The organism is Enterobacter sp. KB-221C9, from assembly GCF_041320715.1.
Lineage (GTDB): Bacteria > Pseudomonadota > Gammaproteobacteria > Enterobacterales > Enterobacteriaceae > Enterobacter > Enterobacter asburiae_D.
In genome coordinates, this window is the sequence record NZ_JBGIWG010000002.1 from 57672 (window position 1) to 288357 (window position 230686).

General features: G+C 54.8%; 221 protein-coding genes, 2 tRNA genes, 1 other RNA gene, 3 pseudogenes and 1 other annotated feature (2 of these 228 only partly in view). Of the genes and pseudogenes, 120 read left to right on the plus strand and 107 right to left on the minus strand.

Features of this window, described 5'->3' with window-relative positions:
• Window positions 1-659, plus strand: the 3' portion of a protein-coding gene (gene kdsA, locus AB8846_RS02355; RefSeq protein ID WP_029741601.1) for a 3-deoxy-8-phosphooctulonate synthase. The gene continues 196 nt to the left of window position 1, outside the view; 659 of the gene's 855 nt are visible here — the last part of the coding sequence; its start codon lies beyond the left edge, outside the window; its stop codon occupies window positions 657-659.
• An 85-nt stretch (window positions 660-744) separates the two neighbouring features.
• Here the strand turns inward: kdsA and chaA are convergent, their stop codons facing one another.
• Complete coding sequence (chaA, locus tag AB8846_RS02360) at window positions 745-1845, minus strand: sodium-potassium/proton antiporter ChaA (RefSeq protein ID WP_063143884.1); 1101 nt, start codon at window positions 1843-1845, stop codon at window positions 745-747.
• 270 nt (window positions 1846-2115) lie between these two features.
• Between chaA and chaB the strand changes: the two genes are divergently transcribed.
• Both chaB and AB8846_RS02370 read left to right on the plus strand, forming a co-directional pair.
• The gene (chaB, locus tag AB8846_RS02365) at window positions 2116-2346 is read left to right on the plus strand and encodes a putative cation transport regulator ChaB (protein WP_008499518.1); all 231 of its coding nucleotides are present in this window, start codon (window positions 2116-2118) and stop codon (window positions 2344-2346) included.
• A 177-nt stretch (window positions 2347-2523) separates the two neighbouring features.
• Window positions 2524-3219, plus strand: a complete 696-nt coding sequence (locus tag AB8846_RS02370) for a gamma-glutamylcyclotransferase (RefSeq protein ID WP_331412107.1) — start codon at window positions 2524-2526, stop codon at window positions 3217-3219.
• Window positions 3220-3249: 30 nt separating this feature from the next.
• On the opposite strand, the gene AB8846_RS02375 is transcribed toward AB8846_RS02370, so the two are convergent.
• The 3 genes from AB8846_RS02375 to AB8846_RS02385 all read right to left on the minus strand — a co-directional run bounded on the left by AB8846_RS02375 (window position 3250) and on the right by AB8846_RS02385 (window position 5928).
• The gene (locus tag AB8846_RS02375; protein ID WP_013096243.1) at window positions 3250-3489 is read right to left on the minus strand and encodes a DUF1883 domain-containing protein; all 240 of its coding nucleotides are present in this window, start codon (window positions 3487-3489) and stop codon (window positions 3250-3252) included.
• Window positions 3490-3683: 194 nt separating this feature from the next.
• Window positions 3684-5468, minus strand: a complete 1785-nt coding sequence (locus AB8846_RS02380) for a methyl-accepting chemotaxis protein (protein ID WP_370731934.1) — start codon at window positions 5466-5468, stop codon at window positions 3684-3686.
• Window positions 5469-5574: 106 nt separating this feature from the next.
• The gene (locus tag AB8846_RS02385) at window positions 5575-5928 is read right to left on the minus strand and encodes a DsrE/DsrF/TusD sulfur relay family protein (protein ID WP_008499522.1); all 354 of its coding nucleotides are present in this window, start codon (window positions 5926-5928) and stop codon (window positions 5575-5577) included.
• Window positions 5929-6105: 177 nt separating this feature from the next.
• Between AB8846_RS02385 and AB8846_RS02390 the strand changes: the two genes are divergently transcribed.
• Window positions 6106-7512 carry a YchO/YchP family invasin gene (locus AB8846_RS02390; protein ID WP_370731935.1) on the plus strand — a complete coding sequence of 469 codons (1407 nt, stop codon included), beginning with the start codon at window positions 6106-6108 and terminating at the stop codon, window positions 7510-7512.
• Window positions 7513-7515: 3 nt separating this feature from the next.
• On the opposite strand, the gene narL is transcribed toward AB8846_RS02390, so the two are convergent.
• Together narL and narX are read right to left on the minus strand one after the other, a co-directional pair.
• Entirely contained in the window at window positions 7516-8166 is a 651-nt protein-coding gene (narL, locus tag AB8846_RS02395) for a two-component system response regulator NarL (RefSeq protein ID WP_008499531.1), read from the minus strand.
• A complete protein-coding gene (narX, locus tag AB8846_RS02400; protein WP_370731936.1) occupies window positions 8159-9955 on the minus strand; it encodes a nitrate/nitrite two-component system sensor histidine kinase NarX in 1797 nt (598 codons plus the stop codon). The genes narL and narX overlap by 8 nt, the downstream gene beginning before the upstream one ends.
• A gap of 309 nt (window positions 9956-10264) precedes the next feature.
• Here narX and AB8846_RS02405 point away from each other — a divergent pair, with 309 nt between their 5' ends.
• From AB8846_RS02405 to narI, 5 genes are all read left to right on the plus strand, one after another.
• The gene (locus AB8846_RS02405) at window positions 10265-11662 is read left to right on the plus strand and encodes a NarK family nitrate/nitrite MFS transporter (protein WP_033145765.1); all 1398 of its coding nucleotides are present in this window, start codon (window positions 10265-10267) and stop codon (window positions 11660-11662) included.
• A gap of 380 nt (window positions 11663-12042) precedes the next feature.
• Window positions 12043-15786, plus strand: coding sequence for a nitrate reductase subunit alpha (locus tag AB8846_RS02410; RefSeq protein ID WP_370731937.1), 3744 nt, complete (start codon window positions 12043-12045; stop codon window positions 15784-15786).
• Window positions 15783-17318, plus strand: coding sequence for a nitrate reductase subunit beta (gene narH, locus AB8846_RS02415; RefSeq protein ID WP_023312109.1), 1536 nt, complete (start codon window positions 15783-15785; stop codon window positions 17316-17318). The genes AB8846_RS02410 and narH overlap by 4 nt, the downstream gene beginning before the upstream one ends.
• On the plus strand, window positions 17315-18025 hold the full coding sequence (gene narJ / locus AB8846_RS02420) for a nitrate reductase molybdenum cofactor assembly chaperone (RefSeq protein WP_370731938.1): 711 nt from the start codon (window positions 17315-17317) through the stop codon (window positions 18023-18025). Before narH ends, narJ begins: the two co-directional genes overlap by 4 nt.
• Window positions 18025-18702 carry a respiratory nitrate reductase subunit gamma gene (gene narI, locus AB8846_RS02425; protein WP_023312107.1) on the plus strand — a complete coding sequence of 226 codons (678 nt, stop codon included), beginning with the start codon at window positions 18025-18027 and terminating at the stop codon, window positions 18700-18702. The genes narJ and narI overlap by 1 nt, the downstream gene beginning before the upstream one ends.
• Here narI and AB8846_RS02430 read toward each other — a convergent pair.
• The gene (locus AB8846_RS02430; protein WP_370732125.1) at window positions 18699-19595 is read right to left on the minus strand and encodes a DMT family transporter; all 897 of its coding nucleotides are present in this window, start codon (window positions 19593-19595) and stop codon (window positions 18699-18701) included. The genes narI and AB8846_RS02430 overlap by 4 nt on opposite strands.
• A 107-nt stretch (window positions 19596-19702) precedes the next feature.
• On the opposite strand from AB8846_RS02430, the gene AB8846_RS02435 reads away from it, so the two are divergent.
• A complete protein-coding gene (locus AB8846_RS02435; RefSeq protein WP_331412114.1) occupies window positions 19703-20146 on the plus strand; it encodes an Lrp/AsnC family transcriptional regulator in 444 nt (147 codons plus the stop codon).
• Between the two features lie 96 nt (window positions 20147-20242).
• Here AB8846_RS02435 and AB8846_RS02440 read toward each other — a convergent pair.
• The 5 genes from AB8846_RS02440 to AB8846_RS02460 form a co-directional block, all read right to left on the minus strand.
• Window positions 20243-20373, minus strand: a non-coding RNA gene (locus AB8846_RS02440) — RtT sRNA.
• 45 nt (window positions 20374-20418) lie between these two features.
• Window positions 20419-20503, minus strand: a tRNA-Tyr gene (locus AB8846_RS02445).
• Window positions 20504-20538: 35 nt separating this feature from the next.
• Window positions 20539-20623 (minus strand) — tRNA-Tyr (locus tag AB8846_RS02450).
• A 157-nt stretch (window positions 20624-20780) separates the two neighbouring features.
• A complete protein-coding gene (gene purU / locus AB8846_RS02455) occupies window positions 20781-21623 on the minus strand; it encodes a formyltetrahydrofolate deformylase (RefSeq protein WP_023335983.1) in 843 nt (280 codons plus the stop codon).
• 46 nt (window positions 21624-21669) lie between these two features.
• Window positions 21670-22128, minus strand: a complete 459-nt coding sequence (locus tag AB8846_RS02460; RefSeq protein ID WP_032642221.1) for a YchJ family protein — start codon at window positions 22126-22128, stop codon at window positions 21670-21672.
• A gap of 114 nt (window positions 22129-22242) precedes the next feature.
• Here AB8846_RS02460 and rssA point away from each other — a divergent pair, with 114 nt between their 5' ends.
• The 3 genes from rssA (at window position 22243) to galU (ending at window position 25359) form a co-directional block, all read left to right on the plus strand.
• A complete protein-coding gene (gene rssA, locus AB8846_RS02465) occupies window positions 22243-23145 on the plus strand; it encodes a patatin-like phospholipase RssA (protein ID WP_063143896.1) in 903 nt (300 codons plus the stop codon).
• A 91-nt stretch (window positions 23146-23236) separates the two neighbouring features.
• The gene (gene rssB / locus AB8846_RS02470) at window positions 23237-24250 is read left to right on the plus strand and encodes a two-component system response regulator RssB (protein ID WP_063143897.1); all 1014 of its coding nucleotides are present in this window, start codon (window positions 23237-23239) and stop codon (window positions 24248-24250) included.
• A 200-nt stretch (window positions 24251-24450) separates the two neighbouring features.
• Window positions 24451-25359 carry a UTP--glucose-1-phosphate uridylyltransferase GalU gene (galU, locus tag AB8846_RS02475; RefSeq protein ID WP_063143898.1) on the plus strand — a complete coding sequence of 303 codons (909 nt, stop codon included), beginning with the start codon at window positions 24451-24453 and terminating at the stop codon, window positions 25357-25359.
• 200 nt (window positions 25360-25559) lie between these two features.
• Here the strand turns inward: galU and hns are convergent, their stop codons facing one another.
• Window positions 25560-25973, minus strand: a complete 414-nt coding sequence (gene hns, locus AB8846_RS02480) for a histone-like nucleoid-structuring protein H-NS (RefSeq protein ID WP_028013434.1) — start codon at window positions 25971-25973, stop codon at window positions 25560-25562.
• A 549-nt stretch (window positions 25974-26522) separates the two neighbouring features.
• Here hns and tdk point away from each other — a divergent pair.
• Entirely contained in the window at window positions 26523-27137 is a 615-nt protein-coding gene (tdk, locus tag AB8846_RS02485; protein WP_063143899.1) for a thymidine kinase, read from the plus strand.
• A gap of 65 nt (window positions 27138-27202) precedes the next feature.
• Here the strand turns inward: tdk and adhE are convergent, their stop codons facing one another.
• Window positions 27203-29881: a bifunctional acetaldehyde-CoA/alcohol dehydrogenase gene (gene adhE / locus AB8846_RS02490; protein ID WP_063143900.1), complete on the minus strand. Its 2679-nt coding sequence runs from the start codon at window positions 29879-29881 to the stop codon at window positions 27203-27205.
• 478 nt (window positions 29882-30359) lie between these two features.
• On the opposite strand from adhE, the gene AB8846_RS02495 reads away from it, so the two are divergent.
• The 7 genes from AB8846_RS02495 (at window position 30360) to AB8846_RS02525 (ending at window position 38249) form a co-directional block, all read left to right on the plus strand.
• Window positions 30360-31007 carry a YchE family NAAT transporter gene (locus AB8846_RS02495; RefSeq protein ID WP_023312098.1) on the plus strand — a complete coding sequence of 216 codons (648 nt, stop codon included), beginning with the start codon at window positions 30360-30362 and terminating at the stop codon, window positions 31005-31007.
• Between the two features lie 772 nt (window positions 31008-31779).
• Window positions 31780-33411, plus strand: a complete 1632-nt coding sequence (gene oppA / locus AB8846_RS02500; protein ID WP_063143901.1) for an oligopeptide ABC transporter substrate-binding protein OppA — start codon at window positions 31780-31782, stop codon at window positions 33409-33411.
• 84 nt (window positions 33412-33495) lie between these two features.
• On the plus strand, window positions 33496-34416 hold the full coding sequence (oppB, locus tag AB8846_RS02505) for an oligopeptide ABC transporter permease OppB (RefSeq protein ID WP_008502786.1): 921 nt from the start codon (window positions 33496-33498) through the stop codon (window positions 34414-34416).
• Window positions 34417-34430: 14 nt separating this feature from the next.
• Window positions 34431-35339 carry an oligopeptide ABC transporter permease OppC gene (oppC, locus tag AB8846_RS02510; protein ID WP_023312096.1) on the plus strand — a complete coding sequence of 303 codons (909 nt, stop codon included), beginning with the start codon at window positions 34431-34433 and terminating at the stop codon, window positions 35337-35339.
• Between the two features lie 11 nt (window positions 35340-35350).
• Window positions 35351-36364, plus strand: coding sequence for an ABC transporter ATP-binding protein (locus AB8846_RS02515; RefSeq protein WP_370731939.1), 1014 nt, complete (start codon window positions 35351-35353; stop codon window positions 36362-36364).
• Entirely contained in the window at window positions 36361-37365 is a 1005-nt protein-coding gene (oppF, locus tag AB8846_RS02520; protein WP_023335972.1) for a murein tripeptide/oligopeptide ABC transporter ATP-binding protein OppF, read from the plus strand. Before AB8846_RS02515 ends, oppF begins: the two co-directional genes overlap by 4 nt.
• 14 nt (window positions 37366-37379) lie before the next feature.
• The gene (locus AB8846_RS02525) at window positions 37380-38249 is read left to right on the plus strand and encodes an ion transporter (protein ID WP_063143903.1); all 870 of its coding nucleotides are present in this window, start codon (window positions 37380-37382) and stop codon (window positions 38247-38249) included.
• 31 nt (window positions 38250-38280) lie between these two features.
• Here AB8846_RS02525 and AB8846_RS02530 read toward each other — a convergent pair whose 3' ends face one another.
• Window positions 38281-38610, minus strand: a complete 330-nt coding sequence (locus AB8846_RS02530) for an HI1450 family dsDNA-mimic protein (RefSeq protein WP_006810881.1) — start codon at window positions 38608-38610, stop codon at window positions 38281-38283.
• Window positions 38611-38643: 33 nt separating this feature from the next.
• Window positions 38644-40104 carry a cardiolipin synthase gene (cls, locus tag AB8846_RS02535; RefSeq protein WP_023335970.1) on the minus strand — a complete coding sequence of 487 codons (1461 nt, stop codon included), beginning with the start codon at window positions 40102-40104 and terminating at the stop codon, window positions 38644-38646.
• Between the two features lie 144 nt (window positions 40105-40248).
• On the opposite strand from cls, the gene AB8846_RS02540 reads away from it, so the two are divergent.
• The 3 genes from AB8846_RS02540 (at window position 40249) to AB8846_RS02550 (ending at window position 42225) form a co-directional block, all read left to right on the plus strand.
• Window positions 40249-40422, plus strand: a complete 174-nt coding sequence (locus AB8846_RS02540) for a YciY family protein (RefSeq protein WP_086379783.1) — start codon at window positions 40249-40251, stop codon at window positions 40420-40422.
• A 108-nt stretch (window positions 40423-40530) separates the two neighbouring features.
• Entirely contained in the window at window positions 40531-41166 is a 636-nt protein-coding gene (gene leuE / locus AB8846_RS02545) for a leucine efflux protein LeuE (protein ID WP_023312092.1), read from the plus strand.
• A 93-nt stretch (window positions 41167-41259) separates the two neighbouring features.
• Window positions 41260-42225, plus strand: coding sequence for a GNAT family N-acetyltransferase (locus AB8846_RS02550; protein WP_370731940.1), 966 nt, complete (start codon window positions 41260-41262; stop codon window positions 42223-42225).
• A gap of 29 nt (window positions 42226-42254) precedes the next feature.
• Here AB8846_RS02550 and AB8846_RS02555 read toward each other — a convergent pair whose 3' ends face one another.
• Window positions 42255-42551, minus strand: a complete 297-nt coding sequence (locus AB8846_RS02555; protein ID WP_032656697.1) for a YciI family protein — start codon at window positions 42549-42551, stop codon at window positions 42255-42257.
• Window positions 42552-42771: 220 nt separating this feature from the next.
• Here AB8846_RS02555 and tonB point away from each other — a divergent pair, with 220 nt between their 5' ends.
• Complete coding sequence (gene tonB, locus AB8846_RS02560; RefSeq protein ID WP_370732126.1) at window positions 42772-43494, plus strand: TonB system transport protein TonB; 723 nt, start codon at window positions 42772-42774, stop codon at window positions 43492-43494.
• Between the two features lie 39 nt (window positions 43495-43533).
• On the opposite strand, the gene yciA is transcribed toward tonB, so the two are convergent.
• The 4 genes from yciA to AB8846_RS02580 form a co-directional block, all read right to left on the minus strand.
• On the minus strand, window positions 43534-43929 hold the full coding sequence (gene yciA / locus AB8846_RS02565; RefSeq protein ID WP_023335966.1) for an acyl-CoA thioester hydrolase YciA: 396 nt from the start codon (window positions 43927-43929) through the stop codon (window positions 43534-43536).
• A gap of 104 nt (window positions 43930-44033) precedes the next feature.
• The gene (locus AB8846_RS02570) at window positions 44034-44573 is read right to left on the minus strand and encodes a septation protein A (RefSeq protein ID WP_023312088.1); all 540 of its coding nucleotides are present in this window, start codon (window positions 44571-44573) and stop codon (window positions 44034-44036) included.
• Between the two features lie 56 nt (window positions 44574-44629).
• Window positions 44630-45373, minus strand: coding sequence for a YciC family protein (locus tag AB8846_RS02575; RefSeq protein WP_063145431.1), 744 nt, complete (start codon window positions 45371-45373; stop codon window positions 44630-44632).
• A gap of 25 nt (window positions 45374-45398) precedes the next feature.
• Complete coding sequence (locus AB8846_RS02580; RefSeq protein ID WP_063145430.1) at window positions 45399-45803, minus strand: YkgJ family cysteine cluster protein; 405 nt, start codon at window positions 45801-45803, stop codon at window positions 45399-45401.
• Window positions 45804-46085: 282 nt separating this feature from the next.
• On the opposite strand from AB8846_RS02580, the gene ompW reads away from it, so the two are divergent.
• Complete coding sequence (gene ompW, locus AB8846_RS02585; RefSeq protein WP_023312086.1) at window positions 46086-46718, plus strand: outer membrane protein OmpW; 633 nt, start codon at window positions 46086-46088, stop codon at window positions 46716-46718.
• A gap of 46 nt (window positions 46719-46764) precedes the next feature.
• On the opposite strand, the gene AB8846_RS02590 is transcribed toward ompW, so the two are convergent.
• The 9 genes from AB8846_RS02590 to trpL all read right to left on the minus strand — a co-directional run bounded on the left by AB8846_RS02590 (window position 46765) and on the right by trpL (window position 55524).
• Window positions 46765-47103: a hypothetical protein gene (locus tag AB8846_RS02590; protein ID WP_370731941.1), complete on the minus strand. Its 339-nt coding sequence runs from the start codon at window positions 47101-47103 to the stop codon at window positions 46765-46767.
• 126 nt (window positions 47104-47229) lie between these two features.
• Window positions 47230-47463: a sulfurtransferase-like selenium metabolism protein YedF gene (gene yedF, locus AB8846_RS02595; protein WP_003856774.1), complete on the minus strand. Its 234-nt coding sequence runs from the start codon at window positions 47461-47463 to the stop codon at window positions 47230-47232.
• Window positions 47460-48671 (minus strand): selenium metabolism membrane protein YedE/FdhT, encoded by a 1212-nt coding sequence (gene yedE, locus AB8846_RS02600; RefSeq protein ID WP_370731942.1) that lies wholly within the window; start codon window positions 48669-48671, stop codon window positions 47460-47462. Before yedE ends, yedF begins: the two co-directional genes overlap by 4 nt.
• Before the next feature lie 181 nt (window positions 48672-48852).
• Complete coding sequence (gene trpA / locus AB8846_RS02605; RefSeq protein ID WP_063145426.1) at window positions 48853-49662, minus strand: tryptophan synthase subunit alpha; 810 nt, start codon at window positions 49660-49662, stop codon at window positions 48853-48855.
• Window positions 49662-50855 carry a tryptophan synthase subunit beta gene (gene trpB, locus AB8846_RS02610; protein ID WP_063145425.1) on the minus strand — a complete coding sequence of 398 codons (1194 nt, stop codon included), beginning with the start codon at window positions 50853-50855 and terminating at the stop codon, window positions 49662-49664. The genes trpA and trpB overlap by 1 nt, the downstream gene beginning before the upstream one ends.
• A gap of 10 nt (window positions 50856-50865) precedes the next feature.
• A complete protein-coding gene (gene trpCF / locus AB8846_RS02615; RefSeq protein WP_370731943.1) occupies window positions 50866-52224 on the minus strand; it encodes a bifunctional indole-3-glycerol-phosphate synthase TrpC/phosphoribosylanthranilate isomerase TrpF in 1359 nt (452 codons plus the stop codon).
• 3 nt (window positions 52225-52227) lie between these two features.
• Window positions 52228-53823, minus strand: coding sequence for a bifunctional anthranilate synthase glutamate amidotransferase component TrpG/anthranilate phosphoribosyltransferase TrpD (trpD, locus tag AB8846_RS02620; protein WP_148241845.1), 1596 nt, complete (start codon window positions 53821-53823; stop codon window positions 52228-52230).
• Entirely contained in the window at window positions 53823-55385 is a 1563-nt protein-coding gene (locus AB8846_RS02625) for an anthranilate synthase component 1 (RefSeq protein WP_370731944.1), read from the minus strand. Before AB8846_RS02625 ends, trpD begins: the two co-directional genes overlap by 1 nt.
• A 23-nt stretch (window positions 55386-55408) precedes the next feature.
• Window positions 55409-55503: a sequence feature (Trp leader region), on the minus strand.
• Window positions 55480-55524: a trp operon leader peptide gene (gene trpL / locus AB8846_RS02630; protein ID WP_106993556.1), complete on the minus strand. Its 45-nt coding sequence runs from the start codon at window positions 55522-55524 to the stop codon at window positions 55480-55482. (Overlaps the previous feature by 24 nt.)
• 139 nt (window positions 55525-55663) lie before the next feature.
• On the opposite strand from trpL, the gene rnm reads away from it, so the two are divergent.
• Together rnm and AB8846_RS02640 are read left to right on the plus strand one after the other, a co-directional pair.
• Window positions 55664-56545 carry an RNase AM gene (gene rnm / locus AB8846_RS02635; protein WP_063145422.1) on the plus strand — a complete coding sequence of 294 codons (882 nt, stop codon included), beginning with the start codon at window positions 55664-55666 and terminating at the stop codon, window positions 56543-56545.
• On the plus strand, window positions 56542-57162 hold the full coding sequence (locus AB8846_RS02640) for an L-threonylcarbamoyladenylate synthase (protein ID WP_003856793.1): 621 nt from the start codon (window positions 56542-56544) through the stop codon (window positions 57160-57162). The genes rnm and AB8846_RS02640 overlap by 4 nt, the downstream gene beginning before the upstream one ends.
• Window positions 57163-57226: 64 nt before the next feature.
• Here AB8846_RS02640 and AB8846_RS02645 read toward each other — a convergent pair whose 3' ends face one another.
• The 3 genes from AB8846_RS02645 to AB8846_RS02655 all read right to left on the minus strand — a co-directional run bounded on the left by AB8846_RS02645 (window position 57227) and on the right by AB8846_RS02655 (window position 59348).
• A complete protein-coding gene (locus tag AB8846_RS02645) occupies window positions 57227-57490 on the minus strand; it encodes a hypothetical protein (RefSeq protein WP_370731945.1) in 264 nt (87 codons plus the stop codon).
• A 258-nt stretch (window positions 57491-57748) separates the two neighbouring features.
• Window positions 57749-58876, minus strand: a complete 1128-nt coding sequence (locus AB8846_RS02650; RefSeq protein WP_370731946.1) for a PAAR domain-containing protein — start codon at window positions 58874-58876, stop codon at window positions 57749-57751.
• 10 nt (window positions 58877-58886) lie between these two features.
• A complete protein-coding gene (locus AB8846_RS02655) occupies window positions 58887-59348 on the minus strand; it encodes a hypothetical protein (protein WP_370731947.1) in 462 nt (153 codons plus the stop codon).
• 339 nt (window positions 59349-59687) lie between these two features.
• Here AB8846_RS02655 and rluB point away from each other — a divergent pair, with 339 nt between their 5' ends.
• Window positions 59688-60563, plus strand: a complete 876-nt coding sequence (gene rluB, locus AB8846_RS02660) for a 23S rRNA pseudouridine(2605) synthase RluB (protein WP_023312076.1) — start codon at window positions 59688-59690, stop codon at window positions 60561-60563.
• Window positions 60564-60596: 33 nt separating this feature from the next.
• Here rluB and cobO read toward each other — a convergent pair whose 3' ends face one another.
• On the minus strand, window positions 60597-61187 hold the full coding sequence (cobO, locus tag AB8846_RS02665; RefSeq protein ID WP_370731948.1) for a cob(I)yrinic acid a,c-diamide adenosyltransferase: 591 nt from the start codon (window positions 61185-61187) through the stop codon (window positions 60597-60599).
• Window positions 61184-61945 carry a YciK family oxidoreductase gene (locus AB8846_RS02670; protein ID WP_039263558.1) on the minus strand — a complete coding sequence of 254 codons (762 nt, stop codon included), beginning with the start codon at window positions 61943-61945 and terminating at the stop codon, window positions 61184-61186. Before AB8846_RS02670 ends, cobO begins: the two co-directional genes overlap by 4 nt.
• Before the next feature lie 251 nt (window positions 61946-62196).
• Here AB8846_RS02670 and sohB point away from each other — a divergent pair, with 251 nt between their 5' ends.
• Window positions 62197-63243: a protease SohB gene (gene sohB, locus AB8846_RS02675; protein ID WP_370731949.1), complete on the plus strand. Its 1047-nt coding sequence runs from the start codon at window positions 62197-62199 to the stop codon at window positions 63241-63243.
• A 34-nt stretch (window positions 63244-63277) separates the two neighbouring features.
• Here the strand turns inward: sohB and AB8846_RS02680 are convergent, their stop codons facing one another.
• Window positions 63278-63529 (minus strand): YciN family protein, encoded by a 252-nt coding sequence (locus AB8846_RS02680; protein ID WP_023312072.1) that lies wholly within the window; start codon window positions 63527-63529, stop codon window positions 63278-63280.
• A 399-nt stretch (window positions 63530-63928) separates the two neighbouring features.
• On the opposite strand from AB8846_RS02680, the gene topA reads away from it, so the two are divergent.
• From topA to acnA, 5 genes are all read left to right on the plus strand, one after another.
• A complete protein-coding gene (gene topA, locus AB8846_RS02685) occupies window positions 63929-66526 on the plus strand; it encodes a type I DNA topoisomerase (RefSeq protein WP_370731950.1) in 2598 nt (865 codons plus the stop codon).
• Between the two features lie 187 nt (window positions 66527-66713).
• A complete protein-coding gene (cysB, locus tag AB8846_RS02690; RefSeq protein ID WP_024907120.1) occupies window positions 66714-67688 on the plus strand; it encodes an HTH-type transcriptional regulator CysB in 975 nt (324 codons plus the stop codon).
• Between the two features lie 338 nt (window positions 67689-68026).
• Window positions 68027-68167 carry a YmiA family putative membrane protein gene (locus tag AB8846_RS02695; RefSeq protein WP_213327741.1) on the plus strand — a complete coding sequence of 47 codons (141 nt, stop codon included), beginning with the start codon at window positions 68027-68029 and terminating at the stop codon, window positions 68165-68167.
• Between the two features lie 311 nt (window positions 68168-68478).
• Entirely contained in the window at window positions 68479-68577 is a 99-nt protein-coding gene (ymiC, locus tag AB8846_RS02700; RefSeq protein WP_032623144.1) for a small membrane protein YmiC, read from the plus strand.
• 161 nt (window positions 68578-68738) lie between these two features.
• Complete coding sequence (acnA, locus tag AB8846_RS02705; protein WP_370731951.1) at window positions 68739-71414, plus strand: aconitate hydratase AcnA; 2676 nt, start codon at window positions 68739-68741, stop codon at window positions 71412-71414.
• 36 nt (window positions 71415-71450) lie between these two features.
• On the opposite strand, the gene ribA is transcribed toward acnA, so the two are convergent.
• On the minus strand, window positions 71451-72041 hold the full coding sequence (gene ribA, locus AB8846_RS02710; protein ID WP_063145054.1) for a GTP cyclohydrolase II: 591 nt from the start codon (window positions 72039-72041) through the stop codon (window positions 71451-71453).
• Window positions 72042-72238: 197 nt separating this feature from the next.
• Between ribA and pgpB the strand changes: the two genes are divergently transcribed.
• The 5 genes from pgpB to yciH all read left to right on the plus strand — a co-directional run bounded on the left by pgpB (window position 72239) and on the right by yciH (window position 75889).
• Window positions 72239-73006: a phosphatidylglycerophosphatase B gene (gene pgpB, locus AB8846_RS02715; RefSeq protein ID WP_063145055.1), complete on the plus strand. Its 768-nt coding sequence runs from the start codon at window positions 72239-72241 to the stop codon at window positions 73004-73006.
• 148 nt (window positions 73007-73154) lie between these two features.
• On the plus strand, window positions 73155-73463 hold the full coding sequence (locus AB8846_RS02720; RefSeq protein WP_023312067.1) for a LapA family protein: 309 nt from the start codon (window positions 73155-73157) through the stop codon (window positions 73461-73463).
• 6 nt (window positions 73464-73469) lie between these two features.
• The gene (lapB, locus tag AB8846_RS02725) at window positions 73470-74639 is read left to right on the plus strand and encodes a lipopolysaccharide assembly protein LapB (RefSeq protein WP_023312066.1); all 1170 of its coding nucleotides are present in this window, start codon (window positions 73470-73472) and stop codon (window positions 74637-74639) included.
• A gap of 186 nt (window positions 74640-74825) precedes the next feature.
• Window positions 74826-75563, plus strand: coding sequence for an orotidine-5'-phosphate decarboxylase (pyrF, locus tag AB8846_RS02730; RefSeq protein ID WP_331412124.1), 738 nt, complete (start codon window positions 74826-74828; stop codon window positions 75561-75563).
• A complete protein-coding gene (gene yciH, locus AB8846_RS02735) occupies window positions 75563-75889 on the plus strand; it encodes a stress response translation initiation inhibitor YciH (RefSeq protein ID WP_063145056.1) in 327 nt (108 codons plus the stop codon). The genes pyrF and yciH overlap by 1 nt, the downstream gene beginning before the upstream one ends.
• Window positions 75890-75994: 105 nt before the next feature.
• Here the strand turns inward: yciH and osmB are convergent, their stop codons facing one another.
• From osmB to AB8846_RS02750, 3 genes are all read right to left on the minus strand, one after another.
• On the minus strand, window positions 75995-76213 hold the full coding sequence (gene osmB / locus AB8846_RS02740; RefSeq protein ID WP_008501216.1) for an osmotically-inducible lipoprotein OsmB: 219 nt from the start codon (window positions 76211-76213) through the stop codon (window positions 75995-75997).
• Between the two features lie 263 nt (window positions 76214-76476).
• Complete coding sequence (locus AB8846_RS02745; protein WP_023312063.1) at window positions 76477-77229, minus strand: DNA-binding transcriptional regulator YciT; 753 nt, start codon at window positions 77227-77229, stop codon at window positions 76477-76479.
• A gap of 43 nt (window positions 77230-77272) precedes the next feature.
• Window positions 77273-77455, minus strand: a complete 183-nt coding sequence (locus tag AB8846_RS02750) for a hypothetical protein (protein ID WP_024907126.1) — start codon at window positions 77453-77455, stop codon at window positions 77273-77275.
• A 193-nt stretch (window positions 77456-77648) separates the two neighbouring features.
• Here AB8846_RS02750 and AB8846_RS02755 point away from each other — a divergent pair, with 193 nt between their 5' ends.
• A complete protein-coding gene (locus AB8846_RS02755; RefSeq protein WP_370731952.1) occupies window positions 77649-78518 on the plus strand; it encodes a crotonase/enoyl-CoA hydratase family protein in 870 nt (289 codons plus the stop codon).
• Here the strand turns inward: AB8846_RS02755 and pdeR are convergent.
• The 6 genes from pdeR to AB8846_RS02785 all read right to left on the minus strand — a co-directional run bounded on the left by pdeR (window position 78515) and on the right by AB8846_RS02785 (window position 88652).
• A complete protein-coding gene (gene pdeR / locus AB8846_RS02760) occupies window positions 78515-80506 on the minus strand; it encodes a cyclic di-GMP phosphodiesterase (RefSeq protein WP_370731953.1) in 1992 nt (663 codons plus the stop codon). The genes AB8846_RS02755 and pdeR overlap by 4 nt on opposite strands.
• 322 nt (window positions 80507-80828) lie before the next feature.
• Window positions 80829-82763 (minus strand): exoribonuclease II, encoded by a 1935-nt coding sequence (locus AB8846_RS02765; protein ID WP_370731954.1) that lies wholly within the window; start codon window positions 82761-82763, stop codon window positions 80829-80831.
• An 88-nt stretch (window positions 82764-82851) separates the two neighbouring features.
• Complete coding sequence (locus AB8846_RS02770; RefSeq protein ID WP_370731955.1) at window positions 82852-83838, minus strand: CMD domain-containing protein; 987 nt, start codon at window positions 83836-83838, stop codon at window positions 82852-82854.
• A 153-nt stretch (window positions 83839-83991) separates the two neighbouring features.
• Entirely contained in the window at window positions 83992-84780 is a 789-nt protein-coding gene (fabI, locus tag AB8846_RS02775; RefSeq protein WP_003856831.1) for an enoyl-ACP reductase FabI, read from the minus strand.
• Window positions 84781-85050: 270 nt separating this feature from the next.
• On the minus strand, window positions 85051-88146 hold the full coding sequence (locus tag AB8846_RS02780) for a multidrug efflux RND transporter permease subunit (RefSeq protein ID WP_370731956.1): 3096 nt from the start codon (window positions 88144-88146) through the stop codon (window positions 85051-85053).
• Window positions 88147-88241: 95 nt separating this feature from the next.
• On the minus strand, window positions 88242-88652 hold the full coding sequence (locus tag AB8846_RS02785) for a transporter (RefSeq protein ID WP_370731957.1): 411 nt from the start codon (window positions 88650-88652) through the stop codon (window positions 88242-88244).
• A 247-nt stretch (window positions 88653-88899) separates the two neighbouring features.
• On the opposite strand from AB8846_RS02785, the gene AB8846_RS02790 reads away from it, so the two are divergent.
• On the plus strand, window positions 88900-89604 hold the full coding sequence (locus AB8846_RS02790) for a response regulator (RefSeq protein WP_370731958.1): 705 nt from the start codon (window positions 88900-88902) through the stop codon (window positions 89602-89604).
• Window positions 89601-90665, plus strand: a complete 1065-nt coding sequence (locus AB8846_RS02795) for an ATP-binding protein (RefSeq protein ID WP_370731959.1) — start codon at window positions 89601-89603, stop codon at window positions 90663-90665. Before AB8846_RS02790 ends, AB8846_RS02795 begins: the two co-directional genes overlap by 4 nt.
• On the opposite strand, the gene AB8846_RS02800 is transcribed toward AB8846_RS02795, so the two are convergent.
• From AB8846_RS02800 to pspF, 7 genes are all read right to left on the minus strand, one after another.
• The gene (locus AB8846_RS02800; protein ID WP_370731960.1) at window positions 90646-91587 is read right to left on the minus strand and encodes an ATP-grasp fold amidoligase family protein; all 942 of its coding nucleotides are present in this window, start codon (window positions 91585-91587) and stop codon (window positions 90646-90648) included. The genes AB8846_RS02795 and AB8846_RS02800 overlap by 20 nt on opposite strands.
• A 149-nt stretch (window positions 91588-91736) precedes the next feature.
• Entirely contained in the window at window positions 91737-92543 is an 807-nt protein-coding gene (gene sapF, locus AB8846_RS02805) for a putrescine export ABC transporter ATP-binding protein SapF (protein WP_063145066.1), read from the minus strand.
• A gap of 1 nt (window position 92544) precedes the next feature.
• The gene (gene sapD / locus AB8846_RS02810; protein WP_008501228.1) at window positions 92545-93537 is read right to left on the minus strand and encodes a putrescine export ABC transporter ATP-binding protein SapD; all 993 of its coding nucleotides are present in this window, start codon (window positions 93535-93537) and stop codon (window positions 92545-92547) included.
• Entirely contained in the window at window positions 93537-94427 is an 891-nt protein-coding gene (gene sapC, locus AB8846_RS02815; RefSeq protein ID WP_063145067.1) for a putrescine export ABC transporter permease SapC, read from the minus strand. The genes sapD and sapC overlap by 1 nt, the downstream gene beginning before the upstream one ends.
• Window positions 94414-95379 (minus strand): putrescine export ABC transporter permease SapB, encoded by a 966-nt coding sequence (sapB, locus tag AB8846_RS02820; RefSeq protein ID WP_063145068.1) that lies wholly within the window; start codon window positions 95377-95379, stop codon window positions 94414-94416. Before sapB ends, sapC begins: the two co-directional genes overlap by 14 nt.
• Window positions 95376-97016, minus strand: a complete 1641-nt coding sequence (sapA, locus tag AB8846_RS02825) for an ABC transporter substrate-binding protein SapA (protein WP_370731961.1) — start codon at window positions 97014-97016, stop codon at window positions 95376-95378. The genes sapB and sapA overlap by 4 nt, the downstream gene beginning before the upstream one ends.
• A gap of 88 nt (window positions 97017-97104) precedes the next feature.
• Window positions 97105-98082, minus strand: a complete 978-nt coding sequence (pspF, locus tag AB8846_RS02830) for a phage shock protein operon transcriptional activator (RefSeq protein WP_370731962.1) — start codon at window positions 98080-98082, stop codon at window positions 97105-97107.
• 166 nt (window positions 98083-98248) lie between these two features.
• Here pspF and pspA point away from each other — a divergent pair, with 166 nt between their 5' ends.
• The 15 genes and pseudogenes from pspA to AB8846_RS02905 all read left to right on the plus strand — a co-directional run bounded on the left by pspA (window position 98249) and on the right by AB8846_RS02905 (window position 112683).
• Window positions 98249-98917, plus strand: a complete 669-nt coding sequence (gene pspA / locus AB8846_RS02835; RefSeq protein WP_063145071.1) for a phage shock protein PspA — start codon at window positions 98249-98251, stop codon at window positions 98915-98917.
• A 49-nt stretch (window positions 98918-98966) separates the two neighbouring features.
• Window positions 98967-99191: an envelope stress response membrane protein PspB gene (gene pspB / locus AB8846_RS02840; protein WP_023312045.1), complete on the plus strand. Its 225-nt coding sequence runs from the start codon at window positions 98967-98969 to the stop codon at window positions 99189-99191.
• Entirely contained in the window at window positions 99191-99550 is a 360-nt protein-coding gene (gene pspC / locus AB8846_RS02845) for an envelope stress response membrane protein PspC (RefSeq protein ID WP_023617934.1), read from the plus strand. The genes pspB and pspC overlap by 1 nt, the downstream gene beginning before the upstream one ends.
• Before the next feature lie 12 nt (window positions 99551-99562).
• Window positions 99563-99787, plus strand: a complete 225-nt coding sequence (gene pspD / locus AB8846_RS02850; protein ID WP_023312043.1) for a phage shock protein PspD — start codon at window positions 99563-99565, stop codon at window positions 99785-99787.
• A 197-nt stretch (window positions 99788-99984) separates the two neighbouring features.
• Complete coding sequence (locus AB8846_RS02855; RefSeq protein ID WP_370731963.1) at window positions 99985-101682, plus strand: sugar phosphorylase; 1698 nt, start codon at window positions 99985-99987, stop codon at window positions 101680-101682.
• Between the two features lie 14 nt (window positions 101683-101696).
• Entirely contained in the window at window positions 101697-102989 is a 1293-nt protein-coding gene (locus AB8846_RS02860; protein ID WP_370731964.1) for an ABC transporter substrate-binding protein, read from the plus strand.
• Between the two features lie 22 nt (window positions 102990-103011).
• Window positions 103012-103892, plus strand: a pseudogene (locus AB8846_RS02865) (carbohydrate ABC transporter permease).
• Window positions 103879-104721 (plus strand): carbohydrate ABC transporter permease, encoded by an 843-nt coding sequence (locus AB8846_RS02870; RefSeq protein WP_023335920.1) that lies wholly within the window; start codon window positions 103879-103881, stop codon window positions 104719-104721. Before AB8846_RS02865 ends, AB8846_RS02870 begins: the two are co-directional and overlap by 14 nt.
• Window positions 104722-104749: 28 nt before the next feature.
• Complete coding sequence (locus AB8846_RS02875; protein WP_331412138.1) at window positions 104750-105802, plus strand: zinc-binding alcohol dehydrogenase; 1053 nt, start codon at window positions 104750-104752, stop codon at window positions 105800-105802.
• Between the two features lie 17 nt (window positions 105803-105819).
• Entirely contained in the window at window positions 105820-106608 is a 789-nt protein-coding gene (locus tag AB8846_RS02880; protein WP_331412139.1) for a sugar phosphate isomerase/epimerase family protein, read from the plus strand.
• Window positions 106609-106619: 11 nt separating this feature from the next.
• The gene (locus AB8846_RS02885; RefSeq protein WP_331412140.1) at window positions 106620-107678 is read left to right on the plus strand and encodes a Gfo/Idh/MocA family oxidoreductase; all 1059 of its coding nucleotides are present in this window, start codon (window positions 106620-106622) and stop codon (window positions 107676-107678) included.
• Window positions 107672-109951, plus strand: coding sequence for a glycoside hydrolase family 65 protein (locus AB8846_RS02890; RefSeq protein ID WP_370731965.1), 2280 nt, complete (start codon window positions 107672-107674; stop codon window positions 109949-109951). Before AB8846_RS02885 ends, AB8846_RS02890 begins: the two co-directional genes overlap by 7 nt.
• On the plus strand, window positions 109941-110606 hold the full coding sequence (pgmB, locus tag AB8846_RS02895) for a beta-phosphoglucomutase (RefSeq protein WP_370731966.1): 666 nt from the start codon (window positions 109941-109943) through the stop codon (window positions 110604-110606). The genes AB8846_RS02890 and pgmB overlap by 11 nt, the downstream gene beginning before the upstream one ends.
• A 13-nt stretch (window positions 110607-110619) precedes the next feature.
• Window positions 110620-111702, plus strand: coding sequence for an ABC transporter ATP-binding protein (locus AB8846_RS02900; protein ID WP_331412142.1), 1083 nt, complete (start codon window positions 110620-110622; stop codon window positions 111700-111702).
• Between the two features lie 66 nt (window positions 111703-111768).
• Window positions 111769-112683: an OmpG family monomeric porin gene (locus AB8846_RS02905; protein ID WP_370731967.1), complete on the plus strand. Its 915-nt coding sequence runs from the start codon at window positions 111769-111771 to the stop codon at window positions 112681-112683.
• Between the two features lie 34 nt (window positions 112684-112717).
• On the opposite strand, the gene AB8846_RS02910 is transcribed toward AB8846_RS02905, so the two are convergent.
• Window positions 112718-113728 (minus strand): LacI family DNA-binding transcriptional regulator, encoded by a 1011-nt coding sequence (locus AB8846_RS02910; protein WP_370731969.1) that lies wholly within the window; start codon window positions 113726-113728, stop codon window positions 112718-112720.
• A 155-nt stretch (window positions 113729-113883) separates the two neighbouring features.
• On the opposite strand from AB8846_RS02910, the gene AB8846_RS02915 reads away from it, so the two are divergent.
• The 3 genes from AB8846_RS02915 (at window position 113884) to tyrR (ending at window position 117984) form a co-directional block, all read left to right on the plus strand.
• The gene (locus tag AB8846_RS02915; protein WP_370731970.1) at window positions 113884-115281 is read left to right on the plus strand and encodes a YcjX family protein; all 1398 of its coding nucleotides are present in this window, start codon (window positions 113884-113886) and stop codon (window positions 115279-115281) included.
• Window positions 115278-116330: a TIGR01620 family protein gene (locus tag AB8846_RS02920; protein WP_370731971.1), complete on the plus strand. Its 1053-nt coding sequence runs from the start codon at window positions 115278-115280 to the stop codon at window positions 116328-116330. Before AB8846_RS02915 ends, AB8846_RS02920 begins: the two co-directional genes overlap by 4 nt.
• 112 nt (window positions 116331-116442) lie before the next feature.
• Window positions 116443-117984, plus strand: coding sequence for a transcriptional regulator TyrR (tyrR, locus tag AB8846_RS02925; protein ID WP_023335909.1), 1542 nt, complete (start codon window positions 116443-116445; stop codon window positions 117982-117984).
• A 37-nt stretch (window positions 117985-118021) separates the two neighbouring features.
• Here tyrR and AB8846_RS02930 read toward each other — a convergent pair whose 3' ends face one another.
• Together AB8846_RS02930 and tpx are read right to left on the minus strand one after the other, a co-directional pair.
• Window positions 118022-119230 carry an aldose 1-epimerase family protein gene (locus tag AB8846_RS02930; protein ID WP_063145085.1) on the minus strand — a complete coding sequence of 403 codons (1209 nt, stop codon included), beginning with the start codon at window positions 119228-119230 and terminating at the stop codon, window positions 118022-118024.
• A gap of 275 nt (window positions 119231-119505) precedes the next feature.
• On the minus strand, window positions 119506-120012 hold the full coding sequence (tpx, locus tag AB8846_RS02935; protein ID WP_047348304.1) for a thiol peroxidase: 507 nt from the start codon (window positions 120010-120012) through the stop codon (window positions 119506-119508).
• 107 nt (window positions 120013-120119) lie between these two features.
• Here tpx and ycjG point away from each other — a divergent pair, with 107 nt between their 5' ends.
• Window positions 120120-121085: an L-Ala-D/L-Glu epimerase gene (ycjG, locus tag AB8846_RS02940; protein WP_370731972.1), complete on the plus strand. Its 966-nt coding sequence runs from the start codon at window positions 120120-120122 to the stop codon at window positions 121083-121085.
• On the opposite strand, the gene mpaA is transcribed toward ycjG, so the two are convergent.
• A complete protein-coding gene (mpaA, locus tag AB8846_RS02945) occupies window positions 121076-121789 on the minus strand; it encodes a murein tripeptide amidase MpaA (protein WP_370732127.1) in 714 nt (237 codons plus the stop codon). The two genes, ycjG and mpaA, sit on opposite strands and share 10 nt — an antisense overlap.
• A gap of 185 nt (window positions 121790-121974) precedes the next feature.
• On the opposite strand from mpaA, the gene AB8846_RS02950 reads away from it, so the two are divergent.
• A complete protein-coding gene (locus AB8846_RS02950) occupies window positions 121975-123591 on the plus strand; it encodes a peptide ABC transporter substrate-binding protein (RefSeq protein ID WP_331412149.1) in 1617 nt (538 codons plus the stop codon).
• Window positions 123592-123790: 199 nt separating this feature from the next.
• Here the strand turns inward: AB8846_RS02950 and dctP are convergent, their stop codons facing one another.
• Window positions 123791-124852, minus strand: coding sequence for a TRAP transporter substrate-binding protein DctP (gene dctP, locus AB8846_RS02955; RefSeq protein WP_370731973.1), 1062 nt, complete (start codon window positions 124850-124852; stop codon window positions 123791-123793).
• Between the two features lie 33 nt (window positions 124853-124885).
• On the minus strand, window positions 124886-125497 hold the full coding sequence (locus tag AB8846_RS02960) for a nuclear transport factor 2 family protein (protein ID WP_370731974.1): 612 nt from the start codon (window positions 125495-125497) through the stop codon (window positions 124886-124888).
• Between the two features lie 112 nt (window positions 125498-125609).
• Here AB8846_RS02960 and AB8846_RS02965 point away from each other — a divergent pair, with 112 nt between their 5' ends.
• Window positions 125610-126491 carry a LysR substrate-binding domain-containing protein gene (locus AB8846_RS02965; RefSeq protein WP_370731975.1) on the plus strand — a complete coding sequence of 294 codons (882 nt, stop codon included), beginning with the start codon at window positions 125610-125612 and terminating at the stop codon, window positions 126489-126491.
• A gap of 11 nt (window positions 126492-126502) precedes the next feature.
• Here the strand turns inward: AB8846_RS02965 and AB8846_RS02970 are convergent, their stop codons facing one another.
• The 4 genes from AB8846_RS02970 to AB8846_RS02985 form a co-directional block, all read right to left on the minus strand.
• Window positions 126503-127066, minus strand: coding sequence for a DJ-1/PfpI family protein (locus tag AB8846_RS02970; protein WP_074147325.1), 564 nt, complete (start codon window positions 127064-127066; stop codon window positions 126503-126505).
• A 217-nt stretch (window positions 127067-127283) separates the two neighbouring features.
• Complete coding sequence (locus AB8846_RS02975; protein ID WP_021240268.1) at window positions 127284-127424, minus strand: Ecr family regulatory small membrane protein; 141 nt, start codon at window positions 127422-127424, stop codon at window positions 127284-127286.
• A 74-nt stretch (window positions 127425-127498) separates the two neighbouring features.
• Entirely contained in the window at window positions 127499-128731 is a 1233-nt protein-coding gene (locus tag AB8846_RS02980; RefSeq protein WP_370731976.1) for a diguanylate cyclase, read from the minus strand.
• Between the two features lie 92 nt (window positions 128732-128823).
• Window positions 128824-130953, minus strand: a complete 2130-nt coding sequence (locus tag AB8846_RS02985; RefSeq protein WP_370731978.1) for a putative bifunctional diguanylate cyclase/phosphodiesterase — start codon at window positions 130951-130953, stop codon at window positions 128824-128826.
• A gap of 456 nt (window positions 130954-131409) precedes the next feature.
• Between AB8846_RS02985 and AB8846_RS02990 the strand changes: the two genes are divergently transcribed.
• The 4 genes from AB8846_RS02990 (at window position 131410) to dbpA (ending at window position 135628) form a co-directional block, all read left to right on the plus strand.
• Complete coding sequence (locus AB8846_RS02990; RefSeq protein ID WP_370731979.1) at window positions 131410-132552, plus strand: methyl-accepting chemotaxis protein; 1143 nt, start codon at window positions 131410-131412, stop codon at window positions 132550-132552.
• A 233-nt stretch (window positions 132553-132785) separates the two neighbouring features.
• Window positions 132786-133769, plus strand: coding sequence for a zinc transporter ZntB (zntB, locus tag AB8846_RS02995; protein ID WP_331412161.1), 984 nt, complete (start codon window positions 132786-132788; stop codon window positions 133767-133769).
• A gap of 284 nt (window positions 133770-134053) precedes the next feature.
• Window positions 134054-134227, plus strand: coding sequence for a hypothetical protein (locus AB8846_RS03000; RefSeq protein ID WP_316326207.1), 174 nt, complete (start codon window positions 134054-134056; stop codon window positions 134225-134227).
• Window positions 134228-134254: 27 nt separating this feature from the next.
• Window positions 134255-135628, plus strand: a complete 1374-nt coding sequence (dbpA, locus tag AB8846_RS03005) for an ATP-dependent RNA helicase DbpA (RefSeq protein ID WP_063145097.1) — start codon at window positions 134255-134257, stop codon at window positions 135626-135628.
• A 42-nt stretch (window positions 135629-135670) separates the two neighbouring features.
• On the opposite strand, the gene ttcA is transcribed toward dbpA, so the two are convergent.
• The 3 genes and pseudogenes from ttcA to gcvA form a co-directional block, all read right to left on the minus strand.
• A complete protein-coding gene (ttcA, locus tag AB8846_RS03010; protein ID WP_370731981.1) occupies window positions 135671-136606 on the minus strand; it encodes a tRNA 2-thiocytidine(32) synthetase TtcA in 936 nt (311 codons plus the stop codon).
• A gap of 38 nt (window positions 136607-136644) precedes the next feature.
• A pseudogene (locus AB8846_RS03015) lies at window positions 136645-136911 on the minus strand (tyrosine-type recombinase/integrase); the annotation flags it as partial.
• A gap of 348 nt (window positions 136912-137259) precedes the next feature.
• Window positions 137260-138162: a transcriptional regulator GcvA gene (gene gcvA / locus AB8846_RS03020; RefSeq protein ID WP_370731982.1), complete on the minus strand. Its 903-nt coding sequence runs from the start codon at window positions 138160-138162 to the stop codon at window positions 137260-137262.
• 115 nt (window positions 138163-138277) lie between these two features.
• On the opposite strand from gcvA, the gene AB8846_RS03025 reads away from it, so the two are divergent.
• Entirely contained in the window at window positions 138278-138604 is a 327-nt protein-coding gene (locus AB8846_RS03025) for a gamma-glutamylcyclotransferase family protein (protein WP_331412164.1), read from the plus strand.
• 149 nt (window positions 138605-138753) lie between these two features.
• On the opposite strand, the gene AB8846_RS03030 is transcribed toward AB8846_RS03025, so the two are convergent.
• Window positions 138754-139962, minus strand: coding sequence for an MFS transporter (locus AB8846_RS03030; protein WP_063142630.1), 1209 nt, complete (start codon window positions 139960-139962; stop codon window positions 138754-138756).
• 135 nt (window positions 139963-140097) lie between these two features.
• On the opposite strand from AB8846_RS03030, the gene AB8846_RS03035 reads away from it, so the two are divergent.
• Window positions 140098-140685 carry a TetR/AcrR family transcriptional regulator gene (locus tag AB8846_RS03035; RefSeq protein WP_370731983.1) on the plus strand — a complete coding sequence of 196 codons (588 nt, stop codon included), beginning with the start codon at window positions 140098-140100 and terminating at the stop codon, window positions 140683-140685.
• A 160-nt stretch (window positions 140686-140845) separates the two neighbouring features.
• Window positions 140846-141166, plus strand: coding sequence for a cupin domain-containing protein (locus tag AB8846_RS03040; RefSeq protein ID WP_331412167.1), 321 nt, complete (start codon window positions 140846-140848; stop codon window positions 141164-141166).
• Between the two features lie 18 nt (window positions 141167-141184).
• Here the strand turns inward: AB8846_RS03040 and AB8846_RS03045 are convergent, their stop codons facing one another.
• Both AB8846_RS03045 and AB8846_RS03050 read right to left on the minus strand, forming a co-directional pair.
• Window positions 141185-141331: a YnaM/YnfT family protein gene (locus tag AB8846_RS03045; protein WP_370731984.1), complete on the minus strand. Its 147-nt coding sequence runs from the start codon at window positions 141329-141331 to the stop codon at window positions 141185-141187.
• A 268-nt stretch (window positions 141332-141599) separates the two neighbouring features.
• The gene (locus AB8846_RS03050) at window positions 141600-141827 is read right to left on the minus strand and encodes a hypothetical protein (RefSeq protein ID WP_370731985.1); all 228 of its coding nucleotides are present in this window, start codon (window positions 141825-141827) and stop codon (window positions 141600-141602) included.
• A 97-nt stretch (window positions 141828-141924) separates the two neighbouring features.
• Here AB8846_RS03050 and AB8846_RS03055 point away from each other — a divergent pair, with 97 nt between their 5' ends.
• Window positions 141925-142089 (plus strand): YnfU family zinc-binding protein, encoded by a 165-nt coding sequence (locus tag AB8846_RS03055; RefSeq protein WP_213327664.1) that lies wholly within the window; start codon window positions 141925-141927, stop codon window positions 142087-142089.
• 187 nt (window positions 142090-142276) lie between these two features.
• Here the strand turns inward: AB8846_RS03055 and AB8846_RS03060 are convergent, their stop codons facing one another.
• Window positions 142277-142495: a cold shock domain-containing protein gene (locus AB8846_RS03060; RefSeq protein ID WP_023335894.1), complete on the minus strand. Its 219-nt coding sequence runs from the start codon at window positions 142493-142495 to the stop codon at window positions 142277-142279.
• Window positions 142496-143320: 825 nt separating this feature from the next.
• Here AB8846_RS03060 and AB8846_RS03065 point away from each other — a divergent pair.
• The 6 genes from AB8846_RS03065 to AB8846_RS03090 all read left to right on the plus strand — a co-directional run bounded on the left by AB8846_RS03065 (window position 143321) and on the right by AB8846_RS03090 (window position 146764).
• On the plus strand, window positions 143321-144844 hold the full coding sequence (locus tag AB8846_RS03065) for an EAL domain-containing protein (RefSeq protein ID WP_370731986.1): 1524 nt from the start codon (window positions 143321-143323) through the stop codon (window positions 144842-144844).
• A gap of 75 nt (window positions 144845-144919) precedes the next feature.
• A complete protein-coding gene (locus AB8846_RS03070; protein ID WP_370731987.1) occupies window positions 144920-145267 on the plus strand; it encodes a DUF1294 domain-containing protein in 348 nt (115 codons plus the stop codon).
• 99 nt (window positions 145268-145366) lie between these two features.
• Window positions 145367-145816, plus strand: a complete 450-nt coding sequence (locus AB8846_RS03075) for a hypothetical protein (RefSeq protein ID WP_370731988.1) — start codon at window positions 145367-145369, stop codon at window positions 145814-145816.
• A gap of 178 nt (window positions 145817-145994) precedes the next feature.
• On the plus strand, window positions 145995-146192 hold the full coding sequence (locus AB8846_RS03080; RefSeq protein WP_023312007.1) for a hypothetical protein: 198 nt from the start codon (window positions 145995-145997) through the stop codon (window positions 146190-146192).
• 3 nt (window positions 146193-146195) lie between these two features.
• Complete coding sequence (locus tag AB8846_RS03085) at window positions 146196-146618, plus strand: GFA family protein (protein ID WP_370731989.1); 423 nt, start codon at window positions 146196-146198, stop codon at window positions 146616-146618.
• A gap of 68 nt (window positions 146619-146686) precedes the next feature.
• The gene (locus AB8846_RS03090) at window positions 146687-146764 is read left to right on the plus strand and encodes a hypothetical protein (RefSeq protein ID WP_223239581.1); all 78 of its coding nucleotides are present in this window, start codon (window positions 146687-146689) and stop codon (window positions 146762-146764) included.
• Between the two features lie 64 nt (window positions 146765-146828).
• Here the strand turns inward: AB8846_RS03090 and AB8846_RS03095 are convergent, their stop codons facing one another.
• From AB8846_RS03095 to nifJ, 3 genes are all read right to left on the minus strand, one after another.
• Window positions 146829-146954, minus strand: a complete 126-nt coding sequence (locus AB8846_RS03095; protein ID WP_265327649.1) for a hypothetical protein — start codon at window positions 146952-146954, stop codon at window positions 146829-146831.
• Between the two features lie 145 nt (window positions 146955-147099).
• On the minus strand, window positions 147100-148230 hold the full coding sequence (gene ompC, locus AB8846_RS03100) for a porin OmpC (RefSeq protein ID WP_370731990.1): 1131 nt from the start codon (window positions 148228-148230) through the stop codon (window positions 147100-147102).
• 388 nt (window positions 148231-148618) lie between these two features.
• Window positions 148619-152143, minus strand: a complete 3525-nt coding sequence (gene nifJ / locus AB8846_RS03105; protein ID WP_370731991.1) for a pyruvate:ferredoxin (flavodoxin) oxidoreductase — start codon at window positions 152141-152143, stop codon at window positions 148619-148621.
• Between the two features lie 271 nt (window positions 152144-152414).
• Here nifJ and AB8846_RS03110 point away from each other — a divergent pair, with 271 nt between their 5' ends.
• Window positions 152415-152681, plus strand: coding sequence for a DUF333 domain-containing protein (locus tag AB8846_RS03110; protein WP_032658293.1), 267 nt, complete (start codon window positions 152415-152417; stop codon window positions 152679-152681).
• Here AB8846_RS03110 and hslJ read toward each other — a convergent pair whose 3' ends face one another.
• The 4 genes from hslJ to AB8846_RS03130 all read right to left on the minus strand — a co-directional run bounded on the left by hslJ (window position 152682) and on the right by AB8846_RS03130 (window position 155786).
• Window positions 152682-153119, minus strand: coding sequence for a heat shock protein HslJ (gene hslJ / locus AB8846_RS03115; RefSeq protein ID WP_331412173.1), 438 nt, complete (start codon window positions 153117-153119; stop codon window positions 152682-152684). It lies immediately after the preceding gene.
• Between the two features lie 128 nt (window positions 153120-153247).
• On the minus strand, window positions 153248-153376 hold the full coding sequence (locus AB8846_RS03120; protein WP_008501283.1) for a DUF2474 domain-containing protein: 129 nt from the start codon (window positions 153374-153376) through the stop codon (window positions 153248-153250).
• Window positions 153376-154386 (minus strand): cytochrome d ubiquinol oxidase subunit II, encoded by a 1011-nt coding sequence (gene cydB / locus AB8846_RS03125; protein WP_370731992.1) that lies wholly within the window; start codon window positions 154384-154386, stop codon window positions 153376-153378. The genes AB8846_RS03120 and cydB overlap by 1 nt, the downstream gene beginning before the upstream one ends.
• Entirely contained in the window at window positions 154386-155786 is a 1401-nt protein-coding gene (locus AB8846_RS03130; protein WP_370731993.1) for a cytochrome ubiquinol oxidase subunit I, read from the minus strand. Before AB8846_RS03130 ends, cydB begins: the two co-directional genes overlap by 1 nt.
• Window positions 155787-156175: 389 nt before the next feature.
• Here AB8846_RS03130 and AB8846_RS03135 point away from each other — a divergent pair, with 389 nt between their 5' ends.
• The 7 genes from AB8846_RS03135 to patD all read left to right on the plus strand — a co-directional run bounded on the left by AB8846_RS03135 (window position 156176) and on the right by patD (window position 163495).
• Window positions 156176-156364 (plus strand): hypothetical protein, encoded by a 189-nt coding sequence (locus AB8846_RS03135; protein ID WP_023335881.1) that lies wholly within the window; start codon window positions 156176-156178, stop codon window positions 156362-156364.
• A gap of 82 nt (window positions 156365-156446) precedes the next feature.
• Window positions 156447-157856 (plus strand): PLP-dependent aminotransferase family protein, encoded by a 1410-nt coding sequence (locus AB8846_RS03140; protein ID WP_063142643.1) that lies wholly within the window; start codon window positions 156447-156449, stop codon window positions 157854-157856.
• Window positions 157857-158127: 271 nt separating this feature from the next.
• Window positions 158128-159273: a putative ABC transporter substrate-binding protein YdcS gene (gene ydcS / locus AB8846_RS03145; RefSeq protein WP_370731994.1), complete on the plus strand. Its 1146-nt coding sequence runs from the start codon at window positions 158128-158130 to the stop codon at window positions 159271-159273.
• Window positions 159274-159290: 17 nt separating this feature from the next.
• The gene (locus AB8846_RS03150; RefSeq protein ID WP_331412177.1) at window positions 159291-160304 is read left to right on the plus strand and encodes an ABC transporter ATP-binding protein; all 1014 of its coding nucleotides are present in this window, start codon (window positions 159291-159293) and stop codon (window positions 160302-160304) included.
• Window positions 160305-160311: 7 nt separating this feature from the next.
• Window positions 160312-161250, plus strand: a complete 939-nt coding sequence (locus tag AB8846_RS03155) for an ABC transporter permease (RefSeq protein ID WP_370732128.1) — start codon at window positions 160312-160314, stop codon at window positions 161248-161250.
• Entirely contained in the window at window positions 161240-162046 is an 807-nt protein-coding gene (locus AB8846_RS03160) for an ABC transporter permease (protein ID WP_370731995.1), read from the plus strand. Before AB8846_RS03155 ends, AB8846_RS03160 begins: the two co-directional genes overlap by 11 nt.
• Before the next feature lie 24 nt (window positions 162047-162070).
• The gene (gene patD, locus AB8846_RS03165; RefSeq protein WP_370731996.1) at window positions 162071-163495 is read left to right on the plus strand and encodes an aminobutyraldehyde dehydrogenase; all 1425 of its coding nucleotides are present in this window, start codon (window positions 162071-162073) and stop codon (window positions 163493-163495) included.
• Between the two features lie 37 nt (window positions 163496-163532).
• On the opposite strand, the gene AB8846_RS03170 is transcribed toward patD, so the two are convergent.
• From AB8846_RS03170 to AB8846_RS03180, 3 genes are read right to left on the minus strand one after another with little or no spacing between them, the layout of a single operon-like run.
• Complete coding sequence (locus tag AB8846_RS03170; RefSeq protein WP_047348342.1) at window positions 163533-163715, minus strand: DUF1869 domain-containing protein; 183 nt, start codon at window positions 163713-163715, stop codon at window positions 163533-163535.
• Between the two features lie 4 nt (window positions 163716-163719).
• Window positions 163720-164073 carry a DUF1971 domain-containing protein gene (locus AB8846_RS03175; RefSeq protein WP_047023120.1) on the minus strand — a complete coding sequence of 118 codons (354 nt, stop codon included), beginning with the start codon at window positions 164071-164073 and terminating at the stop codon, window positions 163720-163722.
• Window positions 164074-164100: 27 nt separating this feature from the next.
• Complete coding sequence (locus AB8846_RS03180; protein ID WP_370731997.1) at window positions 164101-164427, minus strand: DUF1971 domain-containing protein; 327 nt, start codon at window positions 164425-164427, stop codon at window positions 164101-164103.
• Between the two features lie 244 nt (window positions 164428-164671).
• On the opposite strand from AB8846_RS03180, the gene AB8846_RS03185 reads away from it, so the two are divergent.
• Window positions 164672-164845 carry a GhoT/OrtT family toxin gene (locus tag AB8846_RS03185; protein WP_003856960.1) on the plus strand — a complete coding sequence of 58 codons (174 nt, stop codon included), beginning with the start codon at window positions 164672-164674 and terminating at the stop codon, window positions 164843-164845.
• Window positions 164846-164931: 86 nt separating this feature from the next.
• Window positions 164932-165687 carry an alpha/beta fold hydrolase gene (locus tag AB8846_RS03190; protein ID WP_370731998.1) on the plus strand — a complete coding sequence of 252 codons (756 nt, stop codon included), beginning with the start codon at window positions 164932-164934 and terminating at the stop codon, window positions 165685-165687.
• A 121-nt stretch (window positions 165688-165808) separates the two neighbouring features.
• Here the strand turns inward: AB8846_RS03190 and AB8846_RS03195 are convergent, their stop codons facing one another.
• From AB8846_RS03195 to AB8846_RS03205, 3 genes are read right to left on the minus strand one after another with little or no spacing between them, the layout of a single operon-like run.
• Window positions 165809-167986, minus strand: a complete 2178-nt coding sequence (locus AB8846_RS03195) for a virulence factor SrfC family protein (protein ID WP_370731999.1) — start codon at window positions 167984-167986, stop codon at window positions 165809-165811.
• Window positions 167983-170964, minus strand: coding sequence for a virulence factor SrfB (locus AB8846_RS03200; RefSeq protein ID WP_370732000.1), 2982 nt, complete (start codon window positions 170962-170964; stop codon window positions 167983-167985). The genes AB8846_RS03195 and AB8846_RS03200 overlap by 4 nt, the downstream gene beginning before the upstream one ends.
• A 4-nt stretch (window positions 170965-170968) precedes the next feature.
• Complete coding sequence (locus tag AB8846_RS03205; protein ID WP_370732001.1) at window positions 170969-172309, minus strand: SrfA family protein; 1341 nt, start codon at window positions 172307-172309, stop codon at window positions 170969-170971.
• Between the two features lie 283 nt (window positions 172310-172592).
• On the opposite strand from AB8846_RS03205, the gene AB8846_RS03210 reads away from it, so the two are divergent.
• Complete coding sequence (locus AB8846_RS03210) at window positions 172593-174191, plus strand: ABC transporter substrate-binding protein (protein WP_370732002.1); 1599 nt, start codon at window positions 172593-172595, stop codon at window positions 174189-174191.
• 101 nt (window positions 174192-174292) lie between these two features.
• The gene (locus tag AB8846_RS03215) at window positions 174293-174526 is read left to right on the plus strand and encodes a YdcY family protein (protein ID WP_063142654.1); all 234 of its coding nucleotides are present in this window, start codon (window positions 174293-174295) and stop codon (window positions 174524-174526) included.
• A gap of 3 nt (window positions 174527-174529) precedes the next feature.
• On the opposite strand, the gene AB8846_RS03220 is transcribed toward AB8846_RS03215, so the two are convergent.
• Window positions 174530-174979 carry a DMT family transporter gene (locus tag AB8846_RS03220; RefSeq protein WP_370732003.1) on the minus strand — a complete coding sequence of 150 codons (450 nt, stop codon included), beginning with the start codon at window positions 174977-174979 and terminating at the stop codon, window positions 174530-174532.
• Window positions 174976-175494 carry an N-acetyltransferase family protein gene (locus AB8846_RS03225; protein ID WP_370732004.1) on the minus strand — a complete coding sequence of 173 codons (519 nt, stop codon included), beginning with the start codon at window positions 175492-175494 and terminating at the stop codon, window positions 174976-174978. Before AB8846_RS03225 ends, AB8846_RS03220 begins: the two co-directional genes overlap by 4 nt.
• 148 nt (window positions 175495-175642) lie before the next feature.
• Between AB8846_RS03225 and AB8846_RS03230 the strand changes: the two genes are divergently transcribed.
• The 3 genes from AB8846_RS03230 to AB8846_RS03240 all read left to right on the plus strand — a co-directional run bounded on the left by AB8846_RS03230 (window position 175643) and on the right by AB8846_RS03240 (window position 178248).
• Window positions 175643-176218 (plus strand): helix-turn-helix domain-containing protein, encoded by a 576-nt coding sequence (locus AB8846_RS03230; RefSeq protein ID WP_063142657.1) that lies wholly within the window; start codon window positions 175643-175645, stop codon window positions 176216-176218.
• A 65-nt stretch (window positions 176219-176283) separates the two neighbouring features.
• Window positions 176284-177324 carry an NADP-dependent oxidoreductase gene (locus AB8846_RS03235; protein WP_331412189.1) on the plus strand — a complete coding sequence of 347 codons (1041 nt, stop codon included), beginning with the start codon at window positions 176284-176286 and terminating at the stop codon, window positions 177322-177324.
• A gap of 255 nt (window positions 177325-177579) precedes the next feature.
• Window positions 177580-178248, plus strand: coding sequence for a GntR family transcriptional regulator (locus AB8846_RS03240; protein ID WP_370732129.1), 669 nt, complete (start codon window positions 177580-177582; stop codon window positions 178246-178248).
• A gap of 118 nt (window positions 178249-178366) precedes the next feature.
• Here AB8846_RS03240 and pqqU read toward each other — a convergent pair whose 3' ends face one another.
• On the minus strand, window positions 178367-180481 hold the full coding sequence (gene pqqU / locus AB8846_RS03245; protein WP_331412190.1) for a TonB-dependent receptor PqqU: 2115 nt from the start codon (window positions 180479-180481) through the stop codon (window positions 178367-178369).
• Window positions 180482-180723: 242 nt separating this feature from the next.
• On the opposite strand from pqqU, the gene AB8846_RS03250 reads away from it, so the two are divergent.
• Window positions 180724-181785, plus strand: coding sequence for a YncE family protein (locus AB8846_RS03250; protein WP_063142661.1), 1062 nt, complete (start codon window positions 180724-180726; stop codon window positions 181783-181785).
• A gap of 92 nt (window positions 181786-181877) precedes the next feature.
• Here the strand turns inward: AB8846_RS03250 and ansP are convergent, their stop codons facing one another.
• Together ansP and AB8846_RS03260 are read right to left on the minus strand one after the other, a co-directional pair.
• A complete protein-coding gene (ansP, locus tag AB8846_RS03255) occupies window positions 181878-183374 on the minus strand; it encodes an L-asparagine permease (RefSeq protein WP_370732005.1) in 1497 nt (498 codons plus the stop codon).
• A gap of 322 nt (window positions 183375-183696) precedes the next feature.
• A complete protein-coding gene (locus AB8846_RS03260) occupies window positions 183697-184593 on the minus strand; it encodes a LysR family transcriptional regulator (protein ID WP_370732006.1) in 897 nt (298 codons plus the stop codon).
• Between the two features lie 112 nt (window positions 184594-184705).
• Here AB8846_RS03260 and AB8846_RS03265 point away from each other — a divergent pair, with 112 nt between their 5' ends.
• Window positions 184706-185104 (plus strand): cupin domain-containing protein, encoded by a 399-nt coding sequence (locus tag AB8846_RS03265; RefSeq protein WP_023311976.1) that lies wholly within the window; start codon window positions 184706-184708, stop codon window positions 185102-185104.
• On the opposite strand, the gene AB8846_RS03270 is transcribed toward AB8846_RS03265, so the two are convergent.
• The gene (locus AB8846_RS03270; protein WP_370732007.1) at window positions 185101-186636 is read right to left on the minus strand and encodes a methyl-accepting chemotaxis protein; all 1536 of its coding nucleotides are present in this window, start codon (window positions 186634-186636) and stop codon (window positions 185101-185103) included. The two genes, AB8846_RS03265 and AB8846_RS03270, sit on opposite strands and share 4 nt — an antisense overlap.
• 342 nt (window positions 186637-186978) lie before the next feature.
• Between AB8846_RS03270 and AB8846_RS03275 the strand changes: the two genes are divergently transcribed.
• The 11 genes and pseudogenes from AB8846_RS03275 (at window position 186979) to AB8846_RS03325 (ending at window position 197258) form a co-directional block, all read left to right on the plus strand.
• Complete coding sequence (locus AB8846_RS03275) at window positions 186979-187518, plus strand: AAA family ATPase (RefSeq protein WP_370732008.1); 540 nt, start codon at window positions 186979-186981, stop codon at window positions 187516-187518.
• A gap of 110 nt (window positions 187519-187628) precedes the next feature.
• Window positions 187629-188630, plus strand: coding sequence for an LLM class flavin-dependent oxidoreductase (locus AB8846_RS03280; protein ID WP_370732009.1), 1002 nt, complete (start codon window positions 187629-187631; stop codon window positions 188628-188630).
• A complete protein-coding gene (locus AB8846_RS03285) occupies window positions 188627-189748 on the plus strand; it encodes a M20 peptidase aminoacylase family protein (protein WP_370732010.1) in 1122 nt (373 codons plus the stop codon). The genes AB8846_RS03280 and AB8846_RS03285 overlap by 4 nt, the downstream gene beginning before the upstream one ends.
• A 16-nt stretch (window positions 189749-189764) precedes the next feature.
• A pseudogene (locus tag AB8846_RS03290) lies at window positions 189765-192028 on the plus strand (NtaA/DmoA family FMN-dependent monooxygenase).
• Window positions 192029-192037: 9 nt separating this feature from the next.
• Window positions 192038-192547 carry a GNAT family N-acetyltransferase gene (locus AB8846_RS03295; RefSeq protein WP_032656866.1) on the plus strand — a complete coding sequence of 170 codons (510 nt, stop codon included), beginning with the start codon at window positions 192038-192040 and terminating at the stop codon, window positions 192545-192547.
• 9 nt (window positions 192548-192556) lie between these two features.
• Window positions 192557-193483, plus strand: coding sequence for an amino acid ABC transporter permease (locus AB8846_RS03300; protein ID WP_370732011.1), 927 nt, complete (start codon window positions 192557-192559; stop codon window positions 193481-193483).
• A complete protein-coding gene (locus AB8846_RS03305) occupies window positions 193467-194240 on the plus strand; it encodes an amino acid ABC transporter ATP-binding protein (protein WP_023335851.1) in 774 nt (257 codons plus the stop codon). Before AB8846_RS03300 ends, AB8846_RS03305 begins: the two co-directional genes overlap by 17 nt.
• 9 nt (window positions 194241-194249) lie before the next feature.
• Window positions 194250-195137, plus strand: a complete 888-nt coding sequence (locus tag AB8846_RS03310; protein WP_370732012.1) for an ABC transporter substrate-binding protein — start codon at window positions 194250-194252, stop codon at window positions 195135-195137.
• 41 nt (window positions 195138-195178) lie between these two features.
• Window positions 195179-195796, plus strand: a complete 618-nt coding sequence (locus AB8846_RS03315) for a glutathione S-transferase family protein (protein WP_370732013.1) — start codon at window positions 195179-195181, stop codon at window positions 195794-195796.
• 37 nt (window positions 195797-195833) lie between these two features.
• The gene (pptA, locus tag AB8846_RS03320; protein ID WP_370732014.1) at window positions 195834-196064 is read left to right on the plus strand and encodes a tautomerase PptA; all 231 of its coding nucleotides are present in this window, start codon (window positions 195834-195836) and stop codon (window positions 196062-196064) included.
• Window positions 196065-196256: 192 nt separating this feature from the next.
• Window positions 196257-197258, plus strand: coding sequence for a Kdo(2)-lipid IV(A) acyltransferase (locus AB8846_RS03325; RefSeq protein WP_370732015.1), 1002 nt, complete (start codon window positions 196257-196259; stop codon window positions 197256-197258).
• 45 nt (window positions 197259-197303) lie between these two features.
• On the opposite strand, the gene AB8846_RS03330 is transcribed toward AB8846_RS03325, so the two are convergent.
• Both AB8846_RS03330 and AB8846_RS03335 read right to left on the minus strand, forming a co-directional pair.
• Window positions 197304-198989 carry an NAD-dependent malic enzyme gene (locus AB8846_RS03330; protein WP_370732016.1) on the minus strand — a complete coding sequence of 562 codons (1686 nt, stop codon included), beginning with the start codon at window positions 198987-198989 and terminating at the stop codon, window positions 197304-197306.
• A 32-nt stretch (window positions 198990-199021) separates the two neighbouring features.
• Complete coding sequence (locus tag AB8846_RS03335) at window positions 199022-199969, minus strand: AEC family transporter (RefSeq protein WP_024909596.1); 948 nt, start codon at window positions 199967-199969, stop codon at window positions 199022-199024.
• Between the two features lie 349 nt (window positions 199970-200318).
• On the opposite strand from AB8846_RS03335, the gene AB8846_RS03340 reads away from it, so the two are divergent.
• Entirely contained in the window at window positions 200319-201650 is a 1332-nt protein-coding gene (locus tag AB8846_RS03340) for a 2-hydroxycarboxylate transporter family protein (protein WP_331412203.1), read from the plus strand.
• A 121-nt stretch (window positions 201651-201771) separates the two neighbouring features.
• A complete protein-coding gene (locus tag AB8846_RS03345; RefSeq protein ID WP_370732017.1) occupies window positions 201772-202413 on the plus strand; it encodes a DNA-binding protein in 642 nt (213 codons plus the stop codon).
• Here the strand turns inward: AB8846_RS03345 and AB8846_RS03350 are convergent.
• Window positions 202406-202705, minus strand: a complete 300-nt coding sequence (locus tag AB8846_RS03350) for a helix-turn-helix transcriptional regulator (RefSeq protein WP_063142676.1) — start codon at window positions 202703-202705, stop codon at window positions 202406-202408. The two genes, AB8846_RS03345 and AB8846_RS03350, sit on opposite strands and share 8 nt — an antisense overlap.
• Before the next feature lie 160 nt (window positions 202706-202865).
• Here AB8846_RS03350 and fusA point away from each other — a divergent pair, with 160 nt between their 5' ends.
• Window positions 202866-204965, plus strand: a complete 2100-nt coding sequence (gene fusA / locus AB8846_RS03355; RefSeq protein WP_331412205.1) for an elongation factor G — start codon at window positions 202866-202868, stop codon at window positions 204963-204965.
• An 83-nt stretch (window positions 204966-205048) separates the two neighbouring features.
• Here fusA and AB8846_RS03360 read toward each other — a convergent pair whose 3' ends face one another.
• Complete coding sequence (locus AB8846_RS03360; protein ID WP_370732018.1) at window positions 205049-205474, minus strand: DUF3828 domain-containing protein; 426 nt, start codon at window positions 205472-205474, stop codon at window positions 205049-205051.
• Between AB8846_RS03360 and AB8846_RS03365 the strand changes: the two genes are divergently transcribed.
• Entirely contained in the window at window positions 205465-205617 is a 153-nt protein-coding gene (locus AB8846_RS03365; RefSeq protein ID WP_370732019.1) for a hypothetical protein, read from the plus strand. The genes AB8846_RS03360 and AB8846_RS03365 overlap by 10 nt on opposite strands.
• 56 nt (window positions 205618-205673) lie before the next feature.
• Here AB8846_RS03365 and AB8846_RS03370 read toward each other — a convergent pair whose 3' ends face one another.
• Window positions 205674-206246: a flavin reductase family protein gene (locus tag AB8846_RS03370; RefSeq protein ID WP_063142679.1), complete on the minus strand. Its 573-nt coding sequence runs from the start codon at window positions 206244-206246 to the stop codon at window positions 205674-205676.
• Between the two features lie 108 nt (window positions 206247-206354).
• Between AB8846_RS03370 and nhoA the strand changes: the two genes are divergently transcribed.
• Window positions 206355-207200 (plus strand): N-hydroxyarylamine O-acetyltransferase, encoded by an 846-nt coding sequence (gene nhoA / locus AB8846_RS03375; RefSeq protein WP_370732020.1) that lies wholly within the window; start codon window positions 206355-206357, stop codon window positions 207198-207200.
• Between the two features lie 54 nt (window positions 207201-207254).
• Here nhoA and AB8846_RS03380 read toward each other — a convergent pair whose 3' ends face one another.
• Window positions 207255-207848 (minus strand): TetR family transcriptional regulator, encoded by a 594-nt coding sequence (locus AB8846_RS03380; protein WP_370732021.1) that lies wholly within the window; start codon window positions 207846-207848, stop codon window positions 207255-207257.
• Window positions 207849-207963: 115 nt separating this feature from the next.
• Here AB8846_RS03380 and AB8846_RS03385 point away from each other — a divergent pair, with 115 nt between their 5' ends.
• Window positions 207964-209451, plus strand: coding sequence for an MFS transporter (locus tag AB8846_RS03385; protein ID WP_370732022.1), 1488 nt, complete (start codon window positions 207964-207966; stop codon window positions 209449-209451).
• Between the two features lie 77 nt (window positions 209452-209528).
• Entirely contained in the window at window positions 209529-211412 is a 1884-nt protein-coding gene (locus AB8846_RS03390; protein ID WP_370732023.1) for a potassium transporter Kup, read from the plus strand.
• A gap of 39 nt (window positions 211413-211451) precedes the next feature.
• On the opposite strand, the gene AB8846_RS03395 is transcribed toward AB8846_RS03390, so the two are convergent.
• From AB8846_RS03395 to AB8846_RS03425, 7 genes are read right to left on the minus strand one after another with little or no spacing between them, the layout of a single operon-like run.
• Window positions 211452-212678, minus strand: coding sequence for a Zn-dependent hydrolase (locus tag AB8846_RS03395; protein WP_370732024.1), 1227 nt, complete (start codon window positions 212676-212678; stop codon window positions 211452-211454).
• Window positions 212675-213157, minus strand: coding sequence for an L-2-amino-thiazoline-4-carboxylic acid hydrolase (locus AB8846_RS03400; RefSeq protein WP_032656897.1), 483 nt, complete (start codon window positions 213155-213157; stop codon window positions 212675-212677). The genes AB8846_RS03395 and AB8846_RS03400 overlap by 4 nt, the downstream gene beginning before the upstream one ends.
• 17 nt (window positions 213158-213174) lie before the next feature.
• Window positions 213175-214332: a branched-chain amino acid ABC transporter substrate-binding protein gene (locus AB8846_RS03405; RefSeq protein ID WP_331412213.1), complete on the minus strand. Its 1158-nt coding sequence runs from the start codon at window positions 214330-214332 to the stop codon at window positions 213175-213177.
• A 28-nt stretch (window positions 214333-214360) separates the two neighbouring features.
• The gene (locus AB8846_RS03410) at window positions 214361-215080 is read right to left on the minus strand and encodes an ABC transporter ATP-binding protein (RefSeq protein ID WP_370732025.1); all 720 of its coding nucleotides are present in this window, start codon (window positions 215078-215080) and stop codon (window positions 214361-214363) included.
• Window positions 215073-215840: an ABC transporter ATP-binding protein gene (locus tag AB8846_RS03415; protein WP_370732026.1), complete on the minus strand. Its 768-nt coding sequence runs from the start codon at window positions 215838-215840 to the stop codon at window positions 215073-215075. Before AB8846_RS03415 ends, AB8846_RS03410 begins: the two co-directional genes overlap by 8 nt.
• On the minus strand, window positions 215837-216943 hold the full coding sequence (locus tag AB8846_RS03420; RefSeq protein WP_063142689.1) for a branched-chain amino acid ABC transporter permease: 1107 nt from the start codon (window positions 216941-216943) through the stop codon (window positions 215837-215839). The genes AB8846_RS03415 and AB8846_RS03420 overlap by 4 nt, the downstream gene beginning before the upstream one ends.
• A gap of 8 nt (window positions 216944-216951) precedes the next feature.
• On the minus strand, window positions 216952-217902 hold the full coding sequence (locus AB8846_RS03425; RefSeq protein WP_063142690.1) for a branched-chain amino acid ABC transporter permease: 951 nt from the start codon (window positions 217900-217902) through the stop codon (window positions 216952-216954).
• A gap of 170 nt (window positions 217903-218072) precedes the next feature.
• Between AB8846_RS03425 and AB8846_RS03430 the strand changes: the two genes are divergently transcribed.
• Window positions 218073-219017: a LysR substrate-binding domain-containing protein gene (locus tag AB8846_RS03430; RefSeq protein ID WP_370732027.1), complete on the plus strand. Its 945-nt coding sequence runs from the start codon at window positions 218073-218075 to the stop codon at window positions 219015-219017.
• On the opposite strand, the gene AB8846_RS03435 is transcribed toward AB8846_RS03430, so the two are convergent.
• The 3 genes from AB8846_RS03435 to yddG form a co-directional block, all read right to left on the minus strand.
• Window positions 219007-219447 carry a GFA family protein gene (locus AB8846_RS03435; RefSeq protein WP_063142692.1) on the minus strand — a complete coding sequence of 147 codons (441 nt, stop codon included), beginning with the start codon at window positions 219445-219447 and terminating at the stop codon, window positions 219007-219009. The genes AB8846_RS03430 and AB8846_RS03435 overlap by 11 nt on opposite strands.
• A 77-nt stretch (window positions 219448-219524) precedes the next feature.
• On the minus strand, window positions 219525-220607 hold the full coding sequence (gene ompC / locus AB8846_RS03440) for a porin OmpC (protein ID WP_063142693.1): 1083 nt from the start codon (window positions 220605-220607) through the stop codon (window positions 219525-219527).
• Window positions 220608-221227: 620 nt separating this feature from the next.
• Window positions 221228-222106: an aromatic amino acid DMT transporter YddG gene (gene yddG, locus AB8846_RS03445; protein ID WP_370732028.1), complete on the minus strand. Its 879-nt coding sequence runs from the start codon at window positions 222104-222106 to the stop codon at window positions 221228-221230.
• A 221-nt stretch (window positions 222107-222327) separates the two neighbouring features.
• On the opposite strand from yddG, the gene fdnG reads away from it, so the two are divergent.
• The 3 genes from fdnG to fdnI are packed head-to-tail and all read left to right on the plus strand — an operon-like array spanning window position 222328 to window position 226920.
• Entirely contained in the window at window positions 222328-225375 is a 3048-nt protein-coding gene (gene fdnG, locus AB8846_RS03450) for a formate dehydrogenase-N subunit alpha (protein ID WP_370732029.1), read from the plus strand.
• Between the two features lie 11 nt (window positions 225376-225386).
• Complete coding sequence (gene fdxH / locus AB8846_RS03455; protein ID WP_370732030.1) at window positions 225387-226271, plus strand: formate dehydrogenase subunit beta; 885 nt, start codon at window positions 225387-225389, stop codon at window positions 226269-226271.
• Entirely contained in the window at window positions 226264-226920 is a 657-nt protein-coding gene (gene fdnI, locus AB8846_RS03460) for a formate dehydrogenase-N subunit gamma (RefSeq protein ID WP_032640727.1), read from the plus strand. Before fdxH ends, fdnI begins: the two co-directional genes overlap by 8 nt.
• Window positions 226921-226980: 60 nt before the next feature.
• Here the strand turns inward: fdnI and ppk2 are convergent, their stop codons facing one another.
• On the minus strand, window positions 226981-227799 hold the full coding sequence (gene ppk2 / locus AB8846_RS03465) for a polyphosphate kinase 2 (protein ID WP_370732031.1): 819 nt from the start codon (window positions 227797-227799) through the stop codon (window positions 226981-226983).
• A gap of 252 nt (window positions 227800-228051) precedes the next feature.
• Between ppk2 and AB8846_RS03470 the strand changes: the two genes are divergently transcribed.
• From AB8846_RS03470 to araJ, 3 genes are all read left to right on the plus strand, one after another.
• Window positions 228052-228420, plus strand: coding sequence for a hypothetical protein (locus AB8846_RS03470; RefSeq protein WP_370732032.1), 369 nt, complete (start codon window positions 228052-228054; stop codon window positions 228418-228420).
• Window positions 228420-228926: a DUF3828 domain-containing protein gene (locus AB8846_RS03475; RefSeq protein ID WP_370732033.1), complete on the plus strand. Its 507-nt coding sequence runs from the start codon at window positions 228420-228422 to the stop codon at window positions 228924-228926. Before AB8846_RS03470 ends, AB8846_RS03475 begins: the two co-directional genes overlap by 1 nt.
• A 189-nt stretch (window positions 228927-229115) precedes the next feature.
• Window positions 229116-230291, plus strand: a complete 1176-nt coding sequence (gene araJ / locus AB8846_RS03480; protein ID WP_370732034.1) for an MFS transporter AraJ — start codon at window positions 229116-229118, stop codon at window positions 230289-230291.
• Between the two features lie 6 nt (window positions 230292-230297).
• Here the strand turns inward: araJ and AB8846_RS03485 are convergent, their stop codons facing one another.
• Window positions 230298-230686 carry the 3' end of an alkylhydroperoxidase domain protein gene (locus AB8846_RS03485; protein ID WP_370732035.1) on the minus strand. The gene runs 703 nt beyond the window's last position, so only the last 389 of its 1092 coding nucleotides appear in the window; its start codon lies off the right edge, out of view; the stop codon is at window positions 230298-230300.

The window sequence follows — 230686 nt, forward strand, 5'->3', positions numbered from 1 at the left end:
TCAACTCTTACCGTGGCCCAGGCCTGGAAGAGGGAATGAAAATTTTCCAGGAGCTGAAGCAGACCTTTGGCGTGAAAGTGATCACCGACGTGCATGAAGCCTCACAGGCGCAGCCGGTGGCAGACGTGGTGGACGTGATCCAGCTTCCGGCGTTCCTGGCTCGCCAGACCGACCTGGTTGCGGCGATGGCGAAAACCGGTGCTGTTATCAACGTGAAGAAACCACAGTTCGTGAGCCCGGGTCAGATGGGTAACATCGTCGATAAGTTTATCGAAGGTGGCAACGACAAGGTGATCCTGTGTGACCGTGGCGCAAACTTCGGTTACGACAACCTGGTTGTCGACATGCTGGGCTTCAGCGTGATGAAAAATGTCTCCGGCCAGTCTCCGGTGATTTTCGACGTGACCCACGCCCTGCAGTGCCGCGACCCGTTCGGCGCCGCGTCCGGTGGCCGTCGTGCCCAGGTTACCGAGCTGGCGCGTGCCGGTATGGCGACCGGCCTGGCAGGTCTGTTTATTGAAGCGCACCCGGATCCGGCAAATGCGAAATGCGACGGCCCATCTGCGCTGCCGCTGGATAAGCTGGAGCCGTTCCTGAAACAGATCAAAGCGATTGACGATCTGGTGAAGAGCTTCGACGAGCTGGATACCAGCAACTGATAAAAAAACCCGCTTCGGCGGGTTTTTTTATGGGGCATATTGCCGGGTGGCGCTGCGCTTACCCGACCTACAAAACCCGTAAAGGCTACGCAAAAATCGTCATCAAGTACGCAATAAACAACGCCATATGCGCCGCGCCGTTCAGCACGTTGGTGCGTCCGGTTGAGAACGAAATCTGGCACAGCAGCAACGAGGCGACCATCACAATCATCTCCGGCGCGCCCAGCGCAAACTGCAGCTCGTTGCCCGTCATAAAGGCAATCAGCGTCACCACCGGTACGGTGAGTGAAATCGTCGCCAGTACGGAGCCGAAAAACAGGTTCATTGCGCGCTGCACCTGATTATTCAACACCGCTTTCAGCGCACCCAGCCCTTCAGGGGACAGAATCAGCAGGGCTACCAGGAAGCCGGTAAACGCTACCGGTGCGTTCAGCTCGGTTAACAGCGTTTCCAGCGGGTTGGCATTCATCTTGGTGACCGCAATCACCGCAATCAGATGCACGATCAGCCAAACCGTATGCCACGCGCTGCTGTGGGCCGACGGTTTGCCGTGGTGCGGGTCATCATCGTCGCCGTCATCCTCATGCTCGTACACAAACAGGCTCTGGTGCGTTTTGGTTTGTATCAGCAGGAACACGCCGTACATGGCGGCGGAAATCAGTGCAACCAGCAGCGCCTGACCGGTGGTGAAGTTCGCACCCGGCAGCGCCATCGGGAAGACCAGTACGATAATGGCCAGCGGGAAGAGGGCAATCAGATACTGTTTGATGCCGAACAGGTTCATATACTGGGTCGCGAACTTACGGCCGCCCAGCAGCAGAGAGAAGCCCACCAGGCCGCCCGTTACAATCATAATGATCGAGTAGAGCGTGTCGCGCATCAGCGTCGGCGCGGCATCGCCCGTCGCCATAAGCGCGGAAATCAGGCTGACTTCGAGAATAACGACGGAAAGGCTGAGAATTAACGATCCGTACGGCTCGCCCAGACGGTGGGCCAGGACGTCCGCATGGCGAACGACGCTAAACGCGCTGGTTAAGATGCCGACCAGAGCAAGAATATTGATACCAACCACCACTGGCAGTGACTGACTGCTTCCCCAGAAGAGCAGCACAGCCAGTGCCAGAACCGGGAAAATGAGTGACGTCTCCTTGTGGCGGGTCTTTACCGCCTCTTGTGTTGCTGTCATGTGCTTCTCCATCAATGCAGGTGCTTGTAATTATAGATAGAATTTTGAGGTCATTAAACTAACAGATCTCTGTTAAATACCCTTTATTTTTTACTTAATTTTACCCTTTGTCGTAATTTCTTTGTTTGGTGTCCATAATTCGCTGTCTTTATTATATATTCATTAAATAACAATGAATTATAAAACGCATATATTCATAAATTATCGCGGAGTGGCACCATGCCATATCGTCGTCCACACTTATCTCTTTAGCCAAAAGAGAGGTCAGTGATGCCTTATAAAACGAAACGCGAATTACCCGATAACGTACAAAACGTGCTGCCCGCCCACGCGCAGGATATCTACAAAGAGGCGTTTAACAGCGCCTGGGATCAATACAAAGATAAGGACGATCGCCGGGATGATGCCAGCCGTGAAGAGACGGCCCACAAAGTCGCCTGGGCCGCCGTAAAACATGAATATGAGAAAGGAGACGACGATAAATGGCATAAAAAGAAATAGCCATGAAATAATTCGCTGCCTTCATTTTGACTTTTCAGGCGGTTGAACTTCCGTTGTATTGCAACTGGTCCGCTAATTGCTTATCGTTATTTAACTGCTGGCAAAATGACCAGCACATAATGCCGGGAAGGCGAACTACAGATGTCGCAAGGAAGCATGCAGTGGCGGAGGTGTAAAGTGTTAACGCGTGATTTCTTAATGAAGGCAGATTGTAAGACGGCATTTGGTGCTATTGAGGAATCGCTTCTCTGGTCAGCTGAACAACGTGCGGCGTCACTCGCTGCCACGCTTGCCTGCCGCCCGGATGATGGCCCGGTATGGATTTTTGGCTACGGTTCCCTGATGTGGAACCCGGCTCTGGAATTTGTCGAATCGGCAACGGGAACGCTGCCTGGCTGGCATCGCGCATTTTGCCTGCGCCTGACGGCCGGACGCGGCAGCGCGTGCCAGCCGGGGCGCATGCTTGCACTGAAAGAGGGCGGGCGCACCACGGGCGTGGCGTATCGCCTTCCGGATGCCACGCTGGAACAGGAGCTCACGCTACTCTGGAAGCGTGAAATGATCACCGGCTGCTATATGCCGAGCTGGTGCAAGCTGGAACTGGACGACGGACGCACCGTCAATGCGCTGGTGTTTATTATGGATCCGCGCCATCCGCTGTATGAAGCGGACACCCGTACGCAGGTGATTGCCCCGTTGATCGCCGCCGCGAGCGGGCCGCTGGGCACCAACGCGCAGTATCTCTTCTCCCTCGATCAGGAGCTAACCCGCCTCGGCATGAAGGACGACTGTCTGAATGAGCTGGTGGTGAAGGTGAAGGCGCTGCTGGAAGGGAACCCGCTCAACGGCGCGCTGCGACCGGGTTTTGCCTGATAATACGCCCGGCTTGCCGGGCGTTTGTCTTTATGCGGCCACGTAGCTGACGGAATGCTCCAGCGACTGACTGTGGCTGTCGATCAGCACATCCCACGTGCCGGTATACGGCACGGTAAGCCACGCTTTATCATCCTGCACGGTCAGAATATCCGCCTGGGATTGTTTTTGTGCTTTCGCACTCATCAGATGAATACGACAGCGCTCTGAGCAACGCACCACTACCGTATCCCCGCCAAACAGTTTCAAACTTGTTTTTACCAGTGCCATTTTTTACCCCGTCGATTTTGCCCATCCCGAGCGTGATATTGTTCACAAATTACTCATTGCATAACACCAAAGCGAGGGGCGAGGGATGATGATTTTGATCAAAAAATGGCATAACGTTTAAACAAAAATGACAAAATGCCTGAAAGCATTCAGCTGGCGCGGGTTTTACCCGGTAAACCCGCGCCGGAATAAAATTAAATGCGGAAATGGCCGGCTGTTTCAGCAAGGTCGCCCGCCTGGCTCTGCAGTGCACCCGCGGCGGCGGCGGATTCCACCACCAGCTCGGCGTTCTGCTGCACCATGCGGTCGAGATGGGTCACCGCGTGGTTGATCTCGTGAATGCCTTTCATCTGCTCGCTGGTGGCGATGGAAATTTCGCGCATGATGCCTGAGACGCTGCCGATGCTGGAGCGGATCTCATCCATGCTTTCCCCTGCCAGATGCACGTAGCGGGAGCCGGTTGCCACGCTGTTGGTGGTGGAATCAATCAGCGATTTGATCTCTTTCGCCGCCTGAGCGCTGCGGCTCGCCAGGTTACGCACTTCGCCTGCCACGACGGCAAACCCGCGTCCCTGCTCACCGGCACGCGCCGCCTCGACGGAGGCGTTCAGCGCCAGAATGTTGGTCTGGAAAGCAATGCCGTCAATCACGCTGGTGATATCGCCAATTTTTGCCGACGCGACTTCAATGGACTGCATGGTGCTGATCGCCTGCGATACCACCTCGCCGCCGCGCGCCGCGGCCGCTGAGGCTTTGCTCGCCTGATCGTTGGCTTCTGCTGCCGATTCATTCGACTGGGTCACGGAGGCGGTGATCTGCTCCACGGCGCTGGCCGTCTCGCGCAGACTGGATGCCGCCTGCTCGGTGCGTCCGGAAAGATCCTGGTTACCTGCGGCAATCTCCTGCGCCGCGTTTTTCACCGATTCACTGGCATCCCGGAGCTGTACCATCACCACCGACAGCTTATCACTGAAGGCATTAAAGGCCTGGGCAATCTGCGCGACCTCGTCCTCGCCGCTGTCCGGCAGGCGCTGGGACAGATCGTTAGTCCCGTTGGCAATGTTGTGCATCGCGTCGCGAATGTCGGACAGACGCTTCAGCAGGCGGGCAATCAGGAAGTGAACAATGGCCGCGCTCAGGAGTGCCAGGATCACCAGCGAAATCGCCGATGCTTTAAGCAGGGAACGCATGCCGGAGGTGGCGTCACCGTTGTCGAGCGCGACGACTAACAGCCAGTTAGTGCCCGGTACGGCTGTCGCCACGAAGGTTTTTTCAGCGTCGTTCAGCGTTCCGTCAACCGGCGTACCGCTTTTCAGCGCAGCAAAATCAATGCCTTTGATCGTCTCAGCAAACGGTTTGAGCGTCAGGGCCGGATCGTTAGCGGCAATCACGCTGCCGTCACTGTTCAGAAGCAACCCGCTGCTGGCCGGGGTTGGATGGATCCCGCGCACGTTAGCCACCACGCTGTCCATGGCGACATCGCCCGCCACCACCGCTTTCAGGGTGCCATTTTCTTTCACCGGCACGGCAAACGTTACCACCAGCTTACCGGTCCCCGCGTCAACGTAGGGTGCGGTGACAACCGGAGCGTCCGTGCTGACCACCTGCTGATACCACGGGCGAATGGTCGGGTCATAATCCGCCGGAACGCCCGCCGGTTCAGAGAATTTCGCCGTTTTGCTGGCGTAGCCAACATAGACGTTGGTGAATCCACCCGCCTGCGCAAGCTGTTTAAACACCGGAACCGGATCGTCGCTCAGCGCAACGGTCTGCGCGGAGGCAATCACCGTCATCTTGCTTTTTACCCAGTCGGCAATCGCCATGTTATGGCTGGCGCTGGTGCTGGTCAGAATATCGCGCTGGGACTGCTGGTTATCCTGACGTGTGACCTGGAAGTTAATAACGGTATTGAGGAGAAGGGCGACGACCAGACAGCCTGCCGTCGCAGCGATGATGCGTGCACGAATCGATCTGAACATAAGTGAAATACCTGCTGTGTTGTTTCCATGCCTATCGGCAACCCCGCAGGTAAACTTGATGCTGAAACCGCGTCCATAAGAAAATAATATTTTTACGAGTTTATTATTAAAAAGTTAATACTTTATCTGCGGACAGCGTCCACTCGGCCAGCTCAACCAGCGTACCAATTTCTACGCCATCAATCAGCGGCAGGCCGGTAATGCCGCGACCGTCGGTGCAGGTCTTGCACAGCTTCACCGGCACGTTTTGCGCGGTCAGGATCTCCAGCATCTGCTGAATGTTATAGCCCTCTGCCGGTTTTTGACCTTTCAGCCCGGCGGTGACCGCATCCGACATTAAAAAGAGCCGTAACGCCAGGTCGCTCTCTTTTTCACGCAGCGCAATGGCCAGGCGCAGGCTGTTAAAAAGGGATTCGCTGCCGTAGGCCGCACCGTTGGCGACGATCACAATCTTTTGCATGTTGACTCCTGTTCTTATAAAGGCACGAATAATATAGGGTTTACCGAGTTTACGCTGCTTGCAGCCGACAATAAACCTCAGGATATTCCTGAAATGTCCCGTAAGGCTGCAATTCTTTCCCAATGACGTTAAGGTAAGAGGGTCTTTAACAAAACTCAGGCGCAAATCCCGACGTTGATGGCTGTATCGTCCTGCATTCGTTTGCTGTTATTACTCCCCCTTCTTGCGGCCGGAGCCGTTCACGGTGCGCCGAATTCCTTTTTGCATCAAGCACAGAATCCCTTCGATAACAATGGGGATAGTTTGCCTGACCTCGGCATGGCGGCACCAACGGGCGAGGGGGAGAAGCATCTGGCCGAAATGGCGAAAGCCTTCGGTGAAGCCAGCATGACCGACAACGGCCTGACAACGGGCGAGCAGGCGCGTCAGTTTGCGTTTGGTCAGGTGCGCGACGCGGTGAGCGGCGAAGTGAACCAGCAGATTGAATCCTGGCTTTCGCCCTGGGGGAACGCCAGCGTGAACTTACTGGTAGATAACGATGGCAAATTTAACGGCAGCAGCGGGAGCTGGTTTATCCCCTGGAACGATAACAACCGTTATCTGAGCTGGAGCCAGCTTGGCCTGACCCAGCAGACGGATGGCCTGGTCAGTAACGCTGGAATCGGTCAGCGCTGGGTCGCCGGGAAATGGCTGCTGGGTTACAACACCTTTTACGATAACCTTCTGGAGGAAAACCTGCAGCGTGCCGGGCTGGGCGCGGAAGCGTGGGGAGAAAATCTACGCCTGTCAGCCAACTATTATCAGCCCTTTGCCGGCTGGCGCGAGCGCTCCGACGTCCAGGAGCAGCGCATGGCGCGCGGATATGACGTCACCGCTAAAGCCTGGCTGCCGTGGTTCCATCACCTCAATACCAGCGTCAGCTTCGAGCAATACTTTGGCGATAACGTTGACCTCTTCAACAGCGGAACCGGCTATCACAATCCGGTAGCGGTGAATCTGGGGCTTAACTATACCCCCGTTCCGCTGGTCACCTTGACCGCCGCGCATAAGCAGGGCGAAAGCGGCGAGAGCCAGAATAACCTCGGACTGAAGCTCAACTATCGCTTTGGCGTACCGCTGGCTAAGCAGCTTTCCGCCGGTGAAGTTGCCGCCACGCGCTCCCTGCGCGGAAGCCGCTATGACTCGCCGGAGCGCAATAGCCTGCCGGTGATGGAGTTTCGCCAGCGTAAAACGCTGTCCGTGTGGCTGGCAACGCCGCCGTGGGATCTGAAAGGGGGCGAGACCGTTATGCTGAAGCTTCAGGTTCGCAGCGCGAACGGTATTCGCCAGATCCACTGGCAGGGGGATACGCAGGCATTGAGCCTGACGTCGCCGGCTAAAAGCAACAGCAGCGACGGCTGGAGCGTGATTATGCCTGCCTGGGATGAGCGTGAGGGGGCGACAAACCGCTGGCACCTGTCGGCGGTAGTGGAAGATGAGAAGGGCCAGCGCGTCTCGTCTAATGAGATCGCGCTGACCGTCGTGCAGCCGCTGGTCGCATTGCCGGACAACGACCCGCGCTGGAAGCTTCTGCCGGAGGAGTAATCCTTAAAAAATGCGTTCCTGATGCACCCACACCGCGGCCTCAACGCGGGATTTTAACTTCATTTTCTTCAGCATATGCTTCACGTGCACTTTGACCGTGCTTTCGGTGATGTCCAGGCGGCGGGCGATCATTTTGTTCGGCAGTCCCTGAGCAATGAGTTTGAGAATATCGCGCTCGCGCGGGGTTAACTGGCTGACGTCACGGTCAGAGGTGGCGCGATTGGCGCGCAGGCTGGCGGCCAGGACCGGCGTTAAGGCTTCGCTGAGCACCATCTCGCCCGCCGCGGCCTGCTGCAGCGCCTTAAGCAAGTCTTCCGGCTCCATATCCTTCAGCAGATAACCATCCGCTCCGCGCTTCAGCGCCGTGACCACATCCTCTTCATGGTTTGACACGCTAAAGACGACGATGCGCCCGGAAAGCGATTTTTCCCGCAGCTTGTCGAGGGTTTCCAGACCGTTCATGCCGGGCATATTCAGATCGAGCAGGATCAGATCGGGATCGAGGGATTCGGCAAGCTCAATGCCCTGTTCACCGTTGCTGGCTTCGCCAACCACGGTGATATCGGGTGCCATGCTGACCAGCTGTTTCACGCCAGTACGCAGCATCGGATGGTCGTCGATCAACAGGATGGATGCCGGTTCCTGATTAGTCATGGGTTTCTCCTTGAGCAGTTGTAAGCGGTTTCTCGGGAATAAAGGTGACGACAACTTCCGTGCCGCCCGTCTCTCTCCGACGAACCTGGCAATCACCGCGCAGGCTTTGGGCGCGGTCTCGCATAATAATTAAACCATAGTGGTTAGTGCGTTCGGCATTTTCCGGCACGCCGCGGCCGTTGTCATGAACCGTGAGCTTCACCTGATTGTTGTGCTGGCTGACGGTGACCGTTACCGCCGTCGCGCCGGAGTGCTTGAGCACGTTGCTCAGCGCTTCACGGGCGATCTGCAGTAAATGTATGGCCTGGTGGGAGGGAACAAACCGCGGCGGCAGCTGGTAGTCCAGCTTCACCGGGAACCCCAGCCGGGCGCTAAATTCGTGACAGCTGGACTCCAGCGCCGGGCGCAGGCCCGGCTCGGTCAGCTGCAGACGGAAGGTGGTCAGCAGCTCGCGAAGCTGTATCCAGGAGGTGTTCAGCTCGTTGCGGATCTGGCTGAGCAGCTGCTTATTGCTTTCCGGCATCTCCGCATCCTGCATCTGCAGGCAGCTCACCTGCATTTTCATACAGGAGAGCGACTGGGCGATAGAGTCGTGGAGCTCGCGGGCGATGGTCGCGCGCTCTTCCATGACGATCAGCTGCTGCTGCTTTTCCTGATGCCTGTCGAGCGCCAGCGTGGCCGTGAGCTGTTCGACCAGCGTATCGACCAGCTGCTGCTGGTCGTGGCTCAGGTGACGCCCCGCCGGCAGGGTTGCCAGCAGAATACCGTACTGGGTGTGGCTGTCCGTCAGCCGCCACTTCAGGGTGGTGCCGCTGGAGGTGAGCGGCGGCAGGCCGCGAGGGCAAAGATGGCAGCCTTTGTCATCGCAGGACATATCGGACTGGCAGGTAAATTCCTGATGGTTTTCTTCGTCTTCCACATCGTAGACGCGCAGCTCAAGGTCGTGGAGCAGGGTCAGATTTTGCAGGCCGTTCAGCACCGGCGAGAGGCGTTCACAAAGGGGCACCTGCATGTGCAGCCGACGGTTGGCCTGCCACAGGAAGGAGAGGATCTCGTTTTTCTGCTCCAGCCCGGCCGTTTTTTCCTGAACGCGCTGTTCCAGCACCGCGTAGCTCTCGGAGAGCTCTGCCGACATGGTATTGAGTGCCTGGCCGAGCATGGCCATCTCGTTGCGCCCGCTGATGTGCGTGCGCTGGGTAAAATCGCGTGCGGTAACCGCGCGGGCCATTGCCAGCAGCTGTTTCCACGGGTTCAGCAGCCGCGCGCGGAGCCAGAGGATGGTGAAGATCAGCAGCAGCCCCATAAACAGCGCCATCGCGCGGTGCACCATCACCACCCGGTCGATGCGTAATTCGGTGGTTTGGTCAAAAGAGGAGACCAGCGCATCAATGCGTGAGACAAACCCCGCCACGTCCTGCGCAACGGTTTCTGTGCTGCGCGCCTGTTTCAGCCCAGGCTCCAGCTGGGTGTGCCAGTAGCCCTGAAGGGCGTTAAGCTGGGACTGCTGGCCGGCGCGGATGGCGGCGTTTTCCAGTTCGGGGCTGAAGACCGTGCGCTCCATTTCATCAATCAGGGGCCTATCGCCCTGCGTCAGGGGAACCGATGCCAGCAGGCGATAACTCTGCATGCGTAGCGAGCCTGCCTCGTTGATGGCATGCGCATTACCCTGTACTCCCTGTACCAGCCAGCCGGAGATCGCCATGCCGGTCACGCCGATGGCGGTGGACAGCAAAACAATTAGGGCTAGCTGATTCACGAGCGTCAGCGGAGATAAACATCTTTTTAACATAGAGGTGGCGTGCTCCTGACGTGGCCTGCCTGCAGGAATGGCGCTATTCTGGTGCATACCCTGGAGTATACCCATACCAATAAAGGATTACCCCTAAATTGCCAGCGGAGTAGGGGGAAGGAGGTGGGGGTAGCCAGGAACCGTCAGTGCCGTGAAAAACCACGTCTTTTTTACCGAATTAGCCTACTCACTAAGGGTAAGGCCTTATTTTGCGCCGCAAATCCTCCCACTTTTCCTTTGATTTATATCAACTTACCGCCGCCCTAAAACCCTAATGTTTGCAGCATCATTCGAGAATCAGAGGTGTCTATGAGTCACTCATCCGCTCCCGAAAGGGAAAATGGTGCCGTTATTACAGACTGGCGTCCAGAGGATCCGGCGTTCTGGCAACAGCGCGGCCATCGTGTAGCAAGCCGGAATCTATGGATTTCGGTGCCGTGTTTGTTATTAGCGTTTTGCGTATGGATGTTGTTTAGCGCGGTGGCGGTCAATCTGCCAAAAGTTGGGTTTACGTTTACGACCGATCAGCTGTTTATGCTGACCGCGCTGCCGTCGCTTTCAGGCGCGCTGCTGCGTGTGCCTTACGCGTTTATGGTGCCGGTGTTTGGCGGTCGTCGCTGGACGGCGTTCAGTACGGGCATCATGATCGTCCCTTGCGTGTGGCTCGGCTTCGCGGTGCAGGATACCTCTACGCCGTTCAGCGTATTCGTGATTATCTCCCTGCTGTGCGGTTTTGCGGGTGCGAACTTCGCCTCCAGCATGGCAAACATCAGCTTCTTCTTCCCGAAAGCGAAGCAGGGCGGCGCGTTGGGGATTAACGGCGGTCTGGGGAATATGGGCGTCAGCGTAATGCAGCTGATTGCTCCGCTGGCGATCTCGGTCTCCATTTTTGCGGCCTTTGGCGGCGGTGGCGTTGAGCAGGCGGATGGTTCTTCCCTCTATCTGCAAAACGCAGCCTGGATCTGGGTACCTTTCCTGGTGGTCTTCACCCTCGCAGCCTGGTTCTTTATGAATGACCTGTCCGCGTCGAAGGCGTCGCTGAGCGAACAGCTGCCGGTGCTGAAGCGTGGACACCTCTGGGTAATGGCGCTGCTGTATCTGGCCACCTTCGGCTCGTTTATCGGCTTCTCGGCGGGCTTCGCGATGCTGTCGAAAACGCAGTTCCCGGAGATTCAGATCCTGCACTTTGCCTTCTTCGGGCCGTTTATTGGTGCCCTGGCGCGTTCGCTGGGCGGCATGGTGTCTGACCGCCTCGGCGGCACCCGCGTGACGCTGGTTAACTTCGTCGTGATGGCGGTCTTCTGCGCGCTGCTGTTCCTCACGCTGCCCGTCGACGGACAGGGCGGTAACTTCATCGCCTTCTTCGGCGTGTTTATGGTGCTGTTCCTGACGGCCGGGCTGGGGAGTGCGTCTACCTTCCAGATGATCTCCGTGATCTTCCGTAAGCTGACGATGGATCGCGTGAAGGCGCAGGGCGGGAGCGAAGAGCAGGCGATGCGCGAAGCGGCGACGGATACGGCTGCGGCGCTGGGCTTTATCTCTGCCATCGGCGCGATTGGCGGCTTCTTTATCCCGAAAGCGTTCGGTATCTCTCTGGACCTGACCGGCTCTCCGGCCGGTGCCATGAAGGTCTTCCTCGTCTTCTATATCGCCTGCGTTGTGATTACGTGGCTGGTATATGGCCGTAATACCAAGAAAAATAAGTAAGTGTGATTATCCGTTTACGCGGCCTTCGGGTCGCGTTTTTTTTGCGCTGGAAATAGTTACAACATACTGGTGGGTTTACAGAGGAAGCCTGCGGGAAACGCTGCGATCGCCATCGATTTACAGGTCGCTCTACCCCTTAATACCTGAGATGTTAAATATTGACCGGTTTTTTGTACGATAAAATAAAAATGGTCATATATTTCATATATATATGAAATTTCATAAGATACCGCTTTGGTGGTATTCGGCATAACCCCTCGCCTGAAAGTCCCTCCTCGTCTTGATCGTTATCAATTCTCCCCCTCTTTCAGGGCGTTACCTTCGCTGCAAATCAGCAATGTCGATTTAGAGAGCCACAGGCTCCACACAGGAGATACCCGATGAGCAAATTTTTGGACCGGTTTCGCTACTTCAAACAGAAGGGTGAAACTTTTGCCGATGGGCACGGCCAGGTTCTGGATACCAACCGGGACTGGGAAGACGGTTACCGTCAGCGCTGGCAGCATGACAAAGTCGTCCGTTCGACCCACGGCGTGAACTGTACTGGCTCATGTAGCTGGAAGATTTTCGTTAAAAACGGTCTGGTGACCTGGGAAATGCAGCAGACCGACTATCCGCGCACCCGCCCGGATATGCCAAACCACGAACCGCGCGGCTGCCCGCGTGGCGCCAGCTACTCCTGGTATCTCTACAGCGCTAACCGTCTGAAATACCCTCTGATGCGCAAGCGCCTGATGAAGATGTGGCGTGAAGCGAAAGTGCAGCACAGCGATCCGGTGGATGCGTGGGCGTCCATCATCGAAGACGCTGACAAAGCAAAAAGCTTCAAGCAGGCTCGTGGTCGCGGTGGTTTCGTTCGCTCCTCATGGAAAGAAGTGAACGAGCTGATTGCCGCCTCCAACGTCTACACCGTCAAAACCTACGGTCCTGACCGCGTGGCGGGCTTCTCGCCAATCCCGGCGATGTCGATGGTCTCTTACGCCTCCGGAGCTCGCTATCTGTCACTTATCGGCGGTACCTGCCTGAGCTTCTACGACTGGTACTGCGATTTGCCGCCTGCGTCTCCGCAGACCTGGGGCGAGCAGACCGACGTGCCGGAATCCGCGGACTGGTACAACTCCAGCTATATCATCGCCTGGGGCTCTAACGTTCCTCAGACGCGTACGCCGGACGCGCACTTCTTTACCGAAGTCCGTTACAAAGGCACCAAAACCGTAGCGGTGACCCCCGACTACGCGGAAATCGCCAAGCTATGCGATCTGTGGCTGGCACCGAAACAGGGTACCGATGCCGCAATGGCGATGGCGATGGGCCACGTCATGCTGCGTGAATTCCATCTTGATAAGCCAAGCCAGTACTTCACCGACTACGTTCGCCGCTACACCGACATGCCGATGCTGGTCATGCTGGAAGAGCGTGAGGGTTACTATGCCGCGGGCCGCACGCTGCGCGCTGCCGATCTGGTGGATTCGCTGGGTCAGGAAAATAACCCTGAGTGGAAAACCGTTGCGTATAACAGCAACGGCGAGCTGGTGGTGCCAAACGGCTCTATCGGCTTCCGCTGGGGCGAGAAGGGCAAGTGGAACCTTGAGCAACGCAACGGCACCACCGGCGAAGAGACGGAGCTGCGCCTGAGCATGCTGGGCAGCCAGGACGAGATCGCTGAAGTCGGGTTCCCCTATTTTGGTGGCGAAGGTTCAGAGCATTTCAACAAGGTTGAACTGAAAAACGTTCTGATGCACAAACTGCCGGTTAAACGCCTGCAGCTGGCCGACGGTTCTACCGCACTGGTCACCACCGTTTATGACCTGACCATGGCGAACTATGGTCTGGAACGCGGTCTGGGCGATGAAAACTGCGCAACCGGCTATGACGACGTGAAAGCCTACACCCCGGCCTGGGCGGAGCAGATTACCGGCGTGCCTCGCGCGCACATTACCCGTATCGCACGTGAGTTCGCAGAAAACGCGGACAAAACGCACGGTCGTTCGATGATCATCGTCGGTGCGGGTCTGAACCACTGGTATCACCTCGATATGAACTATCGCGGTCTGATCAACATGCTGATCTTCTGCGGCTGCGTTGGTCAGAGCGGCGGCGGCTGGGCACACTACGTGGGCCAGGAAAAACTGCGTCCGCAGACCGGCTGGCAGCCGCTGGCGTTTGCCCTCGACTGGCAGCGTCCGGCACGCCACATGAACAGCACTTCCTACTTCTATAACCACTCCAGCCAGTGGCGCTACGAAACGGTCACCGCGCAGGAGCTGCTGTCGCCGATGGCGGATAAATCCCGCTACAGCGGCCACCTGATTGACTTCAACGTGCGCGCAGAGCGCATGGGATGGCTGCCGTCGGCGCCGCAGCTGGGCACTAACCCGCTGCGCATTGCGGAAGCGGCGAAGCAAGCGGGCATGTCACCGGTGGATTACACCGTGAAATCCCTGAAGGATGGCTCAATCCGCTTCGCGGCTGAACAGCCGGAGAACGGTAAAAACCACCCGCGTAACCTGTTCATCTGGCGCTCCAACCTGCTGGGCTCGTCCGGTAAAGGCCACGAGTACATGCTGAAATACCTGCTCGGTACCGAAAACGGTATCCAGGGGAAAGATCTCGGCAAGCAGGGCGGCGTGAAGCCGGAAGAGGTGGAGTGGAAAGATAACGGTCTCGACGGCAAGCTGGATCTGGTGGTAACGCTCGACTTCCGTCTGTCCAGCACCTGCCTGTACTCCGACATCGTGCTGCCAACCGCGACCTGGTACGAAAAAGACGACATGAATACCTCGGATATGCATCCGTTTATTCATCCGCTGTCTGCGGCCGTTGACCCGGCGTGGGAATCGAAAAGCGACTGGGATATCTACAAAGACATCGCGAAGAAATTCTCTGAAGTCTGCGTAGGGCACCTGGGCAAAGAGACCGACGTGGTGACGCTGCCAATCCAGCACGACTCCGCCGCCGAACTGGCGCAGCCGCTGGACGTGAAGGACTGGAAAAAAGGCGAATGCGACCTGATCCCGGGCGTGACCGCGCCGCACATTATTCCGGTTGAACGCGACTACCCGGCAACCTACGAACGCTTTACCTCTATCGGCCCGCTGATGGAAAAAATCGGTAACGGCGGTAAAGGGATCGCCTGGAACACCCAGAGCGAAATGGATCTGCTGCGCAAGCTTAACTACACCAAAGCGGACGGCCCGGCGAAAGGCCAGCCCATGCTGAACACGGCGATTGATGCGGCTGAAATGATCCTGACCCTGGCCCCGGAAACCAACGGCCACGTTGCCGTGAAGGCCTGGGCGGCACTGAGCGAGTTCACCGGTCGCGACCACACGCACCTGGCGAAGAATAAAGAGGAAGAGAAAATCCGCTTCCGCGATATTCAGGCGCAGCCGCGTAAGATTATCTCCAGCCCGACCTGGTCAGGCCTGGAAGATGAGCACGTGTCTTATAACGCCGGCTACACCAACGTTCACGAGCTGATCCCATGGCGCACCCTGTCCGGCCGCCAGTCGCTGTATCAGGATCACCAGTGGATGCGCGACTTTGGTGAAAGCCTGCTGGTCTACCGTCCGCCAATCGACACCCGCTCCGTGAAGTCCGTGATGGGGGCGAAATCGAACGGTAACCCTGAGAAGGCGCTGAACTTCCTGACGCCGCACCAGAAGTGGGGTATTCACTCCACCTACAGCGACAACCTGCTGATGCTGACCCTGTCGCGCGGCGGTCCGATTGTCTGGATGAGCGAAGCGGACGCCAAAGATCTGGGTATTGAAGATAACGACTGGATCGAAGTGTTCAACAGCAACGGTGCCCTGACGGCGCGTGCGGTGGTGAGCCAGCGCGTACCGGCCGGGATGACCATGATGTACCACGCGCAGGAACGTATCGTTAACCTGCCGGGGTCAGAAATTACCGAGCAGCGCGGCGGGATCCACAACTCCGTGACCCGTATTACGCCGAAGCCGACCCACATGATCGGTGGCTATGCGCAGCTGGCCTACGGCTTTAACTACTACGGCACCGTAGGATCGAACCGCGATGAGTTCGTGGTGGTACGTAAGATGAAGAACATTAACTGGTTAGACGGCGAAGGTAATGACCAGGTACAGGAGAGCGTAAAATGAAAATTCGTTCACAAGTCGGCATGGTGCTGAATCTGGATAAATGCATCGGCTGTCATACCTGCTCGGTCACCTGTAAAAACGTCTGGACCAGCCGTGAAGGTATGGAGTACGCCTGGTTCAACAACGTGGAAAGCAAGCCGGGCACCGGCTTCCCGACAGACTGGGAAAACCAGGAGAAGTGGAAGGGCGGCTGGATCCGTAAAATCAACGGCAAGCTGCAGCCGCGCATGGGTAACCGTGCGATGCTGCTGGGTAAAATCTTTGCTAACCCGCACCTGCCGGGCATTGACGATTACTACGAGCCGTTTGACTACGACTATCAGAACCTGCACAACGCGCCGGAAAGCAAACACCAGCCGATCGCCCGTCCTCGCTCGCTGATCACCGGTCAGCGCATGGACAAAATTACCAGCGGTCCAAACTGGGAAGAGATTCTGGGCGGCGAGTTTGAGAAACGCGCCAAAGACCAGAACTTCGAGAACATGCAGAAGGCGATGTACGGCCAGTTCGAAAACACCTTCATGATGTATCTGCCGCGCCTGTGCGAGCACTGCCTCAACCCGGCGTGCGTGGCGACCTGCCCGAGCGGCGCCATCTACAAGCGTGAAGAAGACGGCATCGTGCTGATCGACCAGGACAAGTGCCGCGGCTGGCGTATGTGTATCACCGGCTGCCCGTACAAAAAAATCTACTTCAACTGGAAGAGCGGCAAGTCTGAGAAGTGCATCTTTTGCTACCCGCGTATTGAAGCCGGTATGCCGACCGTCTGCTCCGAAAGCTGCGTAGGCCGTATCCGCTACCTCGGCGTGCTGTTGTATGACGCGGACGCGATTGAAAACGCAGCCAGCACCGAGCACGAGAAAGATCTGTATCAGCGTCAGCTGGACGTCTTCCTCGATCCAAACGATCCGAAGGTGATTGAGCAGGCGCTGAAAGACGGCGTGCCGCAGAGCGTCATCGACGCGGCGCAGCAGTCTCCGGTGTACAAAATGGCGATGGACTGGAAGCTGGCCCTGCCGCTGCATCCGGAATACCGCACCCTGCCGATGGTCTGGTACGTGCCGCCGCTGTCGCCGATTCAGTCTGCGGCTGACGCGGGCGAGCTGGGCAGCAACGGCATTCTGCCGGACGTGGAAAGCTTGCGTATTCCGGTTCAGTACCTGGCGAACCTGCTGACCGCAGGGGATACCCAGCCGGTACTGCTCGCGCTGAAGCGTATGCTGGCGATGCGTCACTTCAAGCGTGCGGAAACCGTAGACGGTGTTACCGATACCCGCGCGCTGGAAGAGGTCGGTCTGACCGAAGCCCAGGCGCAGGAAATGTACCGCTATCTGGCGATTGCCAACTACGAAGACCGTTTCGTGGTGCCGAGCAGCCACCGTGAACTGGCCCGCGAAGCCTTCCCGGAAAAAAATGGCTGTGGCTTTACCTTTGGCGACGGCTGCCACGGGTCAGACAGCAAATTCAACCTGTTCAACAGCCGCCGCATCGACGCCATGGATGTGACCAGCAAAACGGAGCCGCACCAATGATTGAACTCGTCATTGTTTCGCGTCTGCTCGAGTACCCGGATGCTGCGCTTGCGCAGCATCAGCAGGAACTTTTTGATGCACTCGCGTCATCTGAAAACCTGGATAAAGAGGATGCCCAGAAGATGGGCGTCTTCCTCCGCGATCTGCTCGCGCGCGACCTTCTGGATGCCCAGTCGGACTACAGCCAGCTGTTTGATCGAGGCCGTGCAACGTCTCTGCTGCTGTTTGAACACGTGCACGGTGAATCCCGTGACCGCGGTCAGGCGATGGTAGACCTGATGGCCCAGTACGAACAGCACGGCCTGCTGCTCGACAGCCGCGAGCTGCCGGATCATCTGCCGCTGTACCTGGAGTACCTGGCGCAGCTGCCGAAAGAAGAGGCGTTAGGCGGTCTGCAGGACATCGCGCCGATCCTGGCGCTGCTCGGCGCGCGGCTTCAGCAGCGCGAGAGCCGCTATGCGGTACTGTTCGATCTGCTGGTGAAGCTGGCCAACGCCGCGGTCGACAGTGAAAAAGTGGCGGAGAAAATTGCGGATGAAGCCCGCGATGATACGCCACAGGCGCTGGATGCGGTCTGGGAAGAAGAGCAGGTGAAATTCTTTGCTGACCAGAACTGCGGCGAGTCTGAAATCTCCGCTCACCAGCGTCGTTTTGCCGGCGCGGTTGCCCCGCAATATTTGAATATCTCTAACGGAGGACGGCACTAATGCACTTCCTGAATATGTTCTTCTTTGACATTTACCCGTATATCGCGGGCACCGTGTTCCTGGTGGGAAGCTGGCTGCGTTACGACTACGGCCAGTACACCTGGCGTGCTGCCTCCAGCCAGATGCTGGATCGTAAAGGGATGCATGTGGGCTCTAACCTGTTCCACATTGGTATTCTGGGGATTTTTGCCGGACACTTCCTGGGAATGCTGACGCCGCACTGGATGTACGAAGCGTGGCTGCCGATTGAGGTGAAGCAGAAGATGGCGATGATCGCCGGCGGTGCCTGCGGCGTGATGACCCTGGTGGGCGGCCTGCTGCTGCTGAAGCGTCGTCTGTTCAGCCCGCGCGTGCGTGCGACCACGACCGCAGCGGACATTCTGATCCTCTCCCTGCTGATGGTGCAGTGCGCGCTGGGCCTGCTGACCATTCCGTTCTCGGCGCAGCATATGGACGGAAGCGAAATGATGAAGCTGGTCGGCTGGGCGCAGTCCGTGGTGACCTTCCACGGCGGAGCGTCCGCGCACCTGGACGGCGTGGCGTTTATCTTCCGCGTTCACCTGGTGCTGGGCATGACGCTGTTTGTGCTGTTCCCGTTCTCTCGCCTGGTGCATATCTGGAGCGCGCCGGTGGAGTACCTGACGCGCAAATATCAGATTGTGCGCGCCCGCCGCTAATTCACCGTTTTGATACCAACCCCGCACTCGCGGGGTTTTTTTTCGCCCCAGCCCAGGTTGTTGCCCGCTGCAGCAAACAGGATCAGCGCACCGCCCGCCAGCTGCGTCAGGTTCAGCGAGTGTCCGAATACCAGATTATCGACAACGATCGCCACCACCGGATAGATAAACGACAGGGAACCGGTTATCGGCGTAGGCAGCTTCTGAATTGCGCTGTAGAGCAGCTGGTACATAATGCCTGTATGGACGATGCCCAGCGTCAGCAGGATCGGCCAGGGAAAATCACCTGAAAATGATGGCATGCTGGCAAACGGTAAAAGCATCACGACGCCCGTCAGCACCTGGATAAAGGCAATATGCTGCGGCGCAACGGATCTGAGTTTGCGGGCAATAATGGCCGTGACCGCGTAGAAGAAAGCCGCGGCCATCGCCAGACCGATTCCGGCGAGCCATTCACTGCCATGCGCGCCGGTCAGCTCGCTGGAGAGCAATATCACCACGCCGCCAAAGGCGAGGAACAGCCAGCCCCATTTCGCCACGCTGACGCGTTCACCTAAAAACATTCCCATCAGGACCAGCATAAACGGCTGGGTGTTATAGACCACGGTAGAAAGACCAATAGAGATCCGTTCATAGGCTGCGAAGAGCAGCAGCCAGTTCACCACTAATGCCACGCCGCCGAGAATGGCCAGCAGCAGCGTGGTGCGGGTGAGGGGACTAAAGGGCTTTTGACTTACCCGGATAAAAATAAAAAGCGCTATAGCCCCGATAAGACAGCGCCAGAACACCACTTCCGTCACCGGCAGACCGCTGAGTAAAACAAACGCACCAATAGAGCCGGAAATTAACATCGCCAGGCTCATTTGCCAGACGCCTTTATGTAAATCACGCATCATCCACCTCCTGATTAGTGACGCTATTGTCGAAAATTGCTGTCGGGTTTTACAGAGGTGAGATAAGGTTGAATACGTTAATGGCTTTTTAAAATTAGGTAAAAGCGATGGAATACCTTCTCGATGATATCGATCGACAAATTTTAGCCTGCCTGGTCGAGGATGCGCGCATGTCTTTGAAGGTGCTCAGCGGACGCATCGGTCTGACTTCACCCAGCACGGCAGAACGCCTGAAAAGGCTGGAAGAGCGCGGTGTGGTTCAGGGGTATGGCGCACGGGTGAATCTGGCGGCGCTGGGGTATACGCTGCAGGCGCTGGTGCGCGTGCGGCCTTTGCCGGGGCTGTTGCATAAGGTGGATAAGTACATTCAGGCGATGCCGGAGTGTATTGAGAGCGACAAGGTCACCGGGGAAGATTGCTTTGTGATTAGGCTGGTGGTGCGGTCGATAGAGCAACTGGATGCGTTGCTGGACGGCCTGGCAGATCATGCCCAGTGTAATACGTCGATTGTGAAAAGTTCGCCGGTGAAGAGACGGTTGCCACCGATGTAGGTTTCTGTCGCCGGGTGGCGGCTGCGCCTTACCCGGCCTAAAACGACGGATTCGGTTCAGTTTTATAATGATTTTTTTGGATTATTCGGGAAGTGATGGTGGTGGGGGAAGGATTACTCGGCGCGTTGCGCCTCGCCCTTCGGGTCGTTGCCTGCGGCAACGCTTTCTCGCTACGCTCGAATCGAACCTTAGTCGAAGCTTCTCATCCTTCCCCGTGACGGAAATGCCTGATGCCTGGTGCGAACAGAAGGTTTGGAGTTATTTGGAAGTGATGGTGGTGGGGGAAGGATTCGAACCTTCGAAGTCGATGACGGCAGATTTACAGTCTGCTCCCTTTGGCCGCTCGGGAACCCCACCAGGGGTAATTCAAATTTTGAGGTCGTGCTGAGAGATGGTGGTGGGGGAAGGATTCGAACCTTCGAAGTCGATGACGGCAGATTTACAGTCTGCTCCCTTTGGCCGCTCGGGAACCCCACCACGGGGTAATGCTTTTAACTGGCCTGCTTCCTGCTGGAAGCGGGGCGCATCATATCAAATGAGACGCCCCTGTAAAGCATTCCTTTAGGGAAATGAAGTTGTTTGCCTGCTTTTTATCCGTAAAGGCGCAAAGCTAATCAATTCATTTTCCGAAAGATTAAAGAATGATGGTTCTGTTGCCGTACACGAAGACCCGCTGCGCCAGCACCTGATACAGCGCACGGCTAAGCACGTTCTTCTCGACGTCACGTCCGGCACGCATCATATCCTCGGCGGTGTAGGTGTGGTCCACATGAATCACGTCCTGCATAATGATTGGGCCTTCGTCGAGGTTGTCGTTCACGTAGTGCGCGGTCGCACCGATGATCTTCACGCCGCGCTCGTACGCCTGATGATATGGGCGAGCACCGATAAAGGCCGGCAGGAACGAGTGGTGAATGTTGATGATCTTGTTCGGGAAACGCGCCACGAAGGAGGGCGTCAACACGCGCATGTATTTCGCCAGCACAACGTAGTCCGGATTATGCGCTTCAATGGCCTGTGCCATCAGATCGTCGTGTTCTTCACGGGTATGGCCTTCGTGGCTCACCAGCTCGAACGGAATATCAAAACGCTCGACCAGCGTGCGCAGCGTCTCGTGATTGCCGATGACGGCAGCAATTTCGACATCCAGACCGCCGTAGTTTGCTTTCATCAGCAGGTCGCCCAGGCAGTGTGCTTCTTTGGTCACCAGAATCACAACGCGGCGTCGGCCTGCTGGGGTTAACTCGCGCACGGAACCTTCCGGCAGCGCGCTGTCCAGATCGGCAAGCAGGGTGGTGTCGTTGAAAATACCTTCCAGCTCGGTACGCATAAAGAAACGGCCGGTACGGTGGTCAACGAACTCGTTGTTCTGCACGATATTCAGTTCATGTTTGTAGCAAATGTTGGTAATTCGTGCGATCAGCCCTTTTTGATCGGGACAGATGGTGCGCAGAACTTTACGTTGTAATGATTGCATCGCCGGGAAATCCTGTTTGTATTTGCGAAATCTGGGTTGTCAGGCGTTACTGCCCGCAACACTTTTTAAATTTTTTACCTGAACCACAAGGGCAGGGATCGTTACGACCAAACTGCGGGCGCGTTCCGTCAATATAATACCACTGCCCGCTTTCCTTTAAGAACCGGGAACGCTCGATAATGGCACCAGGTTTATTATTCTCGGTAAAGCGGGCAACAAAGCTGACGTAACCTTCATCAACATGACTGCCTGTTGAGGATTCATAGACGGTGAGGCCGAGCCACTGCGTGTTCGTAAACCCGGCTTCGATGTCCTGTCTGAATTCGGCAGCGCGGCAGGAGGGATGCCAGGTTTTAATCAGATAGTCTGCGTCTTTGATCACAAAAGCAGTGTAACGTGAACGCATAAGGTGTGACGGGTCTGGTGCAACCTGATCGCCAGACAGATATCGCTGGCAACATAGGCTATACTCCAGAGCGCTACCACAGGGGCAGAGTTGAGACACGATTCTCTTCCTGGAACAAAATATAAAGGCGTAAAACGCTTCGGGTAGCACTATGTTAACTGAGGCGTTGCGTTGACGCTATGTCAGGAATCCAGGGGAAGTAAAACAGGACTAATGAGAAAGGTTAAAATTGGGCTGGCGCTGGGTTCAGGTGCCGCCCGGGGATGGTCACACATCGGCGTAATTAATGCCTTAAACAAGATGGGCATTGACGTTGATATCGTCGCAGGGTGTTCAATCGGATCGCTTGTCGGCTCCGCTTACGCGTGCGGGAAGCTTCCGGAACTCGAGACCTGGGTGCGCGCCTTCAGCTACTGGGACGTGCTGCGTCTGATGGACCTCTCGTGGCAGCGTGGCGGGCTGCTGCGCGGAGAGCGCGTCTTTAACCAGTTCCGCCAGGTTATGCCTCTCGAAGACTTCACGGATTGTCAGATGCCTTTCGGCGCCGTCGCGACGAACCTCAGCACAGGACGCGAACTCTGGCTAACCGAAGGGGATATTCACCTTGCGGTGCGTGCCTCCTGCAGTATGCCGGGGCTCATGGCACCTGTCCCACACAACGGCTACTGGCTGGTCGACGGTGGCGTCGTGAACCCGGTCCCCATCTCTCTGACCCGTGCTATGGGAGCGGATATCGTGATTGCCGTCGACCTGCAGCACGACGCCCACCTGATGCAACAGGACCTCATGCCGGTCAATCTCCAGAGCGAAGATGCCGAAGGCGAGAAACTGGCCTGGCATGAACGCCTGCGAGGAAGAATCGGGCGTATGGCCGCACGTCGCTCGGTTGCCGCGCCGACGGCAATAGAAATCATGACCACGTCAATCCAGGTACTGGAGAATCGCCTTAAGCGCAATCGTATGGCAGGCGACCCGCCAGATATTCTTATTCAGCCTTACTGTCCGCAAATATCTACCCTTGATTTCCATCGGGCTGAGGCCGCCATCGCAGCGGGCTCGTTAGCCGTCGAAAAGAAAATGGACGAATTGTTGCCTTTTGTGCGAGCAGCACGTTAAGCACCTTTTTTTGATTACTTCAGCAAAATCTGACAGGCGATAGTGCCGATCGCATGCCACTATTTAGTTACTGTCAGCCAGGGGAGGAACCATGACGCAGCCATTGGCCGGAAAACACATTTTGATTGTTGAAGACGAGCCCGTTTTCCGATCGCTACTGGATTCGTGGTTATCCTCGCTGGGAGCAATCACTTCACTGGCTGAAGATGGCATCGACGCTCTGGAAAAAATGATCAGCATTACGCCCGATTTGATGATTTGCGACATTGCGATGCCGCGCATGAATGGGCTGAAGCTGGTTGAACATCTGCGCAACGAAGGCAATCAGACGCCGATTCTGGTGATCTCTGCCACAGAGAATATGGCGGATATCGCCAAAGCATTACGTCTTGGGGTGCAGGATATTCTGCTTAAACCGGTCAAGGATCTTAACCGGCTGCGAGAAACGGTTTTAGCGTGCCTATATCCGAATATGTTTAATTCCCGGGTAGAGGAAGAGGAGCGTCTTTTCCAGGACTGGGATGCTCTGGTGAGTAATCCACCTGCCGCAGCGAAACTGTTGCAAGAACTCCAGCCGCCCGTACAGCAGACTATTTCACACTGTCGCGTAAATTATCGCCAGCTGGTGGCGGCCGATCAGCCAGGACTGGTGCTGGATATCGCACCGCTATCTGATTCCGACCTTGCATTTTATTCTCTGGATGTCACCAGGGCGGGGGATAATGGCGTATTAGCCGCGTTACTTCTTCGCGCGCTATTTAATGGTTTGCTGCAGGAACAGTTATCGCATCAGGGGCAACGGCTGCCGGAGCTGGGCAGTTTACTCAAACAGGTTAACCAGCTTTTTCGGCAGGCCAATTTGCCCGGACAGTTCCCGCTGCTGGTCGGCTATTACCACAGCGGTTTAAAGAATCTGATTCTGGTTTCAGCAGGTCTCAACGCTTCACTGAATACCGGTGAACACCATATTCAGGTGAGTAACGGTGTGCCGCTTGGGACATTGGGAACGGCGTATCTTAATCAAATTAGCCACCGCTGTTCCTCCTGGCAGTGCCAAATTTGGGGTGCCGGGGGACGGCTACGCCTAATGTTGTCCACAGAATAAGCAATCGGATCTTAATTTTAAGATTGCTTTACCTGTGTTTTACGGGGAGTGCTACTATCGCTGCCCAGTTTCATGCGTATTTATCCTAATTGATCGGCAACGCGTTCTTTTCAGACCCGGACTGCGGGGCGAGGCTGATATACTCAACGCGTTATTTATTGCATAAAAGTTCAAAACTTGAACAGCTCAGGAGAATTTGAATGGCTGCCCTAAATTCGAAAGTCAGAAAGGCCGTCATCCCGGTAGCGGGATTGGGGACCAGGATGTTACCAGCAACTAAGGCGATTCCTAAAGAGATGCTGCCTCTGGTTGATAAGCCATTAATTCAGTATGTCGTTAATGAATGTATCGCTGCCGGCATCACTGAAATTGTGCTGGTTACGCATTCATCAAAGAACTCTATCGAAAACCATTTCGATACAAGCTTTGAACTTGAAGCCATGCTGGAAAAACGTGTTAAGCGTCAGCTGTTAGAAGAAGTTCAGTCTATTTGCCCTCCACACGTCACCATTATGCAGGTTCGTCAGGGCCTGGCTAAAGGTCTGGGCCACGCTGTTATGTGTGCACATCCTGTTGTGGGTGATGAGCCTGTAGCGGTAATTCTGCCAGACGTTATTCTGGACGAATACGAATCCGATCTTTCTCAGGATAACCTGGCTGAGATGATCAAACGTTTTGACGAAACCGGCAGCAGCCAGATCATGGTTGAGCCTGTTGAAGACGTGACGGCATACGGTGTGGTTGACTGCAAAGGCGTTAACCTTGAGCCGGGCGAAAGCGTGCCAATGGTTGGCGTGGTAGAGAAGCCTAAAGCCGACGTAGCGCCTTCAAACCTCGCCGTTGTAGGTCGCTATGTCCTAAGCGCTGAAATCTGGCCTCTGCTGGCGAAAACGCCTCCAGGAGCAGGTGATGAGATCCAGCTGACGGATGCCATCGATATGCTGATCGAGAAAGAGACCGTTGAGGCTTACCATATGAAAGGTAAGAGCCACGACTGCGGTAATAAGCTCGGTTATATGCAGGCGTTTGTTGAATATGGTATTCGCCACAATACCCTTGGTGAAGAATTTAAAACCTGGCTCAAAGAGAACGCAGGTATTAAGAAATAAGCCACGGCTGCAAATGTTCGAAACCGGTGAGGCGCTGCCCACCGGTTTTTTTATGCCAAAAACCCCCCGCAATCAGCATGGTTGTAAGCGTTGTGAAATAGCCAAATAACGCTTTATGACAGAGTGTAAGGGGATGTTTGCGACAAATTTTGGTTAAAAAAAATCCCGCGTTACGCGGGATTTTTCTGAATGTGGGGTGATTAATCCTTGATCAGGAAATCATCCAGCTGTTTACCTTGCTCATCCATGGCTTTCTTGATAACAGCAGGAGTACGACCCTGGCCAGTCCAGGTTTTAGTTTCGCCGTTCTCGTCAACGTAGCTATATTTAGCAGGACGAGCAGCACGCTTGGCTTTGGTACCGGTTTTAGCTGCAGCGATGCTGTTCAGCAATTCATTTGGATCGATACCATCAGCAATCAGCATTTCACGATATTGCTGCAGTTTACGAGTACGCTCTTCGATTTCAGCAGCAGCAGCGCTTTCTTCTTCGCGACGTTCATTAACTACAACTTCTAATTTTTCCAGCATTTCTTCAAGCGTTTCGAGGGTGCATTCTCTTGCCTGCGCACGAAGAGTACGGATGTTGTTCAGAATTTTAAGTGCTTCGCTCATTGTAGTAATCTCAAACTTATAATGGGGGGTGGTTTGTTGTCCTAATAATAGAGCCATAAATTCAGATGTGCAATAGCCAGGAATGTAAGGAATTCAAAAAATACTAAATAATGCCGCTATTATTAATTACGCTAACTTAAATTTCATCACCCGACAGTCTCGCTTGTTATCACGTAAACCTGCTTAACCCGGTCGATTGCATCTTTTTTTTGTGACATTTACCGCAGGAATTATAGTTGCGGCGGATAAATATCAGCCTTTTGTATTAGTTCCCAGCCGTGATGTTAAGTCTGAAATAGTTAATAAATAGTGAATTTTAATGAACGGTGATTCCACTATAAAAAGAAGTGTTATGTTTGGCTGAACTTATAACATATTGGCCTTGCTGAATGCGTTTACTTCATGTTTTAACGGATTATTTTCGAAAACAGAAGGTTCTGAACTCCGCGCTGGACCGCGTCCTCTGTGCGCTGTATCGCTGATGACCTGACAAAATATGGTACAATGACTCATCGGGAATATTACACATTGATTAGGGTTTTACGGCCAATGGCACAACTTTATTTCTACTATTCGGCGATGAATGCCGGTAAATCCACCGCGTTGCTGCAATCCTCATACAATTACCAGGAACGCGGGATGCGTAGCGTTGTTTATACGGCTGAAATTGACGATCGCTTTGGCGCAGGGAAGGTGAGTTCCAGAATAGGGCTCTCGTCGCCTGCCAGGCTGTTTAACCCGAAAACCGATCTGTTTGAAGACATTCGCGCAGAACATGCTGATCGGCCCATTCACTGTGTCCTGGTAGATGAGAGCCAGTTTCTGACGCGTGAACAGGTTCACGCCCTTTCCGAGGTGGTTGATGAGCTCGATATCCCGGTGCTTTGTTACGGTCTGCGTACGGATTTCCGCGGTGAGCTCTTTGCCGGGAGTCAGTATTTGCTTGCCTGGTCGGATAAACTCGTTGAGCTAAAAACGATCTGCTTCTGCGGTCGCAAAGCCAGTATGGTGCTTCGTCTCGACCAGGCCGGAAAACCTTATGCAGATGGTGAGCAGGTGGTGATAGGCGGCAATGAGCGCTATGTATCGGTATGTCGTAAGCATTATAAAGAAGCGCTGTCTGTAGGCTCGCTAAGCGCGATTCAACACGACGACAGAATATAACGTTAGCCTTGTTATTCAGACATAAAAAAACCCGCCATAAAGGCGGGTTTTTCGTTTGCTGTCAGTTAAGCGCTTTTCTTCGCTTTCTTGTCAGCTTTGATGACAGGAACTTCTGTTTTCACAGCGGCAACGTCATTTTCTTTGAACTCACGACCGTAGAAGGTATCCAGAAGAATCTGTTTCAGTTCGGAGATCAGTGGGTAGCGCGGGTTAGCACCAGTACACTGATCATCGAATGCATCTTCAGACAGCTTGTCTACGTGAGCGAGGAAGTCAGCTTCCTGAACGCCCGCTTCACGGATAGATTTTGGAATACCCAGTTCAGCTTTCAGGCTTTCCAGCCATGCCAGCAGTTTCTCAATCTTCGCAGCAGTACGGTCGCCCGGTGCGCTCAGACCAAGGTGGTCTGCGATTTCAGCATAACGACGACGTGCTTGCGGACGGTCGTACTGGCTGAAAGCAGTCTGCTTGGTTGGGTTGTCGTTAGCGTTATAACGGATAACGTTGCTGATCAACAGGGCGTTCGCCAGACCGTGAGGAATGTGGAACTGAGAACCCAGCTTGTGCGCCATAGAGTGGCAAACACCCAGGAAGGCGTTCGCAAACGCGATACCGGCGATGGTTGCTGCACTGTGAACGCGTTCACGTGCTACCGGGTTTTTAGACCCTTCGTTGTAGGACGCTGGCAGGTTTTCTTTCAGCAATTTCAGAGCCTGCAGAGCCTGACCGTCAGAGAACTCAGACGCCAGTACAGAAACGTAGGCTTCCAGGGCGTGAGTTACCGCATCCAGACCACCGAACGCACACAGTGATTTCGGCATTTCCATGACCAGGTTCGCATCAACGATAGCCATGTCTGGGGTCAGTGCATAGTCAGCCAGTGGGTATTTCTGGCCTGTTGCATCGTCTGTTACTACCGCGAATGGTGTCACTTCTGAACCGGTACCGGAAGTGGTGGTTACCGCGATCATTTTCGCTTTTACGCCCATTTTCGGGAACTTGTAGATACGTTTACGGATGTCCATAAAGCGCAGCGCCAGTTCTTCGAAGTGGGTTTCAGGATGCTCGTACATGACCCACATGATTTTCGCGGCGTCCATTGGGGAACCACCGCCCAGTGCGATAATCACATCTGGTTTGAAGGAGTTAGCCAGCTCAGCACCTTTACGCACAACGCTCAGGGTAGGGTCAGCTTCAACTTCAAAGAACACTTCAGTCTCAACGCCAGACGCTTTCAGCACAGAGGTGATCTGGTCAGCGTAGCCGTTGTTGAACAGGAAACGGTCAGTCACGATGAGCGCACGTTTGTGGCCATCAGTAATCACTTCATCCAGCGCGATTGGCAGTGAGCCACGGCGGAAGTAGATAGATTTCGGAAGTTTGTGCCACAACATGTTTTCAGCTCGCTTAGCAACGGTTTTCTTGTTGATCAGGTGTTTTGGACCAACGTTTTCAGAGATGGAGTTACCACCCCAGGAACCACAACCCAGAGTCAGGGAAGGTGCGAGTTTAAAGTTATACAGGTCACCGATACCACCCTGAGAAGCAGGGGTGTTAATCAGGATACGTGCAGTTTTCATCATCTGACCGAAGTGAGCAACACGTTCTGGCTGGTTATCCTGGTCGGTGTACAGACAAGACGTGTGGCCGATACCGCCCATGGCAACCAGCTTCTCGGCTTTCTCTACCGCGTCTTCGAAATCTTTCGCACGGTACATTGCAAGCGTTGGAGACAGTTTTTCGTGTGCAAACGGCTCGCTTTCGTCGACAACTTTCACTTCACCGATCAGGATTTTGGTTGTCGCCGGAACGGTAAAGCCTGCGAGTTCAGCAATTTTGTACGCTGGCTGACCCACGATAGCGGCGTTCAGCGCGCCATTTTTCAGGATGATGTCCTGAACCGCTTTCAGCTCTTTGCCCTGCAGCATGTAGCCGCCGTGGCTGGCGAAACGTTCGCGAACGGCGTCGTACACGGAATCGACAACAACAACAGACTGTTCAGATGCACAGATCACGCCGTTATCGAAGGTTTTAGACATCAGTACAGACGCAACGGCACGTTTGATGTCAGCGGTTTCGTCGATAACAACAGGGGTGTTACCTGCGCCCACACCGATGGCTGGTTTACCGGAGCTGTATGCAGCTTTAACCATGCCAGGACCACCGGTCGCCAGGATCAGGTTAATGTCCGGGTGATGCATCAGGGCATTGGAGAGCTCAACGGAAGGTTGGTCGATCCAGCCAATCAGATCTTTTGGTGCGCCAGCAGCGATCGCCGCCTGCAGGACAATATCCGCAGCTTTGTTAGTCGCGTCTTTCGCACGTGGGTGTGGTGAGAAGATGATTGCGTTACGGGTCTTCAGGCTAATCAGTGATTTGAAGATAGCAGTAGACGTTGGGTTAGTAGTCGGAACAATACCGCAGATGATGCCGATAGGTTCAGCGATGGTGATGGTACCGAAGGTGTCGTCTTCGGACAGCACGCCACAGGTTTTCTCATCTTTATAGGCGTTGTAGATATACTCGGAAGCAAAGTGGTTTTTGATCACTTTATCTTCCACGATACCCATGCCGGATTCGGCAACGGCCATTTTAGCGAGAGGGATTCGAGCATCTGCAGCAGCCAGTGCGGCCGCGCGGAAGATTTTATCAACCTGTTCTTGGGTGAAATTGGCATATTCACGCTGGGCTTTTTTAACGCGCTCGACGAGTGCGTTCAGTTCAGCGATATTAGTAACAGCCATAATGCTCTCCTGATAATGTTTAAACTCTTTTAGTAAACCAGCGCTCGATACGTCACACAGTATAGACAGAGCCGATACGACTTGCGTAACACAAAGTAAAACAAAGAGTTACTTTCTGCGTCAGCACACTAATTTACTAAAAGAGCCTTACCTTAGCATCATCCCTTTTTGTCAGGCGATCTCCCTGGGGGCGTAACCAAGATTACTCACTTCTGAGTACGAAAATTATGATCTGTGTCAATTTTCTCCCAAGCTGATACCTTTCAGCAGGGTTATTTTGTGCTGATTTTTCCAGTGTTAAATAATTACGTAAGTATTGGAAGCGGCACTATCATTGATTATACATATGTTTAACATCCTGAAATGATAAAGTTTTGGTACAGATTTCAAGTGAAGTATGCGGATAAAAAGGGTATCTTCAGCGCGATTTCTCATGACAAATTGTCAGTCCCGGGCATGTGTATAAGCGGAGCAAAACGTGATCCAAACGCTCTTTGATTTTCCAACGTATTTTAAATTTTTTATTGGTTTGTTTGCCCTGGTCAACCCGGTGGGGATCATTCCTGTCTTCATTAGTATGACGAGTTACCAGACGGCGGCGGCCAGGAATAAGACCAACCTCACCGCTAACCTGTCAGTGGCTATCATATTGCTCACCTCCCTTTTTCTGGGTGACGCCATTCTCCAGCTCTTCGGGATCTCGATCGACTCTTTCCGCATTGCGGGTGGGATCCTGGTCGTGACCATCGCCATGTCCATGATCAGCGGTAAGCTGGGCGAGGATAAACAGAACAAGCAGGAGAAGTCAGAAACCGCCATCCGCGAAAGTATTGGCGTGGTGCCGCTGGCCTTACCGCTCATGGCTGGCCCCGGTGCCATCAGTTCAACTATTGTCTGGGGCACGCGTTACCATAGTCTGATGCACCTGATTGGTTTTTCCGTCGCCATTGCGCTTTTCGCGCTCTGCTGTTGGGGCGTATTCCGCATGGCACCCTGGCTGGTGCGCCTGTTGGGACAGACGGGCATTAACGTCATAACGCGTATCATGGGCCTGCTGTTGATGGCATTAGGGATTGAATTCATCGTGACGGGGATTAAAAGCATCTTCCCCGGTTTGCTGCACTGATATTTCGTATGAAAGAACGGAGCGACGGCTCCGTTTTTTTTTACGTCATTATCAGTAAATCCTATAACTAAAGTTGAAATGCTCACATATCATAATAAATTCTACTAATAATGTTCATTGCTTGTATTTCAACAAGTTATTAATTCCCTTAAAACCCGCCTGCGCAGAAAACCTGCGATCGCTCTGTTATTTTACTCACATGATAGTCTGGGGCTTGCTGAGAGATAACCGAAATGATATTAGTAATTTCAACATTCCCCTAGATGAATGTGCTAAATAATAACCAGTTGTTAAATTTTTGTACAAAATCACTCGATGATAGCGCAGCGACGCGCTTGTAGAGAAAAATTTCTCTATCTTGTTGAATGCCATGCTTTTTAAGCGGTGTTCGATGTCCGGCAGGGCTGCCCTCAACGATGCGGTACTCACCGTAAAAGAGAATTGCTTAACAAATTTGCAAAATGTATTGGCGCGCGTTTACGCCATTTGATACTTTCCGGCCTAATATTTTGCAGCATAAAACAAGCAGATGAGAATTATTTTCATATGGTTCTCTTCTCAGATATCCAGCGCAGGTCTCAAACAGGGGAGGCCTGTAAAGAATCGACGCAAGACGGCCATACGAGCGGTCAGTAATAAAAAAGTCGGTGATAGCAAGCAGTAAAAGAAGAACCTGACAGCAGCAAAAAAAACTCCTGCGCTGTACAGGCCCCAACAGGGGATTACACAGCTGGCGAAGGCCAGTCATTATAATGAGTGGAGTACCAACACAATGTCCATCATCACAAAAAAAAATCTGGTAGCGGCGGGGATTTTAACTGCGCTAATCGCGGGCAACGCTGCAATGGCTGCGGACGTTCCTGCAGGTGTTCAACTGGCGGAGAAGCAGACGCTGGTGCGTAACAACGGTGCGGAAGTTCAGTCTCTCGACCCGCATAAAATTGAAGGTGTTCCTGAGTCTAACGTTAACCGCGACCTGTTCGAAGGCCTGCTGGTGACAGACGTAGACGGCCACCCGGCGCCGGGTGTGGCAGAAAAATGGGAAAACAAAGATTTCAAAGTCTGGACCTTCCATCTGCGTAAAGATGCGAAATGGTCCGACGGTACACCGGTTACAGCCGAAGATTTCGTTTATAGCTGGCAGCGTCTGGCGAATCCAACGACCGCCTCTCCGTATGCGAGCTACCTGCAATATGGCCACATCGCCAATATTGATGACATCATCGCGGGCAAAAAACCGATCACCGATCTGGGCGTAAAAGCGATCGATGCCAATACCTTCGAAGTGACGTTGAGCGAACCTGTTCCGTACTTCTATAAGCTGCTGGTTCACCCGTCCGTCTCCCCGGTTCCAAAATCTGCCGTGGAAAAATTTGGTGAAAAATGGACGCAGCCTGCCAACATCGTAACCAACGGTGCCTATAAGCTGAAAGACTGGGTGGTCAACGAACGTATGGTGCTTGACCGTAACCCGCAGTATTGGGATAACGCGAAAACCGTGATTGACCAGGTGACCTATCTGCCAATTTCGTCCGAAGTGACTGACGTTAACCGCTACCGCAGCGGTGAAATCGACATGACCTATAACAACATGCCGATTGAACTGTTCCAGAAACTGAAAAAAGAGATCCCTAAAGAAGTTCACGTCGATCCGTACCTGTGCACCTACTACTACGAAATCAACAACCAGAAAGCACCGTTCACCGACGTACGTGTACGTACTGCGCTGAAGCTGGCACTGGATCGCGATATCATCGTGAACAAAGTGAAAAACCAGGGCGACCTGCCGGCGTACAGCTATACCCCTCCATACACCGATGGCGCAAAACTGACCGAGCCAGACTGGTTCAAACAGACTCAGGAACAGCGTAACGCCGAAGCGAAGAAATTGCTGGCCGAAGCGGGCTACACCGCAGATAAGCCGCTGACCTTCAGCCTGCTGTACAACACCTCCGATCTGCACAAAAAACTGGCTATCGCCGTCGCCTCGATCTGGAAAAAGAACCTGGGCGCTAACGTGAAGCTTGAGAACCAGGAGTGGAAAACCTTCCTAGACAGCCGTCATCAGGGCACCTTTGACGTGGCGCGTGCTGGCTGGTGCGCGGACTATAACGAACCGACCTCCTTCCTGAACACCATGCTGAGCGACAGCTCGAACAACACCGCTCACTATAAGAGCCCGGCGTTCGACAAGCTGATTGGCGACACGCTGAAAACCACTGACGAAGCGCAGCGTAAAGAACTGTACTCTCAAGCCGAGCAGCAGCTGGATAAAGATTCCGCGATCGTTCCGGTTTACTACTACGTTAACGCCCGTCTGGTGAAACCGTGGGTAGGTGGGTATACCGGTAAAGACCCGATGGATAATATCTACGTTAAAAACTTGTATATTATCAAGCATTAATGGCAATGAGTGGGGCGGGCGTGCTCGCCCCACGGTGTCTAACCAACGTCACATAATATAGGCACACGCCAGAAGGTACGGGCAATGTTGAAATTTATCCTACGTCGCTGTCTTGAAGCGATTCCAACGCTATTTATTCTCATCACGATTTCCTTCTTCATGATGCGCCTTGCGCCGGGAAGTCCATTTACCGGTGAGCGTACGCTGCCGCCTGAAGTCATGGCGAATATCGAAGCGAAATACCACTTGAACGATCCTATCTCCACCCAGTACTTCAATTATCTGAAGCAATTGGCTCACGGCGATTTTGGACCGTCATTTAAATATAAAGACTATTCCGTTAACGACCTGGTCGCGTCCAGCTTCCCGGTTTCGGCTAAGTTGGGTGCTGCGGCATTCATTCTGGCCATCGTTTTCGGGGTCACCGCAGGCGTTATCGCCGCGCTCAGACAAAATACCAAATGGGATTATGCCGTAATGGGGGTGGCAATGACCGGGGTAGTAATACCCAGCTTCGTTGTCGCGCCATTACTGGTGATGATATTTGCCATCACGCTGAAGTGGCTGCCTGGCGGCGGCTGGAACGGCGGGGCATTGAAGTTCATGATTTTGCCGATGGTTGCATTATCTCTGGCGTACATCGCCAGTATCGCGCGTATCACCCGTGGTTCAATGATCGAAGTGTTGCACTCGAACTTCATTCGTACCGCGCGCGCGAAAGGGCTGCCTATGCGTCGGATTATCTTCCGCCACGCGCTCAAGCCGGCGCTGTTGCCCGTGCTCTCCTACATGGGGCCGGCATTCGTCGGGATCATAACCGGCTCTATGGTTATCGAAACAATCTACGGTCTGCCTGGCATTGGTCAGCTGTTCGTTAACGGCGCGCTCAACCGCGACTATTCGCTGGTACTGAGCCTGACGATTCTCGTCGGTGCGCTGACCATTCTCTTTAACGCAATCGTCGATGTGCTGTATGCCGTCATCGACCCGAAAATTCGTTACTAACGCTGGAGCACGCCATGATGTTGAGTAAGAAAAACAGCGAGGCGCTGGAAAACTTCAGTGAAAAACTGGAAGTAGAAGGTCGTAGCCTCTGGCAGGACGCGCGCCGTCGCTTTATGCACAACCGTGCAGCGGTTGCCAGTCTGGTTGTTCTGGTGATCATCGCGCTGTTTGTGACCCTGGCGCCGATGCTGTCGCAATTTACCTATTTCGACACCGACTGGGGCATGATGTCCAGCGCGCCGGATATGGAATCAGGCCACTATTTCGGCACGGACTCCTCGGGACGCGACCTGCTGGTGCGTGTCGCTATCGGTGGCCGTATCTCGCTGATGGTCGGTATTGCTGCCGCGCTGGTGGCGGTGATCGTGGGTACGCTCTACGGCTCACTTTCCGGCTATCTTGGCGGCAAAATAGACTCGGTAATGATGCGTCTGCTGGAAATCCTGAACTCCTTCCCGTTCATGTTCTTCGTCATCCTGCTGGTGACCTTCTTCGGCCAGAATATCCTGCTGATCTTCGTGGCCATCGGGATGGTGTCCTGGCTGGATATGGCGCGTATCGTTCGCGGCCAGACGCTGAGCCTCAAACGCAAAGAGTTTATCGAAGCCGCGCAGGTAGGCGGTGTATCTACCGGGAATATCGTGGTTCGCCATATCGTTCCTAACGTGCTGGGCGTGGTGGTGGTCTATGCCTCACTGCTGGTGCCAAGCATGATCCTGTTTGAATCTTTCCTGAGCTTCCTTGGTCTCGGTACACAAGAGCCACTGAGCAGCTGGGGCGCGCTGCTGAGCGATGGCGCAAACTCGATGGAAGTTTCACCGTGGCTGCTGCTTTATCCGGCGGGTTTCTTGGTCGTCACCCTGTTTTGTTTTAACTTTATCGGCGATGGCCTGCGTGATGCCCTCGACCCGAAAGACCGTTAAGGAGCGCCGTCATGACAATTATTGAAACGGCCACTGCGCCACAGGTGCAACAGCAGAACAATCTTCTGCTGGATGTGAAAGACCTCCGCGTGACCTTTAAAACGCCGGACGGGGATGTTACCGCCGTCAACGATCTCAACTTCAACCTGCGCGCGGGTGAAACGCTGGGGATCGTGGGGGAGTCCGGCTCCGGAAAATCCCAGACTGCCTTTGCGCTGATGGGCCTGCTGGCCTCTAACGGTGTGATTGGAGGCTCCGCTAAATTCAACGGTCGTGAAATCCTCAATCTGCCGGAAAACGAGCTGAACAAGCTGCGTGCCGAACAGATCTCGATGATTTTCCAGGATCCGATGACCTCGCTGAACCCGTACATGCGCGTCGGCGAGCAGCTGATGGAAGTCCTGATGTTGCACAAAGGCCTGGGCAAAGCGGAAGCCTTTGAAGAGTCGGTCAAAATGCTGGATGCGGTGAAAATGCCGGAGGCGCGTAAGCGTATGCGCATGTTCCCGCACGAGTTTTCTGGCGGTATGCGTCAGCGCGTGATGATTGCGATGGCGCTGCTGTGCCGGCCAAAGCTGCTGATTGCCGATGAACCTACCACCGCGCTGGACGTTACCGTTCAGGCGCAAATCATGACCCTGCTGAACGAGCTGAAGCGTGAGTTCAACACGGCGATTATCATGATCACCCACGACCTGGGCGTGGTGGCGGGCATCTGTGACAAAGTGCTGGTGATGTACGCCGGTCGTACCATGGAATACGGCAAAGCGCGCGATGTCTTCTATCAGCCTGCGCACCCGTACTCGATTGGTCTGTTGAATGCGGTACCGCGTCTGGATGCGGAAGGGGAATCTCTGCTCACGATTCCGGGCAACCCGCCAAACCTGCTGCGTCTGCCGAAAGGCTGCCCGTTCCAGCCGCGCTGCCCGCACGCGATGGAAATCTGCAACAGCGCTCCGCCGCTGGAAGAGTTTGCACCAGGCCGTCTGCGCGCCTGCTTTAAGCCGCAGGAGGAGCTGGTATGAACGCATTAGATGAAAAACGCAACGTGCTGCTCGAAATCGCTGACCTTAAAGTGCATTTCGATATCAAAGACGGCAAACAGTGGTTCTGGCAGCCGCCGAAGACCCTGAAAGCGGTGGATGGCGTCACGCTGCGCCTGTACGAAGGGGAAACCCTGGGCGTGGTCGGAGAGTCCGGCTGCGGTAAATCGACCTTCGCGCGAGCCATTATCGGTCTGGTAAAAGCTACCGACGGAAAAGTGGCCTGGCTGGGCAAAGATCTGCTGGGCATGAAACCCGACGAGTGGCGCGCGGTGCGCAGCGATATCCAGATGATTTTCCAGGATCCGCTGGCATCACTTAACCCGCGTATGACCATCGGCGAGATTATTGCCGAGCCGCTGCGGACCTATCATCCGAAGATGTCTCGTCAGGAAGTGCGCGATCGCGTTAAGGCGATGATGATGAAAGTCGGCCTGCTGCCTAACCTCATCAACCGCTATCCGCATGAATTCTCCGGCGGTCAGTGCCAGCGTATTGGTATTGCCCGTGCGCTGATCCTCGAACCGAAGCTGATTATCTGCGATGAGCCGGTTTCCGCGCTGGACGTCTCCATCCAGGCGCAGGTGGTTAACCTGCTGCAGAAACTGCAGCGTGAAATGGGGCTGTCGCTGATCTTCATCGCGCATGACCTGGCCGTGGTGAAACACATCTCTGACCGCGTGCTGGTGATGTACCTGGGTCATGCCGTGGAGCTGGGCACCTATGACGAGGTGTACCATAATCCATTGCACCCATACACCAGAGCGCTGATGTCCGCGGTGCCGATCCCCGATCCCGATCTGGAGAAAAATAAAACCATCCAGCTTCTGGAAGGGGAATTACCCTCACCGATTAACCCGCCGTCGGGCTGCGTCTTCCGCACGCGCTGTCCGATGGCCGGGCCGGAATGTGCAAAAACGCGACCGGTTCTCGAAGGCAGTTTCCGACATGCGGTTTCCTGCCTGAAAGTAGACCCGTTATAATCGCAAGGGCTGACATGATGTCAGCCCTTATTTTTTGCGAGGTTACTGTGTCGCGTTTATTCACGTCAGCCCGTCGGCGGCTATATCATTTTTTATTCGATCCTGAAACGGTTTCCGGGCGACGCTTCGAAGGTCTTTGCGGTTTATTTGCGCTCCTCAGCGTGGTTGTCATCTTTATTGAATCGGGTGCCGGGACGCAATACCACCTGACGTTTGACGAATGGCATATCTTTGTCTGGCTTGAGCTGGCGATTACCCTGGTCTTCACCGCCGAATATCTCCTCCGGGTAATAGCCTGGCCCAACCCGGCCAGATATGTTTTCAGCTTCTGGGGATTTATCGATTTAGCCACCATCCTGCCGCTCTACGTGATGTGGCTTTGGCCGGAGATTAGTCTGAGCTATGTCTTTGCCTGGCGAGCGATGCGCGTGATTCGGGTATTACGTATTCTGAAATTACTGCGTTTTATGCCGTCACTGCGCATATTCTGGAGTGCGATCGTCAGCGCCCGGCATCAGCTAATTCTGTTCTATTCGTTTATTGCCATCGTCATGATTGTTTTTGGCGCGCTGATGTATTTAATAGAAGGGCCCAAATATGGCTTTACGACGCTGAATGCGTCCGTCTACTGGGCGATTGTAACCGTCACTACCGTGGGCTACGGAGATATCACGCCCCATACGCCGCTGGGGCGTATCGTTGCGTCAGTGCTGATTTTGATTGGCTATTCGGTGATTGCGATCCCGACAGGACTGATTACCACACACATGAGCAGTGCATTTCAGAGCCGCAAGCAGCAGCGCAAGTGTCCTCATTGCCAGCAGGGCGAACATGAACACAGCGCGCGGTTTTGTTACCGCTGCGGCAGTGAATTGCCGGAGTAAATAAAAAAGGCTGCAATCGCAGCCTTTTTTATTATTCGCGCCAGAGTATATGGCACAGCTTATGGTCTTTCTCACGACACAGCAGGACGCGCGCGAAGATATCGTTAATTTCGCCGCCGTCTTCATCGGCCAGCCCAATCACCACTTCGGCAAAGAAGTCAGGATTAAGGTCGAAATCCACATGCTCAGCCCAGTCTTCTGAAGGGTCGAACAATTCAGCGCCGCCGCGCTCTTCGAACTGCAGATTAAAGAGGATCACGTCTGCGGGATCGAGGTTATCAACCGCCAGTTCGAGAAAAATGTCATAGGCCTGCTCGAGCGTTTCGTCTTCGGTCAGGCGATTGTTCAGATCCATTTCCATGATGACTACCTGTTTAACATCGTTGGGCACGTTTTACAGCAACGGACTAAAGAAGTAAAACAGTCGTTCGGCAATTCTCTGCCACAGCGGACGTTTTACCCACAGTCTGGCATCCAGCAGCCGCGAGCGGGAGATATAATCATCCTGCACCGCGGCGAGATCGCCGCCAAAGCCGGCATCATCAATGACCAGCGTAATTTCAAAGTTCAGCCACAGGCTACGCATATCCAGGTTGACCGTTCCCACCAGGCTCAGTTCACCGTCGACGAGAACGCTCTTGGTGTGGAGTAATCCGCCTTCAAACTGGTAAATTTTCACCCCAGCGGCCAGCAGTTCGCTAAAGAATGCCCGGCTGGCCCAGCCTACCAGTAGGGAGTCATTTTTGCGCGGCAAAATGATGCTCACATCGACGCCGCGCTGCGCGGCGGTACAGATCGCGTGCAGGAGGTCGTCGCTGGGGACAAAATAGGGCGTCGTCATGATCAGGTATTCACGCGCTGAGTAGGTTGCCGTCAGCAGGGCCTGATGAATTAAGTCCTCAGGGAAGCCCGGTCCGGAAGCAATGGTATGAATGGTGTGACCGCTGGCCTCTTCAAACGGCATAATATTGCCGTCCGGCGGCGGAGGCAGGATACGCTTGCCGGTTTCAATCTCCCAGTCGCAGGAATACACGATGCCCATCGAGGTGGCAATCGGCCCCTCCATTCGCGCCATCAAATCAACCCATTGGCCTACGCCCGAGTCCTGTTTAAAGAAGCGCGGGTCAACCATGTTCATGCTGCCGGTGTAGGCAATATAGTTATCGATCATGATCATTTTGCGATGCTGGCGGAGATCCATTCGGCGCAGAAACACGCGCAGGAGGTTTACCTTCAACGCTTCAACCACTTCGATCCCGGCATTGCGCATCATGCCCGCCCACGGGCTGCGGAAAAACGCCACGCTGCCCGCGGAATCAAGCATCAGACGGCAGTGAATGCCGCGTCGCGCGGCGGCCATCAGCGATTCAGCAACCTGGTCAGCCATTCCTCCGGGCTGCCAGATATAAAAAACCATCTCGATATTATGACGAGCCAGTTGGATATCGCGGATTAACGCCTGCATGACGTCGTCGGATGAGGTCAGCAGCTGTAGTTGATTGCCCTTAACACCGCCAATCCCCTGACGGCGCTCGCACAGCTTAAACAGTGACGAGGCGACGCTGCTGTTCTCCTCGGCAAAGATATGCTTGCAGGCTTTAAGGTCGTGGAGCCACTTCGCGGTTGAGGGCCACATGGCACGGGCCCGCTCGGCGCGGCGTTTACCCAGATGAAGCTCGCCGAAAGAGAGATAGGCAATAATTCCCACCAGCGGGAGGATGTAGATTATCAGAAGCCAGGCCATGGCAGAGGGTACGGCTCTGCGCTTCATCAGGATGCGTAATGTCACACCCGCGATTAACAGCCAGTATCCCAAAATGACCAGCCAACTCACCACGGTGTAGAAGGTTGTCATAGGTAAAAAAATCCTTTTGAAAGCGTATTGTTATGAGTGTACGCATCAGGATTCATCTGGCAAATAAAAACGCCAGGTAAAAGCGCTGGTTTGCTGCCGGGTTGGGTTTATAATGGCGATTCTGTTAGTGAAAGAGTTGTAGACATGAAGCGCAGTAGAACAGAAGTAGGGCGCTGGCGCATGTTGCGACAGGTGAGTCGTCGCAAGGCTCGTTGGCTGGAAGCACAATCCCGCCGCAATATGCGTATTCACGCCATCAGAAAATGTGGATTGACCAGGCACCGCAATGCGTTGCTGTTCGCAGTCCAGGATATCTGAAACCATGAGGGCACCGTAATGGTGCCCGCTGATTTTATAGCGTCTGATTTTTTGGGAATAGCGTATTTGCAGCGTTGTTCCTGTTGCGTTTAGCAAAAGGAGGGAGAAGTGTTTGCGGAGTTTGGCGTACTGAATTTCTGGACGTATGTTGTTGGCGCGTTTTTTATCGTGCTGGTGCCAGGGCCGAATACCCTGTTTGTGCTCAAAACCGGGATCGGTCACGGCGTTAAAAAAGGGTATCTCGCCGCCACAGGCGTATTTATCGGCGATGCGGTGCTGATGTTTCTGGCATGGGCGGGCGTCGCGGCATTAATTCAGACTACGCCGGTACTGTTCAATATCGTGCGCTATCTCGGGGCCTTCTACCTGCTCTGGCTGGGGGGCAAAATGCTCTGGTCGGTGGTGAACCGTCAAAAAAACGCTCATGAGAGCGGGCCTGAACCGGCCAGTATGATCATGAAACGTTCGCTGGTGTTAAGCCTGACCAACCCCAAAGCGATTCTGTTCTACGTATCGTTCTTCGTTCAGTTCATTGACGTGAATGCACAGAGTACCGGCACTTCTTTCCTGATCCTCGCGACGACGCTGGAGTTAATAAGCTTCATGTACATGAGCTTCCTGATCTTCTCCGGCGCGTTTGTGACGCGTTATCTGAAAACGAAAAAGAAACTGGCAAAGCTGGGGAACGGTCTGATAGGGCTGCTGTTTGTCGGGTTTGCGGCGAGGTTGGCGTCGCTGCATTGATGTATGAAAGGCTCCTGAGGGAGCCTTTTTTATTATGTTTGACAACCTCTCATCATTTAGTTGTATAGTACAACTAAATGATGAGGACAGAACATGCACAGCGAAACCCCGGTAGTCAGTGTTATTCGACGTTCCTCGCGCCTGATGGTGCGAGAGTTAGGTTTTATGGCCTCGACCCTGGCCTCAACAAATTACTCGCCTTCGGCCGTCCATACCCTGGTCGAAATAGCCCTACGCAAAGAGATGACGGCGAGTCAGCTGGTGCAGCTGCTGGGCCTGGAAAAGTCCAGCGTCAGCCGGATGCTGGCTCGCCTGATTGCCGCGGGTGAACTCGAGGAGGTGACTTCACCTGAAGATGCGAGAGCGAAGAGCCTCAGGCTGACCGCGAAAGGTCATGAGACGGTCAGTAAAATTAATACCTTTAGCAATGAGCGCGTGGTCTCAGCAATAAAGCGTCTTGCTCCTGCCCAACAGCAGACCATTTCTGAGGGACTCTCCCTTTATGCCAACGCGCTGCTGGCGTGCCGTGAGACGTCCAACGACACGCGCCCCGACGAGCTCACGGTAGTGCAGGGGTACATTCCCGGGATGATTGGCCGTATCGCGGAGATGCACGGGGTCTATTACGCGCGCGAGCATCATTTTGGCCGCTTTTTTGAGGCCAAAGTGGCTACAGGGGTTGCAGAATTTAGTGAGCGGTTGGATAAACCGTTCAACCAGATCTGGCTGGCGGTGATGAACGGCAGGATAGTGGGATCGGTGGCGATAGATGGCGAGGATTTAGCGCCGGGTGAAGCCCACCTTCGCTGGTTTATTCTTGACGATGGCTGCCGGGGGCACGGGGTGGGGAAAAAACTGCTGACCGAAGCGATGCGCTTTTGCGACAGCGTTGGTTTTTCTGCCGTGCATCTCTGGACATTCAATAAGCTGACCGCCGCCCGGCGTCTGTACGAGTCGTTTGGGTTTACGCTGGTAAAAGAGTGGGAAGGCGACCAGTGGGGAAGCCTGATTACAGAGCAGCAGTTTACCCGGCATAGAGACGCATTACCGCCGCGATAAAAAAGGCTCCTTTCGGAGCCGCTTTGGTATCAGAACACTTTCTTATACGGTCGAACCGTCACTTTCGCATACACACCTGCTGCGACATACGGATCTGCGTCAGCCCATGCCTGAGCGGTTTCCTGAGATTCAAACTCAGCAATCACGGTGGAACCGGCAAAACCGGCGGCGCCCGGATCGTTGCTGTCTACTGCGGGCATTGGGCCGGCGGTCAGTAATCGGCCCTCATCCTGGAGCAGCTGCAAACGTGCCAGATGTGCAGGGCGCACAGCCTGGCGTTTTTCGAGCGAATCAGCAACATCTTCAGAGTAAATCACGTAAAACACGGCGAAGCTCCTTAACCGGTAAAAGTGTCAGTTACGTTATGTGAAAGGGCAAACGACTGCAATGTAAAATAAAAACAATGTTAATACCCTGATCTGAATGCGCCTTTTTTGGCCTCTCATGCGCTAAAGTTGCGCCAGAACAAAGTGTCTTATTGAATATGATTGCTATTTGCATTTAAAATCAGTGTTCGGTTTTTTAACGTTGATGATTATGACTTCGATGACCCTTGATTTACCTCGCCGCTTTCCCTGGCCGACGCTGCTTTCCGTCGTGATTCACGGTGCTGTTGTGGCGGGCTTGCTGTATACCTCGGTTCATCAGGTTATTGAAATGCCCGCGCCCGCGCAGCCGATTTCGGTGACGATGGTCTCGCCAGCGGATCTCGAACCGCCGCAGGTTGCCCCTCCGCCGCCGCAGCCGGTAGCTGAACCTGAGCCAGAACCCGAGCCCATTCCGGAGCCACCGAAGGAAGCGCCGGTGGTGATCCACAAGCCTGAACCGAAGCCTAAACCTAAGCCGAAGCCAAAACCGGTGAAGAAGGTCGAGGAGCGTCCAAAACGCGAAGAACGTCCGGTCGAACCGCGCGCGACCCAGACTGTCGAGAATGCGGTGCCTTCGCGTCCAGTGATGAATAACACCGCGACGGCGCCTAAGCCTACAGTCAGTGCCCCAGCGGGCCCGCGCGCGCTGAGTCGCAACCAGCCTCAGTATCCGGCGCGTGCTCAGGCCTTACGTATTGAAGGCCGCGTACGGGTTAAATTTGACGTCACTGCGGATGGCCGCGTGGATAACGTGGAAATCTTGTCGGCTCAACCTTCTAATATGTTTGAGCGTGAAGTGAAATCGGCGATGCGCAGATGGCGCTATGAAGCCGGAAAACCGGGCAGCGGACTGATTGTGAATATTGTTTTCCGCCTGAACGGCGGGGCGCAGATGGAATAAAAAAAAGCCTCCTGATGGAGGCTTTTTTATGCCTGTCGATCAGGCCTGCGGAAGTTGACGAGGTTTACCCTCGCTATCCACGGCGACATAAATAAACAGCGCTTCGGTGGCCTTATAACGCTGCCCAATAGGTTCGGAAGAGACTTTCTTAACCCATACTTCAATGTTGATTGAAATAGAGGTGTTGCCGCGTTTGACGCAGCGCGCGTAGCAGCAAACGACATCTCCCACCGCAACCGGGCGCAGGAAGGTCATGCCGTCCACTCGCACAGTCACCACGCGCCCGTGGGCAATCTCTTTTGCCAGAATTGCGCCGCCCATATCCATCTGCGACATCAGCCAGCCGCCAAAAATATCGCCATTGGCATTGGTGTCAGCGGGCATTGCCAGTGTGCGTAAAACCAGTTCGCCCTGCGGGGCGTTATTTGTTGTCATTGTTTTAACTCGTAACGGAAGACTTCAGGCGGGATGCTACTATGATTTCACAGCGGAGAGAATAGACCAGAACGCCTGTCGCTGACGTTCTGGTCAGTCATTAATCAGTGCTTATCGTCCTGCGGCATGTGGCGATAGATGTATACGCCGCTTAACAGCGTGAAGATAAGCGTCAGCGCGGTCAGGCCGAAGACCTTGAAGTTGACCCAGATATTCTGCGGCAGCCAGAAGGCGATATAGATATTGGCAAGACCACAGAGAATAAAGAAGACCGCCCAGGCGATATTCAGGCGGGACCAGACTTCCTGAGGCAGCGTTAGCTCTTTGCCCAGCATGCGCTGGATCAGCGGCTTTTTCATGACCCACTGGCTAATTAGCAATGCGCCCGCAAACAACGCGTAAATAACGGTCACTTTCCACTTAATAAATTCATCATTGTGGAAGAACAGCGTAAGCCCGCCGAACACGGCGACCAGGACGAACGTTATCAGCGCCATTTTTTCGACTTTACGATAGCGAACCCAGCTGTAGATCAGGACAACGGCGGTCGCAACGATCAGCGCAGTGGTCGCGGCATAAATGTCATACAGCTTATAAAAAGCAAAAAAGACCACGAGCGGTAAAAAATCAAGAAACTGCTTCATTCTGTGATTCCATCTTCTGAACGGGGCGGGAGACAGCACTGCCCCCCGTCTCAGGATTACTGACGAATTAACATATACAGGCGGAACAGATAGACCAGCAGTACCGCTGAAATCAGGTTGCTCAGCGTATTCGCCACTACCGCGCCAACATTGGGCGTTAATACCGCAAAATTCGGTGCAAACAGCAGCAGGAGCGTTTTGGCGAGCAGCCAGCCGATCACGGCGGGCGCTACCAGACGCATATTAGCCCATGCCAGTCTGATGCTGCTGCGCATTGCGGTAAAAATCCCCATCTTTTCCTGCACGACCATCACAGGCGCAAATGAGAGCACGATAGCCAATAATACGCCCGGCACCACGACCAGCATAATCCCCATTTGCACCAGCATGGTGGTTAAAAAGATCAGGATAAACAGCTTAGGTAGGACTGGCGCACTGGCACCAATCGCCCGTAAGGCGCTGACCCGGTGACCCGCCGATACCAGCTGAATCATCAGCAAAACGCCGCCCGCCAGAACCGCATTACCAATCAGGCCTGAGAACGTGGATGCGGCAGACGCCCGCAGCAGAATTTGCTGCTGCTCCGGCGTCATGTTTTGCACCAGTTCAAATAGCCCCACGCTTCCGGCAAGGTGGTCACCCTGGCTCAGGCTGGCAATCTGTTCATCACTCGGTGAGAAGGCATGGCCCAGCACCACCGTGATAAAGGCACATAACAACGCGATCAGTAAAAAGGTTATGAACTGATTGCGGAAAAAGTTTCCCGTGTCACGGTAGACAGACTTCGCCGTGATAGACATGCACTCTCCTTGAGTATTGCAGGTGTTAATTAGCCGGCAATTGTACACCGGATGCAGCTGCTGTGGCAGCATCAAGGCTTGTATGGAAAAGCATATCTTTGTAAAGCGGCGGTAATCCAACGCGCGCCCGGGCGCGATTGCAGGCTTCGTTGACCTGCCCATCCTCCCCCGACATGGCAAATTCCCGGCACGGGCTGGGCCGATCCTCATAGATGGAACACCGGGTAGAGACCCCGGGCTCACCCTGTAGCGCGACGCAGCGCACCTGCTTTTGGTTTGTGCCGCTCATGCAGCGTAGAAAAGGCGTTAGCGGCTCTGTGAGATGAACCGGAACGGCACCGCCGCCATCGCTGGCTTCGGCCCAGTAGAAAGAGACTCGAAAATACGCACAACAGGCTCCGCACGTCATGCACGGGTTGATATCACTCATGGCACACCTGCTAAAGAAGAACGCATCAAATCAACTTGTAAGAGCGATAAATTATCCAGCCGCCTGAGGAAGAGCAAGAGGGGGGAAAGGGAAAATTTTGTAACTGTGAAATGCCAAAAATTGACATGGAAACAACTTATCGCTTTTGGATGCGTAACAAAAAATTAATCCAGATCAATGAATGTTAAGTTACTGGTTTTAATGTGATCTGTAGCAGATCACTTATTACTCATTTATGAGTATATTCTCACCCGCTATTAAAACCACAACGATGGAGCGGATATGAAAAAATTAGCGGTGGCAGCCCTTGTATTAAGCAGTCTCTCTGGCGGCGCGTATGCGCATGAAGCAGGCGAATTCTTTATTCGTGCCGGTTCGGCTACGGTTCGCCCAACTGAAGGATCCGATAACGTGCTGGGTATGGGCGGTTTTAACGTCAGTAATAACACCCAGTTAGGGTTAACCTTTACTTATATGGCGACGGAAAACGTGGGTGTTGAGCTTCTGGCTGCAACGCCGTTCCGTCATCGCGTGGGTCTGGGCGCAACCGGTGATATCGCTACGGTTCACCATTTACCGCCAACGCTGATGGCGCAATGGTATTTTGGCGATGCCAGCAGTAAGGTGCGTCCTTATATTGGTGCCGGCGTGAACTACACCACCTTCTTTGACGAGAAGTTTAACGATACCGGTAAAGAGGCCGGTCTGACTGACCTTAGCCTGAAAGATTCATGGGGTATGGCGGGGCAGGTAGGGCTGGATTATCTGATTAACCGCGACTGGCTGATCAACGCCTCGGTCTGGTATATGGATATTGATACGGACGTACGCTTCAAGGCGGGCGGTCAGCAGCAGAGTATCAATACTCGCCTGGATCCGTGGGTGTTTATGTTCTCTGCGGGTTATCGTTTCTGATCCGCCGTCAAACTGGCCACAGGGTGGCCAGTTTGCTTTGCTCACATCAAAACGACGGATAAACCGGCCGCTCATCAAGCTTTTCGCAGTGCCTCAGGATCTTTTCCCCATCATATAAATAGCTGAAAGCGTCGCTGGACAGGGAATGGAAAAGAACATCGCCGTTGGCAAACGGGATAATTTCGGTATCACCAGCACGTTTATGTCCCGCACCGGTTTCAAAATGACCGTGCCATCGTTCCTGGGTATGGTCGTAAACGTGCAGAATGACCTCGACAAGTCCTCTTTGCGGACAATTAAGGCGCAGGAAGGTAGAAGAGAAATTCAGGGACAGCGCATGGAAGGGAATCAATAAGGCGAAAACCAGTAAAGCTCGTAAATACATCAAACCGCGAAAACCTCCTTCAAAAGGGAAATGAGATTTTACTTAAGTCAAAAATTGCGTTTTTGCCGTGGATCAAGATGTCTTATAATTCAATACGATAAAGGCCCCTGACGAGGCCCGTAGCGATCACTTCTGAATCAAATAGCGAATGGTCGGGCCATCCTGCTGGATATCCAGCACCGTGTAGCCGTGGTTTTTCGCATCCAGCGGAATGTTGTTAATGGACTGCGGGCAGTCGCTGACCACTTCCAGAATTTCACCTTTCTTGAGCTGCGGTAGCGCTTCAAGCGTGGCAACAGCCGGATAAGGGCAGGGTTCACCAACCATATCCAGACGGTAATCGGGCACGATCTCTTTCATACAGCATTCTCCTGGGTTTCTGTTTTAACACTCGCACGTCGGAAGAAGCGTTTCTCCTGCGCGACAACCAGTAAAAAAGCGACCAGCAGCAGGGCGTAGGTGACGAGCAGGCCGCCGAGAGGCCCGAAGGTGTTTAGCAGATTAACCTTGTCCCAGCTGGTGGCCAGGACGGGAGACAAGTCATCCCAGTAGTACGCCAGGATCGTAGAGCCAATCACATTTCCCAGACCCACCCACCAGTAATGCACCTGGCCTTCAACGGCGCGATACATCCAGCCGGTTTCACACCCGCCAGCCAGTACGATCCCGAAGCCGAACAGCAGGCCGCCAATGACCGCGTTAGGACCGGCCCACATGATTTTCGGTTCGACGCCTAGCTGAACATAGCTGAAGATGCCGATGGCGCTGACCGCCATCCCGGCGATAATCGCCTTCGCCATCATCGTCCGGCCGGTGATCCACATATCGCGAAACGCGGAGGTAAAGCAAATCTGCGCGCGTTCAATGAGCAGACCAAAACCCACGCCGAACAGCATCGCCAGGCCGAGTTTGGGCTGGTTCATCGCCGTGCACATTGCCCAGGCGACCATCGCAAAAAAGACCAGCATGCCGAGACGGAAACGGCGGCGTGCCTGTGAGGGTTTCTGGGTTAACGGAGACGCGCCGGTCACCTTGACCATTTTAACGGGGATCCGGAACAGCGGCAGAAGGGTGAATTTTGCACCAAAGTAAGAGCCGATGGCCGTGGCGACAGCAAAGAACCAGGCGTGAAGTGAAAACTGAGGAATACCCGTAAAGAAAGCGGCCAGGTTACAGCCCATCGCCAGACGGGCCCCAAACCCGGCAATGATACCGCCGATCACCGCCTGCATAATGCGAATACGGCTTTTGGGCATACGCAACTTAACGTTGTTTGCCCACAGCGCCGCCGCGAAACAGCCGCCGAACATGCCGATGATCATCATCCCGTCGATGCGGGTGAGCGGTGTGCCGTCCAGATGAATAAGTTTAAAGTACCCCCACTCTTCGGCATGCACGCCTGCGAGCTGCAGCAGCTGCCCACCCCAGCGGGTAAACTCGCCGGTCACCGCCCAGAAGGTACCGGTAATGCCAAAATAATAGGTAGAGAGAATGCCTGCCGCGATAACGGCCGGAACAGGTGACCAGAACTTAACCAGGTAAGTCTGTTTGAAGAATTGCCATGACATGAATAAGCCTCTGAACTCAGAAGGATTAAAGATAAAAAAGAGTCCAGATCATACGCTTACATAGCAGTTTGAAAAGTCATTCACACCGAAAATATCGAAAGGATCAATTTTGACGTAATCCTTTGTTGAGGGTGGGGAAGAAAGGGTAACCGTCTGGCAGGGATGCCAGACGGTGAAGGGATTATGCTTTACGCGTCGCCGCTTTCATTGCGGTCACAAACGCTTTCAGCTCGGCCAGCATCTGCTCGGGCTTGTCCACGTTCTTCTCAATGATCTTCACAATCGCAGAGCCGGAAATGGCACCTGCCGCCTTCGCGTCAACCGCCGCGGCGACCTGATCCGGAGAGGAGATCCCGAAGCCCTGCAGCGGCGGTGCGGCATGGTACTCGGCCAGCTTCTCCACCAGGTGATGCAGCGGCAGTGCGGCTTTATTCTCGGCACCGGTCACGCCAGCGCGTGAGAGCAGATAGGTATACCCGCGCCCGTAAGAAGCAATCTGGCGCAGCAGTTCGTCATCAGCGTTCGGTGGGCAGATGAAAATCGGGGCGACGTTGTGGCGCATCGCCGCCTGACGGAATGGCGCAGACTCCTCAACCGGCACGTCTGCCACCAGAACGGAGTCGACGCCCACGCGAGCGCACTCGGCGTAAAACTCATCGATACCGCGGTTGAACACCAGGTTGGCGTACATCAGCAGGCCAATCGGAATGGTAGGATGCTTCTGGCGGATCGCCGCCAGCATCTCGAAGCACTGGGTCGGCGTCACGCCGGAGGCAAATGCGCGCAGCGTCGCGTTCTGGATGGTCGGGCCATCCGCCAGCGGGTCAGAGAACGGAATACCCAGCTCCAGCGCGTCGGCACCGGCTTCAATCAGGGTGTCGATAATCTTCAGCGACTGTTCCGGGCCCGGATCGCCCAGGGTGACGAAGGGAACGAACGCGCCTTCCTGGCGGGATTTCAGCTCTGCAAATACGTTATCGTAGCGTTCCATCAGATTTCCCCTCGTGCTTTCAGAATATCGTGAACGGTGAAGATATCTTTGTCACCGCGGCCGGAAAGGTTCACCACCAGCAGCTGTTCTTTTTCCGGGTTTTCTTTAATCATTTTCAGCGCATGCGCCAGCGCGTGCGAAGACTCCAGCGCCGGGATGATCCCTTCGCTGCGGCACAGCGTTTTAAAGGCTTCCAGCGCTTCGTCATCGGTAATGGAGACATAGTCCGCGCGTCCGATACTGTTCAGGAACGCATGCTGTGGTCCAACGGACGGGAAGTCGAGGCCGGCAGAAATAGAGTAAGACTCTTCAATCTGGCCCTCATCGGTTTGCATCATCGGGGATTTCATACCGAAGTAGATCCCCACGCGGCCATGCTTCAGCGGCGCGCCGTGTTCACCCGATTCAATGCCGTGACCGGCAGGCTCGACGCCAATCAGACCCACGCTGGTGTCGTCGATAAAGTCTGCGAACATGCCGATGGCGTTAGACCCGCCGCCAACGCAGGCGATAACCGCATCCGGCAGGCGACCCTCTTTTTCCAAGATCTGCGCTTTGGTCTCTTCACCGATCATGCGCTGGAATTCGCGCACGATAGTCGGGAACGGGTGCGGGCCCGCCGCGGTACCGAGCATATAGTGTGCGGTTTCATAGCTGCCAGACCAGTCGCGCAGCGCTTCGTTACAGGCATCCTTCAGCGTCGCGGAGCCGCTGTGCACCGGGATCACTTCCGCCCCCATCAGACGCATGCGGAAGACGTTCGGAGACTGACGCTCAACGTCTTTCGCCCCCATATAGATGCGGCATTTCAGGCCGAGCAGGGCGCTGGCAAGCGCAGAGGCCACGCCGTGCTGACCTGCGCCGGTTTCGGCGATGATTTCGGTTTTACCCATACGCTTCGCGAGCAGCGCCTGGCCCAGCACCTGGTTAGTTTTATGCGCGCCGCCGTGCAGCAGGTCTTCACGCTTCAGATACAGCGTGGTTTTGGTGCCTTCCGTCAGATTGCGGCATTTGGTCAGCGCGGTCGGACGACCGGCGTAATTTTTCAGCAGGTCGGTAAATTCCGCCTGAAACGCTGGATCTTTCTGCGCGCTGACAAACGCTTCTTCCAGCTGGCGCAGCGCGGGCATCAGGATTTGCGGGACGTACATCCCGCCGAACTCACCAAAATACGGGTTAAGTAATGTCGTCATCTTCTCTTCCTTAATATGCACGCAGAGTTTTAAAAACCGAGGCCAGCTTGCTGGCATCTTTGATACCCGGTTCTGACTCTACGCCTGAATTGAAATCGAGGCCTGCGCAGCCGGTTTTGGCGGCTTCTACGCAGTTATCCGGGCTTAATCCGCCCGCCAGCAGGAGGTTGTCCAGCTTTTCGCCGTTAAGCAGCGACCAGTCAAAACGCTGGCCGGTGCCGCCCTGGCCGTTATCGAGCACGTATCTGTCCACATGGTTCAGGTTACGCGAGGGCAACGTATCGCCAACGCTTTGCGCCTTCCAGATCTGCACCTGTGGTGGCAGCGCGGCGCGCAGGGTATCGATGTAGCGCTGGTCTTCATCGCCGTGGAGCTGCACCGCGCTCAGGGATAGCGCGTCGGCTTTTGCCGCAACGTCTGCAATATCTGCATTGCGGAAAACGCCCACGTAGCTGAGCGGAGCCGCTGCGATAACCTTACGCGCCTGCTCTTCGCTGACCGCGCGAGGAGAGGAATCCACAAAGATCAGCCCGCCGTAAATTGCCCCCGCTTCATACGCGGCCTGGGCATCCTGTTCGCGGGTTAAGCCGCAGACTTTGTTCTCACCCAGCAGCACGCGCCGCACGGCCGCGTTGAGATCGTCATGCTCCATCATGGCCGAGCCAATCAGGAAACCGTTGGCGAAGTGGCTCAGCTCGCGCACCTGGGCGTAGCTGTTAATGCCGGATTCGCTGATCACCGTGACGCCAGAACCCAGACGCGGCGCCAGCTGGCGGGTACGGTTCAGGTCAATGGACAGGTCGCGCAGATCGCGGTTGTTGATCCCGACGACTTTGGCTTCCAGCGCAATCGCGCGCTCCAGCTCCTCTTCGTTGCTCACTTCGGTCAGCACGCCCATGTTCAGGCTGTGCGCCACGGCGGAAAGCTGGCGATACTGGTCGTCATCAAGCACCGAGAGCATCAGCAGGCAGGCGTCGGCCTGGTAAAAGCGCGCCAGCCAGATCTGATACGGATCGATAATAAAGTCTTTGCACAGGATCGGCTGCGGCGCGATGCCGCTGACGATCGGCAGAAAATCGAAACTGCCCTGAAAATATTTCTCATCCGTCAGCACGGAGATGGCTGACGCATGATGCTTATAAATGCCGGCAATACGCGCCGGGTCGAAATCGTCACGAATAACGCCTTTAGACGGGGACGCCTTTTTGCACTCAAGAATGAACGCGGTGCGCGCACCCTGCAGGGCGTCGTAGAAACGACGGCTGCTCGGGACGACGTCGTTCTGGAAACTGGCAAGCGGCTGCTGTTGCTTGCGGGCTTCCACCCAGATGGCCTTATCGGCAACGATTTTCGCTAAAACGGTCTGCATTCTTTACCCTCTTGCCGCAAGTGCGGTAACGCGATCGTAAGCTGCACCGGAGCGCAGTACATCCAGAACTTTTTGAACGTTGGCCTTCAGGTCTTCCTCACCGTGCAAACGCATTAGCATAGCGACGTTGGCAGCAACGGCGGCCTCATGGGCGACCTCTCCCTTACCTTGTAATAAGCGCGTCAGAATGTCACGGTTTTCTTCCGGCGTACCGCCAGCCAGCGCTTCCTGGTGATACGGCGCGAGGCCAAAGTCGGCAGCGTCCAACTGATAGCTGAGGATTTCACCGTCGCGCAGTTCGGCCACCAGCGTCGGCGCATGAAGAGAAACCTCATCCATACCGCCGCTGTGCACCACGGCGGCACGTTGATAACCCAGCACGCGCAGCGTCTCGGCAATCGGCAGAACCAGTTCCGGGCTATAGACGCCAATCAGCGCCAGCGGCGGATGCGCCGGGTTGATCAGCGGGCCGAGCACGTTAAACAGCGTGCGGGTTTTAAGCTGCTGACGAACCGGCATCGCGTGGCGGAAACCGGTGTGATACTTCGGCGCAAACAGGAAGCAGACGCCCAGGTCATCCAGCGCTTCACGGGAACGCTCGGCGTTCATATCGAGATTAATACCGAATGCGGCGAGCAAATCGGAAGAACCTGACCGGCTGGAAACGCTGCGGTTACCGTGTTTTGCGACCTTCAAACCACACGCCGCGGCCACGAAGGCGCTGGCGGTGGAGATATTGATGCTGTTACTGCCGTCTCCCCCGGTGCCGACAATATCGGCAAACTGATAGTCCGGGCGCGGGAACGGGGCGGCATTTTCCAGCAGGGCCGTAGCGGCACCGGCGATCTCCTGCGGGCTTTCGCCGCGCACCTTCATACTCACCAGCGCGGCCGCCAGCTGTTCAGGCTTCAGCTCACCGCGAACCACGGCGGAGAAGAGCTGGTGGCTCTCCTGCTGGCTCAGGGTCTGCGCCTGGTACAGTTTTTCCAGAATCGGCTGCAGGGTATTGGTCTGCTCCAGCTTCTGTAACGCCCAGTCGAGCGTCTGCTCCAGCAGGCGGGCACCGTGGGAGGTCAGGATCGATTCCGGGTGGAACTGCAGGCCGCAGACGCGGTCCGCATCGTGGCGCACCGCCATCACCATGCCTTCAAACGAGGCGTTGATGGTCAGCCCGGCTGGAATATTGCTGCCAACCAGCGAGTGATAGCGCGCGACCGGGAGCGGGTTCGGCAGCCCGGCAAACATTGCCTGGCCGTCATGTTCAATGCTGGACGCTTTACCGTGCAGGATCTCGCCCGCCTGGCCAACGTAGCCGCCATAGGCTTCAACAATCGCCTGATGACCGAGGCAGATGCCGATAATCGGCAGCTTGCCGCGCATACGGGTCAGCAGCTCCGGCATACAGCCCGCTTCGCTCGGTGCGCCTGGCCCCGGAGAGAGCATCAGCACCGGGCTTTGCATGGTTGCCAGACGGTCAATCAGGGTCTGCGCCGGAACGTGGTTGCGGTAGATAACGACGTTATGGCCATTCGCACGCAGCTGATCTGCCAGGTTATAGGTAAAGGAGTCGATATTATCGAGCAGCAGAATGTCAGCCATCAGAAAATCTCCTGTGCATGGTGTGCGGTAGCAATGGCGCGAAGGACCGCACGGGCTTTACTGCGCGTTTCGTCAGCTTCAGACTGCGGAACAGAATCAAGGACAATCCCGGCACCCGCCTGGACAGTGGCAATACCGTCTTCAACATAGGCGGAGCGGATCACGATGCAGGTGTCGAGGTCACCGTGAGCCGTGAAGTAACCCACCGCGCCGCCGTAGCTGCCGCGACGGCGCCCTTCGGCGGCGGCAATCAGCTGCATGGCGCGCACTTTCGGCGCGCCGCTCAGGGTGCCCATGTTCATGCAGGCGCGGTAGGCGTGCAGCACGTCGAGGTCGTGGCGCAGCTCGCCGACCACGCGGGAGACGAGGTGCATCACGAACGAATAGCGGTCGACTTTAGTCAGGTCCGCGACGTAGCGGCTGCCTGGGGTGCAAATGCGTGCCAGATCGTTACGCGCCAGGTCAACCAGCATCAGGTGCTCGGAGAGTTCTTTGTGGTCGGTACGCATTTCCAGTTCGATGCGGCTGTCCAGATCGCGATCCAGGGAGCCATCGGCGCGACGTCCGCGCGGACGGGTTCCGGCAATCGGGTAGATCTCAATCTGACGGCTGGTGGCGTCGTACTTCAGCGAGCTTTCCGGCGAGGCGCCGAACAGCGTGAACTCATTGTCCTGCATGAAAAACATGTACGGACTTGGGTTACTCTTTTTCAGCACGTCGTAGGCGGCGAGCGGCGACGGGCAGGGAAGGGAGAAGCGACGGGAAGGTACGACCTGGAAAATTTCCCCGGCGCGAATCGCCTTTTGCATCTGGCGAACCACGGCGCCGTACTGGTCGTCAGTCTGGTTAACATCGCAAGTCATTTTTTCCACCCGCTGCACCGGCAGCGCAGGCGGCGCTTCCGTCATCTGCTGCTGCAGCTGAGCGATGCGGTGCTCGAGACGGTTTTTCTCAGCGGGAGAGGACGTGAACAGGCTTGCCTGGATGCGGGTATATTGCTTCTGGTGGTCGATCACCAGCAGGGTTTCAGCCAGATAGAAACAATAGTCCGGGCAGCGATTACCCTGCTCGGTTTCCGGCAAATCTTCAAATCCGGCGACCAGGTCATAAGCAAACAGCCCACCAAAGAACATCGCCTCACGCTCGTCTTCCGGCACGGTGACCAGGTTCTGCAGCAGGCGGAAGGCATCGAAAACGGACAGGGAGCAGAGACGCGCGTCTTCGTCCAGCAGCTGGCTCACCGGCGGGAAATGCAGAATGCGCATTTCCGGATGACGTTCGTTTTCAATCCCTGAAGGCAGGGCGGCGTCCAGCAGCGGCAGGAGCGATGCGCCATTGTCTGACAGTGCCTTGATTGTGACGGTGTCACCTAAAGCGGTAATGCGCAGCGCGCTGTCGACCAGCAGCAGGCTCTTAAGGTCGTCTTTACTGTCGATATCCGCAGATTCCAGCAGTAGGGTAGCCGGACGCGCTCCGCAAACCTGATGAAACAGCGCGGTGGGGTTATGGCGATAGGCCGCCTCGCAGGTCAGCAGTTCGAGGTGTGGTTTGGCTGTTTGCATGATTTTATTCTCATTTTCTGTTCAAAAAAAAGCCCGCTTGGAAGCGGGCTGGGTATCTGTTTGCATTTCGCAGACGCGTGAAACTGCCCGATGATCAGGAAGTACGCCACCAACCGTGCAGAGTGAAATGTGCTGTCATTTTCAGATACCTTTCTCGTGTGAACTTGCGTACTAGTTAACTAGTTCGATGGCAAGTTGTCAACCCTTGATTTCAGAATTTCGCGTTAAGTCGGTATCATGGTGTTTTCGGATGTCTCTAACCTGCTATGGGAAGTGCTTTGAGCGATACCACCTACGCCATTATTTATGATTTACACAGCCATACTCAGGCCTCTGATGGCCTGCTGACACCCGAAGCCCTGGTTCATCGTGCCGTTGAAATGCGCGTCGGTACCCTGGCGATAACCGATCACGATACGACAGATGCCATTCCTGCGGCGCGTGCTGAGATCGCCCGCAGCGGGCTGGCGCTGAATCTGGTGTCCGGCGTCGAGATCTCAACCGTTTGGGAAAACCATGAGATTCATATCGTTGGCCTGAACATCGATATAGACCATCCGGCACTTGTTGCATTTTTGCAAGAACAAAAAACGCGCCGCAATCAGCGTGCAGAGATGATCGGCGAGCGTCTCGAAAAGGCGCATATTCCGGGCGCGCTGGAAGGGGCGCAAAAGATGGCGAACGGCGGGGCGGTCACTCGCGGTCATTTCGCCCGTTTTCTGGTCGAAGCGGGGAAAGCGACGACCATGGCGGACGTCTTTAAAAAGTATCTGGCGCGCGGGAAAACCGGATACGTTCCGCCACAGTGGTGTACAATAAAACAAGCTATTGATGTGATTCATCATTCTGGCGGAAAGGCCGTGCTGGCCCATCCGGGACGGTATAATCTTTCTGCTAAATGGCTGAAAAGGCTGCTGGCACACTTTGCCGAATGCGGTGGCGAGGCGATGGAAGTCGCCCAGTGTCAGCAGGCGCCCAACGAGCGCGCGCAGCTCGCGACCTATGCCCGCCAGTTTGGCCTGCTTGGGTCACAGGGGTCTGATTTCCATCAGCCCTGCGCCTGGATCGAACTGGGGCGCAAGCTCTGGTTGCCCGCTGGCGTTGAGCCGGTCTGGCAGCTCTGGGAACAGCCGCAGCAAATTGAAGAGAGGGAAGTATGAGTCAGTTTTTCTATATCCATCCGGATAACCCGCAGCCACGTCTGATCAACCAGGCCGTGGAGATCGTCCGTAAAGGCGGCGTGATTGTCTACCCGACCGATTCCGGCTACGCGCTGGGCTGCAAAATTGAAGATAAAGGGGCGATGGAACGCATTTGCCGTATTCGCCAGCTGCCGGACGGCCATAATTTTACCCTGATGTGCCGCGATCTCTCTGAGCTGTCAACCTATGCGTATGTCGATAACGTGGCGTTCCGCCTGATTAAGAACAACACGCCAGGTAACTACACCTTCATCCTGAAGGGCACGAAGGAAGTACCGCGCCGTCTGCTGCAGGAAAAACGTAAGACTATAGGCATGCGCGTGCCGTCTAACCCGATTGCGCAGGCGCTGCTGGAAACCCTCGGCGAACCGATGCTTTCTACCTCGCTGATGCTGCCGGGAAGTGAGTTTACCGAGTCCGATCCGGAAGAGATCAAAGATCGTCTGGAGAAGGTGGTCGAGCTGATTATCCACGGCGGTTATCTCGGCCAGCAGCCGACTACCGTGGTCGACTTAACCGAAGATGCACCGGAAGTGATTCGTGAAGGCGTGGGTGACGTAAAGCCTTTCTTGTAAATAAGGTTTTTAATGCCTGAAATTAAGGGAAGAGCGGAGGCTGGATCTCTCCAGCCTTTGTCAGTCATCTCACTTTCTTGAAGATGAGCAGGATCAGAGGGACGCATACAGCGAAACCAATTATAGAGGCTAAAGCCGAATCAGAGTGATTTTGCGATAGATCCATAACAAACGACGTTGGCTGAGAGGGAGTAAAATCCCACCCTTGGCTCACTGTTTCTGAAAAGTTAACGGCGAAGACCAGATCGAAGTAAAGGACGATAACGTAATACGCTGCGCAGATTAGCGCGATACTGACCCATCTGATCCAGAAATTCTTATTCATCATCTTACCTTTTTAAAGATAAGCAGAATAAGAGGCATGCAGATCGCAAAACCAAAAAAGGCTACATTAAAAACGCCATCAGTGGCTTGCATGATCGATTCTATCGAAGCTTGGTAAGCTTTAAATGAGATTGGGCCAGAAAAACGCATACTTTCTCTTTCCATGAATGCACTAAAAGTGAATGTTGATGCTATCAGAGTAATAAGGTAGCAAAGCGATACGGCGACTATTCCAGCCCATCTAAGAATGGTTTTATTTGAACTACTCATCATAATCTCCAAGAACACCGCCAACATTTTCGCCTGAGTATGGAGAAATCGAACCTATTGAAGACATTGTTTCTGCGGCGTATCGTTTGGCTTTGCCTGCCATTACTTCCGGGAATACGTGTTGTCCGTTCACGTTCGGATAAAGGTTTTTAAACTTGTCAGTAACTTCTACAACAGCCATTGACTGTAGGCTACGGCTTTTGCTGAGAAGATAAGTTTGCAGTGATAGAGGTATGGTAAAATGCTCTTCTGATTCAATAGGAAGCTGAGTGCTTTTTGAGTTGTAGCTTGTATCAAAAATCGTTGAGCCTGCGGCTTTTATGCCAGCAACAGTGTGTGTTGTGCAGTTGCTTCCCGTTACATCGTAGGAGTCAATAGAGTGACCAGTTCGATCTGTAGCACCGTTTTCCTCTATCCCTATGGGTTTTCGCCCCTCTTTCCACAAAATTTCAAAGAAAGCACGGGTTTCTGGTATACCAGCATCATTGATTTTAAAAACTCGAGCGTTGTTTTCGTAAAGTTCTTTTCTGTAATAGTCTCGGGCATCATCACCTTTCATAAAATCGAGAATGCCATCACCCGTCATTCCAAATGGCCCACCAGTTCTTCCGTATCTGCCATAGGTGTAAAGGTATACAGTATTATTTTCATGCACGGAAACAAAAGCGTGTCCGGTTTCGATGGTTTCAGTCCATATGTAAACACCGTTCAATAAAGGGTTATCTTCTGGCTTGCAGATGTCAGCAAAGCTGTTTTGCTTCTTCGCTACCTGTGCGTGTTGCTCTGGCTCTACAGGCGCTATAGCCCTGGAGGGGGTATTAACCTCAACGGTGCCAGGCGCGATAAGAAAATTAGTACCCTGTGGACAACCGCAGTGGATTTCTGCACCATCTACGGCGACTGCGGCACTATTTGAGCAACGAGGATCACCGCTCACAATCACCCCCACTTTTCCGCATTTCGGGCAAGGAGTGGTCTTATCGCCGATGTAGAGTTTCCACAAGCCCATAACAGACATACCGGGGCGGGCGGCAATACATCGTGCGCCTGTAGAGGTTTTATCTCCGTGTAGACCAACGTTCTTACCGTGAACTGTGCAGCCTCTGTTAACCGATGCCATAGTGACCGCCTTATTTCAGAAAGTTTTCTGGCAACGATTCCCCTGCTCGGAGTACCCTTCTTCCGGCATTTTGTGGGCAGCTAATATTTTCATCGCCGTTATCCAGCGAGCTACCAGCCAGGGCAATAGATTCGCCTGGTGTGTTCCCAGCACCAGTGATGATCTTCGCTGTCGTTCCATCTGGGTAACGAACCTCATCGCCAACACGAGACACCTTTAGCATTGTGCCGACATTAAGTTTGATCTGCGGTCCCTTATATTCACTGAGAACTTTCGCACCATTACGTGTCAAGCTTCCCTCTGTAGCGAACAGATAAGCTGCTGTAAATGGATGAGCGAGATTGTAGGAGTTTTGTTTTTCGATGAGTGAACGGGCTTCGTCGTTCATTCCGGCGAGTTGTTCGGCTGTAAATGGTGACTGGTCAAAGGCTCCCAGCATCTCAGGTGTAAGGTTGTTGGTGTACTGCTTCATAAATCCCTCTACTTGTTATGGATATAATCGTGGCGGTCATTTTACAAGCAATGGTTACATGCGCAACAAGTATCAGACTTAAGCGAAACTGCGTTACGTAACAGAAGGTTATCAGTACCGAGAGTCAGACATCCAAAACTTGTTGAATCATTTAATCTAAAATTCGTGTAGTATGTGCGCCCACGAATCATTGTGTGTGACAGCTTGTATGACATATTGTTTGCCATGCTGTGTACCATGAAAGAGTTACAGATCAGTGAGTTAAGTTGATTTTTTGGCTAACTCGTTGTTTTAGAAAGTATACCAGACGCCTGTGAAGGCGACACCTGAGGAAGCTCAATGAGCGAGAAGTTACAGAAAGTGCTGGCGCGCGCCGGCCACGGCTCACGCCGTGAAATCGAAGCCATTATTGAAGCGGGCCGCGTGAGTGTGGACGGTAAAATCGCCACGCTGGGTGACCGCGTTGAAATCGTACCGGGGCTGAAGATCCGCATCGACGGTCATCTTATCTCCGTGAAAGAGTCCGCCGAACAAATCTGTCGCGTGCTGGCTTACTACAAGCCGGAAGGCGAGCTGTGCACCCGCAACGACCCGGAAGGTCGTCCGACGGTGTTTGACCGTCTGCCTAAACTGCGTGGCGCTCGCTGGATTGCCGTCGGTCGTCTGGACGTAAACACCTGCGGTCTGCTGCTGTTTACCACCGATGGTGAACTGGCTAACCGTCTAATGCACCCAAGCCGTGAAGTAGAACGTGAATACGCGGTGCGCGTATTTGGCCAGGTTGATGAGAATAAACTGCGCGATCTGTCGCGTGGCGTTCAGCTGGAAGACGGTCCTGCGGCGTTTAAAACCATCAAGTTTACCGGTGGGGAAGGCATTAACCAGTGGTACAACGTGACCCTGACCGAAGGCCGTAACCGCGAGGTGCGTCGTCTCTGGGAAGCGGTAGGCGTCCAGGTGAGCCGTCTTATCCGTGTCCGTTACGGCGACATTCTGCTGCCGAAAGGACTGCCACGTGGTGGTTATACCGAACTGGATCTGACGCAAACCAACTACCTGCGCGAGCTGGTTGGTCTGACGCCAGAAACCACCTCTAAAGTGGCGGTAGAGAAAGATCGTCGTCGCATGAAGGCGAATCAGATTCGCCGTGCGGTGAAGCGCCACAGCCAGGTGAGCAGCAGCCGCCGCTCCGGCAGCCGTAACAACAACGGTTAAAAACGAAAGCCCGGTCAGTGACCGGGCTTTTTTTTAGTAATCAATCCCGATTTGCGCTTTGATGCCCGCATCAAATGCATGTTTGACCGGACGCAGCTCGCTGACGGTATCTGCCAGATCCAGAATATCCCGATGACACCCGCGCCCCGTGACGATAACCGTCTGATGCGCTGGGCGGTTTTTCAGGGCTGTCAGCACGGCCTCCAGCGGCAGATAATCGTAGGCGACCATATACGTTATCTCATCCAGCAGAACCATATTCAGCGTGGGGTCGGCCAGCATTCTTTTAGCGTGCTCCCAGACGGCGAGGCAGGCTGCGGTATCGGTTTCCCGGTTCTGCGTGTCCCACGTAAACCCGGTCGCCATCACCTGAAACTCAACGCCGTGAGGCTCAAGTAAATTTCGCTCGCCGTTGGGCCATTCGCCTTTAATAAACTGGATCACGCCCACTTTTTGCCCGTGACCGACGGCGCGTGTCGCCGTGCCGAACGCGGCGGTGGTTTTCCCCTTGCCGTTGCCGGTAAAGACGATGACGATCCCACGCTCGTCCTGTGCCGCCGCGACGCGCGCATCGACCTGTTCTTTCAGACGCTGCTGGCGTTGCTGATGACGTTCTTCACTCATTGCGAAATTCCTGGTTTACGGCCCGGCTGGGCGTCAAAGGTCATCCCGGTTTTGCGGCGGCTGTCGTCGCCCATCAGCCAGAGATAGAGCGGCATAATGTCTGCCGGGGTTTTCAGCTTCTGCGGATCTTCGCTCGGGAACGCGCTGGCGCGCATTTTGGTGCGCGTACCGCCCGGGTTAATGCAGTTTACGCGCAGATGGCGGCTCTGATACTCCTCCGCCAGCACCTGCATCATGCCTTCGGTCGCGAATTTTGATACAGCATAGGCTCCCCAGTTTGCGCGTCCCTCACGGCCAACGCTGGAAGAGGTAAAGACCAGGGACCCCGACTCGGATTTCAGTAATAAAGGAAGCAATGCCTGTGTGAGGAAAAACGTGCCGTTGACGTTGACCTGCATCACCTGCTGCCAGATATCAGGATCCTGTTCATCCATCGGACGTACTTCGCCTAACAACCCGGCGTTATGCAGCACGCCGTCGAGTCTCGGATAGTGGGCGCTGATGCGCTGGGCTAACTCCTGGCACACCGCGGGCGTGCAGGTCAGCAAATCCAGCGTATACCACGGGGCCGGCGTGCCGCATACAGCCTCAATCTCCTGAGCGACGTTTTTCAGTTTTTCTTCGTTGCGCCCGATCAGAATGACGTTCGCGCCGTATTCGGCGTATGTCAGGGCCGCCTCGCGGCCAATCCCGTCGCTGGCACCGGTGACAAGAATAATCCGGTTTTGCAGCAGATTTTTTTGCGGTTGATAATGCACGGTGACTCCTCAGGCGACCGGTAACGCAGTGGCGCCTTTATGATGACTTTTCGGCTTTATGCCCGAATTAGCCTAATAATTCAATCAGTCTACAGGACGCATTACTGTAAAATTAACAATTTGCAAATATTTAAACTCCAGTTCGGGGATTCCTGAAGGCGGCTCGCAGAGGTAATGTCACGAGCGAGACGCATGGGCAGGGCTGTTGTACACTGCCGTGAAAGATTCGTGGTTAAATCAAGGTGGAACGCGTGGAATTACTTTCTCAATATGGGTTGTTTTTGGCCAAAATCGCGACGGTGGTGATTGCCATTGCGGTGATTGCCGTTCTGATTGTCAACCTGACGCAGCGCAAGCGTCAGCGTGGGGAGTTACGCATCACCCGCCTGAGCGAGCAGTATAAAGAGATGCAGGAAGAGATGTCTCTGGCGCTGCTTGATACTCATCAACAGAAACTCTGGCTGAAAGCGCAGAAGAAAAAGCATAAACAGGAAGCTAAAGCGGCCAAGGCAAAAGCAAAGCTCAATGCGCCGCAGGATAAGGCTACGCCACGTGTCTATGTGCTCGATTTTAAAGGCAGTATGGATGCGCATGAGGTTTCTTCTCTGCGGGAGGAAGTGACTGCCGTTCTGGCCGTGGCGACGCCGCAGGATCAGGTTGTCGTGCGTCTTGAAAGCCCGGGCGGGGTGGTTCACGGTTACGGACTGGCCGCCTCACAGCTGCAGCGCCTGCGTGAAAAACAGATCCCGCTGACCGTGGCGGTGGATAAAGTGGCGGCCAGCGGTGGCTACATGATGGCCTGCGTGGCGGACAAAATTGTTGCCGCGCCGTTTTCCATTATTGGCTCGATCGGCGTGGTCGCCCAAATTCCGAACTTTAACCGCTTCCTGAAAAATAAAGAGATTGATATCGAACTTCACACGGCGGGTCAGTATAAACGTACCCTGACGCTGCTGGGGGAAAACACGGAAGAAGGGCGTCAAAAATTCCGTGAAGATCTCAACGAAACGCATCACCTCTTTAAAGATTTTGTGCACCGTATGCGCCCGACGCTCGATATTGAACAGGTCGCGACAGGGGAGCACTGGTACGGCGTCCAGGCGCAGGAGAAAGGGCTGGTGGATGAAGTCGGAACCAGCGACGATCTGCTGCTCAACCTGATGGAAGGCCGTGAACTGGTGGGCGTGCGCTTTACCCAGCGTAAGCGACTCCTTGACCGCTTTACCAACAGTGCGGCGGAAAGCGCGGACCGCCTGCTGCTGCGCTGGCTACAGCGCGGACAAAAACCGCTGCTGTAAACAAAAACGCGAGGCACATGCCTCGCGTTTTGCTTTAATCGACCAGGTGATATTTCTCAGAAAGCGTATGCGCCAGGTATTTGAACATGTTAAACACGGCGGTGCTTTTCGGGGTCGGCAACCCCTGTTCGTCAAGGAAGTATTCGCCGCTGAAAATCAGCACGCCATTACGCTGCTCTACGCCGGTGGCTTCAATGCCCGCCAGCGTATCTTCATGGTCACGGATAAGCTTGTTTGCTTCGATAAGCAGAGAGGCTCGGTCAATAGGTTGGGTCGTATTCTGCATAATCCACTCCTTAAACAGTGACAATAGTCTACGCCGAGGGCGCTTTGGGGGCAAATTTTCCCTGTAATGTGAGGGGATAAGGTGCAGGGGCCTGGCTGGCGGGATTTGCTTTTGCATGCTAATAAAGTTGCGTAACGAATTTTATCAGGTAGAGTGTGCGCTTTCGTCATTCTGGCAACAGAATTGCTTGACATTCAACCTGGAATTCGTCACGAATTACACGAGATGTGAGAAAAATACCCGAAAACTCAATCACCTGGGCGTCTTTTCTTTAACGCCCGGTAAGACAAAGGGGTTGATATCCCCTGACGCAGTCGCAATATCATTGGCTCGTCGTCAGCGGAAGGGAAATCAACGTGCGGCGTATTCCTGGAAGAATTAAATTAGGTAAAGGTGAATATGGGTAAAGCTCTCGTCATCGTTGAGTCCCCGGCAAAAGCCAAAACGATCAATAAGTATCTGGGTAATGACTACGTGGTTAAGTCCAGCGTGGGTCATATCCGCGATTTGCCGACCAGTGGCTCAGCCAGCAAAAAGAGCGCAGACTCTACCTCCACCAAAGGGGCTAAAAAGCCTAAAAAGGATGAACGTAGCGCGCTTGTCAACCGCATGGGTGTGAACCCATGGCATAACTGGGATGCACAATATGAAGTGCTGCCCGGAAAAGAAAAAGTCGTTAACGAGCTGAAGCAGCTTGCTGAAAAAGCAGACCACATCTATCTCGCAACCGACCTTGACCGCGAAGGGGAAGCCATTGCGTGGCACCTGCGGGAAGTGATTGGTGGTGATGACAAACGCTACAGCCGTGTAGTGTTTAACGAAATTACGAAGAATGCGATTCGTCAGGCGTTTGAGAAGCCGGGCGAACTGAATATTGACCGTGTAAACGCACAGCAGGCACGTCGCTTTATGGACCGCGTTGTGGGCTACATGGTTTCTCCATTGCTGTGGAAGAAGATTGCCCGTGGCCTGTCCGCAGGTCGTGTGCAATCCGTCGCGGTGCGTCTGGTCGTTGAGCGTGAGCGCGAAATTAAAGCCTTCGTGCCGGAAGAGTTCTGGGAAGTTGATGCCAATGTGACCACGCCGGGCGGTGACGCTCTGCCGCTGCAGGTGAGCCATCACAACGATAAGCCTTTCCGTCCAGAAAACCGCGACCAGACCATGGCCGCCGTGGCGCTGCTGGAAAAAGCACGCTATCAGGTGCTGGAACGTGAAGACAAACCGACCAGCAGCAAGCCGGGTGCTCCGTTTATTACCTCTACGCTGCAACAGGCTGCAAGCACGCGTCTCGGTTATGGCGTGAAGAAAACCATGATGATGGCCCAGCGCCTGTATGAAGCGGGCTACATCACCTACATGCGTACCGACTCAACCAACCTGAGCCAGGACGCAGTTAACATGGTGCGCGGATACATCAGTGACAGTTTCGGTAAGAAATACCTGCCGGAAAGCGCTAACCAGTTCGCCAGCAAAGAGAACTCTCAGGAAGCACACGAAGCGATTCGTCCTTCTGATGTCTCTGTGTTAGCGGAATCGCTGAAAGATATGGAAGCTGACGCGCAGAAGCTGTATCAGCTGATCTGGCGCCAGTTCGTGGCGTGCCAGATGACCCCGGCACAGTACGACTCCACAACGCTGACCGTCGGCGCGGGTGATTTCCGCCTGAAGGCGCGCGGTCGTATTCTGCGCTTCGACGGCTGGACGAAAGTGATGCCTGCGCTGCGTAAAGGCGATGAAGACAGAACGCTGCCTGCCGTTAATAAAGGTGACGAGTTGTCGCTTGTCGATCTTGTTCCGGCACAGCACTTCACCAAGCCGCCTGCGCGCTTCAGTGAAGCGTCCCTGGTGAAAGAGCTGGAAAAACGCGGTATTGGCCGTCCGTCGACCTACGCGTCAATCATCTCGACGATTCAGGACCGTGGCTACGTACGCGTTGAAAACCGTCGTTTCTATGCGGAAAAAATGGGTGAGATCGTCACCGACCGTCTGGAAGCTAACTTCCGTGAGTTGATGAACTACGATTTCACCGCGCAAATGGAAGACAGCCTCGACCAGGTTGCCAGCCATCAGGCGGAATGGAAAAAGGTACTCGACAGCTTCTTCAGCGACTTTACCGACCAGCTTGAAAAAGCGGAGAAGGATCCTGAAGAGGGCGGCATGCTGCCTAACCAGATGGTTCTGACCAGCATCGACTGCCCAACCTGCGGCCGCAAGATGGGGATCCGCACCGCAACCACGGGCGTGTTCCTTGGCTGCTCCGGCTACGCGCTGTCACCAAAAGAGCGCTGCAAAACCACCATCAACCTGGTGCCTGAGAACGAAGTTCTCAACGTGCTGGAAGGTGATGATGCGGAAACTAACGCTCTGCGTGCCAAACGCCGCTGCAAAAAATGCGGCACGGCGATGGACAGCTACCTGATCGATCCAAAACGTAAGCTGCACGTCTGCGGTAATAACCCAACGTGTGACGGGTATGAGATCGAAGAGGGTGAGTTCCGCATTAAAGGCTATGACGGCCCGATTGTGGAGTGCGAGAAGTGTGGTTCTGAAATGCACCTGAAAATGGGGCGTTTCGGTAAGTACATGGCCTGTACCAACGACGAGTGTAAAAACACGCGTAAAATTCTGCGTAACGGTGAAGTGGCGCCGCCGAAGGAAGATCCGGTTCCGCTGCCAGAGCTGCCGTGCGAGAAATCCGACGCGTACTTCGTGCTGCGTGACGGCGCTGCGGGTGTTTTCCTGGCCGCCAACACCTTCCCGAAATCGCGTGAAACCCGCGCACCGCTGGTGGAAGAGCTGCATCGCTTCCGCGATCGTCTGCCTGAGAAACTGCGTTATCTGGCCGATGCGCCGCAGCAGGATCCGGAAGGCAACAAAACCGTGGTGCGGTTTAGCCGTAAAACCAAGCAGCAGTATGTTGCGGCCGAGAAAGAGGGTAAAGCGACCGGATGGTCAGCCTTCTTTGTCGATGGCAAATGGGTTGAAGGCAAGAAATAATCTTCCCTTACCGTAACTTACCTGTAAAAGGGCCGGATTTCCGGCCCTTTTTTATTGCCTTGTTATTATTTTTTGTTCCGTACTATACAGTCAGGCTATAAATGATATAGTGGTTATAGTTAACCTGTTTCTTATTATTAAATCGTCTTAAGCGATTGACCGCATGCGCTAAATCGGATGGTCTGGCATGAAATTACAGCAGCTTCGTTATATCGTTGAGGTGGTGAATCATAACCTTAACGTCTCTTCTACCGCAGAGGGGTTATATACCTCGCAACCGGGCATCAGCAAACAAGTTCGTATGCTGGAGGATGAGTTAGGTATCCAGATATTTGCCCGCAGCGGTAAGCATCTCACTCAGGTGACGCCAGCGGGGCAGGAAATCATCCGCATTGCGCGGGAAGTTCTCTCCAAAGTCGATGCGATTAAGTCAGTGGCAGGGGAACACACCTGGCCGGATAAAGGTTCGCTGTATATTGCCACGACCCATACTCAGGCGCGCTATGCGCTTCCAGGTGTTATCAAAGGCTTTATCGAGCGTTATCCCCGCGTCTCTTTGCATATGCACCAGGGCTCGCCCACGCAAATTGCTGAAGCCGTTTCCAAGGGTAATGCAGACTTTGCCATCGCCACCGAAGCGCTTCATCTCTATGACGATCTGGTCATGCTTCCATGCTATCACTGGAACCGTTCTATCGTGGTGACCCCGGATCACCCCCTGGCGGGTAAAGGGTCGGTCTCTATCGAAGAGCTGGCGCAATATCCGTTGGTGACGTATACGTTTGGCTTTACCGGACGGTCCGAGCTTGATACGGCCTTTAACCGGGCAGGGTTAACGCCGCGCATTGTCTTTACCGCGACGGATGCCGACGTGATTAAGACCTATGTCCGGCTTGGTCTGGGGGTGGGCGTCATTGCCAGCATGGCGGTGGATCCGGTGTCAGACCCTGACCTGGTGCGTCTTGATGCCCACGATGTTTTCAGTCATAGCACCACAAAGATTGGATTCCGTCGCAGCACCTTCCTGCGCAGCTATATGTATGATTTTATTCAGCGCTTTGCCCCTCATTTAACGCGTGATGTGGTTGATACCGCCGTTGCATTACGCTCAAATGAAGATATTGAAGAGATGTTTAAAGACATCAAACTCCCCGAAAAATAATCACACCCGGTATCTTTCCCTAAGGGAAAGATACCGAAATAACGCCTCAAAGCTAAATTAGAATTATCATCATCTACGCATCCCCTGTCATATAATGTCATTATCCATTTAATTCGTAAGGTTATAATGTCGTGAATTGGCGACAAAAGTAGAAACTAATTTACGCCTTCGCAAATTTTTCTTTTCAATTATTTATTTCTGGTCAAAAGATTGAATATTTCATACCACCCGGTGCGTAAATTCACTGGCTTTTCGGCTAAAGTTTCTTTAGGATTTATCTCAACAGATGATTAATTATACCAATTGTTTGGTCCTAAATGATAAGCGATGTCGATTGTATGAGGTTAGCAATGCCTTCAGGAAGTGAAGAACCGCAAAGGGATCCTGCGCTCAAGCGTAAAGCCTGGCTGGCGGTCTTTCTCGTCTCTACCCTGTTTTGGGTGGTGGTTGCTCTCCTGGCCTGGAAATATTGGGGTTAAATATGGCAGTGACGGTACGTACAGAAACGGTAAAACAGATGTGTCAGCATCGTGACAATGGTCACAGAGGGCGTAAAGCACCTGCGACTGTTGTACCCGCGTCCTGGAAACTGACGCCGCAGCAGCAAGCGTTTATTGATGTGTTCGCAGAAGACGAACCCAAAAAACAATAATTTAGTTAATTGCGTAATGATGCAAATAGTCTGAATATCGACTCTGCACTTTTGTACTCTTTAATAAATACACATCAGCAATATAGCACTGAGGACTCACCTCAGAACTTTTTATAAATAATGCCTGGTGTCCCTACGATGAATAACATGACGTCTCACAAATACTGGTCATGGATCGGCGTTTTTACCGTGTCGATTCTGTTCTGGAGTCAGCTCATCTGGTTGGCCCTCCACTAAATTGTAAAACCTCGCTACGGCGGGGTTTTTTGTTTTCCCATTCTGGACCAATCCTAAATTTATCAATTTGGGTTGTTATCAAAACGTTACGACATCTTTGTGTTATCTTTAATTACGGCCCTGGTGATTGTCGGGGCATCTCTGTGATTAAGGAGGAGCTTATGTCGTTAACCCTACGCGAAGCCAGTAAGGACACATTACAGGCAGAAAACAAAACCTGGCATTACTACAGCCTGCCGCTGGCTGCCAGAACGCTTGGGGACATTTCGCGTTTACCCAAGTCATTGAAAGTTTTACTGGAAAATCTCTTGCGCTGGCAGGACGGTGACTCTGTTACCCTCGATGATATCCAGGCGCTGGCAGGGTGGCTTGAAAATGCCCACGCCGACAGAGAAATTGCCTACCGCCCGGCAAGGGTACTGATGCAGGACTTTACCGGCGTCCCTGCCGTCGTTGATTTAGCCGCGATGCGCGAGGCCGTTAAGCGTCTCGGCGGAGATACGGCAAAAGTGAATCCGCTTTCCCCTGTTGACCTCGTCATTGACCACTCCGTAACCGTTGATCGCTTTGGTGATGACGACGCCTTTGGCGAGAACGTGCGTCTGGAGATGGAGCGTAACCACGAGCGCTACGTGTTTCTGAAGTGGGGGCAGCAGGCGTTCAGCCGGTTTAGCGTAGTCCCGCCAGGTACCGGTATTTGTCACCAGGTTAACCTTGAATATCTGGGTAAAGCCGTCTGGGGTGAATTGCAGGATAAAGAGTGGGTCGCCTATCCGGACACGCTGGTGGGGACGGACTCCCACACCACCATGATCAACGGTCTGGGCGTGCTGGGCTGGGGCGTCGGGGGTATCGAAGCGGAAGCGGCCATGCTCGGCCAGCCGGTGTCCATGCTTATCCCGGATGTGGTGGGGTTCAAGCTTACCGGCAGGCTGTCTGAAGGTATTACCGCCACCGATCTGGTGCTCACCGTCACCCAGATGCTGCGTAAGCATGGTGTGGTAGGCAAGTTTGTCGAATTCTACGGGGACGGGCTGGATTCGCTGCCGCTGGCCGACCGCGCCACCATTGCCAATATGGCGCCGGAATACGGCGCAACCTGCGGCTTTTTCCCCATTGATGATGTCACGCTGGAATACATGCGCCTTAGCGGGCGCAGCGAAGAGCAGGTCGCGCTGGTGGAGGCTTATACCAAAGCGCAGGGCATGTGGCGAAATCCGGGCGATGAACCCGTCTTCACCAGCACGCTTGAACTCGATATGGCAAGCGTTGAGGCGAGCCTCGCCGGGCCGAAACGTCCGCAGGATCGGGTCGCGCTGAGTGACGTGCCAAAAGCCTTTGCCGCCAGCAATGCGCTGGAAGTGAACGTGGCGCAGAAGGACCATCGTCCGGTCGACTATGTTCTGAACGGACATCAGTATCAGCTCCCGGATGGCGCGGTGGTTATTGCCGCCATTACCTCCTGCACCAACACCTCGAACCCCAGCGTATTAATGGCGGCCGGTTTATTGGCTAAAAAGGCGGTAGAGCTTGGGCTAAAACCTCAGCCATGGGTCAAGGCCTCGCTGGCACCGGGTTCCAAAGTGGTGTCGGATTACCTGGCACAGGCCAAACTGACGCCGTACCTTGACGAGCTGGGCTTTAACCTCGTGGGCTACGGCTGTACGACATGCATCGGTAACTCCGGCCCGCTGCCTGAACCTATTGAAACGGCGATCAAGCAGGGCGACCTGACGGTAGGCGCGGTTCTGTCCGGCAACCGTAACTTTGAAGGGCGTATTCACCCGCTGGTGAAAACCAACTGGCTGGCCTCGCCGCCGCTGGTGGTTGCTTATGCCCTGGCAGGGAACATGAATATCAACCTGGTGACCGACCCGATTGGCCACGATCGCAAGAATGACCCTGTCTACCTGAAAGATATCTGGCCATCTTCGCGTGAAATCGCGCTGGCCGTTGAAAAGGTCTCAACCGAGATGTTCCGCAAAGAGTATGCGGAGGTCTTTGAAGGCACGCCGGAATGGAAAACCATTAACGTTATTGGCTCAGATACCTATGACTGGCAGGATGACTCGACCTATATTCGTCTGTCGCCGTTCTTTGATGAGATGCTGGCCGAGCCGGCGCCGCTCAAGGATATCCACGGCGCGCGCATACTGGCGATGCTGGGGGATTCTGTCACAACTGACCACATCTCTCCGGCGGGGAGTATCAAAGCCGATAGCCCGGCTGGCCGTTATCTGCAAAGCCGGGGCGTCGAACGTCGTGATTTTAACTCCTACGGATCGCGTCGCGGTAATCATGAAGTCATGATGCGCGGGACGTTTGCCAACATCCGCATTCGTAACGAAATGGTGCCGGGCGTAGAAGGGGGCATGACGCGCCATCTGCCGGGTACGGAAGTCGTTTCGATTTATGATGCGGCGGTCAAATATCAACAGGAAGGTACGCCGCTGGCGGTGATCGCCGGGAAAGAGTACGGTTCCGGCTCCAGCCGAGACTGGGCGGCGAAAGGTCCGCGTCTGCTTGGCGTTCGCGTGGTCATCGCCGAATCGTTCGAACGCATTCACCGCTCGAATCTGATCGGTATGGGGATCCTGCCGCTCGAGTTCCCGCAGGGCGTGACGCGCAAAACGCTGGGACTGACCGGGGAAGAGCAGATTGAGATTAGCGGTCTGCAAAACCTGCAGCCGGGTAAAACGGTGCCGGTGAAGTTAACGCGGGCAGACGGGAAAACCGAGGTGCTGGACTGCCGGTGTCGTATTGATACGGCAACCGAGCTGACCTATTACCAGAACGATGGCATTTTACATTATGTGATTCGTAAGATGCTGGACTAATGAAACAAGCCCGGCACGCGTGCCGGGCTTTTAGCATCACTCTTTCAGCAGATGGCCCATCTTGGCGGCTTTGGTATCAAGGTAGTGGGCGTTTTTCGGGTTACGGCCGACAATCAGCGGTACACGCTCGACGATGTTAATCCCCGCTTCGGTCAGGATTTCCACTTTTTTCGGGTTATTGGTCAGCAGGCGAACTTCGTCCACGCCCAGCAGCTTGAACATATCGGCGCACAAGGTAAAGTCGCGTTCGTCAGCGGCAAAGCCGAGCTGGTGGTTTGCTTCAACCGTATCGTAGCCCTGGTCCTGAAGCGCGTAAGCTCGGATTTTATTCAGCAGACCAATATTACGACCTTCCTGGCGGTGATAAAGCAGTACACCGCAACCTTCTTCTGCAATATGAGACAGGGCGGCTTCCAGCTGGAAACCACAATCACAGCGCAGGCTGAACAGCGCGTCGCCGGTAAGACACTCTGAATGGACGCGGGACAGCACCGGCGTCTGCCCTGAAATATCGCCATACACCAGCGCGACATGATCCTGTCCGGTTGCCAGTTCTTCAAAACCCACCATCAGGAAATCGCCCCATGGGGTTGGCAGTTTGGCTTCTGCCACACGTTTAAGCTGCATGTGATTCTCCAGAGTAGGCTGACACGTTTCGTGCCTTTGCCCTGTTTTGCTTTCTGTATCAGTTCATTTTGCCACAAGCTCAGCAGGTTCGCCTAATGGGCACCATGCTATATGAACGTTAAACGCACGATCCGACATCTCCACCCGGTGGATTAATTTCAGTTATGATTGTGACGCTTAGCGAAAAAGGAGAAGACATGCTTTCAATCGCCAGACGTACGGCAGCAGGTGCGGCCATTTTACTGATAATGCCCCTGGCCGTATGGCTTTCAGGCTGGATGTGGCAGCCCGGGCAGAACGCCACGTGGCTGAAAACGTTATACTGGATTACGGAAACGGTCACCCAGCCGTGGGGAATTATTACCCATGTGCTCCTCTGCGCCTGGTTTCTGTGGTGCTTGCGCTTTCGTCTGCGCGCGGCGCTGATGCTCTTTGCGATCCTCGGGGGCGCTATCCTTGTCGGTCAGGGGGTGAAGTCCTGGGTTAAAGATCGCGTTCAGGAGCCGCGTCCTTTTGTCGTCTGGCTGGAAAAAACGCATCATGTTCCGGTGGATGAGTTCTACAATTTAAAGCGTAAAGATCGCGGCGCGCTGGTAAAAGAACAGCTTGCGGAACAGCAGGATATCCCGAAATTCTTGCGTAAACACTGGCAGAAAGAGACGGGGTTCGCGTTTCCTTCCGGTCACACCATGTTTGCGGCCAGCTGGGCGTTGCTGGGGGTTGGGCTGCTTTGGCCAAGGCGTCGAACGGTCACTATCGTGATTTTACTGGTCTGGGCGACGGGGGTTATGGGAAGCCGCTTGCTGCTGGGGATGCACTGGCCGCGGGATCTTGTCGTCGCCACGCTGATCTCATGGCTGCTGGTGACGCTGGCGACCTGGCTTACTGAACGATTCTGCGGCCCGCTCACACCACCGCCAGAAGAGAAAGAAGAAATAGCCGAAAGGGACCAAACCGACGCCTGACGGTTGATATTCCGTATTTTGCCCATAGATCCATGACCTGCGCGTCACTTTTTCCGTTTCGCGCTCGTCGCTAAAATGGTAGTTTATAAGGCTGATTGCGGTGAGTTGAACACACTTTATTCGCTTGAACCACATAACGGGAAGTAATGTGAAATATTTACTCATTTTCTTACTGGTATTGGCGATTTTTGTCATTTCAGTCACGTTGGGTGCACAAAACGATCAGCAGGTGACGTTTAACTATCTGCTGGCTCAGGGTGAGTATCGCGTCTCGAGCCTGCTGGCGGTCTTATTTGCTGCCGGTTTTGCCATTGGCTGGCTGGTTTGCGGTCTGTTCTGGTTGAAAGTCCGTGTTTCTCTTGCGCGCGCTGAACGTAAAATTAAGCGACTCGAAAATAACATTGCCCCTGCGTCTGACATCCCGGAAAGCTCTGGTGTGCCGGTCGTGAAGGAATAATCGACTATGCTGGAGTTGTTGTTTCTGCTTTTGCCTGTAGCCGCAGCCTATGGCTGGTATATGGGCCGCAGAAGTGCGCAACAAACAAAACAGGATGAGGCCAACCGGCTCTCCCGCGACTACGTTGCGGGGGTGAACTTCCTCCTGAGCAATCAGCAGGACAAAGCGGTAGACCTGTTCCTCGATATGCTGAAAGAGGATACGGGGACGGTTGAAGCGCATCTCACCCTGGGTAACCTGTTCCGCTCGCGCGGCGAGGTCGATCGCGCCATTCGTATTCACCAGACCCTCATGGAAAGCGCCTCGCTGACCTACGATCAACGTCTCCTTGCGGTGCAACAGCTGGGGCGTGATTACATGGCCGCGGGGTTGTACGATCGCGCTGAAGATATGTTCGCGCAGCTGGTGGACGAAACAGATTTCCGCATTGGCGCGCTGCAGCAGCTCCTGCAGATTTACCAGGCCACCAGCGACTGGCAGAAAGCCATTGATACCGCTGAGCGTCTGGTGAAGCTGGGTAAAGATAAGCAGCGCGTTGAGATAGCCCATTTCTACTGTGAGCTTGCGCTTCAGCAGATGGGCAACGACGACATGGATAAAGCCATGGCGCTGCTGAAGAAAGGCGCCGCCGCGGACCGCAACAGCGCGCGAATCTCCATCATGATGGGGCGCGTCTTTATGGCGAGTGGCGACTACGCCAAAGCCGTTGAAAGCCTGCTGCGGGTTATCGACCAGGACAAAGAGCTGGTCAGTGAAACGCTGGAAATGCTGCAAACCTGCTATCAACAGCTGGACAAGCAGGAAGAGTGGGTAGCATTCCTGCGTCGTTGCGTGGAAGAGAATACCGGCGCTACCGCTGAACTGATGCTATCTGACGTTGTTGAGCAGTATGAGGGAAGCGACACCGCGCAGGTTTATATTACGCGTCAGCTGCAGCGTCATCCGACCATGCGGGTGTTCCATAAGCTGATGGATTACCACCTGAACGACGCTGAAGAAGGGCGCGCCAAAGAGAGCCTGATGGTGCTTCGCGACATGGTTGGCGAGCAGGTGCGCAGCAAGCCGCGCTATCGCTGCCAGAAGTGTGGTTTTACCGCGTATACGCTCTACTGGCACTGTCCTTCCTGCCGCGCCTGGTCCACCATCAAGCCAATTCGTGGCCTGGATGGGCAATAGTTTTTTTAAAACGCCCCATTTTAGTTACAACATACTGATGGCTTTTACCTCTCGTCGTACATCGTGCGGTTTGCCGGCCTGGCAGGCGCGTAAATGGATCCTGTCAATTTGCGGCGTCGGCAGGTAGAATGCTGGCCGTTTATCTGTTCCGCGCCGCTGCGCGCCCATAGACGAAAAGGGCTGGTCATGACGTCTGTTACATCCTCCACTTCCCGCGTAATTACGGATTCTCCTGTTGTTGTTGCGCTTGATTACAATAAGCGTGACGCCGCACTGGCGTTTGTCGACGGTATTGACCCTCGCGACTGCCGCCTGAAAGTTGGCAAAGAGATGTTCACGCTGTTTGGACCGCAAATCGTTCGCGATCTGCAGCAGCGCGGCTTTGACGTTTTCCTCGATCTGAAATTCCACGATATCCCTAATACCACGGCGCACGCCGTTGCCGCAGCCGCAGAGCTGGGCGTATGGATGGTCAACGTCCATGCATCGGGTGGGGCAAGAATGATGACGGCCGCCCGTGAGGCGCTCCTGCCGTTCGGTAAGGATGCACCGCTGCTGATTGCGGTCACCGTGCTGACCAGTATGGACGAAAACGATTTACGCGACCTGGGCGTGACGTTGTCACCTGCAGAGCATGCCGAGCGTCTCGCGCGTCTGACGCAACGTTGCGGCCTGGATGGCGTTGTTTGCTCCGCGCAGGAAGCGGTACGTTTCAAATCAGCGCTGGGCAAGGATTTTAAACTGGTCACGCCGGGGATCCGCCCTGCAGGCAGCGACGTGGGCGATCAGCGCCGTATTATGACGCCTGAGCAGGCGCTGGCTGCTGGCGTTGACTACATGGTTATCGGACGTCCGGTGACGCAGTCTGCAAACCCCGCTGAGACGCTTAAGGCTATCAACGCATCGCTGAAAAAGGGGGCGTAATGACCGATTCCAACAGCCGTCTGGTCTATTCAACCGATAGCGGGCGAATAGATGAACCGAAAGCGAAAGTAGAGCGTCCAAAGGGAGACGGCATCGTTCGGATCCAGCGCCAGACCAGTGGACGAAAAGGGAAAGGTGTTTGCCTTATCTCCGGCATTGACCTGGATGATGCTGAACTGACAAAGTTGGCGGCCGAGTTGAAAAAGAAATGTGGCTGCGGCGGCGCCGTGAAAGACGGCATTATTGAAATCCAGGGGGATAAGCGCGATTTAATAAAATCTCTGCTGGAAGCTAAAGGGATGAAAGTCAAACTGGCAGGCGGCTAAAATAAATGAGCCACGGCAAATGCCGTGGCTCGTGTTATATACGTGCGTAAGTCAGACCTGAAATGCGTTCAAATATCGCAATACCGGGGAAGGCTTAGATAATAGTTATTTGCCAACCTGGTGACCGATAATACCACCGACAGCAGCGCCACCTAATGTACCCAGCGTACTACCATCCGTTAATACTGCACCACCAAGAGCACCGGCACCGGCACCAATAGCGGTGTTACGGTCACGTTTAGACCAGTTAGAGCACGCGCTCAGGGACATTGCTACAGTGATTGCCAGAACAGCGGCGGCTAATTTTTTGCTGGTTAAGGTCATAATACTTTCTCCTGAATTATCGATTCACGGAAAGATGTACACGTTAAGTATAGACGAATCGAATACTTAATTCTGTTCTCCGTGAAAGCTGGTCGCGCAGGCGTTACGTAATCACGCAGGTGATAGTCACTTCCTGTTATATCGCTAACATTAATTTTACGACTTTAATGCAGGTTAAACAGGTAAAAACTCTTAAAGAAGTACCAGGAATCATCTCAGAGAAAGAAGGGCGTATGCGCCCGAAATTCGGGCGCGGAGGGGACTCAGGCGGTCGTCTTAATAATATTGACGATCAGTCCGTCATCTTCCAATTTATTACGGTGCGCGTCGCTCAATCTTTCGTCGGTAATCACGCGGCTAAAGCGTGAAACGGGGCCCATCGTATAAGGGTGAACGGCGCCAAATTTAGAACTGTCGGTGAGCACAATGGCTTCACACTCTTTTTCCAGCACGGCATTCACGACGTCAGAGCGCATCATATCCCGGCCGGTAAAACCCGTCTCCGGCTGCCAGCCGTCAATTCCGATGAAGGCCTTGCTGAAATGAACCTGCTGGACATACTGACGGGTCAGCGGGCCTACCATGCTTTCACTTTTTTTCTGGTAAATACCGCCGAGCAGAATCACCTCGCAGCGCGTCTCTTTGAGCAAATGCGCGATATAGCTGCTGACGGTGATGATGGTAACGTCCTTTTGATCGGCAAGCGTGCGCGCCAGAAGGGCATTACTGCTGCCGTTTTCAATAAAGACGGTCTCGCCGTTGTTCACCAGGGACGCGGCAAACTCCGCCAGTTCACGTTTGAGCGCGTAGTTATTCATCATGCGCGTCTCAACGTCATCGCTGTCCAGCGGGACAGCATATCCGTGCGCGCGACGCAGGTAGCTCTGTTTTTCCAGCAGATTAAGATCCTGACGGATTGTGACTTCAGACACACCGGTGGTTTTAGCGAGATCGACTACGCTTACGCGTCCCTGATCGATGACCATCTGCAAAATGAGTTGTTGTCGGGAATTCATAGCATCCATTTAATAAAGCGAAACGAGGTCGGAGACGGTGGGGTTAAACTTCCCACGGCGCTTTTGGCTGTCTGTTTTCAGGCGCATTGTCAGCACCATTCTGAGCAAGAAGTTCAGACTTCAGGATCTCGAGATTACGGATAGCAGAGTGATAATCGCCCGCCACCAGGATATCCAGCACGGTATCAATTCGTTGTGCTACAGCTTGTGCGTCAATAGTCGACATAATCTCACCCCAGGCGCGAAAAGTTAATATTTTCAATGATGCAGAAATTAGGATCAAAAGAGAAGGGAAAAAATGCAATAACTAAATTACATAAACGTAAGTGATAAATTTATTCCCCCTCATGCAGCGGGCTTATTGAGTGGATTAGTCTAAAACTGCGCGCAAGGCGCTTTTTTATAAGAGGAATTAGACTATGACAGTTATCAATCAGCCTACCTGCACACTGTTTACCGATACTGAACGGTTCACACAGCTGTCAGGGTATTACGAGGCGGAGCGTCACACGGTCTGGATGATGCTGCGGGCTCAGCCACGCCCTTGCTTTAACCATGCGTTAATCGAGGAGATCATGAACTTTTCATGGCTGGTTCGCCAGTCTGGGTTTGCGGTTGATTTTTGGGTAACCGGTTCGCTGGTTCCCGAAATGTACAATGTGGGCGGTGATTTACAGTTCTTCGTCGAGTGCATTCAGAATGGACGTCGGGAAGCGTTACGGGCGTACGCTCGCGCCTGCGTTGATTGTGTCCATGCGGCCTCACGGGGGTTTGATACGGGGGCCATCTCTCTGGCAATGGTCGAGGGCAGTGCGTTAGGGGGCGGGTTTGAGGCCGCTCTGGCGCACCATTTCGTCCTGGCTCAGCGCGATGCCCGCTTAGGTTTCCCGGAGATTGCCTTCAACCTGTTTCCGGGTATGGGAGGATATTCCCTGGTTGCACGCCGTTCAGGCATGAAGCTGGCGGAGGAACTCATCTACAAAGGGGAATCCCATACGGCTGAATGGTACGAACAGCACGGGCTGGTGGATGTCCTGTTTGAACCCGGACAAAGCTATGTCTCTACCCGAACCTTCATTGATACGCTGCGGCCAAAACTGAATGGCATCAGGGCGATGCTGCGTGCCCGTACGCGGGTTCTGCAATTGCCCCGCAGTGAACTGATGGACATCACGGAAGACTGGGTAGATGCCGCTTTCTGCCTGGAGCCGAAAGATATCGCCTACATGGAGCGGCTGGTCACGCTGCAAAACCGCCATCACGCGGTGGGCTTGCGTAAAGCCAGTTAACGTTGATTTCGCGCTTGATATCGTTTTAGCCATCGCTCGAATGCGGCAGCGGGCATCGGCTTAGCAAACAGAAAACCCTGCCGTTCGTTGACGCCGTTCTTGGTGAGAAAGGCGTCTTCTTTTGCATTTTCCACACCTTCGGCAATCACCTGCAGATTTAACGCCTGTGCAACCGCGACGATAGCGCGCACCAGAGACTGGGAGATGGACTGCTTATGAATATCCCTGACAAAAGACTGATCGAGTTTAATGGCGTCGATAGGGAAGCGGGCCAGTTGCGAAAGGGAAGAGTAGCCGGTGCCAAAATCATCCAGGTGAATTTGCGCCCCGAGTCGGCTGAACTGCTGGATCACGGACAGCGCCAGCTCTTCGTTCTCGATAAGACAGCTTTCGGTTAATTCCACGTCGACAGGGCAGTATTCAAAATTCAGATCCTTCAGCGCCTGCTTTAAGTCACTGAAGATGGTCTGGTCGGCCAACTGGCGTGCAGATACGTTCACCGCCACGCGCAGGTTTATTCCCTTATCGCGCCATTTCGCCACCTGGCGAACCACGTCGAGCATCACCCAGCGGCCCAGCGGCACAATCAACCCCGACTCCTCGGCATAAGAGATAAACTCCAGCGGAGGGATCAACCCCCGTTCTGGCGATTGCCAGCGGACCAGCGCTTCAAGGCTTCTGACTTCCCCGCGCCAGGTTATTTTCGGCTGATAGTGGATCAGAAGCTGATCGTTATCCAGGGCCTTACGCAGGTTGGTATCCAGCCAGAGATACTCAAATACGCGCTGGTTCATCTCGGGGGAGAAGACGCAGAACTTGCCCCGACCGTTCTCTTTGGCGGTGTACATGGCGGTATCGGCGTTACGAATGACGCTTTCCCGGTCGTTCCCATGCTGCGGGGCGAGGGCGATACCCAGGGAGCAGCCGGTATAAATCTCAATCAGACCGATTCGGAACGGCTGGCGCAGACGGGTTAAAATGCGCGATGCCATCGCCTCCAGAGACCCCTGAGAGGTATTGGTGGCCATGACGATAAACTCATCACCGCCAAGTCGCGCCAGCACCTGTTCCTCATCCAGACAGCTCAAAATGGCGAGGGCGACAGCCTGTAACAGCTGGTCGCCAAACATATGCCCGTAAGCGTCGTTGACCTTTTTAAAATTATCCAGATCGAGATACACCACGCCCACCTGCGTGTCGCCGCGGTTGTCGATGGCGTCAGAAATCAGGTCGTGGATCGCATTGCGGTTTGGCAGGCCGGTGATGGTATCGGTATTGGCCAGCACGCGCAGCCGCTCCTGAGCGCGGCGCTCCTCGGTAATATCGGTCCCGGAACAGATAAGGAAAATTTCATTTTTTCCGCTGCCGCTGTGTACGAATTTGTTTCTGAACAGAAACAGCCGCTGCCCTTTACGCGTTTTGATCCAGCGTTCGACTTCGTAGGAGCTGCCGTTGCGAAAAAAACCGGTAATATTGCGCTTTGAAGCGGCCGCTTCGCTGCGGCTCATAAACAGCTTAAACACGTTCTGGCCAATGACTTCATGCTCTTTCAGGCCGGTGTACTCTTCGCTAAGCCGGTTAAAACGCTGGATATTGCCGTGCCGATCGAGAATAACAATGACGGAGTTGGCCTCCGAGACAACCTGTTCCGCGAAAGAAAGCCCCTGGGCCAGATCGCGCGCCACGGAGGGCGTATCGTTCCAGGCGGAAGCGGTTCCGGCCCACTCGTTACGGGTAATTTTACGGCCCACAAGATGAACCGGAACATCTTCCCCGTACAGGGAGAGCGACATGGAAATGCTGGAGGTAATAACGGTTAAATGACGGATGAGATCGGCCTGTTCATCGTCCAGCGCCACGACCTGAGTGACATCGGCATTTTCGCTGGTGGAAAGGTGCAGAGCGTTGCTGTCAGCTGACAAGCGCCACCACGGGCTGTGAGTTCCCATGTAGCGAAACAGCAAATTCTGCTCCAGATCGTCCATCATGTTTTCTCCCGCAGCTTTCATTAGCGCACAAATTATTCATTTGCTGTCGACTTTTCCGTTGAGAAACAGCGGCAAAACCGAAGTGAACTTATTGTTTTTCCCTGTTTTCTTATAATAAAACGAGACAGGTTAAAAAGGATACTGAGCGTATAAAAATTCACGTAACCGAATATAACAACACTCTTTTACTGTAGATAATTATGGCGGTTTTGGGCGAAGGGATACTGAAAATAGTAAGGAAAAATAATGATTTTGTGGTGGGGATAAAAAGAAAAATTGTCGGCCCTTCCGGAAAAGAAAGGACCGACAATTGAAGCGGTTATCAGGCGACAGGACGCGCGATAATGCTGCGGGTTTCCATGCGAACTTCGGCGATAGTGACGTCAATCACGTCGGTGACTTTGTAAACTGTTTCACCTTTAATTTGCACGGTACCGTTTTCCTGGCTACAGACCATTTCGTCACGAACCGCATGCAGGAACGGCGCAGGAATAAACGCGACAGCGCCGTTATCGACCAGGCGGACGCGCATACCCCCGCGGCTGATATCAATGATCTCAGCGGCGAAACGGGTATTCGTACCGGCTTTATCCTGCAGGAAGCGTGCGTACAGCCAGTCTCCAACATCACGTTCCGCCATGCGGTTCAGACGGCGACGATCGGCCATCTGCAGCGTGGTGTCCTCCTGAGGACGGGCAATGGTTTCACCTTTGATAATCGCTTTCAGCAGACGGTGGTTAACCATATCGCCATACTTACGGATTGGCGATGTCCAGGTGGCGTAAGCGTCGAGGCCAAGACCAAAGTGCGGACCCGGCTCGGTACTGATTTCCGCGAAGGACTGGAAGCGACGAATGCGGCTGTCCAGGAAGCCCGACGGCTGCGCGTCCAGTTCGCGGCGAAGCTTGCAGAAGCCCGGCAGCGTCAGCACTTCTTCCGGATCGACGTGCACATCGTGATTCTTCAGCAGGGCCGCCAGCGCTTCGGTATTCGCCGGATCAAACCCGGTGTGGACGTTGTAAATGCCAAAGCCCAGCTTGTCGCGCAGCACGCGTGCGGCGCAGATGTTGGCGGAAATCATTGCCTCTTCAACGATGCGGTTCGCAATGCGTCGCGGTTCGGCCACGATGTCCAGCACTTCGCCTTTCTCGCCCAGAACAAAGCGATAGTCCGGGCGGTCTTTGAACACCAGCGCATGGGTTTTACGCCACTCGCCGCGGTTCAGGCAGATGCGATGCAGCAAACGGATTTGCGCGGCGATGGTGTCGGATTCAGGTTTCCAGCTACCGGTATTTTCAAGCCAGTCGGACACGTTATCGTAGGCCAGCTTGGCTTTCGATTCGATAGTGGCGGCAAAGAACTCGATATCGTCTTCAATCGTGCCATCTGCGGCGATGGTCATGCGGCAGGCAAGCACCGGGCGCACTTCATTTGGACGCAGCGAGCAGAGATCGTCTGACAATTCGCGCGGCAGCATCGGAATGTTGAAGCCCGGCAGGTAGTTGGTGAAGGCGCGGATTTTCGCCGCGTCATCCAGCTTGCTGCCTTCGGCAATCCAGGCAGTTGGATCGGCAATAGCCACGGTCAGATGCAGTTTGCCATCGGCGCTCTCTTCAGCGTACAGCGCGTCATCCATATCTTCTGTGCTGGCGCTGTCGATGGTGACAAACTCCAGCGCGGTGAGATCGCGGCGCGTCAGACCTTCGTCCTGCATCTCAGTCGCGACGCCGTTCGGCGCTTCTTTTTCAAGATTGTGGCGAGCCAGCGTCACCCACCATGGCACGAAATGGTCGGCGCCAAAGGTGATGAACTGGGTCAATTCGGCATAAAAACCGCGATCGCCTTTCAGAGGATGACGGCGCATTTCTGCTACGGCCCAGTCACCTTCTTTAAAATCATGCTCAACGCCACGGGCGGCGCGGCAGGGAATGGCATCTTTCAGCAGGGGATGATCCGGCACGATAGAAAGACGATCGTTTTTTCCCTGCACCTTACCCACAAAACGGGTCAGGAACGGCTCGATCAGTTCTTCCGGCTCGGCAGACTCTCGGTCCTTCTCGGTATGAATGACGGCCATGACGCGATCGCCATGCATCACTTTCTTCATCTGCGGTGGCGGAATGAAGTAGCTTTTCTGCGCGTCAACCTCAAGGAAGCCAAAGCCCTTTTCCGTGGCTTTTACGACCCCTTCTGCACGCGGCGTCTGGGAATGCAGTTGCTGTTTAAGCTGCGCTAGCAGCGGGTTGTCCTGAAACATAATGTTCTATTTTCGTAGCCATTGAGCGGCTGACAGTTTTACGCGATTCTCACTGTCTCAGCAAGCGGTCTTTGGGTAATTAGTATGGTTATTCCTCTTTACCAAACGCGACTTTCAGACGATTGAGCCAGCCATCAAACGCACTCTGGGTAAGCAGCGTGACGGCGTGTTCGCTGGAGAGTCCTTCATCCGTGAGAGGGATAAACTGCGCGGCGCTGAAGCGGTCCGGAGAGCGTGTCAGCAGTTCGACCGCCGCTGAAAGTGCGGGGGACGTCAGCGGGATCTCTTCACGGCTGTTTAACAGGATTTCTCCGGTCAGGTCGAGCAGCGACGGCTCATGGCAAAGGACCGGCGTCAGCGCCTCCAGCGCGGGTTCTGCCTGCCAGCGAGACAGTGACTCAAGCTGATGCGCGCTCGCATAGCGCAGCTCGACGACAGGCAAAAGCGGCACCCAAGCGGCGTGGCGCGTGGGCAGCGTGTGCGGCTGAATATGATGGCCTGGCAGCCAGCGAACAGGGTGTCCCAACAGCGCCTGAAAAATCGCGACGACGCGCGCCTGAAACCCGATAAACCCGATAATCTGGTTTATCACCACAATGTCATACGTTGACAGGCCAACCTCATCAAGCTGGTTCTGCGCTTTATCATCAATGACATCAGGGGAGCTGGCGAGCTGGCGGGCATACTGCGTAATTTGCGCCAGACGTTGGTTACTTTCGCGCGAGGAGTCCGGGCCGGGAAGCGGGGCGAGGAGGGCGGCGTAATGGTTACAGAGCCGCTGAACGCCGCAGGCCTGTGCGACCGTTAGCGCGGTACTGAGTCGATCGTAGGCGCTGAGCGTATGCAGGCGGTTAACGGGAATCGAGAGCGGAAACAGCTGGTGGCATAAGTCTCTGGCAGGGGTAAGCCAGCCAGAACAGGCGGCGACAATCTCATCAGGCAAGGCTAAATCGAGCAAAAAACGATCGTCGACGTTAGCGGCTTCGGGCACCAGAGGCAAAACATCCGTCTGCGCGTGGTTCGACTGGGTTTCGTGATACCAGTGGCCTTTGCCGGAAAAACGGCGTTGTTCCATGTGCGTTCCTTGATCTCAAAATGGCGATCAATATCCTGGCGTAAGGCAGATAAAGGGAAAAATATTGTTAGGTGATAACAAATAGCAGAACGGAATAACGAAGGGGTGGTGCGGGGGGAAAGCTCTCTTCCCGTGCGGGAAGAGAGCCACAGCTTATTTAATTTCCAGCTCGTTCATTGCAGCGATGTTGAAGCCGCCGTCAACGTGAACCACTTCGCCGGAGATACCAGCGGAAAGGTCAGAGCACAGGAATGCTGCAGAGTTACCCACATCTTCAATGGTAACGGTACGACGAATCGGGGTAACCGCTTCGCAGTGTGCCAGCATTTTACGGAAATCTTTAATACCGGAAGCTGCCAGGGTGCGGATAGGACCTGCAGAGATGGCGTTAACGCGCACGCCTTCAGGACCCATTGCGTTCGCCATGTAGCGTACGTTCGCTTCCAGAGACGCTTTAGCCAGACCCATAACGTTGTAGTTAGGGATAGCACGTTCAGCGCCCAGGTAGGACAGGGTCAGCAGGGCTGCGCCCGGGTTCAGCATCGCGCGGCAGGATTTCGCCATCGCAACGAAGCTGTAGGAGCTGATGTCGTGAGCGATTTTGAAGCCATCACGGGTAACCGCGTTCACGTAGTCGCCGTCCAGCTGGTCGCCAGGAGCGAAGCCAATGGAGTGAACGAAACCGTCGAATTTCGGCCATGCTTTTGCCAGTTCAGCAAACATGCCGTCGATGCTTTCGTCTTGTGCAACGTCACATTCCAGAACAATGCTGGAACCCAGCTGCGCGGCAAACTCTTCAACACGGCCTTTCAGCTTGTCGTTCTGGTAGGTGAACGCCAGCTCAGCGCCTTCGCGATGCATTGCCTGTGCGATGCCGTATGCGATGGACAGTTTGCTGGCAACGCCAGTTACCAGAATGCGCTTACCGGAAAGAAAACCCATAGCTTTAATCCTTATATTCATTGCTTATTTTGCCTTGTAATTCATAGCGTTACAGGCAGTATTTCAAAATCATTCGAAATTAGCTCGAAATTATAGCCCACTCACAGCCCCTTGTGTCACGATATTTCTCGCACTTCTCCGAAGACGCCTGCCCCGAAGAATGCGCCGCGGACTCGCGGGGGCTCAAAATTTCAGCATTCGTCCAGTATATCACCCGGCAACAGCTTCGCCTCATCCAACCAGAGAGGGAGCGCGATTCAGCCAGGGTATTCACGCTTTCCTGATGTGGTCGACAAAACGCGCAATGACGATAAAGAAAATCGGTACGAAGAAGATCGCGAGAAGCGTACCGCTAATCATGCCGCCAAATACGCCGGTACCGATGGCATGCTGCGTACTGTCGCTCGCACCGCTGGCCAGCATCAAGGGAACAACCCCTAAGGTGAAGGCTAACGACGTCATCAGAATGGGGCGCAGGCGCTGGCTGGCGGCGTGAACGGTTGCCGCCAGCAGGGGTTGCCCTTCGCGATGGAGCTGCCTGGCAAATTCAACAATCAAAATGGCGTTCTTGGCCGACAGGCCGATAAGCGTAATCAGGCCGACCTTGAAGAAAACGTCATTCGTCATACCGGCAACAGACACCGCTATCACCGCGCCGATAAGACCCAGCGGAACGACCAGCATGACCGCAAAAGGAATAGACCAGCTCTCATACAGGGCGGCGAGAACCATAAATACGACCAGTATCGACAGGACGATAAGGCCCGGAAGCTGAGATTCCGATTTTCGCTCCTGCAATGAACTCCCGGCCCACTCGCCCGCCATGCCCTGAGGTAAATCTCTGGACAAACTCTCCATAACCTTCATTGCGGTGCCGCTGGACTCTCCCGAGGCCGCATTTCCGGTAATGCGAAGAGCAGAATATCCCTGATAACGCGTCAACTGCTGCGGCGCAACGTTCCAGGAAAGCGTGGCAAACGTCGATACCGGTACCATCTGACCCATCCGGTTTTTCACAGATAATGTCAGTATCTGCTCAGGCTGCATTCGGTAGGGCGCATCGGCCTGAATGATCACCTGCTGAACGCGGCCGCTATTCGTATAGTCATTGACGTAATTTGAGCCCAGGGTGACGGAGAGCGTCTGGTTGATTTCATCAAATGAGACGCCCATCGCTTCCGCCTTTTCTCTGTCCACCTGGAGCGCAAGGCTTGTTCCTTCCGGAAGACCGTCTATATAGACGTCACTCAGTTCAGGACGCTGATTGGCTTGCAGGACCAGCGCGTCGGCAGCGCGCTTTAGCGCCTCGTAGCCCAGTCCCGCTCTGTCCTGCACGTACCAGGTGAACCCCGAGGAGGTGCCCATATCCGAAATGGCCGGCGGGAGCAGGCTCATCGTGACGGCATCAGAGACGTTCGCCATGCTGGCCTGTATATGGTCGGCTTCATCCTGAGCCGTTGAGCCCTGCCGGTTTTTCCAGTCCTTCAGCGTGGTGAAGGCCAAAGCCGAATTCGGCCCTGAACCTGAAAATCCAAACCCCAGGATCATAATGTTGCTTTCAATATCCGGCCGGGCCGCAATTTCCGCTTCAAACTTTTTAACCACGTTGAGGGTACGCTGCATCGTGGCGTCAGAAGGCAGCTGGATTGAGGACATAAAGTAGCCCTGATCTTCCTCCGGCAGAAAGGACGACGGTAACGAAGACAATCCCAAAAACAGCGCAGCACAAAGCGCAACGTACAGGAGCAGCATACGTCCGCTTCGCTTCAGAACGGCACCCAGCCTGGCTTCGTAACAGACGGTGAGCGAACGGAAGCGCGCGTTAAACCCGGTCGCGAACCTTCCACCTCCGCTATTTCCCGCTTTGTGCGGCTTGAGTAACGTTGCGCACAGGGCAGGCGTCAGCGTCAGGGCAAGAAACGCGGACAGCAGTATGGAGACCGCCATTGAAATACAAAATTGTCGGTAGATGATCCCGACGGATCCTTCAGCAAACCCCATAGGGATAAAGACGGCGGTTAGCACCAGCGTGATGCCTATAATCGCCGGAGTGATTTCCTGCATGGCTTGCCGCGTGGCGTCACGCGGGGACAGGCTTTTTTCCTCCATCAGACGTTCAACGTTTTCTACGACCACGATGGCATCATCAACGATAATCCCTATCGCCAGCACCATGCCGAACATCGTCAGAATATTGATGGAGTAGCCGCTCAATAGCATCACCGTGAAGGTGCCAAGAAGTGCGACGGGAGCAACAATCGCCGGGATAAGCGTACAGCGTATCTTGTGCAGAAACAGCAGCATAACCAGGAAGACGAGGACCATCGCTTCCACAAATGTCTGAACAACCTTCACGATAGAAAGTTTCACAAACGGCGCGGTATCGAAGGGAACCGTAAACGCCATTCCTTCCGGTAATACCTGGGAAAGCGCGTCGATGCGCGCGCGTACGCCTGAAGCCGTACTCATTGCGTTGGCGCCTGGCGAAAGCTGAATTGCCGCCGCCGTTGCGGGCGCGCCATTTTCGCGAATACCAAAGGCGTAGCTTTGCAGGCCAGATTCAATGCGTGCAATGTCGGACAATTTCAGGCGGGCGCCGGATGCGTCAGATTTCAGGGTGATATTCCTGAACGCCTCGACCGAGGAGAGCTGTCCCTTTACGGTGATGGGATACGTTACCCCTTGTCCTTCAGCTGCGGGCTCATCTCCCGTTTTACCGGGCGAAACCAGGGCATTTTGCTGGCCAACGGCGGTAAGAACATCGCTTACCGAAAGACCATAGCCGTGGAGCTTCAGTGGATCCAGCCAGATGCGCAGCGCTTTTTCGCCGCCAAACAGCTGAACTTTCCCTACGCCGGGCACGCGACGAAGCTCGTCACTGACGTTTCTGGCAAAATAGTCGCTTAAATCGGCTTCCTCAAATTGACCTGTCGTGGACTTCAGCCCCACCATCATTAAAAAGCCAGAATTAGCGGCCTCGACGTTAATGCCGTTTTGTCTTACCGCCTGAGGCAGACGAGGCTCGACGATCTTAATCTGATTCTGCAGGTCCATCTGCGCCAGCTTGATGTCCGTGCCCGGTTTAAACGTGACGGTGATCGATGCCGAACCGGTTGTGTCACTGGATGATTCGAAATAGAGCAAGTTATCGACTCCAGATATTTCGCGCTCTATTAACGACACCACCGACGTATTCATGATATCGGGGCTGGCCCCCGGGTAACTGACGGAAATAATGATTCCCGGCGGTGCCACTGCCGGATACTGCGCAACCGGTAAACGGGGAATAGACAGAATTCCCGCCAAAACGATAAAAAGCGCCACTACCCAGGCGAAAACGGGGCGTTCAATAAAAAAATGAGGCATTGAGTTATTTTTGTGCAAAAGAGTGAGGTAGAGAGTCTACCGCGTGCCTGTTTAGCGGACATGGGCGGTTTATGGAGGACGTGTGGAGCAACGGCTCAAATCATTCTCAGAATGAGGTACAGCGGTGCTCCGCCAAAAAATATAATCAAATAACACTCGTAGTAAAAGATCAGATCCTCGATATCGGGCATCGCGTTTAACAGCACGGTGAACGTAATAATGAGATAAACAAAAATCACTATTAGCCAGAAGGCGATAACAAGCAGCTCGGTCAACGCGCCAGCTTTATTCTGGATTATCAGAAAGACAACCGACAATGCGATACAGCCATAGATAATGGGTGAAGAGAGCAGCGTCGAGGCGACTTTTTCATCCATTCTATGCACCAGCACCAGCCAGGTATAAAGTAATCCCCACGACAGCATCAGAAACAGGGAATATATGCCCAGCTTTTTAGGAGAAAAATATTTAGAAAGTTCCATGTTCATTATTTCAGCCAGCTTCATAAAATCTTTAGGAAAAAGTGGTAATTTGTAACGCGCAATGCACAAAGGGTTATGCCTCAATAGCGATTTTGAACCGGGATTGTCGAGTCTTTATTGACTGAATGTGTAGGCTGTGTGGAGAAATAACCGGGAATTTAAATTAAGCGGGAAATTTTCGTGACCACGGCACTTTTTCCCGGAGGCTGTGTCTTATTGTGCTAAAGATATCTGATAGCGTGCTCAAAGGGATTTCACCCACGGAGATAAAATGCACAAAAATACGTTGATCCTTGTAGTTGAAGATGAAGACGAAATCGCCGATATACTGATGAGCTATTTAGAGCGTTCGGGAATGAAAGCGCTCAGAGCCAGGCAGGGCGAGCAGGCCATAACGCTCAATCGTCTGCATAAGCCGGATCTCATATTGCTGGACATTCACCTGCCCGTATGTGACGGCTGGAGCGTACTTACCACGCTTCGTCAGGAAAGTGCTGTTCCCGTCATTATGGTTTCCGCTCTCGATCAGGATGTCGATAAGCTTATGGGGCTGAGGCTGGGCGCGGATGATTACGTGATCAAACCCTTCAACCCTTCTGAGGTTGTCGCACGGGTTGAGGCGGTGCTGCGCAGGACAAAAACCGCGCTTCAGCAGGCGGGTTCCCTGCCGCTCAGAACGCCCTTTATTACGGTCTATCCGGATGATTTTTACGTAGAAGTCACCGTGGGCGAAGAGGTTATCTCCCCGGTATTAACGACGACCGAATTTAAATTACTTACCTGGCTGGTGCGTTATCCGCGAAAGGTCTGTTCCCGCGAAGAGTTACTCAACGCGTGTCTGCCGGAAGGTGACACGCTCGACAGAACGGTCGACAGCCATATGAGCAAGCTGCGTAAAAAACTGGAGCTTGCTGGCCTCTACGGTGTTCCCGAGAGCATCAGAGGCATGGGCTACCGGCTTGGGGAAAAGAAATGAACAAAGAGTCTGTCCTGAGTCGTCAGATCTTAACGTATATGCTGTTGCTGACGTTTACGATAATTGCCATTGCTATATTAGGCTCGTGGTTTTTTTACTCCTTTATTCTGGATCACCTCCCGGGCGGCCCTGCTGCGGGCGATGACGAGCAGATGACGATGTGGGACTGGGCATGGATTGGGACCGCGACTACGATCAGTATGATTATTGCCCTCTTTTTCACGGTCAAACTTTCATCGCGAATACTCACCCCGCTAAACGCGGTAGCGTCCAGCCTGAAAAAAATCTCTCAGGGCGAGCTGGACGCCAGGGCATTTTGTACCAGTTCCCGGCTGGGTGAAATCAATCACCTTGTGACGGATTTCAATGAAATGGCGGAAAAATTACAGACGCTGGATATTCAGAGGAAATCCTGGAATGCCGCTATTGCGCATGAGCTGAGAACCCCTGTCACGATTTTACGCGGAAGGCTTCAGGGGTTGGTTGACGGTGTTTTTACCCCGGACCCGGTTCTGTTTAATAATCTTCTCAAACAGACGGAAGGGTTAACCCGTCTGATTGAAGATCTCCGGGTTGTCAGTTCGGATGGCGGGGCGGGATACACGCTATACCAGTCCAGCACGGATCTAAAAGGGACAATACAGAATGCGCTCGATACCTTCATGCCTGAGTTCAACCGTAAGGCATTTACCGTCAATACAGAACTGAGGGAGCAGCAATGCGTATTCGATCCGTTACGCATCAATCAGTGTCTGACCGTTTTATTTGACAATGCCTTACACTATTCAACCTCGCGCAAACTCATCGTGAAAAATGGCATTTCTGATAAAGGCAATTATATCCTTATTCAGGACGGGGGACCGGGCATCCCCAGGGAGTTTCATGATTTCTTATTTCAGCCCTTTCAGCGCGATAATGGTGCCAGACATGTGAACCCGGAAGGCTGTGGTTTGGGCTTGTCGGTGGTAAAAGCCATTATGCTGGCTCATGGTGGCGATGTTACCTATACCTTATCGACGCAAAACCACTCGATATTTAAACTCACCTGGCCCGACGCGTGAGTTTCAGCGGCAGGTCAAATGCGCCTGCTGGCGATAAATGCCATATTTTTCCTAACGTAGCATCCCATTCCAGCGGGGTAATCTTCAGTTTACCGCGTCTCGGGCTTAGGGTTATTTCGCTGAAATAGATTTCATCTTTTTTTAGCATAAGGTCAACGCGGCAGTAGTCAATTCCATCCGCCAGCTCCTGGGAGGCCAACAATGCCTGTCGGAACAGAACCGGTTCGCCTGGATTTGCTGAAGTATTGGGATATTCCATCTGGAAGGGTTGTAAGTTCCAGTACCTGTCATAAACGTTGATAAAACCTTTTCCGTTATCATCCGTAAAATCCGCTTCAACATAGTGGGCAACGCCGTGAAAGCAATGGATCCTCAGCATTTCGGGCGTTGTATTCCTGTCAGCATCATCGAAGAGATCGATAAACGGCTCGCAAAGTATACTCGGCGAAATGTTTTTGTACTGCCATTCGCGCGTGGTGTAGTACAAATTTTTCCTTAACGCGAGGCTCAGCTTTTTACATGCTTCCCTGACATTAAATTGCGCTTTGTTTGTACATATTATTGTGCTGCCACTGTCATGATTGCACTTAAGGACGAATTTGTCAGGGAGTACGGAAAAATCAATCTGCGATGCCCTGTTATAAACACCAATTAATGGCACCGTTTTCACGCGATTTGTTCTGGAGGAAACGTACGCCCGAACGGCGAGCTTATCGGCGAGCATCGTGTAGAGGTTATTATGATCATAGAGCAGACGATGGCATATTTTTTCACTCAACGTCGTGGGTGATTGAATATCAGGGGTTTTCCCGGACGCTTTCTTCAGCCTTACAGTATGAAAGTGCAGGTCCGTCATTAAATATGAACGGCATTTTCTGATGAGATACTCTGTATATTTGAGAACGTAAGTGGCGGTGTTCATTTCTTCTCCTCCGTAATGTCCGGATATTCTGGAGAAGAACTGTTGATGTATTTTGCTGAGAATATGGAGCAGGAGTGGAGATGAAAAACTTAAAGGATTAAATAGCGTGTAAAAGCTATTTAATCCTTATTGAACAGTGCAACGCTTGTTTAACGGTCTTTACGCCACGCATCGGCGGTCAATGCTTCACCGAAATGACCCGCTATCAGTCGTTTTGTCAGCTCATGAAGCGGGGAGGCCATCACATCCGCCGTGCTGCCGCGCTCGACAACTTCTCCCTGGTGCATGACCATCACCTGATCGCTAATGTGCTTCATCATTCCCAGATGTTGGGTGACGTAGATATACGAGATCCCCTGTTTTTCCTGCAATTCCAGCATCAGGTTAATCAGCTGCGAGCGCATCGACATATCCAGCGAGGCAAGCGCTTCATCCGCAATGATCACTTTTGGCCGCAAAATCAATGCGCGCGCCAGACCCAGGCGCTGTTTCTGGCCGGGGGCCAGCATATGCGGGTAGTAGCTTTCGTGATCCGGTAACAGCCCAACCATACGCAGGGTTTCAAATACGCGCTTACGGCGCGCCTCCGGCTCCAGGTCGGTGTTCAGACGCAGCGGAAAATCGAGGATCTGCGAAATGCGCTGGCGTGGATTAAGCGAGGTGGACGGATCCTGGAAGATCATGCGGATGCGCTGGCTGCGGAAAGAGTAATCGCCGAACGTCAGAGGATGATCGTCAATTAACACTTCGCCTGCAGTCGGTTCAACCATGCCGGCGAGCATTTTCGCCAGGGTGGATTTCCCGGAACCGTTCTCGCCGATGATCGCCAGGGTCTGTTTTTCACGCAGCGTAAAGCTCAGCGGTTTCACCGCCTCGACAGTTTGACGATGAAACAGCCCCGTACGGTAGCGAAAGGTCTTACTCAGGTTGCGAACTTCCAGTAAGGTTTCGACCATTTCACTCTCTCTCCATGTTCAGCGGGAAATGACAGGCGTAAAGATGATTTTTGGCCCCGGTCAGGCGTGGCGTCTCAATACATTTACGCTGAGCATAGGGGCACCGCGGCCCCAGACGACAGCCTATCGGCAGTGATTCCAGCAGCGGAATCGCCCCCGGCAGGGTATTCAGGCGGCTTTTATGCGGCATGGCGCTGCCAAAATCCGGAATGGCGCGGATAAGCGCCTGCGTGTATGGATGATGCGGCGCGGTGATCAGATCTTCACTCGGCGCAGTTTCGACCGTTTGCCCGCAGTACATCACGTCAATTTTATCCGCCCATTTGCTGAGCATTTGCAGGTCATGGCTGATCAGCAAAATGGTGGTGTTGTTATTTTGGTTGAGACGCGACAGCAGGCGGAAAATTTGCGCCTGCGTGGTGGGTTCCATCGCGTTGGTGGGCTCATCCGCAATCAGCAAACGCGGCTGATTTGCCAGCGCGATGGCAATCATCACTTTCTGGCATTCGCCGTCGGTCAGCTCGTAAGGGAAGCTGCGCATCGCATCTTTGTGATCTTTGATCCCGACGCGGTGTAAAAGCTCGATGGCGCGACGCTTACGCCAGCCAACGCGTTGCCACCAGCGGCCTTTATAGGTCCACCCGGGAATGTTCTGCATGAGCTGTTTACCCACGCGCTCGGACGGGTCGAGACAGGACTGCGGCTCCTGGAAAATCATCGAGACGTTATGCCCGACCAGCTTGCGCCGTTCGCGGGGGGAGAGGCGCAGCAGATCGATATCATCAAAACGCATACGGTCTGCCGTCACGCGCCAGTTGTCTTTCGCCACGCCGCAGATAGCCTTGGCTATCAGACTTTTGCCTGAGCCGGATTCACCTACCAGCCCGCGAATTTCACCCTCCGCGAGGGTAATACTGATGCGATCGACGGCTTTAACCCAGCCTTCACCGGTTTTGAATTCGATGGTGAGGTTGCGAATATCAAGAAGCGGCATTATTGCACCCCCGCGTTGATTGCACGGCGAATACCGTCGCCCAGCAGGTTGACGAGCAGCACGCTCACCATAATGGCCGCACCAGGCAGCATGACCGTCCACGGAGCCACGTAGATGAGTTCCAGCGCGTCGCCGAGCATCGCGCCCCATTCGGGCGACGGCAGCTGCGCGCCGAGGTCGAGGAAGCCGAGCGCCGCGATGTCCAGGATCGCCATCGACAGGGCGCGGGTGATCTCAGTGACCAGCCCGGCGGCGATGTTTGGCAGCACGGCAAACCACAGAATGTTGAAGGTCGTCGCGCCGTCCAGACGCGCTGCAACGACGTACTCTTTTTCCAGCTCATCATGCACCATGCTGTAAACCGAGCGCACGATGCGGGGCAGGATAGCCAGCCAGACGGCGAACATGGCATGCGACAGATGCGGACCGGCAAAGGCAACAACAATGATCGCCAGCAGCAGAGACGGAATCGACAGCAGCGTATCCAGAATGTGGTTAAGCACCGCCGAACGCAGGCCATGCGTAGATCCCGCAAAAATACCGAGCGCCAGCCCACAGATCGTTGCCGCGAGCGTCACCACAAATGCGCCGCCCACCGTCGGGGCAGCACCGCTCAGCAGGCGGCTCAACACGTCACGTCCGAGGTCGTCCGTTCCCAGGAAGAAAGAGACTTCGCCGTAGCGCGACCAGGACGGCGGCAGCAGCTGATAGCCAAGGAACTGCTGGTCGATGCCATACGGCGCAAACCACGAGCCAAAGACGCAAAGCAACGCCAGGCCGGCACAGCCGTAAAGGCCGATCATTGCCGTGGTATCACCATAGAATTTACGCCACACGGTGCGCAGCACACCAGGCGTGCGCTTTTCACTGTATACGCTATCGTAAGGCATACCATTCCTTATGCTTCAATGGGTTGGCCATGGCACCCAGAATATCGGACAACACGTTAACAATAATGACCAGTGAACCAATCACCATCACACCCGCAGAAATAGCGGCGTAGTCCTGCTGGCGGATGGCGTTAATCAGCCATCGCCCCAGGCCTGGCCAGCTAAAGACCATCTCGGTGATCATTGCCAGCGTCAGCATGGTGGAAAACTGTAATCCCAGACGCGGAATAACCGGCGGCAGCGCATTGTGCAGGACGTTGCGGCGCAGTATGGTCAGGCGTGACAACCCGCGCGTGGCGGCGGCTTTGACGTAGTTCTGGTCAAATACCTCAATAGTGCTCAGGCGCATCAGGCGGATCACTTCGGTCGTTGGCGCAACCGCCAGCGTCAGCACCGGCAATACCATATGGCGCAGGGCGCTGACGATCATCTCATGGCGCCACATCGAGTCGGACAGCCACGCGTCGATGATGGCAAAACCCGTCACCGTTTTAACCGTATAGAGCAGGTCAAAACGACCCGAAACCGGCAGCCAGCCCATCGTCAGCGAGAAGAAAAGCGTCAGCAGCAGCGCCAGCCAGAAAACCGGGATTGAAAAGCCGAGCAGGGCGAGGGCGCTGATAAACTTATCCTGCCATTTATTGCGATAGATCCCGGCCAGCATGCCCACAGGAATGCCAACCATCAGGGCAAAGCCGAAGGCCAGAATGCACAGCTCCATCGTGGCCGGGAACACCTCTTTCAGCTGCTCGGAAATGAGCTGCCCGTTAATGCTGGACACGCCGAAATCCCAGTGCAGCAGCCCGTTAAACCAGAAGAGCCAGGCATCCCATAGCGACGACCCCTGGAGCGGGGCGTGGGGCGTGAAATAGCTCAGGCTGAAGCCGACAAAGTTCAGGAAAAAGAGCGTCACCAGCAGCAAAAGGAGCCGACGTAAGGTAAAAATAATCATGGTTTTTTCACCTCTTGTTCTTTTTCACGCGACACGCCGGCGAACGAGGCGTTGCCAAACGGACTCAGCACCAGACCTTTAATATCATAACGATAGGCCTGAAGACGCAGGGAAGAGGCCAGCGGCAGCACCGGCAGTTCCTGGGCAAGGATCTTCTGCGCTTCATCATAGGCGTCAATACGCGAGGCCAGCTGCTGGGAAGCCAGCGCTTTTTGCAGCACGGCGTCAAACTCCCGGTTACACCAGTGGGCGTAGTTGGTCTGCGAGTTTATCGCCGCACAGCTCAGCAGCGGCCGGAAGAAGCTGTCCGGATCGTTACTGTCGGTCGCCCAGCCGGTCAGGGTTAAATCATGATTCATGTCCATCAGGCGCGCCTCCTGGAAACGGCCCTCAACCGGTACGATGATCACTTTGACGCCCACCTGCGCCATATCCGCCTGCAGCAGTTCGGCGGTCTTGAGCGGGCTCGGGTTCCACGCCTGGGAACTGGTTGGCACCCAAAGCTGCAGCGTGAGGTTTTCCGCCCCCAGCGCTTTAAGCTGTTCACGCGCTTTTGCCGGATTGTATTCCGTAATTTTAGCTTCACCGTCATAGGCCCACGAGGCGCGCGGTAAAATTGAGGCGGCGGTCTCCGCCGTGCCGTAGTAGATCGACTGCATCAAACGCTGGTTGTTAATCGCCAGCGCCAGAGCGTGGCGCACGGCAGGGTTATTCAACGGCGGCTTATCCGTGTTAAAGGCCAGATAAGCGATATTCATGCCGGGGCGTAACGTCAGGCGCAGACGCGGATCGTCGCGCAAAATGGTGAGCTGGCTGGCAGCGGGCCAGGCGAGCACGTCGCATTCCCCGGTGAGCAGTTTCGACAGACGTCCTGTTCCGCCAGAGCCGAGATCGACAACCACCTGCGGCATCAGCGGGGTGCCGCGCCAGAAATGCTCATGGCGCTGCAGACGAATATATTGCCCGGCGCGGTATTCGGCCAGCTGGAAGGGACCGGTGCCGACCGGCTGACGATCGATTAACTCCTGACGATCCTTTTTCGTCAGGTTTGCCGCGTACTCAGCGGACATGACTGACGCATAGTGAGTCGCCAGGTGCCAGAGGAAGGAGGCATCCGGGCGCGTCAGCGTAAATTCGACCGTCCGGTTATCCAGCTTACGCACGCTTTTGACGGTGTCGGCAAACTGCAGGCTGTCGAAATAGGGGAAGTTGCTGCCGTTAACGTTATGCCAAGGATGGTTGCGGTTAAAGATACGCTGGAAGGTGAAGACGACGTCATCCGCGTTCAGCTTGCGCGTGGGGGTAAACCACGGTGTACGCTGAAATGCGACGTCATTGCGTAGGTGAAAACGGTAGGTTGCGCCGTTATCCAGCACTTCCCAGCTTTCCGCAAGCTCAGGCACCAGACGGTAGGTGTATGGGTCAACATCAAGCAGACGGTCGTAAAGCTGCGCGGCCAGGGTATCCACGATCAGGCCGCTGCCCGCTTTTTGCGGGTTGAAGGTATCCACCTGGCCGCTTACGCAATAGACGAAGCCGCTGTCACGAATGTCAGGCTGTGGAGTTTGCCCGGGCGCAGCAAAAGCCAGGCTGCTAAACAGACCGAGTGCAAAAAAGGACGATAAAACCAGACGCATAATTTTTAAGGTTTTTAGGTTCGATCTGCAAAGTGTATCGCACTTACGCCTGCTTCGTAAAAATGTCTGCGGGTAAGTGCTGATATTGTCAGCGCATTTGATGCTTTTTGAGCAATGCCCTTAACTGATGGTAGGTCAGCCCCAGCAGTTCAGCCGCCCGTTTCTGGTTATATTTCGCCGCCTTCAGGCTTTGTTCCAGCAGCTGTTTCTCCTGGTCGTTCTGGAACTGGCGTAAATCAAGGGGGAGAGAGGGGACATCGCCTGAGGACGGCGGTGCGGACAGCGGCGATGCACTGCGCTGAAAAGGATCGATAATGATGTTGTCCAGCTCCGTCTCGCTGCTGCCGTGACGATAGACGGAACGTTCCACGACGTTTTTCAGTTCACGGATATTTCCCGGCCAGTGGTAAGCAAGCAGCGTCTCCTGCGCATAATCGCTGAAGCCGGGGAACAGCGGCAGCCCGAGCTCGCGGCACATCTGAATCGCAAACTGGTCTGCCAGCAGCATGATGTCGCTTTTGCGCTCGCGCAGCGGAGGAAGCTGAACGACGTCAAAGGCCAGGCGGTCAAGCAGGTCGGCACGGAATTTCTCCTCCGCCACCATCTCCGGCAGGTTGGCGTTCGTGGCGCACACCAGGCGCACGTTAACCTGCAGCGGCTGGCTACCGCCGACGCGTTCCAGCTCACCGTACTCAATCACGCGCAGCAGTTTTTCCTGCACCAGCATGGGGGCGGTGGCCAGTTCATCAAGAAACAGCGTACCGCCGTCGGCGCGCTCAAAGCGTCCGGGGTGGCGTTTCTGGGCACCGGTAAACGCACCCGCTTCATGGCCGAAGAGCTCGGTGTCGAGCAGGTTTTCATTCAGCGCCGCGCAGTTAAGGGAAATGAAGGGGCCATCCCAGCGCCCGGATAAATAATGCAGACGGTTGGCTATCAGCTCCTTCCCCGTTCCGCGTTCACCGACGATCAGCACCGGTTTATCGAGCGGCGCCAGGCGAGAGACCTGTTCCAGCACTTCCAGAAAACTGTTTGCTTCACCGAGTAAATTGTCTTTGTATCCAGGCATGATGAAATTAACCACTCCTTAGCGATATTCACCAGGTAAGAGTAGTGCTTCACTGCATGAAAATCAATCAGTCTCTGTTAAATCAATAAGATAAAAAGTTGGCATGATGTTTGTATTATCTGTACAGCAGGGCATAGCCCGATAACAGAACTATGAGGATTAGATTATGGGTATTTTTTCTCGTTTTGCCGACATCGTGAACGCCAACATCAACTCACTGCTTGAGAAAGCGGAAGATCCGCAGAAGCTGGTACGTCTGATGATTCAGGAGATGGAAGACACGCTGGTGGAAGTGCGTTCTACCTCCGCCCGCGCGCTGGCGGAGAAAAAACAGCTTTCGCGTCGTATTGAACAAGCTACCGCTCAGCTGAACGAATGGCAGGAAAAAGCGGAACTTGCGCTGCGCAAGGACAAAGAGGATCTGGCCCGTGCGGCGCTGATCGAAAAACAGAAGCTGGCCGATATGGTCGCTACGCTCGAGCATGAAGTGACGCTGGTGGATGACACGCTCACCCGTATGAAGAAAGAGATTGGTGAGCTTGAAAACAAACTGAGCGAAACCCGCGCGCGTCAGCAGGCGCTGACCCTGCGTCACCAGGCGGCTAGCTCTTCCCGCGACGTGCGTCGTCAGCTGGACAGCGGTAAGCTTGATGAAGCGATGGCGCGTTTTGAATCGTTTGAACGTCGCATCGACCATATGGAAGCCGAAGCCGAAAGCCACGGCATCGGTAAGCAGAAGTCGCTGGATCAACAGTTTGCCGATCTTAAGGCCGATGATGAAATCAGCGAACAGCTGGCGGCACTGAAAGCCAAAATGAAGCAAGACAACCAATAATAATTCCTGCGGCACCTGAGCGTGCCGCATCGTAAGACAAGGAGTACACATGAGCGCGCTTTTTCTGGCCATTCCCCTGACAATTTTCGTGCTGTTCGTTTTGCCGATTTGGCTATGGCTGCACTACAGCAACCGTTCTTCACGGGGCGAACTTTCCCAGAGTGAACAACAGCGTCTGGTACAGCTCTCCGATGAGGCGAACAAAATGCGCGAACGCATTCAGGCGCTGGAAGCCATCCTGGATGCCGAACATCCAAACTGGAGGGACCGTTAATGTCTGGACTGAATCTGAATAAAAAGTTGTGGCGTATCCCACAGCAGGGCATGGTGCGCGGCGTTTGTGCCGGGCTGGCTCATTATCTTGATGTCCCGGTTAAACTGGTACGCGTGGTCACGGTGCTATCGATCTTCTTTGGTCTGGCATTTATTACCCTGGTGGCTTATATCGTCCTGTCGTTTGTTCTTGACCCGATGCCGGAAGGAGAACTGGCTGCGGAAGGTGCCCCCACCAGCAGCGATCTTCTCAATGCGGTTGATGAGCAACTCGCCGCCGGTGAGAAGCGGCTACGGGAAATGGAACGCTATGTCACGTCGGATACCTTTACGCTGAGAAGTCGTTTTCGTCAGCTTTAAGAGAGAGATGAGATGAAACAACACTGGCAACAGGCCGGTCAGAAGGTAAAACCCGGCCTGAAAATCGCAGGCAAACTGGTCCTGCTGACCGCATTACGGTTCGGCCCGGCAGGTGTGGCGGGTTGGGCGATAAAATCCGTTGCCCGTAAGCCGGTCAGAATGGTGCTGGCCGTGGCGCTCGAACCGCTGTTGCAAAAGGTGGCAAAACGGCTTTCACGCCGCTACTTATCCCAATAATTCCCGCTGGCGTTAGCCCTTTCCCTTCCGGGAGAGGGACTGGCGACGGTTAACCGCATTTTCTCTTTTCCCCGTGCTTTTTTTGCGGCAGCTCACAATATTGCGCTGAGCTGCTTTGCAAACACCTTTTTCTCCTCCCTGGTCCGTTGACAGATATTTTCCATGGGAGTAGATTGCCACTTCGTGGGACCGCTACCATGGAAAGTGAAATGAATACAAAAATTAAAGAATTGATTAATCTTGTTTACGGGGAAACATTTTCTGAAGCCCATCTTAATGTGCTGCTGGAAAATATCGGAAAGGCCGCTTCTGTTATTACAGAAAAACGTAAGATGGCCTGGGATGAAAAAGATGTTGTTCTGATTACCTATGCCGATCAGTTTTCAGCGAAAGGGGAGAAGGCGCTACCAGTTTTTACACGTTTTTATAACAAATGGCTTTCTCATTCTTTTTCTCATGTCCATCTCTTGCCTTTTTATCCGTGGTCTTCGGACGACGGGTTTTCAGTTATTGATTATCATGAGGTTGCACCTGAAACGGGTACGTGGCGAGATGTCGCTGAATTAAAACAGTCAACCAGCTTAATGTTTGATTTCGTCTGCAACCACATGTCAGCTAAAAGCAAATGGTTCGCTAATTATCTGAAGCAAACGCCAGGATATGACGATTTCTTTATTTCTGTCGATCCTGAAACAGACTTATCCGCAGTGACGCGTCCGCGCGCCTTACCGCTTCTTACGCCTTTCACGCTGCATGATGGCAGCGTACGACACCTGTGGACCACCTTCAGCGAGGACCAGGTTGATCTCAATTTCGCCTCTCCGCAGGTGCTGATTGCGATGGTCGACGTGCTGCTGCATTACCTGATTGAAGGGGCGCGTTACATTCGTCTGGATGCTGTGGGCTTCATGTGGAAAATACCCGGAACAAACTGCATCCACCTCGAGCAAACCCACCAGCTCATCCAGCTTTTCCGCGCCATTACCGAGGCTGTCGCCCCGGGGACGGTGATTATCACCGAGACGAACGTTCCGCACAAAGATAACGTTGCTTACTTCGGTGACGGTGAAAATGAAGCGCAGATGGTTTATCAGTTCTCATTGCCTCCGCTGGTGCTGCATGCCGTGCATTGTCAGGACGTCCGGACGCTGAGCCAGTGGGCAGCGTCGCTGACGCTGCCTTCCACGAAAACCACCTGGTTTAACTTCCTGGCCTCGCATGACGGGATTGGTCTGAATCCGTTACGCGGCATTTTACCTGAGTCGGAAATCCTCTCACTGGTGGAGAAACTTCAGGCTGAAGGGGCGTTGGTTAACTGGAAAAATAACCCGGATGGTACACGCAGCCCTTATGAAATTAACGTGACCTATCTGGATGCATTAAGTACGCGTGACAGCCTTGATAGCCATCGGATTTCCCGATTTATTCTGGCGCATGCCGTCCTCTTAAGCTTCCCCGGGGTGCCTGCGGTTTATATCCAGAGTATTCTCGGCTCGCGTAATGATTATACAGGTGTTGAACGCCTGGGATACAATCGCGCAATAAATCGTGAGAAATACACTGCAGGACAAATTGATAGCGCGCTTGAAGATAAAAATAGCCTTCGTTATCAGGTATATTGCGCGTTAAGTCAGCTAATCTCGCTGCGTCGGGCGGAAAAAGCCTTCCACCCTGACAGTGAGGCTTATTTTAGCGCGTGTGGTGAACATATTTTAAAAATCGTTCGTATTGCGGATTGTGGCGAGAGAATAACGGCGTTGTTTAATTTCAGCGATGGTATTCAAACGGTGGAATCCGATATTCAGTCCGGGGCGGAGTTGATTACCGGAGAAAATATTACAGATAAAACGCTGACCCTACATCCATGGCAGGTGTTGTGGATTAAAGAAAACTAAAAAGGACCTTAAAAATGAAAATGCCCAGAATTGTGCTGATATCAGCACTGGTTTCGTGCGCCTTATTATCAGGCTGCAAGGATGACAAAAAGTCTGCTGTCACCATTGAGTTTATGCACTCATCGGTCGAGCAGGAGCGTCAGGCGGTTATCACGAAGCTGATCGAAAAATTCGAGAAAGAGAACCCTGGCATCACGGTGAAACAGGTGCCGGTAGAAGAGGATGCCTACAACACCAAGGTCATTACGCTCGCCAGAACGGGCGCGCTGCCTGAGGTGATAGAAGTCAGCCATGACTACGCGAAAGTCATGGACAAAGAGCAACTGCTCGATCGCAAGGCTATCGGTGAAGCCATTAAAGCAGTAGGCGAAAACACCTTCTATGACGGCATTTTGCGTGTTGTTCGTACGGAAGACGGTTCTGCCTGGACGGGGGTGCCAGTCAGTGCCTGGCTATCCGGCGTCTGGTATCACAAAGATGTGCTTGCTGCGGCGGGTATCCAGGAGCCGCATAACTGGGAACAGCTGCTGAAAGCCAGCCAGAGCCTTAACAACCCGGCTAAAAAACGTTACGGCATTGCGCTGCCTACCGCGGAAAGCGTGATGACAGAGCAGGCGTTCTCCCAGTTTGCGCTTTCCGGCGGCGCGAACGTTTTTGATGCCAATGGGGACGTCAACATTGAAACCCCTGAAATGGCAAAAGCCCTGGCGTTTTATAAAGCCCTTGCCGCGACCACTATGCCGGGTTCAAACGACGTCATGGAGATCAAAGATGCCTTCATGAACGGTTCCGCGCCGATGGCGGTTTATTCCACCTACATCCTGCCGGCGGTCTTCCAGGATGGAAACCCTGCCAACCTGGGCTTCGTCGTCCCAACAGAAACATCTTCTGCTGTTTACGGCATGGTCACGTCGCTGACGATTACCACCGGTCAAACCGAAGAAGAAACTCAGGCGGCTGAAAAGTTTGTCACCTGGATGGAGCAGGCTCAAAACGCAACCGACTGGGTCATGATGTCGCCTGGCGCGGCACTGCCGGTGAACAAGCTGGTGGTGGGCACCGATACCTGGAAAAACAACGATGTGATTAAAGCGTTTGGGCAACTGCCTTACGAACTGATTGCGCAGTTCCCGAATGTGCAGGTCTTTGGCGCCGTGGGCGACAAAAACTTCACACGCATGGGCGATGTAACCGGGTCCGGCATTATCAGTTCCATGGTGCATAACGTCACGGTGGGAAAACACGATCTCAGCAACACGCTTAGTGACAGCCAGAAGCGGCTGACTGATCTGATTTCACAACGATAGGAGCGCTCTGCGGAAGGAAATTATGAAGACGTTGTTTTCTGGTCGTTCAGATATGCCTTTCGCCATGCTGCTGTTGGCCCCCAGCCTGATTTTGCTGGGGGCCTGGTGGCCTGGCCAATGATTTCCAATATTGAAATCAGTTTTTTACGACTGCCGCTTAACCCGCGTATTGATGCGGTGTTCGTCGGGCTCGATAACTACATCCGCATTCTCGGGGATGCTGCGTTCTGGCACTCGCTGTGGATGACGTTCTGGTACACCGCGCTGGTGGTGATCGGCAGCACGGGGTTGGGGCTGGCTGTTGCGGTCTTCTTTAACCGTGAGTTTCGTCTGCGGAAAACGGCACGTTCACTGGTGATTTTGTCCTACGTCACCCCGTCCATTTCGCTGGTGTTTGCATGGAAATACATGTTCAACAACGGCTACGGCATTGTGAACTATCTGGGCGTTGACCTGCTGCATCTGTATGACCAGGCGCCCCTGTGGTTCGACAATCCTGGCAGCAGTTTTGTACTGGTGGTGCTGTTCGCCATCTGGCGTTACTTCCCGTACGCGTTCATTTCGTTCCTGGCGATTTTGCAGACCATTGATAAGTCGCTGTATGAAGCGGCTGAAATGGACGGCGCGAATGCCTGGCAGCGTTTTCGAATCGTCACGCTGCCCGCGATTATGCCGGTGCTGGCAACGGTGGTGACGCTCCGCACTATCTGGATGTTCTACATGTTTGCGGATGTCTACCTGTTGACTACCAAGGTCGATATTTTGGGCGTCTATCTCTACAAAACGGCATTCGCTTTCAATGATTTGGGTAAGGCTGCGGCGATTTCCGTCGTGCTGTTCGTGATCATCTTCGCGGTGATTCTGCTGACCAGAAAAAGGGTAAACCTCAATGGCAACAAATAAACGCGTACTGAGCCGTATTGGTTTTTATCTTGGGCTGGCGGTGTTTCTGGTCATCACGCTGTTCCCGTTCTTCGTGATGCTAATGACGTCGTTTAAGAGTGCGAAAGAGGCGATATCGCTTAACCCGACCATATTGCCGCAGGCGTGGACGCTGCAGCATTACGTCGACATCTTTAACCCGCTGATTTTCCCGTTTGTGGACTATTTCAAAAACAGCATGGTGGTGTCGTTGACCTCCTCGGTGATTGCTGTGTTTCTCGGCACGCTGGGGGCTTACGCTTTATCCAAACTGCGTTTTAAGGGCCGCACGACGATCAATGCGAGTTTTTACACCGTCTACATGTTCTCCGGGATATTGCTGGTGGTGCCGCTGTTCAAAATCATCACGGCCCTTGGGATCTACGACACCGAGCTGGCGCTGATTATCACCATGGTGACCCAAACGTTACCGACAGCGGTGTTCATGCTGCGCAGCTATTTCGACACCATCCCGGACGAAATCGAAGAAGCCGCGATGATGGACGGCCTGAACCGCCTGCAAATCATCTTCCGCATCACCGTACCACTGGCGATTTCCGGGCTCGTATCGGTGTTTGTCTACTGCTTCATGGTGGCGTGGAACGACTATCTGTTTGCGTCCATTTTCCTGTCCAGCGCCAGCAATTTCACCTTGCCGGTCGGGCTGAACACGCTCTTTAGCACGCCAGATTATATCTGGGGTCGCATGATGGCGGCATCGCTGGTGACGGCGCTTCCGGTGGTCATCATGTACGCCCTGTCTGAACGTTTTATTAAAAGTGGTTTGACCGCCGGTGGCGTGAAGGGCTGAGGCGGCCAATTTTAACAAGGAGTCAGTCATGAAAAAATTAGTTGCGACAGCGCCTCGTGTGGCGGCGCTGGTGGAGTATGAAGATCGTCCGGTTGCGGTTCATGAAGTGAAAATTCGGGCCCGCTTTGGCGCGCCGAAACACGGTACCGAAGTGGTGGATTTCCGCGCGGCAAGCCCGTTTATTGATGAAGAGTTCAACGCAGAGTGGCAGATGTTCACGCCGCGTGAAGAGGGGGCCGCGCGCGGTATCGAATTCGGTAAGTTCCAACTGGGCAACATGATTGTTGGCGACATTATCGAATGCGGCGCAGACGTGACGGAATACCAGACAGGCGATCGCGTCTGCTGCTACGGTCCGTTGCAGGAGACGGTCATCGTTAACGCGGTTAATAACTACAAGCTGCGCAAAATGCCGCAGGGCGCGTCCTGGAAAAACGCCGTTTGCTACGATCCAGCGCAGTTCGCCATGAGCGGCGTCCGTGATGCCAACGTCCGCGTGGGCGACTTTGTGGTCGTAGTCGGTCTGGGGGCCATCGGGCAAATTGCGATTCAGCTGGCGAAAAAAGCCGGGGCGTCCGTCGTTATCGGCGTCGATCCTATCGAACACCGCTGCGAGATCGCGCGCCGTCACGGTGCGGATCATTGTCTGAACCCAATCGGTACCGATGTGGGGCTGGAAATTAAGAAGCTGACCGGTAAGCAGGGTGCGGATGTGATCATCGAAACCAGCGGATTTGCGGATGCACTGCAATCCGCGCTGCGCGGACTGGCCTATGGCGGCACCATCTCCTACGTAGCCTTCGCAAAACCGTTCGCGGAAGGCTTTAACCTCGGCCGCGAAGCACATTTTAACAACGCGAAGATTGTCTTCTCCCGCGCCTGTAGCGAACCTAACCCGGACTACCCGCGCTGGAGCCGCAAGCGTATCGAAGAGACCTGCTGGGAACTGCTGATGAACGGCTATCTCAATTGTGACGATCTGATCGATCCGGTTGTGACCTTCACCACCAGTCCGGAAAGCTATATGAAGTATGTCGATCAGCACCCGGAACTCAGTATCAAAATGGGCGTCACTTTTTAAGCTAAGGAGAGCACATCATGAAAATCGCAACACAAAACCAGGCTTTTTTCCCAACCAACATCATGGAAAAATTCCAGTACATCAAAGCGATGGGTTTTGATGGCTATGAAATTGACGGCCGCCTGCTGGTGGAAAACCTCGACGACGTAAAAGCCGCTATCAAAGCCACCGGTCTGCCGGTGACGACGGCCTGCGGTGGATACGATGGCTGGATTGGCGACTTTATCGAAGAACGTCGTCTGAACGGGTTAAAGCAAATCGAGCGCATTCTGGAAGCACTGGCTGAGGTGGGCGGCAAGGGCATTATCGTGCCTGCTGCCTGGGGAATGTTTACCTTCCGTCTGCCACCAATGACCTCGCCGCGCAGCCTGGACGGCGATCGCAAAGCCGTAAGCGCCTCCCTGCGCTGGCTGGATGAGGTGGCGGCTCGCACCGGCACGACCGTCTACCTGGAGCCGCTGAACCGCTATCAGGATCATATGATCAACACCCTGGCTGACGCGCGCCGCTATATCGAAGAGAACGGCCTGAAGCACGTGCAGATCATCGGCGATTTCTATCATATGAACATCGAAGAAGACTCTCTGACGGATGCGCTGCATCAGCACCGCGATCTGCTGGGTCATGTGCACATTGCAGATAACCACCGCTATCAGCCGGGAAGCGGCAGCCTCGATTTTGCCAGCCTGTTCGAGCAGCTGCGTGCGGATAATTACCAGGGTTACGTAGTGTATGAGTGCCGTGTGCGCGCCGAGGATCCGGCTCAGGCATACCAGGACTCGCTCACTTATCTGCGTGAATGCTAAGGATGACGAGCGTGATGAGTGCTTCTACACCTTCGCCGCTGCGCGTCGCCATTATTGGTGCCGGGCAGGTCGCGGACAAAGTGCATGCCTCGTATTACGCCACGCGCAGTGATGTTCAGATGGTGGCTGTCATGGACAGCCGCCTTGAGCAGGCACAGGCGTTCGCGGAACGTTATGGTATTCCCTCTGTATGGCAGGATGCGCGAGAAATGTTCGAGGCGGTTAAGCCGGATGTGGTGAGCGTCTGTTCGCCTAACCGGTTCCACTTCGAGCACGTCATGGCTGCGCTGGAAGCGGGCTGCCACGTGATGTGTGAAAAACCACCCGCGATGACGCCGCAGGAGGCCGATCGGATGCGCATGGCCGCGCGCAAGGCGGGAAAAGTGCTGGCGTATGATTTTCACCATCGTTTTGCTCTCGATACGCAACTGCTGCGTGAGGCTGTGATGAAGGGCGCGCTGGGGGAAATTTATTACACCACGGCGCAGGCGCTACGGCGCTGCGGGGTTCCTGGCTGGGGCGTCTTTACCAACAAAGCGCTACAGGGCGGTGGGCCACTGATTGATATCGGCATCCATATGCTTGATGCCGCAATGTATGTTCTGGGGTTCCCGGCGGTAAAACGGGTGACCGCGCATAGCTTCCGGAAGCTGGGAAACCGTAAAAGTACCGGTCAGTTTGGCGAGTGGGATCCCACGCAGTTTACCGTGGAAGATGCCCTGTTTGGCACGATTGAATTCTGCAACGGTGGCCTTCTGCGTCTGGATACCTCCTTTGCGCTTAACATTCGCGAACAGTCCATCATGAACGTCGCATTCTGCGGTGAAAAGGCAGGGGCAACGCTGTTTCCGGCGCACGTCTATAACGACGAAGCCGGTGTTTTACAAACCCTTACCCAGCGCGAAGAGGCGGACGACCAACGCCACCTGCGCAGTATGGATGCCTTCGTGCGCCACGTGCAGGGAGAACCCGTCATGATCGCTGATGCGGAGCAGGGGCTGGTTATCCAGCAGCTTGTCGCCGCGCTGTATGAATCAGCAGAAACAGGGGAAAGCGTGACGTTATGCTAAACGTGTCTGTATTAACCGACCCGGGCTTTTGTCCACACAGCCTGAATAAATACGCCTCCATCATGGCCTGCGGTAATGGCTACATGGGGATCCGCGCTGCGCATGAAGAAGATTACACCCAGCAAACCCGAGGCATGTATCTTGCGGGTCTCTATCATCAGGCGGGTCGTAACGAGACCACTGAGCTGATCAATCTGCCGGATGTCACCGGTATTGATGTTGAGCTGGATGGCGTCAATTTCACGCTCCTGTCAGGCGACATTCTTGAGTGGCAGCGCGAGCTGGCGTTTGCCAATGGCGAACTTCGTCGCAGCGTCGTCTGGCGCTCGCCTGACGGAAAACGCTATCGCCTGGAAAGTCGTCGTTTCGTGTCGCTTGACCAGTTGCCCCTGGTGGCCATCCAGCTTTCGATCACACCGCTTGATGCCGCCACGCAGGCCGTGCTGAAGACCGGTATTGATGCAACGCAAACGAACAGCGGCAGACAGCATCTGGATGAAATGTCGGTCAGAGTGTTCGACCAGCAATACATGCAGGGCGTGTATGAAACGCAGGACCGTGCGTCAGAAATTGTTGTTTCGGCGTTTTGTCAGCTCTCTGCGAAGAGCGACAGCTGTTTCACCGCCAAAAACCGTCGTCTCAGCGTTCATCATGCGCTGAAAATTGCGAAGGGTGACACTGTCACGCTCGAGAAAATCGTCTGGGTGACGCATCGCAGTGATAAAGCACTGTCGCAGGCCTCTTTCGCTCGCAACGCGCTGGCCGATCTTAAGGTCTGTGCGGCAAGAGGCTACGACGCGTTGCTTGAGAGTTCATCGTATGCCTGGGAAGAGGTTTGGCGTAACGCTCGGGTGGAAGTGGACTCTACGGAGTATCAGGATCAGATGGCGCTGGATTACGCCGTCTGGCATTTGACGACCATGACGCCTGCCCATGATGAGCGAAGCAGTATCGCCGCCAAAGGGCTGACGGGCGAGGGGTATAAAGGCCACATCTTCTGGGATACCGAAATTTTCCTGCTGCCTTTCCATCTCTTCACGCGTCCCCAAATCGCCCGTAGCCTGCTGCGTTATCGTTGGCTCAACCTGGCCGGTGCGCGGGAAAAAGCCCGTCGCAACGGCTGGCCCGGCGCGTTATTCCCATGGGAAAGCGCCGCCAGCGGGCTGGAAGAGACGCCAGAGTTCGCGGCGATCAACATCCGAACCGGCACGCGCCAGAAGGTGGCCTCCGCGCTGGCGGAACACCACATCGTGGCGGACATTGCCTGGGCCGTCGTCGCTTACTGGCAGGCGACGCACGATGATGCCTTTATGCGAAATGAAGGCCTGACGCTGCTGATGGAAACCGCTACGTTCTGGATGGGTCGCGCAACGGAAATGGATGGCCGTCTCGAAATCCATGACGTCATCGGACCGGACGAATACACCGAGCATGTGAACAACAACGCGTATACCAACTATCTGGCCTGGCATAACGTTGCCTGCGCTCGCCGGTTTATGGCGATGTTTGGGCGCGAGGATGACGGTTTTACGCAAAATGCCACACGGTTCCTGACGCGCTTATGGCTGCCGGAGGCCAATTCAGACGGTGTGATCCCGCAGGATGATACCTTCATGGCGAAACCTGCCATTGACCTGAGCCGCTATAAAGCGAAAGCGGGTAAGCAGACTATTCTGCTCGATTATTCCCGCGCGGAAGTCAACGAGATGCAGATCCTTAAGCAGGCTGATGTGGTGATGCTTACCTACCTGTTGCCGGAGCGGTTTACCCCGCAGCAATGTGCCGCCAATCTGGCGTTCTACGAGCTCCGCACCATCCATGACTCTTCGCTGAGCAAGGCCATTCACGGCATTGTGACCGCCCGCTGTGGTAACACCGAGGGTGCCTACGCCTTCTGGCGTGATGGCGTCGCCATTGACCTTGGGGACGACCCGCACAGCTGCGATGACGGGATTCACGCCGCTGCGACCGGCGCTATCTGGTCCGGCGTCATTCAGGGCTTTGCCGGTATGCAGATAGTGGAAGGGGAACTGCACCTTGCGCCCAGGTTGCCGGCCCACTGGCGAAGACTTGCTTTCCCCCTGCGCTGGCGGAATGCAACGCTGCATTTTACGTATGAAAACGAGGTGTTAACCATTGAAGCTTCGGCACCTGCCACGCTGACGCTGTGGGGCAAAACGCTTCACGTATCGGGGCATAAAGTTTGCGCCTATAAGGACTTTCTTACATCTGTAAATGGGACCGCTACCACGGAGGTGCGCCATGACGCTTAAGGCTGTTGTATTCGATCTGGACGGTGTGATCACCGATACCGCACACCTCCATTTTTTAGCCTGGCGTGCAGTGGCGGAGGAGATCGGCATCACCTTCGACGACGTGTTTAACGAACAGCTGAAGGGCATTAGCCGTATGGATTCCCTTCAGCGCATCCTGAAGCATGGCGGGAAAGAGGGGATGTTTAGCGATGAGCAGCGCCTCGCGCTGGCGACGAAAAAAAACACGCTCTATGTCCAGTCTCTGGCGTCACTGACGGAAGATTCACTGCTTCCCGGTATTCGCGACGTGCTGGCGGATATCCGTGCGGCGAACGTCAAAATTGGGCTCGCCTCCGTTTCCCTGAATGCCCCAGGCATATTGCGTGCCCTGGGCATTCAGCACGCTTTTGATTTTTGTGCTGATGCCTCCCTGATTATCTGTTCGAAGCCGGACCCGGAGATCTTCCTCGCCGCCTGTGCAGGCCTGAATGTGCGTCCTGAAGAGGCCATTGGCATCGAAGATGCACCTGCAGGCGTTGAGGCGATTAACGCGGCGGGAATGCTATCGGTTGGGATTGGATCTGGCCTGAACCATGCGGGATTACAACTTCATTCAACGCGGGAACTGACCTGGAAATGCCTGACCGAGTTTTGGGCATCCCGGACGTATTGATAAGGAATTAACAATGGCTCAACTGTCTCTGAAACACATTCAGAAAATCTATGATAACCAGGTCCACGTGGTTAAGGATTTCAATCTCGAAATCGAAGACAAGGAGTTCATCGTCTTCGTCGGGCCTTCGGGCTGCGGTAAATCCACGACGCTGCGTATGATTGCCGGTCTGGAGGAGATCAGCGCGGGGGAACTGGTCATTGACGGGGTGTGCATGAATGACGTTCCCGCCAAGTCTCGCGATATTGCGATGGTGTTCCAGAACTATGCGCTTTATCCGCATATGACCGTCTACGACAACATGGCGTTTGGCCTGAAGATGCAAAAAATTGCGCCTGCGGTCATCGAAGAGCGCGTTAACTGGGCGGCACAGATCCTCGGATTACGTGAGTACCTCAAGCGTAAACCAGGCGCGCTGTCCGGCGGCCAGCGTCAGCGCGTGGCGTTAGGCAGGGCGATTGTGCGCGAAGCGGGCGTGTTCCTGATGGATGAACCGCTCTCCAACCTCGATGCCAAGCTTCGCGTGCAGATGCGGGCTGAAATCAGCAAGCTGCACCAGAAGCTTAACACCACGATGATTTACGTGACCCACGATCAGACGGAAGCCATGACGATGGCGACCCGCATCGTGATATTAAAAGACGGCATTATTCAGCAGGTCGGTGCCCCGAAGCAGGTCTATAACGAACCGGCAAACATGTTTGTCGCAGGGTTTATTGGATCGCCAGCCATGAATTTCATTCGCGGCGCTATCGACGACCGCTATTTCGTCACGGAAACGCTGCGGCTTGAGATCCCGGAAGACAAGCTCGCTTCACTGAATGCCGCAGGGTATCAGCGCAAAGCCGTGGTCTTTGGGATCCGCCCGGAAGATATTCTCACTCTTCAGAGCAGCGGTGAAAACATCGCGGCGAAAGTCAGCGTAGCCGAACTGACCGGCGCGGAGTTCATGCTCTACGCCACCGTTGGCGGTCATGAGCTGGTTGTTCGCGCTGGAGCTGCGAATGATTATGCCGCAGGGGATACTATCAGCATCCAGTTCGATATGAATAAGTGCCATTTCTTCGACGCTGAAACCGAAGCGGCTATTAGATAAGAAAGGTGTTCGCCGGAAATGCAAATTTCCGGTTTTTTTGTTTGTTACTTATAAAGGGAATAATTAATGAGTACTCTACTAAGAAGTGCTGCGCTCATGCTGTGCGCAGGGGTTAGCTGTGTACAAGCATCAGAATCAGCTAAACAATGGGAATTTAATATTGGCGCGATGTATGAAATCGAAAACGTTGAGGGGCAGGCCGACGATAAAGATGGATTATATGAACCTTCCGTGTGGTTTAATGCAACCTGGGATGCATGGACTATTTCGCTGGCGATGTATCAGGAGGGGCCGGTTGATTACAGCAGCATGACCCGTGGAACCTATTTTGACCGTCCTGAATTTGAATTACGCTATCGTTTTATCGGAACCGATGATTTTACTTTCGGTCTGACCGGTGGTTTCCGTAATTATGGTTATCACTTTAAAGATGAGCACGGTGCTAAAGACGGCAGCGCTAATATGCAGCGCTACAAAGTTCAGCCTGACTGGGATATTAAATTAACCGACGACTGGCGTTTTGGCGGCTGGTTTGCCATGTATCAGTTTGCTAACGATCTGGAAAAAACGGGTTATGCTGACAGCCGCGTCGAAACCGAAACGGGCTTTACCTGGACCATTAACGAAACCTTTGCGGCTAAAGTGAATTACTATTTAGAGCGCGGTTTCAATATGGACAGTTCCCGTAATAACGGCGAGTTTTCTACCCAGGAAATTCGTGCCTATCTGCCCATTTCGTTAGGCCAGACCACCCTGACGCCTTATACCCGCCTGGGGCTTGATCGCTGGTCGAACTGGGACTGGCAGGACGATCCTGAGCGTGAAGGACACGATTTCAACCGACTCGGTCTCCTCTACGCTTACGATTTCAACAATGGTTTATCCATGACGCTGGAATACGCCTATGAGTGGGAAAACCACGATGAAGGCGACAGCGACCGCTTCCACTATGCGGGAGTTGGCGTAAACTACGCGTTCTGACCGACGTCATGCCAGGGGCAATATGCCCCTGGTTTTAGCGAAGGGAAGCAGCCAACAAAAAGTGGGTATCAACCAGCACTTTTTGCGGGGCGGGCTGACCGGCAATACGCCTGAAAAGCAGATCGCAGCTCTCTTCCCCCAGCTTTCGGGTCGGGATATCAAAGCCGCCAGGTGCGGGCGTTAAAATGAGAGACAGCATCGGGTCACTGTATCCGGCTATCACCACCTGCTCCGGGATCATCAGATTCAACTCATCCGCCGCGCGATAGAGGCTCAGCAACTTCATGCTGTCGGTAGCAAATACCGCATCAGGCGGCGTGGGTGACGACAACAGTTCCAGAGCCGCAGTAAGCGCACTCTCATGGGTATAACCGCCATCCCTGATCCATTCCGGGTTAATGCTAATATGGTGCTTTTCCATACTGGCTTTATAGCCCGCCAGGCGATCAATCGAAACATGATAATCAAGCGGCGCATGCAGACAGGCAATTTTTCGGCGACCGTTTTTTATAAAGGTTTCGGTCAGCGTGGCGCTGTCATGGAAATTATCCGTGTCGACGGAATAAATATTTTGATACTCACCTTCAACTTTGCCGATGACCACAACCGGTACGCCATACGCATCCAGCGTGGTGAAAAAGGATTCATTTGCGGGTGAACTCAGCATAATGATCCCTTTGATCATCTTCTGTTTTATTTTACTCACACATTTGAGCAAATCGTCTTCGCTGCTTTTTGACGTTTGTAAAATAACATCAAACCCTTCTTCTTCCGCTTTTGCCGTAATGGCATGAAGAACATCGGAGAAAAAAGGATTACCGGCAGTGGTTTTTGTTGATCGGGTTGAAATAACCATAATGGCATCGAAGCCTGAAGAGGTCAGGGCGCGGGCCAGTTTGTTGGGCTGATAATTTAATTCGTCAATCGCCTTCAGCACTTTGTCACGTGCTTCGGGAGAAATATTCGTTTGTTTATTCAGAACGCGGGAAACGGTTGATTTCGATACGCCCGCAACCCGTGCGATATCATAGATGGTGGGTGACATACACCTTACTCACTCCGGACTGACAGCAATGTTGTTCATCTTACTGGAGAGAAAACGGCAATAGCAATAAATAAGAATTGATAATCAACGATCTGCCCCCATTTATTGTATTCTGAAGCCATGCATTCAAGGCTTCCAGGCAACGAAGGACGGCGATGAAGCGACTTAAAAACGAAATCAATTCACTGATGAACCGCGGCGTTGACCGTCATCTGCGTCTGGCCGTGACGGGGCTGAGCCGCAGCGGTAAGACGGCGTTTATCACCGCGATGGTAAACCAGCTCCTGAACCTGCACGCCGGGGCGCGTCTGCCGTTGCTTAGCGCGGTGCGGGAAGAACGCCTGCTGGGCGTGAAGCGCGTCCCTCAGCGTGATTTTGGTATTCCACGTTTTACCTATGACGAAGGGCTGGCGCAGCTCTACGGCGATCCGCCCACGTGGCCGACGCCGACGCGAGGAGTCAGTGAAATTCGTCTTGCGCTGCGTTTTCGCTCGAATGAATCCCTGATGCGCCACTTCAAGGATACCTCCACGCTGTACCTGGAAATCGTCGATTACCCCGGCGAATGGCTACTCGACTTGCCGATGCTGGCGCAGGACTACCTCAGCTGGTCGCGGCAGATGACGGGCTTGTTGCAGGGGCAGCGCGCCGGGTGGTCGGCCAAATGGCGACAGCTGTGCGAAGGCCTGGACCCGCTTGCTCCGGCCGATGAAAACCGTCTGGCGGCCATTGCCGAAGCCTGGACGGCGTATCTGCATCAGTGTAAGCAGGAAGGGCTGCACTTCATTCAGCCGGGTCGCTTTGTCCTGCCGGGGGATTTAGCGGGCGCCCCTGCGCTTCAGTTCTTCCCCTGGCCGGATGTGGATGGGGTGGGCGAATCGAAGCTGGCGCAGGCCGACAGGCACACTAACGCCGGAATGCTGCGCGAGCGTTACAATTACTACTGTGAAAAAGTGGTCAAGGGATTTTATAAAAACCACTTTTTGCGATTTGACCGTCAGATTGTGCTGGTGGATTGTCTGCAGCCGCTCAATAGCGGGCCACAGGCATTCAACGATATGCGCCTTGCGCTGACGCAACTGATGCAAAGTTTTCACTACGGGCAGCGGACGCTGTTTCGCCGTCTGTTCTCTCCGGTGATCGACAAACTGCTCTTTGCGGCCACGAAGGCCGATCACGTCACGGTCGACCAGCATGCCAATATGGTATCGCTGCTGCAGCAGCTGGTGCAGGACGCCTGGCAAAACGCCGCCTTCGAAGGGATCGGCATGGATTGCCTTGGGCTCGCGTCCGTGCAGGCGACGCAAAGCGGGCTGATTGACCTTAACGGCGAGAAAATACCGGCATTACGCGGGAACCGGCTCAGCGACGGTGAACCGCTTACCGTGTATCCGGGCGAAGTGCCCGCGCGGCTGCCGGGGCAGGCCTTCTGGCAGAACCAGGGCTTCCAGTTTGAAGCCTTCCGCCCGCAGGCAATGAGCGTCGATCGGCCATTACCACACATCCGTCTGGATGCCGCGCTGGAGTTTTTGATTGGAGATAAATTGCGATGACGGAACCGTTAAAACCGCGCATAGACTTTACCGGAACGCTTGAGCAGGACCCTCAGGAGGCGTTCAAAACCGCGCAGACGTTCAGCGGCACGCAGGCTAATAACTTTGCTCCGGCCCTGACTGAGGAGCCGGGCGTCGAGGAAGGTCCGGCGGAGGCGGTTGTGGAAGCCGCTCTGCGTCCAAAACGCAGCCTGTGGCGCAAGATGGTCACCGCCGGTCTGGCGCTGTTTGGCGTAAGCGTGGTTGGGCAGGGCGTGCAGTGGACGATGAATGCCTGGCATACTCAGGACTGGGTCGCGCTCGGCGGGTGTGCCGCGGGCGCGCTGATTGTGGGGGCGGGCATCGGGTCGGTTGCCACCGAGTGGCGTCGGCTCTGGCGATTGCGCCAGCGCGCGCATGAGCGTGATGAAGCGCGTGATCTGCTCCACAGTCATGGCACCGGGAAAGGTCGCGCATTCTGTGAAAAGCTGGCCAGCCAGGCCGGCATCGATCAGTCGCACCCGGCGCTTCAGCGCTGGTATGCCGCCATCCATGAAACCCAGAATGACCGGGAAGTGGTGACGCTCTACTCCCATATAGTTCAGCCGGTGCTGGATGCCCAGGCGCGACGGGAGATCAGCCGCTCTGCGGCGGAATCCACCCTGATGATTGCCGTCAGCCCGCTGGCGCTGGTCGATATGGCCTTTATCGCCTGGCGCAACCTGCGCCTGATCAACCGTATCGCGAACCTTTACGGCATTGAACTGGGTTACTACAGTCGGCTCAGACTGTTCAAACTGGTCCTGCTCAATATCGCGTTTGCCGGAGCGAGTGAACTGGTGCGCGAAGTGGGCATGGACTGGATGTCGCAGGATCTGGCGGCGCGTCTTTCTGCTCGTGCCGCTCAGGGTATCGGCGCGGGATTATTGACGGCGCGTTTGGGGATTAAAGCGATGGAGGTCTGCCGCCCGCTGCCGTGGATTGATGGCGATAAGCCCCGACTGGGGGATTTCAGGCGTGAACTGATCGGCCAGCTCAAAGAGACGCTCAATAAAAAACCTGCTCCGTGAGGTTTTGTTCACTAATCGTGCTGGCTGTCAATATTTGTTGACAGCCATCTTCCGGATCACCGTGTTCTGACATATCATTTTACTGTTATTGGCTTAAAACGGTGAATTTCCCATGCGTCTTGAAGTCTTCTGTGAAGACCGTCTCGGTCTTACCCGCGAATTACTCGATCTTCTTGTTTTACGTAGCATTGATTTACGTGGCATTGAGATCGATCCTGTCGGGCGAATTTACCTCAATTTTGCCGAAATTGAATTTAATACCTTCAGCAGCCTGATGGCGGAAATCCGCCGTATCGCTGGCGTTACGGATGTACGCACCATTCCCTGGATGCCCTCTGAGCGTGAGCACCTGGCGCTGAGCGCGCTGCTGGAAGCCATGCCAGAGCCGTTCCTCTCCCTGGATTTGAAAAGCAAAGTTGAGCGCGTGAACCACGCCAGCTGCCAGCTTTTCGCGCAGAGCCAGGAGAAGCTCAGCAATCATAACGCCGCGCAGCTGATCCCCGGCTTTAACTTCCAGCGCTGGCTGGACAGCAATCCGCAGAACACGCTTAGCGAGCATGTGGTGATTAACGGGCAGAACTTCCTGATGGAGATCACGCCGGTCTATCTGAAAGGGGAAGGGAATACCCGCGTGCTGACCGGGGCGGTGATCATGCTGCGCTCGACGTTACGCATGGGCCGTCAGCTGCAGAACATTTCCAGCCAGGATGTTGGCGCATTCAGCCAGATTATTGCCGTCAGCCCGAAAATGCGCCACGTGGTTGATCAGGCGCGCAAGCTCGCAAGCCTGACCGCGCCGCTGCTGATTACCGGGGACACCGGCACCGGTAAAGACCTGCTGGCTCACGCCGTGCATCTGGCGAGCCCGCGTGCGGCCAAGCCTTATCTGGCACTTAACTGCGCCTCTATTCCGGAAGATGCCGTTGAAAGCGAGCTGTTTGGCCACGCGCCGGAAGGCAAGAAAGGGTTCTTCGAGCAGGCTAACGGCGGCTCCGTGCTGCTGGACGAGATCGGCGAAATGTCGCCGCGCATGCAGGCTAAGCTGCTGCGTTTCCTGAACGACGGAACGTTCCGCCGCGTCGGTGAGGATCACGAAGTGCACGTGGACGTGCGCGTCATTTGCGCCACCCAGAAAAACCTGGTTGAACTGGTGCAAAAGGGGATCTTCCGCGAGGATCTCTATTACCGCCTCAACGTCCTGACGCTGAATATTCCCCCGCTGCGCGATTGTCCACAGGACATCATGCCGCTAACGGAGCTGTTCGTCGCCCGCTTTGCCGACGAGCAAGGGGTGCCGCGTCCGAAGCTGTCTGCCGATCTCGGTACGGTGCTCATGCGCTACGGCTGGCCGGGCAACATTCGCCAGCTTAAAAACGCCGTCTATCGTGCGCTGACCCAGCTCGAAGGATATGAGCTGCGTCCACAGGATATCCTGTTGCCTGATTACGACGCGGGGACGGTGTCTGTCGGCGAAGAGGCGATGGAAGGTTCGCTGGATGATATCACCAGCCGTTTTGAGCGTTCAGTGCTGACGCAGCTGTACCGCAGCTATCCCAGCACCCGCAAGCTGGCAAAACGGCTTGGCGTCTCGCACACCGCGATCGCGAATAAGCTGCGTGAGTATGGTTTGAATCATAAGAAAGGCGACGAATAACAAAAAAGCCTCTGCAAAGAGGCTTTTTACTTTACGTTTATTCCTTCGCCAGAGGCGTGTTAACGATTTCTGTTTTGGTCTCTCCCTGAATCGACGCAATCCGGCTTTCCACGTCTTTCACCTGCTGCGGGCTGTGCAGCAGGGTATAGGTCAGATCAAACTGCGCGCTGGCACCGGGCTGCAGCTGCTTAACGCGCTTCTGCTCGCGTTCAATCGTGACGGGGTAGGCGTAGCTGGTGCCTGGCTCAATGCCCGTGACGTAGCCCTGCTTCAGCGTGTCGGTGTTCTTCCATAAGGTCAGCACGGGCAGCTGGCGGGTATCAAACTGGATTGACGCGCCTTTATCTCCGGCTTTATTGACCACCGCCGCGAGCGTTTCGTGGTTATTGTCCGCGAGCGGTTTAATGTTAAATACCATCTCATCAAAGCCTTTTGTCGGCCCGGCATAGGTTTGCCAGTCGTTAACGCCCGCTTTGGCGTAGTCATTAAATGGGCTCACGCTCACTGCCGGGGCAAGGAAGCGGGCGCCTTCTTCGAGGATCGGCGTGCCGAAGTTGCTGTGATAGATGATTTGGTAATCATGAGGGTAATCTGCATGGTTTGTCAGAACATCGTGCAGACTGAACTGGTTGCTTCCGGGAACGTAGCGCAGTTCGGTCATGGTTTGCAGATCCGCTTTTTTAAACGTGCTCTCTTTGATCAAACCCCGAACGCGGATCTCATGCGGGGCGGCATCCGCGATTTCAACCTCGACCTGCGAAACAGGGGTATTACCGGCCCTGCCGTGCAGGGTGTAAATTTGCCCGTCCGCGGTGACCGGGTGCCCGGTCCACTCATAGCCACAGCGCACCATCATCTCGTTGAAACCATCCAGCCAGCCAAGGCCGTTGCGGCTTTCAAGATTGATATAAGCCGGATTAACGACCTCTTTGACGGGGGAGTTCCAGCCCAGTCTGGTGCCAAAGCCTTCTACATGCAGAAGGTTCATCCCACGGGTTGGGCTCAGGGTGATGGTCAGGCCGTCTTTGCTGCTAATAATGATGACTTTGCTGCCTTCCTGTTTACCGCCGTGTAAGACTTTTTGCTCAATGCTGAACGTCCGATCGGTAACTTTCAGCTCATCGCTGGAAATCTTCCAGTTTCCTTTTTCTACGCTGCTTTCAGCGCTTGTCAGCACCCAGGTTTTAGCCGCAGCATGGCCAGAAATCAGTACCGCAAGGAGCGTAAAAGCGAGTTTGATCTTCATATTTTATCCTTTTTGCTGAAACGATTATTTTCTTTCGTAAGCAAATCTAATGTTTAGGCAGAAAGGGAAATGTGATGAGCTTCACTGGGGATGAAAATAGGGAATTTTAACGATTATTATGCGTTATTGATCACGGTAATGTTACATATTGCTTTTGTTATTGCATGATTAATGTGACTTATGAATATTTTAGCTTTAACGATTCAGCTTTGACGTAATAAAAAACCCCGCCGTGGCGAGGTTGAGAATTAGCTGTATAGAATGCTAAGTACTTATTATGCTTTCAGCACGTCCAGCGCGGCAGCGTAATCCGGCTCGGTGGTGATTTCGTTAACCAGTTCGCTGAAGACGACAGTGTCGTTTTCATCAAGAACCAGTACAGCACGTGCTGCCAGGCCTTTCAGCGGGCCTTCCGCGATGCTGACGCCGTATTTCTCGAGGAAATCTGCGCTGCGCAGGGTGGAGAGGGTAATCACGTTGCTCAGGCCTTCGGCACCGCAGAAACGGGACTGGGCAAACGGCAGGTCAGCGGAAATGCACAGCACAACGGTGTTGTCCATTTCAGTCGCCAGCTGGTTGAATTTACGCACGGATGCGGCACAAACGCCGGTATCAATGCTTGGGAAAATGTTCAGTACTTTGCGTTTACCCGCAAACTGAGCCAGTGTGACGTCAGACAGATCTTTAGCCACCAGAGTAAAAGCCTGCGCTTTGCTGCCAGCCTGCGGAATGGAACCTGCAACAGCAACCGGGTTGCCCTGGAAATGAACGAGTTGTGACATAGATATCTTCCTGTTTACATATAGTTAACGTCGTGGCTAGTGTATGCCATCAGCGGATAACACGGCAAACCAAATTTTTCGCCTTTCCGGGCCGCAAGGAGTCAGTGATGAGAAGCGTTAAGGTCTATGAAGAAGCCTGGCCATTGCATACCCCGTTTGTGATTTCCCGCGGTAGCCGAAGTGAAGCCAGCGTGGTCGTGGTTGAAATCGAAGAAGAGGGGGTTAAAGGCGTCGGGGAATGTACGCCTTACCCGCGCTACGGAGAAAGCCCTGCGTCGGTGATGGCGCATATCATGACCCTGGTGCCTGACCTGCAAAAAGGGCTCACGCGCGAGGCGTTACAGCAGCGTTTACCCGCCGGGGCAGCGCGCAACGCCATCGACTGTGCGCTCTGGAGCCTTGAGGCCGCTAAGCAGCAACAATCGCTGACGTCCTTGCTGAGCGTGGCGCTGCCGAAGTCCGTCGTGACGGCGCAAACGGTCGTGATCGGTGAGCCGGAGCAGATGGCCGCCAGCGCAAAAGCGCTCTATGACGCCGGGGCCACGGTGCTAAAAGTGAAGCTCGACGATCGCCTGATCAGCGAGCGGATGGTCGCCATTCGCTCGGCGGTGCCCTCGGCCACGCTGATTGTTGACGCCAACGAGTCGTGGCATCCCGAGGGGCTTGCCGCACGATGCCAGCTGCTGGCCGACCTGGGCGTGGCGATGCTGGAGCAGCCTCTGCCAGCGAAGGATGATGCGGCGCTGAAGAATTTTATCCATCCGCTGCCCGTCTGCGCGGACGAAAGCTGCCATACCCGCGAGAATTTGAGCGCGCTTAAGGGCTGCTATGAGATGGTCAATATCAAGCTCGACAAGACCGGCGGGCTGACAGAAGCGCTGGCCCTGGCGGCGGAAGCGCAGGCGCAGGGCTTTTCTCTGATGCTGGGATGCATGCTCTGCACATCCCGGGCAATCGGTGCGGCGCTGCCGCTGATCAATCAGGTCCGTTTTGCCGATCTGGATGGCCCAACGTGGCTGGCGGTGGACGTTTCACCGGCGCTTAATTTTACCAGCGGCGTACTTCATCTTTGAGGCTGCCAGCGCAGAAGCTCCATCATCGCTTGTAAGTATTTTTCGCTGGCTTCGTCGGAGGAGATCGGCGGGAATTCAGCGGTGATGCAGGGCAGGCTCAAATCGGCGCACCAGCTTCCGAATGATCCGGGTGTTTCATAACCCACGCTGGTGACGAGCGGCAGGGCGAAAGCCTGCGCAAGCCACGCGCCCAGGTCGGAGTGACGCGGATCTTCAATGCAGGCCAGCGGATCGTGGAAGGAGACAACCCATGCGGGGTGGATCTTATGGATAAGCTGGCACAGCGCCTGCGTTTCCGGCTCGGAACCGGGCTTGTCTCCCGTCAGCAGCACCACGTCCCGCTCCTCGGCGGAGCTGTTCCAGCGATAAACCGTTTCTCCGGCGCGCCAGTTTGCCGCCGGGAAATTACGGTTCAGGTCGACTCCCCTCGCATTCGCCCGTAATCCAAGCTGGCAGCCGTCCGGATTTACGGCAAGAATCACATGATGACGTCGCAATGAAGGCGTCAGCGTCCGCAGCGCGCACGAGAGCGTGACGATGGACGAGTTCTCATCTCCGTGCGTGCCGGCAATGATCAAACCGCTGCTGCGATCGGCATCGGGCGCCGGGAACCAGATCAGCGATGCGCCTAAAAATGAGCGGCCATATTGCTCAGCGCCCGGCGGAAAGGCGCCGCGTTCCGCTCGTGGTCGGGTGATTGCCATACGAAATCCTGATAAAGAAGTCACTAATGGCAGTGTTGTGCAAAACCCGCTGTTAATCAAATAGTTTCCATGAAGGCTGAGAATTGCCTCAAATCACTATTCCTGACGAAGGTATTTGCATTTCTCTGTTTCGAAACAAATAATTACGCATCTGCTTGTTACCTGAATTCATTAAAGGGGATCTTATGAAGCATCCTGTTTCGCGTCTCTGTGCTGCACTGTACCTGTGCGGACTCTCTACACTCTCGTACGCTGCTGATGTGCCACAGGGCACGGTACTGGCGCAAAAACAGGAGCTGGTCAGGCATATTAAAGACGAACCGGCTTCGCTCGATCCGGCAAAAGCGGTGGGATTACCCGAGATTCAGGTGATTCGCGATCTTTTCGAAGGGCTGGTGAATCAGAACGAGAAAGGGGAACTGACCCCGGGCGTGGCGACGCGCTGGCAGAGCAACGATAACCGTATCTGGACGTTCATCCTGCGTGATAACGCGAAATGGTCTGACGGTACGCCCGTCACCGCGCAGGATTTTGTCTACAGCTGGCAGCGTCTGGTCGACCCGAAAACCACCTCTCCGTTTGCCTGGTTTGCGGCGCTGGCGGGAATCAACAACGCCCAGGCCATTATTGACGGTAAAGCGGCGCCAGATACCCTGGGCGTGACGGCGGTGGATGCCAGAACCTTACGCGTCCAGCTGGACAAGCCGCTACCGTGGTTTAGCAACCTGACGGCAAACTTTGCCTTCTATCCGGTGCAAAAAGCGAACGTTGAAAGCGGTAAAGAGTGGACGCGTCCGGGCGCCCTGGTGGGCAATGGCGCATACGTCCTGAACGACCGCGTGGTGAATGAAAAACTGGTTGTCGTTCCGAATACGCACTACTGGGACAATGCGAAAACGGTCCTGAAAAAAGTGACTTTTATTCCAATTAATCAGGAATCATCCGCCACCAAACGCTATCTGGCGGGGGATATTGATATTACCGAATCGTTCCCGAAAAACATGTATCAGAAGCTCCTGAAGGACATTCCGGGACAGGTGTATACGCCGCCTCAGCTTGGGACCTATTACTATGCATTTAACACGCAGAAGGGCCCGACCGCCGATGCCCGGGTTCGTCTCGCGCTGAGCATGACTATCGATCGCCGCATTATGGCGGAAAAGGTACTGGGCACAGGCGAGAAGCCAGCCTGGCATTTCACCCCTGACGTGACGGCGGGTTTCACCCCTGAGCCTTCACCGTTCGAGCAGATGTCCCAGCAGGAGCTGAATGCGCAGGCGAAAACCTTGCTTCAGGCCGCAGGCTACGGTCCTCAGCGTCCGCTGAAGTTGACCCTGCTGTACAACACCTCGGAAAACCACCAGAAAATCGCCATTGCGGTGGCCTCCATGTGGAAGAAAAATCTCGGTGTGGATGTCAAACTGCAAAACCAGGAGTGGAAAACCTATATCGACAGCCGTAATACCGGCAATTTTGACGTGATCCGCGCGTCATGGGTAGGCGATTACAACGAGCCCTCGACCTTCCTGTCCCTGCTGACCTCAACCCACAGCGGCAATATCTCGCGTTTCAATGAACCGGCCTACGATAAAATTATCAACCAGGCAACGCTGGAAACCACGGCGAAAGCGCGTAATACGGACTACAACATGGCGGAGAAAATCCTCATGGAGAAAGCCCCCATCGCGCCAATTTACCAGTACACCAATGGCCGCCTGATTAAGCCCTGGGTGAAAGGTTATCCCATCAATAACCCGGAAGACGTGGCGTATAGCCGGACAATGTATATTGAGAAGCACTGATGCGTACTGCCCCCCTGCTAACAGTAGGTGACCATCGCTAAACCCCGAACTGGCGCGGCCTGGCGCGCCAGTTTCTCTTTCAGTCTCTCTCCCGCCCCAGCAGAAAGCATCACTTTTCTGACGCTGCACTGAATGCCGCTATTCGTTCGGGCGGTGTATAACAAGGCGGATTTACACAACCCCATCTACAGACGGCTTATCATTCCTGGTGTGCTTTTTGCTGCATGGCCTCATCCATAATGGTGTTAACCTGCTTCATCACCGTTCCTGCATCATTCACGCCTTTTGCCTTCTGTTCTTTTACCCACTTAGCCTGCGCGGCCTGGTAGTGGGTGGTGGTTTGCCACTGTGCAATTTCCTGCGGTTTCAGGATGCGCACCTTGGCACCGACGTTTCGCAAATCGTCTATCTGGGTATTAAATCTTCTGTCCATCACCGCGCCCAGGGAGTGATACGCCGTTTCTGCCGCGCGCTGGATCGCCGCCTGGTCTTCCGTAGACAGCTTGTCCCAGGTTTTTTCGTTCATCGCCAGAATATAGAGATGTCCCAGCCACAGTTTTTTGGAAATCAGTACGTTGGACGCGAACTGATATGCTTTCAGATCGTAACCGCTGTCAACGTTCAACATCATGCCGTCAATCGCGCCGGTTTTCAGCGCGTTATAGGTTGGCTCTCCCCAGGGCATCGTCACTGGCTTCGCGCCCGCGCTTTGCAGAAAATCGCGATGCCAGAAGCTGGCAGAACGCCATGTTCCGCCCTTAATCTCGCCCAGATCCGACATCGCTTTGCTGCTGAAAAAGGCCAGTGGATAGCCAGTTTCCAGAAAAACGCTCACCACATTATTTCTCTTCAGCTCTGCCGGAAAGGCAGGAATGTCAGCATATGCGCGACGGAAGAATGCAACCTGTTGTGCACCGGCCGGGCCGACAGGGAAGCTTTTGAAGATCTGATGCAGCGGCAACTGCTCGGCGTTGTACTCCGGCACAACGGTTGCCATATCAACTTCGCCCTTGCTGACCTTGCCTAACGCCTCATAGCTGGTGTTAAGCTCGCCGCCCCAGTGTGGGTCGATCTTCAGGCGACCCTGCGACTCTTTTTCAATTGCCGGGAAAAAAACGTCGTTAATAAAACGGGTACGCATGCCTCCCAGCGGCTCATGATCGCTGTAGGTGAGAATTTGGGTCGCCGATGCAGCAGCAGGCATTAGCGATGTGGTGAGTAAAAGGGCCATCAGCGTTTTACGTGAATATCCGATTTTCATGCGGCTCCTTCGCGTTGGTTAAAGATTAAAGCGTTATTCGGCGTGACTATGGGCAATCTTCTCTTCATCCGCCAGCCAGCGCTGGCCCGCTTCCTTCATTTGCTTCTCAAGGTCGCTGCCGCGCGTGGCGAAAACGCGATTAACCGGGAAGCCGCTTTTATCCAGCAGATAAGCCAGCGCGGCGTATTCGCGAGGGTATTTTGCCACCGTTTCTTGATCGATATCGACGATGCCGAGGGGGAAGGTGAAGCTGCCCATATCGTAAATACTTTGGCGGTGGAACAGCTTCCAGACGCCGTTGCGTTTTTCCGCCATGTCGTAAAAGCGGTTGTGGGTGGTGCAGCCGATATTCAGCCTCACGTTTTCAGCGATGATCATCGCGTTAGTTTCAACAATTGCTTTTGTGGCGTTGGCATTGAAGGTGACGACCGGCGTGCCAATCAGATGTTTGGTACGCGCGTCTGATGCGCCCATGCGCATTGAGCCGTCAACAAAATCGCTGGCCAGTCCTTCAAACCAGGTGATCTCAATCGTGCCATCCGGGTGGAACAGATCGCGGAGCTGCTCCCACTCGCCCAGATCGCGGTGGATCCATCCCGTAAGCAGGTCGGTAATTTGTTGACGATCTTCCAGAAAAGTATGCATAGCGTGTCAGCTCATCATTAAAGAGGAACTTCAGTTTGATCGCGATTAACGATAAAATCCAGTAAATGAAACTGACCTATTATTCAGTTTAAATGAATGATGGAGGTTGTATATGGAACTGCGTCACCTGCGCTATTTTCTCGCCGTCGCGGAGGAGGGCCATTTTGGTCGCGCTGCCGAACGGTTGAATATTGTCCCGCCAGCACTCAGTATGCAAATCAAAGCCCTGGAAGAGGAATTGGGCGGCCCACTGTTTACGCGCACCAGCCGGAAAGTGGTGCTGACCGAGGCCGGGCGGCTGTTGCAGGTGGAGGCGCAGCGCACGCTGGAGCAGGCTGAAAATGCCCGGCTGGCGGTGCAGCGCTCGATGCGCGGCGAAAGCGGCCGCGTGCGCATCGGTTTTGCCGGTAACGCGGTGTTCAGCGGTAAATTGACTCAAGATATGCGGGCGTTTCGCAACGCCTATCCTGATGCTGAACTCGTCGCTCGTGAAGTCGCACCGCTGTTGCAGGCCGACGCTATCCTCTCCGGGCAGCTCGATATTGGCTATACGCCGGAACACAGTCTTCTCTACGCCCCAGGATTGTTATCTGAAAAGGTTGGTCTCTGGAGCCGTCTGGTGGCTATCGCCGACGATCATCCTCTGGCCGAACAGCCTTATCTGACGGTGGATATGTTGGCGGATGAGCCGATCATTTTTTACGATAGTCACAGCGCGGATGAGCCGCTTTACACGGCGCTGACCCAAATACTGGGCCACGCGCCCAAGATCGCGCATCGTACCTCCAGCACTCTGAGCGTCCTCACCCTGGCGGCCGCAGGGCAAGGGCTGGCGCTGGTGCCGGAGCCGTTGCAGAATATTGCTATTCCGGGGCTGGTGTACCGTCCGCTGGATGCCCCGGAGCTGTCGGCCAACCTGATGCTGATCAGCCGAAAGAGAGATAATAGCGGCGCGGTACAGGCTTACCTGGCCATCGCGCGTGAAAATGCATAGTCTGGTCTCTATTATTCTAACAGCGCATTAAACTTCGCCAGCCACTGCGGATGCGCGGGCCAGGCGGGGGCCGTCACCAGGTTGCCGTCTACATGGGCCTGATCGATGCCGATAGTGGCGTAGTGTCCACCCGCGAGGCGTACCTCAGGCGCACAGGCCGGATAGGCGCTACAGGTTCGTCCCTTCAGGATACCTGCGGCAGCCAGCAGCTGTGGGCCGTGGCATACCGCAGCAATCGGCTTACGCGCGGCGTCAAATGCCTGTACCAGCTTTAACACGTCCTCATTTAACCGCAGATACTCGGGCGCTCTCCCGCCGGGGATGAGCAGCGCGTCGTAATCCTGCTCCTTTACGGTGGAAAAATCGGCGTTGAGGGTAAACCGGTGACCCGGTTTTTCGCTATAGGTCTGGGCGCCGTCAAAGTCATGGATTGCCGTCATGATATAGTCGCCCTTCGGTTTGTCGGGGCAGACCGCATCCACCTGATGGCCAATCATCTGCAAAGCCTGAAAAGGCACCATGGTTTCGTAATCTTCGGCGTAATCGCCAACCAGCATCAGGATCTTCTTGCTCATCATTCCTCACCTTTTTTAATAAAGATGATTAAGATATAGCCTGGCATGGCTGAATTGCCGGAAATAAAAAAGCCCGTCAGAGCACGGGCAACATAAGCAAATGAATAAGTGATTCGTTATCAACATTGTTGGAGGATAACGCTGCGTATTTTACGCGGCAGTAGGGGAAGCAGATACCTGACATATTCGGTAGGTGAAACAAGCGATTAAACGTGCGTTACGGTGCGTCGAAGGTCGGGTATAAGCTATTTTCAAGAAATTCGACGAGATACCAGATCTCACCGCTAAAAATAAACCAGAAGCCAAATATAATAAGGAGCAAAATAATTAAGGTGAGTATTATTTCGGTTTTTCCCATTGCAGCTTTAACCCACCTGAAGCTAATTGATTCGAGGTGGGCATTGTAGCGGGGCTTTCCTGGATACTCCAGTTTCATGCAGCAAGGACTTTATTGCGTCCGTCATTTTTAGCGCGATATAGCGCATCGTCCACACGCTTAAACAGCTCGTCAATACTCTCCCCCTGATCGTGCCGCGCCACGCCAATGCTGACGGTAAAGCGCGGTAAGCCCGGGATCGTAATGCGGGCAACGGCTGCACGGATCGATTCGGCAATCTGCAGCGCGGTATCGAGAGGTGTATGCGGCAGCAGGATGACGAACTCTTCGCCCCCCCAGCGGAACACCATGTCGTTCTCCCGGCTACAGGCTTCCAGCATTCGCGAGAGGGCGATAAGCACCTCATCACCTTTCATATGACCGAACAGATCGTTAATGTTTTTGAAATGATCGGTGTCCACCAGCAGCAGGCTAAATTGCTGCTGCGCAGGAAGTGTATTCAGGTTGCTTTGATCGGTAATTGCGTAGAACTGCCGCCGGTTGAGTAGCCCGGTCATGGAGTCACGTAATGCCGCATGTTCCAGCTCCTGCTCCAGCCTTTTTTGCTCGGTGATATCGTGGATGATGCACAGCATCAGCTTGTCACCGTAGATCTCAATGGGCCCGGCATACGTCTGAACGTGACGGGTGGATCCATCGGCAAGGCGGTGAACAAAATTGAGCGGCTTATGTCCGCCGGGCAGCGCGGCAATCGCAGTCATAATGGGCATCACATCGCGCCCCAGGGTATTGATTTCCCAGGTATGTTTACTGCACATGTCATCATGTGAATAACCATAAAAATTGAGCGCGGCCAGATTCGCATCGACGATTTGACCATCGCGGGCAGGATCGATTAGCAGCATCGGGGCGCTGTTGGTCAGAAAAAAGCGCGCATAAAAACCCTGTTTTTTCCGGCGGTAGGTGGCGGAGCGGCTGGCCTTCAATCCTGAGAGTATTTGTGGGGAGATCCCCTCGAAAACAATCACATCTCCCCAGGGCTCGTAGTGGGCCAGCGAGAGCCGACAGCTTAACGGCGTATCCAGTCCATCCCGGCTGAGCGTCCAGATTTCGACGATCTCCTGCTCTGTTTTCAGTTCAGGTACATACATCGACAGGAGGGTTTGCGCACTGGCTGAGTAGATCCCTTTGCGCAGGTCATCGAGCGTTTTATCCCCCATGACCTGCGTTGCGGCCACATTCGCAAAAATAATCTGTTCCGACACGGGTGAAATGAGCCACACGGGTGTTTTAATTACATTCAACGCATCAAAACAAGGTTGCGACATAGGCATTTCCTGTTCATTGGCACACTGTGGCCGACAGTCATGACAGAATTGACTCGCGTGTACTCCTTTGAAACATACTCTACAAAATCCCGTCAGGCATGGTTTTTTTGTGAAGCAAATGCATGTTCCGAATGAATTTTACCAATTGGTATAATTTGTTTATCCGAGTTTATTTGCAGAAGCAGCCACGGCACCTGTTCGGCAGGTAAGGGGCGGGAAAAAAGGTATCCCTGCAGGTAATCGCAGCCGAGACGGGTGAGGACCGCCTGCTGTTCCTCCGTTTCGATCCCTTCTGCCACCACATTCATCTCCATGGTCCGGGCGATACTGATGATGGTTTCAACCAGCTTGTAGCTTTTTTCATTTTCCAGCATCGAGGTCACAAAGCTTCTGTCGATCTTAAGTTCTTTAGCCGGCAGCACGCTCAGCATCAGCAGGTTGGAATAGCCCGTACCAAAATCATCAATCGAGACGGTAATCCCCGCATGATTAAACGCATTGAGCAACTCAATACTGCGGTCGAGATTTTTAAGCGCGGTGCTCTCCGTTACCTCAAGGATCAGACGGGACGGAGACAGGTTATATTTTTCCAGCATCGACGAAATGATATGGAAAATGTCCGGCTGTTCGAACTGGACGGGGGAGAGGTTGAGCGACAACGTCCACTGGCTGAACCCTTGTTCAGTCCAGAAATGCAGCTGTCGGCATGCCGCTTCAATGGCCCAGTTACCTACCGGAATGATTAAGCCTGTTTGTTCCAGCGAGGGGATAAAAAGATGTGGCAGCACAACCCCTTGCTCAGGATGCCGCCAGCGCAGAAGGGCTTCAAAACCATGAATCGTTTTTTCTTGCGCATGCCAGGTTGGCTGGTACCACAGTTCAAACTGATCGCGCTCAAGCGCCTGAGAAAGCTCCTGCAGGAAACCGGGTTTCGCCGGGATCGCCGTTGACATCTCGGCCCGGTAAATCGCCCAGCCGTTGCGGCCATCTTCTTTGACATGATGTAAAGCTGCATCCGCCTTGAGCTTCAGCTCGTGCAGCGTTTCGCCATCCTGAGGATAGAGGCTGACGCCCGCGCTAATCGACGTGCTCAACGTATGTCCGCAGATAGACAGGGGACGTCGTACATCCTCCAGCAACGAGGTGAGCAGGGCGTTGAGCTTGTCGTCATCACATTCAGGCACCAGCAGGATAAAGGCGTCTCCTCCCAGCCTTGCCAGGGTCATCTCACGCGTGAGTCGGGCCGTGATGCGCTGCGCGACGGTGATCAATAGCTCATCACCGACGCTGTGACCCCACGTGTCGTTAACGCGCTTGAAGTGATCGACGTTCAGGAAAATAACGGCAAATGGCTTCTTGCTGAGCAGCGCGCTGCGCAGACAATCCTGCATGCGGAGATCCATCTGGTGGCGGTTTGCGAGCCCGGTGAGCGCGTCAAAACGCGCCTGTAGCTCAAGCTGACGGTTGAGCTGCTGCAGGTTATCCGTCAGCCGACTGGTGCGGCGGTGAGAATCGATAAGTGAAATGATCAACATCACGCCGAGCAGGCAGAGCGTGGTGACTGAAACCCAGATCGATAGCCCCAGCTCGCCAATCCCACCGGGGAGAGTGTGCGCCATCTCCTGAAACTGCGCGGCACTCATGCCGGTATAGTGCATTGCGCAAATCGCGGCGCCCATGACGAAGGCCGCGAGAACGCGATCGATAAATACGCCTTTGTGGTTATCCCGCAGACGGAAAGCCAGCCACAGCGCCGTGCCGGAGGCAACAACGGCAATAACCACGGATACCGCCACAATGCTGCGATCCCAGATGATGCTGCCATCCAGCATCAGGGCCGCCATACCGATGTAGTGCATCGACACCACGCCCGCGCTCAGAATTGCCGTGGCGAGGATCAGTCGAAAGGGAGAACGTTTTTTGCCCGTGACGGCAATATTAAGGGCCGTGGCCGATGCAACCACCGCGACGCCCAGTGACGCAAGGGTTAACCAGAGGTCGTAGCTCATCATCATGGGCATTTGCATCGACAGCATGCCGATAAAGTGCATTGACCAAATGCCAATGCCCAGCGTAACCCCACCGGCAATGCGCCAGAACAGGGCAGCCTTGCGGCTGGAAAGGGGGATCTTTCCGGCGCTGTCCAGCGCCACAAAGGAGGCGATAAACGCCACCAGATAAGAGATAGCGATTAACACAGGGTCCCACGATATATTGAGCATTATGCAATCCCACGCCTGAGAGGGTCACCGATTTCGCCTGCCGGGTACATCTTTATCGGGCAACGAACATGCGCATTAAAACCATAGTAGTTATTTATCGTGAACAATGACCAGTCATATTAAACTCTAAAACTTATTTAGAATATAAAATATATTCTATTTGTTAATGTATTAAGCATTGCTAAACAAAAACGAATAACAGTAGCAAAGCTCCTTAAATATGAGGGCGATCGTATCGTCTCACCGCGGGCGATACTATCGCTTAAGATGGCTGGAAACCAGTATCACAGCATCCTGCGCAGAACATTTTCACTAATACGCTCTTTTTATCTGACTTAAGACAAATCTCAGGATGCTAACGGCGAAACCAAAAACAAGCGTTGTTTGCGATGAAAAACTTCTGGGCCAATGCTATAAGTCTTAATGCCGACCAAAATATAAAACGTGGGTATTATCATGCTAAAAAATATTAGTGTCAGGACCTTTATTATTGGGTTCCTTTTATCTCTTTTTTTGGTGAATGCAGGTGTCGTTGTTCTAATTTCCAGCAATCCTTCTCTCTTTATTTCGCTTAATGCCATCAACTTCGTTGGGCTATTTTTGCTCTGGGTCTATATGACGAAGTATCTTGTGACGCCGATCAATACGGTGAAGAAAAGTATTGAAGAGGTGACAGCAGGTAACCTTGGCGTCTCTATCCCTGAATTTGGCAACAACTGTGCGGGCCGACTCATCCCGGGGATCAATAGCCTTTCCGGCAACATTGCGACGCTGGTGCGCGAGATCAGGGCGTCATCGCAAAGCGCCATGACCTTATCGGATCAACTCTCGACACGTAGCGCTCAGCTTTCGGTGAAAACCGAACAGCAGTCTGCGTCTTTAGTGCAAACCGCAGCCAGCATGGAGCAAATGGCCGCGAGCACGAAAAACAATGCTGATAACACCCGCCTGGCGAGCGAGCAGGCCACTGTGGCGACGTTACAGGCGCGCAAGGGCGGTGAGCTGATGGGGCAGGTCGCCAGCAATATGCAGTCTATTACCGAATGCGCACAGCAGATGACGGAGATTATTTCGCTCATTGACGGCATTGCGTTTCAGACGAATATCCTGGCGCTCAACGCGGCCGTTGAGGCGGCAAGGGCGGGCGATCACGGAAAGGGGTTTTCTGTGGTCGCGGAAGAGGTAAGACACCTGGCACACCGCAGCGCAGAGGCCGCGAAGAATATCAAAACGCTGATTGACGTCACCAGCAATAATGTCACCCAGGGGGCCAGCGTTGTGTCTCAGGCAGAGAAAAACATGCATGAAATCGTGACGGGATCGGGGAATGTCAGCCGGTTGATGGACGACATCTCGGCGTCGACGTCAGAGCAGGAGAAAGGGATTTCTCAGATTACGCTGGCGCTATCGGAGCTGGAGCGGGTCACGCAAAGTAACGTGGCAATGGCAGAAGAACTCAACGGTTCCTCTGATGTACTGCGCAATCAGGTGATTGAGTTGCAGGCCCGCACGCGTAATTTCAGGCTTGACCCGGGTTCCTCTTCCTCATCACCTGGCGGTTCACCATCCTTCCTTCAGCGGCCCGAGCACTCGCTCTGACAAAACCGCAATCATGTCGCCGCATTTCTTGCCGGGTGGCGCTGCGCTTACCCGGCCTACACTTTGCCACGATATCAATACATTACGCCCCCCGAGCAAGCGTAGCGCCGCCGGGCGAAACGCCCGCTATGTACATTTCCTGAACGATATCAGCGCGATGGGATACATAGTTGTTGCTTAACCCCTGATGACAGCTAGACTGACACCGAAAGAGCTCAAAAGGTGGAGGCGCGGTGGAAAGCATTAAAGGATCTGAACTTAACGTTCCAGATGCAGTTTTTGCGTGGGTGCTGGACGGTCGCGGCGGTGCGCGACCGCTGGAAGATAATGATGTGATCGACAGTGCGCATCCCTGCTGGCTGCATCTGAACTACACCCATACGGACAGCGCTGACTGGCTGGCTTCGACCCCGCTCCTGCCTAACAACGTGCGCGATGCGCTGGCGGGTGAAAGCCTGCGTCCCCGCGTGAGTCGTATGGGTGACGGGACGCTGATCACCCTGCGCTGCATTAACGGCAGCACGGATGAGCGTCCTGATCAACTGGTTGCAATGCGTGTTTATATGGACGATGGGCTGATTGTCTCCACCCGGCAGCGTAAAGTCCTCGCGCTGGATGACATCGTCAACGATCTGAAAGAGGGCACCGGACCGGTCGACTGCGGCAGCTGGCTGGTGGACGTCTGTGACGCGCTTACCGATCACGCGAGCGAGTTTATTGAAGAGCTGCACGACAAAATCATCGACCTGGAAGATAACCTGCTCGATCAGCAGATCCCGCCGCGCGGTTTTCTGGCCCTGTTGCGTAAGCAGTTGATTGTGATGCGCCGCTATATGACGCCGCAGCGCGACGTTTACGCGCGTCTTGCCAGCGAAAGGCTCACCTGGATGAATGACGATCAGCGACGCAGAATGCAGGATATTGCCGACAGGCTGGGGCGCGGGCTGGACGAGATCGATTCCTGTATTGCCAGAACGGCGGTGATGGCGGACGAGATCGCGCAGGTGATGCAGGAGTCGCTGGCGAGAAGAACCTATACGATGTCCCTGATGGCGATGGTGTTTTTACCCAGCACGTTTCTTACCGGGCTGTTTGGCGTGAACCTGGGCGGAATTCCGGGGGGCGCTTATCACTACGGCTTTACCGCGTTTTGCGTCATGTTAGTTGTTTTGATTGGTGGTGTTGCATGGTGGTTGCATCGTAGTAAATGGCTGTAAATTTACGCTTTTTTCAGCTTTTACGGAGATCAAAACGCTCTTTTAATTGAGCGAAGTCAATAAACATCTACACCGTAAGGTGCAATATTACTCCCGCAGGTGAATGCAACGTCAAGCGATGGGCGTTGCGCTCCATATTGTCTTACTTCCTTTTTTTGAATTACTGCATAGCACAATTGATTCGTACGACGCCGACTTCATAGTCGGCTTTTTTTTTGCCTCCAGATTCTCAGCGTCTACCCTAAAAGGGACGACAGTAAATTCTGGAGGGAATGATGAGCATCCTGAACGCTCTGCTACTGCAACAATCGCGTCAATCCGATCCTATCCCCAGCGATCCGGTGCCAATGCCCGATCCCATCCCGCGCCCGCAGCCGATGCCCGACCCGCCGCCAGATGAAGAACCGATTAAATTGTCGCATCGGACCGCGAGATCTGCGAGGATACGCGCCATCTGACCGCAAAGATGACCACGAGAGACTATTGTGACCGCTTTTTCTACCCTGAATGTTCTGCCCGCCGCCCAACTCGATAACCTCAACGAGTTGGGATACCTCACGATGACGCCTGTTCAGGCGGCCGCGTTGCCCGCCATCCTCGAGGGCCGTGACGTGCGCGTACAGGCGAAAACGGGCAGCGGGAAAACGGCGGCATTTGGCCTTGGCCTGCTGCAGCACATCGATGCGGCGCTTTTTCAGACCCAGTCACTGGTGCTGTGCCCGACCCGCGAACTGGCAGACCAGGTTGCGGGTGAACTGCGTCGCCTGGCGCGTTTTCTGCCCAACACCAAGATTTTAACCCTCTGTGGCGGACAGCCGTTCGGCGCCCAGCGTGATTCACTCCAGCATGCGCCGCACATTATTGTCGCCACGCCCGGCCGCCTGCTGGATCACCTGCAAAAAGGCACCGTCTCGCTGGATGCGTTACAAACGCTGGTGATGGATGAGGCAGATCGGATGCTGGATATGGGCTTCAGCGATGCGATTGACGAGGTGATTCGTTTTGCACCGGCCGATCGCCAGACGCTGCTGTTCTCTGCGACCTGGCCGGACGCTATCGCCGCCATCAGCGGGCGCGTGCAGAAAGATCCACTCACCATTGAAATCGACAGCGTAGATGCGCTGCCCGCCATTGAGCAGCAGTTCTTTGAAACCTCGCAGCAGGGGAAAATCCCGCTTCTGCAGAAATTGCTGAGCCAGCATCAGCCTGCATCCTGCGTGGTGTTCTGTAATACCAAAAAAGACTGTCAGTCGGTCTGTGATACCCTCAATGCCGCCGGGCAGAGCGCGTTGTCGCTGCATGGCGATCTGGAACAGCGCGATCGCGATCAGACGCTGGTTCGTTTCGCAAACGGCAGCGCCCGTGTTCTTGTCGCAACCGACGTCGCTGCGCGCGGTCTGGATATTAAATCCCTTGAGCTGGTGGTGAACTTCGAGCTGGCGTGGGATCCTGAAGTGCACGTGCACCGTATTGGCCGTACCGCACGAGCAGGGAACAGCGGTCTGGCGATCAGCCTCTGTGCGCCGGAAGAGGCCCAGCGCGCCAACATTCTCTCTGAGATGCTGCAGATTAAGCTGAACTGGATGAATGCCCCTGCTGGCGTCAGCCTGGTGCCGCTGGAAGCCGAAATGGCGACGCTGTGTATTGATGGCGGTAAAAAAGCCAAGATGCGTCCAGGTGACGTATTAGGCGCGCTGACCGGGGATGTGGGTCTGGACGGGGCGGATATCGGTAAGATTGCGGTCCACCCGGCGCATGTCTACGTAGCGGTTCGCCAGGCGGTGGCCCACAAGGCATGGAAGCAGCTGCAAAACGGGAAGATTAAGGGTAAAACCTGTCGCGTACGTCTGCTGAAATAAAGAATGAAGCGTCTCAGAAGATGTTTCTGAGACGCTAATCGCTTACTTCACTTCAAGCACGTTCAGACGCAACTCTTCAAACTGACTATCATCTTCTTCCGGCTGCCAGCCGGCTGGCTGCATGGGAATATCTTCCCGATCAAACGCCAGGTCGCCGCCATTCACCACGTCTGAGTCATGATTGATGCCTTTAAAGTCGAACAGTTCAACATCCGCGAGATGGGAAGGGACGACGTTCTGCATCGCGCTGAACATGGTTTCGATACGACCCGGATAACGCTTATCCCAGTCGCGCAGCATGTCGCCAATCACCTGACGCTGCAGGTTCGGCTGAGAGCCGCAAAGGTTACATGGAATGATCGGGAACCCTTTAGCCTGAGAAAAACGCTCAATGTCTTTTTCACGACAGTAGGCAAGCGGGCGGATCACAATGTGTTTACCGTCATCACTCATCAGTTTAGGCGGCATACCTTTCATCTTGCCGCCGTAGAACATGTTGAGGAACAGCGTTTGCAGGATATCGTCGCGGTGATGGCCCAGCGCAATTTTGGTCGCGCCCAGCTCCGTCGCGGTACGATACAGAATGCCGCGGCGCAGACGAGAGCAGAGTGAGCAGGTGGTTTTCCCTTCCGGGATTTTCTCTTTCACAATGCCGTAGGTATTTTCTTCGACGATTTTGTACTCAACGCCCAGCTTCTCGAGGTATTCCGGCAGAATGTGCTCAGGGAAACCCGGCTGTTTCTGGTCAAGGTTGACCGCCACCAGGGAAAATTTCACCGGTGCACTTTGCTGAAGATTACGCAGGATCTCCAGCATGGTATAGCTGTCTTTACCCCCTGACAGGCAAACCATGATGCGATCGCCTTCTTCAATCATGTTGAAGTCTGCAATGGCTTCGCCCACGTTACGGCGCAGTCGCTTTTGCAGTTTATTCAGGTTGTATTGCTCTTTCTTTATATTTGATTGATTTTCTTGCATTTATTACTACCTTCGGAGCCGATAGGGGCAAAAATTTTTCAGCGTGCCAGCTTATCGTTAAGCATCAGCACCTGTTCGCCATTCATTTCTTCAATCCACGCACCGTAGACTTCATAGACCATTTGCGCGTTTTCATGCCCCATCTGGCTGGCTATGAAAGACGGGTTAGCGCCGGCAGATAACAGCCAGCAGGCAAAAGTATGCCGCGTATGGTACGGATTCCGGCGGCGAATACCAGCACGTTTTACAGCTGCGTTAAATCTGGAGCCGATACTCGATAAAGCTTAGTAGGCTTTCTGTTTGCCCATGGAAGGCTGAGCGATTCGCATGTTTCTGATGCTCTCAACTCGCTCACCAGGTGCAAAATAATCTTCAGTCAAAAGCAGGGCGTGATGAAATGCTTGGGTTTTAGACAGGTTGAAAACGGGAAAAAACCTCCCGGGCCGTTTGCTCTGTGCGTGAACAGGGAAGGTTAAAACAATCCATTTCTGCTGCGGGCAGATTCATCCTCCCGTAGCAGAACTTTACCGGATAGGGCATTCAGCAACAGTGGCAAAATACGACGAGATATTCAGATCTGCTTAGAGTTCGATAAATTTTCGTGATGTCCTGGTCCGCTTTGTGCCAGGAGCGGACTTTTCTTAGAGCACCATTCAATCTTTCAGCAAACTCATTTCTTCAGAGATCCATTGTCTTAGAATGCCTATTTTTAATGAATCCTGATTATCTGACCGGTAGACTAAATCGTAACCCCGCTCAGCCTTAAGTTTGTACTGTGGAAATGGAACAACAAGCCTTCCAGCAGCTACATCATCTGCAATCAGAACACTGCGTCCCAGAGCAACACCTTCGCCACGTATAGCAGCCTCAGTCGCCATGCTGCCAAGAGTCCATAATGGCCCCTGCTGACAGCTAAAATTTTTTTCTCCGGCCAACTCAAACCATGCCTTCCAGTTCGCCAGCATTCTGTACTCATGAAGAAGAACGCAGTTTAAAAGTTCCTTAACCTCTGTCAGACCATTATGTTTATCAAGAAAATCTGGGCTACAGACAGGGGTGACTGTTTCATCGAACATACGTTCAGACGAAACATCTCGATAATTGCCGAGCCCGTAACGAATTGCTGCATCTACCTGACCATCATTAAGATCTACATTAACGTCAGTAACATCCAGCTCAATATCAAATTCAGGATATCTCTGCCTGAACCGGCTTAGACGCGGCGCTAACCACTTACTGGCAAATGAAACCGTTGTACTTATACGCAAACTCTTTATCAGGTTTCTTCCACGCAGACGCTCGGACTCCGTCATTAAATCACTCAAAAGTCGGGTAACCACATGGTGAAATTCGGCCCCTTCCTCCGTCAGTATTATCTGTCGTGTCAGCCTGAAAAATAGCTTTAACCCCAGATGCTCTTCGAGCTTCCGGATTTGTCGGCTTATCGCGCCATGCGTAACGTGCAACTCCGCTGCCGCCAGTGTCATGCTCGAGAGGCGGGCGGTGGCTTCAAAAGCGCGCAGAGTCTGCAGTGGGGGGAGGCGATCGAATATCATACGCGTGATAATAATTCACGCGTGTTGTGAGAACAAATGATTTGTCAGGCCAGAGTCCGAAAATCAAAATTAATACAAAGAACGTTATCATTTCATAGCGATACGCGGAGGAGTAATGGAAAGTTTGTTTGTTTACGGGACACTCGGTCCGGGTCGACCTAATGCTCATATTCTTGAAAATATTGGGGGAACATGGCAGGAAGGCCACGTTGGTGGTTCTCTATTAGAGAAAGGCTGGGGTGCAGAGATGGGGTATCCGGGAATTGTACTGGATGACTCAGGTAATCGTGTACAAGGTTTTCTTTTCACGTCAGAGAATTTACATAATTACTGGCACATACTCGATGAGTTCGAAGGTGCTGAGTATGAACGGGTTCCGGTAGAGGTAACCACATCTACCGGTCAGACAGTTCAATCATGTATCTATATGCTCAAAGCATAAACGATATGGCCTGCTGTAAGCGAAATTTCTCCAGTTTTACAAGTAGCAATCATAAGTGGGGCTGCCGCGGGCCTCATATGTTTATTGATTATTCTTAAAAAAACGACTCTAAGAAATTTAGCTAAATGCTTAAATAGGGTGCGCCACCATCAGGTGGCATCCGATACAGACGAGACTTGCGCACGCAGGCGCTGATGCCCCCATAGAGACACGAGCAACACCACCGCACCGGCGCAGAGCGCGACGGTGAATCCAACCCGTACGCCACCGTTATCGATAACCTGGCCGGATGCCGCCGCGCCCAGCGCCACGCCGACATTCAGCCCAGCCAGCAGCCAGGTCATGCCTTCGGTTAGCAGGTGCCCTGGCACCAGACGCTCGACCAATGACATCGCCACGATCATGGTGGGCGCGAAGAACAGACCAGCTATCAGCACCGCCGCGGCCAGCGCGGGGATGCTGCCGACCAGCAGTAGCGGTAACGTGGTGACAGCCGTTGCCAATCCACCTGGCAACAGCAGGCGATGCAAAGGCATATGCAGCTTGAGTGCGCCGAACAGCAGCCCGGACACGCAGGAACCCAGGGCATAAGCTGACAAGACCAGGCTGGCGGCTGCCGGTTTACCCACTTGTTCAGCGAAGGCCACGCTCACGATATCCACCGTACCGACAATCACGCCCATAGCCATCATCAGCAGCGCCAGCAGCCGCACGTTTGCCGACTGAATCACTGAACCAGATCCATCCGTCGCTGCGTCTTGCGCTTCGACGGCGGGTTCAGTACCCCGCTGCACTACAAGAGTGAACACACCGAGGATCAGCAACAGTGCTGCCGCAAGCAGGCCCGCTTGCGGCAGCACGGCAACAGACAGCCCCACCGACAATGGTGGCCCTGAGATGAAGGTGACTTCATCAAGCACCGTTTCCAGCGAATAGGCGGTTTGCAAGCGGAGCTGACCCCGGTACAGCGCCGTCCAGCGTGCACGTACCATCGCTGACATGCTGGGCATGAAGCCAGCCAGGAAGGCACCGATGAACAGCGTCCAATCGCCCGCCTGCCACCAGGAACCAGCAACCAGAATCAAAAAACCGATGACGCTGATGGCCGTGGCAGTGGGCAACACGCGGCGTTGCCCAAGCCGATCCACAAGCCGGGAACTCTGCGGCGATAACAACGCATAGGTCAGCACGAAGGTGGCAGAGACGGCCCCTGCCAGTGCATAGCTGCCGCGCAGTTGCGTCAGCATGGTGATGATGCCGATACCCGTCATCGGCAGCGGAATGCGTGCCAGGAAACCGGCCAAAGCAAAGCCCTTGGTGCCAGGCATGGCGAATAGTTCTCGATAGATGTTGGCCATCTCATTCTCCTGAAGCCTTCGCTTGCCTTGGCAAGCTGGCGTAGCGATAATACATACAAAGCGTATGAATAGGATCATATATTCATACGTGTTGTTTGTAAATAATGATGCGTATCGTATGTAAGGAGAAAAAACATGGTTCGTCGCACCCGCGCCGAGATGGAAGAAACCCGCGCCACGCTGCTGGCGACGGCCCGGCGGGTATTTACCGAGCATGGCTACGCCGACACCTCGATGGATGACCTCACCGCGCAAGCGAAGCTGACCCGTGGTGCGCTCTATCACCACTTCGGCGACAAGAAGGGGTTACTGGCCGCCGTGGTGGAGCAGATCGACACCGAGACGGATCAGCGCCTGCAAGCCATCTCTGACGCTGCCGAGGACGATTGGGAAGGTTTTCGCAGTCGCTGCCGGGCTTATCTGGAAATGGCGCTGGAGCCGGAAATACAGCGCATCGTGCTACGCGATGCCAGGGCGGTGCTGGGTGGTGCCTCACCGGAATCGCAACGCGATTGTGTTGAGTCGATGCAGCGCCTGATCGACAAGCTCATGAAGCAAGGCGTAGTGGAAGAAGCTGATTCGCAGGCGCTAGCGTCGCTGATCTACGGCAGCCTGGCCGAAGCGGCGTTCTGGATCGCCGACGGCGAGGACAGCAGAGGGCGTTTGACACGCGGTATCGATGCGCTGGAGTTACTACTGCGCGGGTTGTTAGTCAAGCGATAGCTTTACGAGATGCCGGGGCCACACTGTCGTGTCAGCCTGCGCTGTGGTTTCAAGACCTCCTATAGCATCTTACTCGTCCTGGTTTCCCATATTTGTTATATGACGGCAGGGAACTTATATGGCATAAGAGCGTTAAACGAACATCAAAAGGAATGACGTTATGTCGCTTTATGACCTCAAAACCGAAGCACTTGCATTACCGGAGACCTGGCACTCTCAAGTATTAGGCCGCATTGGAAATGCGAATCTCAAAGTTTTACGAATGGATGAACGCTCAGTGATAGAAGAGGTTCATGAGTATGACGAGGGGTTACTGGTCATTGATGGACGTCTGGAGCTGAGCGTAAAAGGTAAAAAAATCTCTGTAACGCCTGGACAGCTTTACGTAGCCAAAGCTGGCACTCCCCATACTGTAGAAACAGGCAGTTTTGGCACACTGGTTATCATCGATTTACCAGAAGCGGAAGTGGCCTCACTTTAAGCGCGGCTTGCGATGAGGTCAAAGATTGTCAGGGTTGTTCGACGTGCTGATCCAAACTTTGATTAGACTCAACGTTATCAACCCCATGACTGCGGCAACAGTGGTTACAATAATATAAGATGTCATGAAATAATTTTTCCTGGTAATGGTCTTTATTTGACTCATTTCTTTTGCATTAGTTCCTGCAAAGAGCAAAATTTTAATGAAAAGAAGTGTCGGTTTTTAGTTTGTTTTATGTAAATAAAGATGAGGTGGGGTATAACTGCAGATTTTAAAAAAACGCCTGCATTTAGCAGGCTTTAATAGTAAGACGTTTTTATTATTTTAATTCAAAAGATAAAGCCTAAAGATGTTCGCTAAAAATACTGGCGATTTTTACTGAGGTTTTATCTTTCCTTTTGTGAAGTGGCTGAGATTTAGCCGGAAACGCATATCACAAATGGTTTTTTGCGGCATCAAGTATCTTCTGAGAGGTGAGTTCTCTATCTGAGGCAACGTAGACAAAGCTGCGATCGCCGGTTAAAGACGGGAAACCAGCAGACATAATCTGAAGGTATATTTCTTCTCCATCCGGATACTCTTGCCTTACGGACGTAACGCTTTGTTGTACCGCGACAACTTTACCTGGTTTTCCATTGAAAAAAACGATGACATTCTTCATAAACCACCCCGTGTTTTTTGGGAACATTCGAAAACTAAAGCAAGCATTTTTTAGCGTTAACGTGTATTGTGGCAGTCCGTAAAATCAGGAGATGCCTATGTCTGGACGTAAAAATACACAATCCCATCGAAATCATTTAGTCAAATGTTCATGCCCAAATTGCTCTAAAGATTCAGAGCATAGTTTTAATCGCGTGCAAAAAGGCGCTCAACTTGTCTGCCCGTACTGCCACGCTTTGTTTAAATCTACTCAACGATTCTAAACCAAAGTAGTTGACAAAATGAGTTAGCTTTGAGTTTTAGACCACTCATGCAGCAGTTCTGTACTTCATCACCTTGGTAGCGCACTCGTAAAGAAAATATGCTGGCTGTTGATATGAATAACAGTCATATTATCCAGGGCCCGTTTACTTAAGAAAGTTTTTTGGTAATCACGGGCCATTGATAATTTTATCTATCTAAAAGTATTACGTTTGCAGCAGCAGGGCCTTTATCACCGCTTAGAATCGCAAATTCGACTTTCTGACCTTCAAATAGTGTCTTGAAACTCTCTCCCTGCAGGGCAGAGAAATGAACAGAAACATCTTTACTGCCATCAAGTGGGGAGATAAAACCAAAGCCTTTATCTTCATTAAACCACTTAACCAGACCTTGAATTCTTGAAGACATAAATACTCCTTTTAAAGACTCTTTAAATGATAAGAAATGACAAAACGTATGGACTCAAAAGGAGGGGATATCAGCGATAGCGCCTGGTTATGAGGACTGCCTGGTAAAATAGCGTATTCGGTATTGCATCGAACTAACTAAATCATTAAGGCACGGACTGAGTTGATAAGCAAACATTATTTTAGCCATCCGGGCGGCTGCCTGGATGCGTTTCCAGTCACGTTGAATCCGGTTCAATTCTCGATAAAAAGTCGTCGGCGCTATGTTCTTCTTTGCGAATCCGGGGCCGGAAAAAGATCTGCGCGCATTGACCTTGTGAATATATTTTGATTAGGCTATGTGTGTCCAGCACCACGCTTTTTCTTAAAAATTTTATCCCATTGGAAGGGTTTTACGTGTTCAAGCTTAATTCATCTCTACTGGCCATTCTCCTGCTGTCAGGTTGTAGCTCTGATCTGGTTCTCAGTCCACCTCAACGACCCGAATACAAGGCTATGCCAGAAATAACCCAGTCTGTGACGCCATCACAGCAGCGTGCAATCATGGCTGGCGAGAGGCCTGACTGGTCAGAAAGAACGCCAGTCAACGCTACAAAGCGCTATTAATAAAAACGTATCAGCAGGGCTGCCATTCGGTGGCCTTTTTGTTTCCCCTCGATTAAGTCGTTTATTGCGCCATGGGCGCGGACCCAATATTCGGGTCTGAGCGAAAATTTTCGACGCCTGACATGGTAATTATTACGTAATCTACCATGATTAAGACGATGACAATTCAATCACTTCAGCATCGTTGATGCGGCCACTTCATTCTAATCGAGAACCCTAAATGCGCCATGCATCTATCCCCGTAGCTGCAGCCACGGCAATATTTTTGCTAGGCGTTTTTATCATCAATTTACAGGTTTGGTATTCTGCTCGGGCTGACAGCCTTGCAGGGGCGCACTATGTTGTGCGGAACATGAATGTCATTCTTAAAGAAGCCCGTCATGCAACTCAGCTGGCGAAGCAACTTGCTGAGAACGAGTGTGATGCGGAAGGACAATACCAACTAGGCACTGAGGCTGCATTACAGCCTCACCTGAGGACGATCGTTATTCTGAAAAATGATGCGGTCTGGTGCTCTTCATTACCAGGAAATCGCGTGTTGTTGGTCAACAGCGCCGTGCTCCCAGAATCATCATTGCTACTCGTCCCTGCTGGAAGTACCGTCAACGGCCTGCCCGTGCTCTTATACCAGACCAATCACGCCGGAAGCCGAATCATCGTTAGCATCAGCGACAGCCATATCCGGGATGCGCTGGATATACCATTAAATGGTGTTGAATATTCACTCAGAGTAGGCAATACCCTTTTGGGCCTGTCTGGCGATGTGGCGACGGCAGACCATTCTAAGAATAAGGTATTGACGGTAAAAGCCTCTAATTATCCTTTCGAGATACAGTTTAACGCTCCAGTCCTTTTCAGCCTTAAGAGATTGCTCAATCGAGCCGGCGGTGTGGTGTTATTCCTGCTGATAATATCGTCTCTTTCTGCTTATATACTTCAGCGATATCGGTCAAAAGATGTTTCACCAGAAGAATCACTGCGCACGGCCATTTACAGAAATGAAATTACGCCATATTACCAGCCCGTGGTTAGCGGCAGGGAGGGAACCTTGCGGGGTGTGGAAGTGCTGGCCAGATGGAAGCATCCGCAGTCAGGGTTTATTTCTCCCGCATCCTTCATTCCTCTCGCTGAAAAATCGGGTTTAATTATTCCTCTGACTCAGAGCCTAATGAAACAGGTTGCAAAACAAATGAACGCTATTTCTACATTGCTGCCAGAAGGATTCCATGTAGGGATTAACTTCAGCGCTTCTCATATCGTTGCGTCCACCTTTGTGGACGAGTGTCTCCACTACAAACACAGTTTTATTCAACAGGATCTAAACCTTGTCATTGAGGTAACCGAGCGTGAACCGCTCCACATCGATGAACATCTCGTCAGGACGCTGAATGAGCTGCATAACAACGGATTTGCCATTGCGCTGGATGATTTTGGCACGGGATATTCAGGTCTATCCTACCTGCAAGAGCTGCATATTGATTACCTTAAAATCGACCAAAGTTTTGTTGCCAGGGTTAACGCCAATGAGGATTCAACCCTGATCCTGGATTCGGTACTGGAACTGGCAAAAAAACTTTCAATTAGTATTGTGGCGGAAGGCGTTGAAACACAAGAGCAACTTGATTACCTCATCCGCAATAACATCCGTTTTTTACAGGGGTTCTTCTTCTACAAACCTCTACCTTACAAGGAGTTGGTCAAAGTCCTCTTGTCAAAGCCTAAAGTTAAAGTGAGGGTGGAATGAGGTTTATCCAGCACATGACTAAGATAGGGTATAATGCGTCTCCCAAAACCGCTCAACAACCCAGTGACGCATTCAATGACCCTCAATCGTTTTTGTTACTTACTCCTGATATTCGCTGCGCTCGGCAGCCTTTTATCGTCGAATCCTGTGGTCGTCTGGTTTCTGCTGGTCAATGTGCTGACGATGGTCATATATGGTGCCGATAAAATGGCGGCGCGAAAAGGTATGCGCAGGGTCCCGGAAGCGACGTTACTGGTATTTGGCGTGACCGGAGGCTGGCCTGGCGCCATTGTGGGACAACAACTCTTTCGCCATAAAACTCAAAAACAGCCTTTCAAAACCTACTTTTTCATCAGCGTCGTCGCCAGCATCGCCATGATGGCGGCGCTTTATCATTTTTATTTTTCTTCGCCTTTATATTAACCCTGCGTCACTGCCAATAGTAGTAGGACTATTCTTAAGGGGTTGCTGTTTTTTGCACAATCTGAATAATACGTGCAACAACACGGACGACAACATCCCATGAAAATAGAATCTATTATACTGGCAGTGCTAGTGGTCTTTTCTGCGCCTTCCTGGTCTGCCTTTCAGGAGCGGGAATATAATACCTGGTATATCAAAAATGCGGTCCTTTATGATATGACTCAAACCTCGGAAGGTTTCCCGGTTATGGTGAGTGTTTCTCAGCCAGGAAGGAAATCCGCTAATCTGCTGGTCTCCTATATTACTGAGGGCCGCTGTGGTGAGAACAACCAATCGCTTAATGTGAATGGTAAAGTGCTGCCCGCAAAATATAATTGTGTCCAGATAGGGCAAAACAGAGTTGAGCATTTTTCAGTAGTGGATGCGGAAAGCGTCAATGGCATAGTGACGCATCTGAAATCTGATTTCACTATTCTCCTGCAAAATGATATCAAAATTTGGGCGGCAAATATCAAAACGCCAAAATACGGTTTGACGCCGCGATTCTAAATATGGAATGCCTGTGTTACGACAGGTGTTTTTTTGGATGTATCTCAATCATTTTTAAAGCAATAGTATAGAAGTCGTACCTGTCTGAACTGTTTAAATGAAATTCACAGGGCATGTGTCCGGCATTCCGTTTTACCGTATTCCTGCTACGCTTGTTTGTTGTACCAGGAGCATGAATATGAAAAACAAAGATGAACAAACCGGATTAGTGGGGCTGGCGATTGGGGCCGCCGTTATTGGGCTGGTTTCAGCGCAAAAACCGATCCATCGCAACAGTATTGTCGATGAGCTGGTCAGGCTCGGCAGGCAAAAAGGCGATGGTGTAGAAGACGAGGTTTTCGTGAAAGCCGCCGAGCTGGTGAGAAAAGGGGTATAGCCCATGGCTGAAAGACGTAATGCGAAGTGCCATTGCGGCGCGGTAGCATTCACCGTTGAGCTTACCGATGGACTGAACACCGCGCGGCGATGCAGCTGTTCCTTTTGTCGTATGCGAGGCGCGGTCGTCGTCTCTGCGCCGCTGTCGGGGATTACGGTGACCAAAGGTGAGGATAAACTCACCGAGTACCGCTTTAATACGGGAACGGCACGGCATTTCTTTTGCTCAGTGTGCGGAATTTACACGTTCCATCAGCGGCGTTCTAATCCAAATGAATACGGCGTGAACGTCGCCTGTTTTGAAAGCGTTTCTCCGTTTGATTTCCCGCAGGTAACAGTGATGGACGGTGTCAACCATCCCACGGATGGGGAGAGTGGGGTATTTGGCTATCTCTCTTTTCGCGAAAAAGGAGAAGAGCAGGCATGATTGCCGCCTGGCCATTCTTCAATCATCCTGGCTATAGTGGAGGGTGGTTATCTGAAACAGGAGAAACTATGCTCTGTGTTGAAAAAGACGATCCGCGTGAGGCCCCTGAATCAGGTGATAAAAAGCCTCAACCTGTGAAAAAATAACGCGACCTATGCGTTTATCCGCCACCGGCACTGCTGGTGGCTTTTTATTTCCCCGTAAACCTTGTTAACTGCCATCCAGATGGTTTAACAGCGCGCCGAGATGCCCGACAATATCACCAAAATCAAAAATTAACGCCATCCACAGCATGGCTAAAAGGGTAAGTACGGCAAGGGATACACGACCAAACAACGCTGTAATCCTTAGTGACGAAAGGGCTATCACCTGAGTTTAACCAGCTTTCTTTCAACTTACCCTCAACCAACCCCTTTCTGAAACTGTCTTTTGTGACGAACTTCAAAAAAGCGAGCCCGCATCTTGATGCGGGCTCTGACAATCAGAACTGGTAAACCAGACCTAACGCTACGACATCATCCGTGCCGATGCCGTTGTTTTTGTAGAAGCTGTCATCTTCATCCAGCAGGTTGATTTTGTAATCAACGTAGGTGGACATGTTTTTATTGAAGTAGTAGGTCGCACCTACGTCAGCATATTTAACCAGATCCTGATCGCCCTGACCGTTGCCCAGGTCCTTGCCTTTAGACTGCAGGTAGGAAAGGGATGGACGCAGGCCGAAGTCGAACTGGTACTGCGCGGTCACTTCAAAGTTCTGGGTTTTGTTCGCCACGGCGTCGGTGTTATCACCATACGGGGTCATATTGCGGGTTTCAGAATACATTGCTGCCAGGTAGATGTTATTGGCGTCATACTTCAGACCCGCAGTCCACGCATCCGCTTTGTCACCACCCGCTGTGCTATTCATCACCTGCTCGTTGGTACGGTCAGAAGAAGTGTAGGCTGCACCCGCAGTAATCCCCATGCCAAAGTCATAGGTTGTGGAGATACCGAAACCGTCACCGTTTTGGTTACGAATGTTGTTATCAGAACGGTTGTTCGTTCCTTCCTGAGAACAACTATTCTCGTCACAGTTGCTGCCCTCATTCTTGCCCTGATACTGCAGCGCAAAGTTCAGACCCTGCACCAGACCATAGAAGTCGGTGTTACGGTAGGTTGCCACGCCGTTGGCACGGCCGGTCATGAAGTTGTCGGCTTTGGTGTAGGAGTCGCCGCCGAATTCAGGCAGCATATCGGTCCAGCCTTCCACGTCGTACAGTACGCCATAGTTACGACCGTAATCGAAAGAACCGTAGTCGCCCACTTTGACACCGGCGAAGGCCAGACGCGTCCAGGACTGGTTATCAGACCCTTCGGTGTTATTGGCCTGAATGTTGTATTCCCACTGCGCGTAGCCGGTCATCATGTCGTTGATCTGGGTTTCGCCTTTGAAGCCCAGACGCATATAGGTTTGATCCCCGTCAGCGCCTTTATCGTCGGAGAAATAGTGCAGACCATCTACTTTGCCGTACAGATCTAATTTGTTACCGTCTTTATTATAAATTTCTGCTGCATGTGCAGAACCAGCCATTAACAGAGCCGGAATCATCAGGGCCAGTACTTTTCTTTGCATTGTGATATTCCTTTGCGGTTGTTTTTATTTAATTACCTGTTGAACTTTCAGAATGAGAAAGTTGTCTCATGCTAAATCACTCTTGTGTAAGAGTAATAAAATATAATTGTTACGAACTAAGTAAAATCTAAACTGAATAAATCAGCGGAAATGATCATTTGTTTGGTGAATGATTTAAAGGTAAGTATATTAAATTGAAATTATTAATCAGGCGTTAATTAAGATAATCTTGCTGGCGTTATATGCCTTTAAGATGATTTATCCATAATTAACGTGAATGCTATTAAGCAAACTCAATAGATATTCATTGATTATCTGGATTCGCCCGGTGTGAATACGCCGGGCTTTTTTATGGCAAAAAAATGCCCGGACACGCCGGGCAGAGGCACTAGTCGCTGGTCGGTTTTTCGGCTTTACCCGCCATTTGCGCCAGGAAGTCATAACGTTTTTGCAGGTCAGCAGCGGCATCTTTCCAGAGCTGTTCGGCCACTTCCGGCTGCTGCGCGTTAAGGCGACGGAAGCGCTGTTCCTGCATTAACGTCTCGGCCAGGGCATCTGACGGCGGACGCGAATCCAGCGCCAGCGGTAATTTACCCTCGTCAGCACGACGCGGGTCAAACCGGTACAGCGGCCAGAAGCCGGTCGCGGTCAGCTGACGCATCTGGTCGTGGCTGAGTGCCAGGTCGTAGCCATGCTCTTCGCAAGGGCTGTAGGCAATGATCAGCGACGGGCCAGGATACGCTTCAGCTTCCTGGATGGCTTTTACCGTCTGGTTAAGCTGGGCACCCAGCGAGATTTGCGCGACGTAAACGTGACCGTACATCATCATGCTCACACCGAGATCTTTGCGCGCCTTACGTTTACCGTGTTCACCGAATTTCGTCACGGCGCCTAACGGTGTAGCTTTCGACGCCTGGCCACCGGTATTGGAATAACACTGTGTATCCAGAACCAGGATATTGACGTTTTCGGTCAGGCTCAACACGTGATCCAGTCCGCCAAAGCCGATATCGTAAGCCCAGCCGTCACCGCCAATCAGCCAGATCGATTTTTCGACCAGGGCGTCAGCGTCGGTCAGCAGCTGTTCAGCTCCCGCCACACCCTGAAGCGCGCGACGCAGCTCGGCAACCTGCTCACGACGTTCTTCTGGCGTCGCGTCCGCATGAAGCGCGTCATTGAGCTCAGCAGGGATCTGCCCGGCAAACTGCTCCAGCAGGCGCATCACGCGCGCGCGGTGCTGGTCGACGGTCAGGCGGAAGCCCAGGCCGAATTCGGCGTTATCCTCGAATAACGAGTTTGCCCACGCCGGACCGCGACCATTCGCGTCGGTGGTGTACGGAGTGGAAGGCAGATTACCGCCATAAATTGAGGAACAGCCGGTTGCGTTGGCAATCAGCATCCGGTCACCGTACAGCTGGGTAAGCAGCTTGATATACGGCGTCTCACCGCAGCCGGAGCAGGCCCCGGAGTACTCAAACAGCGGCGTAATCAGCTGTGACGTACGAATATCAATACGTTCCAGCTTGCTGCGATCGATCTCCGGCAGATTCAGGAAGAAGTCATAATTGACCTTCTCCTCTTCAACGTGCTCCAGACGCGACATCATATTGATGGCTTTGATCTCCGGATCTTGCCTGTCTTTCGCCGGACACACCTCGACGCACAGGTTACAGCCGGTGCAATCTTCCGGCGCGACCTGCAGAACGTATTTCTGTCCGCGCATATCACGAGATTTCACATCCAGGGAATGCAGGCTGGCCGGCGCGGCTTCCATCTCTTCCGGTGACACCACTTTGGCGCGAATGGCAGAGTGCGGGCAGGCCGCCACGCAGTGGTTGCACTGCGTACACAGCTCTTCTTTCCAGATGGGGATCGCTTCGGCAATGTTACGTTTTTCCCAGCGCGTGGTGCCCATCGGCCAGGTGCCATCCGGCGGTAGCGCAGAGACGGGCAGGGCATCGCCCAGACCGGCCAGCATCGCCGCCGTCACGGTCTTGACGAAATCAGGCGCCTCGTCGGATACCACCGGAGGGCGATTCGGACTTGCGGCATTCACCGGCTGCAGCGGTACTTCAAACAGAGATTCGCGCGCCAGCGCTAGCGCCTGCCAGTTGCGCTCGACCAGTTCCTGGCCCTTGCTGCTGTAGCTTTTAGCAATCGCGCCCTGTAGTTCCACCAGCGCGCTGTCGCCCGGCAGGATATTGGTCAGATGGAAGAAGGCCATTTGCATCACGGTATTAATACGCGCAGCAAGACCACATTCGCGGGCAATTTTTGCGGCGTTGACCACATAGAAACGGGCTTTTTTCTGGTTCAGCACCGCCTGAACTTCCTGCGGGAGCCTTGCCCAGACTTCGTCCGCGCTGTAAGGCGTATTGAGGAGGAAAATACCGCCGGGTTTCAGGCGCTCAGCCATCTGGTATTTATCGATAAACTGCAGCTGGTGGCAGCCAACAAAATCAGCCTGAGAAATAAGATACGCGGAGCGGATGGGCTGTTCGCTCACGCGCAGGTGGGAAACGGTCAGGCCGCCTGCTTTTTTGGAGTCGTAAACGAAGTACCCCTGGGCGTACCACGGCGTTGAGTTGCCGATGATTTTGATGTTGTTTTTGGTTGCGGAGACGCTGCCGTCACTGCCCAGGCCATAGAACAGCGCCTCAAGTTTGGCGGTTGAGGGCAGGGTATTTTCCGGCAACGACAGGGACAGGTTTGTCACATCATCATAAATGCCGACGGTAAAGCGCGGCTTGGGTTTTGCTTCGCTTAACTCGTTGAATACCGCCAGCACGCAGTCCGGCCCAAACTCCTTGGAGGACAAACCATAGCGACCCCCGATTACGCGCGGCAGGGTTTCACGTTCGCCCTGATTAAAGGCTTCTGCCAGGGCGGTCATCACATCCAGATAGAGGGGTTCCGCCTGCGCGCCCGGCTCTTTGGTGCGATCGAGGACCGCCACGGCGCGCGCGCTTTCAGGCAGAGCCGAAAGCAGATGTTTGGCCGAGAACGGACGGTAGAGACGCACTTTAAGCACGCCCACTTTTTCGCCGCGCGTCAGCAGTTCGTCAACCACCTCTTCACAGGTTCCAATGGCTGACCCCATCAGCACAATGACCCGTTCCGCCTGCGGATGGCCGTAGTACTCAAACGGCTTATATTCGCGGCCGGTTGCGGCGGCAAAGTCACTCATTGCCTGTTCAACATGGTCGTAAACCGCGTTGTACCAGGGGTTCGTGGCCTCGCGGGACTGGAAGTAGGTGTCCGGGTTCGCCGATGTCCCGCGAATAACCGGGTGTTCAGGATTAAGAGCCCGGGCGCGATGCGCGTCGATTTCCGCCTGCGGCAGCAGATTCAGGATAGTATCGTCGGCCAACGGGACGATTTTGTTGATTTCATGTGAGGTGCGGAAACCATCAAAGAAGTGAATAAACGGCACGCGGCTTTTGAGCGTGGCGATATGCGAAATTAAGGCAAAGTCCTGCGCTTCCTGAACGCTGCTGGCGCATAGCATCGCGCAGCCGGTCTGGCGCACGGCCATCACGTCAGAGTGATCGCCAAAGATAGAGAGCGCGTGGGTGGCAACGGTACGCGCGGCGACGTGCAGAACGAAGGGCGTCAGTTGACCGGCGAGTTTGTAAAGGGTAGGGATCATTAACAACAATCCCTGAGAAGAGGTAAACGACGTGGAAAGCGCGCCGGTCTGAAGCGCACCGTGTACCGTGGCAATCGCACCGGCTTCAGACTGCATTTCAACCACTCTCGGGACATCGCCCCAGACGTTTTTTAACCCGTTTCCAGCCCAGGCATCCGCCTGCTCAGCCATGGTAGAACTTGGCGTAATCGGGTAGATGGCGATAACTTCACTGGTGCGAAACGCGACTGAGGCAACTCCACCATTACCGTCAATAGTTTGCATAGGACAACACCCTTACATTGCGCAAAAAATAGGGGTCTGTATAACGACAACAAACCCTGAATATTATCAGTGTATTCTAGCAAAGGCGGGATTTTACGATTTTCGCTTTTGTGTCCTTGGCATTCTCTCCATCAATGAGTAGATCAAACTTTTGGCGAAAAAATTGCGAGAAATTGTTTCTGGAGCGCATAAATACGCACTTCCGCTCTCGACGACACGGGATGTGATGCCTATTATGCATAGGTTTCGCATTATTCATGGGGGAGAGAGCATGCGCTCAGCATTTTTGGTAGGGTGTGCCGCATTATTGTTGTCGGCATGTAGCAGTGAGCCAGTCCAGCAGGCAACGGCAGCCCACGTGGCGCCGGGAATGAAAGCGGCGATGTCCAGTTCTGGTCAGGCCAACTGCGCAATGATTGGCGGTTCGCTGTCTGTCGCCCGTCAGCTTGATGGTTCTGCTATTGGGATGTGCGCCTTGCCAAACGGCAAACGCTGTAGTGAACAGTCACTTGCCGTTGGAAGCTGCGGTAACTACTGATTATTCTACACGCTTAAACATCAGCGTTTTATCGGCTGTCGCCAGCGTTAACTGGTCCTCAGTCAGGTCGACCTGCGCCCCTTTGCGCAGCATGTCGCCGATGGCCTGATCCAGCTCATTCAGCTGCGGTTCAGTACAAAGCTTGCGCGTCATGGCCAGCGTTTTAACCTTAAGCTCGCCTTCGGACAATTTCCCCTGTCCGTTGAAGCGGTTACACATCTGGCCGGAAACGCTGATGTTATTAATCAGGCTGATATCTGGCAGCGCGCTAAAACCGATCTCAGGTTGCGTTGTTGCGGTCTTCACGGCCTTACCGTTTACATTTTCCAGCACAAAGCGGTGGTTTTTAAGTTGCTCCGGCTGTACGGAGGCTTTACCCGGATTAACGCATCCGGTAAGGACAAGACTAATAACACTTAACGCAATGAGCTTTTTCATTTTTCTTCTCAAACTATAAATACTGTGAATCTTTTTCCAGTGTAACGATACTCTGCCGTGCGTTAATGGGGTTTATCTGAAAGTGCGGGGGGAAGTACCGGGCAACGCAGCGGTTGCCCGGAATGGCGTTAATGCGATTTAAACCCAGCCGCCGTCATCAGCATACGGAAGAGCATGCTGACAGCAGCCAGCGCCAGTACGCTGCCGCCCCAGATAATGGCCAGCCACAGTAATCTTTTCCAGACCGGTTGTTGCATCAGTGATAACCCTCCCCATGCTGAACTTTGCCGCGAAACACGTAGTAGCTCCAGAAGGTGTAGACCAGAATAACGGGAATGATCAACAGCGCGCCCACCAGCATAAAGCCCTGGCTTTGCGTCGGTGCGGCGGCCTGCCACAGGGTGATCGACGGTGGAATGATATGCGGCCAGATGCTGATCCCAAGCCCGCTAAAGCCGAGGAATATCAGCCCCAGCGTCAGGATAAACGGACGGCTATGGCTGTCGGGATTATTCAGGCAGCGCCACTGGTACAGGCTAAAAATCACCACCAGGGCAGGGACAGGCAGCAGATAAAACAGATTCGGCAGGGTAAACCAGCGCGCTGCGATGGCCGGTTGCGCCAGCGGCGTCCAGAGGCTTATCGCCGCAATAAACGCCAGCAGCACGATTAACAGCGTTTTCGAAACCTCACGCATCCGCTGGTGCAGCGCATTTTCGCTTTTCATCACCAGCCAGGTAGAGCCTAACAGCGCATAAGCCACCACCAGCCCCGCGCCGCAAAACAGGTTAAACGCGGTAAACCAGTCAAAGGGGCCGCCGGTATAGGCCCGACCGGTGACGGTAAAGCCGTTAATGACGGCGCCTACCGTCACGCCCTGGGTAAACGTTGCCAGAATTGAGCCGCCAATAAACGCCTTATCCCAGAAGGGGCGGTGGGTCGGCGTGGCTTTAAAGCGAAACTCAAATGCCACCCCGCGGAAAATAAGTCCGATCAGCATTAACGTCAGCGGAATGGTGAGAGCATCAACGATCACCGCATAGGCCAGCGGAAACGCGCCGAACAGGGCGGCACCGCCAAGCACCAGCCAGGTTTCATTTCCGTCCCAGACCGGCGCGACGCTGTTAACCATCACATCGCGATCGTCGGCGTTCTGCGTTGCCGGGAATAGAATGCCAATCCCCAGATCAAAACCGTCCATCACGATATACATCAGCGTGGCAAAGACGATGATCACAAACCAGATAATGGAGAGATCGATACCCATTATGGCTGCTCCTTATGTTCAGTTGTAACGGCAGAAAGCGGGCGCGCCGGACGTCCGTCGGACTCGGTGGCGAATGATTCATGCGGCTGCGGGCCTTTTCGGATGAGGCGCACCATATAGCTGTAACCCACGCCGAAGACCGAGGTATATACGACGAAGAAGGCCAGCAGGCTCACGCTCATATGCAGGTCACCGTGGGCAGACACCGCATCCTTCGTTCGCTGGAGTCCGTAGACCACCCACGGCTGGCGGCCCACTTCGGTAGTGATCCACCCGGCCAGGATGGCAATCAGCCCGGTTGGCCCCATCAGCAGCGCAAACCACAGGAAAGGGCGCGACGAATACACGCGTTTTTTGTAGCGCAGCCAGAGTGCCGTCACCCCGAGCAGCAGCATCAGCATGCCCAGGCCCGCCATAATGCGGAATGACCAGAAGACGATGGTGGAATTCGGACGGTCTTCCTTCGGAAACTCCTTGAGGGCCGGAACCTGTTTATCCAGACTGTGCGTCAGGATAAGGCTCCCCAGCGCCGGGATCTCAAGCCCAAAGCGGGTGCGCTCCTGTTCCATATCCGGCCAGCCAAACAGCAGCAGCGGGGTAGGCTCGCCCGGGGAATTTTCCCAGTGGCCTTCAATGGCGGCAATTTTCGCAGGCTGGTGCTTTAAGGTGTTCAGCCCGTGCATATCGCCAACCATGGCCTGGATGGGGGCGACAATCAGCGTCATCCACAGCGCCATCGAAAACATCGCGCGGATGGCAGGGGTATTATTCCCGCGCAGCAGATGCCATGCCGCCGATGCGCCCACAAACAGGGCGCTGCTCAGGAATGCGGCTATCGACATATGCAGCAGGCGGTAAGGGAAGGAGGGGTTAAACACCACGGCGAACCAGTCCACGGGCACGACCTGACCGTTGACGATCTCAAAGCCCTGCGGGGTCTGCATCCAGCTGTTCGACGAGAGGATCCAGAACGTTGAGATAATGGTGCCCAGCGCCACCATACAGGTGGCGAAGAAGTGCAGACCCGGCCCGACCTTGTTCCAGCCGAACAGCATCACGCCGAGGAACCCGGCTTCGAGGAAGAAGGCGGTAAGCACTTCATAGGTCAGCAGCGGGCCGGTAATGCTGCCCGCAAACTGTGAAAATCCGCTCCAGTTGGTGCCAAACTGGTAGGCCATCACCAGCCCGGAGACCACGCCCATGCCAAAGTTGACGGCAAAAATCTTCGACCAGAAATGGTAAAGCGAGCGCCAGACAGGATTTTTTGTTTTCAGCCACAGCCCTTCGAGTACGGCAAGGTAGCTTGCCAGTCCGATGGTGATTGCCGGGAAAATAATGTGAAAGGATACGGTAAAGGCAAACTGTATCCTCGCAAGGTGAAAAGCATCTAAACCAAACATGCACAGCCTCAATGTCAAACGGTGTGCTGTTATGGTATAGGGGCAAAGTTCGGACTATCAGACGCAGAAAAGTGATTTTTAACCATAACAGTTGGCATAAAACTCATGCTTTAGCCATCTGATATACTTCGCACTGAGGAATAAAAACAGTGTTTTTATGATTTTTACGCATAAAACCGCTTGCCTTGTCGTCTGCGCCGTGCGTTAATGGTCTTCTGGTTTTGAGTCCAAATAAATATCTGACGTAGTTTTATAAAGCAGTTCTCATCACGTTGTGCCTCTCCGCAGCCTCTCTTGGGTCTTTATCTACTTTCCGATTCGTTTTGTTTAAAACCATTATTGCCCAATCGGCCCATTAGTAATTTACGTTTACGTTTCAGGAGAATCCTATGACTTCTTATATCCATTTTCGCTGCCCATGCTGTCATGGCTCGCAGTACCGTACCTCAGTCTTTGACATGTCTGAGAAAAACCCACTCGGCGCGAAATGCATCTTTTGCAAATCGTCGATGATTACGCTCGATCACCTGGCCGCTGCGCGTCAGGCGCAAAGCCACGTTACCGAGTACCGTAAGTAATTAATTCCGCAAACTATAACAGTTAGCTAAATCTTCTCTTTTTCTCCTGCTGATATACACTGTCGGTCATAAGGAGAATCTGATGAAAAAATACCAGCGTCTGGCGCAACAAATTATCTCGCAGATTGAGCTTGGCGTATGGCTGCCTGGCGATAAACTGCCCTCGCTGCGAGAGCAGGTGGCGAGCAGCGGTATGAGTTTTATGACCGTTGGCCACGCGTATCAGATGCTGGAAAGTCAGGGGCGCATTGTCGCCAGACCGCAGTCGGGCTATTACGTTGCCTCGCGCCCGACCGCACAACAGCCTGCTCCACCTGCCCAGGTGATGCGTGACGAAGTGGTGGATATTAACACCTACATCTTCGACGTCTTACAGGCCAGCCGCGACCCGTCCGTAGTTCCTTTTGCCTCCGCTTTTCCCGATCCCCGACTTTTCCCGCTGCAGCAGCTCAACCGCTCGCTGGCGAACGTCAGCAAAACCGCGACGGCGATGAGCGTGATTGAGAACCTGCCGCCGGGTAACGTCGATCTTCGCCACGCCATTGCCCGTCGCTACGCGCAGCAGGGAATGAACATCTCCCCGGAAGAGATCGTGATCACGGCAGGCGCGCTTGAAGCGCTCAATCTCAGCCTGCAGGCGGTGACCGAGCCGGGTGACTGGGTGATAGTCGAAAACCCGTGTTTCTACGGCGCGCTGCAGGCGCTGGAACGCCTGAAGCTCAAAGCGTTGTCGATTGCGACGGATGTCCGCGAGGGCATTGACCTGAATGCCCTTGAACAGGCGCTGAATGAGTATCCGGTTAAAGCCTGCTGGATCATGACCAACAGTCAGAATCCGCTTGGCTTCACGCTGAGCGCGGAAAAAAAAGCGCAGCTTGTGGCGCTGTTAACGCAGCACAATGTTCCCCTGATTGAAGACGATGTCTACAGCGAGCTCTATTTTGGCCGCGAAAAGCCGCTCCCGGCGAAAGCATGGGATCGTCAGGACATGACGCTGCACTGCTCGTCCTTCTCAAAATGTCTGGTGGCGGGTTTCCGCATCGGCTGGGTCGCGGCAGGAAAACACGCGCGACGCATTCAGCAGCTGCAGCTGATGAGCACGCTCTCAACCAGCTCTCCCGTGCAGCTGGCGCTGGTGGATTACCTGGCAACCAAACGCTACGACGCCCATCTGCGCCGCCTGCGGCGGACGCTCGCCGAGCGAAAGCAGCAGGCCTGGCAGTCTCTTCTGCGTCATATGCCTGCCGGCGTCAAAATCCACCATAACGACAGCGGCTACTTTTTATGGCTGGAGCTTCCGGCGCAGCTCGATGCAGGGCTGCTGAGCGAAAAAGCCTTAACGCACCACATCAGCATTGCCCCCGGAAAGATGTTTTCTACCTCTGACGCATGGACTCCGTTCTTCCGGTTTAATACGTCCTGGGCCTGGGGAGAGCGAGAAGAGCAGGCGGTCATTCAGTTAGGAAAATTAATTAGCGCGATGCTGGAATAATTTTTTCGACCTTATTTAAATAATCAATTCTTATCCTGATGACGGCACGGCGAATATTCCGCGGTGCCTTGTCATAGGAAATCTGCATACCGTCTCTCGCGGCTAACTCCTTGTCTATAATCCAGTTAACGGGGAATGCGCCCTCGGTCACACCTTGATGAAATTTCCTGAAGCCGTACGGTGCGGCGCATTTGCGCGGTCTACGTTTAATAAGGGAGATATTTTTACGGCACGGCTGCCGCTAAATTTCATTGCGACAGGAGTAACTCTTATGAGCAAACATTTTGCCCGCAGCAGCCTGTGCGCGCTCGGCATGACTATCATGACAGCGCAAGCCGCAGAACCACCAAAGGCCATTGGCGACGGGGAAGGTCGGCTGGATATTATCGCCTGGCCGGGATACATCGAACGCGGACAGACGGATAAAAATTATGACTGGGTCACCCAGTTTGAAAAAGAGACAGGATGTGCGGTCAACGTCAAGACGGCGGCCACGTCGGATGAAATGGTTAGCCTGATGGCGAAAGGGGGATATGACCTGGTCACCGCCTCGGGTGATGCCTCCCTGCGCCTGATCATGGGCAAACGCGTTCAGCCCATTAACCCCGACCTCATCCCTAACTGGAAAACCCTCGACGCGCGGATTGTGAAAGGGGAATGGTTTAACGTCGGCGGTAAAGTCTACGGCACGCCGTATCAGTGGGGGCCAAACCTGCTGATGTACAACACCAAAACCTTCCCAACCCCGCCGGACAGCTGGAGCGTGGTCTTTACCAAACAGGATCTTCCGGACGGTAAAACCAACCAGGGACGCGTGCAGGCGTACGACGGCCCGATTTACATCGCCGATGCCGCGCTGTTCGTCAAAGCCACTCAACCTCAGCTGGGTATCGAAGACCCGTACCAGCTCACCGAAAAACAGTATGCCGCCGTGCTCAAGGTGCTTCGCGACCAGCATGCGCTGATCCACCGCTACTGGCATGACACCACCGTCCAGATGAGCGACTTTAAAAATGAAGGCGTCGTGGCCTCCAGCGCCTGGCCGTATCAGGCGAATGCGCTGAAGGCCGAGAACCAGCCCGTTGCCACCGTCTTTCCGAAGGAGGGGGTGACCGGCTGGGCGGACACCACCATGCTGCACGCGCAGGCAAAACACCCGATGTGCGCCTACAAATGGATGAACTGGTCGCTGACGCCGAAAGTGCAGGGCGATCTGGCGGCATGGTTTGGCTCCCTGCCCGTGGTTGCTGAAGGGTGTAAGGCCAGCACGCTGCTGGGTGATAAAGGCTGCGAAACAAACGGTTATAACGAGTTCGACAAAATCAAGTTCTGGAAAACCCCCATCGCAGAAGGCGGCAAATTTGTCCCTTACAGCCGCTGGACGCAGGATTACATCGCCATCATGGGCGGTCGTTAATTGCCCGGGAGCAGAACATGACGTACGCGGTAGAGTTTAACAATGTTTCCCGTCTGTACGGCGACGTACGGGCGGTGGATGGGGTCACCATTGCCATTCGTGACGGAGAGTTTTTCTCCATGCTGGGGCCTTCGGGCTCCGGCAAAACCACCTGCCTGCGTCTGATTGCCGGCTTTGAACAGCTGTCAGGCGGCACGATTTCTATCTTCGGCAAAGAGGCGAGCGAACTGCCTCCCTGGGAGCGGGATGTGAACACCGTGTTCCAGGACTACGCGCTGTTCCCGCATATGTCGATCCTCGACAATGTCGCCTACGGGCTGATGGTCAAAGGCATCGACAAGAAAAAACGCCATGCGCAGGCACGCGATGCCCTGGAGAAAGTGGGCCTGAGCTTTGCCGTTGCTCGTAAACCGTCGCAACTTTCCGGCGGCCAGCGCCAGCGCGTCGCCATCGCCCGTGCGCTGGTCAATGAGCCGCGCGTCCTGCTGCTGGACGAGCCCTTGGGTGCGCTCGATCTCAAACTGCGCGAACAGATGCAGTTCGAGCTGAAGAAACTTCAGCAGGAACTCGGCATCACCTTTATTTTCGTCACCCACGATCAGGGTGAAGCTCTCTCCATGTCAGACCGGGTGGCGGTGTTCAATAACGGGCGCATCGAGCAGGTGGATACCCCTCGCGATCTCTACATGCGTCCGCGCACGCCGTTTGTCGCCGGTTTTGTCGGCACCTCTAACGTTTTCGATGCGGGCCTTGCGCAGAAAATATGCGGCATGGAAGGCAGCTATTCCCTGCGTCCGGAACATATTCGCCTTGATGAGGGCGGTGACGTTCAGGTTCAGGGCGTCGTGCAGGCCGTTCAGTATCAGGGGGCGGCCACGCGGCTGGAGCTGAAGCTCGCCGACGGTGCCAGGCTGCTGGTGAGCCAGGCAAATCTCAGCGAAGCCTCGCCGCTGAGCGGCATTGCGCCGGGGCAGGCCGTCACGGCGTCGTGGTCACGCGAGGCGATGATTCGCCTGCACGAGGAGAGGTGAAATGGATATGAGCGTTGCGCATCCTCCCGCCTCGCGCGGCTGCTTAAGCCGCATGACGGCGCTGTTCTGGCGTAAACCGTCGCTCGGCCTGTTCCTGCTTCTGCTCGCGCCGCTGATGTGGTTTGGCATCGTCTATTTAGGATCGCTTCTGACCCTGCTGTGGCAAGGGCTCTACACCTTTGACGATTTCACCATGGCCGTCACGCCGGATCTGACCCTGGCGAACATTCAGGCGCTTTTCAACCCGGCAAACTACGACATCATCCTGCGCACGCTAACGATGGCGATTGCGGTGACCATGGCCAGCGCCATCCTGGCCTTCCCGATGGCCTGGTACATGGCGCGTTACACCAGCGGCAAGTGGAAAGCGTTTTTCTATATTGCTGTAATGCTGCCAATGTGGGCGAGCTACATCGTCAAAGCCTACGCCTGGACGCTGCTGCTGGCGAAGGACGGCGTGGCGCAGTGGTTTCTCAGCCACATGGGGCTGGAGCCGATCCTGACCTCGCTTCTTACGCTCCCGGCGATTGGCGGCAACACCTTGTCCACATCAGGGCTGGGGCGGTTTCTGGTCTTCGTCTACATCTGGCTGCCGTTTATGATCCTGCCGGTCCAGGCGGCGCTGGAACGCCTGCCTGCCTCGCTACTGCAGGCCTCAGCCGACCTCGGCGCGCGCCCTCGCCAGACCTTTCGCTACGTCGTTCTGCCGCTGGCGATCCCGGGTATTGCGGCAGGCTCAATATTCACCTTTTCCCTGACGCTGGGGGATTTCATCGTTCCGCAGCTGGTGGGGCCGCCGGGGTACTTCATCGGTAACATGGTCTACTCCCAGCAGGGTGCCATTGGCAATATGCCCATGGCCGCCGCGTTCACGCTGGTGCCCATCGTGCTGATTTCACTCTATCTGGCGTTCGTGAAGCGTCTGGGAGCATTCGATGCACTCTGAACGCGCACCGCTGTTCCTGAAAGTGGCGGCCTGGGGAGGCGTTATCTTCCTGCACTTCCCGCTGCTGATTATCGCAACCTATGCCTTTAACACCGAAGACGCGTCCTTCAGCTTTCCGCCGCAGGGGCTGACCCTGAAGTGGTTTAGCGTGGCGGCGGGGCGCGGCGATATTATTGAATCCGTGACGTTGTCACTTCAGATTGCGTCGCTATCCACCGCAATTGCCCTTGTGCTTGGCACGCTTGCTGCAGCGGCGCTGTGGCGAAGCGAGTTTTTTGGCAAGAATGCGATCTCACTGTTGCTGCTGTTACCGATTGCGTTACCGGGGATCATTACCGGCCTGGCGCTTCTGACCGCATTCAAAACCATCAACCTTGAGCCGGGGTTTTTCACCATCGTGGTCGGACACGCCACCTTTTGCGTGGTGGTGGTGTTTAACAACGTGATTGCCCGGTTCAGACGCACCTCCTGGAGCCTGGTGGAAGCGTCGATGGATCTCGGGGCCGACGGATGGCAAACCTTCCGCTATGTGGTGCTGCCCAACCTGGGGTCCGCGCTGCTGGCCGGGGGTATGCTGGCGTTTGCCCTGTCGTTTGACGAGATAATCGTCACAACATTTACGGCGGGACACGAGCGCACGTTACCGCTGTGGTTGCTCAATCAGCTCGGCCGTCCGCGCGACGTGCCGGTCACCAACGTCGTAGCACTGCTGGTGATGCTGGTGACAACTATCCCCATTCTGGGAGCCTGGTGGCTAACCCGCGACGGTGAGAACATCGCCGGCAGCGGGAAATAACAGTGAATTCAACAGGAAAATGCTATGCAAACACAACTGCTGATAGAGGGAACACTGGTAACCGGAGAGGGAGAAAAACAGCCGGTCTATAACCCGGCCACTGGAGAGCTCCTGCTGGAAATTGCTGAAGCGTCAGCGGCTCAGGTCGACGCGGCGGTTCAGGCGGCCGACCGTGCTTTTGTGGAGTGGGGACACACCACGCCGAAAACCCGTGCCGAGTGCCTGCTGAAGCTGGCGGATGCGATTGAAGCGCATGGGGAGGACTTTGCCCGGCTCGAATCCCTCAATTGCGGCAAGCCGCTGCACTGTGCTCTGGGTGATGAAATTCCGGCGGTGGTAGACGTTTTCCGTTTCTTCGCCGGGGCCGCCCGCTGTCTTAACGGGCTGGCCGCCGGGGAGTACCTTGACGGCCACACGTCTATGATCCGCCGCGATCCGGTGGGCGTGGTTGCCTCTATTGCCCCCTGGAACTACCCGCTGATGATGGCAGCCTGGAAACTGGCGCCCGCGCTGGCGGCAGGGAACTGCGTGGTGATTAAGCCCTCAGAGATCACGCCGCTGACCGCGCTGAAGCTGGGAGAGCTGGCAAAAGATATCTTCCCGACAGGCGTTCTGAACGTCCTGTTCGGACGCGGTAAGACGGTAGGCGATACGCTGACCGGGCATGAAAAAGTCCGCATGGTTTCCCTGACCGGTTCGATTGCCACCGGGGAACATATCATCGGCCATACGGCGTCCTCCATTAAACGCACCCACATGGAGCTGGGCGGTAAAGCGCCGGTTATCGTCTTTGATGATGCCGACCTGGATGCGGTTGTCGAAGGCGTGCGAACGTTTGGTTTCTACAATGCCGGGCAGGACTGCACGGCGGCCTGCCGGATTTATGCCCAGAAGGGCGTTTATGCCGCGCTGGTGGAAAAGCTGGGCGCAGCGGTCGCCAGCCTTAAAATGGGTGCGCCGGAGGATGCCTCAACCGAACTGGGACCGCTCAGCTCGGCCACCCATCTTTCACGCGTCTGTCAGGCCGTCGATGACGCGAAAGCGCTCGGCCATATCCGCGTCGTCACGGGTGGGAGCAAAAAAGAGGGGGCAGGCTACTACTTCCAGCCAACCCTGCTGGCGGGGGCAAAACAGGACGACGCCATCGTTCAGCGCGAGGTGTTTGGCCCCGTGGTGAGCGTTACCGAGTTTGACGACGAGGCGCAGGTGCTGGCCTGGGCGAACGATTCGCAGTATGGACTGGCGTCATCGGTCTGGACCAAAGACGTGGGCCGCGCCCATCGTCTGAGCGCGCGCCTGCAGTACGGCTGCACCTGGGTGAATACCCATTTTATGCTGGTGAGCGAAATGCCGCACGGCGGCATGAAATTATCCGGCTACGGCAAAGATATGTCGGTCTACGGGCTTGAGGATTATACGGTTGTCCGGCATGTGATGATAAAACACTAAAAATCCTGCCCGGCGGCCAGCTTCGCCGGGCGTTTTCTTACCAGCCACACACCTCGTGTTCATTTTCCGTGTCGTAAGCGCGGACGGTATTCACCAGATCTTTGACCACGTCTGCGGCGACGTCCGGTATGAGCAACTCCATTGGGGCGTCAGTTTCATAATCCACCGAGACGCCGTTGCTGTTGTTGGTTACGGTCACGGTGTACGTTGCTTTACCCACGCCGTTACTCCTTATGTGTATTAACCACTTTTCCGATGCCTGCGCCCTGAAGCGTAACGTCAGGATCGGCAAAAAAGTCGATATTGAAATACGTATCGTCGGTCAATAACTCAATGCGGTGCCATTTTTCCGGCGGTGAGATGCCAAACGATCCGGCCTCGATCACCAGCTCCAGATCCGGTTCTGTCGCGTCTGCATCCGGGAAGCCAAAATAGCGCACGGCGCCCTGCATCACGGACAAACGGCCGTAGACGCTGGCTTTCGTATTATGATGGGTGAAAAGGGCTTTTGGCGCCGTGTCTTTGTTCCAGAATGGCGTGGAGCGGGTATGAACAAAATTCTCAGGAATACGTAGCATAATGGTTTCCTCGTAAGTAAAAGCCGCTTAAAGCGACCTCAGTACCTCGGGTTCGACAAAAAAGTCGACGTTGAACAGCGCGTCATCGGACATCACTTCGATGTGATGCCATTTCTCAGGCGGAAAAACGCCGAAGTGCCCAGCCTTGATGATCAATGTGCTGTCAGGCTCGGGAGTCAATTCATCGGCATAGCCTAAGTAGCGCACGGTACCCTGCATCACGGTCAGGCGAGGATAAACGCCCGGACGGGTACCCGTGTCGAGATGACGCTGAAAGATCCCGGCAGGGGCGGTGTCTTTATTCCAGAAAGGGGTGGAACGGGTATGAATACAACTCGGCGGAATGCGTAGCATGTTGCCTCCCATGAATGTCTGCCTTTATTAGACGCCTTTTCATGATACAAAATTTATCAAAAAGTGCATTTAATATGCATGTTATCAATAAAGGTTATTGTCCGCTCTCCCGGTTTGTTACGCAGAATACTCAGTTGTTATTAGCCTTAATATTTAAGTGGTTATTCTGTAACGAAAAAACTTGATCTGTATCAACATATGACGCATATTGCGTGCGGTTATTTTTTCGGCTCTGGTATACAGAATGACGTTGTATCAAAAGATGTTGGTTTTTTACGCAATCATGGCTTCCATCTGCGCATTAATTACCTGGTTCCTCTCTAAAGACCGCAAACGTATCCGCCTGCTCAGCGCTTTTCTGGTGGGGTCAACCTGGCCAATGAGCTTTCCCGTTGCGCTGCTGATCTCGCTTTTCTGAAGCACGCTTCCATTTTTAAAAGATGAATATGGCATTCCAGATACGGTAACTGTATAAATACACAGTGCATCGTAAAAGGAGTGCTTATGAACAGTTTTTACTCGCAGCAGGCCGGCTGTACCGTGCGCTGGCATGACTTGCCCGGCGCAGGCGATCCCGTGGTGTTCATTCACGGGCTGGGCTGCGCCGCTTCCTATGAATATCCCCGTGTCGTTTGTGATCCGCTGTTTGGCGCGCGCAGAGCGATTCTCATTGATTTGCCCGGCAGCGGCTACAGCGACAAGCCTGAGCACTACAGTTATAAAACCACCGACCAGGCGCACGTTGTGGCGGAACTGATTGACCACCTTCAGCTGGATGCCTTCTGGTTATACGGCCACAGCATGGGCGGCAGCATCGCTATCGAAACGGCGGGGCTGCTGGCGTCGCGCGTGAAAGGGCTGATGGTGTCAGAGCCCAATTTTCATGCAGGTGGAGGGATGTTTAGCCGGTCTATTGCAGCGCAAACCGAGCAACAGTTCCTGAGCCAGGGCTATGACGCCATGCTCAGCGCGGAAAAAACGGCGTGGGCGGGATGTCTGCAGAGCAATGCGCCGTACGCCGTCTGGCGGGGCGCATCGAGCCTGGTGGCGGGCGTTGAGCCCGAATGGGAAGCGCAGTTCCTGTCACTCCCTTGCCCGGTAACGTTGATTTTCGGCGAGCTGTCTCTGCCGGATGACGATGTGGACAATCTGAAGCAAAAGGGCGTTGAGGTAAAAATCATCCCTGCGGCGGGGCACTCGATGTCGTGGGAGAATCCGTCTGCGCTGGCGCAGACGTTAGCCGGGTGTATGGCGGAGTGATGAGCGCAAAAGTTTCGCCCGGCGGCGCTACGCTTGCACGGGCCTACAACGATGAAGAGTGTAGGCCGGGTAAGCGGCAGCGCCACCCGGCAAGAAATGCGGCTACATTGTTAATCAGCGTTTAGCGTAATAATGCGTGCAAGGCCTGACGTGCGTCAGGCTGAACATCCTGCGGGTGCTGGTAATCAATGTTCTCTATCGCGCGGCTATAGAGGGCGACCAGCCAGTCGTAAACGTACGCGGTGGCCGCATGCACGGGCTGTTCTCCCAGACGCGTCAGGCGGGGCTCGGCGCTGCTGACCACCGGCGTGACGAAGATTGCCTGACCCTTGCGGATGCGGCTTGCCGGACGGACCGCCACGGGCGTCTGATCGTAACCCAGCCAGCCAATGAAATTGCCCATCACGGCATGCAGTTGCGCAGCGCTACTTTTATCCGCTTCGACAATACGCTGAAGCTGCTGAGGCAGATCGAGCCGGTAGCTGGTGACCACCAGTACATCCGCGATTTGCTGTAACACCGCAGGTTCCAGCCCAAGGCGGGCGGCCGCGGCCTCATTGCGGCTCCACTGGCGCATATGATTTATCCAGACTCTGTGCGCCAGACGCGCTTTGTCTTTTGTCTGGAACAGGCCGTTGCTTTCCTGCGCATTCTCGGCAAACAGGTCAATGGTGTCCGTAAACAGCCCGTTCACCTGCTCCTCGCGAGGCTGCTGAATGGCGAGCAGCGTTTCAAAGGCTTTCAGCGGCGGCAGCAGGCCTTCAAGCAGCTCACCGTGGCGGGCGGCGCTGTTTTGCAGCGTGCGCACCATGCTTTCGGCCTGAGCACGTCTTGTCCCCGGTTCCTCAACCAGCGGCGCAAGATAGCTTTGCATCAGCGATGAGAGCTCCTGTCGCAGCAGGCCTTTCAGCGTGCTGAGACGCTTCTGTCGCTGCGCGGGCAGCGTGGCCTGAGACAGCCACTCAACGACGCGCTGCATGCTATGGCTGTCCAGCGCCTGCAGCGTGCCCCAGCGTAAACCCGGTTTCCCGAGCAGATGCTGTACGGCTTCATCGAGATTCTGCCGGGTGGTAAAGCGGGCGTCATGGGGGGTAATCGCCCACACCAGACCCGGAAGGGCAGATTCTTCAGCAGGCTGCGTCTCCTTCACCCAGTTCATTAACACTTTTGCTTTTTTGGCCGTCTGTTCGTGCTGCGCCGTCGCATTACAAATCACCAGCACATCCGGCTGAAGCTGTTGACGGTAATGCTCGAGCAGCCACTGGGATTTCGCCTGGCGCAGCGGGTCGGCACGGTTATCTTCAAAAACCGGAATATCGATAATGTCGACGTTATCCAGCGCGCCGTTCTCAACCGGCAGCACCAGCTCGCGGGTCAGGAAGGCCAGAACATCGACGGGGATACTGATGGTGTTAAGCATTTCACCGCTATTCAGCGGATGAAGCAGCGTCTCCTGCGCGTCCTGCAGGTCTAACGTGCCGTCATGCGTCAGGAACCCTTCACCCGGCAGCCCGAAGCTGTCCACCAGCAGGCTAAGCGGGGCAGCAAGCTCGCTGGCATGGCTGGTTTGATGCAGCACGTGGGCCAGTTTTAACCACTGCTGGGTCAACTCCTGCTGCTCGCCCCACAGCAGCGACCAGACGCTGGCCCGCGTGCTGAGATCGAGCGATGGCACCAGCTGGGCAAATTCATGCCAGAGGGCATCATCAATTTGCTGTTTCGCGGCGGGTACGGCGCTTTGCCAGAAGCGGGCAATCGCACCCACTTCCTGAGCCGTGATGCCGGGCACGCCCTGCGGCTGGCGCAGCCCGCGCCATTTCTCCAGACGTGTCTCAATGACCGCCTTATCCACCGCGCGCATCTGAGGATGCAGCGTCGTGCGGGCAATAAACAGCTGCACCAGCTCCGCCTCGGTGACCAGACGCAGGCGCAGCGGGAACGCCTCATCAGCCACCTCCGGGGTTTCCCGGGTGAAGCGGACGGCCATGTTGGTCAGGGCATGTCCCGGATTGATATGCGAAAAATAGTCAAAGGTGCGCTGGCCCGGCGTCACGTTCAGGCGCCCATTGCCGCTGCCGCACAGAGACAACAGCAGGTGTGCTTTCGCGCTCTGCGAATGACCGTACAGCCCAATGCTGCTCTGGCGGGTCATGGCGCGTTCAATGGCCTGCTCCCGCGCCTGCGCCGCGTTGATGCGAGCAAGCAGGGCGTCAGCATCGTTATCCAGCACAGGGGCGTTCAGGCGCGTCTCATTAATCCACCCGATTAAGGCCTGAGTGGTGGTCGTCGTCGCTGTCATTTCAGGTATACGCTCCCGCTGTCGATCCAGTAGTGGCTACCGCTGTGTCGGCGATCGGCCAGGGTATTCAGTTTGAAGGTTAATGCGTCAGGCGCAACCGGCGTGCCGTCCTGCAGCCAGGCATCGCTCAGCTCGAAGGCCTCCGGGCCTTCCTGCTTGCTGCCGCCGCAGAGTTTGAGGCGCACGTTCAGCACGCCGTCGCCGGCAATGGCTTTCGCCAGTTCGGCCGAGTTAATGCTGAGCGTGTAGAGCGGCGTGGCGGGCCAGCGCGCGTTCGCCAGCTGGCGGAAGCCGAGGGTGACGTTGCCGCGCAGCGGGAAGTGCAGACGAGCGTCGAGCTTCGCGCCGGGTTTATCAAGATCGATATCCTGATACCAGACGTTTTCCTCGCGCAGGGTGTTGACGGTGTTATCCAGCACCCCGAGATACCGCACGGTTGAATACGCGCCAATGTCCGCGGCCTTAAAGTTGAAGCGCGGCAGACGCAGGTCGAGCGCCAGGCTGCAGAGCATGGCTCCCACCGCGGCCGTCGATTTCGGGTTGCCAATGCGCCCCTGCTGGCTAAACGGATACCACTCGTGCACCTGGTATTTGTCCAGCCAGACGATGCGGTTGACCGGCACCGGCTGCAGATGGCGAATGAGCGCCTGAACGCCCGGCAGGCAGCCGGGGCGTCCGGTGATCAGCAGAATATCGCAGCTGTAATGGGATATCGCCTCGCACACCGCGTGGAGCGGTGAGGCCAGCGTAAACTGCCCGGTCAGCATCGCATCCTGCATTTCGCGGAAATTCACGTGCAGCGGCACGGCGAACAGGTCAAACGCGTCTGAACCCGCAGGCAGGGCATGATCGATCGCCTGCTGCAGGTAATTCATCACGTTACGAGTCGGCTTCTGCGCCAGGAGATCGCCAAAGGTGGCATGCAGACCGGCCAGCGGATCGTCAACGTCGCTCGATTCCCACGCGGCAAGAATGGCATGGCCAATCGGCATAAAGAGCTGAAGCGCCGTTTGCTGGCGAAGTACGGCCTGGGTATCAATGCGCCCGGAGTCGCCGAACAGTGAAGCCATCAGCAGCGAGGCGTCCGCGATACCGGATTTCTGCAGCTGCGTTTGCAGGGCAGGCAACACGTAGCGCTGGATCACGTCCAGAAGCGTATCGTCACCCGCGACCTTAAAGCCTTCGCGGAACAGCAGCTGCGGGGTGATTTTGACGTTATTCCCGGAACCGTCGTCCAGCTGATAATGGGTGATCGCCATATCCGTTGTGCCGCCGCCGATGTCGATGGAGGCAACGCGTAATGCGCGACCCGGCTGGCTACCCGGCTCAGGCTCACGGTCCGGGCGTGCCAGGGAGGCGAAGAAGGCTTCGGTCTGGCCGCCAAAGCGGGAGATCGCTTCGTTATACAGCCAGACCAGCTGACCGCAGCTGGCTTCATCCCACTCCATCTGAATTTCAGGAACCGGCACCACGCTTTTATCCTGCTGTTTGCGGGTGACAAAATCCTCATCCTGCGGGTGCCATCCCATCGCTTTCCAGACGATGGCGATGGCTTCAAACATGCGGCGACGGAAAATCTCGCGCTCCTGCTTTGGCATGGCCGAGGGCAGGGTCAGGATCAGGGTGCGCAGCTGGCGCGGCGACGCCGGGAAGCCCAGACGCAGGCGCGTGGCGACGCTGTTGATCTGCCCCAGCGCCTGCGCCAGCAGCTCGCACAGCATATGCGTCATCAGGGTGCTGCGGCTGTACTGCGGCGAGAAGACCGGCAGCCGCTCGTCCTGCGGCAGCGTGAAGAGCGGCTCTCCGTCATCGTTCATCAGGTTCATCAGCGGAAACGCGGTGGCAAGCGGTTCACGCTGGGTTTTGCTGTTCATCTGGCTAAAGCGCCAGTCCTGCACGACCGGCGTTTCATCCCACAGGTAGCGGCGCGGGCTGGAGATGCCGCTGTTGCCTTCCGTTCCCAGTCGCTGCATCGCCAGCTTGCGGGCTTCATCGCCGACGCGAACAATCGACGGCCAGACAAAGGCGTCTTCGCGACCGCTTTCAACCGAGAAGTGCTGCTTGCCAAAACGCGCTTCCGAAAACTCGAGACGGCTGGTGAACAGCGGCTCGTTCAGGAACTGCGGCTCGCTTAACGAGCGTACCTGCAGCTCGGCGGTCTGGCGCAGTCCATCGTTGGCGTCGCCGTGGTCTTCAATAATGACGCCGCAGGTGTGGGTATTGCCCACGTCGAGGATCAGGTCGACCGGAATGGCAGGCGTGCTGAGCGTGTGGATAACAAATTTTACTTCCGGCACGGTGAGCTGTTCACCGAGCATGGTCATCAGGTTGAGCCAGTGGGCCTGATATTCAAAACCGCGCATTGCCTGCTGGAGATCGCGTTCTGAGCGGTTTTCAACGCCGTCGGCATACTGGGTAAACGCCTCGCGCAGCCAGCCGTCAATCCAGGTCTGGTCGAGGAAACTTTCAACCTCATTGTCTCGCCAGGCCAGCGCGAAACGGGTCCCGTTCAGAATATCGTTTTCAACCGGAGACAGGGCGGACGTGGCGTGTTCAGCAATCTGGCTGTCGAGGGCGAGAGTGACGCGGTGCGTATTGCCTGCCGTATCGGGTGTATCCAGCCTGCGTACCTGAACGCGGGCCCAGTTATCCGGCCCTTCAACAAAGGTTCGCGGCGGGTTGAAGCGCAGGAACGGAACCGGAAGCCAGACGCCGTCCAGCACCGTCAGAGACTGATGCAGCGGGATGGTGGTTTCCGGTTTAACCACTTCAGGCTGCCCGCCGTTCGTTCCCGGCACGGTATAGCGCCCGTTGACAAGGTCGAAATCGAGTCGCAAAAGCGGGCCGTTCGCGGTTTTACGTACGAAGCGCCCGTTGCTGGCGGTGTCCTGCGGCGTCAGCCCGAAATCAAGGAACTGCACGCCGCTGTTGGCAATAAGCGTGACGCTTTGTTTATAGTCGCAAAGATTAACCAGCATAGGATCAGGCACCTGCTTTCTTGAACGTCAGTGGGACGACGGTATTGGCATCATAACGGGCGCGACATTCTGCGATATCGCTGGCGCCTGCTTTACAGGCAATCTCCGGCATCGGGTAGCGGGAACCGTCGGTGCAGCGGGCAGTACCGCGACTTTTAATCATCAGCTCGCCGTTGCTGTGCAGCCCGGAGAAGACCTCCGCGCGGCAGACAACGCTGTCGCCATGGACAACCCGGGCGAACCCTTTATTGTTCTGAATCTGATAGCGCATTGACGGCGGCTTGCCGGTTACCGGATCTTTCACGTCGAGAACCGCACGCCAGGTGCCGTTCAGGAAACGCGTCGATCCCGCTTTCACCTGATTCGCTTCCATCACCATGGCATCTTTCGGAATGGCGACAATCACCACCGGGGCGGGCTGTGGCGCAGGAACGGGTGCAGGCTCTTTTTCTTTACTTGCCAGGACCACTGCCTGATGCAGCGGTAATTTCATTGCCAGCGGCTCAACCGCCTTGATCGGTTTTGGCGCAATCTCCACGGGCTGAGGTGCGGGCGCCGGGGCGGGCTCAGCGGAAGGCGCCTGTTTTGGCCACAGCAGCGGTGCGGCGATGGCGGCAACGATCACGGCGGCAACCGGCAGCGTCCACAGGGGAACGCGGCGCTTTTTCACGACGATCGGCGGTGCCGGTTCCTGAACGGGTTGCGCCACAACCGGGGCTGGCTCTGGCTCATACAGATCTTCCGGCGTAATGCGCACCACCGTGGAAGGGGCGATCAGCGGCTCGTCAGCGTGCTCGAAGGTCATCACCGTTTCTGGCTCGGGCTCAGGATCCTCGATCACAACGGGGGCGGGCTCAGGGATCAGCGATTCACGCAGGCAGTCGAGGACATCGTCGCGCGCATTCTCGTTCAGGTTTACAAACCCCCAGAAGCTGATGACCGGCTTTCCGTCCGCCAGAAAGAGGAAGTTTTCACCCGGGAACTGAAACGCCTTCGACAGCAGAGAACCAAAAAGCTGCTGCGCGGTTTTGGGAGACTGGAGGCATTTCTTGCTCAACGACTCGACGCTGGCCAGCGTGTTTTCCAGATAGCGCAGGGCGCGATAACGGTCATCTTCATCGGCCGCTTTCCAGCTGGTTACGCTCCCTTCAACGGGAGAATACCAGTCCACGCGGTCGCCGCTGTCGTTGACCTGAGGAATAGCCAGACAGTCGACGATGGCCTGTTGTTTGCGCAACCGGAGCGCTTCCCGGATTTGTAACGCTGATTCAAAAACGGCTTGTCCGCCGCCGCCAACGGCCTGAAAGTCATCCAGGTTACCGCTGCGTAAAAGAGTTTTTGCCACGATTTGATCCCATATACTTCTTCACACCGTTACTTTAACGAAACGAGGAAGCAACCAAACGGGGGAAGAGACGCTAAAAGGGCCGATTTCTTGCGGCATAGAAAGTGACGGTTGTGCTTGACGAATAATGGCCCTTAAGGCAAATCACGGTTTTGGGCGCTGGCGGTTAAAACAGCAAAAAACGCGGCTTTAGAATAACCTGATAGTGTTTCGTTATTTGCCAGGTCATAACGGCTGTGCTGTTATTACTGTCTTATATAATAAAACTGTCAGGGTTATAACCATGTCTACAGGGAAAACACTGCTCGCCCTTGCGCTGAGCGCTTTTCTACCAGCCGGTGCCGCATGGGCGGCAAACAGCGACACCCTTATTTACTGTTCTGAAGCGTCCCCCGAGTCGTTCAACCCGCAAATCGCCAGCTCTGGCCCGTCATTTGTGGCCAGCTCTCAGGTGCTGTACAACCGCCTGATCAATTTCGACCCGGTGAAAAACACCCCGGTTCCGTCGCTGGCAGAGTCCTGGACGATCTCACCGGACGGCAAGACCTATACCTTTGCCCTGCGCAAAGGGGTGAAGTTCAACAGCAACAAATACTTCAAACCGACGCGCGACTTTAACGCCGATGACGTTATTTTCTCGGTTATGCGTCAGAAAGACCCTAAACATCCGTACCATAATGTGTCGCAGGGCAACTACGAATACTTCAACGATGTGGGTCTCGATAAGCTGATCCAGGACGTTAAAAAGGTCGACGATTATCACGTTCAGTTCACCCTCAGCGAGCCCAACGCGGCGTTTCTGGCCGACTGGGGGATGGATTTTGCCTCCATTCTCTCCGCCGAATACGCCGACGCGATGCTGAAAAAAGGCACGCCTGAAAACGTAGACACCTGGCCGATTGGTACCGGGCCTTATGTCCTGCAGCAGTACAAGGTGGATTCGCTGATCCGCTATGTTGCTAACCCGAACTACTGGGACGGCGAGGTGCCGACGAAGCATCTCATCTTCTCCATTACGCCAAATGTGGAAACCCGTCTGGCGAAGCTGCAGACCAACGAGTGCCAGATCGTTCCTGCGCCGTCCCCGGTCCAGTTTGACGCGATCAAGAACAACAAAGACCTGACGCTGCACTCGGTCGATGCCCTGAACGTCGGCTATCTGGCGTTTAACACCGAGAAAAAACCGTTTGATAACGTGCTGGTGCGTCAGGCGCTTAACTACGCGACCGACAAGAAGGCTATTGTTAATGCGGTCTTTATGGGTTCCGGTACGGTGGCAAAATCGCCGATCCCGCCAAATATGCTGGGCTTTAATAAAGATTTGAAGGACTACAGCTACGATCCTGAAAAAGCAAAAGTGCTGCTGAAGCAGGCCGGGCTGGAGAAGGGCGCGGAAGTCACGCTGTGGTCAATGCCGGTTCAGCGTCCGTATAACCCGAACTCGCGTCGTATCGCGGAGATGATTCAGAGCGACTGGGCGAAAGTCGGCGTGAAGGCCAAAATCGTCTCCTACGAGTGGGGTGAATATCTCTCCGGAATGCGTAAAGGCGAACATGACTCCGCGCTGTTTGGCTGGATGTCCGATAACGGCGACCCGGACAACTTTGCCGACGTGCTGCTGGGCTGCAACAGCATTAAAACCGGATCCAACGCCGCGCGCTGGTGCGATAAGGGTTATGATGGTCTGGTACAAAAAGCGAAGCTGACCAGCAGCCCGGCCGAGCGTGCGAAGCTCTACGGCCAGGCGCAGGAAATTTTCTACCAGCAGGCGCCGTGGATCGCACTGGCAAACGGGAAAACGTTCTATGCAACCCGCAGCAACGTGACCGGATACAGCGTGAGCCTGATGGGCAGCGATTTCTCCAAAGCGAAGCTGAACTAAGCGTTTTATCGCCGGGTGGCGGCTACGCCTTACCCGGCCTACATTTGGAACCCGTAGGCCCGGTAAGCGTAGCGCCACCGGGCACATAACAAGGAGTGACAATGTCACATTTAAGCGAAGTTACCGCCCGTGTGGATGCCGCTATCGAAGAGAGCGTCATCACCCACATGAATGAACTGCTGATTGAACTGAGCGATGATGCTGAGCTTAGCCGTGAAGATCGTTACACCCAGCAGCAGCGGCTGCGTACCGCGATTTCACACCACGGCAAGCAGCATAAGGAAGAGATGGATGCGCGTCAGGAACAGCTGACCAAAGGCGGCACCATACTGTAACGATCAAAACTGGCGTCGCGCCACCAGCCAGGCCCCGACGACCAGCATCACCGCGCCGCACGCCGGGCCAATCAGGGCGCGCAGCGGAACGCCATGGCTTTTCAGCACGTCCATTACCAGCCCACCGATGAGCTGGCTTGCCACCAGCACGGCGATGGTCGTCGCCGCGCCAACATTTTGATACCCGCTGATGCTGGCAAACACGAAGAATGACCCCAGCAGCCCCGGAATGAGCGTCCACCAGCGTACCGTTGCGGCCAGTTCGCTAAACCCGGCGACGCCCTGTTTCAGCAGCAGAATGCTGACAAACAGCACAATGCCGACCAGAGAGTTCAGCAGCATCGCGATAAGAATGGTGGAGGAGGCCTGGGTGATACGCACCATTAAGGTGTTTTGCACCACCAGACCGATCCCCGCCGCCACCAGAAACGCCAGCGTCAGTGACTGATTCATGGGATGGCGTCCGGATCGCTGCGCTCGTCGAGCTGAAGCTGCATAAAGGTTAAGTCCAGCCAGCGGCCAAACTTGGTCCCCACCTGCGGCATCTGCCCCGTTGTCACAAAACCGAGCGTTTCATGGAGATGAATCGAGGCATGGTTTTGCGCTTCAATTCCCGCCACCATGACATGTTTGCCGATCTGACGAGCTTCGATTATCAACGCTTTCATCAGCGTGCGGCCAATACCTTTGCCCTGATGATCCGGGTGGACATAAACCGAATGCTCAACCGTATGGCGAAAGCCGTCGAAGGCGCGCCAGTCGCCGAAAGAGGCGTAACCGGTGATCGCACCGTTTTCTTCAGTCACCAGAACCGGGTAACCCGCGAGCGTGCGCGCCTCAAACCACGCGATCCGGTTATCGGTATCGACGGTTTTATCGTTCCAGATCGCGGCAGTATGCAGCACCGCGTGGTTGTAGATCTCTCCTATCGCAGCGCAGTCTTCTTTGCAGGCGTGACGAACGATCATGATTAACCCTCTGTGTGTTGTTCACTATAGTATTACGTTATTCCTACGATATTACACAATGGCATTGCCCGATCGCTACGGCATAAGCCATATTTTTTTGTTATCAAAAGCCCATTGAAATGCCGTTCATACACTATAGTATGACGTCATGAACACCATAACAGACACGATGAATCAACGGATTAGCGCAAGAATTCGCCTTGAACGCGAGTCTCGCGGATGGTCCCTGAGCGAGCTTGCCGACCGGGCAGGGGTTTCGCGCGCGATGATCCACAAGATAGAACGCGGAGACAGCAGCCCGACGGCCACCTTGCTTGCCCGCCTGTCCGGCGCGTTTGGCATCAGCATGTCAACGCTTATTGCCCGGGCCGAAATGCAGGAAGGCAAGCTGCTGCGCCTTGCAAACCAGCCCGTCTGGCGAGACCCGCAGACGCACTACCTCCGCCGCCACGTTTCTCCCCGTACCGATCTGCCCATCGACCTTGTTCAGGTTGAACTGCCTGCGGGCAGCGATGTTCCGATGCCTGCATCTTCTTACGCGCTGGCACGTCAGCTTATCTGGCTCCAGTCCGGCGAGCTGGTGTTTCAGGAGGGCGATACCCGCCACGAGATGCACGCCGGAGACTGTCTCGAGCTGGGGCCGCCAAATGACTGCCGGTTCATCAACGAAACGAATGAACCCTGTATTTATCTGGTCGTACGGCTTAACCAGTCTGCCTCGTAATGCTAATGCGATAACGCCGATCGTGAGCCAGGCTGTAATGACACTTGTACCAGAAGGAGATCCCGATGAATCAATCTGTTTCGCAAAATCGCCGCTGGGTACTGGCCTCTCGCCCGCAGGGTGCGCCGGTCGCGGAAAATTTTCGTCTCGAAACGCAGCCTGTTCCCGCACCCGCTGAGGGGCAGCTTTTGCTGCGTACCGTCTGGCTGTCGCTGGACCCTTACATGCGGGGGCGCATGAGCGATGCGCCATCCTATTCACCGCCGGTTGAGCTGGGCGCGGTGATGGTGGGGGGAACGGTCAGCCGCGTTGAACAGTCAAATCATCCCGACTTCAAAGCCGGAGAGTGGGTGCTGGGCTACAGCGGCTGGCAGGAGTATGAACTCTCAGACGGCAGCGGCCTGGTGAAGCTGGGCGAAAATCCGTCCCATCCTTCCTGGGCGCTGGGTATTCTGGGCATGCCGGGCTTTACCGCCTATATGGGATTGCTGGATATCGGGCAACCAAAAGCGGGTGAAACGCTGGTGGTCGCCGCGGCGACGGGCCCGGTTGGCGCGACCGTCGGGCAGATCGGCAAAATCAAAGGGTGCCGGGTGGTCGGCGTCGCCGGTGGCGCTGAAAAATGCCGCCATGCCGTTGAGGTTCTCGGATTTGACCTGTGTCTGGATCATCACGCGGCCGATTTTGCCGAACAGCTGAAGCGCGCCTGCCCGAACGGGATTGATGTCTATTATGAAAACGTCGGCGGGAAAGTGTTTGACGCCGTGCTGCCGTTACTGAATACCTCCGCGCGCGTGCCGGTGTGCGGTCTGGTGAGCGGCTACAATGCGACGGGCCTGCCCGAGGGGCCGGATCGCCTGCCGCTCCTGATGGCGACCATCCTGAAGAAACGCATTCGTATGCAGGGCTTTATCATCGGTCAGGACTACGGGCACCGCATTAAGGAGTTCCAGGAAGCGATGGGACGCTGGGTGCAGGAAGGAAAAATTCACTATCGTGAACAGGTAACGGACGGGCTGGAGAACGCGCCCGAGGCGCTGATTGGCCTGCTTGAAGGGCGGAACTTCGGCAAAGTCGTGATTCGCGTCGCGAGTGACAATAAATAAACAGCATAATGGCGGGGTTTCCCGCCATATTTATTTGTGAAGATACGATATATTGTCTTTAATTAATGGACATGGCTTTTCGCGCCCGCTTCCCGGATGGGCCCGAAACCGATAAAAAAACAAATTTTGCTTTTTTTGATGTTTTTATGTACTTCCCACCACCAGGCATGACGATACAGGATATATCGGACCAGCGTCGTTTTATTAAAACTGGCGTTTAAAAATAGCATTAAGTTTTAGCTACAGGAATTGAACATGCTTGATTTGGATCACTTAGAAAAAGCCCAAAGGATCAGTCTTACCATGCAAGTTGAACTCAGTTTGAAAGGCGCGTTAATTACGGGCTCCCTCAAACCTGGGGCACGACTGATTACGAAAGAGATCGCCGATAAATTAGGAACCAGTATTACACCGGTTCGCGAGGCGCTTTTACGCCTGGTGTCATCAGGGGCGTTACACGCCACGCCCGCGCAGGCCTTTCTGGTTCCGGAAGTAACGCTGGAGCGTTATAACGAGATTAACGCCATCAGAAAACAGCTTGAGCCGATGGCGGTCGCCGCAGCGTGCCAGAATATGTCAGAAGGCAAGCTGGAGGCGTTGCGCAAAATGTCAGAGGCATTCCATGAGGCCATGCGCAACGGAAACGTTCAGCAGGCGCTTCATGCGAACCGCGTCTTCCGCTTTACGCTTTATCAGTATGCGGAAATGCCGACGCTTAATGCCTTAATTGAACAGCTCTGGGTGCGCATCGGGCCCTGTATGAACTACCTGCATCAGGAGCTTAACGACATCAAAGCGTCGACATATCACTATGACGAACTCCTTTCCGCCCTTGAGCGAAGAGATGTTGCTGCCTGTAAGAAGGCGATTGATAAGGTGATTGATGAAGCGAATTTGCTTTTACAGCGACAATATTTTAACTAAGAGATTATTTAACAGAGCGACTATATACCGCGCCTAATTATTTTCTGGTGAATAACTCCTGATGGCAATAAGCCATCAGGAGGGTTATTTCATTAATAAAATAAACGTTTCTTTTTGCTTACTCGAAGCGATAAGAGACCGACAGCCCGACCCCGTAGTTACGGCCTGGTGCTGGTTCGTAATAACGACCGTTGGACTCGTTGACAATAACCGAGCCCGCGTACTCTTTATCGAACAGGTTATCGACGCGGCCAAAGACGTCCATGCCCCAGTTGCCGTAGTTGAATTTATACCCGGTGTTCAGCCCGACCACCGTGTACGACGGCGCTTTCGCCGTGTTCTCATCGTCGGCCATGATATCGCTCATGTAGCGCACGTCCGAACCCGCGTACCAGCCTTCCTCCGGCTGCCAGCCAAATGAAGCGTAACCCATGTTGCGGGCGATACCCGGCATACGGTTACCGTTACAGTCTGCGTCGCCGCAGACGTTGGTGCGGTAGGTCGCGTCCAGGTAGGTCCATGCCAGCTTCAGCTTCCAGTTCTCAGCAAACTGCTGGTCGAGGGAGACTTCCACACCCTGACGACGGGTTTTACCGGCATTTTTATAGCTGGTACGTCCGCCAGAGCTGGCATCCACCACGATCTCATCATCCGTATCGGTGCGGAACAGGGCTGCGGTCAGCAGGCCATTGCCGATGCGGGTTTTGCTGCCCACTTCGTACGTGTTGTTCGTGGACGGCTTCAGGCCAATGTTCAGACCGCCCTGGTTATCGGCGCGGTAGGAGAGTTCGTTGATGGTTGGCGTTTCGAAGCCGCGCCCTGCGGCGGCGTACAGGTTCCACGCGTCCGTCACGGCATATTTCACGGAACCGGCAGGGAGCCACTTGTGATAGCTCGCGTCACCGCTGTCATCACCGTTGCCCGGCGTAACGTAATGGTCGTTGGAATCAAACCAGACCGAGCTGTAGCGCACTCCCGCATCCACGGACAGTTTTTGCGTCAGCTGCCAGCTGCTTTGCAGGTAAGGATCGACGTTCCACATCAGGTTACGTTCGTTTCGACGCTTGTCACCCTTCACGCCGTAATCCGGCACGCCGTTGTTCATCACGAAGTTCTCGTATCCGCGACGATCTTCGCTCAGGTTTTCGTAGTTCAGGCCGGTGGTAAACGTCACCGGCACGAGCAGCTCGCCACGGTGCGTCCAGCGGGTATCAATCCCCTGATAGTGGCGCTGCATATCAATCACCCCGCCGGAGTGGGAAGGTTTCAGCTGCGGCTGATAGGGAATCGACTGGTACTGCGTCATTTCACGCTCACCGGCATACATCATCACGCTGAGGTCGTCCTGCGTGCTGAGCTGGCGATCGTAGCGCAGACCGGCCTGGGTCTGTTTGATGGTCTTGCGGGTGTTGTACTGATCGCCGCGCGGAGATTGACGCGGATTATTCTGCCACTCCTGATAGCTCAGCCCGCCCGGATCGTTGGCCTTCATGTCCACGCTGTTAAAGATAAGCGTCAGCTTGCTGACGTCATCAATACGCACGCCCAGCTTTGCATTGGCCAGGTTCTTCCGCGCGCCGCTGTGGTCACGGTAGCCTTTGGTGGTGAAGCGGGTGGTGGAAACAGTGTAATCCACATCGCCCGCGTGGGTGCCGTCACCCATCGCACCGGTGGCCTTCATGCCGTAGCGCCAGGTACCGTAACTGCCGTAATAGCTGCTGGCTTCAATGGTCGGCGGCTGCTGCCCGGTCTGGGTGTTGATGTTAATCACGCCGCCAGAAGCGTTGCCATAAAGGGCAGAGAAGGGGCCGCGCAGCACTTCAACGCTCTCCACGCTGGAGAGATCGATGTTGGAGGTCTGGCCCTGTCCGTCCGGCATGGTGGCAGGGATACCGTCGACGTACATACGGATACCGCGCACGCCAAACGTTGAGCGGGCGCCAAACCCGCGCATCGAAAGCTGGAGGTCCTGGGCATAGTTCTGGCGGTTCTGAATTTGCAGTCCCGGCACGCTGCCGAGGGATTCAGACAGGTTGATGCGAGGCGCGGCGTGGCGCATGTCATCGCCATTGACGACGCTGACCGCGGCCGGGGTATCCAGTTCCGATACGGTTTGCGGCGTGGCGCTGACGATCATGGTTTGTTCCTCCGCGCTCATTGCGGTTAGCGGCGCGAAAGTAACGGGAACCAGCAGCAGCGGGAGAGAGGCCTTACGGGCAGAAATGATTTTCATGAATAAAACCGGTTGTGGTGTATAAACGAACCAAATGGAACATGTCCATACATGTTAAAGGTTTTGTAAATGTTTTGAAAACTATAACCGCACATTGCGTTAATGAAAGGCGAGACGCGAAAGAAAAACTCCACATTCAGTTGATTAATGATTACTATTCTCATTATCAAAAGGCGATGCCATGACGTTGCCTGCCGGAAGTGATGTCAGCGGAAACCCCTCTTTTCAGAAAAGGAATTGTTATGTCTTTACGTCATCTGTGCTCGCCGCGTCTGAGCATGTCACTGCTGTCTGCCACTTTACTGCTTGCCGGAACGTTCCAGGTGCATGCCGCCGAAGAGGTTCTGCGTAAAGCGGTGGGCAAAGGGGCGTATGAAATGGCGGTCAGCCAGCAGGAGAATGCGCTGTGGGTGGCGACGTCGCAAAGCCGCAAAACCGATAAGGGCGGGGTTATCTATCGCCTTGATCCGGTCACGCTGGACGTGACGCAGGCGATTCATAGCGATCTCAAACCCTTTGGCGCCACTCTCGACGGCGCGACGCAAACCCTGTGGTTTGGTAATACTATCAACGGCGCGGTGACGGCCATCGATGCGAAAACGGGCGACGTGAAAGGGCGTCTGGTGCTCGATAATCGCCAGCGCAGTGAAACCGTCAAACCGCTGCAGCCGCGCCAGCTGGTGGCGGATGATGCGAGCAACACGATTTACATCACCGGTGTCGGCAAAGAGAGCGTGATTTGGGTGGTGGATGGCGCAACGCTGAAGCTGAAAGAGACCATTGCCAATACCGGTACCTATAGCACCGGCCTGGCGCTGGATGCGCAGGCGAAACGCCTCTATACCACGAATGCGGACGGTGAGCTGGTGACGATTGATACGGCCACGAACAAAATCCTGAGCCGTAAAAAAGTGCAGGATGACGGTAAAGAGCACTTCTATCTGAACCTGAGCCTCGACACCGCCGGTCAGCGTGCGTTCCTGACGGATTCAAAACAGCCGGAAGTGCTGGTGGTGAACCTGAAAGACGGCAGCGTGATCGAGAAAATCGCCGCGCCGGAATCTCTGGCGGTCCTGTTTAACCCGGCCCGCAATGAAGCCTATGTGACGCACCGCGAAGCGGGCAAGGTGAGCGTGATTGACGCGAAAACCTACAAGGTGACCAAAACGTTCGACACGCCGGTTTACCCGAACAGCCTTGCGCTCTCAGCGGATGGTAAAACGCTGTACGTGACGGTGAAACAGAAGTCGACCCGTCAGCAGGAAGCCACTCAGCCTGACGACGTCATTCGTATCGCGCTTTAAGGTGGGAATTGCCCGGTGGCGCTGCGCTTACCGGGCCGACAAAACCATGAGAAGTAGGCCGGGTAAGGCGAAGCCGCCACCCGGCTTTTTTATTAACGCGAGGTTTCTTCTACCAGCGGCGCGTCGTGTTTTTCATCGTCGTGATGAACCGGCGCGGTGCTGTGGATCTCTTGAACGCGCTTACGCACGCCGAACCAGCCGGCAATCAGCAGCACGGCCAGCAGCGGAATGGTCGCGATGGTGTAAGTACCGTTCGGGTAGTCGAACGCCATCAGCACCAGCACGCTGAACAGGAACAGCAGGGTGAGCCAGGAGGTCACCGGTGCGCCCGGCATCTTGAAGCTCACATCAGCCGCTTTGCCTTCTTTGATCGCTTTGCGCAGACGCATCTGGCAGACCACAATAAAGGCCCAGGAGGCGATAATCCCCAGTGCAGCCACGTTCAGAACGATCTCAAATACGCGGGACGGCACCAGATAGTTCAGGAACACGCCAAAGACGTAAACCACCAGCGTTGCCAGAATCCCCGCATAGGGAACCTGCTGCTTGCTCATCTTCGACATGAATTTCGGCGCAGAACCGCCCATCGACATAGAGCGCAGGATACGACCGGTAGAGTAAAGGCCGGAGTTCAGGCTGGAGAGCGCTGCCGTCAGCACCACGATGTTCATGATGCTGCCAACGTAAGGTACGCCCAGCTTAGAGAAGAAGGTCACAAATGGACTCTGACCCGCCTGATAGGCAGTCCATGGCAGCAGCAGAACCAGCAGCACCACGGAACCGACGTAGAACAGACCGATACGCCAGATAACGCTGTTGATGGCTTTTGGCACCATCGTCTGCGGATCTTTACATTCCCCTGCCGCGGTACCCACCAGCTCGATGGAGGCAAAGGCGAACACGACGCCCTGAACCAGCACCAGCGCAGGCAGCAGGCCGTGCGGGAAGAATCCGCCGTTATCGGTTATCAGATGGAAGCCGGTGGCATTGCCGTCCAGCGGCTTGCCGCTGCCGAGGAAGACGGTACCCACAACCAGGAACACCACGATGGCCAGCACTTTTACCAGCGCAAACCAGAACTCCATCTCCGCGAACCACTTCACGCCGATCATGTTCATGGTGCCGACAATGGCCAGCGCGCCAAGCGCAAACACCCACTGCGGAACGTCACCGAACGCGCCCCAGTAGTGCATGTACAGCGCAACGGCGGTGATATCGACAATACCGGTCATCGCCCAGTTGACGAAGTACATCCATCCCGCAACGTAGGCCGCTTTTTCACCGAGGAATTCACGGGCGTAAGAGACGAAGCTTCCGCTGGAAGGGCGATGCAGTACCAGTTCGCCCAGCGCGCGTAGAATGAAGAAAGAGAAGATCCCGCACACCAGATAGACCAGGGCGAGAGCCGGGCCAGCCATTTGCAGACGCGCACCAGCACCTAAAAACAGACCCGTTCCGATAGCGCCGCCGATGGCGATCATTTGAACCTGACGGTTGCCCATCGCTTTGTGGTAGCCCTCTTCGTGGGAGTTCAACCAGCGACGTTTAGCAGCATGATGATCGGCTGCGCTTTTATTGCTTGTTTTCATTGAGTTACCTGTTTGCCTGTCTGAACCATTATCGTGATAGTCCTGCCTGGCAGAGCGCAATACAAACGATTGCTTCTGCACAAACACATGTCGCCTTCCCAGTCATTCTGCGTATGGATAAGGCGAAACATGGCGAGGCATCCTACCTGCAATTCATAAGCGACGCAAAATATAACCTTGCCGAAAGTGATGCACGTCGAAGGAAATCGTGTGGTCAGAGCAGACGGCGATCGCAACGCGCTGAATCGTGGTGGGTTTTTAGACAAAACAGTGGGTGGGTTGATTATTAAATCATCAGATTTTCTTAATTATTACCAGGTGGTCAAGATTTTGACTGCTGCAGAGCTTCTAACAGTAACCTGAACGCAGCAGTGTGCTGGCGACGGCTCGGATAATAAAGATGATACCCATCAAAAGTCGGGCACCACGCTTCAAGAACCCTGACCAGCCGTCCGTCACTCAACGCCCCCAGAACCGACGCCTCCGGTACGTAGGCTAATCCGAGGCCATTCTCAGCGGCGTCGATGCGCTGCGACAGGTTGCTCAGCGTAAGCTGCCCCTCAACCCGCACGCGAAGCTCGCGCCCGTCGCGCTCAAACTCCCAGTGATATAACCCCCCGCGCGTGGGCAGGCGCATATTGATACAGCGGTGGTCAGCGAGCTGCTCCGGCGTCTGCGGAACGCCAAAGCGTGCCAGATAATCCGCGGAACCGACCACGGCCATGCGCATATCTGGCGCGATCCGTACCGCAATCATATCTTTTGCCACCTGTTCACCCAGGCGAACTCCCGCGTCGAAACGGCCATCCACGATATCCGTCAGGCCGTTATCTACCGTCACTTCGACGTTAATCTCAGGATACTGCACCATAAACGCCTTCAGTACCGGCCAGAGCACGACGTCCATCGCGTGCTCGCCGGCGACGATGCGGATAGCGCCTGCGGGTTTGTTGCGCGCGCTGCGAAGCGCCGTGAGCTCCTGCTCGATCTCCAGCAAATGCGGGCTTAAGCGCGTAAAGAGCTGCTCACCTGCCTGAGTGGGAACAACGCTGCGGGTTGTGCGGGTTAAAAGGCGAACGTCGAGCCGCGCTTCAAGCTTGCGCATGGCGTGGCTTAGCGCCGATTGCGAGACGCCCAGCTGCGCCGCTGCGCGCGTAAAGCTGCGCTCGCGGGCGACTACCATAAAAGAGAGCAGGTCGTTGAAATTATCTTTTAGCATCGCGATTGCCTCTATTTATGAATTTGAATCATATTTCCTATCTGATTATGCATGCTAATGCTCCGGACTGCTTTGCGCTACTGTTAACGCAACAGTAAACGAGGAGCAAAAGATGAAAATTATCCGCAGCGGGTCATTACCTTCAGCAAAGGGACCGGAAGCCTGGTTCACCGGCACCGTCCGCATTGACGCGCCATTCCAGGCGAGCGAACCTGCCAGCGTTGGCGGAGCAACCGTGACCTTCGAGCCGGGCGCGCGCACCGCGTGGCATACGCATCCCCTTGGGCAAACGCTGATTGTGACGCAGGGTCGCGGCTGGTTACAGGAGTGGGGCAAAGCGGCGGAAATTTTGAATCAGGGGGATATCGCCTGGATCCCACCCGGCGTAAAGCACTGGCACGGCGCAAGCGCGCAAACGGCGATGACGCATATTGCCATCGCCGAATCCGTTAACGGCAGCCCGGTAGCATGGCTGGAAAAAGTCACCGACGAGCAGTACCCGAACGGCTAACCGCCAAAAACGGCAATCGCCTGCTGCAGGCGCGTCGTGCGCTGCGTCAGGTGATTCGCGGCGTGAGCGACGTTATCCACCATCCCCGTATTGTTGTGGGTCATTGCGCCGATACGGGAGATGGATGCGTTGATGAGCGTCAGCGCCTGGGTTTGCTCCTGCGTGGCGTGGCCGATCTCCTTAATCAGGGAGGAGACCCGCAGCACGTTGTCGATCATAACCGTCAGCTGCGTTTCGGTCTGTTCCACTTTTTCCACGCCCGCGTTGACGCTGGCGACGTTTTTCTCAATCAGCACTTTGATCTCTTTCGCCGCCGTCGCGGAGTGCTGCGCAAGATTGCGCACCTCGGCCGCCACCACGGCAAAGCCGCGCCCGGCTTCACCTGCGCGCGCCGCTTCCACGGCAGCATTCAGCGCAAGAATGTTGGTCTGGAAGGCGATACGATCGATAACGCTGATAATATCGACGATCTGGCTGTTATCCTGCGACACGGATTGCATCATACCGATGGTTTCTTTCATCATCGCTTCGCCGCAGTGGGCGCTGTCGCGGGTGCGATCCGCCATCTCCGTGGCTTCTTTCGCGGTTTCTGCCGTCTGCTTCACCGCGCTGGCGATCTCTTCCACCGCCGACGCGGTTTGCTGCAGAAAGTCTGCGGTCTCTTCTGAACGCGTCTGCAGCGCTGCACCTTCTTTCGCGACCTGCTGGCTGATGGTGCCAATACCGCTGATTTGCGCCCCGACATCGTCAACCAGCGAATTCAGGTTCAAACCGGATTGATTGACCAGGCGCATCATCATCCCGATGTCATCGATCCTGTCAAAATGGTAATAGTCCGTTTTCCGTCCTGAAACCACGCGCTGCATCTGCTGCACGATGGATTTTACCGGCCGGGCGATCTGCGCATGAAGATAATAAGCCAGGCAAGTCAACAGCAGCACCAGACTCCCCGACTGCACAAGTTTATCTGGAAATAAATACACCGCCAGGCAGGAGAGTAACGCCGTCGTCGCAATACCCAGATGGATTCGTTTAGGGGTGCTAAGACATTTAAAAAGCGACATAAAAGAAAATAAACCGCGCCGAATTAACAGCCCTTTATAAAAACGATGATGTTTTAATTCGTTATTACGCACTTTTGCATACAGTTTTTCGCTGGCCGCGATCTCTTCCCGCGCGGGTATATTTCGCACGGAGATATAGCCCGTCAGGCTTTCATCCTGCCAGACCGGCGTCACGTTAGCCCGCACCCAGTAGTGATCGCCATTGTGACGACGGTTCTTCACCAGCCCCGTCCAGGTCTCACCCTGCTGCAGGGTAAACCACATGTCGCCAAACGCTTCGGCAGGCATGTCGGGATGACGGATGAGGTTATGCGGCTCGCCCAGAAGATGTTCTTCTTTATATCCGCTGGCTTCAATAAAAGCGGAATTAGCATAGGTAATATGACTTTTTGTATTGGTGGTCGACATTAACGTCGAGCCATCGTTAAGCAAATACTCGTTTTGTGTAACGGGAGTGTTACGCCTCATGAGTAACTCCATGATGATGTGCGAGAATAAAAAATGCCCTGAAAACGTTCAGGTAAGATTAATGCGATTATTTTTATAACTGCCTGCGGTCTATTCTCTCTGAAATTAAGACTGTTCGAAATAGCCTTGCTCATTATTTTTAAATTGTTAATTTCGTCGAATGTAATAAAAATGAAAATATTTTAAAGGGCGTCTTTGGTTGGCGCTGCAAATAAATGACATAAGCCAAACTAAAAGGGGGAGATCGCCTCCCCGGAAAAATTGCCATGCTGAAATAGCGTTTCGTTAACAGGATGAAAACGCTATCATTTGGTCAATTTTCGTTAACACAGTGAGGCTGAGGTGAAAATTAACGTCATCGGAACCAGCGGGAGCGGAAAAAGCACGCTGGCGAAGCAGATTGCGACCGAACTGGCTATTCCCTATATCGAGATGGACAGACTCTACTGGCGGCCCGACTGGCAGGGAACGCCGGACGATGTGTTTCAGGAAAAGCTGGAGCAGGCGCTACAGGCGTCGCCTGACTGGGTGCTCGACGGCAACTATAACCGCACGCGGCCCGTTAAATGGCGCAATGTAGACGTTGTGGTGTGGGTGGATTATGGGTTTGCCCGCACCCTCTGGCAGGCCGTCAACAGGGCAATCAAACGGGCCTGGCATAAACGCGAGCTTTGGCCCGGAACCGGGAACAAAGAGAGTTTCCGGCGTGCGTTCTTTAGCAGAGAGTCCATTCTCATCTGGACGATGAAAACGTGGCGTAACAACCGCACGCGTTATGAAGCCGATCTGCAAAACCCGCAATATGGCCATATTCGTTTTGTCCGCATTACCCGCCGCGGGCAGGCGGAAACGCTGATTGCCTCCTTAAAGTCTTATTCTTAGCATGGTTTTATATATCTGATTTCCGGCAAACTAAATGTAAATTAATTGTTTCTCAGTGGTGAAATGCGCCTTTAATAATGTCGACATGTTAAGTCAAACGAGAACGCAACATGTCATGGCGAATCAGCATTCTGGATAAAAGCCCCATCGCTGAAAACGAAACGGCCGCCGATGCACTGGCGCGTACGCTGGCGCTGGCGCAGCAGGCAGAAAATCTGGGCTATCACCGCTTCTGGATTGCCGAACACCACAACACTCCCCATCTTGCCAGCCCCTCGCCGGAGCTGCTGATTGCCTGGATCCTCGGGCAGACAACGCGCATCCGCGTCGGATCCGGCGGCGTGATGCTCCAGCACTACAGCCCTTATAAAGTCGCCGAGAATTTCAACGTACTGGCCGCGCTGGCGCCCGGTCGCGTGGATCTCGGCGTCGGGAAAGCCCCCGGCGGTTTACCGCTCTCAACGCGTGCGCTGCAGCAGGGCCTGAATCAAGAGGAAAAGGGCAGCTTCGCCGAACAGCTGGCCCAGCTCGATCGCTGGAGCCGTCCTGAACATCCGTCAACCGAGGATGCCGTCCGCGCCACGCCTCAGCCGCCTTCGCCTGCAGAACGTTTTCTGCTGGGCGCGAGTACCGATAGCGCGCTGCTGGCCGCCGGGCTCGGCTGGCACTTTGTTTTTGCCGCGCATCTGAACGGTGACCCGGAACTGCTGCGCGAGGTGGTATCGACCTGGCGTAAGAGCAGCACGCGGGACGTGATTGTGGCGGTACAGGCGATTGTCGCGCCGACGCAGGCCGAGGCAGAAGCCCTGGCGCAAAAGGTTGAAGTGTGGGGCGTTGAGCTAGCAAACGGCCAGCGTGTCACCGTGGCCAGCGAAGAGCAGGCCTACGCCTTTGCGCGTCAGGCGGGCAGCGAGCCGGTGCGCATTGCACGCCGGGCGCAGTCGCTGCTGGCCGGTACGGCTGAGTCGGTACTTGAACAGCTCAACGCGCTGCACCAGCAGTGGGGCATTGACGAATTTATCATCGACACGCCGGTAGCGGAGGGAGCAACGCGCGTCGCGTCGCTGCGCCTGCTGGCCGAGGCGCGTCTTAACAGGGAGGTTACCGTATGAGCTTTGGCGAACAGCTGATTGCCTGGCGTCGCGAGCTGCACCAGAACCCGGAGCTTTCCGGCCAGGAAGTGGAGACCACGACGCGCCTGCGCCAGTGGCTGACGAACGCCGGGATTACCCCGCAGCCTTACGATCTGTCTACCGGGCTGGTGGCGGAAATCGGCTCGGGCAGCAAACTGATTGCGCTGCGGGCAGATATCGACGCTCTGCCGATTGAAGAGCGCAGCGGCGTGCCGTTTAGCTCGCAGCGTGCGGGCGTAATGCATGCCTGCGGGCACGATATCCACACCAGCGTGATACTCGGCGCCGCGTTGAAGCTGAAAGAGCGGGAAGCGTCGCTTAACGGCCGCGTGCGGATCCTGTTTCAGCCTGCTGAAGAGAACTTTGGCGGTGCGAAAAGCATGGTGCGGGCCGGTGCCCTGCGCGACGTCAGCGCCATCTTCGGCATGCATAACGAGCCCGGCCTGCCGGTCGGTGAGTTCGCTACCCGCGGCGGGCCGTTTTATGCCAACGTCGATCGCTTCGTGATCCGCATTACCGGTAAGGGCGCGCACGCCGCACGTCCGCACGAAGGCAACGACGCCATTGTGCTGGCGAGCCAGCTGGTGACGGCGCTGCAAAGCGTCGCCAGCCGCAACGTCAATACGCTGGACTCGGTGGTGCTGAGCGTGACGCGCATTGCAGGCGGTAACACCTGGAACGTGTTGCCGGAAAGCGTCGAGCTGGAAGGCACGCTGCGCACCCACCGGACAGAAGTGCAGCAGAACGTGAAAGCCCGCGTGGGCGAAATCGCCGCCGGGTTTGCCAGCGCCTTTAGCGCACAGATTGATATCACCTGGTATGCCGGGCCCACCGCGCTGGTGAATGACGAACGCTGGGCCGATTTCGCCACCTCGGTCGCCCGGGACGCCGGATATGAAACCCGGCACGCCGAGCTGCATATGGGTGGGGAAGATTTCGCGGTCTACCTGCAGCAGATCCCGGGGGCGTTTGTCAGCATCGGCAGCAACAGCCCGTATGGTTTACATCATCCGGCCTTCAAGCCGGATGAAGCCTTAATTGAGCCCGCTGCCCGCTATTTTGCAGAGCTTGCGGAAAAAGCCCTGCAACACGTTTAATTCTTAAGAGGTGAATATGTCTGCACATCGTCAACTGCGGCTGGGGACCATTTTGCATGGTGCATCCGGAAATATGTCCGCCTGGCGTCACCCTGAGGCCGTCGCCGATGCCAGTATCAATTTTGATTTCGTCAAAGCGACGGCGTTAAAGGCGGAGGAGGGCAAACTCGATTTTTTATTCGTTGCCGACGGTCTCTACATAAACGAGAAATCGATCCCGCATTTTTTAAACCGCTTTGAACCGCTGACGGTGTTATCCGCTCTCGCCAGCATCACCTCGCGCCTGGGGCTGGTGGGAACCTTATCCACCTCCTACAGCGAACCCTTCACCACGGCGCGCCAGTTCGCCAGCCTCGACCACCTGAGCAACGGACGCGCGGGCTGGAACGTGGTGACTTCGCCGCTGGAAGGGTCGGCAAAGAACTTTTCCCGTGAAAAACACCCCGAGCATGCGCTGCGCTATCGCATTGCGGATGAGTATCTCGACGTGGTGAAAGGGCTGTGGGATTCCTGGGAGGGCGACGCCTTTGTGCGTAATAAGGAGAGCGGCCAATTCTTTGATTCGGCAAAATTGCATACCCTCGACCACCACGGTGATTTCTTCCAGGTCGCCGGGCCGCTGAATATTGGTCGAACGCCGCAAGGACGACCGATTGTCTTTCAGGCGGGCGCGTCGGACGACGGGAAAAAGCTGGCGGCGAAACATGCCGACGCCATTTTTACCCATCACGAAACGCTCGATGAGGCAAAAGCCTTTTACCGCGACGTGAAGCAGCAGCTGGAAACTAACGGACGCCGCGCGTCAGATTTACATATTTTCCAGGGCGTCAGCGTGATTGTGGGTAAAGACGCCGATGACGTGGAGAACCAGTATCAAACCACGGCGGCGCTGGTGTCGATTAACGATGCCCTCAACTACCTCGGGCGTTATTTTGAACATCACGATTTCAGCCAGTATCCGCTCGACGAGCCGTTCCCGGATATCGGCGACTTAGGCAAAAACAGCTTCCGCAGCACCACCGATGAAATTAAGCGTAATGCCCGCGAGCGCAGCTTAACCCTGCGTCAGGTAGCGCTGGAAGCCGCATCACCGCGCCCGCGCTTTTCCGGCACGCCGGAAGAGGTGGCAGACGGTCTGCAGGCCTGGTTTGAAGGCTATGCCGCAGACGGCTTCATCATTCAGGGCGGTACGCCGGACACCTTCCCGCGCTTTGTTGACCAGGTGGTGCCTGTTTTACAGGCGCGCGGACTGTTCCGCACCGACTACCCGGGCACCACGCTGCGCGAAAGTCTGGGTTTAGACGAACCTAAAAATCAATTCACACAACAATAAAAGAGAACACCGCTATGCAGAAAACATCGCTTATTCTGGCGCTCGCGCTGGCCTTTACCCCTGCCGTCTGGGCAGAGAATGTGAATATTAACGGCACCGGCGTGAGCATCGAGGCCAATAAAACGCCGGTTAATACCGTCAAAAATGGAGAGGCGGTAGCACAGCTGCCAAAAGATTATCGCTTCGCCGTGCCGGGGAAATTTACCGTGGCGGTGGCGGGCCTCAATCAACCGCCGCTGACGGTGTTTTCCGATGACAACAAAACGCTGTTGGGGAGTGAGGTGGACGTCGCCCGTCTGGTCGCTGACAGCCTGGGGCTGGAGCTGAACGTGGTGCCGACCTCCTGGGAAGACTGGCCGCTGGGCGTGGCCTCCGGGAAATATGATGCCGCCATCAGCAACATCACCGTCACCAAAGAGCGTAAAGAGAAGTTTGACTTTGCCACCTACCGAAAAGATTCCCTCGGGTTCTACGTGAAATCAACCAGCCCGATCAAGTCGCTTGAGAAGGCTGAGGACATCGCCGGGCTGCGGATTATCGTCGGCTCCGGCACCAACCAGGAGGCCATCCTCCTCGCATGGAATGCCGAAAACCTGAAGCAGGGGCTGAAGCCCTTTACCCCGATCTATACCAAAGACGATGCGGCACAAACGCTGGCGCTGCAGTCCGGACGCGCGGATGCCTACTTCGGTCCGAACGTGATTGGCGCCTGGAAAGCGGCGCTGAACGGGAAAACCAAACTGGTGGGTAGCGTCGACGGCGGCTGGCCGAAGGCGGCGCACATTGCCGTGACGCTGAAAAAAGGCAGCGGGCTGGTTGAGCCGGTGCAAACCGCGCTGAACGGCGTGATCAAAAACGGCGATTACGACAAAGTGCTGAACCGCTGGGGGGAAGGCGTTGAGCGCATTCCTCAGTCCGAAGTGAACCCGGCTGGCCTGGGCGATTAAGGAGGCTGCATGAGCGAACGATTTCGTGACGTTTCCCCGGAGGATGCCGAGCTCCAGCCCATCATTGAGGGGCTGTTCGGTGAATATGCTGCCCGTTACGGCGACTACTTCTCTAAAGACGCGGAGGTGGAACTCACCGAGTGGTATTTAGCGCCGCAGGGGCTGTTTATCGTGCTGGAGCGCGACGGGAAGATTATCGCCACCGGCGCGTACAAACCTTTCGACGAACGCACCGCGGAAATCAAACGCATCTGGACGGACAAAACCCTGCGTCAGCAGGGGCTTGCCGGGCGCGTGGTGCAGGAGCTTGAGCGCAGGGCGGTGCTGGCAGGATATAGCCAAATCTACCTGACAACCGGTTTTCGCCAGCCGGAAGCGGTCAGGCTCTATCTCAGCCAGGGCTATCAGGCGCAGTTCGATCTGAACCGGGATCCGGAAGAGTACAGCCAGCCGCCGTTTGACGGTCGGCTGCGCTTCACTAAAACGCTGGTACGCGAAGCGTTCAGTAAAACCGCATGAGGAGCGACGATGAGCAACGTTGAAACCATTAAGGTGGTCCCGGCGCGTTATCCGCTGCGGACCGTCGGCGCCGCGGTGGCGCTGTTTGTCCTCGCGGTCGTGATTCAGTCCGTGGCCTTTAACCCGCGCTGGGAGTGGTCGGTGTTCGCCCGCTGGTTCTTTGACCCGGTTATCCTTGAAGGCGTAGGGCAGACCCTGCTGCTGACCCTGATCGGTACCGCGCTGAGCGTGGTGTTGGGCGGCATGCTGGCGCTGGCGAGACTGTCCTCGTCGTGGCTTCTCAGCAGCCTGGCGTGGGCCTACATCTGGCTGTTTCGTTCGCTGCCGCTGATTGTGGTGCTGATCGTCCTGTACAACTTTTCCTACCTCTACGACACGCTCTCTCTCGGCGTGCCGTTCACCGGCATCACCTGGGGCAGCTTTGAAACCATCAACGTGCTGGGGCAGTTTTCTACCGCCGTGGTGGGGCTAACCCTGGTGCAGAGCGCCTATACCGCCGAGATCATTCGCGGCGGATTCCTGGGGGTCGATCACGGGCAGTACGAAGCCGCCGCCGCGCTCGGACTCCCGGCCTGGCGCCGCACGGTGCGCATCATTTTGCCTCAGGCGCTGCGTACCATCCTGCCGTCGGGGTTCAATGAAATCATCAGCCTCGCCAAGGGCACGGCGATGGTGTACGTCCTGGCGATGCCGGAGCTGTTCTATACCATCCAGATGATCTACAACCGCACGCAGGAGGTGATCCCGCTGCTGATGGTCGGTGCCGCCTGGTACCTGGCGATCACCACCGTCCTGTCCGCTATCCAGTATGGCGTCGAACGCGCGCTTGCCCGCAGCGAACGCCGCTCTGCCGTTAACCAGAACCGTGCCACCCGTCGTACCCGTTCTGTCACCACCACGCCAGCACAGGAGCCCGTCCATGCAAGCCTCTCCTGAAGGACATATTTCAATTACCGGCGTCAGCAAGTTTTTTGGCCGCCATAAGGCGCTCGACAACGTTTCGCTTGAGATCCCGCCAGGGTCCGTGACGGTGATCCTCGGGCCGTCCGGCTCCGGTAAATCGACGCTGCTGCGCACCATTAATCACCTGGAGCGCGTCGACGAAGGCTTTATCCAGATTGACGGGGATTACATTGGCTATCGTCGTCAGGGCGATAAGCTCTATGAGCTAAAGGAGAAGGAGATCCTCAAACAGCGCGTCAACGTGGGCTATGTGTTCCAGAACTTCAATCTCTTTCCCCATCTCACGGTGCTGGAAAACCTGATAGAGGCGCCCATCGCGCATAAAAAGCTGAGCAAAAAAGAGGCGGTGGAAAGGGCGTACAGCCTGCTGGACGTGGTTGGGCTGCGGGATAAAGCCGATGCCTGGTCACGCCATCTTTCCGGCGGCCAGCAGCAGCGTATTGCCATTGCCCGCGCGCTGGCGCTGCGTCCCCGCGTGATGCTGTTCGATGAGCCCACCTCGGCGCTGGATCCGGAGCTGGTGGGGGAAGTGCTGGACGTGATCAAAAAGCTGGCCCGGTCCGGCACCACGCTGGTGGTGGTGACCCACGAGATCGGCTTTGCCCGGGAAGTGGCGGATCAGGTGGTGTTTATGGTCGACGGAAAAATTGTCGAGCAGGGAAGCAGTGACGAGGTATTAAACCGTCCGTCACATGCGCGAACGCGCCAGTTTCTCTCCAAAGTCTTGTAAGGAGCGCCAATGAAATATGGACTTCTGGCGGGGCTGGTCTTCACGACGGCGAGCCACGCCAGCATTGATTTGAAAGCCAACGAGCAGCCGCTGCCGGTGACGGTGGATCGGCAGGCCGTGGCGAAGATCCCCGCCAATTACAAATTCGTGGAGCCGGGTACGCTAACGGTCGCCGTTTCGGCGCTGAATTCTCCGCCGCTGGCGCTGCTGGCCAGCGATAACCGCACGCGTATTGGCAGCGATCCGGATATCGCCCGCCTGCTGGCGGGCAGCCTGGGGCTAAAGCTGAAGCTGGTGCCGACGGCGTGGGAAGACTGGCCGCTGGGGATCGCTTCCGGGCGCTACGACGTGGCGCTGGTGAACATTGCGGTGACCGAACAGCGTAAAGAGAAGTTTGATTTTGCGACCTACCGCGTCGATTCGCTGGCGTTTTCGGTGAAATCCACCAGCGACATCCAGTCAATCAAAAGCGCGGAAGATCTGGCGGGGAAAAAGGTGATTGTCGGCTCCGGTACGAATCAGGAGCGCATTCTGCTGGGCTGGAACGAAGAGAACAAAAAGGCGGGGCGGACGCCCGCGCTGCCGGTCTATCTCCACGACGATGCCTCGGGCAATCTCTATATTCAGTCCGGCAGGGCGGACGTATTCTTTGGCCCTCAGTCGGTTTCAGCCTACAAAGCGGCGCTCACCGGCAAAACCCGCGTTGTCGGTTTAGGGCCGAAAAAAGCCTATGTCGCGACCACCACCAAAAAAGGCAATGAGCTGGTGTACGCGCTGCAGACCGCGCTGGACGGCGCGATTAAGCGCGGAGATTACCAGAAGGTGCTGGCGCGCTGGGGCGAGCAGGGGGAAGCGGTGGCGCAGTCGGAGGTCAACCCGCCAGGGATAACCTACTAATGGTGCTCTACACTTAGGGTTTTCATCCCGCAGGGGGCAACATGATTAAACTCTATGGCGTACCCGGCTGGGGCTCGGCAATCGGTGAAGTGATGCTAACCCTGGCTGATATCCCCTATCAATTTATCAACGTGGACGGGTTTGACCAGCCCGGCCCGCAGCGTGAGCTGCTGCAAAAGCTCAACCCGCTGTGTCAGGTACCCACGCTGGCGCTGGAAAATGGCGCCATCATGACCGAAACGGCGGCGATTGCCCTGATGGTGCTCGACAGGTGTCCCGATCTCGCTCCGCCCGTGGGGCAGGCCGAACGCCAGCAGTTTCAGCGTCTGCTGATCTGGTTTGTGGCCAACGTCTATCCCACGTTTACGTATGCGGACTATCCCGAACGCTGGGTGCCGGACGCGCCGGAACAGCTGCAAAAAAACTGCATCGAATACCGGAAGTCCCTCTATTTGTGGTTCGAAACTCAGCTCAAGGCCGCCCCGTTTGCGTTGGGTGAACGGCTGACGCTGCTGGACGTTTATATCGCGGTGGCGCGCACCTGGGGGCCACGCCATGGCTGGTTTGCGACCAATACGCCGAAACTGACGGCCATCGCAGATACCGTATGTCAGCTGCCGGAACTGCACAAGGTGTTAAAGGCCAACGGTATTATCTGATAACGTGGAGCCACGACTCACAACTGGAAGCCTGCATATGCCACACGTAGATATCAAATGTTTTCCCCGCGATTTGAACGACGAACAAAAAAACGCCCTGGCCGAGGACATTGCTGAGGTCATTATTCGCCATTTCAACAGCAAAGACGGCTCGGTGTCCGTTGCGTTGAATCAGGTGGATCCTGAGGACTGGAAAGCGCAGGTCTGGGATACCGAAATAGGACCGAAGCTGGACGAGTTAATCAAAAAGCCAGGCTATTCAATGTAAGCGCAATTGCCGGGGGGAGTTCTCCTTCCCGGTTTTTCCCCGCCTCATCTTCCCGCTTTTCGCAAAAATGGATAAAAATGCGTTTTGTCTTATCCGTTACACTTTACGTTTCTGACTGACAGCTCATCAATCCTTAGGAAAGATCTCCAACCGAATCGGTTAAGGACAGACACGTTAAAGGATAATTTTCTCATGACAAAATTACCCCGTTTTTCACTCGCCTTTCTTCATCCCCGTTACTGGCTAAGCTGGGCCGGCATTGCCGCACTGTGGCTCATCATGCTGCTCCCTTATCCGCTTCTGTTCAGCATCGGTCATGGTCTTGGTCGACTGGCGATGCGCCTGCTTCCGCGCCGCGTTGAGATTGCCCGCCGCAACCTTGAGCTCTGTTTTCCGGAGATGAAAAAGGATGAACGCGAGTCATTGCTGCAGCGTAATTTTGAATCGGTAGGAATGGGGGTGATCGAAACCGGAATGGCATGGTTCTGGCCTGAATGGCGGGTGCGGAAATGCTTTACCGTGACGGGTTATGAGCACATGGAAAAGGCCAGGGCGCAAGGAAAGGGCGTGGTGCTGGTGGGGATGCATTTTCTGACGCTTGAGCTGGGCGCGCGGATATTTGGCATGCTTAACCCCGGTATTGGGGTGTATCGTCCCAACAATAATGCGCTGCTGGACTGGCTTCAGACGCGCGGACGCCTGCGCTCAAATAAAACCATGCTCGATCGTCATGATTTAAAGGGCATGATCCGCTCGCTGAAGCAGAATGAGATTTTGTGGTACGCCCCGGACCATGACTATGGCAAAACCAATAGCGTCTTCGTGCCGTTTTTTGCGGTTCCGGATGCCGCCACGACCGCGGGTAGCTATATGCTGGTCAAAAGCGCTAAGCCTGCCGTCATTCCCTTTGTGCCGCGCCGCAGGGCGGACGGCACCGGCTACGAACTGATTATTCTGGAGGATATCAGCGAGGCGCTGCAGGGGGGAGATAAAGAATCTGTGGCGACGCAGATGAACAGGGCAATTGAGCAGGCGGTACGCATGGCGCCAGAACAGTATATGTGGCTGCACCGGCGCTTCAAAACGCGTCCTGAAGGTCAGCCTGACCGGTATGCCCGCCGCAGGAGCGTGGCGCCGCGGGCTGATATCCTGTCCGCCGCCGATCTTTCCGACCGATCGGGCGTCCAGCACTAAGGCAGCAATCCTGCCCTCATCGTGCAGTGAGGGCAGGCGCGAGGCCTACAGCGCAGATCTGCGGTACGGCGCATAGTCCGCCCGCCACCAGGTCTTCTCGATACGCGCCATCAACGTCTCATCATCTATCGCCGGAGCCATGCCCTGTTCAATCGCGGCCCGGGCGACGGCGACTGCAATCTGGCGTGAGACTGTTTCAATCTGGTCTACCGGCGGCAGCAGCCCACCTTTTTCCGTGGTGACCAGCGGAGACTGCGCGGCCAGGCTGCGGCTTGCTGCCATCAGCATCTCTTCCGTTACCCGGCGCGCGTTGCAGGCCAGGACGCCCAGCCCCAGGCCCGGGAAAATATAGGCGTTGTTACACTGGGCGATCTCGTAGTGCGCATTCTCCCAGAATACCGGGGCGAACGGGCTGCCGGTAGCCACCAGCGCGGCACCCTGGGTCCAGGCGATAAGGTCCTGCGGCTGGGCCTCCGCCCGCGAGGTCGGGTTCGAGAGCGGCATGATGATTGGGCGCGGACAGTGGCGATGCATCTCTTTGACAATCTCTTCGCTGAACAGCCCCGGCTGGCCTGAAACGCCGATCATCACCGTGGGATGGGCGTTCTTAACCACGTCCAGCAGGGAAATATTCTTCGCGTCTACCTGCCAGCTGCAAACGGCGTCGCGCGCGGTAAGCAGGTTTTTCTGGAAATCGAGCAGGTTGGTCATGTCGTCGGTCAGCAGGCCGAAGCGGTCGACCATAAAGATCCGGCTGCGCGCTTCCGGCTCGGTCAGGCCGTCATCCACCATCAGCGCCACAATTTTTTCAGCTATCCCGCATCCGGCAGAACCGCTGCCCAGGAAGACCACGCGCTGGTCGCGAATGCGCGTGCCCGCCGCATGGGCCGCCGCCATCAGCGTACCGGCGGTGACCGCTGCCGTGCCCTGGATATCATCATTGAAGCAGCACAGCTGGTCGCGGTAGCGCTGGAGCAGCCTGGTGGCGTTTTTCTGCGCGAAGTCTTCAAATTGCAGGAGAACATTGGGCCAGCGCGCTTTAACGGTGCTGACAAACATATCCATAAACTCAGCATACTGATCGTCGCTGATGCGCGGATGACGCCAGCCCATGTACATCGGGTCGTCGAGGTGCTGCTGATTATTGGTGCCGACATCCAGCATAATCGGGAGGGTGGAGGCCGGATGGATCCCCCCGCAGGCGGTATACAGCGACAGCTTGCCAATTGGGATGCCCATTCCGCCGATACCCTGATCGCCAAGCCCTAAAATACGTTCCCCGTCCGTCACCACAATCACGCGAACGTCATTGCGCGAAAAGCTTTGCAGCATCTCATCAATACGATGGCGGTTAGGCCACGAAATAAACAGGCCGCGCGCGCGTCGATAAATCGTGGAGAAATGCTCGCAGGCTTCACCGACCGTCGGGGTATAGATAATTGGTAGCGTCTCTTTCAGATGTGAACGCAAGAGGTTATAAAAGAGCGTTTCATTGGTGTCCTGGATATTTCGCAGGTAAACATGACGCGAAATATCGCTTTTAAAATGACAGAACTGCACCCATGCGCGCTCGGTTTGTTCTTCAATGGTTTCAACGTTGTGCGGCAATAGTCCATGCAGATTAAAATTGTCACGCTCTTCTTTAATAAATGCGAGCCCTTTATTGAGTAACGGATTCTCCAGCAATACGGCCCCGTTATAGGGGGTGTACAGAACTTCTTTCCGGGACATGGTTAACTCCTGAATTTTTTAAATAAAACAGATTAAGAGATGAAATAGATCATAATGCCTTCGGTCACGACCCCGACGGCAGTGCCAATTAATATGGAAGAGGATGCGGTATCAATATAGGTATCGCTGCGTAAGGCAAACATCCCCGCGGCAATAGCGGAAGGCGTTGCGCCAATAATCACAACCTGCTGCAGTAAGGTATGGCTCAGGCCAAAGGCGATCCCTGCGGCGGCCATCATTGCCGGCTGAATCAGGTTTTTAATACTGATATTGGTAAATGTCTGCACGTTCAGCTTTGGACGTTCACCGTAAAACAACAGGCCGAGGGCAAACAGGGACAGTCCGCCTGAAACCTTGCCCACCATCTCAATGGGCATGCTGAGAATGGAAGGGATTTGCACACCGGCCAGGCTGAGCAAGACGCCGGAGACCGGGATCCAGACGATAGGATTGCGTGCCGCTTTGATGAGGTTTTGCACGATCATCGCGCCCGGGTGCAGCGCCTCCAGGCCATCATGGCCGTTTTTATCACCCATACGAATCAGGACGATAGTCAGAGGGATCATGATAACGCTGGTAATAATATTGCCGATCAGCACACCGATAAATCCTTCCGGCCCAATCAATACCGCCAGGACCGGTGCGCCAAAGTAGGCCATATCAGGAAAGGCGCAAACCAGAGACTGAATAGCGCTGGTTTTGATATCGTGGCGAAAAACGTAGCGTGAAATAAAGAGCGTCAGTAAATACGACCCCATTAAACCGACAACCAAAACGGCCATAAAGGTCAGATTCTTAATTTTATTGGGGTCGGTATGCAATGCACCAATAAAAAGATGGAAAGGAAGGGCGAAACGAATCACCACGGTTGCCATGACGTTTGCATCTTCACGCCGGGAATATCCCAGCTTTCCACTTAGCCATCCAAGTAACATTATAAAGACGAGCGGAAACAGTGACTGTAATAGTAATGAGGGCATAGTATTTCCTGTAGGGTATTTTATGTGTTTTATTGCAGCGCTAATCTAGCGCTTAGATAGCAGGGCAGGAGTGACAAGGGTCACACTCTTTCTGGTTTTATTAATTTCAAAAAGATTGCATTAACCGGCATGAATACTTTAGTTACTTAATGATGAATTAAGTTATTTAAAGAGGAAGGGTAGTATTGTTCACATTTCTCTCCGATACCTCATGTTAATTTCACCCTGAGCCTGTTTTTAGAAAAGGCCATCTACGTCATTATTTATATTTAAGAACATTTTTTTGTATCAGGAATAGCTTCAGTTATTCCTTTCTCTGCATATCCGAACACAATTTTCAGGTGATTATATGAAAGATAATCCTGTACCGACTTCTGAGCTGCCCACCTCGCGTTTTGCCTTTGGGCTCAACAATACCGAGGTGGGCACGGTCCCGTTGATGCTGTTCGTCGGGATTGCCGCCATTGTAGCGACGTCCGCCTGGGCAGGGCTGCTGCCGAAAAATATGATAGGTGGTCTCGCGGTCATCATGACCCTCGGTTTCGCGTTTGCCAAAGTGGGGCGTCAAATCCCGGTGCTGAAAGATATCGGCGGCCCGGCGATCCTGTGCCTGATGGTGCCCTCGGTGCTGGTCTATTTTGGCGTATTCGGGAAACATACCCTTGATACCGTGCATCTGCTGATGAAAGAGGCGAATCTGCTCTATTTCGTCATCGCCTGCCTGGTGGTCGGCAGTATTCTGGGGATGAACCGGGTGCTGCTGATCCAGGGGATGATGCGCATGTTTGTTCCGCTGGTGGCGGGAACCTGCATGGCCGTGCTGAGCGGCCTTATTGTAGGCTCACTGTTTGGTTATACGCCTTACCACACCTTCTTCTTCATTATTGTGCCCATCATTGGCGGCGGGATTGGCGAGGGGATTTTGCCGCTGTCCCTGGCCTATTCGGCAATACTGGGGCAGACGCCGGACGTCTACGTTGCGCAGCTGGCACCCGCTGCGGTCGTCGGGAATATCTTCGCCATCATTTGTGCGGGCTCGCTGGCGCGACTCGGCGCGAAACGTCCTGCGCTTTCGGGAAATGGCATGCTCACGCGGAGTAAAGACGACGCCAGCCTGTTTGCCGGGGCGCAAAGCACGCAGCAGACGGATTTTCATCTGATGGGGGGCGGATTACTGATGGTGTGCGCGTTTTTCATCGTCGGCGGATTATTCGAAAAGCTGGTCCACATTCCCGGCCCGGTGCTGATGATCCTGATTGCCGTCCTGTGTAAATACTTCAGGGCGATCCCGGCCTCGATGGAGCAGGGCGCGCACAGCTGCTATAAATTCGTCTCGGCTGCGCTGGTCTGGCCGCTGATGATCGGCCTCGGGATGTTATACGTGCCGCTTGAGAGCGTGGTGTCGGTCTTCTCGGTGGGATACGTGGTGGTATGCGGTTCGGTCGTGATTGCGATGGCGCTGAGCGGCTACTTTATCGCGTCGCGTCTGAATATGTATCCTGTGGAAGCGGCCATTGTGACCTGCTGCCACAGCGGGCTGGGCGGAACGGGGGACGTGGCCATTTTGTCCGCGTCTAACCGGATGTCGCTCATGCCGTTCGCGCAGATCGCCACCCGCATCGGCGGCGCGTCGACGGTGATTTTCGCCACGCTGCTGATGGGCTGGATTATGGCGCACTGATCCGAAACGTCAGGATACTGAATCGCAACGACATTTTCAGGATGTCGCTGCGGTTCAGTCCTTTATAAATATCACCGTACTGTATAGAATTACCGCATCCACAGCGACGGGATACCACACGATGACCGGAAGAGTTGATTATCAGATTGAAAAATATCTCCTTACCGAAGCCGCCGAGCCGGAGCGCCTGACGCGCCAGTGGGCGGAGGTGATGGAGGAGTGTCGTGAGCAAAAGTGCGGTGCAGAGGAGCGGCTGCGCCTCGCGTTGCTTAATGTGGATTACGTCACCAGCTTCGAGCTACCCTTCAGGCTGCTTCTTACCCGTGCGCCCCAGCTGATAGACGCTGTCAGAAAAGAGCTTCAGCTTAGTCAGAAAAATGTTCTGTTTAACGGCAAGCGCTTTGGCTGCGTCTATAGCCTTAAAAGGGATCTCGACGGAATACCTGACGAGTTTACCTATCAGCTGAAAACGCGGATCCAGCGCAGTGACGCGACGGGATGTAATGAATTACCTTACAGGCAAATTGCCCAGCAGGTTAAAGCCCCACGCGAACGCCTCAAGCTGGCGATGGAAAATGGGTTAGCGGTAACGGCACTCGACGGGCTTTTCTGGTTTGGCATTCAGCGCATCGCGGCGGATGTGCAAAGATTACGCAAAACAGGGATGAGGATAGTGACGTCCGACGCCGAGGTATTTGATACGCTCACCAAAACAACCCGGCGGATCCCAGTCTATCGCCTGCAAGGGACTGAAATTATTTAACCTGCAACAGTATCGCCATCAGCCCTGGAAAACGGGCATCCAGATCCTCTCTTCGCAACGAAATCATGTTTTCTCGTCCCTGCGGACGCTGCCAGATCACGCCGCTGTCGCGCAGTACGCGCCAGTGGTGGGTCATCGTTGACTTCACCACGTCTTCCGGGCGCAGCGCGTTACAGCTGAGTTCGCTGCCGTCGGCCAGCCGGCGAATGATCGACAGCCGGAGCGGGTTGCCGAGGGCAAACAGCACATTTTCCAGCAGTATTTGTTCAGTTTCAGGGTGGTTTGGGATCATCGTTTTCCTGCGTTTGGCGTCAGATTGAGCTATATCAACAATAGGTCAACCGTTAAAAAATAGTTCGATAATACTCGTACAATAGGACTATTATAGCAAACGAACGAATGCACGACCATCCTGGTCGTCACAGACAAGTCACATGACTTAAGGAAATATCATGCCCCGACCCATCCCTCTCGAACGTTATCGCAACATCGGTATCTCCGCGCATATCGATGCCGGTAAAACCACCACCACCGAGCGCATCCTGTTTTATACCGGGATGAGCCACAAGCTGGGTGAAGTACACGATGGCGCGGCAACCACTGACTGGATGGCGCAGGAGCAAGAGCGCGGGATCACGATTACCTCCGCGGCGGTAAGCTGCTTCTGGCCGGGTATGGACAGAGGATATGAGCCGCACCGGATCAACATCATCGACACCCCGGGGCACGTGGATTTCACCATCGAGGTGGAGCGTTCCATGCGCGTACTCGACGGTGCCGTGATGGTGTATGACTCCGTGGGCGGCGTGCAGCCGCAGTCGGAAACCGTCTGGCGTCAGGCCAATAAATATCACGTTCCGCGACTGGCCTTCGTCAACAAAATGGACCGTCCGGGCGCTGATTTCTTCCGCGTCGTGCGGATGATGCAGGAACGCCTGAAGGCCAATCCGGTGCCGATTGTCATCCCGGTGGGTGCCGAAGATCATTTCACCGGCGTGGTGGATCTCATCAAGATGCGCACCATTCTGTGGGACGATGCGACGCAGGGCATGGTATTTACCTATGCGCCCGTGCCGGATGATTTAGTCAGTACCGCCCGGGAATGGCGGGAAAAAATGGTCTCTGCGGCAGCGGAAGCCAGCGACGATCTGATGGATAAATACCTTGAGACGGGCGATCTCGACGAAGCAGAAATCATCAGGGGGCTGCGTATTCGCACCATCTCGGGCGAAATCCAGCCGATGCTGTGCGGCAGCGCGTTCAAGAATAAAGGCGTTCAGCGCATGCTTGATGCGGTGATTGAGTTGATGCCGTCGCCGCTGGACGTGCCCGCTATTGATGGCGTTGATGAAAAAGGGCAGCACGCGGAGCGTCATCCAAGCGATGATGAGCCGTTCTCGGCCCTGGCGTTCAAGCTGATGAGCGACCCGTACGTCGGTCAACTGACCTTTATCCGCGTGTACTCTGGCGTGCTGCGCAAAGGCGACGCGGTGTACAACCCGGTGAAAGGGAAGAAAGAGCGTATCGGGCGTATCGTGCTGATGCATGCCAACGATCGCCACGAGGTGGACGAACTGCGCGCCGGGGATATCGCGGCCTGCGTGGGGCTGAAAGATGTGACCACCGGCGACACGCTCACCGATCCGAATGCCGTCATCACGCTTGAACGCATGGAGTTCCCGGATCCGGTTATCTCGCTGGCGATCGAGCCGAAAACCAAGGCCGATCAGGAGAAAATGGGGATCGCGCTGCAGCGTCTGGCGGCGGAAGATCCGTCTTTCCGCCTGCATACTGACGAAGAGTCCGGCCAGACCATTATCTCCGGGATGGGTGAGCTACACCTCGAGATTATCGTTGACCGCATGAAGCGTGAGTTTGGCGTCGAGGCGAATATTGGCCGTCCACAGGTGACCTACCGTGAAACCCTGCGTAAAGCGGTGAAGGATATCGAAGGCAAATTTGTCCGTCAGTCCGGCGGTAAAGGGCAGTACGGCCATGTGGTGCTGAGCCTGGAGCCTCTGGAGCCTGGAAGTGGTTTTAAATTTGAAGATGCCACCAAGGGCGGCGTGGTGCCGCGCGAGTATATCCCGTCCGTTGAGAAAGGGCTGCGGGAAGCGATGAACAGCGGCGTGCTGGCGGGCTACCCGGTAGTCGATGTCAAGGCGACGCTGACGTTTGGCTCGTATCACGACGTCGACTCCTCGGAGATGGCGTTCCGCATGGCGGCGATCCTCGGCTTCAAAGAGGGGGCCCGCAGGGCGGATCCGGTGATTCTCGAGCCGATCATGCACGTAGAGGTGGAAACACCGGAAGAGTACGCCGGTAACATTATGGGCGATCTCTCTTCCCGCCGCGGCATGGTGCAGGGGATGGCAGAGCAGTACGGAAGCCAGATTATTCGTGCTGACGTGCCGCTGTCAGAGATGTTTGGTTATGCCACGACATTGCGCTCGATGTCCCAGGGGCGCGCGACGTATACGATGGAGTTCCATCATTTTGCGGAAGCACCGCGGAATGTTGCGGATGAGATTATTTCACGGCGTGCGAAGTAGTTAATGAATTGCACACGGTAGCCGCTGGGCTATCGTGTGCTTTTTCCTCTGCAACAGAGGGCGTTTCCTTTCATATCACGTTTTTACTTTATCAGCGTGGCCGAGCGAACTTTCCATACGCCTTTTTCCTGAACGAGACAATCTGCTACAACGTGATCTTGTTTCTTGCCAAACGCGATATAGACGTTTGTGCAAACGGCATCAAAATCAGAGTGTAAGACGGTTATCTGATTCCAGTCTTCATCCCAATCCTGCGATTTGATGAACATATCCGCATCTGGCATGTCTTTTTCGTTACTGTCGCCAGAGTACATTTCTTTAATTGCTGCAATGGTCCCTGAGGCTACGTACTCGTTCATGATGTCTGGATTAAGTACTGGCGGTTTGTTCGTATTTAATTGCGCGATATACCATTGATTGAATTTAAGCGCCGCCTGGCCCGGTGAAGAGATGCTATCTGCGACCGCGAACGGAGACAGGGCGAAAAGAAAAAAGCAGAGTGTTTTCATTAGTCATGCCTGAACAGTTCGTAATGGGGCTGTATATTTCGGTAAGCCTGTCCGGGATACAAAGTGCGTTGTACAAAATCGCTTATCCACTGCTGACCATCGTAGATGCAAACGTGGCCGCTATCGTGACCCACAATAAATAGTAAACATAAAATGCCATAGAAATTTAATATAATTCAGTAGGATATGATTAAGTAAATCAATCCAGCGCCTTCACCATCTTCCCGCTCGCCACAAACGTCCCGGCTCCAAGATGATGCAGCGTATTCAGCTTATCCTCGTCAAACTGCCAGCGTCCCGCGATAAACGCGCGCTCATCGGCTGCCGCTGAGACCACTTCCCCAAACAGCGTATCGTATTTCTCAGCTGCGGAGGTGACGGGTAATAACCGACACTCCATCCATGCCAGACATTTTTCTTCTATCACCGGCAGGCCAAGTTCAGGGCCGTTCACGACCGGGATCCCGTAGCAGTTGAATTTGTCTTCATCGCGCCCGCTGACGCTACCGACCGCGTATGTCCAGTTGGCCGCAGCCACGCCGGGGATGACGATGCCAAATTTCCCACTGCGTTCAATCAGCTCACGCGACCAGGTACTTTTATCCACGACGATCGCGATGCGCGGCGGCTCAAACTCAACGGGCATTGACCATGCGGCGGCCATCACGTTGCGTCTGTCGAGGCTTTCATCCCGACTGGTAATAAGCACGGTAGGACCGTGGTTCAGCAGACGGCTGGCATGACGTAATTCAACAGGGCGAAAGTGGCTCATAGGATCTCCTCATCTACACCGATGAGTATGACGAAAAAGCACGGAAATCAAAGTGAGTGCGTAAAATTAGTTTATAAACAGAACATCACAATCAAAGGAAACTGATTCATGTCCCCATTCCTGACCGCCTATTTCGCCCGTATCGGCTGGACGCAACCGACACGGGTGGATATTGATACCCTGCGTGCGCTGCATTTACATCACAACTGTGCGATCCCTTTTGAGAATATTGATGTCGTTCTGCCGCGCGAAATCCAGCTTGACGATCGGTGCCTGGTCGACAAGCTGGTCACCGCACGTCGCGGAGGGTACTGCTTTGAACAAAACGGCCTGTTCGAACGCGTCTTGCGCGAGGTCGGTTTTACGGTGCGCAGCGTGCTGGGACGCGTGGTATTAGCGAGTCCGCCGCAAATGCCCCCGCGCACGCACCGCCTGCTATTGGTCGAGCTTAACGGTGAGCGCTGGATTGCCGATGTCGGGTTTGGCGGCCAGACGCTGACGGCGCCGATTCGTCTGCTCGCCAGTGAAGAACAAGAGACGCCGCACGGGCTGTATCGACTGCTGAGCGAGGGTAATGACTGGGTGCTGCAGTTCCGTCACCACGAGCACTGGCAGTCGATGTATCAGTTTGACCTGACAACGCAGTATTTCAGTGATTACGTGATGGGGAATTTCTGGTCGGCGCACTGGCCGCAGTCGCATTTTCGTCATCATCTGTTGATGTGTCGCCATCTGCCTGACGGCGGCAAGCTGACGTTAACTAACTTCAACTTTACCCACTGGCAGAATGGCCATGTGGAGGAGCAGATCCACCTGCCGGATGCAAAAGCGCTTTACCAGCTGATGCAGGAACGTTTTGGACTGGGCGTTGACGATGCAAAACACGGATTTTCACTGGCGGAGCTGACGGCGGTAATGGCGGGCTTTGATACGCATCCTCAGGCCGGGAAATAGTGCGCAAAGAGGTGGGCTGTAGGCCGGGTAAGGCGTCGCCGCCACCCGGCAACATCACTGATTAGACGGAGTATTAAACAACTCGAGCGTGATTAATGTATCAAGATGGTTATTAAACGCGGCTTCGTCCATTTCGGGCATGTTTAAGATATACATCCCGTCAAGACCGCACACCAGACCAATCAAGCGCCAGGCAATATTTTCCGCCCGATCGCCCGGCTTCAATTCTCCGGCCTCCGTTCCCGCTTTGATAAGCGCCACCGTTTCCTGGTGCCACATCTCCATGGTCATCACATAGGCACCCTTGATGTCGGCATCACGGCTGGCAAGGATCTGCGCTTCGCGCCACAGGCGAATATAGGGCTCAAACCTTCCGTCATCGCTGCCGAGCATGGCATGAAGCTGCTCCCGCCATCCGGCCTGTTTACCCGCGACATCCGCGTCCAGCAGCTCGCGAATCAACCGTACGAACGCCAGCGATTTTAGCTCCCCGCCGGACGTAAAGTGATGATGCACCTGGCCGGTGGCGACCCTGGCCTCGGCGGCAATACGGCGTACCGTCATGGCCGCCAGTCCTTCTGCCAGCGCCACGCGCATGGCGGCCTGTAAGATGGCTTCCCGCCGTTCATCCTTGCTCAGATATCGCATGTTTACTTACTCTCAATGGGAATGAAACGAGTGTAACAAAAAGCTGGACACTCGTTCAACTTTACGTAGGATCGCATCCTGGACATGTGTCCATGTTTTAAAGAAAAGGAAATTTATGTTTCGTCAGTGGTTAGCGTTAGTGATTATCGTGCTGGTGTATATCCCGGTGGCGATCGACGCGACGGTGCTGCACGTGGCGGCGCCGACATTGAGCATGACGCTGGGCGCCAGCGGCAATGAATTGCTGTGGATCATCGATATTTACTCGCTGGTGATGGCGGGAATGGTGCTGCCGATGGGCGCCCTGGGTGACCGCATTGGTTTTAAACGACTGCTCATGATTGGCAGCGCGCTGTTTGGCCTGTCGTCGCTGGCGGCAGCCTTTGCCCCGTCAGCAGGGTGGCTGATTGCAGCGCGCGCCTCGCTGGCGATCGGTGCAGCGATGATTATTCCGGCTACGCTGGCCGGGATCCGCACGCTGTTTATCGACGCGCGGGATCGTAATATTGCGCTCGGCGTCTGGGCCGCGGTGGGTTCCGGCGGGGCGGCGTTTGGTCCGCTGATTGGCGGTATGCTGCTTGAGCATTTTTACTGGGGCTCGGTGTTCTTGATCAACGTGCCGATCGTGCTGGTGGTGGTTTCGCTGGCCGCGCGTTTTGTGCCTCCTCAGCAGGGCCGCCCGGAGCAGCCGCTGAATATTAGCCATGCCATTATGCTGATTGTGGCGATTTTGCTGCTGGTCTACAGCGCGAAAACCGCGCTAAAAGGCGTCCTGTCACCGTGGGTAGTCGCCTCCGCGCTGGTGACCGGCTCGGTGCTGCTGTTTATCTTCGTGCGTATTCAGCTCCGCGCTCGCGTACCGATGATCGACATGCGTCTCTTCTGCCATCGCATCATCTTGAGCGGCGTGGTGATGGCGATGACCGCCATGATTGCCCTGGTCGGTTTTGAGCTGCTGATGGCCCAGGAGCTGCAGTTTGTTCATGGCTTTACGCCGTTTGAAGCGGGAATGTTCATGCTGCCGGTGATGGTCGCCAGCGGGTTCAGTGGTCCTATTGCGGGTGTGCTGGTCGGGCGTTTGGGGCTACGCATCGTCGCCGCCGGCGGAATGGGGCTCAGCGCCGTCAGCTTTATCGGCCTGTCGATGCTCGACTTCAGCACGCAGCAGTGGCAGGCGTGGGGGCTGATGGTGCTGCTCGGCTTCAGTGCAGCCAGCGCGCTGCTGGCCTCGACCTCGGCAATTATGGCGGCCGCGCCGAAAGAGAAAGCCGCCGCCGCAGGGGCCATTGAAACCATGTCCTATGAACTGGGCGCCGGGCTGGGGATCGCCATCTTTGGTCTGCTGTTGACCCGCAGCTTCTCGGCGTCAATTGACCTGCCGCAGGGGCTGAATGCCTCGCTCGTCGATAAAGCCTCGTCATCCATTGGTGAGACGATGAAGGTGGCGCAGGATCTGACCCCGACGCTGGCGGAGTCGGTGATTGAGGCGGCGAAAAGCGCGTTTATCACCTCGCACAGCGTGGCGCTGGGCAGCGCGGGCGGAATGCTGCTGCTGTTGGCCGTGGGGATTTGGTTTAGCCTGGCGAAGGTCAAGCCGCAGTAATACAGGGCGAGCCGTTGGCACGGGCGGGGCAGATGAGCTATGTTTTTTATAGGATTATCTGACTCTTGCTGGAAAATATGAGCCCTCGCCACAGCAGTGAACCGTCCCAACCGCTCTCCCGGTTAACCCTGCTTGCAGGGGGGGCGCTGGGCGTCGTTTTTGGTGATATCGGCACCAGCCCGCTTTATACCTTCCGGACGGTGCTTTCGCTCTCTGAGCATGACCCTACGCCCGGCGTCATACTGGGCCTGCTCTCGCTGATTACCTGGACACTCATCCTGGTGACATCCATAAAATATGCCGCCTTCGCCATGCGGATTGATAATCATGGCGAGGGGGGCATCATGGCCTTGATGTCGCTTCTGGTGGAAAAAGGCAAAGGCGGGCGCTGGGTCATTTTTGCCGCCCTGATTGGCGCAGCGCTGATTTACGGTGACGGCGCGATAACCCCGGCAATCTCCGTGCTTTCTGCCCTTGAAGGGCTGGAGATGGTGATCCCTGAGTCCCAGCCGTACATATTACCCCTGACGGTGGCGGTGTTGCTGGCGCTGTTTCTTATCCAGCCTTTTGGTACCGCCCGCATAGGGAAAATATTTGGCCCGGTTATGGCGCTGTGGTTTTTGGCGATTGCTGCGCTGGGCGTGCGGGGGATCGTTCAACACCCCTCGGTACTGCTGGCCCTCAACCCTGCGTACGGCATCGCGTTTTTGTTTTCGAACGGGTACACCAGTTTCCTGGTCCTGGGGGGCGTTTTTCTCTGCGTGACGGGTGCTGAGGCCCTGTATGCAGACATGGGGCACTTTGGTAAAAAGCCGATCTGGCTTGCCTGGTACGGTATCGTCTTTCCTTCGCTGCTGCTCAACTATGCTGGCCAGTCAGCGCTGATTCTGGCCGGTGCCGACAGCAAGCAAAACCTTTTCTACACGCTCTGTCCGCCTGTGCTCCAGGTTCCGCTTATCATTCTTGCCGCGCTGGCGACGATCATCGCCAGTCAGGCGATTATTACCGGCGCGTTTTCCATGACGCGCCAGGCCATTCAGCTTGGCTGGTTACCCCGATTACGCATCAAACAGACGGCGGCAGAAAGCTACGGTCAGATTTATATCGGGATCATAAACTGGCTGCTGATGGTGGTGACCATCGGGCTGGTGGTGTTCTTTAAATCCTCCGATAAGCTTGCCGCCGCGTACGGCATCGCCGTGTCGTTAACCATGCTGATGACCACGGGGCTGTTGTTTGTGGCGATGCGGGAAGTGTGGCGCTGGAGCCTGGTCAGCAGCGCGCTTATTGCCCTCTGTTTCCTGGTGATTGATGCCACCTTCTTGTTTGCCAACCTGATTAAGGTCCTGGAAGGCGGCTATATTCCGCTGCTGATGGCCGCAGCGATTTGTACGGTGATGCTGATCTGGCACCGCGGCGTTAAGGCGGTATCCGCATCGGTGGGCGAGAAGGGCGTCAGCGTGGATGCGTTCTTTGCCCAGCTTCAGCAAAAGACGGTGCCCAGGGTGGCGGGCTCCGCCGTCTTTTTGACCCGTACGCAGAACAATATCCCGCCGGTCATGCGCTGGCATGTCGCGCGAAACCGGGCGCTACAGCAGGATGTGTTGTCGCTTACCATTGATATTCTGAATGTGCCCTATGTGGGGGAAGAACAACGTATCAGGGTAGAGCAGCGCGCGCCGGGATACTGGCACGGCGTGGCGCAGTATGGCTTTATGGAACACCCTGACATCCCGCGCTTGTTGCAGGGCGTCAGCGAGATTAACTCGCTTTTTGCCACGGATGACGCCACCTGGTATGTCGGGCATGAAACCATTGTGGCAGGCGAGGGTGAGGCAGGTATGGCGGCCTGGCAACGGCACATATTTGCTTTTATGAAGCGCAACTGCACGCACGTCATCAACCATTATCACCTTCCCAGCGATCGGGTTGTCGAAATCAGCCGACGCGTTGCCGTGTAGATTCTGGCGAAAGCAGAGGTCCCCTGCTTTCGCACCGTTCTATCTCTCAAGGGCCGCAGACAGGACGCTATGCAATAATACATTTGCCCCTTTCTCCGCCCACTCTGGCAGGATCCTTTCCGCTTCGTTATGGCTGATGCCTTTCACGCAGGGGATAAAGATCATGCTTGCGGGCGCAATTTTGCTGACATAGCAGGCGTCGTGTCCCGCACCGGAAACCATCGGTTTCGACGAATAGCCCAGTTCCGCTACGGCCTTCTCCGTACGAGCCAGGCATTCGGCATCAAACGCGATGGGCGCGTAGTCAAAAATGCGTTCAACGGCAGCCGCGACGCCGCGCAGTTTCAGGCTTTCAGCCACCTTATGCAGCGCCGCTTCCATGGCTTCCAGCGCCTGCTGCGCCGGATGGCGAAACTCAACGCTGCATTCCACGCGAGACGGCACGACGTTGCGCGAGTTTGGCGTAACCTTCGCCATACCGATCGTCGCGCGTCCGTCCGGCGCATACCGATAGCCAATCTCTTCCACCTTCAGCGCCAGCTCGGCAAAGGCGGTCAGCGCGTCGCGGCGGCTGTGCATCGGCGTCGTGCCCGCATGGGCGGCGAATCCTTCCAGCGTCAGGGTAAACCAGCGCTGGCCCATTGCCGCGCGAACTAACCCGATATCCAGACCTTCATCTTCCAGGATCGGGCCCTGCTCGATGTGCAGTTCGTAGCAGGCGTGAACGGGAAACGCGCGGACAGAGGCTTCACCCCGGTAGCCAATGCTCTCCAGCGCTTCGCCCACGGTAATGCCATCGTTATCCGCGCGGGCATGCGCGTACGCTTCGCTAAATTGCCCCATCCAGACCCCTGAAGAGAGCATGGCTGGCGCAAAGCGCGCGCCTTCTTCGTTAGTCCAGTTCACCAGCACAACGTCACGCTCGGTCTCAACGTGACGATCGTTAAGGGTTCGCAGCAGCTCCAGCCCGGCCAGCACGCCGTAAACCCCGTCGTAGTTACCGCCCAGCGGTTGGGTATCCACATGTGAACCCGTCATGACCGGAGCAAGCTGCGGGTTTTTCCCCGGTCGACGGATAAACATATTGCCCATGCTGTCGACGTCGCAGGTGAAACCCGCGTCCAGCGCCCAGTCGCGCAGCAGGTTACGCGCAATACGATCTTCCTCGCTCAGTGCCAGACGGGTCACGCCACCGGCGGGCGTGCCGCCGATCTGCGCCATCATCTCAAGCGTTGACCACAGCCGTTCGGCGTTGATGCGGATCATGTCTTGTCCTTACTGCTGCGGTAGCGGAAATCACAGCACGAACCGCCCTGCATGATGGTGGTCGTGCGGGTCAGCTTCACGTCCGGCGCATAGCCAACGATGAATTTTTCATCGCGCGCGCAGGAGAGCAGATGACCAATCTCGCCCAGCCCCATTTCGTGATACATCTCCGCGTAGCGGCAGCGGGTCACGTTGTAGTTGTACTGCTGGTCGTCGGCGTCGATCACCTTCACGTCCAGAGCGTTATCTTTTTCCCACAGATACTGCAGGGCGATAAAGCTCTTTACGTCCGCGCCGTTGGGTTCTTTGCTGGCAAACGCTTTGCCAGCGTCAATCGCGGCCTGCTCAATGGCCTCGCCAATGACCGCCTGGGCGCGGGTTTTCCCTATCTCGCGCACCAGGATTTCATAGATTGGCTTAATAATTTCTGCTTCAATTTTGCGGCGGGCGAGAATGCCCAGCTCGTTATTATCACTCATCACATTGCCTCGCTGCGTTACTTCGCTTTTGCGCCGCCCAGCACGGTCTGCGGCTGCCATTTGCCGTCGACAACTTTGTAAACGGTGAAAGACGGCGATTTCAGGTTACCTTCTTTATCAAACGCGATCTGTCCGGTGACGCCGGAGTAGCTGATGGCGCGCAGGGCGGGCAGATAGTCGGACGGCTCAACGGAGTCTGCTTTTTCCATCGCCGCAACCAGCACGCGGGTGGCGTCATAGGCGAACGGAGCGTGCAGTTCGATATGGGTATGGTAGCGGGACTGATAGGCCTGTTCGAACGCCTTTCCACCCGGCATCTGGTCAACGGGCAGACCCGGCTCCAGCGCGACTACGCCTTCGCCTTCTTTCTGGGCCAGCTGCAGGAACGTCTGGCTGACAAATCCGCCTGCGCCCATCAGCGTGGCGTTCATGCCCAGCTGTTTGATGCGACGCGCCAGCGGTGCGGCCTGGCTGTCGACGCCGCCGAAGAAGATCAGATCGGCGTTTTTACTGCGAATAGCGGTCAGCACGGCGCTGAAGTCCACCGTTTTATCATCAACGTACTGACGATCGACAACCTTCACGCCCTGCGCTTCCAGCGATTTAATAAACTGGTCCGCCAGACCCTGACCAAAGGCGGTACGGTCGTCGATCACCGCAATGCGTTTGGCTTTCAGCGTATTGACCGCGTACTGCCCGGCAAACTGGCCGCCGTCGTCGTCGTGGCCCATCACGCGGAAGCTGGTATCAAAACCCTGTTTGGTATAGGCGTGACCGGTCGCGACCGGTGCCACCTGTGCGATACCCGCATCGTGATAGATACGTGCGGCAGGAATGCTGGTACCGGTGTTCCAGTGACCGACCACGCCCGCCACGCCGCTATCCACCAGACGCTGCGCCACGGCCACGGCGGTGCGCGGGTCGGACTGATCGTCTTCGGACTGCAGTTTAAAGGTCACCGCTTTGCCGCCGATGGTCGGGTGCTGCTTGTTAATGTCGTCAATTGCCAGCTGCGCGCCGTTCTCCAGATCTTTACCGATACGGGCAGAAGGGCCGGTAAGCGGGCCTGCCAGACCGATAACCACGGTTTCACCGTCGGCTGCCCACGCGGCCGTCGAGGCAAAACTGCCGAGGAGGATAGCGGCGCTAAGCGCACTGATTTTTACTGTTTTCATTGTATTTCCCTGATGTTGGCTGGTGTTGTTAAACGGGCATTTCGCCCAAATAAATCTGTGCAATCTGGTCGTCATTGAGCAGCGCTTTCGATTCGCCATGATGAACAATGCTGCCGCTGTCCATTACCCACGCGCTGTCGGTGACTTCCAGCGCGAGACGGGCGTTTTGCTCGATGAGCAGCAGGGCAACGCCGCGCTCCCGCAGACCGGCAATGACGGCAAAAATGTTTTCGACCATCTTCGGGGCGAGGCCCATCGAGGGTTCGTCGAGGATCAGCAGGCGCGGGCGGCTGAGCAGGGCGCGGTTAAGGGCCAGCAGCTGTTGTTCTCCGCCGGAAAGCAGGCCGGCGAGCTGATGCTGGCGTTCTCCCAGGCGCGGGAAGCGCTCGAAAATGGCGTTCATCTCTTGCTTAACGGTGACAGTGTCACGCCTGAGCCAGGCGCCCATCTGCAGGTTTTCCAGCACCGTCATGCGGGAGAAGATCCCTCGTCCTTCCGGGACCATGACCAACCCGTAGCGGAGCAGGGTTTCGGGGGTGTGCTTACGTACCGCTTTACCGTTGAATTCAATACTGCCGCTAAAGCTTTCCAGCCCGGTAATGGCGCGCACGGTGGAGCTTTTCCCCGCGCCGTTAGCGCCGATCAGCGTAGCCTGTTCGCCCTCGCGCAGGGTAAAAGAGACATCGCGTACGGCCTGAATGCCGCCGTAATGCACGTCCAGACGTTCGACCTTGAGTAATTCAGACATGGGCGTTGCCTCCAAGCCAGGCGGCGATCACTGCCGGGTCGCGACGTACGCTCTCCGGCGTGCCGCTGGCGAGCGTTTTGCCGTAATCAAGCACCGTCAGGCGATCGCAGATGCCCATCACCAGCTTGACGTCATGTTCAATCATCAGCAGGGTTTTACCGTCATCGCGCAGGCGGATAAGCAGCTCGCCGAGCGCCACTTTTTCCGCTGCGTTCATTCCGGCGGCGGGTTCGTCCAGCGCCAGCAGCAGCGGATCCGTTGCCAGCGCGCGGGCAATCTCCAGACGGCGCTGATGACCATACGCCAGATCGCAGGCGCGGTAGTGGGCGAACTTCGCAATGCCGGTGTACTCCAGCCAGTGCCAGGCCAGCTCCCGGGTCTGCCTTTCTTCCGCGCGAGCGCGTTTGTGGCGGCTCAGCGCGGCCCACAGGCCGTTACGGGTGCGCACGTGGCGACCCACCATCACGTTTTCCAGCACCGACATGTCGTTAAAGAGGCGCACGTTCTGGAAGGTGCGCGCAATCCCGGCGGCGGTGACTTTCTCAATGTGCTTTGGAAAATAGGGCTTATCGGCAATGGAAAATTCACCGCTGTCCGCCGGATAAAGCCCGGTGATCAGGTTAAAGCAGGTGGTTTTCCCCGCGCCGTTGGGGCCGATCAGCCCGTAGATCTCGCCCTTGTTCACTGCGATCGACACATCATCCACGGCGGTAAGCCCGCCGAAGCGTTTTGACATATTGCGTACGGTTAACAGGCTCATGCTTTCACCTCCTTGTGGCGCACCGGCCAGATGCCTGAAGGACGCACCAGCATGACCAGCACCAGCGCCAGGCCGTAGAAGAGCTGCCGCAGCACTTCCGGGTCAATCAGCACCGTGCCGAACAGCGCCTGCTGAACCGGGGCTGCCTGACTGCGCAGCAGTTCCGGCAGGGCGGTAAGCAGCACCGCGCCGAGGATCACGCCCGGAATATGTCCCATACCGCCGAGCACCACCATCGCCAGTACGGCAATGGATTCCTGTAACGTGAAGGATTCCGGGGAGACAAAGCCCTGAAACGCGCCGAACAGGGCACCCGCCACGCCGCCAAAAGAGGCACCCATCGCAAAGGCCAGCAGCTTATAGTTACGCACGTTGATGCCCATCGCCCGTGCGACGTCTTCATCCTCACGGATGGCGTGCCAGGCGCGACCAATACGGGAATGCTGCAGGCGCAGGCAGACAAAAATAATCGCCACAATCACCAGCATCAGCAGGTAGTACCACAGCCACAGCGCGGGCACTTTGAAACCAAACCAGTGGTATACGCCGCTAAACTTCAGGCCGAACAGATTCAGCGTATCCACCCCGGTAATGCCCTTCGCACCGTTGGTGATGTTCACCGGACGGTCGAGGTTGCGCATCAGGATGCGGATGATTTCGCCAAAGCCGAGGGTCACTATCGCCAGATAGTCTCCGCGCAGCTTCAGCGTGGGAGCACCCAGTAAAATGCCGCAGACCGCAGCGACGAGCGCCGCCAGCGGGATAATCAGCAGATATGACGTGTGCAGCCCGTCCGGGAACCAGACGTCGAGGAGAGGAAACACCTCCAGCAGGTGTGGCGAGGCCATCAGTGCAGCGAGATAAGCCCCGACCGCGTAAAAGGCGATAAACCCCATATCCAGCAGGCCGGTGTAGCCCACCACAATATTAAGCCCCAGCGCCAGCATGATGTAGAGCAGGGCGAAGTCGATGACGCGCACCCAGTAGTTGCCGCCAAGCTGCGTGGCCACCACGGGGGCAACCAGCAGCGCGAGGCAGAACAGAACCATGCCTGACCAGAATTTGCGCGGCATCGCCGGGGATTGTAGTTGAAGAGTTGTCATTGTTTTCCTTACGCCCTGTGCGCCACGCGCTCGCCCAGCAGGCCTGCCGGACGGAAGACCAGCACCAGAATCAGGACCATGAAGGCAAAAACGTCCTGATAGTTGCTGCCAAAGACGCCGTGGGTCAGTTCCCCCAGATAACCTGCTCCCAGCGCTTCGATAATGCCGAGCAGGATCCCGCCAATCATGGCGCCGCGAATGTTGCCAATCCCGCCCAGCACGGCGGCGGTGAAGGCTTTAATCCCGGGCAAAAAGCCCATCGAGAAGCTGGCGTTGCCGTAGTTGCTGGCCATCATCACGCCTGCCAGCGCGGCAAATACGCCGCCAATGGCGAACGTCAGGGCAATAATGGCATTGGGGTTAACCCCCATCAGCGTGGCCACGCGCGGGTTTTCCGCCACGGCGCGCATGCCGCGGCCCAGACGGGTGTATTCCACCAGCAGCCAAAGCCCGGTCATTACCGCAAGCGCCAGCGCCACGGTAACAATGCCGGTGACGGTCACAATGGCAGGGGGATGCAGTTCACTTCCTGACGTTACGGCGATCGGGTCCATGGGTAGGATCTGCGGGAACATCAGCGGGTTGCGCGTCCAGATAATCATCGCCACGGTTTGCAGCAGGACCGAGACGCCGATACCCGAGATCAGCGGCGCCAGGCGCGGTGCGTTGCGCAGTCTGCGGTAGGCAAAGCGCTCCACGGCCATTGCCAGCAGGGCACAAACGGCCATGGCAATCGCCAGGGCAACACCAAGCTGCAACAGCAGCGGCATGTGCGGAAAGGTGGCGTTCAGGGCGTTAATGGCGGAGAGCGTGGTGAGCGCGCCAACCATCAGAATATCGCCGTGAGCAAAGTTAATAATGCGCAAGATGCCATACACCATGGTATAGCCCAGCGCGATCAGCGCGTAGATGCTTCCCAGCATCACACCGTTGATCAGTTGTTGTATGAATGTATCCAACGTCTGTACCCGCAAAGTGCTCTCTCTGCGGCTACCATCCGATAAATGAATTAAATTGTAAAATACACATAAATTATTTCTTATGATAAACCGATATTGCATTATCTTAATGATTTATATAAAGATAATATAATCGCATTTCCGGACGAAAAGCCTAAAGAAATCAACATATGAATAAAACAGAACAATCGGCGGATTTGTCTGCGTATGCAGAAAGCCGCCTGGCAAACGATCCGCCGCTTCGGGCTGTCCGTGCCTTTGAGGCCATCGCCCGGCTGGGCAGCGTCACGCTGGCCGCGCAGGAGCTGGATATCTCACCGTCGGCGGTCAGTCATCAGCTCAAGGTGCTCGAAGGGTATCTGCAAATGCCGCTGACGGAGCGTCAGGGGCGCAGGCTGGTGCTGAGCCAGCACGGACGTGAATATTACCGCTCGATCCGTGCGGCGTTTAACGTGCTGCGCCAGGCAACGGAGCATCTGGCTGAGCAGGCGCAAACGCGTCAGGTCACCATTAGCCTGATCCCGCTTTTCGGCATGGGGTGGTTTATTCCGCGCCTGCCTGATTTCATGCGTGCCAATCCGCAGACCGAGATCAACGTAGTGTATGCCAACCACCGTAACTATCTGAGCGATGCGTCGGATATGTCGATTCGTTTTGGTAACGGCCAGTGGGCGGGCTATCAGAGCGAAAAACTGATTTCCGGACAGATGGTGCCGGTGTGCAGCCGCGCTTTTTTGCGCATTCATGGCCATATCGACACGCCTGAGCAGCTGCTGCAAATGCCGCTGCTGCATGATGAGGAGCGCACCACGTGGCCGCAGTGGTTTCTGCTGCAGGGGGTAAAACGCCCGCTCCGGCGCAGCGGCCCTCTGTTTGAGGACGGGCTGTTAACGCTGGCGGGCGTGCAGGCCGGGCTGGGCTGCGCGTTGATGCGCGAGCCGCTGATCGCACCTTATCTTGAGAGCGGCGAGCTGGTGAAGATATTTGACTTACCCATTGATGACGGGCGCGACTATCACCTCTGCGTTCGTTCAGATTCAGAGATGACCGAGGACGGTAAGCTGCTGCAAAACTGGCTGCGTCGGGCGGCGAGCGTTGAACCACTTACGGCGTAAGCAGGCAGTGTTTGTCCAGCGCTTCCATTTCCGATCCGCTGTAGCGCGCGTATTGCCCGGTCAGGCCAAAAAACGCAGGTTGGGTTTCGGTGTAGATTTCTGCTGCTAGCACCAGCCGACGTCGTTCATCCTCGCTCATCTCAAGCAGCGTCCAGGGAATGAAGTAGCGCGACGTTGAGGTCAGTTTGAACCACAGCGGGCAGCCGCAGCCGGGACAGAACCAGCGTTCGCCGCGTGCGGATGACGCAAAATGAGAAGGGGAGATGGAGTCTTGCTCTACCAGCGGCTGGCCCTGCGTCTCAAGATACATGGCAATACCGCCCGACCACTTCTGGCATTGCGTGCAGTGACATGCGTATACGTCAAAATTGTTGAGGCTCGCGCTGAACTGACTCATTCCGCACAAGCAGCGTCCTTTGAATATGTGCATGGCGTACTCCTTTTTGACGCCAGAAATCCGTATAAAAAAAGCCAGCCACATGGGCTGGCTTTTTATCGTGACAAATCTTAGAACTGGTAGGTCAGGCCTACAGCTACGATGTTGTCGGTAGCAACGCCAGTTGCTTTGGTGAAGCTGTTGTCGTCAACCAGGTTGATTTTGTAATCAACATAGGTAGACATGTTTTTGTTGAAGTAGTAGCTCGCGCCAACGTCAACGTATTCAACCAGATCCTGGTCGCCGTATGAACCGATGTCTTTACCTTTGGATTTCAGGTAAGCGATGGATGGACGCAGGCCGAAGTCGAACTGGTACTGAGCAACAACTTCGAAGTTCTGAGCTTTGTTCGCGATATAACCGTCACCGAAGTTGGTCATGTTGCGGGTTTCAGAGTAGGTAGTTGCCAGGTAGATGTTGTTCGCATCGTATTTCAGGCCAGCAGCCCATACTTCTGCGTTTTCACCGCCAGCGTTAACGGTGTTAGCGACGCGACCTGCAGCAACCTGACGGTCAGTACGGTCAGATTTAGCGTAGGTTGCACCAACACCGAAGCCGTCCATTTCATAGGTAGAAGATAGACCCCAGCCGTCACCGTTCGCTTCGGTGATGTCATTACGGTCGTTTTTACCCTGGTACTGAGCAGCAACGTTCAGACCGTCAACCAGACCGAAGAAGTCGGTGTTACGGTAGGTTGCAACGCCAGTCGTACGGCCAGTCATAAAGCCATCGGTCTGAGTCCAGGTATCGCCACCGAACTCTGGCAGAACGTCAGTCCATGCGCCGATGTCGTAAGCAACACCGTAGTTACGACCGTAGTCGAATGAACCGAATTCGTTGAATTTCAGACCCGCGAATGCCAGACGGGTTTTGTTGCCGTCAGCGCCCTGGGATTCAGAACGGTTGCCTTTGAACTCATATTCCCACTGGCCGTAACCGGTCAGCTGATCGTTGATCTGAGTTTCGCCTTTGAAGCCCAGACGAACGTAAGTTTTGTCGCCGTCGTTGCTGGAATCATCAGAGAAATAGTGCAGACCTGTTACTTTACCGTACAGATCCAGCTTGTTACCGTCTTTGTTATAAACTTCAGCCGCGTTTACAACGCCTGCTGCCAACATGGAAGTCACTGCCACTGCAACTAATTTAAGTTTCATCTTAAATATTCCTTATAATTTTCTTTGGTATTTCCTGAGCCACTTTGAACAATTTCTAAACGAGGCTAATCGTCAATGGCATGCTATTTTTAAAAATCTTGTAGTCCTATTTCAATAATAAGTTTCAAATTATTAGTAATAATTTCAGTTAGTGTGATCGAGATCGGGTAAATGACGGTGAAATGGCGTGAATTGATGAATATTCATCCAATTTTTTGCGTGATTGATTGCCGGAAATATAGTTACGCTGTGGTTTTATAAAAAATGGTAATTATCGGTATTTTCGTTCTTTTGGTGAGGGGTGAGTGGCCATTTTAGCCGTAATGCCTTGTTTTAAACCTTTTATGTACGGAATTTCCGTCCTATTAAATGAAATAAACAGAAACACACTATTGCACTTTGTGCTATTAAGATCGTGAGTATTCGCAAGTAACTAATCACGAGCCGGTGTCAATTTATGTCAATGGAAGTGAATGGAAATTTACGAAAGGACGCTAATATAAACAGAGTCTAAACACGCGCACTACTGGCCTGATGAATATTTTGGCGTGCGCTCACATATTAAATTTATGTTAATTTTTTGCTGTCGGGATAAATATTACCCGACAGCAAAACTGGCATTATTTTCTGGTGGCGTACCAGCACAGCAACGACCCGGCGCAGACCATCAGCGCGCCTTGCCAGAATGCGAAGGAGAGTGGGGAATTCAGCACTGCGGCGGCAAGCGCGGCTGAGAGGACCGGGGTGAAATAGGATACGGCAGCCAGTACCGTGACGTTACCGTGAAGGATGCCAATATTCCATGCGGCATAACCAAACCCAAGGGCTACCCCGCACATCACGAGTTTTACCACCACCGGAAGCGTGAACACCATCTCGGGCTGATCGCTGAGGGCATATTTCACCCACAGACTCAGCGCTGTCAGCAAAACAAACAGGGTGATACCGTTTTGCCCTTTCGCAAATTTACTGGTGACCGTGCAGTAGGCGGCCCAAATAAATGCCCCGGCGAATGCCAGCGCATAGCTCAGCGGACTGGACACGATATTGCGGGTGATTTCATCAAGATGTAACCCCTGTTCGCCCCCTAATACCCAGCAGACGCCCAGCAGCGAGATGGCTAACCCGGGGATCACCCACAGGGTAGATTTTTGACCATTGAACAAAATGGCAAACACAATCGTCAGGCTTGGCCAGAGATAATTCACCATACCGACTTCAATGGCCTGAGCGCGCGTTGCGGCATAGCCCAGCGACAGCGCCAGGCATATTTCGTAGCTGACAAATAAAACGCTGCCGGCAATAAGATAGCGGGGTGAAAACCGCCTGATATCAGGAAATCCTACCGTCACCAGACACAGTAATCCGCTGAGGGTGTATATCATCGCCGCACCGCCTACCGGGCCCAGTCCCTCACTCACGCTGCGAATTAGGCCGACCATGGTGCTCCATAACAGTATTGCCGCCAGCCCAATAAGCGTTGCTCTTTTTCTGTCCATTACTTCGCCATTGCAATAAAAATCAAACGAAAAATGTATCGCATTCATCCTGACGCTGTCGCGAATTATTCTCTTAAACCGTTAATCAAAAAGGGGTATTTAAATATTCCGGGGGTGACTATTAAGGGGGTGAAGACAGATGACCTTGATTTGACGCAAAAAAATCAGGGGAGTTACTGTTAGTTTGCGGCGCCAAGTCTTATTCGAAAACGAGGACAACAATGGACGTCAGCCGCAGACAATTTTTTAAAATCTGCGCGGGCGGTATGGCCGGAACAACGGCAGCCATGCTGGGATTTGCTCCCAAAATGGCGCTGGCTCAGGCACGCAACTATAAGCTGCTGCGCGCAAAAGAGATCCGTAACACCTGCACATACTGCTCCGTAGGTTGTGGGCTTTTGATGTATAGCCTGGGCGATGGCGCGAAGAACGCCAGAGAAGCGATTTACCATATTGAAGGGGATCCGGATCATCCGGTGAGCCGCGGGGCGCTTTGCCCGAAAGGGGCGGGGCTGCTGGACTATGTTCACAGCGAAAACCGCCTGCGCTACCCGGAATACCGCGCGCCGGGTTCTGATAAATGGCAGCGTATCTCCTGGGATGAGGCCTTTTGCCGTATTGCCAAATTAATGAAAGCCGACCGCGACGCCAACTTTATTGAAAAGAACGCGCAGGGCGTAACGGTCAACCGCTGGCTTTCCACCGGGATGCTGTGCGCGTCTGCGGCGAGTAATGAAACCGGCATGCTGACGCAAAAATTTGTGCGCTCTCTCGGCATGCTGGCGGTAGATAACCAGGCGCGCGTCTGACACGGACCAACGGTAGCAAGTCTTGCTCCAACATTTGGTCGCGGTGCGATGACCAACCACTGGGTTGATATCAAAAACGCTAACGTCGTGGTGGTGATGGGCGGTAACGCCGCTGAAGCCCATCCGGTGGGGTTCCGCTGGGCGATGGAAGCGAAAAACAACAACGACGCAACGCTTATCGTCGTCGATCCGCGCTTTACGCGTACGGCATCGGTGGCCGATATCTATGCGCCAATCCGCTCCGGCACGGACATTACGTTCCTGTCTGGGGTACTGCTGTACCTGATCGAAAACAACAAAATTAACGCGGACTACGTTAAGCACTACACCAACGCGAACCTGCTGGTGCGGGATGATTTTGCCTTCGATGACGGGCTGTTTAGCGGCTATGACGCTGAAAAACGCCAGTACGATAAAACATCCTGGAACTATCAGTTCGACGAAAACGGCTACGCGATGCGTGATGAGACCCTGACGCACCCGCGCTGCGTGTGGAACCTGCTGAAGCAGCACGTTTCCCGCTACACGCCGGACGTGGTGGAAAACATCTGCGGCACCCCGAAAGCGGACTTCCTGAAGGTGTGTGAAGTGCTGGCCTCAACCAGCGCCGCAGACAGAACCACGACGTTCCTGTACGCGCTGGGCTGGACGCAGCATACCGTCGGCGCGCAGAACATCCGCACCATGGCGATGATCCAGCTGCTGCTCGGCAACATGGGCATGGCGGGCGGCGGCGTAAACGCGCTGCGCGGTCACTCCAACATCCAGGGCCTGACCGACCTCGGCCTGCTGTCGACCAGCCTGCCGGGCTACCTGACGCTGCCGTCTGAGACGCAGGCCGATCTGCAAAGCTATCTGGCCGCGAATACGCCAAAAGCGACGCTGCCGGATCAGGTGAACTACTGGAGCAACTATCCGAAGTTCTACGTCAGCCTGATGAAATCCTTCTATGGCGATGCGGCGCAGAAGGAGAACGACTGGGGCTTTGAGTGGCTGCCGAAGTGGGACCAGTCCTACGACGTCATCAAGTATTTCAACATGATGGATAAGGGCAACGTCACGGGGTATATCTGCCAGGGCTTTAACCCGGTGGCCTCCTTCCCGGACAAAAACAAAGTCGTTCGCAGCCTGAGCAAGCTGAAGTACATGGTGGTTATCGATCCGCTGGTGACCGAGACCTCCACCTTCTGGCAGAACCACGGGGAATCAAACGATGTCGATCCGGCGTCGATTCAGACCGAGGTGTTCCGCCTGCCGTCTACCTGCTTTGCAGAAGAAGACGGCTCTATTGCCAACTCCGGCCGCTGGCTGCAGTGGCACTGGAAAGGCCAGGACGCCCCGGGCGAAGCGCGTAACGACGGCGAGATCCTGGCCGGGATTTACCATCGTCTGCGCGAAATTTACCGCACCGAAGGGGGCAAAGGCGCCGAGCCGCTGCTGAAAATGAGCTGGAACTACAAGCAGCCCGATCGCCCTGAGTCAGAGGAAGTTGCCAAAGAGAACAACGGCGTGGCGCTGGCGGATCTCTATGACGCGAACGGCACCCTGGTGGCGAAGAAAGGCCAGCTGCTGAACAGCTTCGCGCTGCTGCGCGACGACGGCACGACCGCGTCGTCATGCTGGATCTACACCGGCAGCTGGACGGAGCAGGGCAACCAGATGGCCAACCGCGACAACGCCGATCCGTCCGGGCTGGGCAATACGCTGGGCTGGGCGTGGGCGTGGCCGCTCAACCGCCGCGTGCTGTATAACCGCGCCTCGGCGGACATCAACGGCAAGCCGTGGGATCCGAAACGCATGCTGATCCAGTGGAACGGGGCGAAGTGGACGGGGAACGATATCCCGGACTACAACACCGCCGCGCCGGGCAGCAACACCGGGCCGTTTATCATGCAGCCGGAAGGGCTGGGACGCCTGTTTGCCCTCAACAAGCTGGCAGAAGGGCCGTTCCCGGAACACTACGAGCCGATGGAAACGCCGCTGGGCACCAACCCGCTGCATCCAAACGTGATCTCCAGCCCGGTAGTGCGCATCTACGAAGACGACGTTCTGCGCTTAGGCAAAAAGGACAAGTTCCCGTACGTGGGGACAACCTACCGCCTGACCGAGCATTTCCATACCTGGACCAAGCACGCGCGGCTTAACGCTATCGCGCAGCCGGAACAGTTTGTGGAGATCAGCGAGACGCTGGCGAAGGCGAAAGGCATTGCCAACGGCGACCGCGTGACGGTGAGCAGCAAGCGCGGCTTTATTCGCGCGGTGGCGGTGGTGACCCGTCGTTTGCAAAGTCTGAACGTGCACGGGCAGCAGGTGGAAACCGTGGGCATTCCGCTGCACTGGGGCTTTGAGGGCGTGGCGCAGAAAGGCTACATCGCCAATACCCTGACGCCAAACGTCGGCGATTCCAACTCGCAAACGCCGGAGTACAAGGCGTTTCTGGTCAACATCGAGAAAGCGTAAGGAGCGATTCAATGGCGATGGAAACACAAGACGTTATCAAACGCTCCGCGACCAACCCGATAACGCCCGCGCCCCGCGCGCGGGACTACAAGGCAGAGGTTGCCAAGCTCATCGACGTCTCTTCCTGCGTGGGCTGTAAGGCCTGCCAGGTGGCGTGCTCGGAGTGGAACGATATCCGCGACGTGGTGGGGCACTGCGTCGGGGTCTACGACAATCCGGCGGATCTGAGCGCTAAATCCTGGACGGTAATGCGCTTTAGCGAAACCGACCAGAACGGCAGGCTGGAGTGGCTTATCCGCAAAGACGGCTGCATGCACTGTGAAGATCCGGGCTGCCTGAAGGCGTGCCCGTCTGCCGGCGCGATTATTCAGTACGCCAACGGGATCGTCGACTTCCAGCAGGACAACTGCATCGGCTGCGGCTACTGCATCGCGGGCTGTCCGTTTAATATCCCACGCCTCAATAAAGAGGATAACCGGGTATACAAATGCACCCTGTGCGTGGACCGCGTCAGCGTCGGGCAGGAGCCTGCCTGCGTCAAAACCTGTCCGACCGGGGCTATCCACTTCGGCACCAAAAAAGAGATGCTGGACGTGGCGCAGGCGCGTGTGGACAAGCTGAAAGCGCGCGGCTACCAGAATGCGGGCATCTATAACCCGCAGGGCGTGGGCGGTACGCACGTGATGTATGTGCTGCACCACAACGACCAGCCGGAGCTGTACCACAACCTGCCGAAGGATCCGGCGATCGATACCTCCATCAACCTGTGGAAAGGGGCGCTTAAACCGCTCTCGGCGGCGGGCTTTATCGCTACCTTTGCGGGGCTGATTTATCACTACATCGGGATCGGGCCAAACAAAGAGGTGGATGACGACGAGGAGGATCATCATGAGTAAGTCGAAAATGATAGTGCGCACGAAGTTTGTCGACCGCGCCTGTCACTGGACGGTGGTGATCTGCTTCTTCCTGGTGGCGGTGTCGGGGATTTCGTTCTTCTTCCCGACGCTGCAGTGGCTGACCGAAACCTTCGGTACGCCGCAGATGGGGCGCATTCTGCATCCGTTCTTCGGCGTGCTGATTTTCGTGGTGCTGATGTTTATGTTCGTGCGCTTTGTCCACCATAATATCCCGGACAAGCAGGATATCCCGTGGGTGAAAGGGATCGTCGAAGTCCTGAAGGGGAACGAGCATAAAGTTGCGAAGGTGGGGAAATACAACGCCGGGCAGAAGATGATGTTCTGGACCATCATGAGCATGATTTTTGTGCTGCTGGTGACCGGGGTGATTATCTGGCGTCCGTATTTTGCGCACTATTTCCCGATTCAGGTGATTCGCTACGCGCTGCTGATCCACGCCACGTCGGCCATCATTCTGATCCACGCCATCCTGATCCATATGTATATGGCGTTCTGGGTAAAAGGATCGATTAAAGGGATGATTGAAGGGAAGGTGAGCCGCCGCTGGGCGCAGAAACACCACCCGCGCTGGTATCGTGATGTGGAACGTCTGGAAGCGAAACAGGAAAGCACGGAAGGAATGAAGTGAGCCCTGCGCCGTCGGCTTTGCCCGGCGGCGCTGCGCTTGCGCGGGCCTACTCCTGCTATATCAGAACCGCTCCTGCACATACCGGAACGGGTATTTTGTGGGTTTGACTTTACCAATTTTACGTTTCGGTAAATCCACCTTGTCTACGTGTATTTCTTTATAGGGGATCTGCGAAAGCAGGTGCGAAATAATATTCAGGCGCACGCGTTTTTTATCTTCTGAACGCGCCACAAACCACGGTGCCCAGGCGGTATCGGTGGCTTCAAACATAGCGTCGCGCGCGAGGGTATACTGGTCCCACAGGTTAAAGGATTTAATATCCATCGGCGAAAGCTTCCAGATTTTACGACCGTCGTTAATTCGATCGCGCAGGCGGCGCTCCTGCTCTTTAGGCGTCACCTCCAGCCAGTACTTCAGCAGGATAATCCCGGCATCCACCATCGCTTTTTCCATGACCGGTGCGCCGTCCAAAAATTTCTCCGCCTGTTCCTCCGTGCAGAAACCCATTACCCGTTCCACGCCCGCGCGGTTATACCAGCTGCGATCGAATATCACTATTTCGCCAGCCGAAGGCAGATGCGGTACATAGCGCTGGAAGTAGAGCTGACTTTTTTCTTTATCAGTTGGCGCCGGCAGCGCAACAACGCGAAACACGCGAGGACTGACGCGCTCGGTAATCGCTTTAATGGTACCGCCTTTACCGGCACCGTCGCGTCCTTCAAAAACAATACACACTTTGAGACCTTTGGCGACGACCCACTGCTGGAGCTTAACCAGTTCCACGTGCAGGCGACGAAGCTCTTGTTCGTACTCTTTGGTCTTAAGCGGTGCATTCGTTACGACATCAACAGCGACACTGGTTTTCTTTTTGCTACCCATGATTGTCATCCTCAGGTTGTCCGGCGCGGAAAAAGCGAGGCCGCACTATGAAGTGTAATCCACCTGATATTATACGTAATGTTTTTAGGTAATTAATTTCACAGCACTTTTTAAGGCAGATACTGAGATGTTCACGAAGACGTTTGGCACCCGTTCCCTTATGCAGATGCAATAAAATCAGCACTTTTAATCCCACACGCTCTATGTGGTTAGCGTGATAATTTCATTCATATTTACTTAAGGGAACTAAGAATGAGTTGGAATAAAGAAGCTGCGGTTTCGTATCTCCGTTCACACGCTCTGGGGCACTCTCATAGTGAATGTGCTAAGTTTACCCGCCTGGCCATTATGGCTGGAGGTGTTAAGGTACCGAACACAGATTATGCAAAAGATTATGGGGCGGAATTATTACGCGCTGGGTTTAGTGAGCTGCCGCCCGGTTCAACTTTAATTTCTGGCGATGTGGCTGTGATACAGCCGTACCCCGGTGGAAATGGCATAGGTCACATGACTATGTATGACGGTACGCAGTGGATTTCTGACTTTGTTCAAAAAAGCATGTATCCGGGGCCTGGGTATCGCAAGATGCAACCCTCTTTTAAAATTTACAGGATGCATTAATGAAAAGGATATTTTTGTCATTCGTTATGTTGCTGGTGGGATGCAGTTCGGCTGCCAAACAAGATCAGTGCGCGCAAGACGCTGCCGAATCATTTTATAAATCCTATCTTTCCGCATATGGCAGCGATGAAGCCAGGCCTTATCCTGCCGACGAACTGCGTAAATATGTTTCTGCTGATACTATTTCCCGGATTGATGCCATTCAGGAAATCTCTGAACAAGAGTTAATGGAGTCTGATTATTTTACGTATACCCAGGATTACTCTCGCGAATGGATACCTGCGTTACGAGTCGAAAACGCCAGGCCCTTTTTAAACGGAGTAGTCGTCCAGGTCACTGAAGGGGCGGGTAACGGGAGAAGCATACACCTTGAAGTATTTCTTCGTCGTGAAGATGATGCATGGAAAATCTACCGCGTTCGTGACATAACGAACAATCACGAGCACCCCATTTTCAATGCTGGCGCTATTACACGCGCCAAAACAGTGGCAGAAAGCGCACTGTGAAAGCTACACCTTAAACCTTTTGAAGCCCTGACACCTGCCGGGGCTTTTTATTTGCCATTCCTGCCGCGTAGCAATTGGAGAAAACTCCTGAAGTAATGGATTAACCTGTCAGCCAACGGATTTGAACTGGCTCACCATACAAGATTATTCAATAATGCCCGTCGCGAGTGATTAACCAGTGGTTGAAGTATGAAAAAGACAATTTTTTCGTTGGCACTTGGCACATTTGGCCTCGGAATGGCTGAATTTGGCATTATGGGCGTGCTCACCGAACTGGCACATGACACGGGTATTTCGATTCCCTCCGCCGGGAATATGATCTCGTTTTATGCTTTCGGCGTGGTGATTGGCGCCCCGATTATGGCGCTGTTTTCCGGTAAGTTCTCCTTAAAAACCACGCTGCTGTTTCTGGTGGCGATGTCCGCTGTCGGCAATGCCCTGTTTACGTTTTCCACGTCGTACTTCTGGCTGGCGCTGGGACGGCTGATTTCTGGTTTTCCGCACGGGGCCATTTTTGGCGTCGGGGCGATTATCCTCTCGAAAATTGCGCCACCGGGTAAGGTGACGGTCGCGGTGGCGGGAATGATCGCCGGTATGACCGTAGCCAACCTGGTGGGCGTACCGCTGGGGACCTGGCTCGGGCACCAGTTCAGCTGGCGCTATACCTTTTTTCTGATTGCCGTGTTTGACGCGCTGGTGATCCTCTCGGTTTTGCTCTGGGTGCCGGACATCCACGACACGTCAGAAATCAAATTGACCGAGCAGTTCCACTTTATGAAAAAACCAGAACCCTGGCTGATTTTTGCCGCCACCATGTTTGGCAACGCCGGCGTGTTCGCGTGGTTCAGCTTCGTTAAGCCGTTTATGGTCAACGTTTCAGGCTTCACCGAAGGCGTGATGACGATCGTCATGATGCTGATGGGGCTTGGCATGGTGTTGGGCAATCTGCTGAGCGGTAAACTCTCGGGCCGGTTTAGCCCGCTGCGCATTGCGGCCACCACCGACATGGTGATTGTCGCCTCACTGCTGCTGCTTTTCGCCTTTGGCGAACTGAAAACGGCTTCGCTGGTCATGGGCTTTATCTGCTGTGCCGGGCTGTTCGCACTCTCTGCGCCGCTACAAATTCTGCTTCTGCAAAATGCGAAGGGCGGTGAGATGCTGGGGGCGGCAGGGGGGCAGATGGCGTTTAATCTCGGCAGCGCGATTGGCGCGTATTTTGGCGGGATGATGATTACCTTCGGCTTTAGCTGGCGTTACGTCACGCTGCCGGCGGCAATACTCTCTTTCTCGGCCATGAGTGCGCTGCTGATCTACGGTCATCTTCGGGCCAGACGGGCTCAGGCTAACGCTCGCGCGCTAGCCTGACAGGTTTCAGGCAAGCCAGGGCTCACCCAGGGTCAGCATCAGGCGGTTGGCCCAGGCGAAGAACGCGGCGGACTGCACCAGATCAAGCTGCGCTAAGGTATCCAGCCCCTCTTTTTCCAGCGCGGCAAGGTGCAGCGGCGTGGCGGCAGGCGGCGTGACCGACAGCGCCGCCGCAAAATTGATTTCCGCCTGCCAGCGTGCGGATTGCCCCTCGCTCAGAGATTGCCCCGGACGCACCGCCAGAAGCGCCTCTACCGCAGCGTCATCCTTTGACAGCTGGCTGGCCTTACGCGCATGGACAGATGCGCAGTAAATGCAGCCGTTGATTTTACTGGCGACCGTTGCGGCCAGCTCGCGCTCGGCGCGCGGCAATCCCCCCGGTGTATAAAAAATCC

Coding starts and splice junctions, on each gene's coding strand:
- chaA (WP_063143884.1), bottom strand. CDS start 1,845: ATGACAGCAACACAAGAGGCGGTAAAGACCCGCCACAAGGAGACGTCA.
- chaB (WP_008499518.1), top strand. CDS start 2,116: ATGCCTTATAAAACGAAACGCGAATTACCCGATAACGTACAAAACGTG.
- AB8846_RS02375 (WP_013096243.1), bottom strand. CDS start 3,489: ATGGCACTGGTAAAAACAAGTTTGAAACTGTTTGGCGGGGATACGGTA.
- AB8846_RS02380 (WP_370731934.1), bottom strand. CDS start 5,468: ATGTTCAGATCGATTCGTGCACGCATCATCGCTGCGACGGCAGGCTGT.
- AB8846_RS02385 (WP_008499522.1), bottom strand. CDS start 5,928: ATGCAAAAGATTGTGATCGTCGCCAACGGTGCGGCCTACGGCAGCGAA.
- AB8846_RS02390 (WP_370731935.1), top strand. CDS start 6,106: ATGGCTGTATCGTCCTGCATTCGTTTGCTGTTATTACTCCCCCTTCTT.
- narL (WP_008499531.1), bottom strand. CDS start 8,166: ATGACTAATCAGGAACCGGCATCCATCCTGTTGATCGACGACCATCCG.
- narX (WP_370731936.1), bottom strand. CDS start 9,955: ATGTTAAAAAGATGTTTATCTCCGCTGACGCTCGTGAATCAGCTAGCC.
- AB8846_RS02405 (WP_033145765.1), top strand. CDS start 10,265: ATGAGTCACTCATCCGCTCCCGAAAGGGAAAATGGTGCCGTTATTACA.
- AB8846_RS02410 (WP_370731937.1), top strand. CDS start 12,043: ATGAGCAAATTTTTGGACCGGTTTCGCTACTTCAAACAGAAGGGTGAA.
- narH (WP_023312109.1), top strand. CDS start 15,783: ATGAAAATTCGTTCACAAGTCGGCATGGTGCTGAATCTGGATAAATGC.
- narJ (WP_370731938.1), top strand. CDS start 17,315: ATGATTGAACTCGTCATTGTTTCGCGTCTGCTCGAGTACCCGGATGCT.
- narI (WP_023312107.1), top strand. CDS start 18,025: ATGCACTTCCTGAATATGTTCTTCTTTGACATTTACCCGTATATCGCG.
- AB8846_RS02430 (WP_370732125.1), bottom strand. CDS start 19,595: ATGCGTGATTTACATAAAGGCGTCTGGCAAATGAGCCTGGCGATGTTA.
- AB8846_RS02435 (WP_331412114.1), top strand. CDS start 19,703: ATGGAATACCTTCTCGATGATATCGATCGACAAATTTTAGCCTGCCTG.
- purU (WP_023335983.1), bottom strand. CDS start 21,623: ATGCAATCATTACAACGTAAAGTTCTGCGCACCATCTGTCCCGATCAA.
- rssA (WP_063143896.1), top strand. CDS start 22,243: ATGAGAAAGGTTAAAATTGGGCTGGCGCTGGGTTCAGGTGCCGCCCGG.
- rssB (WP_063143897.1), top strand. CDS start 23,237: ATGACGCAGCCATTGGCCGGAAAACACATTTTGATTGTTGAAGACGAG.
- galU (WP_063143898.1), top strand. CDS start 24,451: ATGGCTGCCCTAAATTCGAAAGTCAGAAAGGCCGTCATCCCGGTAGCG.
- hns (WP_028013434.1), bottom strand. CDS start 25,973: ATGAGCGAAGCACTTAAAATTCTGAACAACATCCGTACTCTTCGTGCG.
- tdk (WP_063143899.1), top strand. CDS start 26,523: ATGGCACAACTTTATTTCTACTATTCGGCGATGAATGCCGGTAAATCC.
- adhE (WP_063143900.1), bottom strand. CDS start 29,881: ATGGCTGTTACTAATATCGCTGAACTGAACGCACTCGTCGAGCGCGTT.
- oppA (WP_063143901.1), top strand. CDS start 31,780: ATGTCCATCATCACAAAAAAAAATCTGGTAGCGGCGGGGATTTTAACT.
- oppB (WP_008502786.1), top strand. CDS start 33,496: ATGTTGAAATTTATCCTACGTCGCTGTCTTGAAGCGATTCCAACGCTA.
- oppC (WP_023312096.1), top strand. CDS start 34,431: ATGATGTTGAGTAAGAAAAACAGCGAGGCGCTGGAAAACTTCAGTGAA.
- AB8846_RS02515 (WP_370731939.1), top strand. CDS start 35,351: ATGACAATTATTGAAACGGCCACTGCGCCACAGGTGCAACAGCAGAAC.
- oppF (WP_023335972.1), top strand. CDS start 36,361: ATGAACGCATTAGATGAAAAACGCAACGTGCTGCTCGAAATCGCTGAC.
- AB8846_RS02525 (WP_063143903.1), top strand. CDS start 37,380: ATGATGTCAGCCCTTATTTTTTGCGAGGTTACTGTGTCGCGTTTATTC.
- AB8846_RS02530 (WP_006810881.1), bottom strand. CDS start 38,610: ATGGAAATGGATCTGAACAATCGCCTGACCGAAGACGAAACGCTCGAG.
- cls (WP_023335970.1), bottom strand. CDS start 40,104: ATGACAACCTTCTACACCGTGGTGAGTTGGCTGGTCATTTTGGGATAC.
- AB8846_RS02540 (WP_086379783.1), top strand. CDS start 40,249: ATGAAGCGCAGTAGAACAGAAGTAGGGCGCTGGCGCATGTTGCGACAG.
- AB8846_RS02550 (WP_370731940.1), top strand. CDS start 41,260: ATGCACAGCGAAACCCCGGTAGTCAGTGTTATTCGACGTTCCTCGCGC.
- tonB (WP_370732126.1), top strand. CDS start 42,772: ATGACCCTTGATTTACCTCGCCGCTTTCCCTGGCCGACGCTGCTTTCC.
- yciA (WP_023335966.1), bottom strand. CDS start 43,929: ATGACAACAAATAACGCCCCGCAGGGCGAACTGGTTTTACGCACACTG.
- AB8846_RS02570 (WP_023312088.1), bottom strand. CDS start 44,573: ATGAAGCAGTTTCTTGATTTTTTACCGCTCGTGGTCTTTTTTGCTTTT.
- AB8846_RS02575 (WP_063145431.1), bottom strand. CDS start 45,373: ATGTCTATCACGGCGAAGTCTGTCTACCGTGACACGGGAAACTTTTTC.
- AB8846_RS02580 (WP_063145430.1), bottom strand. CDS start 45,803: ATGAGTGATATCAACCCGTGCATGACGTGCGGAGCCTGTTGTGCGTAT.
- ompW (WP_023312086.1), top strand. CDS start 46,086: ATGAAAAAATTAGCGGTGGCAGCCCTTGTATTAAGCAGTCTCTCTGGC.
- AB8846_RS02590 (WP_370731941.1), bottom strand. CDS start 47,103: ATGTATTTACGAGCTTTACTGGTTTTCGCCTTATTGATTCCCTTCCAT.
- yedF (WP_003856774.1), bottom strand. CDS start 47,463: ATGAAAGAGATCGTGCCCGATTACCGTCTGGATATGGTTGGTGAACCC.
- yedE (WP_370731942.1), bottom strand. CDS start 48,671: ATGTCATGGCAATTCTTCAAACAGACTTACCTGGTTAAGTTCTGGTCA.
- trpA (WP_063145426.1), bottom strand. CDS start 49,662: ATGGAACGCTACGATAACGTATTTGCAGAGCTGAAATCCCGCCAGGAA.
- trpB (WP_063145425.1), bottom strand. CDS start 50,855: ATGACGACATTACTTAACCCGTATTTTGGTGAGTTCGGCGGGATGTAC.
- trpCF (WP_370731943.1), bottom strand. CDS start 52,224: ATGCAGACCGTTTTAGCGAAAATCGTTGCCGATAAGGCCATCTGGGTG.
- trpD (WP_148241845.1), bottom strand. CDS start 53,823: ATGGCTGACATTCTGCTGCTCGATAATATCGACTCCTTTACCTATAAC.
- AB8846_RS02625 (WP_370731944.1), bottom strand. CDS start 55,385: ATGCAAACAGCCAAACCACACCTCGAACTGCTGACCTGCGAGGCGGCC.
- AB8846_RS02640 (WP_003856793.1), top strand. CDS start 56,542: ATGAGTCAGTTTTTCTATATCCATCCGGATAACCCGCAGCCACGTCTG.
- AB8846_RS02645 (WP_370731945.1), bottom strand. CDS start 57,490: ATGATGAATAAGAATTTCTGGATCAGATGGGTCAGTATCGCGCTAATC.
- AB8846_RS02650 (WP_370731946.1), bottom strand. CDS start 58,876: ATGGCATCGGTTAACAGAGGCTGCACAGTTCACGGTAAGAACGTTGGT.
- AB8846_RS02655 (WP_370731947.1), bottom strand. CDS start 59,348: ATGAAGCAGTACACCAACAACCTTACACCTGAGATGCTGGGAGCCTTT.
- rluB (WP_023312076.1), top strand. CDS start 59,688: ATGAGCGAGAAGTTACAGAAAGTGCTGGCGCGCGCCGGCCACGGCTCA.
- cobO (WP_370731948.1), bottom strand. CDS start 61,187: ATGAGTGAAGAACGTCATCAGCAACGCCAGCAGCGTCTGAAAGAACAG.
- AB8846_RS02680 (WP_023312072.1), bottom strand. CDS start 63,529: ATGCAGAATACGACCCAACCTATTGACCGAGCCTCTCTGCTTATCGAA.
- topA (WP_370731950.1), top strand. CDS start 63,929: ATGGGTAAAGCTCTCGTCATCGTTGAGTCCCCGGCAAAAGCCAAAACG.
- cysB (WP_024907120.1), top strand. CDS start 66,714: ATGAAATTACAGCAGCTTCGTTATATCGTTGAGGTGGTGAATCATAAC.
- AB8846_RS02695 (WP_213327741.1), top strand. CDS start 68,027: ATGAGGTTAGCAATGCCTTCAGGAAGTGAAGAACCGCAAAGGGATCCT.
- ymiC (WP_032623144.1), top strand. CDS start 68,479: ATGAATAACATGACGTCTCACAAATACTGGTCATGGATCGGCGTTTTT.
- acnA (WP_370731951.1), top strand. CDS start 68,739: ATGTCGTTAACCCTACGCGAAGCCAGTAAGGACACATTACAGGCAGAA.
- ribA (WP_063145054.1), bottom strand. CDS start 72,041: ATGCAGCTTAAACGTGTGGCAGAAGCCAAACTGCCAACCCCATGGGGC.
- pgpB (WP_063145055.1), top strand. CDS start 72,239: ATGCTTTCAATCGCCAGACGTACGGCAGCAGGTGCGGCCATTTTACTG.
- lapB (WP_023312066.1), top strand. CDS start 73,470: ATGCTGGAGTTGTTGTTTCTGCTTTTGCCTGTAGCCGCAGCCTATGGC.
- pyrF (WP_331412124.1), top strand. CDS start 74,826: ATGACGTCTGTTACATCCTCCACTTCCCGCGTAATTACGGATTCTCCT.
- yciH (WP_063145056.1), top strand. CDS start 75,563: ATGACCGATTCCAACAGCCGTCTGGTCTATTCAACCGATAGCGGGCGA.
- osmB (WP_008501216.1), bottom strand. CDS start 76,213: ATGACCTTAACCAGCAAAAAATTAGCCGCCGCTGTTCTGGCAATCACT.
- AB8846_RS02745 (WP_023312063.1), bottom strand. CDS start 77,229: ATGAATTCCCGACAACAACTCATTTTGCAGATGGTCATCGATCAGGGA.
- AB8846_RS02750 (WP_024907126.1), bottom strand. CDS start 77,455: ATGTCGACTATTGACGCACAAGCTGTAGCACAACGAATTGATACCGTG.
- AB8846_RS02755 (WP_370731952.1), top strand. CDS start 77,649: ATGACAGTTATCAATCAGCCTACCTGCACACTGTTTACCGATACTGAA.
- pdeR (WP_370731953.1), bottom strand. CDS start 80,506: ATGATGGACGATCTGGAGCAGAATTTGCTGTTTCGCTACATGGGAACT.
- AB8846_RS02765 (WP_370731954.1), bottom strand. CDS start 82,763: ATGTTTCAGGACAACCCGCTGCTAGCGCAGCTTAAACAGCAACTGCAT.
- AB8846_RS02770 (WP_370731955.1), bottom strand. CDS start 83,838: ATGGAACAACGCCGTTTTTCCGGCAAAGGCCACTGGTATCACGAAACC.
- fabI (WP_003856831.1), bottom strand. CDS start 84,780: ATGGGTTTTCTTTCCGGTAAGCGCATTCTGGTAACTGGCGTTGCCAGC.
- AB8846_RS02780 (WP_370731956.1), bottom strand. CDS start 88,146: ATGCCTCATTTTTTTATTGAACGCCCCGTTTTCGCCTGGGTAGTGGCG.
- AB8846_RS02785 (WP_370731957.1), bottom strand. CDS start 88,652: ATGAAGCTGGCTGAAATAATGAACATGGAACTTTCTAAATATTTTTCT.
- AB8846_RS02790 (WP_370731958.1), top strand. CDS start 88,900: ATGCACAAAAATACGTTGATCCTTGTAGTTGAAGATGAAGACGAAATC.
- AB8846_RS02795 (WP_370731959.1), top strand. CDS start 89,601: ATGAACAAAGAGTCTGTCCTGAGTCGTCAGATCTTAACGTATATGCTG.
- AB8846_RS02800 (WP_370731960.1), bottom strand. CDS start 91,587: ATGAACACCGCCACTTACGTTCTCAAATATACAGAGTATCTCATCAGA.
- sapF (WP_063145066.1), bottom strand. CDS start 92,543: ATGGTCGAAACCTTACTGGAAGTTCGCAACCTGAGTAAGACCTTTCGC.
- sapD (WP_008501228.1), bottom strand. CDS start 93,537: ATGCCGCTTCTTGATATTCGCAACCTCACCATCGAATTCAAAACCGGT.
- sapC (WP_063145067.1), bottom strand. CDS start 94,427: ATGCCTTACGATAGCGTATACAGTGAAAAGCGCACGCCTGGTGTGCTG.
- sapB (WP_063145068.1), bottom strand. CDS start 95,379: ATGATTATTTTTACCTTACGTCGGCTCCTTTTGCTGCTGGTGACGCTC.
- sapA (WP_370731961.1), bottom strand. CDS start 97,016: ATGCGTCTGGTTTTATCGTCCTTTTTTGCACTCGGTCTGTTTAGCAGC.
- pspF (WP_370731962.1), bottom strand. CDS start 98,082: ATGCCTGGATACAAAGACAATTTACTCGGTGAAGCAAACAGTTTTCTG.
- pspA (WP_063145071.1), top strand. CDS start 98,249: ATGGGTATTTTTTCTCGTTTTGCCGACATCGTGAACGCCAACATCAAC.
- pspB (WP_023312045.1), top strand. CDS start 98,967: ATGAGCGCGCTTTTTCTGGCCATTCCCCTGACAATTTTCGTGCTGTTC.
- pspC (WP_023617934.1), top strand. CDS start 99,191: ATGTCTGGACTGAATCTGAATAAAAAGTTGTGGCGTATCCCACAGCAG.
- pspD (WP_023312043.1), top strand. CDS start 99,563: ATGAAACAACACTGGCAACAGGCCGGTCAGAAGGTAAAACCCGGCCTG.
- AB8846_RS02855 (WP_370731963.1), top strand. CDS start 99,985: ATGGAAAGTGAAATGAATACAAAAATTAAAGAATTGATTAATCTTGTT.
- AB8846_RS02860 (WP_370731964.1), top strand. CDS start 101,697: ATGAAAATGCCCAGAATTGTGCTGATATCAGCACTGGTTTCGTGCGCC.
- AB8846_RS02870 (WP_023335920.1), top strand. CDS start 103,879: ATGGCAACAAATAAACGCGTACTGAGCCGTATTGGTTTTTATCTTGGG.
- AB8846_RS02875 (WP_331412138.1), top strand. CDS start 104,750: ATGAAAAAATTAGTTGCGACAGCGCCTCGTGTGGCGGCGCTGGTGGAG.
- AB8846_RS02880 (WP_331412139.1), top strand. CDS start 105,820: ATGAAAATCGCAACACAAAACCAGGCTTTTTTCCCAACCAACATCATG.
- AB8846_RS02890 (WP_370731965.1), top strand. CDS start 107,672: ATGCTAAACGTGTCTGTATTAACCGACCCGGGCTTTTGTCCACACAGC.
- pgmB (WP_370731966.1), top strand. CDS start 109,941: ATGACGCTTAAGGCTGTTGTATTCGATCTGGACGGTGTGATCACCGAT.
- AB8846_RS02900 (WP_331412142.1), top strand. CDS start 110,620: ATGGCTCAACTGTCTCTGAAACACATTCAGAAAATCTATGATAACCAG.
- AB8846_RS02905 (WP_370731967.1), top strand. CDS start 111,769: ATGAGTACTCTACTAAGAAGTGCTGCGCTCATGCTGTGCGCAGGGGTT.
- AB8846_RS02910 (WP_370731969.1), bottom strand. CDS start 113,728: ATGTCACCCACCATCTATGATATCGCACGGGTTGCGGGCGTATCGAAA.
- AB8846_RS02915 (WP_370731970.1), top strand. CDS start 113,884: ATGAAGCGACTTAAAAACGAAATCAATTCACTGATGAACCGCGGCGTT.
- AB8846_RS02920 (WP_370731971.1), top strand. CDS start 115,278: ATGACGGAACCGTTAAAACCGCGCATAGACTTTACCGGAACGCTTGAG.
- tyrR (WP_023335909.1), top strand. CDS start 116,443: ATGCGTCTTGAAGTCTTCTGTGAAGACCGTCTCGGTCTTACCCGCGAA.
- AB8846_RS02930 (WP_063145085.1), bottom strand. CDS start 119,230: ATGAAGATCAAACTCGCTTTTACGCTCCTTGCGGTACTGATTTCTGGC.
- tpx (WP_047348304.1), bottom strand. CDS start 120,012: ATGTCACAACTCGTTCATTTCCAGGGCAACCCGGTTGCTGTTGCAGGT.
- ycjG (WP_370731972.1), top strand. CDS start 120,120: ATGAGAAGCGTTAAGGTCTATGAAGAAGCCTGGCCATTGCATACCCCG.
- mpaA (WP_370732127.1), bottom strand. CDS start 121,789: ATGGCAATCACCCGACCACGAGCGGAACGCGGCGCCTTTCCGCCGGGC.
- AB8846_RS02950 (WP_331412149.1), top strand. CDS start 121,975: ATGAAGCATCCTGTTTCGCGTCTCTGTGCTGCACTGTACCTGTGCGGA.
- dctP (WP_370731973.1), bottom strand. CDS start 124,852: ATGAAAATCGGATATTCACGTAAAACGCTGATGGCCCTTTTACTCACC.
- AB8846_RS02960 (WP_370731974.1), bottom strand. CDS start 125,497: ATGCATACTTTTCTGGAAGATCGTCAACAAATTACCGACCTGCTTACG.
- AB8846_RS02965 (WP_370731975.1), top strand. CDS start 125,610: ATGGAACTGCGTCACCTGCGCTATTTTCTCGCCGTCGCGGAGGAGGGC.
- AB8846_RS02970 (WP_074147325.1), bottom strand. CDS start 127,066: ATGAGCAAGAAGATCCTGATGCTGGTTGGCGATTACGCCGAAGATTAC.
- AB8846_RS02975 (WP_021240268.1), bottom strand. CDS start 127,424: ATGGGAAAAACCGAAATAATACTCACCTTAATTATTTTGCTCCTTATT.
- AB8846_RS02980 (WP_370731976.1), bottom strand. CDS start 128,731: ATGTCGCAACCTTGTTTTGATGCGTTGAATGTAATTAAAACACCCGTG.
- AB8846_RS02985 (WP_370731978.1), bottom strand. CDS start 130,953: ATGCTCAATATATCGTGGGACCCTGTGTTAATCGCTATCTCTTATCTG.
- AB8846_RS02990 (WP_370731979.1), top strand. CDS start 131,410: ATGCTAAAAAATATTAGTGTCAGGACCTTTATTATTGGGTTCCTTTTA.
- ttcA (WP_370731981.1), bottom strand. CDS start 136,606: ATGCAAGAAAATCAATCAAATATAAAGAAAGAGCAATACAACCTGAAT.
- gcvA (WP_370731982.1), bottom strand. CDS start 138,162: ATGATATTCGATCGCCTCCCCCCACTGCAGACTCTGCGCGCTTTTGAA.
- AB8846_RS03025 (WP_331412164.1), top strand. CDS start 138,278: ATGGAAAGTTTGTTTGTTTACGGGACACTCGGTCCGGGTCGACCTAAT.
- AB8846_RS03030 (WP_063142630.1), bottom strand. CDS start 139,962: ATGGCCAACATCTATCGAGAACTATTCGCCATGCCTGGCACCAAGGGC.
- AB8846_RS03035 (WP_370731983.1), top strand. CDS start 140,098: ATGGTTCGTCGCACCCGCGCCGAGATGGAAGAAACCCGCGCCACGCTG.
- AB8846_RS03040 (WP_331412167.1), top strand. CDS start 140,846: ATGTCGCTTTATGACCTCAAAACCGAAGCACTTGCATTACCGGAGACC.
- AB8846_RS03045 (WP_370731984.1), bottom strand. CDS start 141,331: ATGAGTCAAATAAAGACCATTACCAGGAAAAATTATTTCATGACATCT.
- AB8846_RS03050 (WP_370731985.1), bottom strand. CDS start 141,827: ATGAAGAATGTCATCGTTTTTTTCAATGGAAAACCAGGTAAAGTTGTC.
- AB8846_RS03055 (WP_213327664.1), top strand. CDS start 141,925: ATGTCTGGACGTAAAAATACACAATCCCATCGAAATCATTTAGTCAAA.
- AB8846_RS03060 (WP_023335894.1), bottom strand. CDS start 142,495: ATGTCTTCAAGAATTCAAGGTCTGGTTAAGTGGTTTAATGAAGATAAA.
- AB8846_RS03065 (WP_370731986.1), top strand. CDS start 143,321: ATGCGCCATGCATCTATCCCCGTAGCTGCAGCCACGGCAATATTTTTG.
- AB8846_RS03070 (WP_370731987.1), top strand. CDS start 144,920: ATGACCCTCAATCGTTTTTGTTACTTACTCCTGATATTCGCTGCGCTC.
- AB8846_RS03075 (WP_370731988.1), top strand. CDS start 145,367: ATGAAAATAGAATCTATTATACTGGCAGTGCTAGTGGTCTTTTCTGCG.
- AB8846_RS03080 (WP_023312007.1), top strand. CDS start 145,995: ATGAAAAACAAAGATGAACAAACCGGATTAGTGGGGCTGGCGATTGGG.
- AB8846_RS03085 (WP_370731989.1), top strand. CDS start 146,196: ATGGCTGAAAGACGTAATGCGAAGTGCCATTGCGGCGCGGTAGCATTC.
- AB8846_RS03090 (WP_223239581.1), top strand. CDS start 146,687: ATGCTCTGTGTTGAAAAAGACGATCCGCGTGAGGCCCCTGAATCAGGT.
- ompC (WP_370731990.1), bottom strand. CDS start 148,230: ATGCAAAGAAAAGTACTGGCCCTGATGATTCCGGCTCTGTTAATGGCT.
- nifJ (WP_370731991.1), bottom strand. CDS start 152,143: ATGCAAACTATTGACGGTAATGGTGGAGTTGCCTCAGTCGCGTTTCGC.
- AB8846_RS03110 (WP_032658293.1), top strand. CDS start 152,415: ATGCGCTCAGCATTTTTGGTAGGGTGTGCCGCATTATTGTTGTCGGCA.
- hslJ (WP_331412173.1), bottom strand. CDS start 153,119: ATGAAAAAGCTCATTGCGTTAAGTGTTATTAGTCTTGTCCTTACCGGA.
- AB8846_RS03120 (WP_008501283.1), bottom strand. CDS start 153,376: ATGCAACAACCGGTCTGGAAAAGATTACTGTGGCTGGCCATTATCTGG.
- cydB (WP_370731992.1), bottom strand. CDS start 154,386: ATGGGTATCGATCTCTCCATTATCTGGTTTGTGATCATCGTCTTTGCC.
- AB8846_RS03130 (WP_370731993.1), bottom strand. CDS start 155,786: ATGTTTGGTTTAGATGCTTTTCACCTTGCGAGGATACAGTTTGCCTTT.
- AB8846_RS03135 (WP_023335881.1), top strand. CDS start 156,176: ATGACTTCTTATATCCATTTTCGCTGCCCATGCTGTCATGGCTCGCAG.
- AB8846_RS03140 (WP_063142643.1), top strand. CDS start 156,447: ATGAAAAAATACCAGCGTCTGGCGCAACAAATTATCTCGCAGATTGAG.
- ydcS (WP_370731994.1), top strand. CDS start 158,128: ATGAGCAAACATTTTGCCCGCAGCAGCCTGTGCGCGCTCGGCATGACT.
- AB8846_RS03150 (WP_331412177.1), top strand. CDS start 159,291: ATGACGTACGCGGTAGAGTTTAACAATGTTTCCCGTCTGTACGGCGAC.
- AB8846_RS03155 (WP_370732128.1), top strand. CDS start 160,312: ATGAGCGTTGCGCATCCTCCCGCCTCGCGCGGCTGCTTAAGCCGCATG.
- AB8846_RS03160 (WP_370731995.1), top strand. CDS start 161,240: ATGCACTCTGAACGCGCACCGCTGTTCCTGAAAGTGGCGGCCTGGGGA.
- patD (WP_370731996.1), top strand. CDS start 162,071: ATGCAAACACAACTGCTGATAGAGGGAACACTGGTAACCGGAGAGGGA.
- AB8846_RS03175 (WP_047023120.1), bottom strand. CDS start 164,073: ATGCTACGTATTCCTGAGAATTTTGTTCATACCCGCTCCACGCCATTC.
- AB8846_RS03180 (WP_370731997.1), bottom strand. CDS start 164,427: ATGCTACGCATTCCGCCGAGTTGTATTCATACCCGTTCCACCCCTTTC.
- AB8846_RS03185 (WP_003856960.1), top strand. CDS start 164,672: ATGACGTTGTATCAAAAGATGTTGGTTTTTTACGCAATCATGGCTTCC.
- AB8846_RS03190 (WP_370731998.1), top strand. CDS start 164,932: ATGAACAGTTTTTACTCGCAGCAGGCCGGCTGTACCGTGCGCTGGCAT.
- AB8846_RS03195 (WP_370731999.1), bottom strand. CDS start 167,986: ATGACAGCGACGACGACCACCACTCAGGCCTTAATCGGGTGGATTAAT.
- AB8846_RS03200 (WP_370732000.1), bottom strand. CDS start 170,964: ATGCTGGTTAATCTTTGCGACTATAAACAAAGCGTCACGCTTATTGCC.
- AB8846_RS03210 (WP_370732002.1), top strand. CDS start 172,593: ATGTCTACAGGGAAAACACTGCTCGCCCTTGCGCTGAGCGCTTTTCTA.
- AB8846_RS03215 (WP_063142654.1), top strand. CDS start 174,293: ATGTCACATTTAAGCGAAGTTACCGCCCGTGTGGATGCCGCTATCGAA.
- AB8846_RS03220 (WP_370732003.1), bottom strand. CDS start 174,979: ATGAATCAGTCACTGACGCTGGCGTTTCTGGTGGCGGCGGGGATCGGT.
- AB8846_RS03225 (WP_370732004.1), bottom strand. CDS start 175,494: ATGATCGTTCGTCACGCCTGCAAAGAAGACTGCGCTGCGATAGGAGAG.
- AB8846_RS03230 (WP_063142657.1), top strand. CDS start 175,643: ATGAACACCATAACAGACACGATGAATCAACGGATTAGCGCAAGAATT.
- AB8846_RS03235 (WP_331412189.1), top strand. CDS start 176,284: ATGAATCAATCTGTTTCGCAAAATCGCCGCTGGGTACTGGCCTCTCGC.
- AB8846_RS03240 (WP_370732129.1), top strand. CDS start 177,580: ATGCTTGATTTGGATCACTTAGAAAAAGCCCAAAGGATCAGTCTTACC.
- pqqU (WP_331412190.1), bottom strand. CDS start 180,481: ATGAAAATCATTTCTGCCCGTAAGGCCTCTCTCCCGCTGCTGCTGGTT.
- AB8846_RS03250 (WP_063142661.1), top strand. CDS start 180,724: ATGTCTTTACGTCATCTGTGCTCGCCGCGTCTGAGCATGTCACTGCTG.
- ansP (WP_370732005.1), bottom strand. CDS start 183,374: ATGAAAACAAGCAATAAAAGCGCAGCCGATCATCATGCTGCTAAACGT.
- AB8846_RS03260 (WP_370732006.1), bottom strand. CDS start 184,593: ATGCTAAAAGATAATTTCAACGACCTGCTCTCTTTTATGGTAGTCGCC.
- AB8846_RS03265 (WP_023311976.1), top strand. CDS start 184,706: ATGAAAATTATCCGCAGCGGGTCATTACCTTCAGCAAAGGGACCGGAA.
- AB8846_RS03270 (WP_370732007.1), bottom strand. CDS start 186,636: ATGAGGCGTAACACTCCCGTTACACAAAACGAGTATTTGCTTAACGAT.
- AB8846_RS03280 (WP_370732009.1), top strand. CDS start 187,629: ATGTCATGGCGAATCAGCATTCTGGATAAAAGCCCCATCGCTGAAAAC.
- AB8846_RS03285 (WP_370732010.1), top strand. CDS start 188,627: ATGAGCTTTGGCGAACAGCTGATTGCCTGGCGTCGCGAGCTGCACCAG.
- AB8846_RS03295 (WP_032656866.1), top strand. CDS start 192,038: ATGAGCGAACGATTTCGTGACGTTTCCCCGGAGGATGCCGAGCTCCAG.
- AB8846_RS03300 (WP_370732011.1), top strand. CDS start 192,557: ATGAGCAACGTTGAAACCATTAAGGTGGTCCCGGCGCGTTATCCGCTG.
- AB8846_RS03305 (WP_023335851.1), top strand. CDS start 193,467: ATGCAAGCCTCTCCTGAAGGACATATTTCAATTACCGGCGTCAGCAAG.
- AB8846_RS03310 (WP_370732012.1), top strand. CDS start 194,250: ATGAAATATGGACTTCTGGCGGGGCTGGTCTTCACGACGGCGAGCCAC.
- AB8846_RS03315 (WP_370732013.1), top strand. CDS start 195,179: ATGATTAAACTCTATGGCGTACCCGGCTGGGGCTCGGCAATCGGTGAA.
- pptA (WP_370732014.1), top strand. CDS start 195,834: ATGCCACACGTAGATATCAAATGTTTTCCCCGCGATTTGAACGACGAA.
- AB8846_RS03325 (WP_370732015.1), top strand. CDS start 196,257: ATGACAAAATTACCCCGTTTTTCACTCGCCTTTCTTCATCCCCGTTAC.
- AB8846_RS03330 (WP_370732016.1), bottom strand. CDS start 198,989: ATGTCCCGGAAAGAAGTTCTGTACACCCCCTATAACGGGGCCGTATTG.
- AB8846_RS03335 (WP_024909596.1), bottom strand. CDS start 199,969: ATGCCCTCATTACTATTACAGTCACTGTTTCCGCTCGTCTTTATAATG.
- AB8846_RS03340 (WP_331412203.1), top strand. CDS start 200,319: ATGAAAGATAATCCTGTACCGACTTCTGAGCTGCCCACCTCGCGTTTT.
- AB8846_RS03345 (WP_370732017.1), top strand. CDS start 201,772: ATGACCGGAAGAGTTGATTATCAGATTGAAAAATATCTCCTTACCGAA.
- AB8846_RS03350 (WP_063142676.1), bottom strand. CDS start 202,705: ATGATCCCAAACCACCCTGAAACTGAACAAATACTGCTGGAAAATGTG.
- fusA (WP_331412205.1), top strand. CDS start 202,866: ATGCCCCGACCCATCCCTCTCGAACGTTATCGCAACATCGGTATCTCC.
- AB8846_RS03360 (WP_370732018.1), bottom strand. CDS start 205,474: ATGAAAACACTCTGCTTTTTTCTTTTCGCCCTGTCTCCGTTCGCGGTC.
- AB8846_RS03370 (WP_063142679.1), bottom strand. CDS start 206,246: ATGAGCCACTTTCGCCCTGTTGAATTACGTCATGCCAGCCGTCTGCTG.
- nhoA (WP_370732020.1), top strand. CDS start 206,355: ATGTCCCCATTCCTGACCGCCTATTTCGCCCGTATCGGCTGGACGCAA.
- AB8846_RS03380 (WP_370732021.1), bottom strand. CDS start 207,848: ATGCGATATCTGAGCAAGGATGAACGGCGGGAAGCCATCTTACAGGCC.
- AB8846_RS03385 (WP_370732022.1), top strand. CDS start 207,964: ATGTTTCGTCAGTGGTTAGCGTTAGTGATTATCGTGCTGGTGTATATC.
- AB8846_RS03390 (WP_370732023.1), top strand. CDS start 209,529: ATGAGCCCTCGCCACAGCAGTGAACCGTCCCAACCGCTCTCCCGGTTA.
- AB8846_RS03395 (WP_370732024.1), bottom strand. CDS start 212,678: ATGATCCGCATCAACGCCGAACGGCTGTGGTCAACGCTTGAGATGATG.
- AB8846_RS03400 (WP_032656897.1), bottom strand. CDS start 213,157: ATGAGTGATAATAACGAGCTGGGCATTCTCGCCCGCCGCAAAATTGAA.
- AB8846_RS03405 (WP_331412213.1), bottom strand. CDS start 214,332: ATGAAAACAGTAAAAATCAGTGCGCTTAGCGCCGCTATCCTCCTCGGC.
- AB8846_RS03410 (WP_370732025.1), bottom strand. CDS start 215,080: ATGTCTGAATTACTCAAGGTCGAACGTCTGGACGTGCATTACGGCGGC.
- AB8846_RS03415 (WP_370732026.1), bottom strand. CDS start 215,840: ATGAGCCTGTTAACCGTACGCAATATGTCAAAACGCTTCGGCGGGCTT.
- AB8846_RS03420 (WP_063142689.1), bottom strand. CDS start 216,943: ATGACAACTCTTCAACTACAATCCCCGGCGATGCCGCGCAAATTCTGG.
- AB8846_RS03430 (WP_370732027.1), top strand. CDS start 218,073: ATGAATAAAACAGAACAATCGGCGGATTTGTCTGCGTATGCAGAAAGC.
- AB8846_RS03435 (WP_063142692.1), bottom strand. CDS start 219,447: ATGCACATATTCAAAGGACGCTGCTTGTGCGGAATGAGTCAGTTCAGC.
- ompC (WP_063142693.1), bottom strand. CDS start 220,607: ATGAAACTTAAATTAGTTGCAGTGGCAGTGACTTCCATGTTGGCAGCA.
- yddG (WP_370732028.1), bottom strand. CDS start 222,106: ATGGACAGAAAAAGAGCAACGCTTATTGGGCTGGCGGCAATACTGTTA.
- fdxH (WP_370732030.1), top strand. CDS start 225,387: ATGGCGATGGAAACACAAGACGTTATCAAACGCTCCGCGACCAACCCG.
- fdnI (WP_032640727.1), top strand. CDS start 226,264: ATGAGTAAGTCGAAAATGATAGTGCGCACGAAGTTTGTCGACCGCGCC.
- ppk2 (WP_370732031.1), bottom strand. CDS start 227,799: ATGGGTAGCAAAAAGAAAACCAGTGTCGCTGTTGATGTCGTAACGAAT.
- AB8846_RS03470 (WP_370732032.1), top strand. CDS start 228,052: ATGAGTTGGAATAAAGAAGCTGCGGTTTCGTATCTCCGTTCACACGCT.
- AB8846_RS03475 (WP_370732033.1), top strand. CDS start 228,420: ATGAAAAGGATATTTTTGTCATTCGTTATGTTGCTGGTGGGATGCAGT.
- araJ (WP_370732034.1), top strand. CDS start 229,116: ATGAAAAAGACAATTTTTTCGTTGGCACTTGGCACATTTGGCCTCGGA.